We start from the raw sequence: 230,686 nt of genomic DNA, 5'->3' as shown, positions 1-230,686 counted from the left end.
GGCCTGGCCGTCACGATCGAGTAACGTGCCACGGTTGGTTGGCAGCGTGACGGTGCGCAGTGAACGCTGATCGGCCTCATGTTCCAGCATCGGATGCTTAATCAGTTGCAGGTCACCAACGAAGATCAGCAACAACACCATGCAGCTCAACACACCCAGACAAATCAGGCGAAAACGAAAAGGGTTAAACGGGGCTTTAATCTGGTCTTTTCCCAGAAATTTTTTAATCGGGGGCATAGCATTCCGCTGCGGTAGAGGAGTTATCCAGGCTTATTAACTGCAGTTATAAAGAAAGGTACGACGCGATGACAGGAAAACTGTGTATCAGTTCGTTAGCGAAACGTGCGGGCAAAAAAAACCTGCGCATCTGCGCAGGTCGGTGTAATCAAGAAAACTTTTTGATGTTCACCCATCAATACCTCTGGGACCCTGACTGTAGCAAGGTGGCACGATGGGAAACCATCTCTCAAACGCAACAGTTACCCGCAAAATGTAACCAGCAGTGAGATTGTTAGCGCCCCATTCACATCAGGTGTTTTTTGATTTCTACCAGGCAACTCATGGCGTTAGGGCCCTGGGTTAATGATGAGGTGCCGATGTCCAGCGTCAGCACATTGGGGTTGCCTGCGCGGTCCCACGGCTGCCAGGCGCGGCCGAATCCGGGATCGAACCACGCACCGGTGGCGATGATCACCACACCGGGTGTTAAGCCATCAGTGAGACGCACACCGGCCAGCATGCGGCCACGTGCGTTACTGACTTCAATCTCATCGCCATCGACGATTTGGCGAGCCTCAGCGTCCTGCGGATGCATATATAAGGTTTCGCGTCCGGCGGTTTTATTTGCCTGCACCGTGGCGGTGGCGTCCATCTGGCTGTGCAGTCGATCCGAGGGCTGAATCGAGATCATATGCAGCGGGAACGCCTCGCTCAGCGGCGCGCCCAGCCACTCCTGCGGCTCGCGCCACTCGGGGTGTCCGGCAAAATCCTCCAGCTGATAATCGGCGATGGTCTGACAGAACAGCTCGATTTTGCCGCTGGCAGTCTGGATCGGATGCGCGATCGGGTTAGCGCGGAAGTCATCCATAAACACATACGGCTTGCCGCCTTCCGGGATCTCAACAAAGCCACGCTCCCAGAATTCACCAAACTCCGGGAAGTGGATATCTTTGCGCGCATGCGCCACCGCACACTGCTGATACAGGTGCTCAATCCACTGCATCTCGTTGCGCCCTTCGGTGAACACCTCACGGTAGCCGAGGCGATCGGCGATATCCGCAAAGATATCGAAATCGTTACGCGCCTGATGCTGCGGTTTAACCGCCTGATGCATCGCAAACACAAAGCGATCGCGTGAAGATCCGCCGATGTCGTTGCGTTCCAGCGTGGTGGTGGCGGGCAATACGATATCCGCCATCTGCGCCGCGGGCGTCCAGACGATATCCTGCACGATCACGGTATCCGGGCGCTGCCAGCCTTCGACTAAGCGGTTGAGCTGCTGATGATGGTGGAACGGATTACCACCCGCCCAGTGCACCAGATGGATATCGGGATAATTCAGGGTTTCGCCCTGGAAGTTGTAGGGCTGACCGGGATTGAGCAGCATGTCGCTGATGCGCGCGACCGGAATCGAGAAGTTGCCGGGATTCGGTCCGGTGCTCATCATCGGCGCGGGCCCTTCCTGACGCGGGTTGCCAACGCTGTTCATCGACCCGTGACCAAACGAGAAGCCGCCGCCCGGTAAGCCCGGCTGACCGAGCATCGAAGAGAGCGCAATCATCATCCAGTACGGCTGCTCACCGCGATGGGCGCGCTGTACCGAGTAAGAACAGGTGATAAAGCTGCGTTTGCCAATCAGCTGCTGTGCCAGTAACGCGATACGCGCCGCCGGAATGCCGGTGATGGCACTCGCCCACTCCGGCGTTTTGGCGATGCCATCGCTTTCGCCCAGCAGATATTCACGTAGCTGCGGCCAGCCGGTGCAGTGGCTGGCGAGGAAGCTTTCATCCAGCGCGTGGCGACGGGTGATTTCGAAGCCAAGTGCCAGCATCAGCGCCACATCGGTATTCGGGCGAATCGGAATCCACTCGGCATTCACAAACGCCGGGCAGTCATCGCGCATCGGGCTGATGTTGATGATCGGCGTGCCCTTCGCCGTGAGCTGCTCCAGCGCCGGTTTCAGGCTGTGCTGTCCGGCACCGCCCGACGCCACCTGGCCATTTTTCAGCGCCAGTCCACCGAAGGCGATAAAGATGTCGGCATGCTCCACCACGCTCGGCCAGTCTGTGACGCGGCCAGTGAGCGGCATATAGGTGCCAATCACATACGGCAGGAAGAATTGTGCCGCACCCCAGCTGTAGTTGCCCTGCTGATCCACCCCGCCGCCGCCCTGAAAATAGAAACGACGGATCAGGGTACGCGCATGGTTAACGCGTCCCGCCGAAGACCAGCCATAAGAGCCGTTAAAAATGCCTGATGCGCCGTAGCGATCGCGCACGCGGCGATTCTCTTCCGCCACTAAATCCAGCGCAGTATCCCAATCCACCGCGACGAAATCTTCGCGTCCACGCAGGGTGCGATCGCTGTTTTCGCGCGACTTCAACCACGAACGGCGCACCATCGGCTGGCGAATACGCTTATCCGAATAAACCAGCTCAGGGATGGTATTGAGCATCGGCGACGGGTCGGCATCAGCGAAGAAGGGCTCGCAGCCAATCAGGCGGTCGTTTTCGGTGACGGCTGTAAATGCGCCCCAGTGCGCCAGGTGTGGCACGCGTGTTTTCATGATTATTGGGTCCGGCAGGCAGGTCTGAATCGTACTGGCAGCATAACATGCCGGCCTGGCGCGCTGAAGTCTGGCTGTGAGCGTCTGATTTTCCGCGCTTTTGCGACAGCGCTGGCATTCTCGCGGGTTGCTACAGGTACTGTTTTCCGTAACACTGGTGAGATGTGTAAACGTTTTCCCGGATGCAAGTAATCGCATGGCTACCATTAAGGATGTTGCCCGTATGGCAGGGGTATCGGTCGCGACCGTTTCCCGCGTCATCAATAATTCGCCCAAAGCCAGCGAGAGTTCACGCCTCGCCGTTACCCAGGCAATGGAGCAGTTACAGTATCACCCGAACGCCAATGCACGCGCGCTGGCGCAGCAATCCACCGAAACCCTCGGTCTGGTGGTGGGTGACGTTTCCGACCCGTTTTTTGGCGCGATGGTGAAAGCGGTTGATGAAGTCGCAGGCGCAACCGGTAACTTTCTCCTGATTGGTAACGGTTACCACATTGAGCAAAAAGAGCGTCAGGCGATTGAGCAGCTGATGCGTCATCGCTGTGATGCGCTGGTGGTGCACGCCAAGAAAATTCCTGACGCCGATCTGGAAGTGCTGATGAAGCAGGTGCCGGGCATGGTGTTGCTGAATCGCCTGCTGAAAGGCTTTGAATCGCGCTGCATCGCGCTGGATGACCGTTACGGTGCCTGGCTGGCGACACGCCATCTGATTCAGCAAGGCCATACCCAGATCGCGTTTATCTGCTCAACCCACCCAATTTCTGACTCCGAAGACCGCCTGCAGGGCTATTACGATGCGCTGAAAGAGCACGGTTTGCCGTCCAACGACCGTTTAGTGGCGTGGGGCGAGCCGGATGAAGTCGGTGGTGAGCAGGCGATGACCGAATTGATGGGGCGCGGTAAGCAGTTCACGGCGGTGGCCTGTTACAACGATTCAATGGCGGCTGGCGCGCTGGCGGTGTTGAGTGATAACGGTATTCGCGTGCCGGAAGAGATGTCGCTGATTGGTTTTGATGATGTGCTGGTGTCACGCTATGTGCGTCCACGTCTGACCACGGTGCGCTACCCGATTGTCACCATGGCGCAGCAGGCGGCACAGCTGGCGCTGGCGTTAGCCAACGGCACGGAAATGCCGGAGGTGACCAATATGTTTAGCCCGACGCTGGTGAGAAGGCATTCGGTGAGCGGGCCGGGTTGATGTCCAGGTGCGCACTAATGCGCACCGGGTCATAACGCCTGCGAATAGACCTTCACCCGTACATCCGGGAACTCCAGCGCGTCACACTGATACTGCCAGCCAAAGCGCTCGTAGTAGCCGCCAAACGTTGACCACAGCCACAGTTTTTCATGTCCGCGCTCGCGAGCATAATTCAACACATGCTGCTGTAACGCTTCGCTCAAGCCATTGCCGCGCGCATGTTCATCCACATACAGCGCGGCGATCCACGGATAGAGATCCTGACGGCTGATCAGATCACAGCGCCAGAACCCCACCGTGCCCAACGGCACATCGCCATCCAGCGCCACAAAGGTCACCGGATATTCGGCACCGTTCAGGCTGCTGCGCACAATGCTGTCGTAAAACTCTCGCGACGTCCCTTCACCAAACGCCTGCCACAACCAGTCGGTGATGTGGCTGGCGTGGTGCGGCACCTCGCTGAGCGTAACAATCTTGATCACATCAGCTCCAGCGCCAGCAGCTCCTGAATCGTCTGCGCGCGACGAATTTCACGCGGAGCGCCATTCTCAAACAGCACTTCCGGAATCAATGGACGGCTGTTGTAGTTGGAAGACATTGAAGCGCCATACGCGCCGGTATCGTGGAACACCAGATAATCACCGACCTGCGTCGCAGGCAGCGCACGGGTTTCGACTTTACCGCCTTCCAGTTGGGTGAATACATCACCCGACTCGCACAGCGGACCGGCCACCACGCTCTCAACGGTTGCATCACTCAGCGCGCGACCATCGGCTGGCAGCACGGAAATATGGTGATAGCTGCCGTACATCGATGGACGCATCAGATCGCTGAAGCCCGCATCCACCAGCACGAAGTGACGGCTGCCCATATCTTTAACCGCACGCACCTGCGACACCAGCACGCCAGACTCCGCCACCAGGAAACGACCCGGTTCAATCTCCAGTTTCACCGGATGGCCAAGATGCGCCGCAATGCGGTCACGTGCGCCACTCCACAAACCGAAATAGTGCTGGGTATCAATAGATTCTTCGCCGAAACGGTAAGGAATCGACAAGCCACCGCCGGCTGAAATCGCTTCCAGATCCTGACCAAATTCGATCACCTGATCGACCATCGCGTCACACACCTGCTGCAGATGGCCGTAATCAACACCCGAACCGATATGCATATGCAGGCCCACCAGTTTCAGGCCGTGCTGCTGAATCGCTGCCAATGCCAGTGGCAAATCGCTGTGCCAGATGCCGTGCTTGCTGTTCTCGCCGCCGGTGTTGGTTTTCTGGCTGTGACCGTGGCCAAAACCGGGGTTAATACGCAGCCACACTTTATGGCCCGCAGAAACCGCACCCAGCTGATGCAGCATATCCACTGAACCGGCGTTGACCGGCACTTTTAGCTCGGCGATACGTGCCAGCGTCGGCTGATCGAAAACGTCAGCGGTAAACACGATATCTTCGCCACCCGGCTGGAAACCGGCGGCCAGGGCGCGCTCAATTTCACCCAGTGACACCGAGTCGACCTTGACGCCCGCGGCACGCATCAGGCGCAGAATATGAATATTCGAGCAGGCTTTCTGGGCGAAACGCACCACGTCAAACGCGCTCAGCTGGGAAATACGCTGCTGGATAATGGCGGCATCGTAAGCCCAGAATGGACCAGCATAACGCTGTGCCAGTGGCAGTAAATTGGCGGCGGTCAGGGCCGTTTCGGTGTTGTTCAGTGGACGTGGCATCTCAATTCTCCTGTGTCTTTGCAACTATTTAGCCACAACCACTCAATTCATAAAAATATCTGTTTTAGCGTCAGCTATACAAATATGATATGGGCTAGCGGAGGAGTGATGGCAAAAATTAACTGGCGACATATCGAAATTTTCCATGCGGTGATGACCAGCGGCAACCTGACGCAGGCTGCCGCATTGCTGCACACTTCACAGCCGACTATCAGCCGTGAGCTGGCGCGGCTGGAGCAGCAGCTCGGTCTGGAACTGTTTGAGCGGGTGCGCGGACGATTGCAGCCTACGGTGCAGGGTCTGCGGTTGTATGAAGAGGTGCAGCGATCCTGGTACGGCTTAGACCGCATCATGGATGCAGCGGAAGGCTTGCGCCAGTTTCGTCAGGGCGAGCTGTCGATTGCCTGCTTACCGGTATTCTCACAGTCACTGCTGCCGCCGCTGCTGCAACCATTTTTGCATCGCTATCCTCAGGTCAGCCTGAACATCATTCCGCAGGAGTCGCCGCTGCTGGAAGAGTGGCTCTCTGCACAGCGCTACGATCTTGGTCTGACCGAAACCCAACATGCGCCAGCAGGCACCGATCGCGTGCCGCTGCTGACCTGCGATGAAGTGTGCGTGCTGCCGCCGAACCATCCGCTGTGCCAGCGTGAGGTGCTGACGCCGCAGGATTTTCAGGGGGAGAATTACGTCAGCTTGTCGCGCAGTGACAGCTATCGTCAGTTGCTGGACTCGCTGTTCCATGAGCAACAGGTGGAGCGCCGTTTAGTGCTGGAAACGCACAGTGCGGCATCGGTATGCGCGATGGTGCGCGCGGGGGTGGGGATTTCGATTGTGAATCCGCTGACGGCGCTGGATTACGCCGACAGCGGTGTGGTGATGCGCAAGTTCAGTATTGCGGTGCCCTTCACCGTGAGCCTGGTGCGGCCACAGCATCGCCCGGCATCAGCGCTGGTTGATCACTTCTGCGACCACCTGCAACAGCAGGTGGCCACCTTTACCCAACGCATTGCCGAGCGTCTGGTTTAAGCGCGTACCGTTTCACCCTGGCCGCCCGATTTACGGAAGGTGATCAGGCAGATGACCAGACCCATCACCGCCAGTGCGGAGGCGGCCACCGGCACTGATGTCAGGCCATAGCCTTTATCAATTACCGCGCCGCCCACCCAGGCACCGAGCGCGTTGCCGACGTTAAAGGCGGAGATGTTCAGCGTCGAGACCAGGTTGGGTGCATCTTTACCGTGACGTACCACGTTGATCTGCAAGCCAGGCACGGTAGCAAAGGTCGCCATCGCCCACAGGAACAGGGTGATTTCTGCCAGCCACAGCGCGTGGCTGGTCCAGCTGAACAGCAGCGAGAATACAGCGATCAGCACAAAGCTGAGGATCAGGCTGAAGGAAACTTTCCAGTCGGCCAGTTTGCCGCCGAGGATGTTACCGACGGTTAAGCCCGCGCCAATCAGGAACAGCGTCCAGCTCACGCCGCGATCGGTGATGCCGGTCACCTGCAACAGCAGCGGTGCAATGTAGCTGAACAGCGCAAACATCGCGGCGGCAAAGAACACCGTCATCAGCAGCGACAGCCACAGCTTGCCATTGGCCAGCGCGCTGACTTCACTCGCCAGATGCACCGGTTTCTCTTCTTTATTGGTTGGCAGACTGACAATTAATGCGATAAAGGCAAAGATGCCGATAATCGCCACGCCCCAGAAAGTCGCGCGCCAGCCGAACAGCTGACCAAACCAGGTGCCGAGCGGCACACCCAGCACATTGGCGAGGGTTAAGCCGGTGAACATCAGCGCTACCGCCGATGCCTGACGGCTCGGTGCCACCAGACTCGCCGCCACCACCGCACCTATCCCGAAGAAGGCGCCGTGACACAGTGCGGTGACCACTCGCGCCAGCATCAATAAGTTGTAGGTGTACGCCAGCGCACACAGCACATTGCCGATGATAAAGATAATCATCAGCAAAACCAGAGTACGTTTACGCGGCAGTTTAGCCGTCAGCAACGCCATGATCGGTGCACCGATGGCCACACCCAGCGCATATCCGCTGATCAGCCATCCTGCTGAAGGAATCGTCACCTGCAGATCGCCCGCCACTTCTGGCAGCAATCCCATAATCACGAACTCCGTGGTGCCGATGGCGAACGCACTCAGCGCCAGCGCCAGTAATGCAACAGGCATAACACACTCTCCTAAAATGTTTTGCAGGCAGGCCGCACAACGAACGCCGTGCGGTTACAACGGACGCTTATAGATATTTGAACTGCGTCACATTCTGATTAAAGCACAGGCTTGGCAGCTCAACCAGCCTCTGCGCTGCAAGGCTTTTTTGCTTGCAACGCAATAATCCCCGCGCGGGAAAGTGACTGTACCTGACCACTGAGACAGACCGACGTTTTCACGCTACGCTTGATACAGATGTGATCGCTGTCACAGCGGCTCAGCTTTTGGCGCTAAATCAATCAGTAAAGGATGGGCGCGCATTGCCGATACCTCAACCAATTACGCGGTAATGCGGTGTCAAAAAATGCAGGGGGAATGACCTATGCGATGGCTGATCGCACTGACAGTGGGTTGCCTGAGCGGCTGCTCCGTTGGGCATTACGAGTACAGCAAAGAAGCCGCGAAACGCGTCGATATGACGGTCACCGGGATTCCTACCGTGCTGGGTATTGGCGCGCTGGGCACCACCATTCCGCTGACACCCGAATACAGTTTAACGGCCGCGCACGTGGCGAAATATTCGATGTATCGGGTGAAAGCCTGGCATCCTGAATGCGATATCGCCGTGGTGTATCACAAGAACACCGAACCCAATCTTCCCCCACCGTTCCGCAACAGCCATATCGGCGACAGCGTTAATCTCTATGGCTACAGCTTTATTTCTGCCATGCCGGTGGCGTCGAGCGGTAAGAATTTGATTAATACCACGTTGGCCAATGACTGGAATAAGCCGAGTTGCGTAGTGGTGGCCGCGAATGCGGGCGTGGTGAAAGGCATGTCGGGCGGCGCGGTGTATAACGCCAGCGACGATACGCTGGCGGGGGTGATTGTTGGCTACAGTAGCGCGATTGATGACAACAAGAGCGGCAAGACTTTGTATAAGGATGTGGCGCTGTATGTACCTTATTCGCGTTTCCAGGCGTGGCTGGACAATGTCGTGAAGTCGTAATGAGCTGACTTCCCCCAGCCGTTCTGTCGACGGAAGAATCAGTTATAAGTCACCATCATTTCTGCCGTTGCAGTGACACGGCCGCTGGGCAAATCACTGCCGCCAGAACAGAGTCGCCAGACAAGGGGATTGGAATACGATTTATTTAATTGCGATCGGTAAATCTCGCCAATTTTAATTTCCGCATTGTCAAAGGTTATGCCCTGGTTGGCACCACAGCGGCCATCATAGGTGACGCTACCGATGCTGCCGGTAATATAGCCACCGCCTTGATCAAGTTTCAGACGATATTTATTACCTTCGTGCAAACCGCTTAATGCTTTAAAACGCACGTTAATATTCGTGTCAATGCCGCGACCTGAATCCTGGGTGCAGGTAACACCCATATGATAATTAACTTTTGCCAGCTCAGTGTCTTTTTTAAAATTCTGTTCCGCCGCACCGAAATTGATGGTGGTCGGCGTATTGATAGTGCACTCCAGCGTGGATACGCGAATCGGAATGGCGGCAGGGATCACGATGTGATAGAGCGTTCCGCCGCCTAACGAGATCGCGCGCATTATCGGGATACTCGGCGAACCTGTTTTTTGGGTGCCATCAGTCACCAGCATCCATTCACCGTGCATTTCAAAGCTCTTATTTCCGGTGTCGAGGAAAAAACCATAATCCGTTTTATCAACCGGTGTCAGGCACCAGTGATTAGGGGTGGTACCTGGGCTGGTCATACTGAATCCCGTATTGGTACTGGCGTAACTCCCTTCGGGGGTGATTTTTCCGGTAAGGGTTTCGAACTGATATTTACCGTTTCGGTATCCGGTGTAGCTGGCTGTCGCTATCACATTGGGGGCAAGGCCAATGCCCTGAGCAATCGGCAACGCCCAAATACCATTGATCAATTTTAAATCACTTTCAGATGCGCAGCGCACATACGGACCAATGGCAGCCACCCCAGTACTTAAAAAGGCATCCGTGTAGGTTTGAGGCGCCGTCTCTTTAACATTGATCATCAGTCCGGTGGGGAATATCCCTTTATCTTTCCCGATGGTTATCTGGGCGCTGGCGATATGTGGCTGAGCGGCTATCACGAGCGACGCAATAACTACGCTTTGTTTCACGCGGGTTAACGTTGTTATCTTCATAGTTCCCTCCACTATTCACAGGCTACTTTCAGACTGCGAATAGGGTTATTCGCGGAAGAAGCAGAAATATTTTTCAGATTAAAGTTCACGCGGCATTGCTGGTCTGAACGTTGACCCCATTTGACCAACAGGTTGCCCTGCTCTGGCAATCCGCTCATATACAGTTGGCCGGCATCTCCGACGATGCCGCTATTGGTATCGCTATCGTCCACTACGATTAAGCTGGCGGTGGCACCAAATGGGATGAGATTGTCGCGGCGCTGCAGCGTAATGAGCGCTTGATAACCCACTTTAGTGGTGAAGTTTGCCCTGACTACCGCACCTTTGGTCGGATAAACCGCCACGCTGGAATGAGTGAGATCGACGTTCTCAGGCAGAGTGGAAGGATCTAACGAAATAGTGTTGTGTTGATAGTTGGTGAGATAAGGCACCACGGCAAAACCGCGGCTGTCGGTATGGCTACCACCGTTGCCGATTCTCGCGCCTTGAGAGCCCGGCGCACTGACGATGGCAACAGAGTTGCCCACCATTTTACTGAGCGTTAACCCTTCCGGATGCAGCACAAATGCCCCGTTACCGCCAATGTTCATTGAGCGACTGCTGCCGGATTGGCTGTAGCCGCTGGCAATCGATCCCTGACTTCCCGCATAGGCCAGACTCAGCGATTGGTGACTGCTTTGCTGTTTATCATTGGACCATCCCTGCATAGCGCCATACGTCAGACGACTGTCGAGCGCATTTCCGCTAATACCTGCCAATTGCTGAACCTGCCCCCTGTTGGTATGGCTGGCTTGATAGCTGGCATAACTGCTGCTGACGGCCGCTCGGGATGAAAACAGACTGAAAGGGACGGTCATATTGAGCGTCAACGTGCGGTTCTCCGGCCAGTCACCGCTACTTTTGCCTTTGGCGCGCTCAATGTTGTAGGCCAAATTATAATTAATGCCGAGATAGCTGCCGTTGTAACCTGCAGAAAGGGAATTTAATACCTGATTTCTCCCCCAATAATCACTCCGTGAGGCGGAGAGATACGCCGAACCGACGAAGCCCAGCGACTGACTGAGTCTGACCTGAAAACTGGAACGCTGACGGTCCATTGTCCACGGAGCCCAATCATCGTTCAGACGAAAACCGCGGTTGTTATAGTCGGCAAAACTGAAGTAGTGGCTGGTGGAGTAGCGATAAGCCGCCAGATCGATGGCGGTGCCAGTTCTCAGTAAGCTTTTGGCATAGCGCAGGCGATAAGAGTGCCCCTTCTGCGCCTCCTCTACCCCTACAATCTTTGCATTGGAAGTGGTGACATCCGCTGAGAACGCCCCCAGGGCACCGAGTGAAACTCCCGTTCCGGCGACCAAAGAGTGATAGTCGTGCGAGAATAATGCACCGCCATACAGCGTGGTATCGAAAGGCAAACCATAGATCGCCGTGGCCTGAACAAAGCGCGCGGCCTGGCTGCCGTTGGTTATCCCACCGTCATAGCGGCCTGCTGTCACTTCATATTTCAGGCTGCCGGGGCGTCGCATCACTGGCACGGTGGAGACAGGAATGCTCTGGCTGTGCACGCGACCATCGGCCTCGGTGACATTAACAATCAGGTCGCCACCCGATCCCATCTGCCCCAGATCTTCCAGACGAAAGGGCCCTGGGGCCACATACGTTTGATAAATGATATTGTTGTTTTGCAGCACCGTAACGCGCGCGTTGCTCTGCGCGGTGCCCTCAATCACCGGTGCAAAGCCGCGCATCACATACGGTAGCATCTCATCCTGCGAATTGAGCCTCATGCCGCGAAAAGGCACGCTATTAAACACGTCATTAGCAGTACTGCTTTCACCCGCCAGCAGTTCGGCTCTCCACGCGGTGATATCACGCATTAAATAGGTGTTAGAGAACTGAATTTTTTGCTGTTTAGTCCTGTTACTGCCGCCGAACTGACTCTCTGTACGATACCCATATACATTGCTGCGCAAGCGCCAGGCACCGAAATTGGCCCCGCCATTCAGATTGCCGAACAGGTTGGAGCTGCTTCCACTGTTTTCCTGCAGGGTGCGGCTGCCGTTTAGGCTGTAGTTCATGATAATGGCAGGAATACCTTGATCCCACTTACCAGGATCGATCGCCCCCAGCGCACTCGGCTGCATGGCAATTTGCGGAATACTGAGGTCGAGTGCTAACGCAGAAAAATCAAACTTAACTCGCGCATGTTCAATCAGGTCGCCGAGATGGGTTACCGGTTTATCCGCCGGCAAGTGACGAAAAGCGGGCAAGCCTTGCACGTTGACACCCACTGACTGGAGAAAATCAGGCGTTAACTCCGCCACGGCGTTGCCGCTGTCGTCGGCAGCAAAAGAGATTGAGTGCTGCCCCACGTCATTCTGATTAACCCTTACCATCACCAGATAGCTGCCCGCAGGCACCTTACCCGATGTTGCAAAAGCACTCAGATCGAGTTCATCAACGTTTACGCCACTCATGGTAAGGAAGGCGGGATCAAAATAGTCTTCGGCATAAGCCTTTTCAGACTGCATAGCAAAAGCAAAGCTCATCATTAAAGCAAGCAATGGGGGTTCGGGATGTCGTGTTGTCATTTTTATTAGTCCACTACCGTAACGGAAGCGACGATCCTGTTAAAGGTTAGTCTTGATGTTTCGGCGGCGTAAGCCAGGTGTCTTCATCGATTAATTGCCACGTTATTGCGCCTTGTGTACCGCCGGGTAAGTGATATTCACGCTCCCCTTTGGGGGGCACCATCAAGCGTAACTGGGCTTTGTTCAGCTCAGTGTTGCCTACACGCAGCACCGCGAACGTCAGCCAGTAGGGCGTGGGGTTTACCGCCGTTAGCTGATTACCCTGTTTGCGGAAATAGAGTGCGCCTGAGGCCTCTTCCACTGCGTAGCGCTTGAGCCCTTGCGGGCGATAGAACACTTTCATGCTACTCACCACGGCCAGCGTCACTTTGTTGTTGTCTGCGTGCTTCGGTTGAGACGGAATCGCTTTCATTGACAGGTAAAAAACTGACTCACGATCGTCCGGTAACGGCACATCATTGCGGCGAATACGTAAGGTGACGTTGCTGTGGGCATCCACACGTTCTAGCGGCGGGGTGACGATAAAGGGCAATGCAACGTTGCCGTGATTGTCGATATCAACATCACCGGTTTGCGCATCAACCGGACGGATAAACGACTGCAACAAGCGCGCGGTGTCGGTTTTGTTGTAAAGGGTTTGCGTCACGCCCGACAACGAGGTTGCGGTGAAAATGACTCGTGTATTGTAAAAGCTGATGCCAGCCTGTTCGGTTGTAGGTTCAGCGGCTTCAAGCATCGGCAGAAAGCTGACACTCAGGCAAAGTAGTCCTGCCGTCATCCAAGGACGCAGCAGTACGAAAGCGGTTTTCATCATGACTCCGTGAATGGTCTGACGGCTGACTGGCAGGCTCGATGTAAGCCGCCAAAATCATTGACCGCCTGCCAGCGCACCTTGCTGGCACTATCTGGAATGAGCTGAACGCTTTGGGGGGCCAACATTAGCGGCTGCATGTTCAGATCGCGCGGTTTCCCATCCAAAGACAGAGTACGCAGCGTGATGTGCCAGGGCGTGGGATTTTCAACACGAATCTGGCGGTGGTGCTGGCTGAAGCGCAGCTCGCAACTGTAATTAGCCGGTGGTTCCCCCAGCTGTGCCGGGCGATAGAACATTTTTAAATTAAAACGAATGCTTACCGCGGCTTGCAGAGCAGCACTGCTTTGCTTCTGACTTGCGGGTATCGCCTGGATTGAGAGGTACAACAGCGACTCTTTATCTTCAGGCAGCACATGACTCTGCGGGATAATGCGTAGCGTCTGTTCCGTGCCGGCGCCTAAACGGTATAACGGCGGCGTGATCAGGAACGGGGCAGGTTGCAGGCTTTGCGTGGACATCACCACCCTACTTTGAATTAACCAGACGTTGTCGCTACGGTTCTTCACTGTCAGTGTTTGCATTTTATCGGTCGCGTTAAAAATGACGCGGGTGTGATCTAAACGAATACCCCCTCTTTCACCCGGTATTGCGCTGCAGGCCGTACCACTCAGCAGCAGTAAGCCGACCGCACTTTGAGTAAGACGGTGAAAGCTGTGTCTGTTCAATCTATTACCTCAAAGAAAATCGAGATTGAAAGTGATGCTGGCGACCACCTGCCCACCTCTGGCGTGGCTGCATTGAGTGGCATCACCACAGGTCAAACCGGCATAGAAAGGCAGCTTTTGGTTATCAATATTTCCGCTTGTTTCGGCTAATTCGACATAATCACCCGAGCTGAGCGCCTTGCTGGCATAAGAGGGTAGCGTCGCACTGTTGACCAGCATCACACCGATGTTTTTGGCCGTAGAGGACAGGTTACGAAATACCCATTTGTCCAGCATTTCACCCTGGCCACTGACTCTGACAATCGGGTTGCTGGCCCCTTTGATGGTGCAATCTTTTATCTCTAATTCAAAAGGTTGTGGATTCACCAATGTGTATGCGCCCATCTCCGTCGCCAGGATGGTGCCCAGATTCATGTGCGTTTTGTCCAGATTGAAATCGCAGGTACCGTTCACTAAGAAAGCGTTGAAATTGAGCTGCACTGTATCTGCGCCGGATGGGGTGATATTCAGTACCGAAGTGACCAGCATCACCACACTGGTGGCCGCCTTATTACAGCGTCTGACTAAAGGCATGATGGCCTCCGTGGTCGTCAATGGTAACCCACTCGACTTTGCCTTTTAGAATATTGGTGGACCAGGTATGACTGCCGAATGGCGGCAGCATTTTCTCTTCAGCGACCTCCAGAGGCAGACGTTTACCCGCCACTTTAATATCGATAAAGCTGACGTAATAAGGCGTTGGATTGCTTATTTTCAGCCCTTTCGCGTCAGCTTTAATTTGGAGATTGCGTTGCGCGGATAAGGAATCACCCGCGAGGTTTTTCGGGCGATAAAACAGTTTTATACTTTTTCCTACACCAAAGCGGGCATCCCCTTTAATACGTTGCTCGTTCTGATCGGTTTCTTTGCCTTGCGAAGCGGGTATCGCAGCGGTGCGAAAATAGAAAACAGATTCACGGTCGGTCGGTAATGACATTTCGCGAAAAATAATTCGCACCTGATGTTTACTCTCTGCTTCCATACGAAACAACGGCGGAATGACATCAAAAGGCGCCGTTTGTGTGGCGGCGCTGATGAGGCTTACTGAAGATTGCACCAGATAAACGGTGGCATCACCACGATTGCGCAGCGTAGCTGTAATACTGCTGGCACCCTCAGGATAGATCAGTCGAGTCGTATTGATACCAAAGCCTGCTGCCTGGGAGATGACGGGGGCCGTCAGCAATGCCAGCATGGCAGAGAGAGGGAACAGGGAACGAGACATGGTGAGTCCTCGATAGTAGCGGGCCTGACTGCACCCGCCACATATCAGCGATTAGTTATAGTCGTACATGAACATAATGGGCGTTGATACCAAGCCACCGGTGATGCTCGCGGGAGTTCCGGTATTTGCCACCAGCGCAGCGGTAAAGGTCTGCGTTTGGCCGTTGATATCAGCGACGTTGGCATCCGTACCACCGCCAGCAGCACCTTCGAACTCAACCATGTCAACTTTATCGTTAGCTGAAATAACGGTTGCACCCGCCTTCAACTGCACGCCCGTGGTGGCTGCATCGTTGGCGTTGAAAACATCAGCATCGAGCGGCAATGTTGGGCCAGTGACTATCAGGCCTGCCACACCAGCGACGGGTGCGGTGGCGCTCAAGGTGCAATTTTCCAGGCTAACGCTGAAGGATCGTTCACTACCCGCTACCGCCGTTTTAGCCGTTGAGGGGAAGTCACTTGCGGTATAGTTACCCAGGTTCAGGGCGGGGTGGCTCATTTTGACATCGCAGGTACCATGAGAAACGTTCCCGGTGATATCGATTTTCCCGCTGGCTGCAGCTTGAGCGGTGCCAGAAGCCGCCATCAGCAACAGAGTAATCGGCGCGATAGCATATAAAGACTTACGCATTTTCATTTCCTTTTTAATTTATAAAGTCATTTGTTTCGTGCCCAAATTAAGCAAGAAATCAGAGGAGAGTTTGTCCATAAAAAATTCCGGCATAGCACCACGATGAAAATAATGTTTTTATCATGACGCCACATACCATTAAAACCGATGGACTCGTGAGGGGAAATAATAAGCCGAACCACTAACAGAAGTATCGTCATCAAGCGATGCGTTTGGTGTAGTCGATACACGCTATAATTGTAAGGGGATGACTACAGGGAACGTTAAGGGGCGTGTAAGCAGATTAAATAACACTCAGGTGAAGAGTAACTGATCATAGACAAGATACAAATCACGTTGCTAATGATGAAATTTTCATTGATGCTTCTGTGGTAATCAATATCTCTAATTCATCAACCATTCTAACCAACCTCACTCTATTCGCCTCCCTCATTACTCGCATTATTTATTATTGATAACTGGGCAGGAGTTAACGATTAATACCACTACATTGCATCAGGGCGTAGATAATAAATGGGGGATAATTAAGATTAGAGGGTGAATTTCAAACGAATATTTTCGTCTGTTATATTAAATCTATTACTAAACGATAGAGAGGGTACGCTTTTTACTCAAAGGCCCCTCTCTAAGCCAATAATGAGGCTGAGTAAAAGCGCGCTTACGCTGGCACCCAGGCTCCTTTCAACTGCACCTGGGGGAAACCGGCAGTCAGAATACGCAGTTCGGCATCGCGCGGGGTGTTGTCGCCCTGCCCCTGAATGCTGACAATATCCTGCGGACAGGCAGAGAATACCACGAAGCAATCCATCTCGGCGCGCAGTACAATGTAGTCACCTGGTTTGGTCACCACCGGCAGTGTTTTCAGGGTGATGCCGTCCGGCTGCACCTGAATGTTCATGAAAATATTCAGTGACGCCAGGTTACCGTGCGGCAGCTCGACGCCTAATTCGCGCATGCCTTCAAACAGGTTGTCGTGACAGTTGCGGTGATATTCAGTGCAGCCCAGCAGCTCATAACGACGCGCATCGCAGGCCGCCATAAAGGAGTCATGCACGCCCGGTGAGGTATCCGCCACCAGCGTCAGAATCGGATGGCGCTGGCTGGTGATAAAGCTGTCACCGACCTTGGGATTAAGACGCTGGTTCCACACGCGCGTCGCTTCCATACACATATATTCACTGACGTCGTCGGCGTTATATGCCCAGCAATCCACTACTTGGGTGCCGTGCAGATTGATCACCTGCACCGCTTCCCCTTTCTTCAAACGTACCGCTTTGCCGAAGCGCGCGGGAATGGTAATTGCTTCACGATGCTGATATTCAGCTGACATAGTGTTCTCCTGATTAGTGCTGCATGCCGCGACGATAGCGCGTCATGCGAGATTCAAGGCCGCGTGCCAGCCAGTCGATCAGACTGTTGAGCAGCCAGTAACAGAGCGCCACGGTGAGATAGATCTCCAGCGGCGCGTAGGTATCCGAAATCGCCTGTTTGGCGGCGTACATAAACTCCTGCACCGAAACGATCGACAGCAGCGCAGAGTCTTTAATCAAACCAATCATCAGCCCGACCAGCGGGGACAGCATCTGCGGCAAGGTTTGCGGCAACACCACATCGCGCAGCTGTTCACTGCGACTCAAACCCAATACGCGACACGCTTCCCACTGCCCCTTGGGCAACGCCTCAATGGCCGAACGGATCACTTGCGCAATGTAGGGCGCGTAATAGAGCGTCAGGGCCAGCACGCCTACCACTGGCGATGACAGCGTGATGTCGTATTCCGGCAGCACGAAATAGAGCAGATAGATCACCACCAGCAGCGGCAGTGCGAGAGTTAACCCGCTGTAAAGATTGAGCAATCGTAACCAGAACGGCGAGGCACGCATCAGCAGCAGCGCCATCAGCCCGCCCCACACCAGCGAGCAGAGCGCCGCGACAATACACAGTTGCAGCGTGGCGATCATGCCGTCACCGAGTGAAGGCAAAGAGGTGAGAATGGCTTGCCAATCCATTAAGCGATCCTCCGTTTAGCTTCCAGACGTCGGGCGGCGGCAATCAGCGGCATGGCGATCAGCAGATATCCGGCCGCCACCAGCAGCAGAACCTGCGTAGCTTCATAGGTGCGCGCAATCACAATCTGCCCGGCATAGGTCAGTTCGGTCAGCGCCACTACCGAGGCCAGCGGCGTGGTTTTCAGCAGGATGGTGAACTCATTGACTAACATCGGCAGACTGGCGCGCATCACCTGCGGATTGATCACGTACCACCAGGTTAAGAAGCGGCTGAGCCCCAACGTGCGTGCCGCTTCAAGCTGGCCGCGTGTCACCAGCGAACGGTTCACGCGCAAAATCTCCGCCACGTAAGCGCCGCTGTTAAGGCCGATGGCAATCACGGCGGCCAGCATCGGCTGACCGCCCAGTCCCAGGCGCGGCAAGGTGAAAAACACCACGAACAGTTGCACGATGGCCGGTGTGCCGCGCATCAGGCTGACATACAGCCGACCGATGGCGCGCCAGATCCAGGCGCGGCGCAGTTGCAGGAAGCAGCCAAGCTGCCCCATCACCACGCTGACCAATGATGCCAGTACCGTAAGTACCAACGTCATCAGCAGGCCGTGTCCGAGTTCCGGCAGCGCGGCCACTACCTGTTGATCCAGCCCCATGCGTTACTCCGCGTTAAAGTCGTGCAGGTTTTCCGCCACCGACAGCAGTAGCGGTGCCGGTTGGTCGTTGCCCTCAATGCCGGTGTTGCAGGCTGAGACGATAAACTGCGTGTCCATCACCACGCGACAGGTAATGCTGTCGCCTGCTTTGGTCAGGTTTGGCTCCGGCAGGAGGTCACCGGCCCGCGTCAGTTTGACATGCATAAACAGGTTGATCGGGTCCGGCATCTTTGGCACCACCATCCCCAATCGCGCCAGCTCATCGCTCACCGCTTCCAGGCAACCTTCACCCTGATAGCCTTTTTCCGTCAGAAAGGCGCGGGTCGAGGCGGGCAGCAGCAGGTCGTGACGTTTCACGCTGTCTTTGCCCAGCACCATCATCGGACGGCGGCGGTTGTTCACCAGACGCATACCGGAACCGAGCAGATAGCTGTTACTGAAGACGCGGGTGTGGTGCACGGAAAGCCATACCGCCGGATCGGCAAGGCTAAAGCCAAACAGTGAAGCCACCGCGCCGTCGCCCTGGGCGGTGATGCGCAGCAACTGGCCGCGCAATACTTTAATCGACCCAACGCTGCCCGGTTCCACCGTGACCGACTGAGCCAGCGTGCGCTCAGCGGTCTCTTCATAACTTTCACGCATTAACAGCATGATTCATCTCCTCTGCGTGAAACGCGTCACTCACCACGATATCAATCGGCGTGACCTGCAAACCGTTGCCGGGAATGATGTCCTGCGGGCAGGACGATACTGAACAAATCAGATCGCACAGCGCTTCAAAGGTAATGCTGTCGCCCGCTTTACTGTTGGGATCAGTCACTTCCATACGGCCATCGGCGGTGACCGGGCCGTTCTGGAACAGGTTGAACGGCTCGGGCAGCGAGAAGTAAGTCACGCCAAAGGCTTTCATGCCTTCCAGCAGGTTATCGACGCAGTTGCGATGTCCTTCAACGCCGAAATCAACGCTGAAGCGAGTACGATCGCAAGCCGGAACGTTGGCATCGTGAATGCCGATGCTGTCCGCCAGAATGCGCAGCATCGGGCGGTTTTCACTCGACCACAGCGCATCGCCGGGCTTGAAGAACAGCGAGCGCAGATGCTGGCGGGTATGCACCGGCGACAGCTTTTCATTCAAATCATCGGCATTGACCGCGACGAAATCCGCCGCCTGCTGCCCTTCACTGTCAATCACGGTAATAAACTGGCCCTTACGCACGCGGAAGGTTTTGCCATGGCCCGCAGGCACCGTGAGGTTGCTCTGGCACATAATTACTCCTGAGGAATGAAATCGCTGGCGGGCACGGTAAAGGTGGTGCTGAGATACTGCTGTTGCAGCTTGGTCAGTTCGCCATCTTTCTGCATTGCCAGAATGTGGTCGCTGATGGCTTTGTTCAGGCTGCCGTCTTCTTTGCGTGTCGCCCAACCCATCCACTGCGAAGGCCCAACTTCACCGACCTGCGCCACTTTACCGGCGTATTTTTTCGCGACCGGCGCCAGCACGGAGATGTCGTCATAAACGAAGTCAGCGCGTTTGGTCATCAGAGTGCTGACGGTCTGATCCAGCGAATCCACGTTGATGATGGTGATCGGTTTTTTACCCTCTTTTTTCAGCTGCTCGTTAAAGCCTTTCAGCAACTGCTCGGGCACGCTGGCGGTTTTTACCGCACCGCGCAGGCCAGACAAGCTTTCCGGGCTGAGCGTTTTGCCGCTGAAGGTGCTGGCTTCACTTTCACGCACCAGCACGCCATTCACCGTTTTGCTGTAAGGCACGGTGAACAGCACTTTCTTTGCGCGCTCGGCAGTGACGTTGAGGGAGGAGCCTTCGGCATTGAACGAGCCAGAGATCAGGCCCGGCAAAATGCCGCTGAAGGCGGTTTTCTGAAACTCCAGTTTCACACCGAGATCTTTGGCGAAGGATTGCATGATCGCCACGCTGTAGCCGGTGATCTCACCTGCGTCATTGGTGTATTCGTATGGAGGAAAGGTTGGATCGATGCCAACGGTGATTTTGCCGCTGCTTTTGATGTCACTCAGGGTGTCGGCTTGCGCCTGCGCCATGGTGCCAACGGAGAGAAGTGCGGCGATCAGCAGTGCTGTTTTTTTCATTATGGTGTTTCCCTGGTGTTGGTGAAATGTCTTTTTCTAATGAGCATATTTTGTGCCAGTTTTTTCACCACCCAGCTAACACCTTTGAGGTATAGGGGGTATTACTGAATAAAATCAGTGAGAAACATTTGTTTCTTTATTTTAATTTAAAGTTTCTGTGGTTTCATTAACGGGAAATCAGGCGGGTATAGCGAAGGAGTGTGCGCACTGCTATGGGGCAATATCTGGCGCACTGTGCGCCAGAACGGGGCACTATTCGAGTTCGTCGAGGGACTGGTGCAGCGCTTCAACCTGCGCAAGATGGTCATTGCTGGTTTTGCCCATCTGTCGGGCCACCAGTGAGCAGAGCAGATTGCACACGCCGGAGAGCGCGGCGGTGCTATCGAATATCAAACTACTGTCGGTGTGGCACCGCACCACCCACTGCGCGTGACGCGCCGGTTTGCCGGAGAGCACATCCGCGATATACAGCATCGGTACGTTGCGCTCTGCCAGCGCATTCATTGCCGCTTCCAGCGCAGGCATGCGGCGGCGCAGGCCCACGCAAATCACCACATCCTGTTGATTCAGCGCGGCGAGATGCTCCGCCAGCGAATCGCCGGGACGCGGCAACAGGCGCACGTCAGGATGGATATGCACCAAATCGCGGTAAATCAGCTGTGCAATGGTCTGGCTGTGGCGCCAACCCATCACCACCACCCGGCGTGACTGCGCAATGGCGCTCACCGCCTGCTGCAGCTGTTCACTGTCCAGCGTGCGATAGCTGTTGACCAGATTGGCGATCTCTTTTTCAAGGTGCTGCTGCATGATGCTGGCAAGCGGTGATGCGGTTGGCACGGCCTGCAGATAAAGCGGTGAGCCGCTGCTCTGCATCTCACGCGCCTGACGGCGAGCGGCCTCATAGCTTTCGTAGCCAAGATGGCGAAAAAAACGCGTGGTAGTGGCTTTGGAAACGCCGGCGCTCTGCGCCAGTTCAGTGGCGGTATTCATCGCCAGCTGACCGGGTGCCGCCAGCAGCACGTCAGCCAGCCGCTGCTCATGGCTGGAGAGTTGATCCCAGTGCTGTTGAATCCGGCCCTCTAACGTTGCCGCTTTTGCACTCATGGTGATTCCCTGAAAATAAAAAAACTATCCTGCACAGAGCGTGCCGGGTTGTCATCAGGAATTTTGCCAGGCAAACAGAAATGAAAAACGCCGCCGGGTAAAAAGGAGCGCCATAAAAAAAGGCCGCCATAATGGCGACCTCTAAGGCTTACGGCAAAGTACGCGGATTTATGCGCACCGATTTGCCTTACTTGCTGGTTGGACGCAGTGCCGGGAACAGGATCACGTCGCGGATGGTGTGGCTGTTGGTGAACAGCATCACCATACGGTCGATACCGATGCCCAGGCCTGCAGTTGGCGGCAGGCCGTGCTCCAGCGCGGTAACGTAGTCTTCGTCGTAGAACATCGCTTCGTCATCGCCTGCATCTTTGGCGTTAACCTGCTGCAGGAAACGCTCAGCCTGATCTTCTGCATCGTTCAGCTCGGAGAAGCCGTTACCGATTTCACGGCCGCCGATGAAGAACTCGAAGCGGTCAGTGATTTCCGGGTTCTCGTCGTTACGACGTGCCAGCGGTGACACTTCAGCCGGGTATTCGGTGATGAAGGTTGGCTGAATCAGGTGCGCTTCGGCGGTCTCTTCGAAGATCTCAGTCACTACGCGGCCCAGACCCCAGCTCTTCTCAACTTTGATGTGCAGCGAGTGCGCAATCGCGACTGCTTTATCAAAGTCTTCCAGATCGCTCAGGTCAGTTTCCGGACGGTATTTCTTGATCGCTTCACGCATGGTGAGCTTCTCAAACGGCTTGCCGAAATCGAAGCTGTGGTCACCGTAAGGCACTTCTGTGGTGCCCAACACGTCCTGCGCCAGGGTGCGGAACAGACTTTCGGTGAGTTCGATCAGATCTTTGTAATCCGCATACGCCATATAGAGTTCCATCATGGTGAACTCTGGGTTATGACGTGGCGAAATACCTTCGTTACGGAAGTTACGGTTGATCTCGAACACGCGATCGAAACCGCCCACTACCAAGCGCTTCAGGTACAGCTCTGGTGCAATACGCAGGTACATGTCGATGTCGAGCGCATTGTGATGGGTGATGAACGGACGGGCTGACGCGCCGCCAGGGATCACCTGCATCATTGGGGTTTCAACTTCCATAAAGTCGCGGTTAACCATGAACTGACGGATGCCGGCCATGATTTTAGAACGCACTTTGAAGGTGTGACGGGAATCATCGTTAGAGATCAGATCCAGATAACGCTGACGGTAACGAGTTTCCTGATCGGCCAGGCCGTGGAATTTATCCGGCAGTGGACGCAGCGCTTTGGTCAACAAACGCAGTTCAGTGATGTGGATCGACAGCTCACCGGTTTTGGTCTTGAACAGCTTACCGCGTGCGCCGAGGATATCGCCCAGATCCCACTTTTTGAACTGCTCGTTGTAGACGCCTTCTGGCAGATCGTCACGTGAAACGTAGATCTGAATCTGGCCGCCAACGTCCTGCAGCGTAGCAAAAGAGGCTTTACCCATGATGCGACGGGTCATCATACGACCGGCCACGCTCACTTCAACGCCGAGCGCTTCCAGCTCTTCGTTCTCTTTGGCGTCATAGCTGGCGTGCAGCAGATCAGACGTGGTATCGCGACGGAAATCGTTAGGAAACGCGATGCCCTTTTCACGCAGCGCGCTGAGTTTTTCGCGACGCGCTTTCAGTTCGTTGTTTAACTCTAGGGCGGCATCAGCGCTCTGCGGTTGTTGTTCAGACATGTCGGTTCCTTATAACCCTGCTTTTAAACTTGCTTCAATGAAGCGGTCGATGTCGCCATCCAGTACCGCTTGCGTGTTGCGCGTCTCTACGCCAGTGCGCAGATCTTTGATACGTGAATCGTCGAGTACGTATGAGCGAATCTGACTGCCCCAGCCGATATCGGATTTGTTATCTTCCGCGGCCTGCTTGTCAGCGTTTTTCTTCTGCATCTCATATTCGTACAGCTTCGCACGCAACTGCTTGAAAGCCTGATCTTTGTTCTTGTGCTGTGAACGGTCGTTCTGGCACTGCACCACAATGTTGGTCGGCAAGTGGGTAATACGCACCGCAGACTCGGTTTTGTTTACGTGCTGACCACCCGCACCCGAGGCACGGTAAACGTCGATACGCAGATCGGCTGGATTGATGTCGATATCGATATTGTCATCCACTTCCGGGTAGATAAACACCGAACTGAATGAGGTATGACGACGGCCGCCGGAGTCAAATGGACTCTTACGCACCAGGCGATGGACGCCGGTTTCGGTACGCAGCCAGCCAAACGCGTAGTCACCGATGATTTTAATGGTGGCGGATTTAGTCCCGGCCACTTCACCGTCTGACTCTTCGATAATTTCGGTTTTATAACCTTTGGCTTCCGCCCAACGCAGGTACATGCGCAGCAGCATGCTGGCCCAGTCTTGCGCTTCAGTACCGCCAGAACCAGCCTGAATATCCATGTAGCAGTCGGCGCTGTCATACTCGCCTGAGAACATGCGACGGAATTCGAGTTCGCCCAGCTTCACTTCGAGCACATCCAGCTCAGCAACGGCTTCGTTGAAGGTCTCTTCGTCGTCGGCTTCAACGGCCAGATCCAGCAAGCCCTGTACATCTTCCAGGCCTTGAGTCATCAGGTCTAAGGTTTCCACCACGGCTTCGAGGGAAGCGCGTTCTTTACCCAGCGCCTGCGCGCGTTCAGGTTCGTTCCAGACGTCAGGCTGTTCCAGCTCGGCGTTTACTTCTTCGAGGCGTTCTTTCTTGGCATCATAGTCAAAGATACCCCCTAAGAACGTCGCTGCGCTCGGTGAGGTCTTGAATACGATTTTTGACCGGATTAATTTCAAACATGGCTTTTCAGTCTTTTTTGACGATTCGGTGAAAGGGGATAAAAAGTAACGCGCTAGTTTACCCGAAACTGCGCGTACTTTGTAGCATTGCAGGTGTGCGAGATAGCGCAACAGATTGCGCGGTTATACCGGCCAGATGTGGTCAATGATCAGCTGAACCGAGCGGTTGCCGCGGTATTCGTTGATATCCAGTTTATAGGCCAGCTTCACCTGACGCACGCTGGTGTCAGGCCACAAAGTGGTATCGACGTTAAACGCAATGCCGTCCAGCAGCGGACCGCCGCCCAGTGGCTCAATCATCACCTTGAGATGACGTTCACCCACCAACTTCTGTTGCAGCAGTTTGAAGTGGCCGTCGAACACCGGCTCGGGGAATGCCTGGCCCCAGGGACCGGCTTCACGCAGCATTTCAGCGGTATGCAGCGTGAACTCCTGTGCATGCAGTTCGCCATCGGACCAGATGACACCCTGCAAAGCTTCGCCATCCAGCCATTCGTCGATCAGCGCGGCAAAACGCTCGCGGAACAGATCGTATTTCTCCGTTTCCAGCGACAAGCCCGCCGCCATCGCGTGACCGCCGAACTTGATCATCATTCCGGGATAAAGCGTGTCGAGACGCTCCAGTGCATCGCGCAGGTGCAAGCCAGCGATCGAGCGACCTGAACCTTTCAGCGTGCCATCGCCAGCTGGCGCAAAGGCGATCACCGGACGATGGAAACGCTCTTTCAGGCGTGAGGCCAAAATACCGACCACACCCTGATGCCACTCGGGGTGATAGAAAGCCAGACCGAGCGGCAAATCGGTGTGCTGACGCTCCAGCTCATCGCACAGCGCCAGCGCTTCACTCTTCATGCCCTGCTCAATCTCTTTGCGCGTTTGATTCAGCGCATCAAGCTCGTTGGCGAGCATGCGCGCCTGCGCAATGTCTTCGGTGAGCAACAGTGCCACGCCGACCGACATATCATCCAGTCGACCCGCCGCGTTGAGGCGAGGCCCAACGGCAAAACCAAGATCGCTGGCCGCCAGTTGGCGTGCATCACGGTTGGCGATCTCCAGCAGCGCGCGAATCCCGGCTCGACATTTTCCGGCGCGAATGCGGCTTAAGCCCTGCCACACCAGAATGCGGTTATTGGCATCCAGCGGCACGACGTCAGCGACAGTGCCCAGCGCCACCAAATCCAGCCACTCCGCCAGGTTGGGTTCCGTTCTGCCCTCGATAAACCAGTTTTGCAGCCGCAGATGCGCACGCAGCGCCAGCATCAGATAAAACGCCACGCCCACGCCCGCTAACGAACGCGAAGGGAAGGCGCTGTCATTGAGATTAGGGTTAACGATCGCTTCCGCATCTGGCAACGTTTCGCCAGGCAGGTGGTGATCGGTGACCAACACCGGAATACCGTGCTGATGGGCAGTCTCCACGCCTGCATGGGAAGAGATGCCGTTATCCACGGTGAGAATCATCTCTGCACCGCGCGCGCGCGCCTGCTCAACCACTTCAGGGCTCAGGCCGTAGCCATCCTCAAAACGGTTGGGCACCAGATAATCGACGTTGCCGCCCATGCTGCGCAGCGCTAAGACCGTCAATGCGGTGCTGGTCGCGCCATCGGCATCGAAATCACCGACCACCACAATACGGCGGCCCGCTTCCAGCATCTGGTGCAACAAGGCTACCGCTTGATCGATGCCACCCAGCGTTTGCCACGGCAGCAGGTTTTTGGCACCACGCTCAAGTTCGGCGGCCTCTTTTACACCGCGTTGCAGGTAAAGGCGGCGCAGCAGCGGCGGTAAGGTATCAGGTAAGCTGGCGTCGGCCTGGATTTCGCGCCGACGCAGTTCGACAGAATGCATCACTGTGGATTAACCGCCCCGCTTCTGGCCATCAAGAACCTGTTTCAGCTCCTGCGGCCCCTGATAGCCAGGGATCATGGCGCCAGTATCGGTAAGAATGGCTGGCGTGCCCTGAATGCCGTACAGGATGCCCAGCTGATAGTGCTTATCCAGATTGATTTTGCAGGTTTCAGGTGCATCCATCTGCGGCGCATCGCCTTTCATCGCCGCATCAAAGGCTTTGTTGCGATCGGCGCTACACCAGATGGCGCGCATGGCTTTTTCCACCTGGCCGTGCAGACCTTCACGCGGGAAAGCGAGGTAACGCACGGTGATGCCCAGCGCGTTGTAGTCGGCCATCTGCTCATGCAGTTTACGGCAGTAGCCACAGGTGATGTCGGTAAACACGGTAATCACGTGCTGCTCTTTCGGCGCTTTATAGACGATCATTTCCGGCGCCAGCGCAGTGATTTTTTTGTCCAGCAGCTGATTGGTGACGTTCACCGGTTGTGCCCCGCTGACATCGTACAACGGGCCCTGAATCATGTGTTTGCCATCTTCAGAGACGTACAGCACGCCGCTTTCGGTCAACACGGTTTTCATGCCCGGCAGCGGTGAAGGCTGAATCTCTGTCTGCTGCAAACCGAGTTTTTTCAGTGCTTGCTGAATGTCGCTGTCATCGGCGTGAGCCAGACCGGCAAAGGCGCTGACCAGTAATGCCAGCATCGTTAACTGTTTTTTCATCTCAATTCCTTGTTGCCGCGGTTCACGCACGCGGATGATGCTGTTGATGTAACTGACGCAGGCGCTCAGTGGCCACGTGCGTATAAATTTGGGTGGTGGAGAGATCGCTGTGTCCCAGCAACATCTGTACGACGCGCAAATCCGCACCGTGGTTCAGTAAATGTGTGGCAAATGCGTGACGAAGCACGTGTGGTGATAGCTTTTCGCTGTCGATACCGGCAAGGGTGGCATAGTGTTTGATGCGATGCCAGAAAGTCTGACGCGTCATTTGTTGCGCGCGGTTACTGGGGAACATCACATCCAGCGTTTGCCCATTCAACAACCACGGCCGACCGTGCGCCATATAGTGCTCCAGCCAGTAAATCGCTTCTTCACCTAATGGCACAAGTCGCTCTTTGTTACCTTTACCAATCACGCGCACCACGCCCTGGCGCAAACTGATGTCGCTAAGGGTTAAGCCTACCAGCTCCGAAACACGTAAACCGGTGGCATACAGCAGTTCCAGCATCGCCTTGTCACGTAGCTCAAGCGGCACATCAATACTCGGTGCCTGCAGCAGACGCTCTACCTGGTTTTCACTGAGGTCTTTTGGCAATCGCTGCGGCAGTTTAGGTGCGGAGAGCAGTGCGCTGGGGTCGTCACTGCGCAGCTTTTCGCGATAGAGATATTGAAACAGGCGGCGCATCGCGCTGAGCGTGCGCGCAGAACTGGTGGCCTTGTAGCCGCCTTCGACGCGTTCGGCGAGAAATTGCTGAAGATCGAGTGCTTCCAGCGTCAGCAGCGTGCGTTCGTGGTGGTGTAACCAGCCGGTGAGCGTTTGCAAATCCTGGCGGTAGGACGCAAGGGTATTTTGCGCCAGGTTACGCTCAATCCAGAGCGCATCCAGAAATTGTTCAATCAGATCGCTATCCTGCACGGTTCCCCCCAAACACGTGTGAAATCGTGCTCATTATGCCTGAAAGTCACCTGCTTCTGGTACAATTGCGCCAAAGTGAGTTTCAGTCAGAGCATTAATTGCATGAATATCGGTCTGTTTTACGGTTCAAGTACCTGTTACACCGAGATGACGGCGGAGAAGATTCGCGATTTTATCGGTGAAGAATTAGTCACGCTGCACAACCTCAAAGATGAGGATCCCTCGCTGATGGAGCAGTACGATTTGCTGATCCTCGGCATTCCCACCTGGGATTTCGGTGAGTTGCAGGAAGACTGGGAAGCAGTGTGGCAGCAACTGCCCGCGCTGAATTTGCAGGGAAAAATTGTCGCGCTGTACGGCATGGGCGATCAGGCCGAATATTCAGAATGGTTCTTAGATGCACTCGGCATGCTGCATGAATTGCTGCAGCCGATGGGCGTGCAGTTTGTCGGTTACTGGCCGCTGGAAGGCTATGAGTTTGCCAGCAAAAAGCCACTTACTGCAGACGGCACCCAGTTTGTTGGCCTGGCTCTTGATGATGTGAATCAGTTTGAACTGAGTGAAGATCGTGTCGAACAGTGGTGCGAACAGATTTTGACGGAAACGGCTGCACTGCTCTAGCGCGGCACATCCCCATCACGCAGAAAACAGCAGGCGCGTAACGTACGCCACGCATAGGGCGGCAGGTTATCCATCATCAACCACAGCCGCCAGCGCTTGCCCTGCTGGTTTTGCAACGTCAACAGTACGCCGAAGGGCAACCAGTCTGCCTGCCGCGCCAATTTCCAGCGCGTTCCACCCCAGTGCCAGTCACCCTGTTCATCCAGCATTAAGCGGCCTGTGCGCTGCCTGAGAAGACGCTCATTGCGCCCGCACTCCAGCAGCATCAGAACCAACAGTGGGATTTTGCCCCACGTCCAGCCATCGGGCCACTCAAGGCTCAGCAGCCAAACCGAAACCAGCAAAAACAGCGTCACATTGAGCGCCCGGGCGCTGCGTGACGGCTGCACATCACATTGGAACCGGACCGCGTTCACGGTTGCGCTGCTGAATCAGTTGCACCATGCGTTTGAACTCTGGATCGGCGGGTTCACCGTGGTTCATCAACCAGTTGAACAGGTCAGGATCGTCACTCTTGAGCAGAGCAATAAACACCTGCTTATCGGTGTCAGTGAGCGAGTCATATTCGTATTTGAAGAACGGCATGATGGAGACATCCAGCTCCAGCATGCCGCGACGGCACGCCCACTGAACGCGAGCTTTATCATGAATTTCCATGTGTCTTTTTTCCATGGCTGAAAACAGTGGCGCTCAGTGTACCTGCTTTTTTCACTGCCTGCAGGCGCAGCGCTAAATGCTGAGTGATATGACGTACAGCAGCGCTACCTATTACAGGGTTATCACGCGATTTGTGCGCCAGAATCGGTAAAGAGGTTGCAATGCGGCACTGCTCTTTTAACATTGGAAGCAATATTAAAATTAATCAGGATGCACACATGCCGATTTTCACCCTTCCGCCACGCCAGCCTGCCGCATCGTCACGCCTGCCATTAACCCTGGTCTCTCTCGACGAGTGGGCGCTGGTGTCTGTGCAGGGCAAAGACAGCACGTCATATTTGCAGGGTCAGGTCACTTTGGATGTTGCGGCGATGGGTGAGACCCAACATCGTCCGGCCGCCCATTGCGACGCCAAAGGTAAGATGTGGAGCAACCTGCGTCTGTTCCACCGCGGCGAAGGTTACGCCTATATTGTGCGCCGCAACCTGCGTGAACAGCAGCTTAACGAACTGAAGAAATACGCGGTGTTCGCTAAAGTCACCATCGCACCCGATGATGATGCAGTGCTGCTTGGCGTGGCCGGTTTCCAGGCGCGCGCGGCACTGGCCGATGTGTTTGCCACCTTGCCGGATGCAGAAACGCCGGTGGTTCAGCAAGATGAAAGCACGTTGTTGTGGTTTGAACATCCTGCCGAACGCTTCCTGCTGGTCACCACGCTGGCGCAGGCTGAAGCTTTGAAAGAGAAGTTAGCCGGTGCAGCGCAGCTCAATGACAGCATCCAATGGCTGGCATTGGATATTGAAGCTGGCATTCCTGTTATTGAAACGACCACCAGCGCGCAGTTGATTCCGCAGGCAACCAACTTACAGGCGCTTGACGCCATCAGCTTCAAGAAAGGCTGTTATACCGGTCAGGAGATGGTGGCGCGTGCCAAATTCCGTGGTGCCAACAAGCGTGCGCTTTACTGGCTAGCGGGCAACGCCAGCAAAGTCCCGGAAGCGGGCGGCTCGATGGAGCTGCAGATGGGTGATAAGTGGCGTCGTACCGGCACCGTATTGAGCGGCGTGCAGCTGGATGACGGCAGCGTGTGGGTGCAGGTGGTGATGAATAACGATCTGGAGCCGGACAGCGTGCTGCGCGTAGAAGGCGATGAAGGTGGGAAGCTGACGATTCAGCCACTGCCGTATTCACTGGTCGATTGATTTGCATTCCAGGTGCGCATAAATGCGCACCCTACAAAACCCCATCCCCGTAGGGTCGCCATTCATGGCGACCTGGCCGAATATCTCACCCGGTTGATGACATCACTTATGGCGACTTCGCAGCAAGCTTAGGCAACATAAAAGTAGATCGCACAGAAGTGTAAAACGCTGCCGCCCAGCACAAAGCCATGCCAGATAGCGTGGTTATAAGGGATTCGGCGTGAGACATAGAAAATCACACCCAGCGAGTAGACAATCCCACCGGCAGCTAACAGCCAGACGCCGCCCGCAGAAAGCCTGGTCGCCAACTGATAAATCACCACCAGCGATAGCCAGCCCATACTGAGATAGGTCACTAATGACAGCACTTTAAAGCGGTGGGCAATGGTTAGTTTAAAAATGATCCCAAGCAGTGCCAGACTCCAGATCACCACCATCAACCCTTGTGCCAGCGGCGATTTCAAGCCAACCATGAGGAACGGCGTGTAGGTGCCCGCTATCAAAAGATAGATAGCGCAGTGGTCAAATTTCTTTAGCCAGGGCTTGGCCTTCTGATGCGGAATGGCGTGATACAGCGTTGAAGCGAGGAACAGCAGTATCATACTGCCGCCATACAGGCTGTAGCTGGTGATTGCGGTGACATCGGCACGCATTTCAACCGCTTGTGTTAATAGCAACACCAAACCAACAATGCCAAAAATGCAGCCGATTCCATGGCTAATGCTGTTGGCGATCTCTTCGGCTAGCGAGTAGCCCTGAGCGATAATTCGATTCTTTGCCATGCGCTTCATTCCTGGATAACGGTGTAAGAACTGTGTTTTTTATGAACATCAGAGTAACCGGGAAAAATTTCAGAGTACACATGTACGCTAAAATAATATTGTGACAGGAGTGTGACCAATGGCTGATAGCAGCGCTCTGGGTCACGCTGCCTCAGTTTCGATGATTAAATCAGAGGATTAGCGGCCACCTGCGGCATCGATAAAGGTGCCGGTGACGTAAGAAGCGGCATCGCTTGCCAGCCAGATAATCGCGGCGGCGATCTCTTCAGCCTGGCCGCCGCGCTGCATCGGCAGTGAGCTGGCCACGCGATCGACTCTGCCTGGTTCACCGCCATCGGCGTGCATTTCGGTATAGATTAAGCCCGGCCGCACGCTATTGACGCGAATGCCTTGCGCCGCCACTTCCAATGATAAGCCTTTGGTTAACGTATCCATCGCCCCTTTTGACGCCGCGTAATCGACATACTCGCCCGGCGCACCGAGACGTGCAGCCGCTGAAGAAACATTGATAATCGAACCGCCCTGCCCGCCGTGATCGGTGCTCATGCGCTTCACCGCTTCACGACAGCAGATAAACGTACCGGTAACATTGGTGGCGAACACCCGCTGAATACGTTCCGCATTGAGATCTTCCACCCGGCACTGCGTGAACAAAATCCCAGCATTATTGACCAGTACACGCAGGCTGCCTGCATGCTGATCAAGCTGTTGGAACATGCGCACGACCTGAGCTTCATCGGCGATATCCGCCTGCACGGCCAAGGCGCTGCCGCCCAGCGCTTCGATCTCGGTCACAACCTGCTGAGCTTCAGTGGCGCGCTTACGATAGTTAACCGCAACACAATAACCCGCCTGCGCCAGCATCAAGGCTGTTGCGCGTCCAATGCCACGGCTGGCGCCGGTGATTAATGCCAGATCCATGTTGCCTCCAAAATAGAAAAAGGGCCGATTTCTCGGCCCTCAGCATAGGTGCTCAAAAAGTGTTTAGCCAAAATAATTTGAGTCGCACAAGGCAGCTGGCCCCCACCCTTACCGCAAGCTCACAGAAGTCCGTGCCCGGGGTGAATGAGTGCCGCCAATACAGCGGCGGCCCTGAGCATAGCGGCTCAATTATTGGTATTCGCTCATTGGAACACAGGAGCAGAACACGTTGCGGTCACCAAACACATCATCCAGACGTTTCACCGTTGGCCAGTATTTGTTGGCGCTGCCTGCCGGGAACACCGCCAGTTCGCGGGTGTACGGATGCGCCCACTCGCCAACGATCTCCATCTGGGTATGAGGTGAATTCACCAGCGGGTTATCGTCGGCTGGCCATTCGCCGTCGGCCACGCGGTCGATCTCCATGCGGATAGACAACATCGCATCGATAAAGCGATCCAGCTCGATTTTGCTTTCTGATTCGGTGGGTTCAACCATCAGCGTTCCGGCCACCGGGAACGACATGGTCGGCGCATGGAATCCGTAATCGATCAGACGCTTGGCAATATCCAGCTCGCTGATGCCGGTCTGCTCTTTCAGCGGACGGATATCCAGAATGCATTCGTGCGCCACGCGGCCATCACGACCGGCATACAGGATTGGATAAGCGGATTGCAGACGGCTGGCAATGTAGTTGGCATTCAGAATCGCGACCGAACTCGCTTGTTTCAGACCTTCCGCGCCCATCATGCGGATGTACATCCAGCTGATGGGCAGAATCGAGGCACTACCGAATGGTGCGGCGGATACCGCGCCTTGCTGCGTCAGCACACCATCGATTTGCACCACGCTGTGACCCGGTACAAACGGAGCCAGATGCGCTTTCACACCGATTGGGCCCATGCCTGGACCGCCACCGCCGTGTGGAATGCAGAAGGTTTTATGCAGGTTAAGGTGCGAGACATCTGCGCCGATGTAACCAGGCGTGGTGATCCCCACCTGGGCGTTCATGTTGGCACCGTCCAGATAAACCTGGCCGCCGTACTGATGGACGATCTGGCACACTTCACGGATGGTTTCTTCGTACACGCCGTGGGTTGAAGGATAGGTCACCATGATGCAAGACAGCTCATCGCCAACCTGAGCGGCTTTCTCACGCAGATCGCCGAGGTCGATGTTGCCTTGTTTATCACAGGCCACCACCACCACTGCCATGCCCGCCATCTGTGCGGAAGCCGGGTTGGTACCGTGTGCAGAGCTTGGGATCAGGCAGACATTACGTCCACCTTCGTTGCGGCTCTCGTGATAACGACGAATCGCCAGCAGGCCAGCATATTCACCCTGTGCGCCAGAGTTTGGCTGCATGCAGAGCGCATCATAACCGGTGAGCTGTACCAGCCACTGTGACAGCTGGCCAATCATCTGCAGATAACCTGAAGCCTGTTCTGCCGGGCAGAATGGATGCAGTTCCGCAAACTCTGGCCAGGTGATCGGAATCATTTCGGCTGCGGCGTTGAGTTTCATGGTGCACGAACCGAGTGGGATCATCGCCTGGTTTAGCGCCAGATCCTTTTTCTCCAGGCTGTGCATGTAACGCATCATCTCAGTTTCGCTGTGATGGCGGTTAAACACCGGATGGGTCAGGAATTCGCTTTCACGCGACATGCCTGCCGGAATAGCGCTGTTTTCTGCAGAGACGCTGGCATCAAGGGCATCAATCTCCTGACCGTGCGCATCACCCAGCAGAATGGCAAACAGCGTCTGCACATCTTCGCGTGAAGTGGTTTCATCCAGCGTGATACCCACGCCGTTAAGCACGTCACTGCGCAGGTTAACGCCAAAGCTCAGCGCGCGATTCAGCACTTCGGCTTTATCAGCGACTTCAACCGTTAAGGTATCGAACCAGCTGTTGTGGCGCAGCTTCAGTCCACCGTTTTTCAGGCCAGCAGCCAGAATGCTGGTCAGACGATGAATGCGTGAGGCAATACGCTTCAGGCCCACAGGACCATGATAAACCGCATACAGACCGGCGATGTTCGCCAGCAGCACCTGTGACGTACAGATGTTGGAGTTGGCCTTCTCACGACGGATGTGCTGCTCACGGGTCTGCATCGCCATACGCAGTGCAGTGTTGCCTGCAGCATCGCGCGAAACGCCAATGATACGGCCCGGCATTGAACGTTTGTGCTCATCACGGCTGGCGAAGAACGCAGCGTGTGGACCACCGTAACCCATTGGCACACCGAAGCGCTGTGCAGAACCGAAGACAATGTCTGCGCCCTGCTTGCCTGGTGCTTCTAACTGCACCAGCGCCATGAAATCAGCGGCCACGCTCACCACCACTTTGCGGCTTTTCAGCTCGGCAATCAGTGAACGGTAATCGTGCACTTCACCGCTGGTACCCACTTGCTGGAGCAGCACGCCAAACAGATCGTCGTGATCCAGCGCTTTGCTGGCGCTGTCGATGATCAGCTCAAAACCAAAGGTTTCAGCACGGGTGCGCACCACATCCAGCGTTTGCGGATGGATATCATCGGCGATAAAGAATTTACCGGCAGTTTTCAGTTTGCTGACGCGCTTCGCCATCGCCATGGCTTCGGCTGCTGCGGTGGCTTCATCGAGCAGTGAAGCGGAGGCGATATCCAGACCGGTTAAGTCCAGCGTCAGGGTCTGGAAGTTCAACAGCGCTTCAAGGCGGCCCTGTGACACTTCTGGCTGATACGGGGTGTACGCCGTGTACCAGCCGGGGTTTTCCAGCATGTTACGCAGGATAACCGGTGGGGTGATCACGGCACTGTAGCCCATGCCGATCCAGGATTTGTAGATATGGTTCTGACTGGCAATGGCTTTCAGCTCTGCCAGCGCTTGCTGTTCGGTCGCGGCATCACCGACCGCAGGCGGGCCTGGCAATTGGATGTCAGCAGGCACGATGGCGCTGATCAGTGATTCCAGAGAGCTGGCACCAATCGCTTCCAGCATGGTGGCCTGCTGCGCGGGTGTAGGACCGATATGGCGCTCAATGAAAGCACCGTTATGTTCAAGCTGGCTGAGAGTCTGGGTCATTTGCAGTAAATCCTGAATCGGGCTGGGTTACAAAAATGGCATTAAATCAGGCAGATAAAAAAGAAGGCGCTGCAGTGCAGCACCTTCGATGACTACCGGTTACTCGTCGATAGCGCCTTTATAGGCATCGGCGTCGAGCATCGAATCAAGTTCTGAAACGTCGCTGGCTTTGATACGGAACAACCAGCCTGCCGCGTACGGTTCGCTGTTGACCAGCTCCGGTGCGTCGGCCAGCTCTTCGTTCACGGCAACGATTTCACCGCTCAGCGGCGCATAGATATCTGAGGCGGCTTTCACGGACTCCGCGACGGCACAGTCATCACCGGCAGCAAAAGTGGCGCCCACATCAGGCAGATCCACAAACACCATATCGCCCAGCAGTTCCTGCGCGTGTTCGGTGATTCCCACGGTGAAGGTGCCATCGGCTTCTTTACGCACCCACTCGTGACTATCGCGGTATTTCAATTCATTAGGCACATTGCTCATCGCCATTTCTCCTGAAAAATTACTGAGCGACCGGCTTGCCGGCGCGAACAAAAATCGGTTTAGTGACTTTCACCGGCATTTCACGATTGCGGATCTCTACAATCGCTTGCTCACCAATGCCCGCTGGCACACGTGCCAGCGCGATGCTGTAACCCAGCGTCGGGGAGAAAGAACCACTGGTAATAATACCCTGCTGTGGCTGACCTTGTTCATCGGTGAAACGTACCGATAACCCGTTACGTAACACCCCTTTTTCGGTCATGATCAAACCCACCAGCTTCTCGGTGCCTTTTTCACGTTGCGCTTCTAACGCCTCGCGGCCGATGAAATCGCGATCGGCAGGTTCCCAACTCACAGTCCAACCCATGTTGGCCGCCAGCGGTGAAACGCCTTCATCCATTTCCTGACCGTACAGATTCATCCCTGCTTCCAGACGCAACGTGTCACGTGCGCCGAGGCCAGCAGGTTTGACGCCTGCCGCTAACAATTTCTGCCAGAAATCGGCCGCTTCACTGTTCGGCATCGCAATTTCGTAGCCGGCTTCACCGGTGTAGCCGGTGGTGGCGATAAACAGGTTTTCGCTTTGCACACCAAAAAACGGTTTCATGCCCGCAACGGCTTCACGTTGTGCAGCAGTGAACAGCGTCTGCGCTTTTTGCTGCGCTTTCGGGCCTTGTACCGCAATCAATGCCAGATCGTCGCGTTCCGTAATTTCAACGCCAAACGGCTGTGCGTGCTGTTTGATCCACGCCAAATCCTTTTCACGCGTTGCGGAGTTCACCACTAAGCGGAAAAAGTCTTCGGTCATAAAGTAAACAATCAAATCATCAATGACGCCAGCCGAAGCATTCAGCATGCCGGTGTAGAGGGCTTTACCGGGCTGCGTCAGTTTGGCGACATCGTTGGCAAGCAGATAACGCAGGAATTCACGGGTGCGGGCACCGCGCAGATCGACGATGGTCATGTGGGAAACATCAAACATACCGGCATCGTTACGCACCACGTGGTGCTCATCCATTTGCGAGCCGTAATGCAGGGGCATCATCCAGCCATGGAAGTCCACCATGCGCGCACCGCATGCCTGATGCTGTTCGAATAGAGGCGTTTGCTGAGTCATAACCATCCTGTGAAAACAAGTGAGTGTGACGCGCCTGCGTCGCCTGTGCAGGCTGACGCAAACGTTCTCTTTGTTCTGAAGTTACCACCGAATGCGGCGATTAACCATAAGGAAAACGAGGGCGAAACAGTACCATCCCCCTAGCACACCTCAAACCCACGCCAGCACAAATCACTGCATTTTTGTGATTAAACACGCATAAAATACAATTAAGAACCATAAACACAGCCAGATAATGGAATGCGCACCTCAGTACGAATAAATGGTTCGGCGAGCCGTCAATATCATCATTAGTTAAAGTAATGCGAATCAATGGGTAAAATTAGAATAAATCAAACGAGGCGCAATTTGGGTGCAGAGGCGCACCAGAGCAGTGCATAGGGGTTAAAAGCAGTTTAAGTACGGTTTTTTTAACTGACCCGCTGTGTCCCAGCAATCACGACATGAGCAATACCAGGATGGATTTCAGGTATGACGGGGCATTGAATCAAGCAAAAAAAAACGGCGCCTGAATCGGCGCCTTATGAGCGGGGTTTAACGAATCCAGCTGGGCATATCATTGAGCCCCATGGCCTGCTTCAGCATCATCGGTTTTACACCCGGCAATGTGTCGGCCAGCTTCAATCCCACATCGCGCAGCAGCTTTTTCGCTGGGTGAGTACCGGCGAATAACTCGCGAAATCCCTGCATCCCCGCCAGCATCATCGCTGCGCTGTGTTTGCGGCTGCGCTCATAACGGCGCAGATACAGGTGCTGCCCGATATCTTTGCCTTCCTGATGCAGACGGCGGATCTCACCGATCAGTTCAGCGGCATCCATAAAGCCAAGGTTTACGCCCTGCCCGGCCAGCGGGTGAATGGTGTGCGCGGCGTCGCCCACTAGTGCCAGGCGGTGCGCGGCAAAGTTGCGGGCATAGCGCGCCATCAGCGGAAAGGTTTTGCGTTCGCTTTCCACATGGCACAAGCCAAGGCGCATATCGAAGGCAACCGACAGATGCTGGTTGAACAGCGCTTCTGGCATTGACTGCACGCGCGCCGCTTCCTGTGGTGACAGTGACCAGACGATAGAGCAAAGGTGCGGGTCCTGCATCGGCAGGAACGCCAGGATACCGTCGCCATGGAACACCTGACGCGCAATCGCATCGTGCGGCATATCGGTGCGAATATTCGCGACCAGCGCGTGATGATCGTAATCCCAGAAGGTAATCGGGATATCGGCTTTGTCGCGCAGCCACGAGTTTGCGCCATCAGCGGCAATCAGCAGGCGCGCACTCATCATGCTGCCGTCCTGTAACGTGACGAATGCTTCATTGTCGCCAAAGGCCACCTGCTGTAACTGCGCAGGCGCGAATAAGGTGATGTCGCTGCACTGGCTGGCGCGCTGCCATAGTGCGCTGTGAATCACCTCATTTTCAATAATATGGCCGAGATGGGATAAGCCTTGCTGCTCATCATCAAAGCTGATGGAACCAAAGCTGTCCTGATCCCACACTTCCATGCCGTGATAGGCGCTGGCACGCAACGCCAGGATGCTGGACCAGACGTCCAGTTTTTGCAGCAGGCGTTCGCTGGCAGCGTTGATCGCCGAGACGCGAATTGACGCGGCGCTCGCCGGATCAAATTGTGGCTCAGGTGCTTTTTCCAGCACGGCAACGCGCAGGCCGCTGCCCTGCAATCCGCAGGCGACGGCCAGACCTACCATGCCGCCACCGGCGATGGCCACATCAAATGTTTGCATTGCTGCCCCTTAATTCATGCTTAACGCTTTACCCAGCCGAGCGTACGCGCGGCAAGTGGGTTTCGCAGCCATGGCAGATGGTCCATTGCCACCAGCCCAAGATTTCTTCCCGCCACTAAGGGCGTATAACGGTTGGCAAACAGCCGCACCAATCCATCGGTCACGCCAATTGTCGCGGCGCGATCGGGTTGACGCCGTGCAGCGAAGTGCTGCAACACGCCATAGCTGCCTGTATCCTGCTGTTGACGATGCGCGCCTGCCAGCGTTTCCGCCAGCGACATCACATCGCGCAATCCCAGATTAAAGCCCTGTCCGGCAATCGGATGCAGGGTTTGCGCCGCATTGCCCACCAGCGCCAGACGATGCGCCACCTGGCGTTCGGCGGTTTGCAGCGCCAGCGGATAGACTTCGCGCTGGCCGGCATGGGTGAATCGCCCTAAGCGCCAGCCAAACGCCTGCTGAAGTTCGCGCAGGAAAGTTGCATCATCCCACTGTTTGACCGTCGCTTCTGCCTCAACAGGATGACACCACACCAGCGACATGCGATTACCAGACATCGGTAACAGCGCCAGCGGACCGTGCTCGGTAAAACGTTCAAATGCACGGCCCTGATGCGGCTGCTGCGTGGTGACGTTGGCAATGACGGCGAGCTGCTGATAATCGTCCCGCTGCCAGTTGATGCCACAGGATGCGGCGAGTGGCGAACGAGAGCCATCGGCAGCCACCAGCAATGCCCCCTGTAATGCCTCACCGCTGTTGAGGGTTACGGTAACAGACTCTGCTGTGCGCTCCACCGCCGTGACGTAATCCGGACAGCGCAGCGTCACACCTGGCGCACTTTTCAGACGCTGGAACAGGCGCTGCCCCACATCAAACAGCTCAACCACCTGGCCCAGCGCCGGAACCTGATAATCATCCGCTTTAAGCTGCACAAAGCCGGTGTGACCACGATCGGAGACGTGAATATCCGTGATCGGCGTGCCGCAATCTGCGAGCGAGCGCCACACATCGATATCCGCCAGCTGCTGACAGGTGCCCGCCGCTAACGCAATCGCACGGCCATCAAAGCCTGGATGTTTGCGGCTATCCGGCAGGCTGCGTTCGATCAGCGTAACGGGCAATTGGCCTTGCGTCAGGTGCGAAATCGCCAGCGCCAGGGTTGCCCCCGTCATGCCTCCGCCTGCAATCAAAATGCTCATGCGTGGCGTGCCGCTGCCATCAAGGCTTCAATCGCATCAGCATCTTTCACTACGCTGTCGGTCAGGTTTTCGTTGCCGTCAGCGGTGATCACGATGTCATCTTCGATACGGATACCAATGCCGCGATACTGCGGTGGGACTTTGGCATCCGGCGCAATGTACAGGCCCGGTTCAATCGTCAGCACCATGCCAGGCTCGAGAGTGCGGTCACGGCTTGGTGTGCCGTAATGGCCAACGTCATGCACATCCAGACCCAGCCAATGGCTTAAGCCGTGCATAAAGAACGGACGATGCGCTTGCTCTTCGAACAGCGTATCGATATTGCCTTCCAGAATACCGAGATCGACCAGACCGGTGATCATGATGTGCACCACTTCGTCATTAACGTCATGGATGCTGATGCCTGGACGGAACATCGACAGCGCCTTGTACAGCGAGGCCAGCACGATGTCGTAAATCTCACGCTGGGGTTGCGTGAATTTGCCATTTACCGGGAAGGTACGGGTGATATCACCGGCATAACCGTGGAACTCACAGCCCGCATCAATCAGCACTAAATCGCCATCGCGCATCTCACTTTCGTTTTCGGTGTAATGCAGGATGCAGCCGTTTTCGCCCGAACCAACAATGGTGTTGTACGAGGGAAAACGTGCACCGTGGCGATTGAATTCATGATGAATTTCGCCTTCGAGTTGATACTCAAACATGCCTGGACGGCAGGTTTGCATCGCGCGAGTATGTGCCAGCGCACTGATTTTTCCCGCCCGGCGCAGAATCTCAATCTCGGCTTCGCTTTTGAACAGGCGCATATCGTGCACCCACGGACGCCAGTCAGTGACGGTAGCAGGCGCGCTGAGATTCTGACGGAAGCCACGACGCAGCTTCTCTAAGGCGCTGAACACCAGTTGGTCAGCTTCCGCGTACTCACCCTGAGCGTGATAAACCACATCAAGCCCGTTGAGCAGTTGATGCAACTGGTCACCGATGTCATCCCACGGCAAAGCGCGGTCAACGCCGAGCTTCGCGGGTGCGGCATCTTGTCCGAGGCGACGGCCAAACCAGATCTCGGCGGTGAGGTCACGAACACGATTAAACAGCACGCTGTGGTTATGCTTGTCATCACTTTTGATCAGCACCAACAGCGCCTGCGGCTCATTGAACCCGGTGAAATACCAGAAATCGCTGTTTTGGCGGAAGTTGTATTCCGTGTCGTTGCTGCGGGTCACTTCAGGTGCAGCGAAAATCAAAGCGGCGCTGCCAGGTGCCATACGGGCAATCAGCGCCTGACGACGTTGCTGGAAGGTATCCAGTGTAATCATGTTTGCACTCCCTGTTGAAACGGGCACCACGCGCCCGCAATAACGCACTTAGTGTAACGTTGGCTTTTGCACTTCCGGCGCCGTTGGCGTGTGCTGGCGCGCGAACGTTTCGTGGCACAGCAACGCGGCAACACGCACGTATTCAATCACCTCTTCCAGCGACTGCTCCAGCTCTTCCTGATCTTCATCTTCGTCGTAACCGAGCTGCGCGATGGTGCGCAGATCGTCAATCGCTTCACCGGTTTCGCCAGTGACTTTATCCAGCTTCGGCTGCGTTACACCTAAACCGAGCAGGAAGTGGTTAACCCAGCCCGCCAGCGCATCAGCGCGATCGAAGACGGTGATGTCATCGTCTTCCGGCAGCATCAGCTGGAACATGAAACCTTCTTCTTCCAGCGTGTTGCTCAGATTTTCATGCAGGGCCTGCAACGGCTGCGACAGGCTTTGCGAAAACGCCATGCCGTCGTTGGCGAGGTCGTGGATTTTGGTTTTCCAGCTGGCATCTTTGTTGCCACCACACAGAATGCCGGACAGTAATCCGTGCATTTCGGCTGGCGTCATGCCCACACCTTGCTGAGAGAGGGCTGAGGCAAGCGCGTTGTAACCAGGAGTTTCGTTCTGTAAAGACATAGGCTTTGGTCGTCGTTGGCAGAATAAGTTCGTGTTATGCTACCACCAGGTGCCTCAGGGTTTCCAGAAAAGGGGTTGTAACTTATATCGCGGCTCTATATAGTTGCGCACCTCCCAACCCATTGACAGGTAAGGGAGATGCGAACAGAGTAATCAGTCAGGATGGTGGCATGTCTGCACAACCGGTAGATATTCAGATTTTTGGTCGTTCATTGAGAGTAAATTGTCCGCCCGAACAGCAAGATGCGCTTAATCTGGCTGCAGAGGATCTCAATCAACGGTTGCAAGATTTAAAAGTTCGCACTAGAGTCACCAATACAGAGCAACTGGTGTTCATCGCCGCCTTAAACATTTGCCACGAGCTGGCACAGGAAAAAGGCAAGACGCGCGATTATGCAGCAAATATGGAACAACGTATCCGCATGCTGCAGCAGACCATTGAACAAGCATTACTTGAGCAAGGTCGCATAACTGATCGCCAGGGCCCTAAATTCGAATAACACTTCATGGTACTCATGTTAGAGTCACGGTGAAGTCAATTTTCTCTGAGATGTTTGCAAGCGGGCCCGTCCCCTGAGCCGATATTTAATACCAACAGAATGTGACGATCCACAATTTGTGCGCATGCTCGGTCCGTCCGAGAAGCCTAATAGTTGTGACGGCATGTTCACCTTGAACCATGGGTTCAAGGGTTACAGCCTGCGGCGGCATCTCGGAGATCTCCACTCGTTTCACCCTGTTATCCCCCGGTTCGTTTGAACATGATATAGTTGGCTAAGCGCCGACTTTGCCGGGGGGCATCATGCAAACACCTTCCCTTCTCGACCGTCAAGATATCCGTCAGCATGTACGCCATCTGCGTCGCAACCTCACGCCAGAACAGCAAGAACAAGCTGCCGATCTGCTCGCCGAGCATGCCATCAATTTTGCCCCTATCGCTAATGCACAACGCATCGCCCTGTTTTTATCCGTCGATGGTGAAATCAACACTCGCCCGCTGATTGCCAAACTGTGGCAGCAGAAAAAGCAGGTTTACCTGCCGGTATTGCATCCCTTCGCACCCGGTCATCTGCTGTTTCTGCGCTACACGCCTGAAACTTCTCTGACGCCAAACAAATTGCGCATCCCTGAACCGCCGCTGGATATCACGCAGATGGCCACGCTCGATCAGTTGGATGTGATGCTGGTGCCGTTAGTGGCGTTTGACCACCAGGGGCAGCGATTGGGCATGGGTGGAGGTTTTTACGATCGCACGCTGCAGCACTGGCAGCAGCATGGCTTTTTACCGATGGGCATTGCGCACGATTGCCAGCGTGTCGAGACATTGCCGGTGGCGGCGTGGGATGTGCCGTTACCTGCCATTCTGACACCGTCAAAGCTGTGGCAGTGGGATAACGAAGAACAGTAAAAAAAAGGGTGCCAACTGAAGTGGCACCCTGAGCAATCAGTATGTTGAACGGGCACGCAGGGTGCCCAGATCCATCAGTACAGCAGACGGGCGCGCATGGTGCCCGGAATCGCTTTCATCAGCTGCAGCGCTTTTTCCGCCACATCTTCTTCTGCATCGATATCGATAACCACATAACCCATCACCGGCGAAGTTTGCAGATACTGAGCAGCGATGTTGATGCCCTGCTCGGCAAAGATCTGGTTAATCGCGGTCAGCACACCTGGCCGGTTTTCATGGATGTGCAGCAAACGGCTGACGCTGGCAGCGTGCATCGGCAGAGACACTTCCGGGAAGTTAACCGCAGACAGCGTAGAACCGTTGTCAGAGTACTTGGCCAGCTTGCCCGAGACTTCCAGACCGATGTTTTCCTGCGCTTCCTGAGTAGAACCCCCGATGTGAGGCGTCAGGATCACGTTATCAAACTCGCACAGCGGTGAGTTAAACGGATCGCTGTTGGTCGCCGGCTCAACCGGGAAGACATCTATGGCCGCACCGGACAAATGCTTGTTAGCCAGGGCGTTGCACAGGGCTGGGATATCAATCACGGTGCCACGTGCGGCGTTGATCAGCAGTGCACCCGGCTTCATCAGCGCCAGCTCTTCTGCGCCAATCATGTTCTGCGTTGAGGCATTTTCTGGTACGTGCAGGCTGACCACATCGCTCATGTTCAGCAGATCGGAAAGATGGCGAACCTGAGTCGCATTACCCAGCGGCAGTTTGGTTTCGATATCGTAGAAGAACACGTGCATGCCAAGGCCTTCCGCCAGCACGCCCAGCTGCATCCCAATATGACCGTAGCCAATAATGCCCAGCTTCTTACCGCGCGCTTCGAACGAGCCGTTTGCCACTTTGTTCCAGATACCACGGTGCGCTTTAGCGTTCGCTTCAGGAATGCCGCGCAGCATCAGCAGCATTTCACCAATCACCAGCTCAGCCACCGAACGGGTGTTAGAGAATGGCGCATTGAAGACCGGCACACCGCGTTTTGCGGCAGCATTCAGGTCAACCTGGTTAGTACCGATGCAGAAGCAGCCTACCGCCACCAGCTTCTCAGCCGCCGCAAAGATCTCTTCGGTCAGTTGGGTACGGGAACGGATACCAATGAAGTGCGCATCGCGGATGGAGGACTTCAGCGACTCCGCATCCAGTGCCCCTTTGTGGAATTCGATGTTGGTGTAACCCGCAGCACGCAGATTATCCAGTGCACTCTGGTGAACGCCTTCCACCAGCAGGAACTTAATCTTGTCTTTTTCCAGTGATACCTTTGCCATTTCCCGACCCTATTCAGAATTCAACGAGGACTACCATAAGGTAGCCTTCTGCCAAAATATCAAAAATTTCGAGCGCGGCAATACAAACGATTGCCTGCCCGCCAGCACGCGCCCACGTTGAGGCAGCACAAAGCCGTACAAAATCGTGGGATGCGAGTGCGCCGAAGTACGAACCTGCTGTTGATGAATCTTTTGTGACATAAGTCACTAAATTTCACCTCAGCAAGAAAAGATGTTTTGCAGATGGAAATAACCGGCGCAGCGCGCGCGCCGGTGAGCACGCTATCAGATCAATAAGTGATGGTTTTCACGCCATCTGCGGTGCCGATCAACGCCACATCAGCGCCACGCGCAGCAAACAAACCCACGGTAACCACGCCAGGCAGCGCATTGATGGCTTTTTCCAATGCAATCGGGTCGAGAATACGCAGATTATGCACGTCGAGAATAATGTTGCCGTTGTCGGTCACCACATTCTGACGATACTCAGGTTGGCCGCCCAGTTTCACCAGTTCACGCGCGACAAACGCACGCGCCATCGGAATCACCTCCACCGGCAGTGGGAAGTTGCCCAGAATGTCCACCTCTTTGGAGGCATCCGCAATGCAGATGAACTTTTTCGCCACCGCCGCGACGATTTTCTCACGCGTCAGCGCTGCGCCGCCGCCTTTGATCATCTGCATCTGTGGATTGATTTCGTCTGCGCCATCAACGTACACCGACAGCTCATCCACGTTATTCAGATCAAAAACCGGAATCCCTAAAGCTTTGAGTTTTTCCGTCGAGGCTTCCGAACTGGAAACCGCGCCTTCAATTTGATCTTTCATGGTGCCAAGCGCATCAATAAAATGCGCCGCTGTTGAACCGGTGCCAACGCCAACAATGGTGCCGGGTTGCACGTATTGCAGTGCTGCCCAACCAACCGCTTTTTTCAGTTCATCCTGGGTCATGGTATGTTTAAAACCTGTGCGACATCGAAGTGCGCGTAGTATAAAACAAGGCGTCGTAAAAATGCGCGGCTGTTAACGCATCGATTTAAGCCTTTGGAAGCCAGCCCGCAAAAAAGCGCCGCAGCACAATATGACAGTTTTGTGGCATAGTACTTTCCATCCTGAACGAGAGAGAACAACAATGAAACGCCCGGATTATCGAACGCTTCAGGCGCTGGATGCTGTGATTCGCGAGCGCGGTTTTGAGCGTGCGGCCCAAAAACTCTGCATCACGCAGTCTGCGGTGTCACAGCGTATCAAACAGCTGGAAAATTTATTTGGTCAGCCGCTGCTGGTGCGCACCGTACCGCCGCGTCCGACCGAGCAAGGACAAAAACTGCTGGCGCTGTTGCATCAGGTGGAGCTGCTGGAAGAAGAATGGCTGGGTGATGACAACGGCGGCACCACGCCACTGCTACTGTCGCTGGCGGTCAACGCCGACAGTCTGGCGACCTGGCTGCTGCCTGCGCTGAAAGATGTGCTGGCCGATTCGCCAGTGCGCCTGAATTTGCAGGTGGAAGACGAAACCCGTACCCAGGAGCGCCTGCGTCGCGGTGAAGTGGTCGGCGCCGTCAGTATCCAGCCGCAGCCGCTGCCGAGCTGCTTAGTGGATCAGTTGGGTGCACTGGATTATCTGTTCTGTGCGTCGCCGGACTTTGCTGCGCGCTACTTCCCGAATGGCGTCACGCGCTCTGCTTTGTTAAAAGCCCCAGCGGTGGCGTTTGACCATCTGGATGATATGCATCAGGCGTTTTTACAACAGAACTTTGATCTGTCACCGGGCAGCGTACCCTGCCACATCGTTAACTCTTCGGAAGCCTTCGTGCAGCTGGCGCGTCAGGGTTCGGTGTGCTGTATGATCCCGCACCTACAGATTGAGCGTGAACTGGCACAAGGGGATTTGGTGGATTTGACGCCAGGTCTTTACCAGCGTCGCATGCTTTACTGGCACCGATTCGCGCCAGAGAGCCGCTTAATGCGCAGCGTGACGGATGCATTGATTGCACACGGTCATCGCGTCTTGCGTCAGGATACGGCGACAGCCTAATCCCAATTGCAGATTGGCGTAGCAGCGTGATTTATCGCGTGAATGAACAGCAGTATCGCTGCCATTCAGCGTCATAAATCACGCCGCTACGATTCAACACATCAGATTACTGAGCCGTATTCGGCTTGATCTCGAACACTACATCGACCTGATCGTCAAAGTGAATGCTCTGCTGCTCATAAGTCTGCTGCGCGGTGGTATCCGCTGGGGCTGCGGCCGCTTTGTACATGCGCGCCATTGGCATTGGCTGATAGTTCGCCACGTGATAGCGGATGCTGTACACCGGGCCTAACTTGGCGTTGAAGCCTTCTGCCAGTGCACCTGCCTGCTGAGTGGCGTTAGCAATCGCCGCTTTGCGCGCCTGATCTTTATAGGCATCAGCATTCGCTACGCCCAGCTCCACCGAACGGATTTCGTTCAGACCAGATTTCAGTGCACCGTCCAGCAGCTCATTCAGTTTATCCAGCTGACGCAAGGTTACCTGCACCTGACGCACCGCACGATAACCTTTCAGTACTGACTTCCCTTCTTTGGTGTAGTCATACTCGGGTTGCGTACTCAGGTTTGCCGCATCAATATCTTTCTTTTCGATACCGTTCTTTTGCAGGAAATCGAAATATTGCGCCACGCGGTCATCAGCTTGTTTTTTCGCGTCTGCCGCATCTTTCGAAGAAACATTCACCACGATGGAGAGTGTCGCGATATCAGGACGGGCATCCACGCTTGCCTGACCCGAGGTCACGACATGCGGGCCATTCGGGACTTCACCCGCTTGTACCATCGCTGACATTACGCCAGTGCTCATTACGGCGGCCAGCGCCAGTGCTTTCAGTTTCACGAAAGTCCTCCTTGAAGGTTCAATTTACAGGTCGCCACTATGGCTAAACCTAAAACACATTACTATGCGTGATGGTCTGAGTTTGAAATCACCAAAAAGTTCGGATAACTGCGGTTTTAACGTATCCGCGATCGCAAAACTATGCTGACAGATTCGCTGAAAGTTCGCCTTGGTGTTTCTATTAAAGAAACAATTCTAGCTTCCGGGAGAGTTGTATTATGACAGAACAGCCCCTTAGCCATAGCGCCATTGCCGTTCGCGCCGGACGTACCCGATTCCTGATGTTGGGTCTGGTGTTCATCAACATCATCATCAACTATATGGATCGCACCAATCTCTCCGTGGCCGCCACGCAAATGGCCGGCGAACTGCGCTTCACGCCGATGGAGATGGGATTGATCTTCTCGGCATTTGGCTGGATCTACGCCGCGCTGCAGATCCCCGGTGGTTTTCTGATCGATCGTCTCGGTGCCCGTCTGGTGTATGGCATCGGGCTGTTTGCCTGGTCACTGGTCACCGCACTGCACGCATTAGCGAACAGCTTCGGCGCGCTATTTGGCCTGCGGCTGGGCGTCGGTGCTTTTGAAGCGCCGGTGATGCCTTCGAACAACCGCGTCATTTCCAGCTGGTTTCCCGAACAGGAGCGTGCCAGCGCCATCGGCATTTACTCTTCGGCCCAGTTCGTTGGTCTCGCCTGCATGACGCCGCTGCTATTCCACGTGCAGGATGCCTTTGGCTGGCGCGGCCTGTTTCTGATTACCGGCGTGGCCGGGATGATCTGGGCGCTGGTGTGGTATCTGCTTTACCGTGAACCGCATGAGCATAAAGGCGTATCAGAGGCCGAGTTAAACTATCTGCGCAGCAACGGTGCCTTACTCGAGAGCCGCCAGCAGACGCAGCAGCCGAAAGCCCGCTGGGCCGATCTGGCACAGATGTTCCGCAGCCGCAAACTGGTGGGCATCTACATCGGCCAGTTCACCATCTCCGCCACTTTTTGGTTCTTCCTCACCTGGTTCCCCACCTATCTGGTGGAGTATCGCCATATGGGATTCATCAAAAGCGGCTATGTGGCTTCGGTGCCCTACTTCGCCGCCTTCTGTGGCGTATTGCTGGCGGGATTCGCTTCGGACCGCATGATTCGGCGTGGCGTGTCACCCAGCGTGGCACGAAAGCTGCCAGTGATCCTCGGCCTGTTCCTGACGCTGTTTATTCTTGGCGCCAATTACACCGACGACTCCACGCTGATTATCCTGTTTATGTCGCTGGCGTTCTTTGGCAACGGGCTGGCGACCATTACATGGGTGTTCGTCACCGCGCTGGCACCGCGTCATTTGATTGGCCTGGCAGGCGGCGTGTTCAACTTTACCGGCGCTCTCTCGTCCATCGTGGTGCCGATTGCCATTGGTGCGTTGATCGATGGCGATAACTTCGCCCCGGCACTCGGCTTTATTGCTGTGCTGGCGGCGATAGGTATTTGCAGCTATCTGTTCGTAGTCGGAAAAATCGAGCATGTCAGCGCGCGCTGATCAGCTCCTGCGCCAGCGCCTGCAACTGCGTGATGCGCTGCTGCAGATGCGCCTCATCGGCCTGCCAGATTTTGGCGAACGCCAGCGCGGCGCGGTTGTTGTTGATCGGCTGCGCCATGCTGATTTCACCGTCATCACGGTGCCAGATCAAATGGTCTGCTGCACGCTTGCGCGCCAGCAGTGGCGCCATTTGCGCCCACTGTTCATCGGTGAAACGTGGACGCAACTGCTCATCACTTTCTGCCGCCAGCAGCGACACGCCAATCACCGACTGCCACGCTGGCAGCATACGAAATCCCGCCAGCGCCTGGCTGGCGTTGGTGCGCTCACCCGGCTCGGAGTGCCAGATGTAGATCACCTGATCCTCCCACAGCACACCGAGTGCCACCACGATATCGCGTGGCGCATAGGCTTCCAGCTGCGGCAGCGCCTGGGCAAACAGCGAGGAACCGCGAATTGCCTGCGCCGCCAGCGCATGAATGCCAGGGCCGGGCAAATAGCGGCGATGTTCATCCTGAATCGTCAAACCAATCGAGGCCATGGTCATCAGCAGGCGGTTCACGCGCGTGCTGTTCATGTCCATCTGTCGCGCCAGTTCACGGCAGCCCACGGCTTTATCGCTGGAAACCAAATACTGCAAGCAGCGAATCCCATCAATCAGGCTTTGGTTGGGTTGAGAAGACATAGTTCACCCTGTGGCGCTCAAAACACCAATCTTAGCTTCAGCATGACAGGAAGCAAATGATGCAGACTTACTCTTCGCAAAATGCGCGCCACTTCCCAGAACAGCGGATACAAGCCGATCTGCTGATAGCCGGCGGCGGTCTCTCGGGCGTCTGTGCCGCACTGGCTGCCGCGCGTGACGGATTAGAGGTAGTGTTAATTCAGGATCGCCCGGTGCTGGGCGGCAACGCATCGAGTGAAGTGCGCTTGTGGGCTAACGGGGCGACCTCGCACATGGGCAACAACAACCGCTGGGCGCGCGAAGGCGGCATCATGGGCGAGATCATGGAGGAGAACCTGTGGCGCAACAAAGAGGGCAATCCGGTGCTGTTCGATATGGTGTTACTGGATTTGGTGCAGTCTCAGCCGGGTCTTACACTGCTGCTGAACACCGTGGTCACCTATATCGAGAAATCTGACCGTCGTTTGAAATCGGTAGAGGCGTTTAACGCCATCAACCAGACGCGCTATCACGTCAAGGCCAGCCAGTTTATTGATGCCAGCGGCGATGGCGTGCTGGGTTATCTGGCGGGCGCAGCGCATCGGGTGGGCGCGGAAACGATTGAAGAGTTTGGCGAGAAGATGGCGCCAGGCGAGCACTTTGGTCACAAGCTCGGCCACTCAATTTACTTCTACACCAAACGCACCTCGCAGCCGGTGCGTTTTGTCCCGCCCTCCTTCGCATTGAAAGAGATCACCGCCATCCCGCGCTATAAACGCCTGACCTCCGATCTTAACGGCTGCGATCTGTGGTGGCTGGAATGGGGAGGAAGGCTGGATACGGTGCACGAAAGCGAAACCATCAAATGGGAGTTGTGGAAGATTGTCTGGGGCGTGTGGGATTACATCAAAAACTCCGGCGAGTTCCCGGATGCCGACACGCTAACGATTGAGTGGGTCGGATTGATCCCCGGTAAACGTGAAAGCCGTCGCTTTGTGGGCGACACCTTGTTGTGCCAGCAGGACATCATTGAACAGCGCGATCACTACGATGCGGTGGCCTACGGAGGCTGGTCAATTGACCTGCATCCGGCTGATGGCGTCTACAGCGAACACGACGGCTGCCGCCAGTTCCACAGTAAAGGCACTTATACCATTCCGTTCCGTGCGCTTTACAGCCAGTCGCTGGATAATCTGCTGCTCACCGGTCGTTTGATTTCAGCCACTCACGTTGCCTTTGGCAGCGCGCGCGTGATGTGCACCTGCGGCGTGTTGGGTGAAGTGGTGGGACGTGCGGCGGCGATCTGTCATCAGCAGCAACTCACACCAGCACAGTTAGCTCAGCCGGAGCGCGTCACTCAGTTGCAGCAGCATCTGCTGCGCGCCGGGGCATACATCCCACGCCAGCAATTGGCGAACCCGGTGAGCGATGCGGAGGTTGCGGTCAGCAGCACCCTGCAACTCAGCGCCCTGCCCGCCGATGGCGGTTGGCAGCCGTTGCAGTCACGCTGCGCGTTGCTGCTGCCACTGAAAGCCGGTGAACGCTTACCGGCGATTACCGTGCAACTGCGTGCCAAACAGACGCAGAAGCTGCAGGTTTCACTGCTCACCAGTGACAATCCGGCCAACACCTGCGGCGATCAGCACATCGCCAGTCAGACAATCACGGTTAACGACCAGGGCAGCTACCGCCTGAGTTTTGATTACCGTGCGGATGTCGATCGCTATTTGTTTATCGCCTTCGAAGAGAAGCCAGAGATTGAAGTGGCCCTCACCCGCCAGCGCTTGCCGGGCATCATGATGGTGTTCAACAGCCTCAATCCGCGCGTCGCCAAACGCACCCGACAGATTAACGATGGCGATTACGGCGTGGATGAGTTTGATTTCTGGCTGCCGCGCCGTGCGCCAAATCAAGTGCTGCTAGCCTTCACGCTGGAAACGCCGCTAAAACTCTGGCATCGCGACTACCTGCTAAACGGCAAGCTGCGCCCGGAACAGCACACCAACTGTTGGGTGCCAGCACAGGATGATGCGCAACCTACCGTCACATGGCGCTGGGAACAGGCGCACCAAGCCAGCCACATCACGCTGCTGTTTGATAATGACTTCGACCACGCGATGGAAACCGTGCAGATGGGCCATGCGCAGGCAGTGACACCGCACTGCACCACGCATTACCGGTTATGGCTGGATGAGATGTTACTGGTAGAAGTGAAGGACAATCATCACTCGCTGTGCCATCACGCCGTACCTCAGGGCGTGAGTTTCCGGCAGATACGCTTAGAGCTGATTGCCAGTGCGGGCGCGCTACCCGCACTTTACGGCTTACATCTGCATCAGAAGGCAGCAATGCCCTGACGCGCTAATTGGATAGCGATAAACCACATTACGCCGCCCACCAGCAGGTTAATGATGCGCTGCGCACGCACCGTGCGCAGTCGCGGTGACAACCAGGCTGCTAACAATGCCAATCCAAAGAACCAGATAATCGATGCGCTCACGGTGCCCAACGCGAACCACTGGCGCGCTGCTGTAGAAGGCAACTGGCTACCGAGGCTGCCGAGCACTACAAAGGTGTCGAGATAGACATGCGGATTGAGCCACGTCACCGCCACGATGGTGGCAATAATGCGCCCGCGGCCTTGCTTCATCACCGCATCATCGGCCAGCGTCACATCGCCCTGCCACGCGCTACGCAGTGCGCCCCAGCCATACCACAGCAGAAACGCCACGCCAGCCCATGTAATCAGCATTAGCAGGATAGGCGACTGGTTTAGCAGCGCACTGCCGCCGAAGATGCCGCCGCAAATCAGCAAAATGTCGCTGAGCGTGCAGAGTCCCGCCGTCATCAGATGGTAATGGCGTTTGATGCCCTGATTCATTACGAATGCGTTTTGCGGGCCAAGCGGCAGAATCAGTGCAGCACCAAGCGCAAGCCCTTGTAAGTAAACAGATAACACGATGATAGTCCTGAATAACGAGGTAATGCGATGCAGTATAGTGACGCGAGGATATTAGTGGAAATTGAAAAATTTAATCAGTCATTAGAGAAAATAATAAGGTCGTCATAAATGACGACCTTAAAATGATGTTGCGCAGTTTACAGTTCAAAACACAACGCCACCGGGTGATTACTCGGCTTGCGCAGCCTGTTGCTGTTGCTCGCTTTTCACCTGATGCAGATGCACATCCATCTGCGGATACGGAATACCGATACCGTTGGCATCCAGCGTACGCTTGAAGTTCTTCATCAGATCCCAGTAAACGTTCTGCAGGTCACCGCTTTTGCTCCAGCAGCGCACCACAAAGTTCAGCGAGGATGCGGCCAGTTCATTCAGACCGATCTGGATACCCATCTCTTTTAATACGCGCTCATCGGCTTCCACCACTTCACGGAACAGCTCAATCACCTGATCAACATCTGCATCGTAAGCCACGCCGATAATAAATTCGTTACGACGAATCGGCTCGCGTGAGAAGTTGACGATGTTGGCGGCGATAATCTTACCGTTCGGGATCACCACGATTTTGCCATCCACGGTTTTCAGCGTGGTGGAAAAAATCTGCACGTTTTGCACGGTACCCATTACGCCCAAATCAACGAACTCGCCTGTTTTAAACGGACGGAAGGTCACCAGCAGCACGCCCGCTGCGAGGTTGGACAGAGAGCCTTGCAGTGCCAGACCCACGGCCAAACCAGCGGCACCCAGTACGGCGATCACTGAGGCAGTTTGCACGCCCACGCGACCCAGCGCTGCAATCAAGGTAAAGGCGATGATGCCGTAACGCACCAGGGCAGAAAGGAAGTCTGCTACGGTGGCGTCGATATGACGCGCCTGCAGCACACGATTGATCGCATTTGAAACGATACGCGCGATGAACATACCAATAATGATGGTGAAAATCGCCGCAACGATATTCACCGCGTAGCTCAGGATCAGTGCCTGATTACGTACCAGCCAGCCGCCGGCACTGTTAATGCCATCGACGACATTTAAGTCTTCCATTTGTTAGCCCTGTTGTTGAGTTTCCCGCAGGAAAATGCAAAAACGGCCAGATTAGCTCCGGCACTCCCGTGTACAAGGGTAAACAAAAATGGCATGAAGCGCCAAAGATGGGCTGAATTTACTCACTATTCCGAATCGAATGCATAAAAAAAGGCCCTTTCGGGCCTTTTTTGTACTGTAAGGAAAAATTACAGCACGTCGACAGCGTTAAGCTCTTTGAAAGCCTGCTCCAGACGCACAACCATTGAAGCTTGTGCAGAACGCAGCCATACGCGTGGATCGTAGTATTTCTTGTTCGGGCTATCTACGCCATTTGGGTTACCCAACTGGCCTTGCAGATAGTCTTCGTTCTTTTTGTAGTACTGCAGGATGCCGTCCCAGGTCGCCCATTGGGTATCGGTATCGATGTTCATCTTGATGACGCCGTAACCAATTGACTCTTCGATTTCTGCAGCAGAAGAACCTGAACCACCGTGGAACACGAAATCCAGCGCGTTGTGCGGCAGATTGTGTTTCTTGGTCACGTATTCCTGAGAATCACGCAGGATGGTTGGGGTCAGTTTCACGTTGCCTGGCTTGTACACGCCGTGCACGTTACCGAATGATGCCGCGATGGTGAAACGCGGGCTGATTTTGCTCAGCTCGGTGTACGCGTAATCAACGTCTTCTGGCTGGGTGTACAGGGCAGAAGCGTCCATGTGGCTGTTGTCCACGCCGTCTTCTTCGCCACCGGTGCAACCCAGTTCGATTTCCAGAGTCATATCCAGTTTCGCCATGCGCGCCAGATATTTGCTAGAGATCTCGATGTTTTCTTCCAGTGATTCTTCTGACAGGTCAATCATGTGAGAAGAGAACAGTGGCTTACCGGTTTTCTTGAAGTGCTCTTCGCCCGCATCCAGCAGACCGTCGATCCACGGCAGCAGTTTCTTAGCGCAGTGGTCGGTGTGCAGGATAACTGGCACGCCGTACTGTTCAGCCATCAGATGCACATGGTATGCACCGGCGATTGCGCCGAAGATTGCTGCGCCCTGTGGCTTGTCGGTTTTGAAACCTTTACCGGCGATGAAGGCAGCACCACCATTGGAGAACTGAACGATGACCGGCGCTTTAACTTTGGCCGCAGCTTCCAGTACCGCGTTGATGGAGTCCGTGCCGACGCAGTTAACTGCAGGCAGAGCGAATTTGTTTTCTTTCGCTACTTGGAAAACTTTCTGAACGTCATCACCAGTGACAACGCCGGGTTTTACGAAATCAAAAATTTTAGACATGGTTGTGTCCTGTTTCGTTACCGTTCATCCCACAAAGGGACGTCGATTTTTGCCCAGGATGGGCAGCCTTCAGACGACGCCGAAGCGCCGCCCCCAAAAATTACTGCTTAGCGCGCTCTTCCAGCATCGCTACAGCGGGCAGTTTTTTGCCTTCCACGAATTCGAGGAATGCGCCACCGCCGGTAGAGATGTAGGAGATCTTGTCTTCGATACCAAACAGATCAATCGCTGCCAGGGTATCGCCGCCGCCCGCTACAGAGAACGCGTCGCTATCTGCAATCGCGTTAGCCACGATTTCGGTGCCTTTGCGGAAGTTCGGGAATTCGAACACGCCGACTGGACCGTTCCACAGGATGGTTTTTGCGCCTTTCAGAATCGCAGCCATCGCCTGTGCGGTTTCGTCACCGAAGTCCATAATCTCTTCGTTATCTGCGACTTCGGAAACCTTTTTCACGGTTGCCGGGGCAGTTTCAGAGAATTCCGTTCCTACGCGTGAGTCGGTTGGAACCGGGATGCCGTGCTCATCACGCAGCTTTTTCGCTGCTTCAACGAAGTCTGGCTCGTACAGTGATTTACCGACGTTGTTATCGATAGCCACGAAGGTGTTAGCGATACCGCCACCGACAATTACGGTGTCAGCGATTTTCACCAGAGATTGCAGCACATCGAACTTGGTCGAAACTTTAGAACCACCCACCACTGCTACCAGCGGACGTTCTGGGTTGCTCATCACTTTACCCAGCGCTTCCAGCTCAGCAGACAGCAGCGGGCCAGCACAAGCGATTGGTGCGAACTTGCCCACACCGTGGGTAGAAGCCTGCGCGCGGTGCGCAGTACCGAAAGCATCCATCACGAATACGTCGCACAGAGCGGCATATTTCTTCGACAGGGTCTCTTCGTCTTTCTTCTCGCCTTTGTTAAAGCGCACGTTTTCCAGAACCACCAGCTCGCCTGCGCCGACTTCAACGCCGTCGAGGTAGTCTTTCGCCAGGGTCACGGTGGTGCCGTTTAATTTGTCTTTCAGGTAGTTAACAACTGGCAGGAGCGAGAACTCTTCGTTGTATTCACCTTCGGTCGGACGACCCAGGTGAGAGGTAACCATCACTTTCGCGCCCTGTTTCAACGCCGCTTCGATGGTAGGCAGAGAAGCACGGATACGTGCATCTGACGTCACTTTCCCTTCTTTCACTGGCACGTTGAGATCGGCACGGATCAGAACGCGTTTACCAGCAAGATCCAGATCGGTCATCTTAATTACAGACATGGTGAACCCTCTCGTTGATTCTCATAAGTTTTGCCAGACGCAGTCCGCGTCTTACCTGAAACCGCTTGCGGCCATTGCTAACGTGGTGTCGATCATGCGGTTAGCAAAGCCCCATTCGTTGTCACACCAAACCAAGGTCTTGATCAGGTGATGACCACTGACCCGCGTTTGCGTGCCATCGACTATGGCACTGTGCGGATCATGGTTAAAATCTACTGAGACTAACGGTAATTCCGTATAGTCAACTATACCACGAAACGCCCCTTCTGACGCGTTTTGCAGCAACGCATTGACCTCACACGCCTTCACTGCGTCACGTACTGAGACGCTCAAATCAATGGCTGTCACGTTGATGGTGGGCACACGGACAGCGATGGCTTCAAAGCGATCGTTAAATTTAGGAAAAATACGAGTAATGCCAGCAGCAAGACGCGTATCCACCGGAATGATCGATTGGCTGGCGGCACGAGTACGACGCAGGTCGCTGTGATAGGCGTCAATCACCTGCTGGTCGTGCATCGCCGAGTGAATCGTGGTCACGGTGCCTGATTCAATGCCGAAGGCGTCATCCAGCAACTTGATCACCGGAATAATGCAGTTGGTGGTGCAAGATGCGTTGGAGACAATGCGGTCAGTTTGTTTAAGAGCCTGTTCGTTTACGCCGAACACCACGGTGGCATCTAAATCGTTACCGCCCGGATGCGAGAACAACACCTTCTTCGCGCCCGCTTGCAGATGTGCTTCGCCATCTGCGCGGCTACCGTAAACACCGGTGCAATCCAGCACGATATCGACGTTCAACTCCTGCCATGGCAGTGCATCAATGTCGGCCAGATGCAGAATGCGGATGGTGTCGTCGCCAACAAATAGCTGGTCGCGCTCCTGACGCACATCCCAGGCAAAGCGGCCATGGCTGGTATCGTACTTCAACAAATGCGCCATACCCGCGGCTTCAGCCAGTTCGTTAATCGCCACTACGGTGATTTCAGCGCGGCGGCCGGTTTCATACAAGGCACGCAAGACGTTGCGTCCAATACGACCAAAACCATTAATTGCTATACGAACGGTCATCTCACTTCCTGCCACAACACCCGAAAAAACGTGCCAAATACCTTGAGCGTTTCGCTGCGTTTTGTACAGGGAATTATTGCCCGCTTAACGTTGCAAAATGATGCCACTCAATTGCAACTGAAACGGTTCAGCTAGAATAAAGCATGCACGGAATAACAGGAATGATTGCGATCAATTGCGCTGCTGATTATTGGATCTACGTCACATATTTCGCACGTAAAAATTATTACTGCAGGAATAATTGAAGCGTTTCAGGCGGGAGGCGGAGCATAAAATGAAAAAGGTGCGCATAAATGCGCACCCTTCGTATAGCGATATCGGAATCTGTAGGGTCGCCATTCATGGCGACCGCTGATTACAGAATAGATTTCGCGGTGTTTACCACGTTCTCAACGGTGAAGCCGAACTCTTTGAACAGCAGTTCTGCCGGAGCTGATTCGCCGAAGGTGGTCATGCCCACGATAGCGCCGTTCAGACCGGTGTACTTGAACCAGTAGTCCGCGATACCCGCTTCGATAGCCACGCGTGCTGCAACCGCTTTCGGCAGCACAGATTCACGGTAAGCCGCGTCCTGCTTGTCGAAGGCATCGGTAGAAGGCATGGAGACAACGCGCACCTTACGGCCTTCGCTGGTCAGCTTGTCATAAGCCGCAACCGCCAGTTCAACTTCTGAACCGGTGGCAATCAGGATCAGCTCTGGGGTGCCTTCGCTGTCTTTCAGCACATAACCACCGCGTGCCACATTAGCCAGCTGCTCAGCGGTACGATCCTGCTGCGCCAGGTTCTGACGAGAGAACACCAGTACAGATGGGCCATCAACGCGCTCGATAGCGTATTTCCAGGCAACTGCGGATTCAACCTGGTCACATGGACGCCACAGGCTCATGTTTGGTGTCACGCGCAGGCTGGCCATCTGCTCAACCGGCTGGTGCGTTGGACCATCTTCACCCAGACCGATTGAGTCGTGGGTGTAGACCATAATCTGACGAATCTTCATCAGTGCAGCCATACGCGCCGCGTTACGTGCGTATTCTACGAACATCAGGAATGTCGCAGTGTACGGCAAGAAACCACCGTGCAGCGCCAGACCGTTAGCGATCGCGGTCATACCGAATTCGCGCACGCCGTAATGGATGTAGTTACCGGCTGCATCTTCGTTGATTGGCTTAGAACCAGACCACATTGTCAGGTTGCTTGGTGCCAGGTCAGCAGAACCGCCCAGGTATTCCGGCAGGATCTTACCGAACGCTTCAATCGCGTTCTGAGAAGCTTTACGGCTGGCGATCTTAGCTGGGTTAGCCTGCAGCTGTTCGATGAACTTCTGCGATTCAGTTTCCCAGTTAGCTGGCAGCTCGTTGTTGGTGCGACGCTTAAACTCAGCAGCCAGTTCAGGATGAGCAGCAGCATACGCAGCAAACTTCTTATCCCATGCGGATTCTTTTGCCTGACCGGCTTCTTTAGCATCCCACTGCGCGTAGATGTCTGAAGGAATTTCAAACGGCGCGTGGTTCCAGCCCAGTTGCTTACGGGTCAGTGCGATTTCGTCGTCGCCCAGCGGTGCGCCGTGTGAATCATGCGTACCGGCTTTGTTCGGTGAACCGAAACCGATGATGGTTTTGCACATCAGCAGTGAAGGCTTGTCTGAAACCGCTTTGGCTTCTTCGACTGCTTTCTTGATAGCGTCGGCATCGTGACCGTCTACGCCACGCACCACATGCCAGCCGTAAGCTTCGAAGCGTGCGGCGGTGTCGTCAGTGAACCAGCCATCAACGTGACCATCGATAGAGATGCCGTTGTCATCATAGAAGGCAACCAGTTTACCCAGTTTCAGGGTACCGGCGATGGAGCACACTTCGTGCGAGATACCTTCCATCATGCAGCCGTCGCCCATGAACACGTAGGTGTTATGGTCAACGATGTCATGGCCTGGACGGTTGAACTGTGCGGCTAACGTGCGCTCAGCAATCGCGAAGCCTACCGCGTTAGCGATACCCTGACCCAGTGGACCAGTGGTGGTTTCAACGCCAGCGGTGTAGCCGTATTCTGGGTGGCCTGGAGTTTTAGAGTGCAGCTGACGGAAATTCTGCAGCTCGCTCATCGGCAGGTCGTAACCGGTGAGGTGCAGCAGGCTGTAAATCAGCATTGAGCCGTGACCGTTAGACAGCACGAAGCGGTCGCGATCTGCCCACAGCGGGTTAGTCGGATTGTGGTTCAGGAACTCACGCCACAGCACTTCGGCGATGTCCGCCATGCCCATAGGGGCACCAGGATGTCCCGATTTGGCTTTTTGTACTGCATCCATACTTAACGCGCGAATGGCGTTGGCAAGCTCTTTACGAGAGGGCATCTTCTACTCCAGGTCGGATTAATGCTCCGCCGCGCTTAACGTATTGTAATTAATCAGTTATAAGGCGAAGCGTGAAAAAAGTCGCACATCAATGTACATGAAAATCGGGGCAAAAGTACATGTGTCGACGTGCTAAATAGCGGGTAAACGGTTGCAATTCGGGGCTTGTCTGCTAGCCAGTGAACAGGATGCGAGCTATAAACAAAGCGTTTGAACACCGATCTCAATTTCAGGTGTTTGTTTTCTCTACCTTGTTACGCAAAGGACCCTTAAATGAAAATCCGCGCCACGATACTTGCTGTGGGAATCGCTTCGCTGCTGAGCGGCTGTGAAGGGATGGACAATAACGCGCTGCTGCAATCCGGCGCACAGGCTTATCAGGCCTACACGTTAAATGATTCACAAGTGAAGCAGTTGAGCGATCAGTCCTGTGCCCAAATGGACAAAGACAACCAGCTCGCGCCTGCTAACAGCGAATACCAGCAGCGTCTGAACAAAATCGCCGCTGCACTGGGCGATAACATCAATGGCGTGCCGGCCAACTACAAAGTCTATCTGACCAAAGATGTGAACGCGTGGGCGATGGCCAACGGCTGTATCCGCGTCTATAGCGGCTTGATGGACATGATGACGGACAACGAAGTGGAAGGTGTGCTCGGCCATGAAATGGGCCACGTGGCGCTCGGCCATACGCGTAAAGCGATGCAGGTTGCCTACGCTACCACGGCGGCACGCACTGCAGCGGCCTCGGTGGGCGGCGTGATTGGCCAGCTGTCGCAGTCGCAGTTGGGCGATCTGAGTGAGAAGCTGGTCAATGCGCAGTTCTCTCAGACGCAGGAATCGCAGGCGGATGATTACTCTTATGATCTGTTGAAGAAACGCGGTGTTAATCCGCTCGGCTTAGCCACCAGTTTCGAGAAGCTGGCAAAAATGCAGGGAGGGCAATCAAGCTCGATGTTTGATTCGCATCCGGATTCAGCAGCGCGCGCACAGCATATCCGTGACCGCATTGCGGCGGATGGCAAATAACCGGCAATAAAAAGGAGCGCCATGTGCGCTCCTCTCTTCGCCTTCAGCAGTTACCGCTTAAACAGATTATCCACCATCGAACCCAAATCCATCTGGTTGTTGTGCAGACTCTGCTCATCCAGTTGACCTTGCGGTGACATCTTATCGATCAACTGCGGCAACAGCGCCGCTAGCGTGCCGGAAGCACCATTCACATCGGTGCCAAGCTTATCGGCCAGCGACTGCAACTCCTCCTGCCCAAAAGCATTCTGAATCTCGCCCCCACCGACCTGCTGATTGCCGCCGGTGCCGATCCACGATCCCAGCACCTCGCCAAGCCCGCCCTGTTGAAATTTCTGCAGCAGCACTTCGATACCGCCCTGCTCCTGCACCCAATTCCAGATCGCCTGCAACTGACCCAACTGATTGCCCTGCCCATTGCCGTTCCCCAGCGAACCCACTAATTCATCCAGAAAGCCCATGGTGACCTCCGAAGATTATCTAACCGTGATTAACGAAGCGATTAATGTCGTTCGCATCAAAGTATAGCTATGCGCGGCCGATAACGAATTGTCACCGTTAAGTTGTTGAGTCGTTGATGCGAGAAGCGTGACAATGGTCTGAACTCGCCAGACGGGGCCATGTCATAGTGAGCATGGTCTACACTGACCTTTTGTTTGCAGGCGATATCAGAGAGAGTCACTGGAGCACCACATACTATGTTGACCATTCTGATTATTCTCGCCGTCGTTATCGCGGTTGTGCTGATTGGCGCGTATCTGGTGATACGTTCCGCAGCCAAAGATGTGAATGACGATTACTAGGAACCGGGGAAGTCGAGGGCAATGGATCGCCCCATCAGCTATCACCCTATCTTAATTACCCCGCGCCGCTTAAAACAAATCCCAACCCACTTCACAGATTGACATCATTGCTATCAATACGCGTCGAGATAAGTCGATAAACATTAGTAGACGAATTCGTGCGAAGGTCGGGAAAGCAGACGTAATAGTGAGAAAGTTCAGAAACGAGGATTGTTACCGGACGGATGATTCTAATTAGCGGGCAAAGCAAGATTTCTGTCATAAATAAAATGTAGCGTGGTTCAAAGACTCTGACTGGAGCCACTTATGCTGACAATTATCATCATTAGCGCAGTGACGTTATTAGCGGTTGCCGGATTCGCCGTAGTGCGTTCAGCCAGCAACGATATCAGCAACGACTATTAAGTGAGGACAAGGCCATCGCCCTGCCCTCATCTGGATTAACCTTTGTTCGCAGCCTGAACGTGCAGCATATCCAGCGCCAACGTAGCCGCTGCCAGTGAAGTCAGATCGGCGTGGTCATAACCCGGCGCCACTTCCACCAGATCCATCCCCACGATGTTCATACCCTGCAGGCCACGAATCAGCTTGGTAGCTTTATCGCTGGTCAGTCCGCCGATCACTGGCGTTCCGGTGCCCGGTGCATGTGCCGGATCCAGACAGTCGATATCAAAAGTCAGATACACCGGCAGATCGCCCACGGTGCGTTTCACTTCCGCCAGAATGTCATCGACGCTGCGGTCATTAACCTGTGCTGCATCCAGCACGTTGAAGCCAAGGCTCTTATCAAACTCGGTACGGATACCAATCTGCACTGAATGATTCGGATCGATGAGACCTTCTTTCGGCGCGGTGAAGAACATAGTGCCGTGGTCGAAGGTTGGACCGTTAGAGTAGGTATCAGTGTGCGCATCAAAGTGCACCAGTGCCATCTTACCGAAGTGTTTGGCGTGGGCGCGCAACAGCGGCAGCGTAACGTAGTGGTCGCCCCCGAAGGTCAGCATACGCTTGCCGTTTGCCAGCAATTTCTCAGCGTGCGCCTGCAATTTGTCAGAAAGATCCTGTGAATCACCGAATGCGTAAACCAGATCACCGCAATCCACCACGTTCAGGCGCTGACGCAGGTCAAAATCCCACGGCCAGCGGCAACCTTCCCATGCGAGGTTAGTGGAGATCTGACGAATCGCGCCTGGCCCTAAACGGCTGCCAGGACGACCTGAAGTTGCGGCATCGAAAGGTACACCAGTGATCACCCACTCAGCATCGCTGTCGTAGGGTTGGAAGTTCACCGGGAAGCGCATGAAACCGAAGGCGTTAGAAACCAGGGAGTTATCGTACTGATTGCCCAGGGTGTTATACATAACTTGTCCTCTTTAGATCCGTGAGTCGGTTAGCCACTAAGGTATAGATGAAAAAAATCCCCTCCGCGTCGTTAGGCCCGACGAGGAAGGGATTTGATATGCGTGATTATCGCGAAGAATCAGACGACCTGCAATCATCACCTTTCAAATGTAACAACTACTACTTTTTGTAAAAATCAGTGGATTCTTTCGTGAATGAATTGATTAGCAGTGTTGATTCCACTCTAAAAGCCCAGGTCAAGAACTGATACATATTTATAAATTAAAACCATTACATTCAATTACTTGATAGAGTTAATAGCGCATAAATTAGTTCAATAGGCCTTACAAATAATTTGCAAAACATTAATAGACGAAAACGTTTAGGATTATTTAGACATGATCTGTAACTTACGTCGTCAAAATTAGGGAAAATTCTTACAGACAAGCAGGGATCGGCTGTTCAAGTGGATGGATCCATATCAAAGACAAACCATCTAATTGTTCAAAATGGCATCACGCCTTTCGCGTATTCATCAGCTCTAATCTTTTGAATTTGCTTAAAATATGCTGATTAATTCAGCTCCCCCGTCTGAAAAAATATAAATCTCCCCCTACACCGCCCGTATTGCGTCCAGTGCATTGGTAGCTGTTAAGCCAGGGGCGGTAGCGTGTAAAAATCCCACCCAATTCAAATGAGTTAAATCAATGGCCAGAAGTGGATTTGAAGTCCAGCAAGCTGCCGTTAAGGCCTTGTTTTTGCGTGAAATACGCACCCGTTTTGGAAAGTTTCGCTTAGGCTATTTTTGGGCGATTCTTGAGCCTTCTGCGCATTTACTGGTGCTGCTTGGCATTTTTGGTTTCATTATGCACCGCACTATGCCGGATATCTCGTTCCCGGTATTTCTGCTGAACGGCATTATCCCGTATTTTATTTTCAGTAATATTACAAACCGTTCAGTCGGAGCGATTGAAGCTAACCAAGGGCTGTTTAATTACCGTCCGGTAAAGCCGATCGACACCATTATTGCCCGCGCAATGTTAGAAACGCTGATCTATGCCGCCGTTTATATTCTGCTGATGGTGGTTGTGTGGATGGCGGGTGAATACTTTGAAATTACCAACCTTCTGCAATTAGTTGCGACATGGGGATTGCTGATTCTATTTTCTTGCGGGATTGGATTAATCTTTATGGTAGTAGGAAGAACCTTTGCCGAAACCCAAAAGTTTTTACCCATACTGCTTAAACCACTCTATTTTATTTCCTGCATTATGTTCCCTCTGCATTCTATCCCAAAAGATTACTGGCCTTATTTGTTGTGGAACCCTTTGATTCATGCAGTTGAACTCAGTCGAGAAGCGGTCATGCCAGGTTATGTGAGTGAAGGTGTAAGTCTAAGTTATCTCGCGATTTGTACCTTAGTCACGGTATTTGCTGGCCTTATGTTATATCGCAATCGTGAGGAGGCAATGCTGACATCATGATTAAAATAGAAAATTTAACAAAGTCATACCGTACTCCCCAAGGCCGTCATTATGTTTTCAAAGACCTGAATATTGAGATACCAAGCGGTAAAAGTGTGGCGCTTATAGGTCGTAATGGTGCGGGTAAATCAACTTTACTTCGGATGATTGGCGGCATCGACCGTCCTGATAGCGGCTCCATCACCACCGATAAAACTATCTCATGGCCAGTGGGCCTTTCTGGTGGCTTTCAAGGCAGTTTGACAGGACGAGAAAATGTAAAATTCGTCGCCCGATTGTATGCAAAGCAGGAAGAATTAAAAGAAAAGGTAGCATTTGTTGAAGAGTTTGCCGAACTTGGGAAATATTTTGACATGCCAATTAAGACTTATTCTTCAGGAATGAAATCTAGGTTAGGATTCGGCTTGAGCATGGCATTTAAATTTGACTATTATCTGGTAGATGAAGTTACTGCTGTAGGTGATGCACGTTTTAAACTAAAATGCGCCGATTTATTTAAAGGTCTAAGCGGCGAATCTGATTTTTTAATGGTTTCTCACAGTTTAAACTCGTTAAAGGATTTTTGTGATAGCGCCATTTATATAGGTAGAGAAAACCATGTTAATTACTTTAATAAAATAGAAGATGCACTGGAAGAATACAAATCAGAAAAAGAAAATTAAAGAATGGGGAAGCAATGTTAAAAAATAAAAAATTAAAAAAACTCATAACAAAACCATCTTTATTTTTTAAGGATTACCTTAATAAAAAATACCCAGTATATTTAAATGAAATGAAATGCCCTCAGGAAGAGGAGCAAATAATAATATCATACGATGAAAAAATTGAAAAACTATTCAAAAATAGTGATTCAATAGATGTAGTCTTTACTTGGGTAGATAATAAAGATTTAAATTGGAAAGAAAAATATAATTTCTTCAGTAAAATTGATAAAAAATCACTTGGTAAATACGCAAAGGACTCTGCTAGATTTGAAAATCATGACGAGCTATACTACTCATTACAAAGTGTTCTTAAATTTTTACCATGGGTAAAAAAAATATTTTTAGTTACGGATAACCAAACACCAAGTTGGTTAAAAAGTATAAAAACCGATAAAATACATGTAGTTGATCATTCGGAAATTATACCAAGTAAGTATTTACCAACATTCAACTCTCATGTTATAGAAGCTCACCTTCATAAAATAAAAGATATTTCTGAAAACTTTATTTATTTTAACGATGATGTTTTTGTTGCAAGAGCCTTAGAGGCCAGCCATTTTTTTAAATGCAATGGGCATGCATCGCTTTTTATTTCGTCAAAAAGCCTCAACTATATGCTTGAAAGGGGAACGTTGACTCCAACACTTTCAGCATCATTATCTTCATCTAAACTTTTACAAAGGAAGTTTGGAATAAGACCTGAGACCCCATTAGTTCATACTTATGTGCCATTACGTAAAAGTGATTATCTTCAAGTGTGGAAATGTTATGAAAAAGAAATTGAATCTTTCCTAAGTAACAAATTTAGAACTGATAATGATCTTAACCTCGCGACATTCTTAGTACCATGGTTTAGTTATTTAAAAGGAAAATCAATTATACAAAGGGATATTTGTTATTACTTTAATATAAGATCAAGATCAGCAAAAAGTTTTTATAAAGCAATTAGAAAAGCAAAAAATGACGGCTACTCCCCTCATTCATTTTGTGCTAATGACTTTAACTCCCAAAATACTCCGCTTGAATCATATCAAGAAATACTTGAAGCAGAGTTAAAATTTTATTATGAGAAAGATTAAAAAATGAATCAAAAAAAAATCCGCAAACTTATAAGAGATCCAAAGCTTTTCTTCTCAGATATGCTACTAAAAAGAAATAAAAGCATTGATAAACTTAAACCAAAAATAATGAATGGAACCTATAAATATACAATTGTATCTGCTGTTTACAATGTAAGTAATTATCTGGAAGCTTATTTTGAGAGTATTGTAACTCAGCGTTTGGATTTTGAAAAAAATATATTTTTAGTCATGGTCGATGATGGTTCTATTGACAACTCAGCTGATATAATTAAAAAATGGCAAAAAAAATTCCCCAATAACATAAAGTATATATATAAAGATAATGGTGGCCAAGCTTCAGCTAGAAATATTGGTCTTGACCATGTTAATACAGAATGGGTTACTTTCATCGACCCTGATGATTTCATTGACATTAATTATTTCCTATCAGTTGATAAATTTGCCAGCAAGAAAAAACATGAAACACTAGATTTAATTTCATGTAACTTTATTTTCTATTTCGAAGATAAAAACCAAATCAAAGACAGTCATCCCCTTAAGTATAGGTTTGCAAATGGTGACATTATTTGTCCTGTTGAAAACCTTGGCAAGAACATTCAGCTATCAGTAAATTCAGCAATATTTAAATATGATATAATTAGCAAAAACAACATAAAATTTAATGATAAAATAAAGCCTAACTTTGAGGATGCACACTTTGCGTCAAATTACTTTATGTATATCCAACAAAGTGATATAGCCTTTCTAAAATCAGCAAAATACCTTTATAGAAAGCGAAGTGATGGAAGTTCAACTTTAGATAAGTCATGGGAGAAACCAGGATTATATGATCAAGTATTAGAATTAGGATGTCTTGATCTTCTAAAAAAATATTCAGATAAGAAAGGAAATGTGCCTGAAAACATCCAAATAACAGTAATATACCATTTGATTTGGTATTTTAAAAAAATACTAAATAATAAATACAAGTTAGATTTCTTAAGCTCACAGCAGCAAGAAAGATTTATTTCGTTGTTAGATGAAATATTCTCATACATTGATGAAACTGTCATTATGAGTTTCAATTTAGCTGGTGCGTGGTTCTTCCATAAAGTAGGAATGTTAGGCGCATTCAAAAATATAAACCCTAGCACTCAAATAGTTTATATCGAGAGTTATGACCGTGTAAAAAAAATGGCTCAACTAAGATACTTTAGTCATGAAGACGTTTTTGAAAATATTGAAGTCAGCGGTAAAAATGTTTTTCCAAATCATGAAAAACACATTCAACACTCATTTCTAAATAGAAAATTCACCTTAGAAAAAAGAATATGGGTGAAAGTTGGTTGGCATGAAAAATTAAAAATCAACATTTCTGGCATTAAAACAAACATATCCCTAGCTGGTAAACAATACAGTAATGGAATTACAGGCGAAAGCATAATAAGACATTTTGATAGCTTGATACCTGAATATGTTACAAAATCCAAAAGAAGCAATGCTTGGATTTTAATGGACAGAGATTATCAGGCTGATGATAATGCTGAACACCTTTATCGTTACATTAGTAAATATCATCCTGAACAAGAAATATATTTTGCACTAAATCAAACTTCTCATGACTGGAATCGACTAAAGAATGAGGGGTTTAACCTTATAAACTTTGGAAGCGAAGAACATATCTTAAAATTACAAAGTTGCAGTAAAGTAATTAGTTCACACGTAGATTATTGCGTTGTTAATCTGCTAGGGCCTCGCATGTTGTCTGGTCGTCATTTTGTTTTTCTTCAACATGGAGTTACAAAAGATGATCTTTCAGCTTGGTTAAATCAAAAAGAGAACATTGACTGTTTCATTACTGCATCAAAAGATGAATATGAATCAATTATATCAAATAATAGCAAGTATAAATATTCAAGTAAGGAAGTAAAACTTACTGGCTTCCCTCGGCATGATTCTTTATTAAGTAATATTAAAAGTACTAATCAGATACTTGTAATGCCTACTTGGCGAGCAAATATCTCTGGTGAAGCTAATCGTAGTGGACATGAACGAACTAAAAACCCTGAATTCATGTCCTCAAATTTTGCCATTCACTGGAATAACTTTTTCAACTCTCAACAACTCAAAGATCTGTCTGAAAAATATAATTACAATGTTGTTGTTTATCCACATCCAAATTTATTGCCCTATATTGACCAATTTAGTTTACCTGAGTATATTACTTTACAGAAACCTTCTGAAATAAGAATTCAAGATTTATTTAATGAGTCATCACTTCTTATTACTGATTATTCCTCTGTAGCTTTTGAATTGGCAATCCAAAATAAACAAACAATATACTATCAATTTGATGAGGAAGACGTTTTCGCAGGAACTCATACTTATTCTAAAGGTTACTATGAATATAGAAAGCATGGTTTTGGCCCTGTGTGTAATGAATTAGCCGAGGTCTTCAGTTCTCTTGAAATTCTTCTCAGTCAAGATGCACAACCCACTACTGAAGTTTTAAAAATAATCGAAAAAACATTTCCTTTCAGAGATGGTAAATCTTGCGAACGCACTTATAATGCAATTATTGAATTAGATAAGACAGATAATATCCATTTAGATATACAAACATTGCATAGAGGTGCAATCAAAGCCTCTATAAAGGGCGACTGGATAAATGCTTGTGGACGTTGGAATAGCTTATTTACTGTTGACTCTTTCTTAGAAAAAGCCACTCATTCTGACATTATTAATTTTTCTGAATCTTTACTTCTCACTGGCAAACCTTTAGAGTCAATAAAAATATTAGACTTTCTTGATGAGAACATATCAGAAGTTGACAAAAAACGCGCTAATGTAATTAAAGAAACATTCAAGTTATCACTTTATTGCATTCAAGATTTAAATTTTAAAGATCAATTCTTCATTGCCAACAATATCAATAATGAAATTTACTCTATTTTTATTAATGCATTAAATGGGAATGATACTTTCTCAGTATCTCCTCCAGAACACATTAATATTGGTGAATTTGATTTTTATTTGAATGTGTGTAAATTATTGTCAATTAAGTCTTGGGATAAAATAGAGGAACTTCATAATCGACCCAATGGAGTTAATGTTGAAAATAAAGAGATAAGAAAGATTTTGAAATTAATAAGTCTACTTTCTCTAAAAAACACAAATAATCACAATAAATTGAAATCATGTCTAATAAATGATTTCAGCAAACATGAAAAAGATAGCATTTGGTGGATGCAGTATGTTTCTATTAGCCATATGATTGGCGAGCATACAAATGTTATCAATGCAATTAGTCCGCTCCAAGATTATTATTCATTATTGCCACCTGAAGTCGCTGCAATTTATTTAAGCTCTTTAAGAAAAAAAAATAAAAGTGAATTATTTATCGGTGCGATATCTAATATGAGTACAGATGTTAAATCTGCTAGTTCTGTTAGAAATGAAATTGCCGAATTTTTCTTTCAAAATGAGCAGTGGGTGGAATCCTCAGAAAACTGGTTACTACTTTCGCACACAGAATTCGATAATCCGTACAAGTTAGCATATTCTTATCGTATGCTAGGTATGATTGAAGAAGGATATAATATACTTGTAGAAAATAATCAAACAGGGAATTTTGATGTTAATTATTGGTTACTCCGCTCCGAGTTATCGCAAATTATGGAGAATTGGGATGACGTTGTATTTTGTTGGAACTCAATAATCCGCCTTCACACATTAACCGCGCCTAAAGACGCAATATTACGATTGCAAAACGCTCAACTGATGAGGTCTATAAATAAATTAGCTATAAAGGAAACATAACTTAGCTATATTGAAAATTAAACTCCTTTAAACGAGGAGTTTAATAAATTCAATTTCACTCAACTTCTTCTAGATACCATCCACCATTTTCAGAAAAAATATTTTTAAATCTTTTCCTTATGCTTTTTTAATTACAAATAAATCCTCCTCTCTTTTTCAACTTGCCTATGCTTATCTTTACTTACATCATTACTAATCTCACTCATTAATTTTATTCTTTCCTGCACCATCTCGATAAAATTAGAACCATATACCTTCATTATTATTCTTTCATGCTCATTTATTCTATATTCTTTGATATAAAGATTAATAAATTTGACATCTCGTAAATTTTTATAAATGCTTGGAAAGCTATCTAAGCTTCTCTGCAAAAAGATAGTTACTGTATATGTCTGCCCCGCCGCAGAGCCTTTTTTGTTTATGATGCGTGGGAGCGGCGGGAAAGGGAGTTTTTGGTTATTCAGCGGTGAGTGACCGAGATTTGGTCACCCAATTTGAAGCGTGTGGCTAAGTGTAAATTGGCTATACTGATTTTCCTCTCAAGAGGATTGATAAGGCGCATGATAGTCGACTGAATAAATTCATCTTTATTTCTTTTTCCAATAACTCACATTCTTGAGTTAAATTCCAGAAATCTGATTTACTTACCGTAGATGAATCAGGTTTATAGAAAGGTTTGACAAGATTCAAGTGAGGCCTCTCCCATGCTATATTTTTTTTAACTACCTTTGCGGGAACACCTACAGCTATGCAATTGTTAGGTATTCTTTTCTTTAATATACTTCCATAACCCAGAATACTACCATCACCAATACCAGAACCGTTCAGGAGGGATGACTTACCGGCAATCCAAACGTGATTACCTATTATAATGTCTCTTGTTGGGTTAATCCTTTTTCCACTTTGTACATCAAATATTGGATGCGCATCGTCTGACCTGATCTCAATGTTTGTGGCAAACATGCAGTCATTGCCAATCTTTACTTTTGATCCTTCCGCAGTGGAAACGTATACCCCTCCAGTTGCTGTAACCCCATCGCCAACCTCAACAGTGCAATCCTGACCGATTCTTATGAATCCAGAAAATGAGTTATTGCCCAAATTGCATATTCCATTATTGCAATCAAATAAAATTGTCATTCCCTTCAATCTTGTAGTTTTGCTCACATTTAAAATGTTATTAGAACCTGTAAAAGTAATCTTCATATTTCCGATAACATTACCTTCATAGTTTATAACATTGTTTCTTTCATCTTTAAACGACTTCAATTCGGTCAGCATAAAATTCACCAAAGCACCTGTAGGATTAATCTCAACGCTGCAAATATATCAGTAATATTGCTAATGATACCATTTTTAGTCCATCGCCAAGCAAAAATTACTCCACAAAACTACGACCTCCTATCGAACTCTACGTTATAATGTACAAGCTCATTATAACTATGGTTATTAGCTCTCTAGTTAAGGTTATAGATAGAATACTCAATCCTCATTGCGCCACGCTTTTCAAAAAGATAATATTAGATTAAATGGGATTTGTCTTAGTTGAATGGAAAGATAAAGATAATGATGAAACGCGCTGTATTTATAGCAGGTGATGAAAACATATACTTCCCTGCGCTTGTTGCTTTAGAAAGCATTAGAGAGCATAACCCAGAAATTTTTGACTTCTACATATGTTTTAACGGAGATAAAATATCCCCTTACATGAAGAAAACATTAAAAAAAAGGTGTATCAATTTTATTGACAGTAAAGATCTGAGTGCCTATGGAATAGAAAAAACATTTCTTTCTATGAATGAAGGCCACTGGCCTGTTGATGTTTTTTATAATTACGCCTTGCCTATTCACTTGGGAAATATGGGTTATGAATATTCATACAAAGTAGACTATGACATTTTATGCACTGGAAAGTACATACTATCAGAAATAGAACCTAATGGAGTTGGATTTTCCGGCTGGGCAAATAAAGTTAACTTATTAAAAGAAAACGTTCCTGAAGATTTCATTGATGATATCGCAAAAAAAGGATTGATATCAGGATGCAATGTTAATTACATGAATGTCGGTTTTATTGGTTTTAATAATAAGATTTATACCGAAAACAACATGCAAAAAAAATTCACTGATTCATATTTATTACTTCAAAAAAAATGTCCGCAAGCAAAACTATTAGAGCAAATTGCATTTTCTTTCCTGATAGAAAGCACCGCTGGCGGCTTTATGAAAATTCCAGAAGCTTACAACCACAGAGTTTTATCAACTAGGGATAGCGATGATGAATTCCATTTCAACACCAAAAACATTCACTTCATAACCAAGTTTAAACCTTGGAGGAAGCTCGAAAAGGATAAAATGAAATGGTTTATTTTTAATGGAGGGAGTCATATGTACCTTTATAGGAACATATGGCTTGACTATGCTTCTAAAGTTGATGGGTTTGAATATTTCTGTATGGAGCGACCATTAAATACAATGCAACTTGCTGGTATGCAAATGCATGTCGTAAGGTGTTTCAATGAAAAAATAAAGTCATTATAAAAATCATATAACACTTGTTAGCTATTTGAGGCATTCCTTTGCCTCATTTTATTTTGATTGTAAATAGCTACGCGGAATAGTAGATCACTTCTTAAGGGATCTCAGCCCGTATTGTACGATCTAATCGATCGCCAAAATAATACAAATAACTAACCGGACTGAGCGATACCGATCATAGCACCAATTCCGACCTAAAATAACATTCTATAAATAATTCAACATTGCCATCTAAATTATAAATTCATGAAAAGCAATGATTGTTTATATTTCTTAAACATCAGTAATTTAGATTTATAATATAAAGTATTTATTTTTTCTTCGCACATAAATTTTATAATTTCTAAATCTCTATTTATGCATCTATATAATAAAATATTCATATGAGCATAAAGCACATCTCTAGAGGCGTGGGTAACATATTATAAAATAAGAAACATAAAGGTAAGCTTTATTCAATAAATGCTCTACTAAATCAACATCTCTTTTACTAACCCCCTCCACTTAAATAGATCAATTAAATTAATCATGGCTGAGCTTACTCCTAATTCATTCCTTATGTTCTTAAAAATACCTTCATAGGGATAATTACCCTATGAAATTAACTCTGAAAACTCAAAATCACTAATCTTCAATGACTCCTTATTAATCCTCGTGAAATCTTTACACCGAACACTTACAATTAAATCCATCCAAAGATACAATATTGCCATTCTTTTTTTTAAAAATAAATAAAATCATCTTATGTAATGCTGTTGTTGATTTGAAAACCATGATGCTTTTTGATTAATGGAAAATACCGCATGGTAAATTCAATCTCTAATAAAAATTCTTTTGTTAAGAATCGTATCACTACTAAGAGAAGTTGTTTTTTTTCTAAGTGCCCCATAATAAACCGCATTTACCTGCGTATTAGCCAACAAATATCCACGAAACTTCTTAAACAGTTTCATATCCGGCTTAAAATCCGCCGTCCAGAACTGATTAAGATGCCCTTGATAGGTCAATCCCTTCATATCGTACAGCGCGTTCCCCATCACCTTTAATGGTTTGTTGTGGATCAGCGCTGAAATCCCCGCCGTGCTGTTAATCGTAATTGCAGCCTTGGCATGAGTTAATAACTCAGGCATCGGCACGTCATGCACATAAATCACCCGGTTCTTTACGCCGTACTCTTTGCTGAGTTTATTGATCAGCGGGCCATATAAACGGTGCCCGCGATCCATCGGATGATGCTTAATCACCAAAAACTCGTTACGCGGTGCCTTCTTCGAAAATGAGAAGATTACGTCGTTGATGTAGTCGCGCACATCCTCATACGGGCTATGGTTCCGGATCTGGCTATCGTTATAGACCTGCAGAATGGCGAGGAAATAACGTTGATCCAGACTGTTCTGCAAATGTGATAGCACATTGCGCTGACGCCAGCCGTACCACTGTTTGCGCCAATATGCTCTGATCCAACATTGCGCCTCATACCACGGTGAGAATGACTTGTGATGGCGATACTGATGAAACTCATGGCGATAGCGCCAGCCGACAAGGTAGTACCATGTCGCATGCCCAATACGCTTACCGGCTGAAGGCTTCAATTTCTCAACCTGCATGGCGGGCATTTCAGGTAAACGGCGATAAAAATCAGGATCTCGCGGCAAGGAAGAGAACGCATTCACCCCGCCCTCTTCTACCGTAATGAAGTGTGGGCGCAAATAACCCTCTTCAAATGCGATAAAGCGAATCCCTTTCGCCTGTGCCCAGCGCTTCGCCGCCTGATGCATAGGACGACAATCGCCAAAGCAAAGAATCGTATCGAAGTCATATTCTTTATGCGTATCGCGCAGCCATGATGGAAATTCTTTGGAGGTTTTGAGGTAAGGCAAATATTTACGCTGGCGACAGTAAAAACGATCCCCACCGTTAAATATTACATTAACAGCTTCACGCTCCAGTGATTCGAGCCATGTGGCCACATCATTGAAGAACGGCCCCATCGGGCCCTGTAATAGCAGATACTTTTTCCCAGACAGCAGCATCTTTAAAGCGTTACTGTGCATCATCAACCTTCTTTTTTGTTATTTTATGAATCGGTTTTCCTAACCGAATTTAACCTTAAAAAACATCAACATCTTGCGATAATGCCTAACGAGGTAACTCGCTTTCTTTTTATTAACAAACATCTGTCCACGCGGTGCGTGAATCAAAAACTCTGCTGCTTCTTCCGCGCTGATTGCTGCCAAACGCAGCGGATGGATATACGTCGGATAGGCAATCAACGCCTGGTAGATCACATCCGCAAGCCCCAACTTGCGTTTGCGCCTTGCACAGACATGCTCATCATTGGTTAACCCCCATCCGGCATAAAAAGGCATGCCATAGCAATGCACTTGCTTGCCATGCAGCAACGCTTCAAAGCCGGAGAGTGAAGTCATGGTATGCAGTTCATCTGCCATCTGGATGCACTGAATAACATCAGCATCCAGCGCCTGATAGTCAGCCAGTTGCGCCACCACTTCCGCCGGGATATCCCCTTTGCGATTGCCCACCAGCACATCAGGGTGTGGCTTATAAATAATGAAGGCATCGGGATTACGCTCACGAACCGTGCGCAGTAATGACAAATTGGTGTTGATGGAAAGCGTACCCGTTTGAATTGAGGCATCATCTTCAACCTGGCCGGGCACCAGCAGAATTCGCTTACCCTGCGAACCTTGTGGCAGGGAAAAATCCGCCCCTAAGTTGTATTTACTTAGTTTGCTTTCAACCAAACGCTGATGCAGTTTCTCTGCTCGCAACTGCTGCGCCAGCGTCAGTTCACTGTGATTTAGCATCACTTCGAGATCGCTGGTGCGCGTGGCGTCGTAATAGATGCCGCGCTTATCCAGTACCAGTGACAGTGGCGGTAACAAGTCAGAACCCAAACCTGAAGAACGCAGGAAACCATCTTCCATCCGCCACAGCGGCAGCTGACGTAATTTCGCCTTCTCCTGCCAGCGCTGCTCGCCTCGCACTCCCCACACCACACAGGCCGTGGCTGCACGGCAATGGCGGGAAAAACTCAGCTTATTGGCGGTAGTATGTAAAAACGGTTTGAGGATGGTGGATTTCCACAGCGTTAATCCCGGCGCCCATAGATGCCCACTGCGCTGCTGCTGATGACGTCGCTGTAGCTGCATCCAACCCAACACATCAAACAGAGTTGCGGCTCCACCTGTCAACGGATCGATATACCGGCTGTAGCGCAGATAAGCGGCAGCAAACAGCTCTTCCAACGTTGAGCTTCCACGGCGCTGGCGAAGTTGCTCCGCCTGTGGATGGCGATCGTCAGTTAACCCCCATCCTGCATACCAGGGCTGGCCAAAGCAGGTCACTGGCTTACCTGCCATCAAAGCTTCGAAACCATATTGTGAAGTCATCACATATACGCGTGAGACATGGCGCAGCAACGATTGCGGGCTGACGTTGTCCGCCATCAAATGTACGCGATGCGTCGATTGCAGCTGATGGTAGTATCCGGCCTTTTTACCCTCTAACACATCTGGATGGACTTTCACCCAAATGGTCGATGATGGATTTTCTTTTATCGCCGCATCCAGCATCGCCATAAAATCGTCTGGTCCGGCGTTACCGTATGTCACTGACATATCGCCAAACGTTTGATCCACCACCAGCACTAAGTTACTGGTCAGGCTCTCCCCGGCGATGAATGCCGGAGCCTGGTTATATTTGGAAAGATCTTCCGTAACGATGGTGTGGATCGCTTCTTTCGCTTCAGCGACTAATGCCCGATTTTCTTCGCGTTGATGGATCAAACGCTCCAGCGCACTTGGTCGGCGGGCATCGTAATAGATCCCTTCATCGTCCAGCACCATTGAGAGTGGCGGTGCCCCGCTCACCCCCAAATCTAGCGAGCGGATAAAACCGTCTTCGAGACGGAGAATTGGTTTACCCGCCGCCCGTGCTAATTCCACCGGCTTGCGCGCGCTTGGGCGATGGCCCCACACCGCGACAGTATCAATCTCAGCGGGTATTGGACGCATCGGAGAAAGCTTCTGACACGGCTGTGCCAGAAAATTTTCCAGATGCGGAATACGCCAAATACCCGATGAGAAAATACCAATCATGTCTCTTTATCCTTAGATCGACAGAATCACTTTCGCACCCACCGCCAGCTGGTAGAGGATGGTGGAAATACCGCGTGTCACTTCAATGTTCTTCGATTCGTACTTCGGCAGAACCATCAGCTCGTCGCCTGGGTTCAGAGTGTCAACATCTTCACCGTTCTCAGCAGCACCGTTCTGACGAATCACCACAATCTTGGCGTTACCCGATTTCTGCGTCAGACCACCGCACTTCTCGATGTAGTCTTTCGGACTCATGCCTTTTTCCCAGCTCACTGCATTCGGGAATAGCACTTCGCCATGCACCATAACCAGCGAGGTTTTCTGCGGGATGTTAATCACGTCACCATCTTCCAGCAGAATCGAATCGAGGTTCTTCTCGTTGAGGATCACTTCACCCTTCGGCACCACGTTGCGCGCTTTGTTGACGAAGCGACTGATCAGCTGAGCTTCCTGCATACGCAGGCTGGCTTCTTCTTTGGTGGAGGATTGGGCAGAGAGCGAGGCTTCTTCCAGTTTCTGCAGGGACAGATCCAGCATCTCTTTCTGACGCTGTGCCACAGACGGACGGTAAAGCTGAATAGCGTTCATCTCCGACATGCTGTTGGTGCGAACCTTCGCTAATACCGCACGCATGCTCGAACCGTATGGCAGCACCATCGCATGTTCGCCTGAGTGCGCACCTTCGATTCGAACCTGAATGGTGCCAGCGTAGCGATCGGTGCTGACAATCAGCGTATCGCCATCCTGCAACATGCGACCCGGCGCAGAACTGATTGGGTAATACTCGCTACGTTTCTGCAAGCCCTGCTGGCGGATGATGGTGATATTAGTGGCGCCTGGCTTAGCACGCGCCCAGCTCAGTGCTTCCGTCACCGGAATGCTGCTGTCACGGAATTCAAAGTCATAGCTGTTGAACACATCACCCTGCACACTAAAGGTGTGCTGACGCGGCCCCACCACAATGGTATCGCCATCGGCAAACTGTGACAGACCCAGCTTGCCGTTGAGCAGGAAGTCATACAGGTTGATGCTGGAACGCACGCGATTGCCACGCTTCACCACGATATCGACATAGCTACCGCGATCGGGATCGACGCCGCCCGCTTTGATCAGGTAGTTGAGCAGGGAATCAGAGGTGACACCGCCATACAGTCCCGGGCTGCGCACAAAACCGGTTACGTAAACCTTCACCGGCTGCGCCTGTAGCAGCGAGGCATACACGCTGACATTGGCCTGATAAACCTGTTTCACCTTGGTGGTGATCAGCGTATTCAGTTGGCTGTTGCTAACACCTGCGACCTGAACCGGTCCCACATTTGGCAGGAAAATGTTGCCTTTAGGATCGACCTGCAGTGCACCATCAAAAGTGAATGCACCCCACAAACGTACCTGAATGCTGTCACCAGGATTGAGCACATAGCCGGGGTTGAAGCCGACCGTGGCACCGCTATCAGCGCTGGTGCCGTTAAACAGCTGTGCGCCAAACATGCGGCTCATCATCGCCGGTGCCATCGGGCGCAGGGTGTTATCAAACCCATCGCTGCTTTGCACCTGACTCTGCTGGCCGGTGAGGAACGAAGGCAGCGGCGCGGCACCGGTCAGATTCGGATCGGCATTAATATCGACGGCCGCGCTGGCAGTGGTGGCTTGCCAGGCGGCAAGCAGTAACAGTGACTTCAATAATTTCATGACGAACTCAATTAATCCCGGTGATCTTCAACAACAGCCAACAGCAGTTTCAGGGTGCCGAACAGTAAGCAGCACACCAGCAACCAGCAGGCGATCAAATAAGGGGTATTGGGGAAAGTGGATTCCTGCGGCTGCTGCGGTGAGCTTATCACCGACAAGACTTTCAGCTTACGTGCCGCTTCCACGCGGGTTTTTTCAATCGAGGTCAGCGTCAGCTTGTACAGCTCAGTATCGAACGCCACCTTCGATTTAATCTCTTCAAAGTCCACCGCCATGCGGTTCAGCTTGTGCCCTTGCGGCGCGGTGATTTTGCCTTTTTCAGCGTCAATCTGTGCTTGTAAGGAGGAGATCGCGTTTTGCGCACTCACCACTTGCGGCGCGTCATCACGCAGATAGGTCAGCAGGTTACGCAGATCGGCTTCCATCTGGATTTTCTGGCCCATCAGGGTATTGACCAGTGTGCTGGCAGCCAACGCTTGCGCTTCCGGGTCCAGCACGTTGTTGCTGTTCTGATAAGCGAGCAATTCACCTTTGCTGGCATCCAGCCGGGCTCGTGATTTCTCCATCTCCGCTTCAGCAAATGAAAGCTGATCGCGTGCAATGCGGTGCGACAGTTCGTTGATAAAGCGCTCAGATTCTTTCAACACCGCCTGGTTAAACTTCAGCGCAAATTCCGGGCTGAAGCCTTGCGTCTGGATATCCAGCAGGCCGGTTTTGTCGTCGTAAGCGATGCTGATGCGGTCACGGTAATACTGCAGGAAGCGCTCGGCGGTCTCTTCCTTCGCCAGATGGTTGAGGAAGTCCAACCCGCTGTGGCTAAAGGCTTCATGGAAATCGAGTTGCTTATCCAGCACCCGGAGCATGTCCGGTGAATTGATGTACTCCTTGAGGTAGAGCGCATCTTCGGCGGAACTGGGATTAGAGGCACCCAGCAACAAGCCAAAATTAAGGCTACTGCTGGTGAGATCATCAGAACGTTTAATCGCGACTTTGGATTCGCTCATATAGCGCGGCTGGCTGAAGATCACGAGGTAGATCAGCAGCAGCGCCATCGGCAGCAGAATGATAATTTTCGCCAGGTGCTTCTGGATTTCCGCCAGTGAAATGGCAGGAAAACGCGAACGCATCGTGGATGCGGCGGACTTCACTTTCATCAACATGTAACAGTCATCAATTATTGTTGGGGTGCCCAAACTACAATTCGGGTTTGGCAATATCTCTCACACCCACTTCTCCATGGTCAGCCGAAAATTTGTACAAGGCTGGTTATTTTTATTCAGTCAACGGGTAATCAAAAGCGCAGGGACTCAAAGGTTCTGCACCCTATTTGCTGATTCTTAGATTCGATTGGGTCATGCTGAGAGTTGAGGCTAAGCGCTGGATGCCACTCAACCAACACGGTAGAAACTGAAGGGATCAATCCCGGCAAAATGCTGCCGCTTTGCTGCTCCTGAAAAAAAACCTGCTTCATGTCAGTTCCTTTGCATGATGTATCTGGCAAATGCTCTCGCTACGCTTCCAGACAACGGAAGCACATCCAAATTGCATTAACGATTTTGCTCTATCCCCTAAATAACCTCATCGCGCCATCTCTATGAGTGGCGAGCCAAAGCGTGCGCATAAGCGTCCGCTTAACGGGTAGTGAGGTAAGCTCTTTTTATTATTTTTCACTGCGACGCTCACAGCAAAATCTGAAGTGAGCAAGGGATAGAAATTCGACACTCTATGTAACATACAGCAACAGGCGGCACAAGAATTTTAAGCATATTCTTATTGAACCCTTACCATCACAATGGTCAATCCTTAACCACCTAAAAGTGATTGCTGGCATAAACCGCTTTAATTCATCTTGTTATCCAATATTTAAATCAAATTTCCAACACTCATCACTAAATCGCACTAAAATTTTCTAAAAATGTCAAAAAGCTTCCATTAATTACCATTGCAACCATTCGGGTCAAAGAAAAGCGAGAAATCTCCTGATAATTGCCTCTGTTGGCTGTATCCGTTCAGCAGTAAATTTGGCGGAAAGATAAACGCTGATACTGGATAAAAATGACCCCACTACGAAAAATCACCCTCCGCCCGCCCCCATCAAAACATCAATTTACTTTAAGTCACTCAACTCGCAGACACAAAAAATCCGCCGTTGACTCCTCAACGGCGGCTCTTAAACATCGAAGTATTACAATTAACGTTCGCGCATTGCCTCTTTCGCCTTGTTAAACGGTTTAATCAGGTAATCCATCACGGTCTTCTCTCCAGTCTTGATATCGACCGTAGAAACCATCCCCGGACTGATCGAATAGCGCTTACCGGCTTTGTTCTGCACATAGTCATTATCGGTGCGAATAAACACGCGGTAGTAGTAGATCTCCGGCTTCACCTCATCCTGAATGGTATCCGGTGAAATGCTTTCCACCACGCCGTTCATGCCACCATAAATCGCGTAGTCATAGGCCGAGATTTTCACCACCGCACGCTGGCCGGGATGGATAAAGGCGATATCACGCGGTGAAAGGCGCGCCTCAATCAGCAGACGGTCGTTGAGTGGCACGATGTTCATCAGTTCGCCGTTGGGAGGAATGACCCCACCGACGGTGGAGACTTTGATGTTTTTCACGATGCCGTTCATCGGTGAACGGATGGTCAGGCGCGTCACCGTATCTTCACGCCCTTTGATCACTTCAGCCAGGCTGTCCGCTTCGGCACTGGCTTTCGCCAGCTCCTCACGCGCCTGCACATAGTACTGTGAGCGCATATCTGTGAGTTTCAGCTCCAGATCCGATTTATCACGCTGCAAACGCAGCACTTCGACGCTACTGGCGGCGCCAGTTTTGGCCAGCCGTTGAGTGATAGCCAATTCCTGGTTGGCCAACGCCAGCGACTCTTTAAACTGTTTAGTCGAGTCATTGAGCTGAGCGCGTTTGGTTTTGTACAACCGCGTCTCGGAAGCAATCAGATCGGGATACGCTTTCAGCTCATCCGGGAACGTGAGTGGATCATCGTTAACCTCGGCTCTCAGGCGCGATGCCGCCGCCAGTGCCGCACGATAGCGCGCCGCACTTTCGCCAACGCTGGATTGCGAGCGCGTGGCATCCAGACGTGCCACCACCTGCCCCGCCTTCACCCGATCGCCTTCGTGCACATAGAGTTCGGTGAGGATCCCGCCCTCTAAGGATTGCAGCACCTGGTCACGAGAACTTGGGATTACTTTGCCCGTGCCGGTTGAGACTTCATCCAGTACGCCAAACCAGGCCCACACCAGCGCAACCAGCATCAGAGCGGTACTGATAGTGATCAACCGTACTGCGCCGGTGTAATGGGTTTCCGACTTTAATTCACCCAACAGATCATCGGATGAATCCACTTCTGCTGCCGTCACCAGCCGCAGTTTGCCAGGAAGTTGCTTCATCATGCTTGCACCTCCGGCTGACTACCGCCCGCACGCGGCGGCGGCAGTGCGTTTTCTTTCGGGCTATCCATCACCAGTTGCCCATCCTTGAGTACCAACACGCGATCCACCAATGCTAGGATCGCTGCACGGTGAGTCGCAACGATTAAAGTGCGGCCATTGAGCCATGCCCCTAAACGCTCGATAAACTCTTTCTCGGTATGATCATCGAGCGCAGCGGTCGGCTCATCGAGGAGAATAATATTCGGGTCACGCAGCAACATGCGCGCCAGCAGCAATGATTGCCGCTGGCCTCCCGATAACCCCACGCCACCTTCCATGATGGGATGATCCAGCCCCAGCGGCAGACGACGGATGAAGTCGGCACCACCGCTAACGGTCAATGCACCAAAAATGGCGTCATCGGTGGCATGCGCCGCGCCCATCGTCAGGTTTTCGCGCAGTGTGCCGTGGAACAAGCGCGCATTCTGCGTCAGTAAACCGACGTTGCGGCGTACATCGGCCAGATCGATATGCGGCAAGCTGAGATTATCCAGACGCAGTTCGCCACCCACCAAATCCATACCACCCACCATCGCCTGCAGTAAGGTCGATTTGCCTGAACCGTTGCGGCCTAATACTGCCACGCGCTCACCGGGTTTAATCGTCAGGCTTTTGATGCGCAACGCGACAGTGAGTGAATCACTGTAATAGCGGAACATCGCATCATTGAACTGGTAATGGCCAAACAGTACCGGGCAATGAATACGGGTTTCGTCTTTGCTGTTTTCCACCGGCAAATTCATCAACGCATCCAGACCGATTTTGGCGGCTTTCACCTGCTGCCAGCGGGCCAGCACACCACACAGTGTTGCCATGGGGGCAATCATTCGAGAGGAAAGCAGGGATGCCGCTACAATCGCACCGGTGGAGATATCGCCATTAATGACCATTGGCGCCCCCACTACGATGACACTGGCGTAAACCAGACCTTGTACCGTCACGCCCCAACTGATCAGCGAATGCATGACTTTGCGCATCTCAACGCCGGATTGCGCGGTAATGCGAATGTAGCTGTTCCACTGCTGCAGGAAGCGATCTTCTGCCTGCATCAGCTTGATATCCTCCAGCCCCTGCACGCTCTCCACCAGCACCGCATTACGTAGCGTGGACTCTTTCATCGCCTGCTGTGCCAGCTTCGCCAGTTTTTTCTGGCTGAACAGGCCTGGCAGCACCATCAAAATCACTGCGATGGGCGCGATCCATGCCAGCTGGGGAGCGATAATGGCCATCACCAGCAGGAACAGCAGGAAGAACGGCATATCGACGATGGCGGAGACGGTGGTTGAAGTCACCATCTCACGGATCGATTCCAGCTCGCGCAGCTGCGAAATAAAGGTACCGGTCGAACGCGGCACCGCACTGTTACGCAGCCGCAGCGCATGGCCAAATACGCGATCCGATACACGCATATCAGCGCGTTTACCCAGCAAATCGGTGACGTGATCGCGGCCGACTCGCAATATGTAGGTGAACACCACCGAGATAATGACCCCGATATAGAGCACATACAGCGTGGGATAAGATTGCGCGGGGATCACGCGGTCATACACCTGCATGGAGAAGATAATGCCGACCAGCGCCATCAGGTTTATCAGGAAGGAGGCCAGCATGACATGGGCGTAAGGACGCATATCGTGCAGCACCAACTTCATCAGCCAGTTGGGTTTTACGGTTGCCAGATAACGATCGACCCGGCTGTCTTTTGCGGCTGTTACCGGGCGTAATGCTGCGACAAAATGGATTTCAGGCAGCAACGTTGCCAGCGCAACCGGCGCCGGTTGCTCATCTCCGGAAAAGTGCACGCGTACTTCATCATCGCAGTCAAAGCTGGTGATGACACCGACTTGCCCATCGTTGAGCTCTACCGCCAGTGGCAAACGCCAGCTGGTGATTTCCCATTTATTCTCTTCATACAGCTGTAGCGATAAACCAGCCTGACGCGCCAGATGGCGCAGTGCTTTATCACGGGTTTGCTTACCCTGCCATTCGGCGGCGGCCATGATCATGCCCGGTGAACAGGGCAAGCGATAATGGGTGGCGATCTGGATGATGGCGGTTGCCCATCCATTCAATGGAACATCGCCGCCCGTAGCGCTATTGCTATCGCCATTGGGAGCATCAGGAATTTGTAATTGGGTCATGGCTGGATCTCCACATTCTGGATCCGCTGATTATTCAAAGCGAACGCCGATCGGATGTGCCCGGTGCTGTATAAGCAGTCGAGCTGAAGCGTTCGTAGCTGGCTGATCGTTTGTTGGAGCGTTAAACGCGTCTGGAAGACTTCCTGCTCAGCGTTGAGCACATCCAGTAATGGACGGGTACCCAGTTGCAGATACTGATCCTGGTAGAGCTGTTGGGTTTTCTCGCCCAGCGTTTGTTGCCGCGCCATGATCGCCAGGCTCTGCGACAGGCTTAGCGCCTGAGTCTGCGATTCACTCAGTTGCTGACGCGCTTTCAATCGCGCGGAGTTGACGGCCGCATTAGCCGCCTGCAACGCGTTGGCTGCGGCATCGCGCGCTGCGGTGATGCCACCGCCCTGGTAAATCGGCATCTCTACTTTGACGAAAGCCTGATATTGCGTGCGGTCCAGCGTTTCACTGCCGGAGTAATGATTGTTGAGATAGTGAGTCACCTGAGGTTCAAGCGAAATAGTCGGCATGTTCTGCGCGTTGGCGTTATCCAATTTGGCTTGCGCCTGGTTAGCCTGCGCCCATGCAGAGAGTACCGCTGGATTGAGCTTGTCATCGGCTCTGCCTATCGAGCAGGAGCGCGTCAGGTTAACCGGGAAATCATCGCTAACCTTCTTGACCAATGGCCAGCCAAGATAGGTCGCCAGCGTCGCACGCCAGCGTTCAAGGTTAGCTTGATACTGAATCAGTGTGGTGCGCGCCCCTTCAATACGCGCATCCGTTTGCGTGGCATCGGAGAGTGAAGCCGCGCCCTCGTCATTACGCTGACGCGCCAGATCGCCAATTTTCGTCAGCGAATCCAACTGCTGCCGCGCAATTTTGACCAACTGCTGATAACCCTGCACTTCCACCAGCGCGGAAGCCGTATCGTGGGCCACGGTATCAATGCTCACTAACACATTGGCTTGTTCCATCGCCACGCCCGCTTCTGCGGAACGTACCGAACTGCTGACCTTGCCGAAGTCATACAGCATCTGCGACACCGACAATACAAAGGATGGGCTGAATCCCTTCTCGGTATAAGCATTGCTGTAACCGTTGTTCATCCCGCCGCTTACCTGCGGGTAATATTTGGCTTTCGCCACATCCACCTGATTGGCCTGCTCCAGCATTTTCCCCACTGCCTGCGCAATGTCGGGATGCCACTGAATGGCGCGTTGTACTGCCTGATTGATGGTTAGGGAGTCCGGAACTCGAGCCAATGCGGGTTCGGCCACTTCACCGGTTAACGAGGGCAGATCCTGTTGCTGTGCCAGCCCTGTTGAAGTAATGGTGCCTGCCGAGGTGAGCGCATCGCTGGCAGCCATAAGTTGAGAACAATGAAATAAAGCGATGCCCGCACAGAAGACGCTGAGCTTAGAATAACGGCGAGTTGGAGCGCCTGATTGCATCAAATCCATCGATAATCCACCAGTCAGTAACAAAGAAAGGGGCACATCCCTGTGCCCATACTGCTTCCCTGCTTCATTTCACCGCCGTTAGGCCGTGGTGTTTTGGTGCGGTTGTTGCAGCAATTCCTCAAGTGAAACGTTCACGCCTTCCAGCGTGACCAGTTGAGTACTGCTGTACGCCGTACCTGTACCATCACGATCAATCGAGAGCACGGTGTTGCCATCAGAAGTATGGTCCACTTTCACGAAATCATTAATATTACTTGTGGAATCATTCCAGCCAATTAGCAAGTTACTGATGTCAACTTTGTCGCCTTGCGCAACATTAAAGTCGGTCCAGGTATCGTGCCCGTTACCGCCAGTGGAGTCCGCAGTCGCCAGCAGGTGGTACACCAGAGTGTCTGCGCCGGCACCGGTAGTGATGGTGTCGTCGTAGGCACTGCCCGTCAGCGTGTCTGCGCCAGCGGTTCCAGTGATGGTCGGGTGGAGGTCGATGGTAAAGCTGTTATGAGTAATGGTGCCGTCAGACGCAGCCAGACTGTAGCTGAACACCTCTTTGTGCGTAATGGTCTGCGCATCAAGGCCTGCTTTCAGCGTATAGGTATAGCTACCGTTGGCGGCAATACTCAACGTACCGTAGTCACCCGTTACCAGAGTTGAACCACTGCTGCTCACGGTGGTGGTATCGCCGTGTTCATTAGTGATACTCAAGGTTCCGGTGTGAGTGGTAGTGGAATCGCCGTAGATGCTGCCGCTGGCGTCAACATCGCTGGTATCAGCCACTGATGCAGCCAGCAGACTGTTAGCTGCGAGCAGCGCACCATGCGTCAGGTCAACGGTTAAGGTTGCAGTAGTCGCCACACCGTGGGAGTCCGTAACCGTATACGAGAAGGTTTCACTGGATGGCAGTGTGGCGATGTTAATGCCAGCCTTCAGCGTATAGGTATAGGCACCGTGTGAATCGACCGTCAGCGTACCGTAAGCGGTGTTGATCACCGTATTCGCTGACGCGTTAACTGACGTCCCCGAAATCAAGGTCAATGCCGTGCCAACAGGAACGGTACCCGCCACTGAACTAGTGTCGTTAGTCAGCAGATTACCCGTTACAGTGCTAGCCACGCTCAACTCGACTGTCGAGATATCGTTTGAAGTTACCAGTTTGTTGGTGGTTAGTACGCCAACGCCCGTTGCAGCCATAAATACGATGTAGGTGCCCGAGCCACTCAGGGTGACTGCTTTAGACCCTGAGTTGGTAGCTAACAACGCCACTAACGTGCTGAACAGAACGCTCTCAGAGACGCGGGTGTAAGTCGATGTCGTACCATCAACCAGCTTGTAGACCTCAAGGTAGACAGTTGAAAGCAATGAGACGCCCGACTGGGAACCCGTAATGGTTACCGTCCTGGATTCCCCCGTACCCAAATTAAATGACAAATACGGGTTGCTTCCCAACACACTTAAATCGAGAACTGTGCCCAATCCAACCGTCAGCAGAGAGGAAGCCTGCACCGTTGCTGAGTTATGTGGTGTTAGCACATCGGTATCGGCATAGTTGAGACGGATCTCATCGTTCGCCGCCCTGACAACTATCGCACCTACGGTGTTTGCGGTTGCCGAAACGTTGCCAGCCGCATCCGTCAACGACACTGACAGCGTGCCGCCCGTGGTTTGCGCCGTGGTGAGTGAAACCGAGAAGCTACCGTTGGCTGCTACGGTTGCGGTACCAATGCTTGCCCCACCCGAATCACGAACGGTCACCGTGGTGCCCGCTTCACCGGTACCGGTCAAAATAGTACCCGCATCGTTGATGGCCAGACCCGTTGCCGCGGTAGGAGCCACGGTATCGATGATGACCGTTGCGGTTGCCGGTGTACTGACGTTGCCAGCGGTATCCGTCACCGTGACGCTGATTGGATGTGAACCGTTAACCAGCGTGGCCGTAGTGAAGCTCCATGCGCCGGTGGTGGCGTTAGCCACTACCGAGCCCAGTAACGTTGCACCATCGTAGATGGTGACAATGCCGCCACGTTCAGCCACGCCGCTAAGGACTGGTGTGGTATCACGCGTTGAGCCACCGTTAGCCACGGTACCCGTTGGCGCCACCGAATCATTGGTGATCACCAATGTAGTTACCGTTGGTGCCACGGTATCGACTGTCAGCGTAACCGAAGCATTTGGACTCACGTTACCTGCAGCATCGGTTTGCGTCGCGTTCAACGTATGCGTCGCATTGGTCAGCGTTGGTGTCGTGAAGGTCCACTGACCGTTACTGCCCACCGTGGTGGTGCCCAACAGTGTGGTGCCGTCGTAAACAGTGACTTTCGCTCCCGCCTCACCGGTACCACTCAACAGCGGAGTACTGTCATTGGTGGTGCCGTTGTTCGGAATCGCCACCGCTGAACTGCCGTTGTTGTTGCTGGCGGCAATCGTCAATGCTGCTGGCGGTGTGGTATCGATGATCACAGTTGCCGATGTGGTACCGCTAATGTTGCCTGCGGGATCCGTTACCGTAACGCTAATTGGATGTGTGCCCTGTAACAATGCAACCGTGGTGAAACTCCAGCTGCCGTTGGCCTGCACAATCGCCGTACCCAGCAACACTTGAGTACCTGTGATGTTGTCATAGATGCTGACACGACTGCCTACTTCTGCTGCACTCACAGTACCACTCAAGGTTGGTGTGGTGTCATTCGTCGAGCCGCCGTTTGGCACCACAACACTGGTGACATCGTTGGTGATCACCAGCGTTGAAGCCACTGGCGCAACGGTATCTATAGTGATGCTGACGGTTGCCGAGTTCGGGCTGATGTTGCCTGCCGCATCTTTCACCGTGACGCTTAACGGATGGGTTCCATCAGTCAGCGCTGCGGTGGTGAAGGTCCAGGCGCCGGTGGTGGCATTGGCCGTGGTGGAACCCAGCACGGTGGTGCCATCATAGATGGTGATGATAGCGTTGACTTCCGCCGTACCCTGCAGGGTTGGCGTGTTGTCATCCGTTACCGCACCGTTCGCCAGCGTACCTTGGGTAGCGCCCACGTTATCACTAACGGTAAGGTTAGTGACGGTCGCTGGAACGCCAGTATCAATGTTGAAGGTGATGGTGTTGGTTGCCGTGCCCACGTTGCCTGCAGCATCAGTGGCCGTCACGCTAATAGTGTGCGATCCATCTGTCAGAGTGCCGCTGGTGAAGCTCCAGGTCCCATTTGCTGCCGTCACAACAGAACCCAGCGTTGTCTGACCATCGCGGATCGTCACCACGCTACCGGCCTCTGCCGTACCGCTCAGGGCTGGCGTGTTGTCGTTGGTGCTGCCGTTGTTGGCAATCGTTACTGGCGTGCTGCCGTTGTTGTTGGCAGCAGTCACCAACTGTACGGCTGGCGCGGTAGTGTCAATGGTGACACTTGCAGACGTTGTACCACTGACATTACCTGCCGCATCCGTGACCGTGACGCTCAGTGGATGAGTACCCACTGCCAGCGTTGAGCTATAACTCCAGCTGCCGTTCGCCTGCACAATTGCCGTGCCCAGCAACACCTGACTGCCACTGATATTGTCATAGATAGTGACGCGACTGCCTGCTTCCGCGGTGCTGACTACGCCGCTCAGCAATGGCGTGGTGTCATTGGTAGAACCACCGCTTGCCACCGTCACAGGGGTTGAGCCGTTATCGTTGGCAATCACCAGCGTTGAAGCGACCGGTGCCACGGTATCAATGATGACGGTTGAAGCGACCGGAGAGCTCACCGTACCCGCCGCATTGGTTGCCGTGACGCTTAATGCATGGCTACCGTTGCTCAGGGTTGGTGAAGTGAAGCTCCAGGTGCCACCCGCGATAGCCGTGGTGGAACCCAGCACCGTGGTGCCGTCATAAATAGTGATGACGTTACCCGCCACCGCTGTACCCGTCAGGGTTGGGGTGCTGTCGTTAGTGGCACCATTGTTAGCGACCGGCGTCAGGGTATTATTGGCGTCGTTGTTCACTATCAGCGTTGGTGCGGCGGTCGCCGCCGTTGATACCGTAAAGGTAATGGTATTGGTTGCCGTGCCCACGTTGCCTGCGGCATCCGTCGCCGTGACGGTCAGCGTATGTGCACCCTCACCCAGCGTGCTGGTGGTGATGCTCCAGGTGCCGTTAGCTGCCGCAACTACTGAGCCAACCACGGTTTGCCCGTCGCGGATCGTCACCACACTGCCCGCTTCTGCCGTACCGCTCAATGCTGGCGTGTTGTCGTTGGTGCTGCCGTTGTTGGCAATAGTGACCGGCGTGCTGCCGTTGTTGTTGATCGTGTTGGTCAACTGAACAGCTGGCGCAGTGGTGTCAATGGTGACACTGGCTGTCGTGGTGCCACTGATGTTACCCGCCGCATCCGTCACTGTGACGCTCAGTGGATGCGTGCCTGCTGCCAGCGTTGAGCTGAAGCTCCAGCTACCGTTTGCCTGCACAATCGCCGTGCCGACTAACGCCTGCGTACCGCTAATGCTGTCGTAAATTCTGACGACACCGCCCGCTTCTGCCACGCTGACCACACCGCTCAGCAATGGCGTGGTGTCATTAGTAGAACCACCGTTTGCCACCGTCACAGGGGTTGAGCCGTTATCGTTGGCAATCACCAGCGTTGAAGCGACCGGTGCCACGGTATCAATAATGACGGTTGAAGCGACTGGAGAGCTCACCGTACCCGCCGCATTGGTTGCCGTGACGCTTAATGCATGGCTACCGTTGCTCAGGGTTGGTGAAGTGAAGCTCCAGGTGCCACCCGCGATAGCCGTGGTGGAACCCAGAACCGTGGTGCCGTCATAAATAGTGATGACGTTACCCGCCGCCGCTGTACCCGTCAGAGTTGGGGTGCTGTCGTTAGTGGCGCCATTGTTAGCGACCGGCGTCAGCGTGCTGTTGGCATCGTTGTTCACAATCAGCGTTGGTGCAGCGGTCGCCGCCGTTGATACCGTAAAGGTAATGGTATTGGTTGCCGTGCCCACGTTGCCTGCGGCATCCGTCGCCGTGACGGTCAGCGTATGTGCACCCTCACCCAGCGTACTGGTGGTGATGCTCCAGGTGCCGTTAGCAGCCGCAACCACCGAGCCCACCACTGTCTGCCCGTCACGTACCACCACCACACTGCCCGCTTCTGCCGTACCGCTCAGCGCTGGCGTGCTGTCATTGGTTGTGCCGTTGTTGGCAATAGTGACCGGCGCACTGCCGTTATTGTTGGCTGTGTTGGTCAGTTGTACCGTTGGCGCAGTGGTATCAATGATGACGCTTGCCGAGGTAGAACCGCTAATGTTACCCGCGGCGTCAGTCACCGTGACGCTCAGTGGATGCGTGCCTGTCGCCAGCGTTGAGCTATTAAAGCTCCAGGTACCGTCTGGCTGCACAACACCCGAGCCCACAAGCACCAGGCTGCCGCTGATATTGTCATAAACCCTGACAATGCCACCCGCTTCTGCCACCCCGGCCACCCCGCTCAGCAGTGGTGTCGAGTCGTTGGTAGAGCCGCCGTTCACTACCGTTACAGGGGCTGTGCCGTTATCGTTGGCAATCACCAGCGTTGAGGCAACAGGTGCAACAGTATCGATGGTGACCGTAGTGGTGCCCACCTGTGCCGTGGCGTTACCCAGCGTATCGGTCGCCTTGACCGTAAACGTATGACTACCGTTACTCAGAGCCGTTGTTGGCGTAAAGCTCCAGGTGTTCCCGGCGACTGCAGTGGTGGAACCAATCACCGTGGTACCGTCATAAATGGTAATCACGTTACCTGCCGTCGCTGTACCTGTCAGCGTCGGAGTGCTGTCGTTTGTAGAACCATTATTGCCGACAGGCGTCAGCGTGTTGTTGGCATCATTATTCACAATCAACGTTGGCGCGGTCGGCGCTGCTGTTACCACGTTAATAATTACCGTTGATGCCGCTCCAATGTTGCCTGCTACATCCGTCGCGGTGACACTCAGGGTGTGTTGACCATCACCCAGTGTGCCCGTGACGAAGCTCCAACTGCCATTTGCCGCAGCAGTCACCGAGCCAATTACCAAGCCGTTATCACTGATTTTCACCACACTACCCGCTTCAGCCGTACCGCTTAGCGCTGGTGTACTGTCGTTGGTAGTGCCGTTGTTCGCAATCGCCACCGGCGACGAGCCGTTGTTATTGCTGGCATTGACCGTGAGGCCGGTTGGCGCAGTGGTATCAATAGTCACCGTTGCGGTGCTGGAAGCCACGCTGACGTTACCGGCCGCATCGGTTGCGCGAACAGTGAAGGCATAGGTTCCCTCAGCCAGCGTTGCAACGTTATAGCTCCAGGTCCCGCCCGTAGCGACAGTTGAACCCACTTCCGTACCGTTTTGATAAATCCTGATTACCGCACCCGTTTCCGCCGTACCGCTCAGTACTGGCGTGGTGTCGTTAGTGCGGCCGCCATTGGCCACCACCACATCAGGATCGGCAAGGTCATTGGTGACCACCAGCGTTGCGGCTGCTGGTGCAATAGTATCGACAGTGACTGCAACCGGTGTGGATGCCGCACTGACGTTACCGGCGAGGTCAGTACTTGTGGCAGTGAATGAGTGAGAGCCGCTGGTCAGCGTTGGAGTTATAAAGCTCCAGGTTCCTCCCGCCGTGGCTGTGGTCGATCCAATCAGAACATTGTTATCGTAAATGGTAACAATAGAGTTGGCTTCAGCATTACCAGTAAGCGCAGGTGTATTGTCGTTGGTCGAACCACTCGTCACTGGAACGTTGGTACCACTACTGTTGTTGTTGACAACTAGGCCGGTGACCAAAGCAGGTGCCACATTATCAACAGTTATGCCAACAGGTCCTGCAACCTCAAGCCCACCGACAGTAATTGTGATTTCATGTTCTCCCTGCCCTAAGGTCGGTGTGTAGTTCCACTGTCCTGTAGCATCGGCAAGTACACTAGCAATAGCAGTTCCGTTATCCAGAATGGTGACCAAGACTAATGGCACTGATAAACCGCTTAGAACAGGCGTAACGTCTTTTGTGAAATCACCATCAACCAACGTGACCGGCGTTGAACCTGAATCATCGGTTATCAGTAACGTACTGGTAGTGACTGGCACTGGAGCGTCAACAGTCTGAGTAAATGGATCTGTTGGAGCTGCTGCACTTACGTTACCCGCTGCATCGGTCGCAGTCGCCGTAAAGCTATGGTCACCGTTGCTTAATACTGGTGTAGTGAAGGTCCACGCACCATCCGTGAGGCTTGCAGTCGTAGTGCCCAGCAGCGTTGTGCCGTCGTAGACGGAAACGACGCTCCCTGCTTCAGCCGTGCCACCAAAGGTGATGGTATTGTCATCTGTGGTGCCGCCTGAGGTCAGATTACCTGGGTTGTCACCACTATTAGCCGTGGCTTCAACACCCAGTGGGGCCGCAGGCGCAACGCTGTCCACAGTGAAACCGAAGGTCGTCGGACTGGTGGTGGCGTTACCTGCCGCATCGGTCGCTGTCACCGTAAGTGAATGTGCCCCTTGACCTAGCGTATCGGTAACAAATCGCCACTGACCATTATCTGCCACGATAGCCGTGCCAAGAGTGACGGTCGTTCCACCAACTGTGTCCGTGATGGTGATGATCGCGCCCACTTCACCGGTACCGCGTAATACTGGCGTGTCATCGTTGGTTAGGCCACCTTGAGAGATGGTGACTGGTGTTGCCCCCTCGTTATTACTAACGGTGTAGGCGCCTAATGTTGGTGCCACGGTATCAATCGTGAAGCTCACGTTTGATCCCACACTGACGTTGCCCGCCGCATCTGTTGCGGTGATGCTCAGGGAATAGGTTGTGCCATTTGTCAGTGCAGTAGTCGGGGTGAATGTCCATGCACCCGTTGTTGGATCAGCATTGGCCGTACCAAACACCAAGCCTGTAAGCGTATTAGTGAGTATGACCGTAGAACCCGGTTCCGCACTACCCGAAATAGTTGGCGTAGTGTCATTGGTGGAACCACCATTCGCCACTGTAACTGGCTCAGCTGGAACAGTGTCGCTCTGAATCACTACTGCAGATACCGGCTCTGGTGCGGTGGTATCAACCGTTAACGCTACAGTGGTGCTGGTGCTGTTGCCAATCTCATCAGTCACTGTAATGGTGAGCGTATGCGCAGTGGCAGACAGTGTTGGCAACTGGAAGCTCCAGCTGAGATCGCCCTGAACCGTCGCCGTACCCAGCAATTGCTGATCTGTATCGTAGATACTAATGATGTTTCCAGCTTCGCTCCCGGTTCCTGACAACAACGGTGTGGTGTCATTTGTGAAACCGTTAGTCACCGTTACTGGCGTGCCATCGTTATCCGTAATGACCACGGTTGCCGCTGTTGGTGCTGCGGTATCCACAGTAAAGACAATCGGATCGGTTGGATCGCTCAGGTTGCCCGCCGCATCCTCTACTCTCACCGTGATGCTGTTCACGTTCTCTGGCAATGCCGTCGTTGGCGTGAAGCTCCACTGACCATTAGTGCCAACGGTGGTGGTGCCAATCAGTTCACCGTTGTTGTAAATGTTAACGATGGTGCCCGCCGTGGCAGTACCGGCAATCACTGGCGTGTTATCACTGGTATAAGTGATGCCATCAGTAGTGACCTGAGCCGTGCCGTTGTCGTTGGTAACAGTAACGCCGGTCGCTTCCACTGGCGGGGTCGCATCAATTTCAACCATGGTATTCACGGCTGGACTGACGTTTCCGGCTGCGTCCGTTACCACAACGCTGAAGGTGTAAGAACCATCAGGCAGTTCGGATGGCGTAAAGGTCCAGGTTCCATCACCATTCAATGTGGCAGGCTGCGGGGCACCACCATTGATTGAAACGCTAACGGTACTGTCCGCGCCCACGGAGCCAGTCAGCACTGGGGTGTTGTCGTTGGTCAAGCCACCGTTAGGAATGGTGACTGGATTGTCGACGTCCAGATCGTTAGTCAACGTGACACCCGTCGCCGCGTCTGGTGCCTGAGTATCAATCACCACCGCGATGCTTGGGTTATTAGTACTAACGTTTCCAGCAGGGTCAGTCACTGTAACCGTCAGTGTATGCGAACCACTCCCCAGCACTGGCGTGTTGAAGCTCCAGGCGCCATTGGTTACTGTCGCTGTGCCCAATACCACATTGCCTTCATAGATGGTAACGATAGAGCCATCTTCGGCATTGGCAGCGTTACCCTGGAGCAACGGCGTAGTGTCGTTGGTCGGCGTTCCTGTCGGAATTTCTACCGCAGGAGCACTGCTGTCATTGAGAACAACCACATCGGTCACTGCATCAGGCGCAGTGATGTCAACCAGGAAGGTCACTGCATCAGAGGCCGGACTGGTATTCCCCGCCGCATCAGTGACAGTCACAGAGAGACTGTGCTCACCTGGAGGTAAGGCATCCGTCGTGAAGCTCCATTTGCCGTCTGCACCGGCGGTGGTTGAACCTATTGGGTTATTCAGCCCATCGTAGATGGTGATGATGCTGTTAGGGATTGACGAAGTACCGGTTAGTTCAGGTGTCACATCGTTGGTTGACCCTCCATCCTGAATGGTGACCAGCGTGTTGCCTTCATTATTACTAACCGTGAGATCGGTCACTGCTGCCGGAATATCGGTAGAAATGGTGATGTTCACCACCGCCGAAGCCGGGCCGACGTTACCTGCTGCATCGGTCACGACCACGCTCAGTGCATGAGTAGTGCCTGAATCGAAATCAGCGGTATAACTCCAGGCACCGGAGTCGGGATCGGCCTGAACGGTTGTCAGTAAGGTTTGACCATCATAGATAGCCACGGAACTGCCTGGCTCTGCCGTACCACTGAGCACTGGCGTAGTGTCATTGGTGAAGCCGTTATTCCCAACCACAACTGGCGTGCCATTATCGTTGGTGACAATCAAGTTGGAGGCCGCAGCCGGTGTCAGATCGATACTCACCACTACACTGCTTCCAGCATCACTGACGTTACCTGCCGCATCTGTTGCCGTGGCACTGAGCGTATGATCGCCCGCGCTGAGCGGCATATCAGTAAAGTTATAGCTCCAGTCACCGCTGGTAGTATCAGCCACCACAGATGCAATTGGCGTGGTGCCGTCGTAAATGGTCACCAGACTGCCAGGTTCGGCATTGCCGGATAGCAGTGGCGTGGTGTCATTCGTTGGGCCAGTCAACTCAACGCCTGCATCATTGGCGATCGAGATATCTGTGATTGGATCCGGCTGTGTCAGATCGATTGTGACGGTGAGCGCATCAGTTTCACCGCTGACATTCCCTGCGGCATCGGTGACCACCGTGGTCAGCGTATGCGTGGTTTCAGTCAATTCAGGAACGGTAAAGCTCCAGTTGCCATTTGAACCGACAACTGCCGTACCCAGTGGTGCGCCATCAACAAAGATAGTGACGTAACTGCCACCCGTAGCCGTCCCCGACAAGACTGGCGTGGTATCGTTAGTGCTGCCGTTATCAACGATGACAACCGGTGAACTGCCCTCATTGTTGGTCAGCTGCAAGTTGGTGGCATCAGCTGGCGGCGTGGCCAGCACGGTAATATTGACCGGAGTCGATGCAGGTCCCGTGTTACCAGCCGCATCTGTCACAGTCGTGGTCAGAGTGTAAGCACCATCCGCCAGCGCCGGTGAAGGAGTGAAACTCCAGGCGCCGTTTTCCCCGACAACCGCGGTACCCAACTCTCCACTAGCAGTCGAGATGGTTACCGTACTTCCTGGCTCAGCCGAACCACTCAATACCGGCGTATTATCGCTGGTAATGCCGTTGGTGATGGTGACCAGCGAACCGCTACTGTCGTTACTGATAATCACCCCGGTTGCCGCCGCAGGAGGTGTGGTATCGACAATGAAAACAATCGGTGTAGACGCGCCGCTGCTATTACCTGCGGCATCGGTGGCCGTTGCGGTCAGACTGTGGCTGCTTTCACTCAGTACAGGCGTGGTAAAGGTCCACTCTCCCTCGTCGTTGACCGCAACGCTGCCCAGCACCGTTGTGCCATCTCTCACCGTGATAACGCTTCCCACGTCACCCGTGCCGCTGAGGGTTGGCGTACTGTCATTGGTGAATCCACCGGTAATCGCGGTACCCGCATCGTTAGCGAGCTCAACCTCTCCCACTGCTGCTGGCGGTGTGGTGTCAATGGTGACCACGAACGGATCGCTGGCATCACTGATGTTACCCGCAGGATCGGTTACCGTGGTGGTCAAGCTGTGCTCGCCTGTGCCCAGAGCTGGTGAGGTAAAGCTCCAGTTACCGTTGGCACCCACCGTAACGGAGCCCAGAACCGTTGCCACCGCACCCACGGTATCAGTTACTGTCACGACGCTGCCCGCTTCCGCACTGCCGCTCAGCACTGGTGTGGTATCGTTGGTCGCGCCGCCATTCACGATAGCGACTGGGATGCTTCCTTCGTTGTTACTCAGTTGTACACCCGATGCCGCATCTGGTGTGGAGACATCAATGGTGAAGGTAATTGGGCTAGACGCCGAACTGACGTTACCCGCCGGATCGGTGACCGTCGCGGTTAGGGTATGAGGACCCGCCGCAAGCGCGGCATCTGGCGTAAATGACCAACTTCCATCTATACCCACCGTCGCGGTGCCCAACACGCCACTGACGCTATCTGTGACGGTAACCGTGCTGCCTGGCTCGGCTGTGCCACTCAATACCGGCGTGGTGTCATTGGTAAATCCACCGGTCGCAATGGTGGTGTCCTGACCGTTAACAAGTTGCAGCTCGGTAGCCGCTGCAGGGGGAACAGTGTCAACGACAAAGCCAATGGGTGTAGACCGATCGCTGACGTTACCTGCTGGATCGGTGACGGTGGCGCTCAGGCTGTGGTTACCCTGGCTCAGCGCCGTGGTGGTATAGCTCCACGAGCCGCTCGCCCCTACCTGCACCGTACCCAGTAGGGTATTGCCGTCATACACCGTAATGATGCTGCCTTCTGCTGCCGAACCACTCAACACTGGCGTAGTATCGTTAGTGGCACCGCCATTGTTGATTTCTGTGGCGGGTGTTGTGCTGTCGTTGTTCAGTACTACAGTGCCCACAACCGGCGGTGTGAGATTAACGGTGAAGACAATTGGGTCCGATTGCGGTCCAACGTTACCTGCTGCATCGGTGACGGTCGTCGTCAGGCTGTGACTGCCCGGGTCCAGCGGGTTAGCTGGGGTAAATGTCCAGTTACCTAGTGCGTCAACGGTTGCCGTACCCAGAACCGTATCGGTGTTATCCGTGACGGTTACAGTGCTTCCCGGTTCAGCGGTGCCGCTCAATACCGGTGTGGCATCATTGGTGGTGCCATTAGTAATTTCGACCGGGGTTCCCGAATTATTGTTACTCAACACCAGGCTTCCTGCCTCGTTTGGTGCTTCAGTGTCAATGGTAACAATGATAGGGGTTGAAGCCGTGCTGCTGTTGCCTGCCGGATCCACCACGGTTGTAGAGAGACTGTGCTGACCCTCACCTAGTGCGGGGTCAGGCGTGAATGACCAGCTACCATCATCGTTAACGGTGGCGGTTCCCAGCACATCGGTGCCATCCGAAACCACCACTGTACTGCCTGGCGTAGCACTGCCGCTGATCACTGGTGTGGTGTCATTGGTCGCGCCACCGGTGTTTATCTGCGTACCCGCCTCATTCGAAACAATCACGCCCGTGGCCACTGGCGGTGGCGTGACATCAATGCTGATGACAACCGGGTCAGAGACTGGGCTGATATTGCCCGCAGGATCGGTCACGGTAGCCGTCAGGCTATGATCGCCCTCACTGAGTGCAGGTGTGGTGTAGCTCCAATTGCCATCTGTGCCCACGCTGACGGAACCTAATACCGTGTCACCATCAGAGACGGTGACAGTGCTACCAGGTTCTGCAGTACCACTTAACACAGGCGTGGTGTCATTAGTGGTGCCAGTTGTAACCGGCACTGGCGTGCCACTCTGGTCATTGCTGAGTTGCAAACCACCAGGCGCAGTCGGTGCTGTCGTATCTACCGTCACCGGGATCGCTGTTGAAGGCGAGCTGCTGTTCCCTGCTGGATCGGTCACCGTTGCCGTTAGGCTATGGTCTCCTTCACCCAAGGATGGCGTATAACTCCAGCTCCCATCAGCCCCCACGGTGGCAGTACCCAGCGGCGTACCATTATCTGAAACGGTTACGGTGCTGCCAGGCTCGGCCGTGCCACTTAACACCGGCGTGGTGTCGTTGGTTGCACCATTGGTGATAGGTACAGGTGTACCTGTTTCGTTGTTACTCAGCTGCACGTTACCCGGTGCGGCTGGTGGTTGTGTATCCACCACTACCGCAATCGGATCGGATGCCGGGCTGGTATTACCTGCCGGATCGGTGACGGTGGTGGTGATGTTATGAGTACCATCGGTTAACGGCGGCGTTGTGTAACTCCAGTCACCATTCTGACCTGCCGTCGTGGTGCCCAGCACAGTGGTCCCATCAGAAATCGTGACCGTGCTGCCCGGCTCCGCACTGCCGTTAAGCACTGGGCTACTATCATTAGTTGCGCCGCCCGGAGGAATGGTCTCTCCTGCGCCATTACTAATTTCCACGCCCGTTGCTGGAGCAGGTGCCAGGGTATCGATAGTGATAGTGATAACGGCTGAATCAATGGGATTGCCTGTCGCATCGGTATAGCTGGACTGGAACGCATGTGCCCCATCCGGCAAGACTGCTGGGGTATAGGTCCACTGTCCATTCGCGCCCGCAACTACGGTACCCAGCACGGTGCCATTATCGGTCAACGTCACAACGGCTCCGGCTATCGCCAGGCCGCTTAATACCGGCGTGGTGTCTTGCGTGTTGGCCCCTGTGGCCAACTGAACGAGGGTGCTACCACTGTCATCAGTCACCTCCAGCGTCAGCGTGGCAGGTGGCAGATCAGCCTGAACATTCACAATAAATGGCGTGGTTGCCGGACTGAGGTTACCCGCCGTATCGGTGACGGTGACTGTCAGACTGTGGCTGCCATTGGTCAGCGCCGTCGTGGTAAAGCTCCACGCACCATCAGTATCTGCTGTCACAGTGCCTAACAGCACAGTGCCATCATAAACACGGACAACCGAGTTCGCTTCCGCCTGCCCACTCAATTCAAGGGTATTGTCATCGGTTGTCGCGCCGGATGTCAGATCGCCGGTACTGGCACCGACATTATCGGCGACAGTCAGGTCAGTAGCGGCAGCAGGGGCTACCGTATCGACGGTAAAGGTGATAGCGTCAGAAGCTGGACTCACGTTGCCAGCTGCATCCGTCACAGTGGTGGTCAGGCTGTGGTTGCCTTCACCCAATGCTGGTGTGCTAAAACTCCAGCTACCATTGTTGCCCACCGTGGCGGTACCCAGCAGAGTGGTGCCGTCATAAACGCTGACGGTAGCACCAGGTTCGCCTGCACCGGTCAGCAGCGGACTGCTGTCGTTCGTCAGGCCACCAGAAGCAATCGGAACCGGGCTGCTGCCTGCATCATTGCTGAGTTGCACGCCGGTTGCCGCGTCTGGAGTAGTGATATCGACGGTGATTGTGATACTTGGGGAGTTAGAGCTGTTGCCGGTGACATCAGTGATGGAGGCATAGAAGGTATGCGCGCCCTCAGTAAGTCCCGTAGTAGGGAATGACCACTGGCCGCTAGCCCCAACTGTAAGCGTGCCTAACAGGTTGCCACCGTCATACAAGGCGATGACATCCCCCGCCTGCGCCTGTCCACTAAGGATTGGCGATGTGTCGTGTGTACTGGCGCCGTTGGCCAACTGAACCAGTGTGTTGCCGCTGTCATCCGTGATCTGCAACGTCGCCGAAGTTGGCGGCAGATCTGCCGCCACAGTCAGCACAAAACCTTCGGTAGCGGTGCTGACGTTTCCGGCAGCATCCGTCACGGTAACACTCAGAGTGTGTTCGCCGTTATTGAGTGCCGATGTGGTGAAGCTCCAGCTACCATCCTGGCCAGCACTCGTACTCCCTAACAATACGGTGCCATCATAAACTTTGATCACAGCACCGACTTCCGCAGTGCCACTCAATGTTGGCGTGTTGTCATCCGTGAAGTCGTTGGAAGCCAGTTGCCCTTGAAGATCGCCGACATTATCTGTCACCACCAAATCGCCCACTGCCGCTGGGGCGGCGGTATCGACTTCAAAGATGATAGGTGTCGATGCAGGTCCGGTATTGCCGGCAGGATCGGTAACAACAGTGGTCAGACTGTGTTGACCGTCATCCAATGCTGGGGAGGTGAAGCTCCAGGAGCCATTGGCACCGACTGTCACGCTGCCAAGCACATTTGTACCATCGGAAATCGTGACCGTGCTGCCTGGCTCCGCTGTACCACTCAGTACCGGGGTCGTACCGTTAGTGATGCCACCTGAGACGATTGGAACCGCGGTAGAACCAGTGTTATTACTCAACTGGACATCCCCAGCCGCTGCCGGAGGCTGAGTATCTACAGTAAAGGTAAATGGATTTGATGCAGGACCGATGTTGCCTGCAGGATCGGTCACGGTGGTGGTCAGGCTGTGGCTACCATCGGTCAGTGTTGGTGTTGTGAAGCTCCAGCTACCGTCCTGTCCAACTGTGGCGGTACCCAGTACGGTACTGCCATCAGAGATGGTCACGGTACTGCCCGGTTCTGCAGTGCCACTCAATACAGGTGTAGTGTCATTAGTGGCGCTGCCAGCAGAAACAGCTACAGGTGTATTGCCTTCATCATTGGTGAGTTGTAGATCATCCACCGCGACTGGAACAGCGGTATCGATGATGATGGAGATAGTGTCCGACTCGCTGGTTTCGCCTGCAGCATTGGTGGCAACAGCGCGGAAATCGTAAGTACCGTCGGCAAGTGTTGTGGTATCGAACTCCCATTGCCCACTGGCATCAGCAATCGCTGTGCCGATGACCTCACCATTGCTATATAAGGTAATCGTGTCATTCGGACCCGCAAGACCGCTCAGTGTAGGCGTGTTGTCATGGGTATAAGCCCCATTCGCCAACAGCACCAAGGTGCTACCGGTATCGTCGGTCACCTCCAGTAAACTGGTTGCCGGTGGCAAGTCTGCATCCACAGTCAAATTGAAAGCAGCAGTAGGCTGGCTAACGTTACCCGCCGCGTCGGTCACAGTGACGGTCAGGCTATGAGCTCCATTGCTCAATGCCGAAGTGGTAAAGCTCCAGCTTCCGTTGGCGCCCACTGTGGCAGTACCCAGTAACGTAGTGCCATCGTAGACACTAACAGTCGTTCCCGGCTCTGCCTGGCCAGCCAGCGTTGGCGTGCTGTCATCAGTGGTCGCTCCAGACGTCAGTGCGCCAGTGCTTTCCCCTACATTATCGGTCACCGTCAGACCACTCGCCGCCGCAGGTATGCTGGTATCGACAGTAAAGGCAATCGGATCCGATGATGCACTGACATTGCCCGCAGGATCGGTCACGGTGGTAGTGAGGCTATGGTCACCGTCCGTCAGGGTTGGGCTGGTGAAGGTCCAGCTGCCATTGCTACCTACGGTGACAGTGCCCAGCACGGTATCACCATCGCGCACGGTGACGACGCTACCTGGCTCTGCGGTACCGCTGAGGGTCGGGGTATTGTCATTGGTGCTCCCGCCAGCCGAGATAGGCACAATGGTGCTGTCGTCATTGTTGCTCAGTTGCAGATCGCCTGCGGCATCCGGCACCACGGTATCGATAGTGACGGTGATGGTGGCGGATTCAGAGGTATTGCCAGTGGTATCGACGATAGTGGCATGGAAGGCGTGCGAGCCATCAGCCAGTGCTGCTGGGGTAAACACCCATTGTCCGTTTTCTCCCGCAACAACGCTGCCTAGCAAGGTATCCCCGTCATACAGGGTGATCACTGAGCCGGCACTCGCGAGGCCGCTCAAAACTGGCGTGTTGTCGTGGGTGTACGACCCATTACTTAGCTGCACCAGCGTACTGCCGGTATCATCGGTAATTTCCAACGTAGTGGTCGCCGGAGGCAGATCCGCCGTCACGCTGAAGTTAAACGGATCTGTGGCCGCACTCACATTACCCGCCGCATCGGTAACCGTCACAGTCAGGCTGTGCGCGCCATTACTCAAGGCTGGCGTTGTGAAACTCCAGGTGCCGTCCGCCCCAACAGTTGCGGTGCCGAGCAGCGTAGTGCCGTCATACACGCTAACGTAGGTGCCCGGTTCAGCAGTACCGCTGATAGTCGGGGTATTGTCATCGGTAGTCGAGCCAGCGGTTAATGCGCCTTGCGTACCGCCAACATCATCACTGACCACCAGACCAGCAGCCGCAACCGGTGCAACGGTATCCACGATAAACGTGATCGGATCGCTGGAGCCGCTGGTATTGCCGGCCGCATCCGTCACCGTGGTGGTAAAGCTATGCTGGCCTTCAGCCAGCGCAGGCGAGGTAAAGCTCCAGTTGCCATCAGCTCCCACTACGACGGTTCCAAGCAATGTGTTGCCATCGTAAATACTGACCGTAGCACCCGCTTCTGCGGTGCCGGTCAGCGTCGGGGTGTTGTCGTCAGTGGTGACGCCGTTGACAATCGCGCCTTGAATCGCGCCAACATTGTCGGTAAGCGTTAAGTTAGTTGCGGTACCAGGTGCAGTGGTATCCCCACCGCCATTGTTACCACCGCCGTTATTGCCCCCACCGTTGTTGCCGCCGCCGTTATTCCCGCCGCCATTGTCGCCGCCGCCGGTATTTCCATCGCCGACCGCTGCATTACCGCCGCCACCGCCCGACGAACCAGCGAACATCGCACCCAGGCCCGCCAGCGCCGCACCACCGATACCGAAGGCGGCAATCGTGCCGTCATTGGTGGTGTTCTCGGCTAACAGCCCTTCGGTACTGTCGATATTGACGTACTGGAATGCATCAGTGCCGGGATCTTCAACCCACCACAACGCACCTTTGTCGTCCTGCAGCACCAGATCACTGTCGCCTGCTGCTGAATAAAAATTATGAATAACAACAACTTCACCAGACTTTGTGGTGACAACTAAATCATTACCATTGCGTGTGAAAGACTTAATATCTGATTGATTAAGGTGAAGTTTAACCACACTTGGCGCGGTTAAATTGACTTGTGAGCCGCTAACTTCAGAGGCGACGGTCCCACCTTTAGGAGTGATAGAGATATTATTCATGTTATCGAAATCCCGCGCAGTTATTAAATTCCATAAAAACGCCCAGCATCCGCAGATACCGGCTTCAATGGCGAATAATCCAGATGACTATTCACTTTTTCTCTTGGTCGATCTCATACAAACTCATGATGAAATCGCGCTGAGTCGTGTTAAGCCTCCATCCTGAAAATGGCCCGGGTTTATTTTTCAGCGCAACAAAGGGGGAAATGCCGTTATTTTCCATGGGGCGAGCACAAATCAAATTGAATGCAATGAACCCATTTTTAGACATTTCATCTACCCCGACTGTGGTGGCCGAACCCGTGCTATTTCAGGATTGCTTAATAAAATCATTTAGATAGACACTCTGCCAGTGATAGCCCTGCATACCATAGATCGCTTTATGCGCCAGCAAATCGAGGTGAGATTGGCTTTCAACACCTTCAACAATCACGCCGTTGCATAATTGGTTGAGGTGGCTAAGCAGCGTGTCAAAAATGTGACCGTCGCCAAATTGCCAAAAAAACTTCTTGTCAATCTTGACGATTTCAAATATTCCGCTATCGAGCATGGTCAGGTTGGAATAACCCGGACCAAAGTCATCAAGCCATAAAGGGGCGGGCGTCACTTTCGCGACGCCTTTTAATATCATCAGATCTGCGCTGTTAAATCGCGCGGTAAAGAAGGCGGATATCTCTAAACGCAGTAACGTCAATTTCGCCAGTTTTTGTTGTATTTCATCATCATCAAAAATACCGGAGACGATATCTCTATCCACATTTACACTGACTATCTGATCAAACCCTTGTTGGTATAGCTGAATAAGTTTTCCGATCTGGTGGAGGAATAACTGCCATTTTTCGTCAGCAGGAAGCCGACTGAAGAACCCTTCTTTCCTGCAAGGGTTACGTTTATTATTAATATCTGCATCATCTGAGAATCGCGTTAACAATTCCCATGCAATCAACTCGCCGGCTTTACCGTGAACGGGTTCCAGCAAGAAAATGTATTCAGGTTGATTGCTCATTTCACGGTCCCTTCCGCAACTTACTGATACTCCTGAACTGTCAGGATTGCTCATGTGAGATGTAAGGGAAACATCGATAAAACTTAACACGTTAACTGAAGCCTAACGTACAGCTTACAGTTTGCAAAATAGATTTCAGTAAAGACCCAACCCCACTTTAATCGTTTAAATCTATCAATTTCCGTAGTAAATTTATTTTACTTTCACAAAATAATCAGATAATTCCTAGAAAAATTTAAGTTAGTGCCAATCTTGACAGATTTAAAAACAACGAATCATCTGAATTTATTAGATAATTTTTTCTACATTTGTCTGATAAAGATAATTGCATCGCAAAATTCATTTTTTTTAATCTGGAATGCATGATTCCAAAAGGCGCCAGAAAACATAGTTACTTAATGATACTATTCAACCCTTAATGTTTAAATTTTCATTATGCATCGATAAGATTACATAACAGATTACCTGTCTAATCCTTACGAAATCAGTAACTAATGCAGGGATATTACGGCCTTAAGCGCAGCGTATATTTTGTTTTATGAATAAAAATGAAGGAGATAGAAGAGACGCAATTTAGGCACGCGTTATAAATGGCTGGTTAACATTTATTGAGAGTGATCTTCATCACAATTCAAATAAAAAGCGGGGAAATAAGAAAATAGAATGGCTGGTAAATAAAATGGGCCCTGATCAGGGCCCATTGGAAGCTTTAACGATTACTCATCTTCAAGATAGGTATAACCGTACAAGCCGCTTTCAAACTCGGCAAGGAACTGCGCACGCAGCTCTTCATCGATGTCCTTTTGCTGAGTAACCTGATCGCGGAAGAGTGTCATTAAATCGTTTGGATTCAACTGCACGTACTCCAGCATATCCGCCACCGTATCGCCTTCATCTGACAACTGCACTTCTACGCTGCCGTCTGGGAAGGCGAATACATCAACCGCTTCGGTATCACCGAACAGGTTGTGCATATTGCCGAGGATCTCCTGGTAGGCACCGACCATAAAGAAGCCCAGCATCGGCGGATTATCAATATCGTATTCAGGCATCGGCATGGTGGTGGCAATACCGTCACCATCCACGTAGTGATCGATGGTGCCATCAGAGTCACAGGTGATATCCAGCAGCACGGCGCGACGTTGTGGGATCTTGTTCAGGCCTTCCAGTGGTAATACCGGGAACAGCTGATCGATACCCCACGCATCCGGCATTGACTGGAACAGCGAGAAGTTGACGTAAATCTTATCCGCCATACGTTCCTGCAGTTCATCAATGATCGGGCGGTGCGCACGGTTGCTTGGGTCCAGATGCTGCTGAATGTAGTGACAGATGCTTAAATAGAGCTGCTCTGCCCAGGCACGCTGGCCAAGATCGTAAGTGCCCGATGAGTAGCCGGTATGGATATCGAACAAATCCATCTGGCTGTCGTGCAGCCATTCACGCAACGAACGACGAACGTTCGGCTCGTGCATCTCCTGCCAGGTATCCCACAGGCTCTGAATTGGGCGCGGTGAATCGGCATCCGGCGCCACTGGCGTACTGAATTCATTACGTTCAACACCAATGATGTTGGAGACCAGCACAGTATGGTGCGCCGTAACCGCACGACCGGATTCGGTGATGACGGTGGGATGCTCAAGACCGTTCTCTTCACAGGCATCGCCAATCGCCCAAATCACGTTGTTGGCGTATTCGTTCAGGCCGTAGTTTACCGAGCAGTCAGACTGCGAACGGGTGCCTTCATAGTCAACGCCCAAACCGCCACCAACATCGAAACATTTGATGTTCACGCCCAGTTTGGCCAGCTCAACGTAGAAGCGCGCCGACTCACGTACACCGGTGGCGATATCGCGAATGTTGGACATCTGCGAGCCGAGGTGGAAGTGCAGCAGTTGCAGGCTATCGAGACGACCGGCCTTGCGCATAATGTCCACCAGCTGCAGCACCTGCGATGCCGCCAGACCGAATTTGGACTTCTCGCCACCGCTCGACTGCCATTTGCCGGAGCCCTGCGACGCCAGACGCGCGCGGATACCCAAACGTGGGATCACATTCAGGCGCTCCGCCTCTTCCAGTACCAGGCGCACTTCGGTCATCTTCTCGATCACCAGGTAAACCTTGTGACCCAGCTTCTCGCCAATTAGCGCCAGACGAATGTATTCACGGTCTTTATAGCCGTTACAGACGATCACCGAACGGGTTTTACCGGCGTGGGCGATCACCGCCATCAGCTCGGCTTTCGAACCGGCTTCCAGGCCCAGCGGCTCACCAGAATTTACCAGGGATTCGATGACACGCTTATGCTGGTTAACCTTGATCGGGTAGACCAGGAAGTAGTCACCTTTATAGCCATAAGATTCACGCGCGCGTTTGAAGGCGGCGTTAATCGAACGCAGGCGATGCTGTAAGATTTGCGGGAAACAGAACAGCGCAGGCAGACGTTGGCCATCCGCTTCACGCTCTTTCACCAGCTTCGCCAGATCAACGCGCACTTCCGGCTGATCCGGATCCGGACACACACTGATGTGTCCCAGCTCGTTGACGTCGTAATAGTTATTACCCCACCAGGCAATGTTGTAGGTACGCAGCATTCTGCTTGCTTCCTGATCGTTCATCGCCACCTCCTGCATGGAGCGGAGTACACCCTGTTCGCCAGCTGACGAACCCTTGATATTCTTCATGTCGTCAGACATCGCGAACCTCAATTTTCCGTTGAAATATGAAACCGTTGCCGGGTTTTGCTGTTGTGAGTCCGGGTAAAGATTTCCCCATCCTGCTGAGCTCCGTTTATCGGGTTACCATGCACGTTGCTGACTCTAAGTGTAAAACACCACGCCGCAGTGAGTAAAAAACGGGCCAAAAGCCAACGTTTTTCACCGCCAAAGACGAGTGAAACACAGCAACTGAAATGTGGGAATAGCTTAGCCTGCGCTCGTGTCGGGATAATTACCGCAACGCACAAAACTTCGGCGAGAGAAAAGAACAAATCTGGATTGGGAAAGGATTGCCAGCGCGCCCATTGAGCGCAGTGAACCGGGAAGAAGAGAAATGTGGTTCATTACTTTTATCACCTCCAACGTCTGCCAGCAGCAAACGAGAAACGGCTTGGGTGAAAGTCAGAGAACAGCTCTGACGGCGCGACGCATAACGGCGTCATCCTTTTTGTGCAGCGGCGTTTTATACAGCCAGACCGCGAAAAATGCAAAATCTTTAGCTACGATCTGTGGAAGGTGTCAGGAATTTCTTCCAGTGGGCAGCTTGCGTAAACGTGCGGAATCGGAAAAAGCACTGGAAAAGTGCTCACTGAGTGACCTAGAATAGCCGTCCAGATGGTTGTCCATCTAAACTGATTAACATCCAGGCGGTGTTGGCGCACGCTGTTAACACTCCCTACTGCTCGCGGCTTTGCCTGAAGGGGCGTCGAGTCGGCCTGGTCCACTTACGCTATGCAGTCGAATTCAAACCATTTGTAAGGTAAAGAACAGAATGGCTAAACACCTATTTACATCTGAGTCCGTATCAGAAGGACATCCTGATAAAATCGCTGACCAAATTTCCGATGCCGTGTTAGATGCGATCCTGGAACAGGATCCTAAAGCACGCGTGGCCTGCGAAACTTACGTTAAGACCGGTATGGTGCTGGTTGGCGGTGAAATCACCACCAGCGCTTGGGTTGATATCGAAGAGATCACCCGTAATACCGTCCGTGAAATCGGCTATGTCCATTCCGATATGGGCTTTGATGCGAACTCTTGCGCCGTACTGAGCGCGATTGGCAAGCAGTCTCCTGACATCAACCAGGGTGTTGACCGTACCGATCCGCTGGAACAGGGCGCGGGCGACCAGGGCCTGATGTTCGGCTACGCCACCAACGAAACCGACGTGCTGATGCCCGCTCCGGTAACCTACGCGCACCGTCTGGTTCAGCGTCAGGCCGAAGTGCGTAAAAGCGGTTCACTGCCGTGGTTGCGTCCGGATGCGAAAAGCCAGATCACCTTCCAGTACGATGGCGGCAAAATTGTCGGCATCGATGCGGTTGTGCTGTCGACTCAGCACGCTGAAGAAGTTTCAACAGCCGACCTGCGTGAAGCAGTGATGGAAGAGATCATCAAGCCGGTTCTGCCTGCTGAGTGGGTCAATGCCAGCACCAAATACCACATCAACCCAACTGGTCGCTTCGTGATCGGCGGCCCAATGGGCGACTGCGGTCTGACTGGTCGTAAAATTATCGTTGATACCTACGGCGGTATGGCGCGTCACGGTGGCGGTGCATTCTCCGGTAAAGATCCTTCTAAAGTTGACCGCTCTGCTGCCTACGCAGCACGCTATGTGGCGAAAAACATCGTAGCGGCTGGCCTGGCTGACCGTTGTGAAATCCAGGTTTCTTACGCGATTGGTGTGGCTGAGCCAACTTCCATCATGGTGGAAACCTTCGGTACTGAGAAAGTCTCTACCGAACAGCTGACCCTGCTGGTGCGCGAGTTCTTCGACCTGCGTCCATACGGTCTGATTCAGATGATGGATCTGCTGAAGCCGATCTACAAAGAGACCGCCGCTTACGGTCACTTTGGTCGCGAACACTTCCCGTGGGAGCAGACTGATAAAGCTGCTCAACTGCGCGAGGCAGCGGGCCTGTAATCTTAGAGCCCTACAAAAACGAGCCCGCATATTGCGGGCTTTTTTGTGCCTGCTAACCAGCGAGCGCGTTTTTTCCCGCCGTCTACACTTCATTTTCTATGTTTACAACAAAGTGTTAACGATTACATTTTGAAATCCTTTTGTAATCTGTAATTTAGAGAATTTTCAGCGTAGTTATTCGTATGAAAATGCGTTATTTTCAGCGTCGTCTGATAGCCGGTATTTAGAGAGATGTCAGAAACTTAAAGGGTGCTATACCTTACTGGTTACGTAACTATTTCAGGCGGAAAATGCTGGATTGCAGGGTTTCAGCGTGTGTAACCGATTACACTGATGTGATCGCCCTCACTTTTTTCTGCCGGCAGGTTTCATAACATTGATAAAAACAACGATAGATAAACTTCGGAGGCATTATGCCTGGTAATACTCATAAGAGCAGAACATCGAACAAGATGATGACCTTGTTTGTCTGCTTCTTAGCGGCTCTGGCCGGCCTGCTGTTTGGTCTGGATATCGGCGTTATCGCTGGTGCCCTGCCCTTCATCGCAAAAGATTTTAACGTGACTGCCCATCAGCAAGAGTGGATTGTCAGCTCCATGATGTTCGGTGCGGCTGTTGGTGCTATCGGTAGCGGCTGGATGTCTTCAAAACTCGGCCGTAAAAAGAGCCTGATGGCGGGTGCGATTCTGTTCGTTATCGGTTCACTCTGGTCAGCCATGGCGGTTAGCCCTGACATGCTGATTGCTGCACGTGTGGTGCTCGGTCTGGCCGTGGGTGTCGCGTCTTACACTGCTCCTCTGTATCTTTCTGAAATCGCACCAGAAAAGATTCGTGGCAGCATGATTTCTTTGTATCAGCTGATGATCACCATCGGCATCCTGGGTGCGTATCTGTCGGATACCGCGTTCAGTGATGCAGGCGCATGGCGCTGGATGCTGGGCATCATCACCATCCCGGCAGTGCTGCTGCTGGTGGGCGTATTCTTCCTGCCAAACAGCCCGCGCTGGCTGGCGGCGAAAGGCGATTTCCGCAGTGCAGAACGCGTGCTGGCTCGCCTGCGTGATACCAGCGAGCAGGCGAAGCGTGAACTGGATGAGATTCGTGAAAGCCTGAAGATCAAGCAGTCTGGCTGGCAGCTGTTCCAGAGCAACAGTAACTTCCGTCGTGCGGTTTACCTCGGCGTGCTGTTGCAGGTGATGCAGCAGTTCACCGGTATGAACGTCATCATGTATTACGCGCCAAAAATCTTCGAGATTGCCGGTTTCGCCAACACCACTCAGCAGATGTGGGGCACGGTGATTGTAGGTCTGGTGAACGTACTGGCGACCTTTATTGCTATCGGTTTGGTGGATCGCTGGGGCCGTAAACCGACGCTGGTGCTGGGCTTCATCGTGATGGCAGCCGGTATGGGCATTCTTGGTACCATGCTTCACATCGGCATCAACTCTGCTTCGGCGCAGTACTTCGCCGTCGGCATGCTGCTGATGTTTATTGTTGGTTTCGCGATGTCTGCCGGTCCGCTGATCTGGGTACTGTGTTCAGAAATCCAGCCGCTGAAAGGCCGCGATTTTGGTATCACCGTGTCTACCGCAACCAACTGGATTGCAAACATGATTGTCGGTGCCACCTTCCTGACCATGCTGAATACGCTGGGCAATGCGCCAACCTTCTGGGTGTATGCAGGTCTGAACGTGTTCTTTATCCTGTTGACTGTTGTGCTGATTCCGGAGACCAAAAGCGTCTCGCTGGAGCACATCGAGCGCAACCTGATGAAAGGCAAAAAATTGCGCGATATCGGCCAGCAGTAAGGTTGATAAGCGATACAGGGGCTGCCGATTGGCGGCCCTTTTTTTGTGCGCAATAAATTGATTCGCTGTTCCCAAGATCTTATGCTGCCGTCCATGAAAACTCCTCGTCTTCCCATCGCCCTGCAACAAGCCGTGATGCGCTCGTTGCGTCAGCATTTGCAGCTCGCCAATGAAAAGCTGGAGCGTCAGTATGACGAGCCAAAGCTGGTGTATCAGCAGCGTGGCACGGCTGCCGGTACCGCTTGGCTGGAAAAATGGGAGATTCGTATTAACCCGGTGCTGCTGCTGGAAAATCAGCAGGCATTTGTGGATGAAGTCGTGCCGCATGAGCTGGCGCATCTGCTGGTTTGGAAAACCTTTGGCCGCGTGCCGCCGCACGGCAAAGAGTGGAAGTGGATGATGGAGAGCGTGCTCGGTGTTCCGGCACGTCGCACCCATCAGTTCGAAATCGCTTCGGTGCGCAGCAACACCTTCCCATATCGCTGCCGCTGCCAGCAGCATCAGCTCACCGTGCGCCGTCACAATCGTGTGCTGCGCGGCGAGAGTGAATATCGCTGTGTGCAATGTGGCACGTTGCTGCAACCCGGTGAATTTTCAGCAGCTTAATCCATTTATCTCATATCCCACCCTGCTCCATTCTGTTACCCTGCCGCCTTTTTACGCACCAGGTTAATTTTGGAATATGTCTCGCAAAACGCTGTTGTTACTCTCCTTATTAGTTGCACCCATTAGCGCGTTCAGCCTCAGTATCACTCACTATAATCAGAACAGCTTCCAGCAGGCCAAAGTGGTCGCCGCACAGATCAATGCCGATGCGCCCGCCGAATTTTACTGCGGCTGCAAAATCAGCTGGCACGGCAAAAAAGGCGTGCCTGACCTCAGCAGCTGTGGCTACAACGTGCGTAAAAATGCCAATCGCGCAGAGCGTATTGAGTGGGAACATGTGATGCCCGCATGGGAGTTCGGCCACCAGCGCCAGTGCTGGCAAAACGGCGGACGCAAAAATTGCAGTAAAGATGCCGACTACCGCCGCATTGAGAGCGACCTGCACAACCTGCAACCGGCGATTGGTGAAGTGAATGGCGACCGCAACAACTTCCAGTACAGCCAGTGGAACGGCGGCGACGCACAATATGGTCAGTGCTCAATGAAAGTCGATTTCAAGCAGAAGCTGGCCCAGCCACCCGAGCGTGCACGCGGCGCCATTGCCCGCACCTACTTCTATATGCGAGACCAGTATCAGCTGCGTCTTTCGCGTCAGCAAACCCAGCTGTTTACCGCCTGGAACAAGCAATATCCGGTGAGCCAGTGGGAGTGTGAACGCGATAACCGCATCGCTCAGGTACAGGGAAATCACAATCCCTATGTACAACAGGCTTGCCAGCGCTAAAAGCGCTACCCTACACTAGCTTTTTTCCGATTGGGCCGTGTCCGATGACACGGCATAACGCTGGCAGGAACCGCATGCGCATACCTCGCATTTATCATCCCGAATCTCTTGAAGTTAACAGTGAAGTCTTCCTCGAAGAAGATGCCGCTAACCACGTCGGGCGCGTGCTGCGCATGACCGCCGGTCAACAAATTGAGCTGTTTGATGGCAGTAATCTGACTTTTAACGCCGAAATCACCCAGGCTGATAAAAAGCGTGTAAAAGTAAGGGTCCTTGCCAGTCAGTCTGATGACCGTGAATCACCGCTCCATCTCCATCTTGGGCAGGTGATGTCGCGCGGCGAAAAGATGGAATTCACCATCCAGAAATCGATCGAACTCGGCGTGAACGTGATTACACCCTTGTTTTCGGAGCGCTGCGGCGTAAAGCTGGATGCTGAACGACTGGCGAAGAAGATTCAGCAATGGCAAAAAATTGCGATTGCCGCCTGTGAACAGTGCGGCCGTAATCGTGTGCCGGAAATCCGTGAAGCGATGACGCTGGAAGCCTGGTGTGCCGAGCAGGAAAGCGGTTTAAAGCTCAATCTGCATCCGCGTGCCAGCCACAGTATTAATACCCTGCCGCAGCCGGTTGAACGTGTTCGCCTGCTGATTGGTCCGGAAGGCGGCTTGACCGCAGATGAAATTGCCATGACCGCGCAGCAGGGTTTCACCGATATTTTGTTGGGCCCACGCGTACTACGCACAGAAACTACCGCGCTGACGGCCATTACGGCACTTCAGGTGAGGTTTGGTGACCTGGGTTAAGGGATACTTTTAGGGTTTTAAAAACTACGCACGTGAAAAGCCGCAGCGCTGTCACGGAACGGGGCAATAAATTCCCCCTTTGAGGAGAGAATAATGATTAAGCTTGGCATCGTTATGGACCCAATTTCGTCCATTAACATTAAAAAAGACACCAGCTTCGCCATGTTGCTGGAAGCACAGCGCCGTGGTTACGAAATTCATTACATGGAGATGGGCGATCTCTCCCTGCGCGGTGGCGTCACCTACGCCCGCACGCGCCTGCTGAGCGTGGAGCAGAACTACGATAAATGGTACGACTTTGGCAGTGAGCAGGTGATTCCGCTGGCCGATCTCAACGTGGTGCTGATGCGTAAAGATCCGCCGTTTGATACCGAATTCATTTACGCCACCTATCTGCTGGAACGTGCGGAAGAGCAAGGTACGCTGATCGTCAACAAACCGCAGAGCCTGCGCGACTGCAACGAGAAGCTGTACACCGCCTGGTTCGCCGATCTGACGCCAGATACGCTGGTCACACGTAATAAAGAGCAACTGCGTGCCTTCTGGCAGGAGCACGGTGATGTGATCCTGAAACCGCTGGACGGCATGGGCGGCGCATCCATCTTCCGCGTGAAGCAAGACGATCCGAACTTTGGCGTCATCACCGAAACGCTAACCAATCACGGTCAGAACTTCTGCATGGCGCAAAACTATCTACCGGCGATCAAAGACGGCGATAAGCGCGTGCTGGTGGTGGATGGCGAGCCGGTGCCTTACTGCCTGGCGCGTATCCCACAGGGCGGCGAAACCCGTGGTAACCTGGCTGCAGGTGGCCGCGGTGAAGCACGTCCGTTGAGCGACAGCGACTGGGAAATTGCCCGCCGCGTTGGCCCAACGCTTAAAGCCAAAGGGCTGATTTTTGTCGGTCTGGACATCATTGGTGATAAACTCACCGAAGTTAACGTAACCAGCCCAACCTGCGTGCGTGAAATCGAGGCTGCATTCCCGATCTCGATCACCGGCATGCTGATGGATGCCATCGAGAAACGCCTGGGCTGATGTCAACGGCGTGTAAGCGCCGTGAGAACCCAAAACCGACGTGGCTGCGGTCACGCCGGTTATTTTTGGTATACGAGTGAGAATGAATTTACAGCATCATTTTTTGATTGCGATGCCGTCGCTGCAGGACCCGCTTTTCAAACGCTCGGTGGTGTATATCTGCGAGCATAATGAAGATGGCGCCATGGGTTTGATCGTAAACAAACCAATGGAAAACCTGACGGTCGAAGGCATCCTGAAGAAACTTAAAATCAGCCCATCAGAACGTGACCCTGCCATTAAGCTGGACAAACCGGTGTTCGCCGGTGGCCCGCTGGCGGAAGATCGCGGCTTTATCCTGCACTCTGCCCAGAAAATTTACTCTTCCAGCATCCGTATATCTGACAATACCGTGATCACCACTTCGCGGGATGTACTGGAAGCGATCGGCACCTCGGAGCAGCCTGATAACGTGCTGGTGGCGTTAGGGTATTGCGCCTGGGAGAAAGATCAGCTGGAGAACGAGCTGCTGGAAAATGCCTGGCTGACCACACCCGCCAACAGCAACATTCTGTTCCAGACGCCAATAGCCGAGCGCTGGCGCGAAGCTGCACGCAGCATGGGCATCGATATTCATAATATGACCAGCGATGCAGGGCACGCATAATGACCAGTGAAACTTTGCTGGGCTTCGATTTCGGCACCAAAAGCATCGGCGTTGCTGTCGGCCAGCAGCTGACTGGTACCGCACGGGCTTTGACTGCGCTCAAAGCACAAGACGGCATCCCCGACTGGAACCTGATTGGGAAGCTGCTGAAAGAGTGGCAGCCTGATTATGTGGTGGTGGGTTTGCCGTTGAATATGGATGGCACCGAGCAGCCATTAACTGAACGTGCCCGCAAATTCGCTAACCGCCTGCATGGCCGTTTTGGCGTGCGCGTTGAGATGCAGGATGAGCGTCTGAGCACCGTAGAAGCGCGTGCCGATCTGTTCGAACGCGGTGGCTTTCGTGCACTGCAGAAGGGTCAGGTCGATTCGCAGTCGGCGGTGATCATTCTGGAAGACTGGTTCGATACGCACTGAATGAATTCAGGTGCGCTTCAGTGCGCACCTGACAGATTGATGCAACAGCTTGCTCGTTATTTGCTCGGCTGTTGTGCTCTCTTACAGCAACCTGCTAACACACTAATCAATTCTGCCATTTGTATCGACTCGCAGGCATTCGAATCATGCCCGCCATTTGTCATGACTCGCAAGCACTCAAATCATTCCCGCCATTCGTCATGACTCGCAAGCACTCAAATCATTCCCGCCCTTTTGTATCGACTCACAGGAATTCAAATCATGCCCGCCCTTTTGAATCGGCTCGCAGGCACTCAAATTAATCCCGCCTGTTGTCGCGCCTGCTCACTCTGCGCGAACGTCTGCATCCCTGCCTGAGCACCGGTTTGGAGCACGCCGGGCAATTGATGCATCTTGCCCTCGCGAATCAGATTCACCACCGCAGGCGTCGCCACCAGTACTTCGAACAATCCAATCCGCCCGCCGTTTTTTGCCGGCACTAAACGCTGAGCCAGCACCGCTTTCAAACTGCCCGCTAGCTGGGTGCGCACCAGGTTTTTCTCCTCGGCGGGAAATACATCCACCAGGCGATCCACCGCTTGCGTGGCACCTCGCGTGTGCAGCGTTGCCAACACCAGATGCCCGGTCTCTGCCGCCGTCAGCGCCAGCCGGATGGTCTCGCTGTCACGTAGCTCACCCAAAAGAATCACATCCGGGTCTTCGCGCAGCGCCGCTTTCAATCCGTGCTGGAATGACGCCGTGTGCGCTCCCACTTCCCGCTGCTGTATCAACGAGCGCTGGCTGTGATGCACAAACTCAATCGGATCTTCCAGCGTGATAATGTGGCGCGCCTGCTCGCGATTAAGGCAGTCGACCAGCGACGCCAGCGTGGTGGATTTACCGCTGCCGGTGGCACCAGTGATTAAAATCAGCCCCTCTTCCAGCTGCAATAACTGCTGTACCACATCGGGCAGCTGCAATTGGTCAATATCGGGTGCCTGGCTGGCAATCAAACGCAGCGCCAGCGATAAACCGTGGCGCTGCATAAACAGGTTGGCGCGCAGTCGCACGCCACTTTGTAGCGTGATGGCAAAGTCTAAGTGCCCGCTCGCTTCCAGCTCATCCTGTTGCACGCCGCTGAGCCACTGTTGCATAAAGGTTTCCAGCCAGTCGCCATCCAGTGCCGTTTGCTGTGGGATCGGCTCCAGCACGCCCTGCCGTCGCCAGTGCGGTAAATGTCCGCTGCAAAGGTGCAGATCGGCGGCGTTATGCTTTACACTAAGCGCCACAACTTCATCCAAATCCATTTAACTTCTCCTGACTATGACTTCCATTGAGCACAACTTACAGCAAGTGCGCGAGCGTATCGCCGCTGCCGCCGCACGTTGCGGCCGCGCGCCAGAAGAAATTACGCTGCTTGCAGTGAGCAAAACCAAACCTGCGAGCGCAGTCGCAGAAGCGATTGCTGCGGGTCAGCAGGCATTCGGTGAAAATTACGTGCAGGAAGGGGTTGAAAAAGTGGCTGAGCTGGCCGCACATCCTGAACTGCAATGGCACTTTATTGGGCCACTACAATCCAACAAAAGTCGTCTGGTGGCGGAGAATTTTGCCTGGTGCCACACCGTGGATCGTGAGCGCATTGCACAACGCCTGAACGATCAACGCCCGGATGTGTTACCGCCGCTTAACGTGTTAATTCAGGTAAATATCAGTGACGAGAACAGCAAATCTGGCATCATGCTGGAGGCTATTCCGGCGCTGGCGGCGCAGATAGCCGCACTGCCGCGTCTGCGCTTGCGCGGATTGATGGCGATCCCAGCACCTGAAGCAGAATATGAGCGTCAGTTAGCGGTCTGTAAGCAGATGGCTAATGCGTTTAACGCTCTAAAACAGGATTATCCTGACGTCGATACGCTTTCTCTGGGAATGAGCGACGATATAGATGCGGCAATCGCCGCAGGCAGCACCATGGTGCGCATTGGCACCGCCGTTTTTGGCGCGCGGGATTATGCGCGACCTTCACAACAATAATTGAGGAACCTCATGTTAACAATGACGTTTTTAGTCAAAACGCTGATCGACCTGTACGTGATGGTACTGCTGTTGCGCATCTGGATGCAGTGGGCACGCTGTGACTTTTATAACCCACTGGCGCAATTCGTGGTGAAGATTACGCAGCCTATTATTAAACCGTTGCGTCGCATATTGCCCGCGCTGGGGCCGATTGATACCGCCTCGCTGGTGCTGGCGTTTGTGCTGACCACATTGAAATATCCGGTGTTGTTGCTCATTCAGGTCGGGGTGTTCTCGGTTGACCCAACCAACCTGCTGGTGGGCCTGCTGTCGCTGGTGAAATCCGCCGGTTATCTGGTGTTCTGGGTAATTATCATTCGTTCGCTGATGAGCTGGATCAGTCAGGGTCGCGGCCCGATTGACCACGTTTTGATTCAGCTGACTGAACCGCTGATGTCACCGATTCGTCGTATTTTGCCTGCCATGGGCGGCATCGATTTCTCTGCCATGATTGTAATTCTGGTGCTGTACGCGCTGAATTTCCTCGGCATGGACCTGTTCCCAGGTCTCTGGTATTTGCTGTAATTCGTTAATCTGGAACTGTTATGCAAAAAGTCGTACTCGCCACCGGTAATCCGGGCAAAGTTCGTGAACTGGCCGATCTGTTAGCGGCCTTCGGCCTCGATATCGTGGCGCAAACCGAGCTGGGCGTTGAGTCAGCGGAAGAAACCGGCCTGACCTTTATTGAAAATGCCATTCTCAAGGCGCGTCATGCCGCGCAGATCACTGGCTTGCCAGCGATTGCCGATGACTCAGGTTTGGCAGTGGATGCGCTCGGCGGCGCGCCAGGCATCTACTCGGCGCGCTATGCCGGAGAGGACGCCAGCGATCAGCAAAATCTCGATAAGCTGCTGCTGGCGCTGGAAAATGTGGCAGAGGGACAACGTCAGGCCCAGTTCCACTGCGTGCTGGTTTACCTGCGCCATGCTGAAGATCCGACGCCGCTGGTGTTTCACGGCAGCTGGGCGGGCGAAATCACCCGTGCGGCCGCAGGTGAAGGCGGTTTTGGTTACGACCCGATTTTCTATGTTCCTGAACTGGGCAAAACCGCAGCAGAGCTGAGTAAAGATGAAAAGCGCGCTGTTTCTCACCGTGGCAAAGCATTGACGCTGTTACTGGATGCGATGCGCAATGCCTGAGTTACCTCCATTAAGCCTGTACATCCACATTCCGTGGTGTGTGCAGAAGTGTCCGTACTGTGATTTCAACTCTCACGCGTTAAAAGGCGAGGTGCCGCACATCGAGTATGTGCGGCACCTGCTCAGCGATCTCGAACAGGATCTGCCGCTGACCGCTGGTCGTGAAGTGCGCACCATCTTCATCGGTGGCGGTACGCCGAGCCTGCTGAGCAGCAATGCGATGCAGATGCTGATGGACGGCGTGCGTGCGCGCCTGCCGCTGGCGGCCGATGCGGAAATCACCATGGAAGCCAATCCGGGCACTGTGGAAGCGGATCGCTTCAGCGGCTACCAGAAAGCCGGTATTAACCGTATTTCGATTGGCGTGCAGAGTTTCAGCCCGCAGAAACTGGAGCGCTTAGGGCGCATTCACGGCCCTGAAGAAGCGATACGTGCGGCCCATCTCGCGGCGGGTCTTGGCCTGCGCAGCTTTAACCTCGATCTGATGCATGGTTTGCCCGATCAGTCGCTGGAAGAGGCGCTGGAGGATTTGCGCCAGGCGATTGCACTCAATCCACCGCACCTGTCGTGGTATCAGCTGACCATTGAGCCCAATACGATGTTCAGCTCGCGTCCGCCGGTGTTGCCGGATGACGATGCATTGTGGGACATCTATGAGCAAGGCCATGAGCTTCTGAGTGCTGCCGGTTATCAGCAGTATGAAACCTCGGCCTATGCCAAACCGGGCTATCGCTGTGAGCACAACCTCAACTACTGGCGTTTCGGTGATTACCTCGGCATTGGCTGTGGTGCCCACGGCAAGCTGACCCAGCCGGATGGCAGAATTGTGCGTACGGTGAAAACCCGCCATCCGCGCGGCTTTATGCAAGGTAAGTACCTCGACAAGCAGCACGACGTGGAGAAGGATGACAAGCCGTTTGAGTTCTTTATGAACCGCTTTCGTCTGCTGGAAGCCGCACCACGTGCAGATTTCAGCCGCTATACCGGGTTGGATGAGCAAGTGATTCGTGGGCAGATGGATGCAGCGATCAAAGCGGGTTACGTGGTCGAAACCGCAGAGCAGTGGCAGATTACGGATAAAGGGAAGTTGTTCCTGAATTCGCTGCTTGAACTGTTTATGTAGGCCAAAGCCAACACGCTCAAACTTCAGTATGAAGCGGCACTCAGCAGTCCCCTGGTTGAGCCGCCCGTAGCATTTAAAACGGCTTAGCCGTCGTCCCTGACATTCAAGGCGCGGCTAATTCAAAACGGCTTGGCCGTCTCCCCCTGACATTCAAGGCGGCGGCTAATTCGAAATGGCTTCGCAACCTGGCAATTTAAGCGGCTAAGCCGCCTGTGCATAGCGGCGCACTTTTGTGCACCGCAACACAACTTACTTAACGTTCTGCATCAAACCTTTACGCTGCCCTTCCAGATCTGTCACGCGATTACACACCTCATGACCGAAGTTCTGGAAGTCTTGTTCCTGGTTTTTCCATTCCGCCTGAACCGCCTGCTGTAAGCCGCCAAGGTTGCCCATAATCGCCTGCAATGGATTACTACCGCTAGCGGCCTGGCTGCTGCCCATCTCGTTCAGGCTATCCTGCATGATGCCGCCCAGCGTGCTTTGCACCAACTTCTCGCCGTCAGCACGCACCTGGTCAATCGCCTGATGGTGGAAGGTTAAACCATCCGGGCGATGCTCAATAATACGGTTCATCTGTTGCTTGAGCTGTCCGTCCAGTTTGGTCAGGCGATTGCGCACGTTGCTGTTGGCACCGAGCTTTTCCACAATCACTTTGTCCAGCGCAACACGGCTGCGTTCTAAACGAGTGTTAGCACCGTTATCTACCCACGGCAAATCCCGACGTAATGCATTCTGATAGTCGATGGCTTTCTGACGCGTGGCGTTATCCACGTTGGCTTTCTGCCCGTTGAAGGTCACGTCGCCCTGCGGTGAGATTTCAAGATTACCGTTGGTGCCGACCACCTGCACGCTCTGCGGTTTGATGATCACATCATCCTGAGGATTAACGCTGCACTGATAGTCAGCCTGCGCCTGTGTCGCTGCAGCCAGCAGCAGTGCGGTTAGAAGCGCCTTACGAATCATGAAATCTCCCTTAAATAAAAAGCCGCCCACGCCTTACTGTTAGAACAGGTCAGGCGTAGGCGGCGCAGCGAATTTGGTGACGGCCAGCGCACAGCAACCGGAGCGCGCCTGAGCACATAAGAATGACTCACGTTGCTCGCCCCTTTCGGGGCCGCCCTTTGGGCGTTCAAGTCGCAATCGCAACTTGTGCGAACACTGCCCGGTGCCAAAAGCGCAAGTGAGCTAGCCTGAAGCGATATCTCAGGCCAGTTAAGTACTTAGTCCCACCAGACGTCAAAGAGTTCAGTCACCTGAACATCTGACAGCTCGCGTTTCTCCAGCCATTTGCGCACCAGCTCACGGTGCTCATCGGTGCACTTTCCGGTTTCCTGCAGGCAAACCAGACCTTCCCACACCAGATAACCGCTGCCGTCATACGCCAGGCCATTCGGATCAATCACTTCAGTAATAAACTGATCCAGCGTGGCATCAATCTGCTCCTCGGTGGTGCCTTCGGCAAAACGCCAGGCAACAGAGAAACCTAACTCCTGAAACTCATCGATATGCAGTTTCTTACGTAAACGACGGCTACGCTGTACGGCCATTATTTAATCCTCTCAAACATCAGATCCCAAACGCCATGGCCCAGTCGCTGCCCGCGCTGCTCAAATTTCGTTAACGGACGCGTTTCCGGACGCGGCACGTAATCATTACCTTCTGACAGGTTTTTATACCCATCCACGCTGTTCATGATTTCCAGCATGTGTGTCGCATAGTCTTCCCAATCTGTGGCCATGTGGAACACGCCGCCCAGCTTCAGCTTGCGCATCACCAGCTCGGCAAACGGTACTTGGACAATACGACGTTTGTTATGGCGCGCTTTATGCCATGGATCCGGGAAGAACAGCTGAACCATGCGCAGTGAGTTATCCGGAATCATCTGCTGCAACACTTCTACTGCGTCGTGGCACATCACACGCAGGTTTTCCACGCCCGCTTCTTTGGCAGAAGCCAGACAAGCTCCTACGCCCGGCGCATGCACTTCAAGGCCGAGGAAGTTCTGGTGGGGATTATTTTGCGCCATGGTCACCAGTGAGGCGCCCATGCCAAAACCGATTTCCAGCACCACTGGCGCTTCGCGGCCAAACAGTGCTGCTAAATCCAGCGGCTCCTGCTGGAACTCGACACCCATCTCCGGCCAGTAATTATCGAGCGCGAGCTGCTGTCCTTTCGTTAAGCGCCCCTGGCGGCGCACAAAACTGCGGATACGGCGTAATGGCCGCCCGTTCTCATCAAATTCCGGGGTGATGACGTCATTAATCATGTTGAAGCCTGCTGGTTAGCCTTTTCTGGGAAACGGGCATTATGCAAAGTTAGATAGCAGAAGCAAGCCTTTGCAATCTTCCGGTTTACACCCCGATGTCTCTGTGCTGGAATTCCTGCCTGATTGTAGAGCAAACACGGAATATTTCCTTCAAATGATGCAAGCGCCGCAGTTCGGCCAACAGGTGCTGAAGTGGTATCACCGCTTTGGCCGTAAAACTCTGCCATGGCAGCAGGAGAAGACACCTTATAAGGTGTGGCTCTCTGAAGTGATGCTGCAGCAGACGCAAGTTGCCACCGTTATTCCTTACTTTGAACGCTTCATGGCGCGCTTCCCGACGATTGCCGATCTGGCCGCTGCGCCGCTGGACGAAGTACTGCATCTGTGGACCGGCCTCGGCTATTACGCCCGTGCGCGCAATTTGCATAAAGCGGCGAAACAGGTGGTCGATAAGCACGGCGGCGAATTCCCGCGCAATTTTGATGATGTTGCCGCGCTGCCCGGCGTCGGACGCTCTACCGCGGGTGCGGTGCTGTCACTGTCGCTCGGCCTGCACTTCCCGATTCTCGATGGCAACGTCAAGCGCGTGCTGGCACGTTGTTATGCGGTCGGCGGATGGCCGGGTAAAAAAGACGTTGAGAAACGTTTATGGCAAATCAGCGAAGAGGTCACACCTGCTGAAGGCGTTAGCCAGTTTAACCAGGCGATGATGGATCTCGGTGCGTTAGTGTGCACTCGCTCACGTCCTAAGTGTGAGATTTGCCCGGTCAGCAGCGGCTGCGTAGCTTACGCCAACAGCAGCTGGGCTGAATATCCGGGTAAGAAACCCAAAGTAACCATTCCCGAGCGCACCGGCTGGTTCCTGATGATTCAGCACGGCGACGACGTGTTCCTGGAGCAACGTCCGCCGGTGGGCTTATGGGGCGGCTTGTTCTGCTTCCCACAGTTCACCAGTGAGCAAGCGCTTACTGACTGGTTAGCCGAGCGCGGTATTCACGCCAAACCACAGCAGCTGACGGCGTTTCGTCATACCTTCAGCCATTTCCACTTAGACATTGTGCCTATGTGGCTGGCGTGGCCTTCTGCCGGGTCGCTGATGGATGAAGCGAGCGGTCTCTGGTATAACTTAGCGCAACCACCGTCAGTGGGTTTGGCTGCGCCAGTAGAGCGTTTACTGCATGAATTGCGCCATCCCCAGCAACTGGCACTGCACACGCGCGTGATCCAAGAGGAAGAGTAATGAGCCGCACCATTTTTTGTACGTTTCTGCAACGCGACGCTGAAGGGCAGGATTTCCAGCTCTATCCAGGCGAGATCGGTAAGCGCATCTACAATGATATTTCCAAAGAAGCCTGGCAGCAGTGGATGTCCAAGCAGACCATGTTGATCAACGAGAAAAAGCTCAACATGATGAACCCGGAAGATCGCAAAGTGCTGGAGAAGGAGATGATCAATTTCCTGTTCGAAGGCAAAGATGTGCATATCGAAGGTTTCACCCCGCCAGAAAAATAATCGTTCAGGGCCTTCCTTTGAGGCCCTCTTTTTCGAATCAGGCACGCATTTACAATGAATAAAAAACTGATAGCGCTGTTAGTGATTGCTCCACTTTTGGTTTCCTGCTCCGGACAAAAAAAATCGCAGTATCATGAAGAGTGGGTCAAGGACACCAACGGTTTCGACATCCTGATGGGGCAGTTCGCCGCCAACATTGAAAATATTTGGGGTATCAATGAGGTTCTGATCGCCGGACCGAAAGATTACGTCAAATACAGCGACAGCTATTACACCCGCAGTCACATCAACTTCGACAGCGGTAGCATCACCATTGAGACCATTGCCGGCACCGATCCGATGGCCAGCCTGCGTCAGGCGATCATCACCACGCTGCTGATTGGTGAAGATCCGGGCAATGTCGATCTCTACTCCGATGCCAACGATATTCAGATCAGTAAAGAGCCGCTGCTTTACGGCCAGGTACTGGATAACACCGGTCAGCCGATCCGCTGGCAGGGCCGCGCCGCCAGCTTTGCCGATTATCTGATTCAGAACAAACTGCAAAAACGCACTTCCGGTCTGCACGTTATCTGGTCGGTGACCATTCCAATGGTGCCAAACCACCTCGACAAACGTGCGCACAAATATCTGCCGCTGGTGCGTAAATCGGCGGAACAGTACGGCGTAGATGCGTCGCTGATTCTGGCAATTATGCAGACCGAATCGAGCTTCAACCCCTATGCGGTCAGTAACTCCGATGCGCTGGGCTTGATGCAGGTGGTTCAGCATACCGCTGGCGTGGATGTGTTCCGCATGAAAGGCAAATGGGGCAAACCAAGCCGCAGCTATCTGCTCGACCCCGAGAATAATATTGATGCGGGTACGGCCTATCTGTCGCTGCTGCAAAAGAGTTATTTAGGCGGGATTCAGGATCCGGTGTCACGCCGTTACGCAGTGATCACCGCCTACAACGGTGGCGCGGGTAGCGTACTGCGCGTGTTCTCCAGCGATAAAGATCGCGCCTTCGCGAAGATTAACGACATGACGCCGAATGAAGTGTATCAGACGCTGACCACCAGCCATCCATCTGGCGAGTCACGCCGTTATCTGTATAAGGTGAATCAGGCCCAGCGTAGTTATCATCGGTATTAATCATCCCCCGATGTGATGACGCATTAGTTATTTTAGGGGCAGACAGAGAGAAATTGATTGACTCTGACTGCCTCTTTTTTCATTACCCTTGCAGATATAAACCTCGTCGATAAATTTCGCCTGACCTCACAAAAATAAGAAATCAATATGGTGAAAGTTCGCCCATTGCAACGCCTTGTTTTTTCAACAACACAGATAACCTGCCGATCATTTATATTCTATATTCTTTACTTTTTATCCCACACTGCATTTCCGTCCTGATTGACCCTTTTTTAAATAAGGTGCAATGATTATTTCACGTCTCCACACACAAATTAATAACAACCAGCATCGCCTTATTAATAATTCCTGACCTTGATTTGCATAATTAAAATATCGATGGAGATCACACTTCATCGCGGAAAATAACATCGCATCGGGCATATCAACATTATCTCATCAACACGGAGGCTTGCGTCCCGTGGGATATCCAATGTCATGCCTGAATTGCTAAGAGGAAATGTATGAGCCATTCACCCGCAAAACAGGATTCGTTAGGCGACGGCCTGTCGGATCGACAGGTTGGTATGATCTCCATCGCTGGCATCATTGGTGCTGGATTATTTGTTGGTTCCGCGAATGCCATCGCCACGGCAGGCCCGGCTGTGTTGCTCTCCTATGCCATGACCGGCGTGCTGGTGCTGCTGGTGATGCGCATGCTGGGTGAAATGGCCGTGCTGCAACCCGATTCGGGATCCTTTTCAACCTACGCCGCGAAAGCCATTGGCCCGTGGGCCGGTTTCACCATCGGCTGGTTATATTGGTGGTTTTGGGTGTTACTGATCCCGGTAGAAGCGATTGCCGGTGCCGATATCCTGCACGCTTATTTCCCTTCCATTGCATCGTGGCAATTTACCACCGCGATTATCCTGTTGCTCACCGTCACCAATCTTTTTAGCGTTAAAAATTTTGGTGCCTTTGAGTTCTGGTTCGCAATCATCAAAGTGGTGGCGATTATTGGATTTATTGGCATCGGCATTTTGGCGATTTCCGGATATTGGCCAATGGCGAATGTGAGTGGTGTGGCACATTTATATAACAGCATCGGCTTTATGCCCCACGGTTTTGGCGCGGTATTAACCGGTATCTTACTGACCATTTTTTCATTCTTTGGCGCGGAGGTTGTCACTATTGCTGCGGTGGAATCTAAAGATCCCGGTAAAAAAATCAGCCGTGCGATTAATCTGGTGGTTTACCGCATCGCGTTATTTTATTTGCTGTCTATTTTCCTCGTGGTGTCGCTGGTGGCCTGGAATGATCCGCAGCTGTTAGCCCAGGGCACTTTCCAGTATGTGTTATCCACGCTGAATTTCCCTGGTGCCAAACTGGTGGTGGATTTAGTGGTGCTGATTGCCGTGTGCAGCTGCATGAATTCCGGGTTATATACCGCTTCACGCATGCTCTATTCCCTGGGTAAACGCGGCAATGCCCCGGCCTCTTGCGCCACGGTGTCGAACGGCGGCGTACCCCGCGTGGCGGTATTGGCTTCCACGTTGGCGGGATTCGTAGCCTGTATTGCCAACTACGCTTTTCCAGGAGAGGTGTTTGCCTTCCTGATCTCCACCACCGGAGCGATTGCGTTGATTGTCTATCTGGTGATTGCCGTTTCACAGTTGAGAATGCGCACGGCGATGGAAAAACAGGGCATCACGCCTGATTTTAAAATGTGGTTCTTCCCATGGCTGACCTGGCTGAGCATTTTGATGATTGTCAGTGTGCTGGGCTATATGTTCTATCTGCCACAGTATCGCTACGAGAGTCTGATGACGCTAATGGTGACGTTTATGGTGCTGTGCGTCGGTGTTTACATCACTGGTAAACGCCGCAAGCAGACAGCATATCCGGCAGGAAGGCTGGCTAAAGAAAAAATTCAGGTGGTTCGCCACTGATAAGATGCTGACGGCGTGCGGTGATTGCACCACACGCCGTCGGGCAGGTTAGCGCACCATCATGTTCGCCACTAAGTGTTTACGACCGCTGTCATCTTCCTCGGTGTAAACCCCTTGAAGCTCCGGTGAGAAGCCCGGCAGCAAGTTGATGCCCTCTTCCAGCGCGAGGAAGTAACGCTGCACCGCGCCGCCCCACACCTCGCCAGGCACCACGCACAGTACGCCCGGTGGATATGGCAGCGCACCTTCAGCAGCAATGCGCCCTTCTGCCTGGGCAATCGCCACCAGCTCAACCTCACCACGAATGTACGCCTGATGTGCGTCCTGCGGATTCACTTCCACTTTCGGGAAGCAGGCCTCGCGGAACATCGCCTTCTGCAGATCTTTCACATCGTAGCTGACGTAGAGATCGTGCATTTCCTGGCACAGGCGGCGCAGGGTGTAGCCTTTGTAGCGTTCTATGTTTTTGCGATAGACGCTCGGCAGCACTTCAGCCAGCAGCGCATCCTCTTTCACATGGTGTTCAAATTGCTCCAGCATCGCCACCAGATGCGCCATCTTCTCCGGGTTCTCCGCTGGCGTCAGCAGGAACAGGATGGAGTTGAGATCGCACTTCTCTGGCACGATACCGTTTTCACGTAGGTAGTTCGCCAGAATGGTCGCCGGAATGCCGAAGCTGGTGTACTCACCGCTGGCGGCATCAATGCCTGGCGTGGTCAGCAACAGCTTGCAGGGATCGACCAGATACTGCTCGCTGGCGTAACCTTCAAAGCCGTGCCATTTCTCGCCTGGCGCAAGGCTGAAGTAAGCCGGATCGGCGGCGATAACTTCGGTTTCCGCCGACTGCCACAGCTTGCCGTAGACCTTCTCCGGCAGGAAAGGCTGAATCATCTCGCAGCGTTCCAGAATCGCTTTGCGCGCATCAATGCCGATGGTGACGCATTCGTGCCACATGCTGCGCCCGGCTTCGCCTTTGTGCATGCGCGCATTGATATCCAGTGCGGCAAACAGCGGATAGAACGGGCTGGTTGAAGCGTGCAGCATAAAGGCGTTGTTGAGACGCTTGTGCGGACAGAAGCGCTTCTGGCCACGGATGTGGTTGTCTTTCTTGTGAATCTGCGAGGTCTGCGAGAAGCCCGCCAACTGTTTGTGCACCGACTGAGTAACGAAAATGCCGGGATCGTTCTCGTTCAGCTCCAGCGTCAGTGGCGAGCAGCCTTCCATCAGCGGGATAAATTGCTCATAGCCCAGCCATGCAGAGTCAAACAGGATGTAATCACACAGATGGCCGATGCGATCCACCACCTGACGCGCGTTATATACGGTGCCGTCATAGGTGCCGAGCTGGATGATCGCCAGGCGGAATGGGCGCTGATCTTTGGCGCGGTGCGGCGCGACTTTCTGCACTTGCTCGCGCAGATAGGTCTCATCAAAGCAGTGCGCATCAATGCCGCCGATAAAGCCGAACGGATTACGTGCCGCTTCCAGATACACCGGCGTAGCACCCGCCTGAATCAGCGCACCATGATGGTTAGATTTGTGGTTGTTGCGGTCAAACAGCACCAGATCGCCGCGCGTCAGCATGGCGTTGGTCACCACTTTGTTGGCGCTGGAGGTGCCGTTTAGGACGAAATAGGTTTTATCGGCGTTAAACACTTTCGCTGCGTACTTCTGTGCATCTTTCGCCGAACCTTCGTGGATCAGCAAATCGCCTAACTTGACGTCGGCGTTGCACATGTCGGAACGAAACACGTTCTCGCCATAGAATTCATAGAACTGACGCCCGGCCGGATGCTTACGGAAGAACGCCCCGCCCTGATGGCCAGGACAGGCGAAGGTGCTGTTCTGCATATCAACGTAGCGCGTCAGCGTATCGAAAAACGGCGGCAGCAGGTCAGATTCATATTCCTGCGCGGCGGCTTCCAGCGCGTCCCACTCTTCCGGTGCACCGTTGATTTCGCCGGTCACGCCCGGCAATTTCAGTACTTCTTCATCGAACGCGTTGGCGACAAACACCGGCAGATTAAAGCCGGTCTGGCGCAACAGCGTTAGCACGCCACTGCGTGTATCCGCCAGTGAGACGACCACAGCCGCCACATCGGTAAAATCAGTATTGTCGAGCGTCACCACATCACGCGCGGTGTTCAGGCTCAGGCTTGGCGCTACCGCAACGCTGGCAGCGATTTTCAATGGATTCATAACACAAATCCCCGTAATGAAGGATGAGTGGGTGCCAGTGGCACAGCAATGAGGAAAATTCCCCGGCGAATAACGTCTTCGGGCGGATCAACCGCCGCAACCGATAGACATCAGTAAAGTCAGATCGCGTCTGTCTTTAGTCATGTCCAACAGCATAGCGCGTTAAGCTGGACTCACCGCATGGTGAGCGAGAAATGCGAACAACAGATGACGGAGGGCCGCTTATCGTAAAGCGAACGGAGACAAGTGCAAAAGCGCATTGTACCGAGCATGGCGGCGTCCTCAGAGTGGCGGAAATGGGTCATTAACTGGGGCGCAATAATGGCATCTTTTTTTTGCTGGAACAACCCGTTGCACCGCGATTGACACGCATAAGCAACAATTTATAACCAATTGATTAATAAGTTTTTATTAATTTATCGCATGATAAAATCGCTTAAATATCTTTATGTTATGCGAATTTATGCAAGGTGTGTCCGCACCCATGTTGCTCCCTGTTTCCAGAGGAGTAATATGACCCGCACTTTCCTCAATCAGCCGGAGGCTGCATGTTTAAGGCATTAGTCATTGAAAATGATGAGCAGGGATACCGCACTTCCCTGCAGGATCTGTCAGAAAAACAGTTGCCCGATCAGGATGTCACCCTCGAAGTCAGTTACTCCACCCTTAACTACAAAGACGCGCTCGCCATCTGCAACAAAGGCCCGATTGTGCGTCAGTTCCCGATGGTGCCGGGCATCGATTTTGTTGGTCGGGTGATCGGCAGCCGCCATCCGGAATGGCAGCAGGACGATGTGGCGCTGCTTACCGGCTGGGGTGTGGGTGAGAAGTATTGGGGCGGACTGGCACAGAAGGCCAGTGTTTCCGGTGACTGGCTGGTGAAAGTGCCTGCGGCTTTAAGCCCGTTGCAAACCATGGCGATTGGCACTGCTGGTTTTACCGCGATGCTGTGCGTGCTGGCACTGGAAAGACAGGGCATCACGCCGCAGCATGGCCCGGTGCTGGTGACGGGTGCCAGCGGTGGCGTGGGAAGCTTTAGCGTCAGTTTGCTGGCTCGTTTAGGTTATGAAGTGGTGGCCTCCAGCGGCCGCGCCAGCGACAGCGATTACCTGATTAACACCCTTGGCGCTTCCTCGATTATCGATCGTGCTGAACTGAGTGCGCCCGGCAAACCCCTGGCGAAAGAGCGTTGGGCTGCGGCGATTGATAGCGTCGGCAGCCATACGCTGGCCAACGTGCTGGCAGGCATCAAGCGTGATGGTGTGGTCGCTGCCTGCGGCATGGCGCAAGGTCTGGATCTCCCCACCAGCGTGGCGCCGTTTATTCTGCGCGGCGTGGTGTTGGCCGGTGTGGATAGCGTGATGTGCGCTAAGTCGTTGCGTGAGCAAGCGTGGCAGCGTCTGGCGGAGTTAGTGGATGGCGCACTGCTGGAGCAGTTAACCAAAGTGATTCCACTGAGTGAAGCACGTGAAGGTGCTGAAGCCTTGCTGGCGGGCGAAGTCCGTGGCCGTCTGATTGTAGATTGCCGGTAACTTTTTGGGCGCCATAAATGACGCCACTACAAGGCCCGTAGACTCTGATTGTGGATTGTAGCTAACGTTTAAGGCGCCATAAATGGCGCCACTACGAGAGCCGATGCGGCTTTGGATGAGCGCTGCGCATTCAGGTGCCTCTGTTTTCGTAGGGTGCGCATTTATGCGCACCAGGCAATACGTCTACGCTCGCAGCTGGATCTGCGGCCTGCCCTGCTCTTGTGGCATCACCACGTGCAGCTCAGCCTGATACCAGCGCGTCAGCGTCGTTTCCGTCATCACTTCTTGCGGTGAACCCTGCGCCACCAGCTTGCCCTGATGCAGTAGCAGAATACGATCGGACCACAGGGATGCCAGATTGAGATCGTGCAGCACGGTGCAGACGCTAAAGCGACCGTTGCGCGTCAGCTTATGCAGCAATCGCAAACTGTACTGCTGCCAATAGAGATCCAGCGCGGAGGTCGGTTCATCGAGAAACAGCCAGCCACGCGGGCCATCGTCGTGCCATAACTGCGCCAGCACCCGCGCCAGCTGCACACGCTGCTGTTCCCCACCGGAGAGCGAACGATAATCGCGCTTCGCCAGTTCCAGACTGCCGGTGATGTGCATCACCTCTTCAATCACCGCTTTGGATTTGCTGGCAGGCCAGGGCGCACGCCCCATCGCCACCACTTCTTCAGCTGGCAGCGGGAAGGTCACACTGTTTTGCTGGCGCATCACCGCACGACGTTGCGCCAGGGGTTCACGTGGCCAGTCGTTCAAAAGGCGATCGCCGAGCCAGCACTCACCGGCCTCTGGTGTCAGAAATCCGGTCAACAGACGCAACAGCGTGGATTTGCCCGCGCCATTTGGGCCGATTAAAGAAATCATCTCGCCTGGCTGTAAGGTGATAGAGACATCATCAATCAGCGCACGCGTGCCATGACTAAAGCGCAGGCCGCGAGCCTGCATTGAATCACTCATTCATCCCCCTTTTCTGGCGCAGAATCAGCCAGAGAAACCATGGACCACCGATCAGGCTGGTGATCAATCCCACCGGCATCTCAGCGGGAATCACCACCGTGCGTGCCAGCGTATCCGCCAGCAATAACAAGATGGCTCCTGCCAGTGCTGAACCCGGCAGCATCCAGCGATGATCGCTACCGACGCAGAAACGCATCACGTGCGGCACCACCAATCCGACAAAACCGATAATTCCGCTCACCGACACCGCCGTGCCCACCAGCAGCGCACTCAGCACCAGTAACTCACGCTGGGTGCGCTTCACATCAATGCCCATGTAATGCGCATCTTCTTCACCGAGTTGCAGCAGGTTAAGACGACGCGCACGAGTCTGGATGGCAATCAGCGCAGGAAGGATCAGTACAGCACACACCGCCAGACTCGGCCATTGTGCGGCGCTTAAACTGCCCATACCCCACAGCGCCAGCTGACGTAACTGCTGGTCATTGCTGAGCCAGGAGAGCACGCCCACCGCCGCGCCGCACAAGGCGTTGATGGCGATACCGATTAGCAGCAGGCGCGACAAATTCCCCAGCGCCAGACGGCTGAAACTAAAGATCAGCAGCGTGACGATCAGGCTACCGATAAAAGCGGCTATCGATGGCAGCCATAGCGCCAGTAGCGGCGGCAAGCTAAGCGGCACCACAATCGAAACGGCTACCGCCAGTCCGGCTCCGCTGCTGATACCGAGCAAACCCGGATCGGCCAATGGATTGCGAAACAGGCCCTGCATCACCGCACCCGACACCGCCAATGCCATACCGAGCAGCACCGCCAGCAACACGCGCGGCAGGCGGATGTTCAGCCAGATTTGCCACGCCATATCGCTGAGCGGTGCGTGAAACAGCGTGCGCATTGACAGCGGCATGGCACCAAAATTGGCGGCCATCAGCATGCAAACCACCATGCTGATGCCCATCAATAACAGCCAGCGCATCACCGCGGTGTTAGTCATGTTTTACCGCTTCGGCGGCTTTACGCAGCTTAACGATGGTCTCCGGTGTATCGAGACCAAAGCTCAGCAGCGCCATCTCATCGACCACCAGCAAGGCGTGATGCTGGCCCGCTGGCGTCAGTGCCAGACCCGGCAACGACCAGATTTTCTCTTCACCGCCCAGCGTGCGCAGACCATCTTCACCCACCACCACCAGATCCGGTGCCGCAGCGACCACACCTTCCTGTGACAGTTGCTGATAATGCGGGATCGCCGCCATGGCATTGACTAAGCCAGCACTGCGGATCGCAGCGTCAGCGCCAGTTTGGTTGCCTGCTGCCTGAGTGCGCATGCCACCGTGCGCCATCACAAACAGCACTTTTACTGGCAGCGGCTGCTGGGGAATCTGCGCGCGATGCTTGTTCACTTTCTCAATCAGCGCCTTCGCTTCGGCATCACGATGCAATGCTTTACCGATGGTGGCGATCTTTTCCGGGATGGCATCGAGACTGGTTTTGCCGGTGACATCCACCACTTTCACGCCAGCGCTCTCAACCTGCTGCAATACCAGCGACGGTTTCGCCAGCTCGCTGGTGAGCACCAGCGTCGGCTTCATCGCCAGGATGCCCTCGGCATTCAACTGGCGCATATAACCGATATCCGGCAATTTGTTGGCCTGCGCCGGATGCTGGCTGGTGCTGTCGCGCGCCACCAGATTGGCCTGTGCATCCAGCGCATAGATAATTTGTGTGACATCACCGCCGATCGAGATCACCCGTTCAGCGGCAAACGTTGGCAGCGCCAAAGCACCCAGTAGTAATAGCGTCAGACGTTTCATGCTGTCGCTCCCAGCGCGGTGACCTGCTCACGCCAGCGCGCCTGTTCTGGTGTACCTTCGCTACGCTGACCATACAGCTGTGCGATCTGCGTGCCGTCGGCGGCAAACAGTTCGAGGCTGGTGACAAAGCCATCACCACTCGGTTTACGCGTCACCCAACTTTCGGCGATGTGGTCCGCCATCAGGTGCAGCGTGAAGGTTGGGTTGAAGATGTTGACCCAGTTGTCCATCGGCATCAGCTTCTCCACCGCACCGGTGAAGATCTGCGTGCAACCACGGTTGCCGATAAAGATCATAATTTCGTTGCCATCCTGCTGCGTCTGCTCCAGCAGTTGAGCCAGCGAATCGTTACTGACCTGGCGTGCCAGATCGTCTGGTACGGCATGGAAAGCCTGCTGACGAGAGATATTATGGCGCTTCAGTAAGCCAAAGAACTGATGCACATCGGTGATGGCGCGCCATTCGGCTTCCACTTTGCTGGCATCAATGGTGCGGCTGTGTTCTGGCGCGGCGGCAGGCTGTGGATCGAGTGCCGCAGCGGCTTCAATAGTGAACTCAGCGATCAGCGCATCCCATGCCGCCATATCGGTGTTGTCAGTGGTGTAGATTTTCAGTACCGCATCCGCGTGGCGATCAAAAATCTGAATGCTTTGACGCTCGCCGCGTGCCGTCTGCTCACGCAGGAAGAAAGCGCTGTGCCATTGTGCCGGGAACAGACGCTGATCGAGCGCGCGTGGATTGAGGATTAGACCGGCATGTTCGCCGAGGTGCAGGTTTTCATATTTGCCCACCTGCTCATGCACCGCATATTCGTTGCGAGTGATGCTTTTGGTTTCGCCAACGGCTTCCAGCGCCTTCAGCAGCGCCGGGAAATCCGCTTTTAACGCTTGCGCATCCTGGCCGACGCGCGCTTCACACAGCTGCGCTTCGCCAATGCCCATCAGGGCGGCCAGATCGCGTGCGTACTTTTTCGGATGTTCGCCTTTCAGCGCCAGATAGTGATCGTAACGTGGGTTCATTGCTCTTGCTCCATGAAAAGGCCCTGCGCGAACGCAGGGCGAAAAAGTGATTAGAAGTCGACGTTCACACCGAGCTGGAAGGTGCGGCCTGGCATCACAGCCAGGTTAATGTCATTACGCGTCTGAGCATTGGTACCGGTCAGCGTACGGCTGCTGGAGTAATCCCAGTACTTACGGTCAGTAATGTTGTAGATGCCGCCGCTCAGTTTGACGTTCTTAGTCGCCTGCCAGTAAGCCGTTGCGTCCACCATGCCGTAACCCGGTACACGCATGTAATCCGTAGAAGAATCCGTGAGCGGACTGCCGGTGTTGGTGAAGCTTTCACGGTTGGTGGCCGTGGCTTTCTTGCCTTTGACAAAGGTGGCCGTCAGCGCCGCGCCGTAGCCGCGTTTGACGTCATCCCATGCCAGACCCACAATCGCTTTCATTGGCGAGACGCTATCAAGATCAATATACTTGTCGCCGGAGTAACTGGACTTAGATTTACCCTGGTTATAGCCCAGCGCGAAGGTGCTGCTCAGACCATCCACTTCAGGGAACCAGGTGCCGTAGTTCACTTTGGTGGAAATCTCAGCACCATAAATGTAGGCCTTGTCACGATTTTCAGCCTGGTAGCTGGTGTAGATATTGCTCGGCACATTGACGAACATCGCCGGGCTGGTGGCACGGCTGTAGCGCGTGTAGGCGATGAAGTTTTTGTACTGGTTGTAGAACACAGAAGTGTTAACCGTTACACCTTCGACGGCTTCCCCTTTCAGGCCCCACTCGAAGTTGTTGCTGGTTTCGGTCTTAAGATCGGTGTTACCAATCAGCGCATATTGCGCACTACCCGCATAGCTCGAACCCAGGTTCCATGAACCGTAAAGCTGGCTGGTAGTTGGGAATTCTACGCCGCGCTTGTACTGCAGATAGGTGGTCAGCGCCGGAGTCAGATCGTACTGGAAGGTCAGTGACGGCAAGACCTGCGTGTCAGAGTTCGTTTTGCCATACAACGCTTCAACCTGATCTGCGGTTAACACCGCACTGCCATTGGTCAGATCGCTCAGGTTTTTCGGTTTGGTGTTTTGATACATCACACGTACGCCTGGAATAATTGCGAAGTTGTGGCTGTCCAAATCGAAATTAATTTTATCCTGAATGTAACCCGCCACCGCATAGGAACGGCTGTCAGACTGCGGCTGAGTGATGACACTGAAGGTGCTTGGCGCGGGTTCCTGACGGAATGGACGCTCAGAGTCATCCAGACGCGCGTTGAAACCGGCGCTCAGCTCATGGCGACCCAGCGTTTTCGTCCCGCGAGTGTCGAAGCCGTAAGAATCAACGTTGAAATCAGAGTAGACGTAACCGTACTGGCTGGCGCTGGTCGGCAGATAAGTATTGTCATGCGCCTGAGTCTGCTGCCAGTAAACACGAGTGGTCAGCGTATCAATGAAGTCATTGTATGGCGTCCACTCATCGGCCAGGTTGATGCCCCAACGGCGAGTATCGCTCTGCTGCTGCGCAGTACCCCAAACGGTGTTACCGCTGGAGTCCCAGGTATCGTAATGGCTGTGATTAGTTTTGTGGTAGTAGTCAAAGGTCGCAGTGAATTTATGCTGATCGTTTGGCTGCCAGATGCCTGAAGTCATGAAAGCATCTGAGTGCCAGTTAGACGGATAGGCATCAATCACGCCGCTATTGTTTTCGGTTTCCTGACCATCGCGGCGGCTGTAGACAAACAGACCACGCAGTTCGTCATCACCGGCTGCAGCAGTGATACCGTTGTGCCAGCTGCGGTTCGCAGAGTCGTATCCGCTCTCATAACCAAAGTAGGTATTTTTCACGTTGCTGAGATAATCATCAGCCGTTTTATTGTGGAACGAGACATTACCCCCGATAGAGGTGTTTGGCTGATCCACCGCGGTGGCGCCCTTTTCGATATCAACGCTACCGAACATGTAAGGGTCAATGTAGTCACGGCCAATACCAAAAGTATTGTTACCGGTACGGCTGACGTATGGACGACCTGTAGCATCGGGAATCGGAATACCATCGATATCCATACCCACGCGGTTACTTTCCAGACCACGGATGTTATAGCCGGTGTAACCCGCACGGTCGAAACCGCTTTTGCCGGAAGATGAGCCACCGCTGGAACCTGTCGCGCTGATTAACGGCTCATAACGCATGATTGATCCGAAATCGTTCGCGCCGCGTTTTTGCAGTTCACTGGCGGTGATGGTGGTTTTGTTGCCCGCCTGCTGTTTAGGCGCAGTAACGGTCAGCGTGGGTTCGCTGCGAGTAGATTTATCCGAAGAAACAGCAAGTGTCGTGTTGTCGCTGGCCGCGTAGCTGCAAGCTGCGTGAATAGCGGAAGACAAAATGGCAACTTTAAACAGACGTTGCTGGGTCATTCCCTGAAAGAGTGAAGACATGCGCGAAATACCTGGTTAATTGTTAGTATTCGCTCACTGGATTGCCGCCAAAAAAACGCGAAAAGCGTTAATAAACCGTAAAATGTGTGGACTTATTTTATGTAATAAATAATTTCGTCAGGAATGTAATGCAATTGGTAATCATTATCAATAAACTTTACACTAAGATGTATCTTAGACCGCACAATTTGTTAACTTGTTTATTATCAATAATTAAGAAGAGGCACCCGATGTCGCAAAAACCGGCTGTGACCATTTACTACTGCACTCAGTGCAACTGGCTGCTGCGTTCCGCATGGATGGCGCAGGAACTGCTGCACACTTTTGCCGAAGATTTGAGCGCGGTGACGCTGAAACCTGGCACGGGTGGCGTGTTTGAAATCTCGATTGATGGCACGGTGATTTGGGAGCGTAAACAGGAAGGCGGATTCCCGGATGCGGCAGCGCTGAAACAGCGCGTGCGTGATTTCTGCTGGCCGGATCGCGAGTTGGGGCATGTGGATAAGAAAAAGCCCTAAAGAGTGTTTCAATAAGGGCGCCAGATTGCGCCCTTGACAGAAAATCACAACGTTAATGCCCGCGAGGGTTAACTGCTGGCGATTTTTTCCGTTGCTTCATTCAAGGCGTTAATCACAATTTCCAGCGCCTCAGGAGAAATATCTTCCTGCGACAAACGATGGTTTAGCGTATGCCGAATGTGATGAATCGCCTGTTCAACTTCTGGAATACTGCGGTTATTCACCAGAACAGCTAATGACGTCAGGCGCTCAATAATGGTGGCAATATTGTCGCCGTTCTCTGCCAGTAATGCTTTGCCGCCCTCGTTCAGCGCATACGCCTTACGCGACGCGTGTGCATCCACCACGCGGATTGCATCCATCTCTTCAAGCAGAGTGAGGTTGGGATAGATGATGCCGGGGCTGGGGGAGTACTCCCCTTTCGAGAGTTCTTCAACCGACTTGATCAGCTCATAGCCATGTGCCGATCCATTTGCCAGGAAGTGCAGCATCAACAGGCGGATATCACTGGCATCCAGCATCCTTTCACGGCGCTTTTTACGCGCACCTGCACAGATTGCACGCTGTGCATTATCGGACTGCCATGGAAAATCCCGCTGATGTTTCATTGCCTTCCCTGAGGTCAATTAAGGGAGGTTGATAGTAGTCTGCCGCCTGGCAAAATTCAACACAGGCGGCGGTTGGCGCGGTGAAGTCGGTTATTTCTGATGCCAGTAGGCCACAGCGCGTACGAAATCAGTGTGTGCACCACGGCGTTGCGTAAAGTAGTCGCTCAGCAATTTCACCGCCTCGCCTTCTCCGGTCAGCCAGATGAAGTACTCTTCAGTTGGCAGTGAGATTTGATCCAGCTGCGCGATCAGCGGCCCGAGGTTATCCACCTGCATAGTGCCACTGCCCAGCCACGTCACCTGCACATTCGGCAGGTCGCCGAGGTAATCACGCCCGGTAGTTTCATCGGCGTAGGCCAGCAGATGGATCTGCTGCGCCTGCATCTCAGCGTAACGGCGCTTAAAGGCTGGCAAACCCGTCTCATCGCACACGTAAATCTGGCAGGCATAATCCACCGGCACCACACAGGAGCCACGCGGGCCGCCCATGGCGATTTGATCGCCCGGCTTCGCATTATTGGCCCAACTGCTGGCCACGCCACCCTCATGGATATAGAAATCCAGGGTCAGTGAATCTGCGCCATTAAACGCCAGAGGGGTGTAATCACGTGCGGCCGGGCGCACGCCGCCTGGCCAGACGATCCCTTCCTCGGTCATCTGCGGCAAGGCCAAAGCACTGCCTGCGCTGTCCGGAAAGAATACTTTGATGTGATCGTCAAACGATGGCGAATGAAAGCCTGCCAGATCGCTGCCGGTAAACTCAATGCGCCAGAACTCCCCGGCGATTAAGGTCTTGCTCGCCACGGTGATGTGGCGAAAGCGTAATTCGTTACGGACGCGCTTCGGGGCGCGATCGTTGGTGTCTTTTTGCAAGAGATCTCTCCAGACAAAGGCGTTACTGAATGCGAACCTGCTGTACCCATCCAGGGTGGCAGGATTGCTGACCCTTCAGCTGACAATACCGCAACTTGAGAGCCGTTTACGTCAAACGTTATCGAAAATCATTCTCATCTGACGCCGGGAAGAATATCTATGATATATCTTCGATGCAATGCCGAAAAATGCTATTGGGAAAAATCGCAGAATTTTCGGTGTGGCCTGGGCAGGTATTAACGCCGACGGGGTTTCAGTAGAGAACCGCTGCGAATGCCTCTGCAGAAGCGTTGAGTTCGATTAGTGGGCAACGGCAAGCAACGATCGCGCCGCATCAAACGTGCGGCGTGTCATCGATAAAGTGGTTAGAACGCGGTAAAACGAGAGGGAAATCAGGCCTGATGGTTGCCGCAGTTGACGAAGCTATTGTCATCCTGGCTGTGCTGCGGCAGCGGGTTATCACCCACAATTTCATGCTGCTGGCAGTGAGTCTGATGGGGATGCAGGCCGCCCGGCGGAGAGAAAGGCTCAGCCATCTGAGCACTTGCCAGCGAGGAAAACGCCACAAGCGCTGTCATGAGGAACAACGGTAAAAGTCGCATAATTTTTTCTTTTTCACTTTGACGGTCCAGAGCGGACCAGGAATGCAGGTGATTATCCAGCCTGATGTGTGGCGGCTGGTGTTTTACGCGGCCAATCAGGTTTCAAGGGAGGATTTTACGCCAGTTATGGCAATAATTTTATAAAATCGTGCGGTTAGTCACAGTTAACCGCACGATTTATGCATCAGCAGGTCGAGACTGGAATGTAGAAAGTGCCCTGCAACAGATCTGGCGTGCTGTATTTCAGATCCAGCTTCAGCAAATCTTTACCTGCCCGGCGTGCCACGCCCAGTGCTGGCAGATGGTTGTAATAAATCTCGGCGGTGAACGCGTTGATCTCCTCCGGCGCACCGTGCCAGTCAATTTCGGCATACAAACCACTTTCGCCGGTCCAGTTCTGCACGTTACGCGGCAGGACATCGGCGTACTGGCTCTCCAGCGCCTGGAACATGCTGATGTGCTGCTGATCGGCCGAATTAACGCCAGGGCTAAACTGGAACCCCAACCAGCCACGGCTGACATGCTTACCCGCAAAGTTCACAAAATCGCGGGTATGCTGCGCCACCACTTGATTGTGATGGTCGATGTACTCGCCAAAGCGGCACTCCCACTCAATCACTTCACCACACAACTGCAGCTCCGGTTTCTCCGCCAGACGCGCATTGACCCAGGAGCGCTGCGTGGAGATACGGCTGTGGAAATCTTTCATGAGCATTTCCGGAATGCGGCGATAGGCGCCCGGCGTCATGGAAAAGTGACTTTTGAACACCCGCGTGAAATTCTGCTGGTTATCAAAACCAAAGCGCACGGCGATATCGATGAGCGGCATGCTGGTCAGTTTCAGCGCCATCGCTGACATGGTCAGTCGACGTTTGCGCGTATACGAGGCCAGCGTTTGGCCGGTCATCTCTTTGAACATGCGCTGCATGTGCCACTTGGAGTAACCAGATTTCAGGGTAATCAGATCGATATTAAGCTCGTCGGTCAGATTCGCCTCTATCCAGTCCACCAGATCGTTGATGTACTGTTTTTTAAGATTCAGGCTGAGCATGATTTTTTTGATCGAGTGATAAGTGTGAAGGTAATGAATTTGCGCGATTAGTCACATAAATATAACAAAAACGTATTACTAACGTAAGGAAGAGTAAAGCTAACGAGGCGGGAAAAGCATTAATTGCTTAGGTGACTAACGTTTTAAGGTCAATTTTCACGCTGCGATAATGTGAATAAGGTCGCCATTACCAGCGACCTTCACGCGATTTTTGTAACGGGGTGCACACTGTTGCGAAACTTGTTAATCCGCAAACTCAGTGTGTATGCATGCCCGCCGCGTTCATCATCATACGAAACAGTGATGCCACTATAGCGAGTGCCAGTACGCTGGCGCCATAGATAATGACCAGCCACATCACCCGCTTCCACCATGGCGACGGTGTTACCCTGTCTTTCATTTTGCTGACTTCGATTGGCATATCAATGATACCCCTCATCGGCTTTGATTTTTCCGCGGAACACGTAGTAACTCCAGAAGGTGTAACCCAGAATAACCGGAATAATCAGTAAAGCGCCCACCAACATAAACGCCTGGCTGCTGGCCGGAGACGCGGCCTGCCAGATGGTGATCGAAGGTGGCACGATGTTCGGCCAGATACTGATGCCCAAGCCGGAGAAACCAAGAAAAATCAGCGCCAGCGTCAATAGAAACGGTGAGTAATGCGCCTCACGTTTGATGGCTCGCACAATCCCCCACGAGCACAGCACCACCAACAGCGGAACCGGCAGGAACCAGAACAGGTTAGGACGTGAGAACCAGCGCTGCGCGATATCCGCGTGGGTTAGCGGCGTCCAGACACTGATAATGCCGACCACCAACAGCAGCGTCACGGTGAGCGGCGTGGCCAGCGCTGACATTTTGCGATGCAGGTCGTGCTCAGTTTTCATAATCAGCCAGGTACAGCCCAGCAATGCATAAGCGATCACCAGACCGACGCCACAGAACAGCGGAAACGGCGCAAGCCAGCTCATCGCTGAGCCGGCGTATTCACGGCCAGATACCGGGAAGCCGTTCAGAATGGCGCCCACGGCCACGCCCTGACTAAAGGTCGCCAGCAGCGAACCGGCGATGAACGATTTATCCCAGAACGGACGATGTTCTTCCGTGGCTTTAAAGCGGAACTCAAACGCCACGCCGCGAAAAATCAAACCGATTAACATGGCAGTTAAAGGGATCGATAGCGCATCCAGCAGCACCGAATAGGCCAGCGGGAAAGCGCCGAATAGCGCTGCGCCACCCAGAACCAGCCAGGTTTCGTTACCATCCCACACTGGCGCCACGGTGTTGACCATCATGTCGCGCTCGATCGGATCTTTATTGAACGGCAGCAGCAGGCCAATGCCGAGATCGAAGCCATCCATCACGATGTACATCAGGGTGCCAAACACGATGATGGCAAACCAGATTATTGAAAAGTCGATCATGATTAGCGTTCCCCGTTCTTATGGGTATTGGCCGCTGAGAGCGGACGAGCCGGAGTGTGTTGCTCGCCCGGGCCACCGTGCGCCACTTCTCTACCTTCACCGGTCACTGGGCCTTGTTTAATCAGGCGCATCATGTAGTGATAACCGACACCAAATACCGAGCAGTAGACCAAAATGAATGCCATCAGGCTGATGCTCATGTGAAGATTGCCATGTGCAGAGACCGCATCAATGGTGCGCTGCACGCCATACACCACCCACGGCTGGCGACCCATTTCGGTGGTGATCCATCCCGCCAGAATGGCGATCAGTCCCGATGGCCCCATCAGCAAGCAGAACCACAGGAACGGCCGCGACTGATACAGGCGCTTCTTCACCCGCAGCCACAGGCTGATCACCCCCATGCCGATCATTAACAGGCCGAGCGCCACCATCACGCGGAACGACCAGAAAATCACAGTGGAGTTTGGCCGATCCTCTTTCGGGAAGGTTTTCAGTGCCGGGATCTGCTTCTCGAGGCTGTGCGTCAGGATCAGGCTACCGAGATAGGGAATCTCCAGCGCATATTTGGTGCGCTCCTGCTCCATATCCGGCACACCGAACAGAATCAGTGGCGTAGGCTCACCCGGCTTGTTTTCCCAGTGCCCTTCAATCGCCGCGATTTTTGCTGGCTGATACTCCAGCGTGTTAAGGCCGTGCGCATCCCCCAGAAATGCCTGAATCGGTGAGACAATCAGCGCCATCCACAGCGCCATCGAGAACATCTTGCGCACGGCTGGATTGTCATTGCCGCGCAGCAGATGCCAGGCCGCAGAAGCGCAGACAAAGAAGGCGCTCGCCAGGAAGGCAGCGGTGGACATGTGCAGCAAACGGAACGGGAATGACGGGTTAAAGATGATTTTCAACCAATCCTGCGGCACCACGACGCCACCCTCAATGATGTAGCCCTGAGGGGTGTGCATCCAGCTGTTAGAGGCCAGAATCCAGAAGGTCGAGAAAATGGTGCCCAACGCCACCATGCAGGTGGCGAAGAAGTGCAGACCCGGACCGACGCGGTTCCAACCGAACAGCATCACCCCAAGGAAACCCGCTTCCAGGAAGAAGGCGGTTAACACTTCATAGGTGAGCAGCGGACCGGTGATACTGCCAGCAAACTGCGAGAAACCACTCCAGTTCGTCCCGAACTGGTAGGCCATTACCAGCCCGGAGACCACGCCCATACCGAAATTCACGGCAAAGGCCTTGGACCAAAAATGGTAGAGATCGCGATAGGTCTCGTTACGGGTTTTCAGCCACATCCCTTCAAGTACCGCCAGGAAACTGGCGAGACCGATGGTGATGGCCGGAAAGATAATATGGAAGGAGACAGTAAAGGCGAACTGTATCCTTGCCAGGTGAAAGGCATCTAATCCAAACATTGCTTACCTCATTGCCACAAAGTGCACTGGAATTTTTACTTATAATTAACAACAGCGTGCGGGAAACTATTTCGTCATATCGGAAGAAAGGTCGCACTAATGTAAAGGGAAGCAGTCAGAACGAAAATAAACAGAGGAAGTCTATAAAACTATAACAGTATTTTTTGATGGCGATCATTGTCTCGGTCAGAGACTAATTGATTGATATGACTGACCTAAGGTTAACAGCCCTCGCTTATTGTAACGACGTTGTTATTAATCTTCCCGCTAAGATTTCAGCGTTATCAGTTAACTCGCTCATTTAATTATTTTTTAGTGCGGACGACAGGAAGGTTAATTAAATTTCTCGCTAGATAGCGTGTCAATAATTCCAGACAACATGACCTTATCTCAATTGTTAATTAAAATAGCCCTTTTTTAAAACCAAAGGATATATTTTCCAGGTCTGGGCCCGACACATTACGCTCCTCTCTCTCTCTTAACGCTTTGCGGCATAGCGTTTGCAAGCGTTAACCCGCTGTGCTTTTTTTATAGCAGCAAAGCCATCGGTTAATCAGCGAAGGAGAGGTTATGACCCGTCTTACCGCACAGGATTTTCCCCAGGAACTGCTTGAGTTATACGACTATTACGCACACGGCAGGATCAGCAAACGTGAGTTCATCACCCTTGCTGCCAAATTCACCATCGCCGGCATGACCGGAGCCACCTTGCTCACCGCCATGAGCCCCAACTATGCGCTGGCGCAGCAGGTAGAATTCACCGATCCCGAGATCAAACCCGAATACATCCACTACCCTTCCCCGCAGGGTCATGGCGAGGTGCGCGGCTATCTGGTGCGTCCTGCCAAAGCAACCGGCAAAGTGGGCGCGGTAGTGGTGGTACACGAAAATCGCGGACTGAATCCGTACATTGAAGATGTCGCACGCCGCGTGGCGAAAGCCGGATATATCGCGCTGGCACCGGATGGTCTGAGCTCGATGGGCGGTTATCCCGGCAATGATGAGGAAGGCCGCGCGATGCAGGCCAAAGTCGATCCCACCAAGTTGATGAACGACTTTTTTGCCGCTGTGGATTTTTTGATGCATCACGAAGAAGGCACCGGCAAAGTCGGCATCACCGGCTTCTGTTATGGCGGCGGCGTGGCCAATGCAGCTGCAGTGGCCTTCCCGGAACTGGCTTGTGCTGTGCCGTTTTATGGTCGCCAGCCCAAAGCGGAAGACGTGCCGCGCATCAACGCCCCGCTGCTGCTGCACTATGCCGCATTAGACAAAGGCATCAACGAAGGCTGGCCAGCGTATGAAGAGGCGCTGAAAGCCAACCATAAAACCTATGAAGCCTATATCTATCCCGGCGTGAATCATGGTTTCCACAATGATTCGACCCCGCGTTATGACAAAGCGGCAGCAGAGTTGGCGTGGAGCCGGACGTTGGGGTGGTTTGAGAAGTATCTGCACGCTTAAGTGTGCTGTTGATGGGGGTAGTGGCGTGATAAATAGCGCCGCTACGCCTCCGCGTTATCCTTCACAATGCGATGCACATTGCTTTCCAGCCAGTCGGCCAGGCCAATCACATGGCCTTCGACTTCACGCCCGAGCGGCGTCAGGCGGTACTCCACATGCGGCGGCACCACTTCATAGGCGATGCGCTCGATAAATCCATCTTCTTCCATGTAGCGCAGCGTTTGCGCCAGCATGCGTTCGCTGACGCCACCAATCTTGCGGCGCAGCTCACTAAAACGCAGCGTTTCTTCGCGCAGCGCTAATAATACCAATACGCTCCAGCGGCTGGTGATGCGTTTGAGCACGTCGCGTGAAGGGCAATTCACATTGAGCAGCTCGCCACGAATAAATTTATTACTCAATTTTTCAGACATTTATGCTGCCTCTTCCAAACTAACAAATCTGTAAGTACTTACTAAAAGTTAGTTTATCCCTTAGGCTGATTTCATTCCAGCTCAAACTGAAGGAGAACATCATGATTGCGATTACCGGTGCTACAGGCCAACTGGGCCGTTTAGTGATTAACGAGTTATTGAAAAAAGTGCCTGCCAGCGAAGTGATTGCGGCAGTGCGTTCACCTGAGAAAGCAGACGATTTGAAAGCGCTGGGCGTGACGTTACGCGCGGCGGATTACAGCAAGCCGGAAACGTTGAAAAGCGCGTTTAGCGGCGTCGACAAACTGCTGCTGATCTCTTCCAGCGAAGTCGGCCAGCGTGAAGCGCAGCACCAGGCGGTGATTGATGCGGCAAAAGCAGCGGGCGTGAAATTTATCGCTTACACCAGCCTGCTGCATGCGGATACCTCGTCGTTAGGTTTGGGCGTAGAGCACCGCGCCACGGAAGCGATGCTGCAAGCCTCCGGCGTGCCGTATGCCCTGCTGCGTAATGGCTGGTACACCGAAAACTACGCCGCCAGCATTGCCCCGGCGCTGGCGCATCACGCCTTTATTGGCGCGGTCGGTGAAGGTCGCATCGCTTCAGCCTCACGTGAGGATTATGCCGCCGCAGCGGCTGAAGTCATCAGCCGTGACGATCAGGCGGGTAAAGTGTATGAACTGGCTGGCGATGAGAGCTACACGCTGGCCGAATTCAGCGCTGAGATTGCTAAACAGTCTGGTGAGCAAGTGGATTACATCAACCTGCCGCCTGCGGAGTTCGAAGCCGCGCTGAAAGGTGCCGGTTTGCCAGATGCGCTGGCAGAGTTGCTGGCAGATTCCGATGCCGGCGCCGCGCAAGGTGGCTTGTTCGATGACAGCCGTGCGCTGAGCAAACTGATTGGTCGCCCCACCACGCCGTATGCTGAGGTGATTAAAGCCACGCTGGCGAAGTAATGCTTGTTCAGGCCAGCGTAAGCTGGCCTGATTCCCGTCTCGTATGCCACCAAATGATCAAAGCAAAGCGCGATATTTAAGCCAAATAATGGCGATTTTCTTATTTACAGATAATTCTGTGCGCTGATTTGAACCACCATTTAAAACACTGCTTTCATTTCCTGAAATATAGCTTGTTGTAATCGCTGTAAATTCACTAAAAAGCCGGATCAATCGACAAGATTTATTACGTTCATAGATATTTCGCATTGTTGTCTCGGCTATTCAAAGCTCTATAATTTGTCCTTTGAGCAACCAGGCAATTTCAGGAGGCCGCTATTAATACTAACCAGCAACGTCAAGCTTTCGGGGAACACGAAGCCCATGCTGATCTGGGGTATCAATACGATCCTCACGAATTTATCCGCGAAGGCATGGAGGATTCCGAGCCGGAACCGGAGCTGATCCAGGGTCTGCCCGCGCCAGATGCGCTCACCCCTGCCGATCGCTATCTTGAGCTGTTCGAGCACGTGCAGATGTCGCGCATATTCGCGGATGGAAAAACCTTCCCGGACTGCGCGCCAAAATTTGATCCGCTGGATATATTAATCCGCTATCGCCGCACGCGTCGCTCGGCCGAATTCGATCTCGAAAAATTCGTGCACGACCATTTTTATTTGCCGCAGGTGAATGAAAGTTTTTATGTTTCCAATCCGGATAAATCCCTGACGGAACATATCGACGAGCTGTGGCCCGTGTTAACCAAGATGCCGCAACAGCATTTATCACACTCGTCGCTGCTGCCGCTGCCAAAACCTTATGTGGTGCCTGGCGGGCGTTTTGGTGAGACCTATTATTGGGACTCCTATTTCAGCATGCTCGGCCTCGCGGATGCCGGGCGTGACGATCTGCTGCGCGACATGGCAGATAACTTCGCGTGGCTGATCGATAACTACGGTCACGTGCCTAACGGCAATCGGACTTATTATCTCAGCCGCTCACAGCCGCCTGTTTTCGCTTTGATGGTGGAGCTGTTTGAAGAGGACGGGATTCGCGGTGCCAAACGCTATCTCGATCAACTGATGAAAGAGTATCAGTTCTGGATGGATGGGGCCGGCGAGCTGATGCCGCATCAGGCCTACCGCCATGTGGTGCGTATGCCGGATGGTTCACTGCTTAACCGTTACTGGGATGACCGCGACACGCCGCGTGATGAGTCGTGGATGGAAGATGTGGAAACCGCCAGTAAATCGAGCCGCCCGGCGAATGAGGTGTATCGTGATTTACGTGCGGGTGCGGCATCGGGCTGGGATTACTCATCCCGCTGGTTGCGCGATCCGCAACGTCTGGCCAGCATTCGCACTACCCAGTTCATTCCGGTGGACTTGAATGCGTTTCTCTACAAGCTTGAGCTGATGATCTCCACGCTGTCACACGCCAAAGGTGAAGAGCTGACGGCGCTGGCGTGGCAGAAAAAAGCCGATACGCGTAAGCAGGCGATCCATCGTTACCTGTGGGATGACACCGCAGGCGTTTACCGCGATTACAACTGGCGCGATGAGCGTTTTGGTGCCTTTACGGCTGCGGCGGTGGTGCCGCTGTTCCTCGGCCTGGCTTCGCCAGAGCAGGCGCATCTGCAAGCTATTGCGCTGCGTCAATTGCTGCTGACTCAGGGCGGCCTGCTGACATCGATGGTAGAAAGCGGTGAACAGTGGGACAAACCGAACGCCTGGGCGCCGCTGCAGTGGATGGCGATAGTTGGCCTGAATCATTACGGTGAAGAGACGCTGGCGACAGAGATTGCCGTTAACTGGCTGACCACGGTGAAGAACTTCTATTCGCTGCATCACAAGCTGGTAGAGAAGTATGACATCAGCGGCGATCGTGCCCGTCCGGGTGGCGGTGGTGAATATCCGCTGCAGGATGGCTTTGGCTGGACCAACGGCGTAACGCGTCGATTGATGACCATGTACGGGCATCTGCTGGCGGATTAAAAAACAGAAAGGGCGCCTCGGCGCCCTTTTTTATCACCGAACGTTATCGAAGCCGCGCATCTGATGGCAGCAATATTGCTGCCAGTTAACACAATCAATCGCGCCGCTACACAACATCCGCTTATTTATTTCCCTGCAGGAATGCCAGCAGATCGTCGTTCAGCTGATCCTGGTGAGTCACCGCAAAACCGTGCGGCCCGTTCTCGTACACTTTCAGCTCTGACCCTTCAATCATCTCGTGCACCAGCTTACCGGTGGCTTCAAAGGGTACAATCTGATCGTTGCTACCGTGGATCACCAGCGTCGGCACATCGACTTTGGCGATATCGGCGCGGAAATCCGTCTCGGCGAAGGCTGTCACACAATCAATCGTGCCTTTCAGTGAGGCCAGCAGCGCAATGTTCAGCGTCTGCGTCATCACGCCATCTGAAATAGTCTGACCCGCGTTGGCCCCATAAAACGGCGTGGCAAAGTCTTTGATAAACTGCGCACGATCTTTTAGCAGACCCGCTTTAATACCATCAAACACCGCCGCCTCAACCCCTTCCGGATGATCATCCGTTTTACCGAAGATGGGCGTCACCGCGCCCAGCAGCACCAGCCCTTTCACTTTCGCCGTGCCGTAGCGACCGATATAGCGAGAAACGTCACCGCCGCCCATCGAGAAGCCCACCAGCGTGATGTCGTCCAGTTGCAGATGCTCAATCAGCGCATGGATATCATCGGCGAAGGTATCGTAATCGTAACCTTCCCACGGCTGCTCGGAGCGACCAAAGCCGCGACGGTCAAACGCGATGGCACGATAGCCGCGCTCGGCGAGGAAATTCAGCTGGCTATCCCACATATCCGCATCCAGCGGCCAGCCGTGGCTGAACAGCACTGGCTGACCTTTGCCCCAATCTTTGTAGTAGAGGTTAACGCCGTCTTTCGCTTTGAATGTGCTCATGTTTTTTGCTCCGTTAAGTGAGTGATGTTGTGTCTGCTAATCAAACTACATTCGGTTGCTGCAAAAACCTAAAGCAGAGATTTTGACAACTTGTTCAAAGATTTTTGCCCTTAAAGGCTGTCAAAAAAGCCTGAACAAGTTGGCCGATTTTTTCCGCTATCAAGCGCCTCGCGGGATTCGTAAGGTGCATACATCGCACATTTACAGGAACACGATGATGAGCCAGCAAAACCCAACGACACCGCGCGGCGGCGCTTTTTCTCCCTTCGCTTACGGGCTGTTCGCCCTGATCTGGACCGCCTCGGTACTCGGCAACACCGGCAGCTTTATCCGCGACGTTGCCAGCGCCTGGTTGGTGACCGGATTATCCGATAACCCGACCGCCGTGGCTTTGATGCAAACCGCGGCCACCTTGCCAGTGTTCCTGTTGGCGCTGCCCGCTGGCGTGCTCTCCGATATCGTCGATCGCCGCCGTCTGCTGATCGTGGTGCAGATTCTGATGGCCAGCGTCAGCGGCACCCTGCTGGTGCTGTCGCACAATCACTGGCTCACCGTGGAATGGCTGATCGGCCTGACCTTTGTCGGTGGCATTGGTGCCGCGCTGTTTGGCCCGGCCTGGCAGGCGATTGTCCCCGAACTGGTGCCGCGCCATGAGCTGAAAAACGCCGTGGCGCTCAACTCGCTGGGCATCAATATTGCCCGCGCCATCGGCCCCGCTACCGGCGGTTTACTGCTGGCAAGTTTAGGCGCCATGGCGGCATACGGTGCCGATGTGGCGAGTTATTTTTTCGTTATTGCTGCCCTGCTGTATTGGAAACGTCCGGCGAAAGCCAAAACCGAACTCAACGAACACTTTTTTGGTGCCTTCCGCGCGGGCCTGCGCTATGTCAAAGCCAGCCGTGAACTGCACCGTGTGTTGTTCCGCGCTGCGATGTACTTCGCCTTTGCCAGTGCCATCTGGGCGCTGCTGCCGCTGGTAGCGCGCACCATGCTGCACGGTACAGCCGGTTTTTATGGTTTGCTGCTGGGTGCGGTAGGCGGCGGCGCGATTGCCGGTGCGCTGCTGTTGCCGCGTCTGCGTAGCAAGCTGAGTAACGATGGTTTGATGCTGCTCTCTGCGGTGCTCAGTGCGCTGGTGATGCTGGCCCTGGCGATGAGCCCGCCGCAGTGGCTGGCGCTAGTGTTGATGCTGGTGCTGGGGGTCGGCTGGATTATTGCGCTGACCACTTTGAATGGCGTGGCACAGGCGGTGCTGCCGGATTGGGTGCGCGGTCGCGGTCTGGCGGTGTATCTGATGGTGTTCAACGGCACATTGGCCGCTGGCAGTCTGGCGTGGGGTTTGATCGCGCAGCAGCTCGGTCTGGCCAGCACACTATTGATTGCCGGGGCTGGTCTGGTGATTACTGCCCTGCTGCTGAAACGTCTGTCGCTGCCTGCGGGTGAAGCGGATCTGCAACCCGCTGAGCATTGGGCCATGCCGGTTGTGCACGACGATGTCGATGTGCGTCATGGGCCGGTGTTGATTCAGATTCGCTACCGCGTGCCGCAGGAAGATCGCGCCGCGTTCAAAAAAGCGATTCATAAGCTGGCGCAGTCACGCCGTCGCGATGGCGCCTATTCATGGGGATTAATGGAGCAAACCGACGACCCCACTGCGCTGCTGGAGTGGTTTATGGTGGAATCCTGGCAGGAACATATGCGTCAGCACCAGCGTGTGTCGCACGCCGATGCCGAACTTCAGCAGGCCGTTCTGCAATATCATCAGGGTGAAGAAGCCCCTCAGGTCAGTCACCACATTGCGATATAACGACGCTTTACGCGGGCGTATAAATTTCCTGCAACCCTGGCAGCGTGAGCAGGTGCTCACGCCACCAGGTGGCCGCATTGCCGGTCGCGGTTTCATTCCACGCCAGATACGCCATATCGCGGCGGCATTCGCTATCCAGCTGACGCACCACCAGCGCCCCGCTCTCCAGATGCGGTCTTGCCAGATACAGCGGCAGATAACCACAGCCCAAACCATCCAGCTGCGCCTGCAGTTTCGCCGGGAAGTCGTGCACGCTCAGGGTTTTCTGCTCATCCAGCACGCGTAAATCGATACCTGCGCCATGACGAGACGAGTCGTGCACTGTCACCGCACGGTACTGGCGAATCTGTTCGCGCAGCAGCGGCTCGGGTGCTGAAGCGAGAGGATGCTCCGGCGCGACTGCAAATACATAATCCAGCCAACCCAGCGGCTGGCAGACAATCTCTTTGCGCGTGGCGGGTTCCTGCACCGCGCCAAAGACAATGTCCGCTTCGCCATAGTTGAGTGCTTCCCAGCAGCCAGAAAGCACGTCCTGGCGGAATTGCAGCTGAGTATGCGGATGCTCCTGATAAAACTGATCGATCAACGGAGTGAGAATGCGAAACGGCAGCGAGGCATCGACGCTGATCACCAACTGGCTTTCCCAGCCGCTTTCGACATAGCGCGCCTGTTGCTCTAACTCGTTGACCGCGCGCAGCAGAGTGCGGCCTTTTTCCAGCATCAAGCGACCGGTCGGAGTGAAGGTGGCGCGATGGCCGGAGCGGTCGAGTAGCGTGATCTTGAGATCGCTCTCCATTTTTTGCACGGTATAGCTCAACGCCGACGCAGTTTTAAACAAGCGCGCAGCCGCAGCGGCAAAGGTGCCGTGGCGATCCAACGCATCCAAAATCAGCAGCGCCTCAAGGTTTAAACGCATTCCCCATGCCTCCCCAAAAATTGTTGAACAACAACCCAAAATCTATCCGTTATCAATAAACGCTCTCATTTCGTATTTTTTTACTCAACGACGCAAGCACTTTCACCAGCGGAAACTCGGGAACTTACGATGAATTACTCACAACAAGCCAACCACGTCACGCTGGTGATTACCCACAGCATCCTGCCGGAACAGCAGGCCAGTTATGAGCAGTGGCTCGACACCATCATGCCGCAGGCCGCGAGCTTTCCTGGACACCTCGGCGTCAACGTACTGCGCCCGGTGCATGGTGACAATGCGTACACCGTGCTGATTCGTTTTACCGGACTGGATGAGCTGTACGCCTGGCTAAAATCAGATCAGCGCAAAGCGTTGATCAAAGACCTGCCCGCGATGCTGGCGCAGCCGGAACATATCGAAGTACGCCCCGGTGCCGCGTTCTGGTTCACCCCGACGCAAAAAGGCCAGGTCAAACCGGCGAAATGGAAACAATACTTACTGACGCTGGGCGTGATTTTTCCCTCTACCAACCTGGTGCCGTGGTTCTGGAATCAGGTGTTGCCCGCCGCGCACGGCACGCTGTGGGGCCACTTGCTGAATGATGCCAGCGTAGTGGCACTGGTGGTGTTCTTGTGGATGCCGATGGTAACTCGTGTGTTAAAACAGTGGCTTATTGGCCGCAACGCGTAATCTAACTGGAGAAGAGATGATGACAACGGCCTCACTGATTTTTACCAACGGCAAATTCCACACGGTGGATCGCGCCAACCCTTTAGCCACTGCGGTGGCGATCAAAGACGGCAAGTTTCTCGCGGTGGGCAGCGAAGCGGAAGTGATGCGCTTTGCCGGCAGCGATACGCAGATTATTGATGCCAAAGGTCACACCGGTATTCCCGGCCTTAACGACTCACACCTGCACCTGATTCGCGGCGGCCTCAACTACAATCTGGAATTGCGCTGGGAAGGCGTACCCTCGCTGGCCGATGCGCTACGCATGCTGCGCGAACAGGCGCTGCGTACGCCTTCACCGCAGTGGGTGCGCGTGGTGGGCGGCTGGAGCGAATTCCAGTTTGCCGAACGCCGCATGCCGACGCTGGACGAGATCAACGCCGCCGCGCCGGATACCCCGGTATTCATTCTGCACCTGTATGACCGCGCCCTGCTAAACCGCGCTGCGCTGCGCGTGGTCGGTTACACCAAAGACACGCCGAACCCGCCGGGCGGCGAAATCCAGCGTGACAGCAACGGCAACCCGACCGGCATGCTGATTGCGCGCCCTAACGCCATGCTGCTGTACGCCACGCTGGCGAAAGGCCCTAAGCTGCCGCTGGAACAGCAGGTCAACTCCACGCGTCAGTTTATGCGCGAGCTGAATCGCCTTGGCCTGACCAGCGCCATCGACGCAGGCGGCGGCTTCCAGAACTATCCCGATGATTACGATGTGATTTCCGAACTGCACGCCAAAAAGCAGCTGACGGTGCGCATCGCCTACAACCTGTTTACTCAGAATCCCGGTAACGAGCTGGGCGATTTCGAGAAATGGACCGATATGCTGAAGCCGGGCCAGGGCACCGATTTCCTGCGTCACAACGGTGCGGGCGAGATGCTGGTGTTCTCGGCGGCGGATTTCGAAGATTTCCTTGAGCCACGCCCCGATCTGGCACCCGGCATGGAAGATGAACTGGAGCGTGTGGTGCGCCATCTGGTGGAGCATCGCTGGCCGTTCCGCCTGCATGCCACCTATAACGAATCGATCAGCCGCATGCTGGATGTGTTCGAGAAAGTGAACCGCGATATTCCGTTCAACGGCCTGCACTGGTTCTTTGACCACGCCGAGACCATCACCGAAGCTAACATTGAGCGCGTCAAAGCACTGGGCGGCGGACTGGCGGTACAGCATCGTATGGCATTCCAGGGTGAGTACTTTGTTGATCGCTACGGCAAAGAAGCCGCCAAACAGACTCCGCCGGTAGCACGCATGTTAGATGCGGGCGTACCAGTCGGTTTGGGCACCGATGCCACGCGCGTCGCCAGCTATAACCCGTGGACTGCGCTGTACTGGCTGGTCTCTGGCCGCACCGTCGGCGGCATGCAGTTGTATGATGACAATGCGCGTATTGACCGTGAAACTGCGCTGATGCTGTGGACCAAAGGCAGCGCGTGGTTCTCCAGCGAGCAGAATGCTAAAGGTGAGATCAAAGTTGGTCAGTTGGCGGATCTGGTGCTGCTATCGAAAGATTTCTTCAGCGTGCCGGAAGAGGAGATTAAAGGGATTGAATCGGTGTTGACGCTGGTCGATGGCGAAGTGGTGTATGCCGCGGGCGGATTCACGCCGCTGTCACCGCCGCCGGTGCCGGTGCTGCCTGAGTGGTCGCCGGTGGTCACCGTGCCAGGCCACTACCGCAGCGCCCCGCCGCAAGCCAATGGACGTGCGGCGATGATGCCGAAAGTGCACCAGTGCAGCGGGCCTTGTGGCGTACACAGCCACTCACACGATGTCGCGCGCCAGTCTTCGGTGCCAGTGTCGGATAACAATGCATTCTGGGGCGCGCTGGGCTGTTCTTGCTTTGCGTTTTGACTGAACTGTGATTTGAAGCCCTCTCCTGCTGAGAGGGCTTTGCTGCAAATAGACTCTCTCCCTATGGCGCGGATCGGTATCCCCCAGCCACAAACGTCTATCCTGCTAAACCAAATCCGTGTTTGCCGTTCTTCTTGATGTGGTACATCGCTTCATCCGCACGTGTTAACGCTTCGTCGAAGTTAAAGTGCGATTGCACCGTCGCCACGCCAATCGAGGCACCAATCTGCGCATGGCCGTTATCCACATCGAACGGCGTCAGCGCAGCATCCAGCACCGCCTGCATCATGATACGCACTTTGGGGAAGTCGATCAGGAACGGCATCAGCAGCACAAACTCATCACCGCCTAAACGGCCCACCACCACGTTCGGTGGCACCTGATCAAGGATGCGCTGACTGAGTTGAATCAACACTTCATCGCCACTGCGATGGCCGAGCGTGTCGTTCACATGCTTAAAGTTATCGAGATCGATAAAGGCCACGCACAGCGGTCCCTGCGCTTTCATTTTACTGAATTGGGTATGCAGCGCGTGGCGGTTGGTCAGGCCGGTCAGCGGATCGTGATGAGCCAGAGAAGAGAGCTGCGCTTCATACTGCTTCTCCTTGGTCATATCGATATGCGTGCCGGTGACTTTAAGCGGATTGCCCTCTTCATCCCATTCGGTGACGCGCCCGCGATCCAGCACCCAGGTAATTTTGTCGTTCTTACCCAGCATGCGGTGCAGCGCTTCATAGTAAGGTGCGCGCCCTTCGATATGATCGTAAAACGCCTTGAGCACTTCATCGGCGTCATCGGGGTGCAGGCGTTCGCGCCAGACTTCAAACTGCGCTTTGGTCTCTTTCGGCTGGAAACCCAGCATCGAACCCCAGCGTCGATTGAAAATCACCAGCTTGCCGCTGGGAATATCCAGCTGCCACAAACATAAACCGGTTCCGTCCAGCGCCGCACTCAGCTTGTTACGCGCGTCATGCGCTATGCGCTTTAAGCGCGCATTATGCTTTTTCAGGTTCTGGACCTGCTGACGTAGCGCTTCTTCGGACATGATGGCTGACGGAGAGGAAATAATGACTATTTTGCCTGCCAGGAAGTTTCTGATAAATAAAACAATTGAAAAGCCGATTAGCAGCGGGAAATTGCATCAAGCTCAGAGTGAACGGCGAAGCATTGAGGTTATTTCAGCTAACAAAACTTTCTTTAATCCCGTCAGGCAGTGGAAAGCGCGCCAGCCGACTGGGCTAGCGCCCTGTGGATCTACTCTGATTCGCCAAAGCGCTGATCAAACATGGTCACGACCTGATGCAGTACACCCGCTTCATCACCACCCTCGCACAACACTTCCACACTGCCACCCGCTTTGATACCGGCACGCATGATGTTCATCATACTGCTGGCGTTGACGTCCTTACCCTCATAGCGCAGCGTAACCCGGCAGTCATGGCCTTTTAACGCTTTGACCAGCTGTGCCGCCGGGCGTGCATGGATGCCAGTACTATTTTTCACGGTAACGGTTTGACTCAACATGACAGTTCTCCTGGTTAATGGGGGAAATAACGCCTTCCTGCTGCAATTTAAATTGATAGAACGCCTGCCAGCGCTGCTGATAACGCTGCAAGGCGCGGCTGCGTTGTGGGTCGGGTTGATAGCGCTGCGCCACACGCACTTCCGGCGGAGGCACATCCGCGCAGGCAATCAGCAGCGCACCCACGGACACCGCTTCATCAAAGGCAATGGCTTCTACCGTTCGCGCCAGACTGTCGGCCTTGAGCTGGAGCCACAGCGGATTGCGCGTGGCCGGGCCAATCACTTTCAGTGCGGGGCCAGCTGGCACCGCAAAACAGGTAAAGCAGTTGGCAAACTCCATGGTCAGCCCGAGTAGCACGGTGAGCAGCAGTTCATCGTGCGGCAACGTATCGCTCAGACCGTACATCAACCCGCGCGTATGGCGGTTTTTGTAAGGCGAGCCGGAGCCGCGCAGATGCGGGATAAACAGCGGTAACCCTTCTGGCTGCCACTCATCACTCAGATAGCGCAGCGTGGCTTGCACCAACGCGGCATCGATCTCCTCGCGTGACAGTCGGAAAGTAGTGCTGACCCACTCCAGCGCAAAGCCGCCCACCGGCAGTGAGGCGAACAGCGTGAAATGGTTGTCCAGCGAATAACGTCCATTCGCTAATTTGTCACGCCGGGCCTGCTCATTGAGTAACGGCTGCGGTTGCAGCAGTAAAATGCCTTCGGTGGTGCCGGTAGAGTTCAGTACCTCGCCCGTTTGCAGCTGCAACGCCCGCCCGCCCACCATATGATCGTGTCCTGCCAACGTAACGCTCACCGGCTGGGTTAAACCCAGTGCCTCACGACACGCTGGCGTCACCCATCCCGCCACTTCCCCCGGCGCCAGCAGGGGTGCAAAAGCATCCAGCGGCAGTTGCAAAATATCGGCGGCCTGCGCCGACCAGCTTCCCTGCTGGAGATCGAGACACAGCGTGCGGCTGGCTAGCGTGGTGTCAGTGCGCTGTGCACCGGTTAAGCGCCACAACAGCACTTCCGGCGCATGCAGCCAGCGCAAATCGTTGCGCCCACGCAGCGCATAGTTATCCAGCAGCCAGCGCATTTTGAAGGCAGAATAATTACTGTGCAGCGGTAAGCCAGTGATTTGGTAAAGCCGCTGACTGTCCGCTTCGGTTAAAGTGGCGAGATACTCTTCGCCCCGGCGATCATACCAGGCCAGCATCGGCGTCAGGATATTGCCAGCCTCGTCGAGAAACACGCCGGACTCACCGAAGCTGGCAATACTGATATGCGTCACCGGGCAATCCGTTGCCGCGATCAGGCTGCGCATCGTCGCCACCACTTGCTGCCACAGCGCTTCGATATCGAAATCGACGTTGCCAGTGGGTGAAGTGATTTTGGGTGTGACGAACTTACGCTCATCCAGTCGTGACGCGTCCCGACGAGAAAAACAGGCGACTTTACAGTTAGTCGTACCGATATCAATGACGATGGCCGCAGCATTATCAGGCATACACGGCACCTCGTGTCAGACGGAAGATGCCCCACAGCACCAGACCCACCACCGGCACAAGGCCAATCGCTATCACGTTGCCGTTGAAGATTTCCAGCAGCCAGAAGCGGAACGGGTTACCGCCGTCGAGGAAGCTGGAGACCTGACCGCTGGAGCCTTCGGCAAACTTGAAGTTCACGTCTTTCGCCATGCCGGTAATAAACGGCGCAATTTTGGTCGCAATCCACAGATCCGCCACGATTACCGGTATCGCCGCCAGCACGGTACGGAAGATGTTGCCACGGCTGGCCAGCGCTATCATCGAAGCCATCACCGCGAGGTTCGCCAAATCGCCCAGCGGCAGCACCTGATTGCCTGGCAGGATAAAGGCGATGAACACGGAAATCGGCGTCAGCAGCAGCGCGGAAGAGATGATCGCCGGGTTGCCCACTGCCACCGCGATATCCAGCCCGATATAAAGATCGTCACGGCCAGGGTATTTGGTGTTGAGGTACTTCTTGATCGCTTCCGACAGCGGCAACAGGCCTTCCATCAGGATGCGTACCATGCGTGGCAGAATAAACATCACGCCGCCAATGCTGATGCCGAGCAGCAGGATATGCTTGAAGTCATAACCGGCAATCACCCCCAGCAGCAGGCCCAGAATGGTGCCGACCATCATCGGCTCACCAAAGATACCCAGCTTCTTCTGCACGGTTTGTGGATCGATGTGGATACGATTAAGACCGGGGATCTTGTCGATGATTTTGTCCACCAGCAAGCCCACCGGGAAGAACACCACGGCTGACAGCGTCGGCAGTGAAATTCCTTCCAGACCAAAGTATTTCTGCACCATCGGCGCGGACCAGTCAGCCAGTTTCAGCACCACAATCGCGGCAATGGCGGCGGCCAGCAATCCGAGGAAGAAACTGCCTGTGCTGTAGTAAACCAGCGTACCAGCCAGCGCAAAGTGCCAGTAGTTCCACATGTCCACATCGACAGTGCGGGTGCGGTTCATTGCCAGCATCGCCACGTTGATTAATATAGTGAGCGGAATAACAAACGGTGCAATCGGCGATCCCCAGGTAATGGCGGAAAGCGGCGGCCAGCCGAGATCCACCACTGGCAGGTTAATATTGGTGCGCTCTACCATTGCTTGCGCAGCCGGGCCAACATTACTGGTGAGAATATCGAAGATGGCGTAGATCCCGACGAAGCCAATCCCTACGGTTAACGAAGAGCGCAAGGCTTTGGCCGGTTTGACCTTAAAGCACAGTGCAAGAATAAACAGCACCAGCGGCAATAATACGGTTGGGCCAAAACCCAATATATATTGCACCACGGTGTAGAGGCTATGAGCGATTTCATTCATGGCAGACCCCTTATGACGGGCGTAAACGGACCTGGCGTTAGCGCCCCATTATTGCAATCGGATTAAATAAATAAGTGGTTATTTGTTTTTCAAAATTTCGACAATTTTTTCCAGCACTTTCTCTTCGCCTATACCTGTAATAATCGGTAAGCCGTTAACCACCGGAATATCTAATTCATAAGGCACTTTAGTGGTGGAAACCACCAGTGCTACTCCGTCCGTATTATTTGGCAGAGAAGCGACATTGGTTTGAGAGTAATTCACATTAAGACCGTGCTCCTGGCAATATTCCATGACCTTCTCTGTCACGGCAGTCGATGTGGCAATTCCGGTAGCGCATACAAATAAAATCGTCTGGCTCATACTTCACCTCGTTCGGTCATGGTTTCTGTGATGCGTTGATAAATCTGCTGATCGTTGAGCAGCAATAACTGCTGCATAAAATCGCTATCCTGAATCAGTTCCATAATCCAGCCCAACACATTTAATTGCTTATTGCTTTCACTCAGTGCCAGCAGAAACACTACGCGTACCGGCACCGGTTCTGGCTCGCCGCCCATATCGGCAAACGTCACCGGCTGCGGCAGAATGCCGATACTGATGGCGTTGTGGCGCACATGGCGATGGTCGGTATGCGGAATCGCTACGCCAACCGGTTCCGTCGGTAAACCGGTGGGGAAATCCTGCTCACGCGCCAGCACATGATCGGCAAAATCCGCGACAACCAGCGCTTCATCCACCAGCGGCTGTGCCAGTTGGCAAATCACTTGATCGACACTCAGCCCCTCATTGAGGTGCTGCACGTAGTGCGGCTTAAACTGGATCCCCTGCATACGCGGCCTCACTGATATCATTCAAACGCAGAATCTTCGCGTAGACCTCATGTTCCACCGCCTGTCGTGCATCAGCCATCACCGCCGCCAGATTGGCTTCGTTGTGGTTTTTCTGCCATGCGTGACCGACGCTGGTGATAAAGGAACGGCGCAGGTCGCTGGCGATGTTCACTTTCACCACCCGATGATTAACAAACTGCTGCAAGATGCTGTCCGCGATACCGGAACCGCCGTGGATCACCAGCGGGATGGGCGTGATCTGCGCAATCTCAGCAAGGAGCGGCAAATCGATGCGCGGAATATCATCCAGTCCGTGCACATTACCGACCGAAATCGCCAGCAGGTCACAGCCAGTTTCGCGCACAAACTCCACCACCTGCTGCGGATCGGTTTTGCAATCCGCTTCGCTGACGTGATCGTCTTCTTTACCCAGAATCGCACCCAGCTCAGCTTCCACCGGCACGTTGTAGTTCTGGCAGAATTCCACGGCCCGACGCGTCAGCTTGATGTTCTCTTCAAACGGCAGCGCAGCCCCATCGATCATTACGGAAGTAAATCCGGCACGCACCGCCTGGCGTATATCATCCATATTGCGGCCGTGATCGAGATGCAGGCTGATCGCCACATCCATCTGTGCGGCACGGCGCTGCACCATTTCATAGATGTAGTCATAGCCGGACAAACGCGCATTGGTGGGCGCGATTTGAATAAAATTCGGCACGTTACTGCGTTCAATCGCATTTAATATGCCGAGCGTAGTTTCCAGATTGGTGGTATTAAAGGCGCCGGCCAGCACGCGCTTATTTTCCAGTTGACGAATAAATTGATGACCGTTGACTAATGGCATGTCAGCTTACCTCTCTTCGTTGCAGAACGGTGCCCAAATAATATTTATTCCCTTTTAACCAGACATTGCCGAATTCCACCGGCAATTCGCGTGAGAAAAACACCAACTGCTCTAAATGCAGTACCGGTGCATCCTCACTGATATCCAAAAAATGTCCGCGTTCATTACCTATTAAGCGCGCCGCATAGCGGCTTTCGGAATAACGTATTTTCTGTTGCGATAATCGTTCGATGGTGGGAAACAGGTTATTGTGATTAAAATCCACCTCGGCGATGCCGGGCACCAGTTCCATATTGATGCGATTCTCAATCAGCATCACTCTTTCATCATCGATATAACGCAATCGCTCCAGATAAAGAATTTCCTGCCCCAGTTTAATGCGTAACTTCTCGGCAATATAACGGTTGGCCGGTTCAACCCGCGTGGCGATCACCTGCGTGCTGAAATTAATTTGCTGGCTTTCCAGTGATTCGGCGAAAGAGAGCAACCCTTCCCCCAATGGATAGCGGATATTCTCTTTCTTAACGAAGGTGCCTTTGCCCTGCACTTGCACCAGCACACCTTCTTTCACTAACTGCGCCACGGCTTTTTTCACCGTGCCGCGACTGACGTCGAGCATATCCATGATCTGAAACTCCGAAGGAATGCGGTCATCCTCCACCAGATCGCCGGTATAAATACTCTCGCGAATCCACTCCACCACCTGTTGATAGAGCGGAACCTGCGAACTCTTACTCAATGTTTTCATGGCGCGCACCTGAACATTCAGAGTTGTCTATGGACAATCATGTACAACTTCGAGGCTTATAGTAGGGAATTGCGTCTGACGAGGGATCGAGGGCAGTCACGTTTTCGCGTACCGAATCTGTGACATTAAAGTGTGATCAGCATCTCATTGGAAAACGGGGCTTTGCGCTTTAGCCGAAGAAATTGTGTTCTGTGACGCGGATCAAGAGATATTCGCGGGTCGATGCTGGGATCATGTTTACTAGAATGGTAGTTTAACAGTTATCGCAGTAACACGATGACGGTGGATGAGATTATGCAACTGACAATGCGTTGGTTTGGTCCCAAAGAAGATAAAGTTTCGCTGGAATATATTCGCCAGGTGCCGGGTGTACGTGGCGTAGTGGGCGCGCTGTATGACGTCCCCGTTGGGGAAACCTGGCCGAAAAATAAGATCAAAGCACTGGTTGATCAGGTACATGCCGCCGGTCTGACGGTGGAAGTGATCGAGAGCGTCAACATTCATGATGACATCAAGATCGGCCTGCCGAGCCGCGATCAATTCATTGAGAACTACAAGCAGAGCATCCGCAACCTCGCTGAAGTCGGCGTGAAAGTGATCTGCTACAACTTCATGCCAGTGTTTGACTGGATGAAGACCGACATGAATTACGTGTTGCCAGACGGCTCACTCACCATGGCGTTCGAGAAGAAAGGCATCGATAAGAGCCTCGACGAAGTGGTGCAGGAAGTGTTGGGCAACTCAAACGGTTTCGCGCTGCCAGGCTGGGAGCCAGAGCGTCTGGCGAAGGTGCAGGATCTGTTTGCCCAGTACAAAGACGTAGATGACAACAAGCTGCGTGAAAACCTCGCTTACTTCCTGAAAGCGGTGATCCCGGTGTGTGAAGAAGTCGGCGTGAAGATGGCGATCCACCCGGATGATCCACCGTATTCGATCTTTGGCCTGCCGCGCATCGTCAAGAATCGCGAGGATCTCGATTGGATCTGCAACGTGGTGGATTCGGAAGCCAACGGCATCACGCTGTGTACCGGATCGATTGCGGAAGATCCGCAGAATGATGTGTACGGCATTCTGGCTGAGTTCTCACGTCGCAAACGTATTCCCTTTGCGCACGTGCGTAACATCAAGATTATTCAGGACAAAGATTTCTACGAGTGCGCGCATCCCACGGAGTACGGCTCGCTGGATATGTACAAGGTACTGCAATCGATGCATGACAACGGCTTCGATGGCTACATCCGTTCCGATCACGGCCGCTTTATCTGGGGCGAAACCGGACGTCCGGGCTACGGTTTGTATGATCGTGCGCTGGGCACCACCTACCTGATGGGCCTGTGGGAAGCGTTGGATAAGCGCTAATTCACCCCACCCTTTAGGCCGCTGATAACAGCGGCCTTTTTTATTGCCCTAAGTCTTTAATCGACATCCCAAAATGTTAAATGAAAACTTATGCCCAGCCCTTAAACAGCAAGCTGGCATTCACGCCGCCGAAACCAAAGCCGTTGGAGAGCACATACTGCATCGCCATTGGCAAAGGTTTCAGCGCCACTAGATTGAGCCCCGCAGCGGCTTCATCGGGGTGCAGCAGATTGAGCGTTGGCGGTGCGATCTGATCGCGCAGCGCAAGGATCGAGAAGATCGCCTCCACGCCGCCCGCTGCGCCTAACAGATGTCCGGTGGCGGATTTGGTCGAGGTGATCGCCACATTGCTGCCGGCAAACAGCGTGCGGATTGCTGCCAGTTCGCCCTTATCACCCACTGGCGTGGAAGTGGCATGAGCGTTGATATGCTGCACCTCTGCAGGGCCGATGCCCGCCTGCGCCAGCGCGGTTTCCATCGCGCGGCGCGCCCCTTCGCCGGTTTCCGGACCGGCTGTGAGATGGTACGCATCGGCGCTGGTGCCGTAGCCGACTAACTCCGCCAGCGGTGTCGCCCCGCGTGCCTGCGCATGCTCCAGCGATTCAATCACCAGCAGGCCCGCGCCCTCGCCCATCACAAAGCCATCACGATCGCGATCAAACGGACGAGACGCCTGCTCAGGATGATCGTTAAATCCACCTGACATCGCTTTCGCGGCAGCAAAGCCCGCCAGACTCACGCGATGGATCGCCGCCTCGGTACCGCCGCACAGCGCGATGTCTGCTTCGCCGCTGCGGATCAAGCGGGCCGCATCACCAATCGCCTGCGCACCCGCCGCGCACGCCGTGACCGGTGCGCCAATCGGGCCACGAAAACCATGGGCAATCGATACATGTCCCGCCGCCAGATTGGCGAGGAAGGAGGGAATAGTAAACGGCGATAAGCGACGCGAGCCGCGATTGGCGGTGGTTTCCACCGCATTGGCGATCTCGTTGAAACCACCGATTCCAGTGGCGATCACCGTCGCGGTGCGCTGGCGATCGGTCTCATCCTGCGAGAACCAGTTGGCTTGCGTCAGCGCTTCGTGCGCCGCCACCAGCGCGAACTCAATAAAGCGATCCATTTTCTTGCGATCTTTCGGCGCAATCACGCGTTCGGGATCGAAGCCATGCTGTGGATCTTGATCCAGTGTGGGCACTTGACCCGCCACTTTGCAGCTGATGTCCTGCACCATCTCTTCCGGTAGAGCGCTGATGCCGGATTTCCCCGCCAGCAGTGACTGCCACACCGCTTCCGTACCGCAGCCGAGCGGGGAAACCATCCCCATACCTGTAATCACAATACGTTTCATCGATAACTCCTTAAGCCGCAGGCTTTTTCATCAAAGGAACCAGCAGCGCAGCGATACAAAATCCGACCATGATTAGCCAGAATGCGTCCGAAAAAGCCTGCGTGCGCGCCTCGCGCAGGGTGAGTGAGGCCAGCGATTGCAGCGCCGCTGTGTGCGCCGCATCCGGGCTTAATCCGTTGAAAATCAGGGCTGCGGTGCGCGATTGCAGATAGTCACCGAGCGATAAACTGGCGCTGTTGAGGTGATCAGCCAGGCGGCTAAAGTGCAGATTGGTGCGGTCATTGAGCACGGTGCCGCACAGCGCAATACCGATCGCGCCACCGAGGTTCCGCATCAAATTAAACAGTCCTGAGGCTAATTTTAGTCGTGCGGGCGGCAAGCTGCCGAGCGTTAACGTCACAGTGGGCGCTACCGCAAACTGCTGCGCCATACCGCGAAACGCCTGCGGGAACAGCAGCTCTTTTGCGCCCCAGTCATGGGTGATCGGCACGAAGAAGAACATCGACGCACCAAAACTTATCAGGCCAAACGCCAGCAAAATGCGCAGATCGACGCGATTCGCCAGCCAGGCATAAAACGGGATCGACAGGATTTGAAAAATGCCGGTGGAGAAGATCGCCAACCCAATCTCCAGCGCACTAAAGCCGCGCACCTGGCTGAGAAACAGCGGTGTGAGATAGATGGTCGCAAAGATGCCCACGCCAGCCATAAACGAGAAATAACAGCCGAGGCCAAAGCTTGGATCCTTCAACGCGCGCAGATCCATGATCGGTTTAGCGTGATTCAGCGTGCGGAAGATAAACAGCACGCCACACAGCAGGGCGATCCAGCCCGTGGTGGTGATGGTGCTGTCGTCAAACCAGCCCCAGCGTGGCCCCTCTTCCAGCGTGTACTCCAGACAGCCCAATGATAGCGCCAGCAAAACAATGCTGAAGTAATCCGCACCGCGCAGTAACTCGGGATTCGGCGAGTCGATCTTCACCAGTAGCGGCACCGCAATCGCGATGTAGATGCCGGGGATAATGTTGATGTAAAACAGCCAGTGCCAGCTAAAGTTTTCAGTGATCCACCCGCCCACCGTTGGACCCAATGTCGGGGCTAACGACGCCAGCGCGCCCACTGTGGCGGCGGCAATCACCCGCTGCTTACCCTGAAAAAAAGCAAACGCGGTGGTGAACACCAGGGGGATCATCGAACCGCCCGCCAGCCCCTGCAAAGCGCGGAAGGCGATCATACTCTGGATATTCCACGCCCAGGCGCACAGCAAGCTCATCAGCGTGAAGCCGCACGCCGACGCGGCAAACAGCCAGCGCGTTGACATCACGCTCGCCAGCCAACCGGAGAGCGGAATAATGATGATTTCAGCGATTAGATAGCTGGTTTGCACCCATACCGTTTCGTCGTCACCCGCCGATAAACCACCGCCGATATCCCGCAACGAGGCGGAGACAATCTGGATATCCAGCAAGGCGATAAACATGCCGATGCACATCGTGGCAAAGGCGAACACCTTCTTGTTCACCGGCATCTCCGCCGGAGACAACCAGGGGGCGGCAACGCTGCTCATCGCGCGCTTCTCTCATCCACCGTCACCGTGACGGAAAGACCTGGGCGTAATAGACCCAGAACCGCTGCATCGCCGTCCAGCACAATACGCACCGGCACACGCTGGACGATTTTGGTGAAGTTGCCCGTGGCGTTTTCCGCCGGAAGAATGCTGAAGCGCGAACCGGTGGCTGGCGACAGGCTACCAACGTGGCCGTTAAAGGTGCGGCCGGGTAATACATCAGCGACGATGCGCGCAGGCTGTCCCGGCTTCATCTTAGCCAGCTGACTCTCTTTGAAGTTGGCATCGATCCATAGCCCTTGCGCAGGCACCAGCGACAGTAGTTGCGTGCCGCTGCTGACAAACGAACCTGACCACGCGCGGCGATTGCCCACCACGCCATCAAAGGGCGCACGGATTTCGGTGTACTCAAGATTGAGTTTCGCCATCGCCAGCCCGGCTTGCGCCTGAGTTAACGCCGCTTTAGCCTGCTGCTCACGGGCATCCAGCACCTGCAACTGACGCTCGGCAACGGTTTTATCGGCGCGGGTTTTGCTCTCTTCCGCTACCGCCTGATGATAGTCGGCTTGGGCATGATCGCGGATTTGCTGTGAGACCGCTGAGCTGCTAGCCAGCGCACTGTAACGGCGCTGGTCGGAGGTGGTTTTCAGCGTCACCGCCTGTGCCGCCAGCAGAGAGGCGTGCGTGCCCGCAATAGTGGCAAGTTGCAGCTGACGCGTGGCGGCGATATCACTTAACGCAGCCTGCTGTGCGGCCACTTCCCCCGCCGCCTGATCCACTGCCGCCAGGTAATCACGGTTATCCAACTGCACCAGCAGATCGCCCTTTTTCACCTGCGCGTTGTCCTGCACCGCCAGCGTGTGGATGTAGCCGGACACTTTGGCGGAGATGGCGCTGATATCTGCGCCGACATAGGCATCATCGGTGGAAGGCATAAAGCGCGCGGTGTGCCACCAGTAGTAGCCGTAACCTGCCGCCGCTATACCGCCGATCGCCACTGCCAGCAGCAGGGCCGATTTTTTGCGCGTGCGGGTCATGGCTGCTTCTCTGTGGCAGGCGGGGCAAATTTCAGCGTGCTGTCACCCGCACGTTTTTTCTGCAGATAATCATGGCGATAGTGCATGATCGGCGCCGCTGCCGGGCCGGGCACCATTTGGTATTTATCGCTGGTGAGCGGTTGGCCGTTTTCGCTATCGACCAGTTGCGGTTTCACCGGACGCTGCGTCGCGGTTTCCACCAGTTGCATTTGCCGCCCTTCCGGCGAGAAGTGAGTACTGCCCCACTCGGCCAGCGCCACGATCACACCGCGCAAATCGCGCCCGGCGGGTGTGAGCTGATATTCGTAGCGCACTGGCGTAGTGCTGTAACACACCTTTTCCAGCAGACCATCTTCCACCAGCTCTTTTAAGCGGCGCGACAAGATGTTCGGTGCCACACCACTGTTTTTCTGGAACTCATCAAATCGGGTAAAACCGGCCAGCGCATCGCGCATGATCAGCATGCTCCAGCCATCGCCGACGCGGCCAAGGCTGCGCGCAACCGGGCAGGCCATTTGATAGAGCGGTTCGTTTTTCATGGTGAGTATTCCGGGCAATGTCTAATGGGGGATACTGTTGCAGAGTGACTATCATTTTGCAAGTGACTTGCGAAATGATAGTCATGGTATTTATTATCCAGGAGCGCATAAATGTGCCCCCTACAAATACTTATGCTCACGTAGGGGTGCAGGTAAAAGACCGCATTGCATCCCGTAGGGGGCGCATTCATGCGCTCCTGGCAATAGGCCGCACTGGATTCCTGACGTATTTATGCAAAAAAAAACGGCAGCCACATGGGCTGCCGTTTCATCACAACTTATCAATCATCAGGTGCGCACGCGCAGCGCCGCCTCGATCTTGTCGGCGATCTTAGTGACCACATACGCAATCACCATGTAGAACACCACTGCAATCAGGAAGGCTTCGAGATAGTAGAAGTTCAGTGCCGCCGTCAGCTGCGCCTGAGCAAAGATATCCACCACTTCAATCGCAAACGCCAGCGACAGGGCTTTCATTATCACCATAAACGCATTCGCCAGATCGGGGATCGCCGCCACGATAATCTGCGGGAACATCACCCGACGGAACAGCTGTCCACCGCTGTAGCCGAGTGACAAAGCGGCATCGGATTGTCCGGTGTCGAACGAGTTCAGCGCGCCTTTCCACACTTCAGCCTGGAACGCCGCTACGCAGGCACTCAGCGCCACAATGATGATCACCCAGTTCGGCAGTGAGTGGGCATTGACCTCTACGCCAAACAGCGTGGCAACAAAGTGCAGCGCCGGTGGCAAACCGTAATAGGCGAGGAATATCACCACCACCATCGGCACGCCTTTGAAGGCAATTTTGTAGGTAATCACCAGCTGGCGCAGCACCGGAATGCGGCGATGTTCAATAAAGGCAAACAACCCGCCTAACAGCGTTGAACAGATAAATACCGTAACGGCCATCAGCAACGTCACTGGCACCGCATCAAGAATGCTCCAGAAGTCCGGCAGCAAAACCTCAGCATCAAACATGGTTTTTCTCCCTCACTCAGACGCTGGTGGTGAACTTCACGCGCGGCGCAGACTTCGAGCTGTACTTCGCATGACGTTGTTCAAAGAAGCGGATAACCAGCCACGCCACACCGCACAGCAGTGAATAGAGCACGGCCAACACCAGATAGGTGCCGAACTGATACTGGTTGTAATCGCGTTCCATAATCAGGTGCGCGGTCGCCATCACATCTGCCGCACCGATGTACATCACCAGCGCCACGTTGTGAATCAGATAGATAATCGCATTACCGTAACCCGGCAGCGCAAAGTGCACCGCCTGCGGGCCAATCACTCGCAGCATTTTCTGACGGAAGCTGTAGCCAAGACTGTCGGTGGCATCGTGCTGACCACGCTCAACCGCAAGGTACGCCGGGCGCATCACTTCCGATAAGTAACCGCCGTGATACAGGCTCAGGCCGATCATCGCCGCCACGTTGGCGGTGAAGAAATCGCCAAAACCAAAGTTATCGGTGATCAGTGGCATGCCGTAGAAAGCCACAAACAGTTGCAGCACCACCGGCACGCTGCGCGCATAAGAAACATAGAGATCGGCCAGCTGGCTGATCACGGGAATACGGCGCACGCGGAAAAACGTCGCGATCAGCGCCAGAAAGAACCCGACAATCATCGCCACAAACATGATGCCGAGCGTCAAAGGCAGCGCCGACAGCAGTTCTGGAATCATGGAGGATAGATTCACGGTGAAACACTCCTGCTAAAAAGGACAGCATGCGCCCGGCTCAACACCGGGCGCAGTGAATCTGTTACTTCATGTACTTAGTGACTTCTTCGCCAAACCATTTCTGCGCCAGCTTATCCAGCGTGCCGTCCGCCTTCAGCTCCTGCAGGGTTTTGGTGATGTCATCGTTCAGCGCCTGGTTTTCAGCAGAGCGGTGGATCAGTACATAGGTATTGTTGATCACTACCGGCTCACTGGCTTTGATCGCCAGCTTCTGGTTGTCGATCACCGTCTGCTCACCGAGGTTTGAAGGCAGGATCAGCGCGTCATATTTACCGTTCTGCACTTCTTTCAGACGATCCGGGTAAGGCACACCGGCGCTGGACGCTTTGATGGTGATTTTGTCGTTCGGGTTATCCTGCTGCCACTGGGTGACGAACTTATACACGCCACCGCCTGCGGTGACAGGCACGATGTTCTTGCCGACCAGATCTTTCATACCGTTGATATTGCTATCGCTGCGGCTGTAGATCTTCATCAGGCTGGCACCGATCGGTGCATCCGGGATCAGGAACTGTTTGCTGCGCGCTGGCGCTTTGTAGTAACCGCCGGTCGCCATGTCGTATTTGCCGGTCACCAGGCCAGTTTCCTGCGCGATGTCCGCGGCGCCTTCCATAACGAATTTGTACTGTGGCAGTTTCGCGTTGATGGCTTTCAGCACGTCCGGCTCGTAGCCCTCTGGTTCGTGACCGATCGCGCCCCACGACAGCGGTTTGGATTCTGCAGCAGTAGCAATTTTGATGGTGCGTACCGCGTCAGCAAAGCTGTTACCGCTGATCAGGGCCAGGGCGATGATGCCAGGCGCGGCAAGGCGACGTAATGTAGTTTTGATTGCAGGCATGTCTCTGATTCCTTTAATTATTAGAATACTTTTTCTGAGTTGAGGAACTGGGCAAGGCGCGGCAGGGATGGGTTATCAAACATCTCTGCTGGAGTCCCCTGCGCAGCTACCACACCCTGATCCATAAACACGATGCGATTCGAGATGCTTTTCGCAAACTGCATCTCGTGCGTCACCAGCAGCGAGGTAATGCCGGATGACGCCACATCTTTAATCACTTTCAACACTTCACCCACCAGCTCGGGATCGAGCGATGAGGTCGGTTCATCAAACAGCATCACATCCGGACGCACCGCCAAAGCACGGGCGATACCGGTACGCTGTAACTGGCCACCAGACAGCTGCGACGGATAGTGATCAAGCTTGGCGCCCAGACCCACGCGTTCCAGCTCCTGCACGGCGATGTCGCGCGCTTGCTGTTTGGTTTTACGCTGGATCACGATCAGCGGATCCATCACGTTTTCCAGCACCGTCATGTTTTTGAACACGTTAAACTGCTGGAACACCATGGCGGTGCGCAGACGGATCGCCTGGATCGCTGCTTTATCCGGTGACTGGTAATCCATGCGGATCTGATCAAGCTGAATGGTCCCGGCTGACGGCTTCGCCAGATAGTTGATGCAGCGCAGCAGTGTGGTTTTCCCGGTGCCGCTTGGCCCGATGATCGACACCACATCGCCGCGTTTTACCGACAAATCGACGCCTTTCAGGATCGGATTACTGCCGTAAGCGAGCGTAATATTGTTGAGTTCTAACATCCGGTGCAGCCCTTATTTGTTCAGGTCAGCATGGCCGAGCACATGCATCAGACGGTTGGCCCAGCCAAAGATGGCGATGGCGTGGATCAGATCGATAATCTCCTGATCGTTCATGCCGACGGCGCGCAGTGCCGCGACATCTTCCGGCGTAGCTTCAGACGGCGTGACCGATAAACGACGAGCAAAGCGGTAGATCGCCGCATCGCGTTCACCTAACACATCCGCTCTATCAAAATAGATGGCACTGACCACGGCGTCACTTTCTGCCAGCTGCGCATGACGGCGCGCGTGCACCACCGCACAGTAGCGGCAACCGTTGACGATCGAAGCACCTAATGCGCCCAGCTCACGATCCGCACGATCGAGGCCACCTTCGACATACATGATGGCGTTGAACAGCCCGGTACGTGCGGTGTAGCTCTCAGGATCGTGTACCAATGTGCGCACGTATTCGGAGATCTTCTTGTTGGACGGCGTCACTTTCATCGCATCGAGCTGCGCCGGTGTCGCCTGTTCAACATCCACTGGCGTGATATACGGATGCCAGTGCAGCGGCTTGAGATTAACCGACGGAATCATGCGGACCTCATCAGACGTAAACCAGCCGCCACGCGCGTCTGGAAGTTAACAAAGGCGATCAGTTCAGAGAGCGCGACGATTTGCGGATTGCTCAAACCAGCCTGCTCCAGCAAGCGAATGTGCTGCTCGGTGGCCTGAATCGGCTGTTGCGTGACCATGTCAGCATGACGCGCGATCGTCGCCAGCGGCTCTTCCGAAACAGTACAACCTGATGCCAGCGCCAGCAGCGCTTCAGACGGGTTTAACGCCGCCAGTTGCGCCTGGTAATCACGTTGCAGCGGCGCATCGTAATTCAGCACCGCCATACGCTGCGCCAGTGCCAGACGCAGATCTGCAGGTAAACCCTGATCGTCTTCCGGCGTGAGTACTGACACACGGCACGCTTCCGCGCCCTCAACAAATTCGGGACGCAGACGGCGCGTCTGATACAGCGCATCTTCTGGTGTTAATCCGGCTGCTTGATCAATAGCGTCGCTCACAACGCGTTCTCCTGTTTTAGTAACGGGGTTGAATCCACCCATTCATCGCCCTGTAGTTCAGGGGTGTCAAAAGCTTGTAAGTTGGCGTAGTGCTGCTCGACGTCCTCGGCAAACAGCGAGGCGGTAATGCCGCGCACCAGACGATCGGCTCCGGCGCTCACCGCAGGAATATCGCCGGAGACTTTGCCGTGCGTCAGCATGGCAGCATCGTTAAAGCAATGGATGTGCGCCAGCATCGGGCAGGCATCGGGCGTCAATTCGCGGAACTCGAATGAAGGGCCAAGATCCGGCGCTTCCAGCAAGCTGTGACGCGGTGTGCCCATATCAGGTTGATAGCGACCATCGGACCAGCTGCGAATATGCGGCGCGATGGCGGCAAACTCCGGGCGGCCGTGGAAATCGTTGGTAAAGCCGGTGGCGGCGATCAGGAAGTCGTAGCGCAGTGCGCCCTGGGTGGTTTCAATCAGCAAGCCGTCTTCTTCTTGTTTGACGGCGTTGATGCCGCAATCGAGGAAGAAGCGCGCATTCTCATGGCGTGATACGCGCAGAGTGGAAGAGCGCGGCGGCGGGGTTTGGGTCGCGGCGGTGTAATCGACGAACTTCCACTTCCACGCGTCCGGTAGCTGATGCATGCCGTGCACCACGCCCTGGCTGCCAATGCCGGTCATCTTGTTGATGCGTGGCATTTCTTTGCGGCGAATCAGCAGATCCACCGCTGCAGCGCCCTGCTCCAGCGCGGTGGCGGCGTTATCCATCGACGAGGCGCCTGCACCAATCACCGCGATGCGCTTGCCTTTTAAGGCTGTGAAATCAATATCATCAGCGGAGTGTGCCCAGAACTGGCGGTCAATGCCTTGCAGGAAGTCCGGCACGGCAAAACCGCCAAGACCAGAACGTCCGGTGGCGAGCACCAATCGGCGCGTATAAACACGATCGGTTTCGGCACCGTCCAGATCCAGCGCAATCAAATCCCCGGCCTGTGCAATGCTGGTGACGCGCACGTTGTTGTGCACCGGCAGATTCAGCACCTTGCGATACCAAATCAGGTAATCCATCCACTGCGCTTTAGGGATTTTGTCCAGCTCCTGCCACGCCTCTTTGCCCCACTGCGCCGTGAACCAGGCGCGGAAAGTCAGCTGCGCGAGGCCCAGTGCCGGGCCATGCAGCGTTTTCGGTGAGCGCAGAGTTTCCATGCGCGCAAAGGTGATCCACGGACCTTCCAGTCCAGCGTGGGCGGCGTCATAAGCCACCACATTGCTGATGCCGGTGAACTGTAATTTGGCGAGAGCCGCCAGACCGCACATGCCCGCACCAATCACCACCACATCGCGTACCGGTGCACTCTGAAAGGTGCGCTCCGGTACCCAGGATTTGGCTGGCAGTTCCAGAAATTCCAGATCCTGCTGAAGCTGAGCTTCTAATGCGGCAAGACCTTTGGCGGCATACGTCATAGAGAGATTTCCCTGGTGTCAGCGATCGCGTTGAGAGCGAGCGAAAACGATTAAAACGCGCCGATGACCCTGCCTTTTTAATTATCTATAAAATGCATAATAGGCAGCCAACAATCATCAATACGCATAATAAAACTAAGTTTTCGCATAATCCTCTTGCCCTAAATGTGAGTCAAGATTCTCGCTCAGGATTTGACCAATGGATTTCTTATATCTTATGCCGAAAAAGTTATAAGCGTTGAAAATGAAGGGATTCATCGCGCAGATTGCGTCAGGAAGCTGCTGTGATATGCACGATAAATTTTGTCGCTGGAGCGAGATAGGATTTTTGCGATTCGGTTCTGAGTGTAGCGGTGAGCGGTGCGCTGACTGGCGTGGTCATGCTGCTGTTAGAGGCACGACCAATCGCCTCGCTACGATTCCTGGTTAATCACTCGCATAATGCGCGGATGTTCGCTGGCGGGCAGGCGTTCAAATCCCGGTAGCAGCTGAGCAGCGGCGTCTGCCAGCGCTTCCACCAGTGCCTGCGCCGCGCTGGAAATCTGGCGGCCTTGCGGCGTGATCACGCCAAAGAAGTAAGGAATGTCTTCCTGAATCGGGCGAATCGCCACTCCGGCCAGCGGCATGCCCCAGCCGGTGACCGGTTCGAGGATCGCCACGCCCAATCCGGCGCGCACACAGCCCAGAATATTCGCCGACGAGTTGGTTTCGATGGTTTCCAGCAGCGGCGCTTTAACCTTCCTCAATGCTTTTTCATAGCGGCCGCGCAGACGTTGCGGACTCCATGGCGCGATTAAACGGCGGCCCGCCAGCTGGCTGAGGGATAGCTCACTGTGTACTGCCAGCTCATCCTCTTCCGGCAGGGCAATCACGCATTGAGACTGCCCGATCCAGTGCAACTCCACCGCATGATGCTCCAGCGGCAAACTACATAAGCCGATGTCCGCTTCTGCGGTGATCACAGCATGTGCCGTCTGTACGGCGGACTCACTGATGATTTGCACTTTATTTTGCAGGTTTAGCGCGGCCAATGCTTGCGGCAGCAACCCGGCGGCCAGTGCTGGCGTCGCGGCAATGCTGAGTGGGCGATGCTGCTGATGCGCGATCTCTTGGGCGCGAAGTCGAATCTGTTGCAGTGACAGCAGCGCTTTCTGCACGTACTGATGCAGCTGCAGCGCTTCTTCAGATGGATGAATGCGCGGGCCATTGCGGATAAACAGCGGATAACCCAGCGACTGCTCCAGCTCCTGAATCAGGCGGGAGACGGCGGGCTGCGAGCGGTTCAGTGCCTTGGCGGCCGCCGTCACGCTGCCCGCTGAAATTACCGCCGAGAAGGCTTCCAGCTGACGCAGATCGAGATCATTTAACAGAGTCATCGCGTGGTTACTTCCCTAAGTCATTGATCGTTCCCGACAATCGCGCGGGAAAAAATCCATCATAGAGAGAGTCTGTTTAATTCGCTACTGCTGAGGCAGTAATATCAAATAGTGCTGAATTGGGTGTAGTGCCCCTAAAAGGCCACTCCGCGATTGGGGAACACAGTTTTTTCCGTCAGCTCGCGATTGTTGACACTCAATAGGTGCAGCATCTCGCGCAGGTCATCATTTCATTGCCCTTTTTACAGGCAATACTCAGCGGCAAGTCCTTTATTGGCTCGGAAATTTCCAACGCACATATTGTCTTCTTACTAATTGAATTAGCCTAAGCCCTGATCAGTTGTAGGGTAACGATTACATAACTCAAAGAAAGTTATTACCTCATCAAAATCTTAGGCTGATAGATTCATTGATTTAAAAAAGTTCAAAATGAACAACGTTTAAAATCTATAATTTAAAACCATTCTTTCCTTGCTCATTCTCAGAAAAAACGTTCAGGAAGAAAATGAAAAAGCCATTACATTTACTCGCCTTAATCTATTTAACTTTCTCATTTAAAACGTATGCAATAATAACGATCACTCACGCTGAGTATAAGGATGAGCGCACTGTAACCTATAGTTACAGCAGTACATCTGGAGGCAACTCTTCGGCTTCTCCGATATGTACCAACGGGAGTTCTGGCCGTGGATGTTATTTTGGCATTTGGATTATTGATAATGCTGGTGGTGGCAGCAAAACAGGTACAGCCATTCAATACGTATTCGTTCCTTTAAGGTCAACGTGGGCAGATGCCAACAATGCATTTCTAAGGGCTTATCCTGCCAGTGGCACTTCAACGACTATTTCTCATCGTGTTCCGCCCTATACTGTATGCATTGCGGCTGCAGCGACCCCTGTAGTGAACATCCCCGGCTCTGATTACGTAAATCAGCCCGGTACAATATGCAGAAATGCTTCAGCCCCACCCGTCCCAACTAATTGTTCTTTCTCAGGCTCACCCAACATCGATCACGGCACTCTCCAGGCTGACAAGGTCAATGGTAAACAAGACAGTGTCTCAATCAACGTGAACTGCAACCGCGCAACCTCGGCCAATATCGCCAGCCTGGGTGGCGCCATCAATATGGGCGGCGGAGTAAGTTCCACATTGACCTTTGATGGCCGTGGCTTAGGCTCCATTTATCTACCCAACGGCATATCAACCCATACGGTAACCTCTACTCTGAGTGCAGCCAACCCTACGCCCGGAGATAAGAGCGGCAGCGGCGCCATCGTGATCAATCTCCCATAAATCACTTCCTGTAATAGCGACGTATTTCCAACAGCAAGTTTCACCGCCCGGCAATAGCCGGGTTTTTTATCGATATACTTGCGTAGAAAACGATTGCGCCCGAAACTATTCTCTCCCTAATCCTGATACGTGCGGAAGAGAAAGGAATGGCGTTATGACGCAGAATGGCATCCCAGCTAACAGAACCTTGCTGCTCGCGCTGCTGGTTGCAGTCACCTTCTTTATGGAAAACCTCGACGCCACCGTCATCACCACCGCGATTCCCCAAATGGCACGCGATTTCGCCGCCAGCCCGGTAGCGCTTAACGTGGGTGTCAGCGCTTATTTATTAGCAGTAGCGGTGGGTATTCCCATGAGCGGCTGGCTGGCGGAGCGCTACGGTGCGCGCAACGTGTTTGCCTGTGCCATTCTGATTTTTACTCTGGCGTCGATACTGTGCGGACTCAGCGACACCCTTCTGATGTTCGCATTGAGTCGCGTTTTGCAGGGGATTGGCGGTGCCATGATGGTGCCGGTGGGACGCATGGTGGTGCTGCGTGTGACCGAAAAAAAGGACATGGTGAAAACCATCGCCTTTATCACCTGGCCGGGTTTGATTGCACCCGTCCTCGGCCCGCCACTGGGTGGCTTGATTGTCACTTATGGCCACTGGCCGTGGATTTTCTGGCTTAATATACCGCTTGGGATTATCGCTCTCATCGCCACCACCTACCTGGTGCCTCAGTTCAAAGCAGAGCAACCAAGAGTATTTGATGTGCGAGGTTTTTTGCTGACCGCTACAGCATGCACTGCGCTAATTATCTCTTTGGAAGCGCTCGGTCAGATGCACCTTTACCTCGGTATTCCTTTGTTATTGATTGGGGTGCTGTGCAGCGTACTGGCCTATCGCCATAGCTTCAGCCACCCACAACCTCTGTTGCCGTTCAGTGCCATGACCATTAATACCTTCCGAAATGCGGTTGTCGGGGGATCACTGTTCCGCGCATCCATTAACGCCGTGCCGTTCCTTTTGCCGTTGCTATTTCAGCTTGGTTTTGGCTGGAGCGCAGCGCAAGCAGGCGCCATGGTGCTGTGGGTATTTGCCGGTAATCTGGCAATGAAACCGGCCACCACATGGTTGATGAAACGCTTTGGCTTCCGGCGGGTATTGATGGTTAACGGCGTCATCAGCCTGGCAGCGATGCTGTGCTGCTTGCTGCTCAGCCCTGCACTCGGCTATTTCGCGATTGCTGCCATTCTGTTTATTGGCGGATTGTCGCGCTCGCTCCAGTTCAGCTGCTACAACAGTTTAGGTTTTGCTGATGTGCCCCAGGCCAAAATGAGTGATGCCTCCGTGGTGTTCAGTATCTTCTTCCAGTTCAGCATGAGCGCCGGTATTGCACTGGCCGCCCTGTTCCTGCGCGGAGCGATGCTGTGGCATGAACATGCAACCATTGAGCAGAATGACATTCACATCGCATTCGCGGGTGTGGCTTTGCTGGTGCTGATGTCACTGTTTGATGTCTGGCGACTGGAGAAAAATGCCGGAGCACAGGTGCTGAGTCGATAAAAACAATACTGCCCGCGCGGATAGTGGCGTGGGCGTTTTTATTCATGGCTAGCTCATCAGGAGCATCATGGTTTATTAATAATAATCATTAACTGTTCTCGTAATATTTACGATGCGGCTCACATTAACCGCCATATTGCGGTGTTATAGTTTTTGGCAATTGGACCGATAGGTCATTCAGATTAAAATATCGACATCTTGATCCCTCTATCTTCCTATCACTTCCTTTGTAATATATCCCTTACAAATACCCCATTCACCCACTACATCGACAGAAAATAAATCTTATTTTCATAAAACCACTTGCTGCTCATAATGTTTCCCAACGACGCCGAAAAAATCTAAAGGCGAAGGGAAAAATGAATCATGCAGTTTTAATCTGCATATTCAAGGAGCACCTGATAGCAGTGTGTAAATACTGACATTTCTTCATATTAGAGGCGTAACTCATCGCTAAAACGTCTGATGAAATCTCAGTGAAAACATATTTCTTAAAAATAAGAAAATATGGGTACTAAACCAAATGGAAGATATTAAATGAAAAAGTGTATTATCGCCCTGTCTGTATTAAGCCTGTTTACCGCTTCCTCTGTCTACGCTGCAGGTGGCACAGGTAAAGTCACTTTTACCGGTTCGATCATTGATGCGCCTTGCTCTATTGCACCGGGTTCATTGGATCAAACAGTTCCACTGGGCGCCATCTCTAATGTGGCACTGGCAGCCAACGGCAATACCGGCTCTTCCAGCCCTAAACCTTTCCACATTGAACTGGAAGATTGCGTCATCACTACACCAGGAACGAAAGATAAAGTCAGCGTCACCTTTACCGGAGCAGCCTCTCCACATGACTCAGATAGCCTGGCACTGGTCGGTGGTGATGCCAGTGGTGCATCCATCGTCCTGACTGATGGTGATGGCACTAAAGTTAAACTGAACACCGCGTCCACTGGCCAGACAGTTATCAATGGCAATAACACCCTGACCTTCGCTGCGCGCGTTCAAGGTGGTGGTGCAGCAGCCACTATCGTACCGGGTACTTTCCAGGTGCCGGCGAACTTCGTACTTAGCTACAACTAATCAATAACGCTTCTACTAACCTGCGGCGTGCCTGCCGCAGGTTTTTTCTCTCCTCTATTCTGGAGTGCGAAAATGTTATTTAAGTCATTATTTTCACGATATTCGGCCGTCTGTTTTTTACTTTTAGGTGTTTCGCTAATAACAAAAACATCATTTGCAAACACTGAAGGATTTGGTCGCGTGAATATGACTGGTTCAATAGTTGAGACACCTTGCGCAATTGAAGTCGGCGATCGAGAGCAAACCCTTTTTATGGGAAACCATCCTGTCAGCAAAATTATCCGAGAGGGTCAGGGACCAAAGAAAGAATTCTCTATTCGCTTATTTGGGTGCACCGTCACCCGATTAGATCCCACCAAACCCGACTGGAAAAATTTCAAAGTCATGTTTGATGGTGAGGATGATAAAGGACATTTTAAAACCTCGGGTATGGCCAGCGGTATATCTGTAAAAATCAGTGACCATGTGGGCAATGTGGCTTCACCCGGAAAACATCTGCCAGAAAGGGATCTCATGGCAGATAACATGCACCTTAAATACACACTGAACTTAGTTGGCAACCAGGAAATATTACAAGCTGGCGACCATCAATTAACTATCCGATTCAGAATAGATTATAACTAAAGAGGCACGCAATCATGCTGTTATGCCTTCCGCGTCAAGCGGCTTCACTCTTTTGTATGACCGCCATTGGGACATTCTTATTCATCGGCAATCTGACATCATCAATTGCTGCCAGCGAAGTGCAGTTCAATACGGATGTTCTCGATCTTAAAGATCGTAGCAATATCGATCTCAGTCAGTTTTCGCGTAAAGGTTTTATTCTGCCGGGGATTTATTCTCTGTCTGTCAACCTGAATGCCATCCCTCTGTCTGAGAGACAAATTCATTTCTATCCCGCAGAGCAGGATGCCAATGAAACCGTGGCTTGTGTAACACCAGAGATGTTGTCGCAATTCGGACTCAAAGAATCTTCTTTAGCCAAACTGACATGGTGGCGGGATGAGCAGTGTCTTGCGCTGGAGAGTATCCCGGGTATGGAGGCTCGTGGTGATTTAGGCAAGTCAACGCTCTTCGTAAGTATTCCACAGGCCTACTTAGAGTACAGCAGTCCTTATTGGGATCCTCCCGCTCGCTGGGAAGAGGGCATTACTGGAGCGCTGTTTGACTACAACCTCAACCTGCAAACCCTGCAACAAAACGGCGCGGGCGGAGGAAGTGGCACTAATTTGTCGGGTAACGGCACCAGTGGCGCGAATTTCGACGCATGGCGTTTGCGCGCAGATTGGCAAGCGCGTTACGACCGTCGCAGCGGCAATAATCACGAATCCAACACTCATAGCTGGGACTGGAGCCGTTTTTATGCCTATCGCGCCCTGAGTAAAATCGGCGCGAAGCTGAGTTTGGGTGAGGATTATCTCAGCTCTTCAATTTTCGATAGCTTCCGTTACACAGGTCTAAGTCTGGTCACCGATGACAATATGTTGCCTCCTAATCTGCGCGGCTATGCTCCGGAAGTCAGCGGTGTGGCGAAGAGCAATGCGAAGATCATCATCAGCCAATTAGGCCGCATCATTAAAGAAGTGCAAGTCGCGGCCGGTCCCTATCGTATTCAGGATCTTGATAGCGCCGTTTCTGGCAATCTTGATGTTCGTGTGGAAGAGCAGGATGGCAGCGTCACGCAATATCAGGTGAGTACCGCAACCATCCCTTATCTGACCCGCCCGGGCCAGATACGCTACAAAACAACTATCGGAAAACCCAGCGACTGGAAGCACCGCGTAGAGGGCCCTCTGTTCGCTGCCGGAGAGTTCTCCTGGGGTATCAGTAACGGTTGGTCGCTTTATGGCGGAGGCATTGGGGGGGAGAAATATAACGCGCTATCAATGGGATTAGGTCGTGACCTTTTGTCACTGGGCGCGCTATCAACGGATGTCACGATGTCGCAGGCCAAAGTGCCTAATCAGGATGCCCAGCGTGGCGGTTCTTATCGCCTGAGTTATGCCAAGCGCTTCGAGGAGACGGGCAGCCAGGTCACCTTTGCTGGCTACCGTTTCTCTGATAGCGGCTATCGCTCAATGGCCGAATATCTGGATTCTCTGGACGGGGACATCAGTGCAGGACGCAGCAAAGAGATGTACACCATCTCGCTCAACCAGCAATTTGAATCGCTGAATCTGACAGCGTATTTGAATTACAACCATCAGACCTACTGGAATCAGGCCGCTAACGATCGTTATGACTTATCACTCTCACGCTATTTCGATCTGGGCCGATTTCGAAATCTCAGCCTTTCACTGACGGCGTACCGTAACAAATTTAATAACACCAATGACGACGGTATGTATATGTCGCTGTCACTGCCGTGGGGTGAGTCTGGCACGGTGAGTTACAACGGATCTTATTCCAAAGGCGATAACCGCCAGAGTGCCAGCTATTACAGCCGTGTGGGTGATGCAGACTCTTACCAGGTCAGCACCGGTGTTGCACGCCAGGGTGCCGATCTCAGCGGCTACTACACCCATAACGGCACTCTCGCCCAGATCAACAGCTCAGCGAGCTATCGCGAAGGTCAGTACAGCGCACTGGGGGCTTCAATACAAGGCGGTGCAACACTGACTGCGCAAGGCGGCGCATTGCATCGCACCAATATTTTAGGCGGTACCCGCATGCTGGTTGATACCGATGGCGTGGCCGGCGTGCCGGTGGGTGCTTATGGCAATCCCGTTTACACCAACCACTTTGGTAAAGCCGTGGTGAGTGATATCAGCAGTTACTACCGTAACAGTGTGCGCATCAACGTTGATAAGTTGGCAGATAACGTAGAAGCCCCGCAATCCGTTGCGCAGGGAACGTTGACGGAAGGGGCAATCGGCTATCGCGCATTCAACGTAATTTCGGGTGAGAAAGCGATGGCGGTCATACGGTTGGCCGATGGTTCAGCTCCTCCATTTGGTGCCACCGTTTTAAATATGAAGAATCAAGAAGCCGGTATCGTTAATGATGATGGCAATGTTTATCTCAGTGGTATTAATTCCGGTGAGACAATGGTAGTGCGCTGGAATAATGAAGAACAGTGCAAGATTTCATTACCCAAGATGCTGCCATCAAACATGATGAACAATATTTTACTTCCTTGCGAAGAGATAACGCGATCTTAAAAAACACTTTTCAATCAACTAACACTGTAGGAAGAAAATGAACAGAAAACATTTATTTAGCATAATTACAGTAACCACCTTTAGCCTTATTTCACATTCAGTTACTGCTGCAATATCACTCGATCGAACGCGTATCATATTTCCTGGTTCAGAGAAGTCCGTCAGTTTAACAGTAAGCAACCAAAACACGGAACTGCCTTATTTAGCGCAGGGTTGGCTGGAAGACGAACAAGGTGAAAAACTCACTGCGGGTAGCCCACTTACAGTTGTGCCGCCAGTACAGCGAATTGAACCCAAAGCTGAAAGCCAGATAAAAGTGCAGGCCCTGACCACAGCTGAATCCTTTAGTACACTGCCTCAGGATCGTGAATCGCTTTTTTATTTCAACCTGAGAGAGATTCCGCCTAAAAGCGATAAACCTAATGTGTTGCAGATTGCCCTGCAAACGCGCATCAAACTGTTTTTCCGTCCGGCCTCTTTAGCAGAAGCGGCGGCGGCACAACATGCGTTGCCTTTCCAGGAAAAAATAACCTTAAGCAAAAGTGGCGATAAGTACACCGTTATTAATCCAACGCCCTATTACATCACGCTAATTGGCGCCAGCGCTAAAAAAGACGGAGAAGTGATTAAAGGGTTTGATGCCCTAATGATCTCACCCAATAACCAGACAGTTTTGGGCGGCAGCGCAGCGGCATTAGGTGCTTCGCCAGTATTGGTATACGTCAATGATTACGGCGGCCAAACAGCCTTAACCTTTAAATGCAGCGGCAATGTTTGCAGTGTTGATACCAGTAAGCGCGCAACACCAAAATAATCAGGAAATGAACTCATGCAAAAAACGGTTATCACGACGCACATGAAAAGAGTACTTAAGTGCGTGCAATTCTCAGCGCTTCCAGCGAGCGTATTGTTATTTTCTTCAATGGCGCAGGCGGGATTTAATGATGGGCTGGTCGATGGTAATTACGGCGTCATTCGGGCCCATGGTACTTTGACCGAGAGCGCTTGCCGACTGGAGATGCGTTCAGCCGACCAATCAGTTGATCTGGGGAACATTGCTACCGGCGTGCTGAAACAGCCTGGTGATATCGGTAATTTAGTACCCATTGCGCTTTATTTGCATGACTGCCTACGCACGTCATCTGCGAACCGGGATGTAAAAGGCAATCTCGTCTGGAGTGCCAGCCAGCCAGCGGTCTCATTCACCTTCACTGGGATAGAAGACCCGGTTAATCCTCAACTGGTTAAAGCACAGGGTGTTGAAGGCATGGGGCTGCGATTAAAAGATGCCTTCCGTAAAAATGTCACGCTGGGGCAACGCGGCAAGCCATTGTTAGTCACTCCTGCCAGTAATGTAGCCATCTATTACATTGCACCTGAACGTACCAGGGACAATCTTCGCGCCGGAAGCTATTCAGCCAATGTGAACTTTAGGTTGAACTATGATTAATTTAAATCCGAGAAAAAAGACAGGACTCCTCTTATTCGGCTTTGCGATGACTGCAATATTCGCAGTTATTTCTATAAGTCGATCTGTGCAGGCATTTTCAACGACCGCGACAGTAAAAGTCAAAGTACTGGCACCGCCCTGCATCGTTAATGGAAATCGAGATATTCCGATTGATTTTGGTAACGATATTATTGTCTCGCGCATTGACAGTCGTATTTATGAGCGTTCGATACCCTATGTGCTCGACTGTTCAGCGGGCACGTCGAAGGCACTGAAAATGCAAATTCGTGGAGGTGGCGCTTCTTTTGACACGACAGTACTGGGTACAAGCAAAGCCAATCTTGCTATTGAATTAAAAAGTAACGGTTCAAAGATGGCAATAAACAGCTGGCATAACTTTACCGATCCTGCACGACCCTCATTAAGTGCGGTTGTGATTAAAAATAGAAGTGGTTCCGTCACAGGTGGATACTTCACAGCAACATCAACGTTGCTGGTTGATTATCAATAGGAAGAAGAGATGAATAATATTAAACGGCCTAACAAAAAACAGATGATGTTATTTTTCTGTTTATTCATGACTTTTCCAATGGCGCAAGCAACAAATGTCAACTTTAGGGGGACCCTAGTGGAATCTATTCCCTGTGAGATTAACAGAGGCGGACTCATTGAGGTTGACTTCGACACCGTCATCATTCGTGGTATAGATGGTAACAAGTATCGTCAGCCCGTGCCCTACACAGTGACTTGTTCGGGAACCGGAAGTGTTCGTTTAAGCGTCCAGGGAACATCAGCAAGCTTTGACAATACTGCGGTGGTCACGAACAAGAGCGGTTTAGGCATTAGAGTTGAACAAAATGGTTCGCCATTACGTATTAATCAATTTATTTCAATCAATCTCTTAAGACCACCTACGCTGACTGTCGTCCCCGTTGCCAACCCTGCATCCTTACCTACAGCAGGTCCTTTTACGTCCCGAGCGACCATCATCGCAGATTATCAATAGGGTCAGCTATGAAGCGAATCATCACATTTTTAATTATCCTATGTGCACCAGGCTACGGGATGATACTTCCTTCGTCGGCCTACGCAGCGGAAAACCTTATTATGCGCGGGACGCTTGTCGATAACCCCTGTTTTATACGGCCGGGTGATGAATTAATTAAGCTTGATTTCGAAGAAGTCATCGATAAATACCTTTATCGCTATAAGCGCACGCCCAGCAGGTCCTTAAAGATTCATTTAGAAGATTGCGACATAAGTGTCTTCAAAGAAGTTAAGGTTAGCTTTCAAGGTACGGAAAACACCTCCTTGCCGGGATTATTGCGTCTTGATCCAGGCAGTGCAGCCAGCGGAATCGCAATCGGCATTGAAAATACAGACGGATCTGCTTTAAGCATTAATAAACCAGCACCGGCCATAAAATTGCAGGCTGGCAATATGGTGCTGGCATTCCAGGCCTATGTGCAAGGGGAACCTAATGCCATTATTAACAAACGAATTGGGCATGGACAATTCACGGCTACGGCAACATTCGTATTAAACTACTTATAAAATATGGAGTGTAACGTCTGCTTTACTTAGCATAAAATTCACAGACGCCGCACTCCATTGGCTTACCTCACTTCCCGCGCTAGATTCAAAGCCTTTCCCTTATTGCTGAGGTAGTTAATGCACAGTCTCTTCGTTTACGGCACGCTCGGTCCAGGCCGTCCTAATGCGTATATCATGGAAAATATTGGCGGAAGCTGGCAGCAAGGTTATGTGCTGGGCAACTTGCGTGAAGCGGGCTGGGGCGCTGCGATGGGTTTTCCCGGCATTGAACTCACTGCAGATGGCGCGCAGGTTAACGGCTTTGTCTTCAGTTCGGATAACCTTTCCGCGCACTGGTCGATGCTTGATGAGTTTGAAGGCGAAGGCTATCAGCGCATACCGGTTGAAGTGGTGCTGCAAGATGGCAGCACCCTAATGTCAGAAATCTACGCGCTAAAATGACCTAAGCGCCGTTTCCAGCCGATCCAGCGCGCTGAGAATGCCATAGCTGCGCGCCTGCTGTTCATCCGGCAACGGTAACCAAATATCCGCCTGACTGGCTAAATCCAGTGCAGTTGGGCAGATCGCGATCACCGCGGTTTTCTGGATATGAGCATGATGCACCGCGCTCAACACGCTGCTGTTCACCGCATCCGGCGCAAGAATCAGCAGCAAATCATCCGGTTGTAATCGGCTCAGCGTCATACGCAGCAGGTTATCGTCCTGAATCCACGCCAGTGCCAGACCTGTTGCGTTTAAGCGTTGATGCACTTCAGCCACCAGCGGTGTTGTTTGCCCTGCCGCACCAATCAACAGCACGCTTCGGGCTTTACGTAACATTCGCGCCGCCCGCTCCCAGGTCGCGGTTTCCGCCAGTGTCCACTGCTGGGCTAACGCCTGATGAATCGCCTCCAGCTGCGGAATACCCTGTTTGGCGCGAGGCGATGGCACAGAACTGGCACGCGCCAGCCGCATACGCAATTCGCGAATATCTTCACAACCCACAGAACGGGCAAAACGGGTAATGGTGGCAGCACTGACTTCGGCGCGCCCGGCTAATTGCTCGATCGTAGCTGATGCGGCAAACGCGATATCGTTGAGAATCGCCACTGCAACACGATTTTCCTGCTGGCTCAGCGAAGGTTGACGTTGACGTATCACATCGATAAACGCCCCTTCCTGCTGGCCTGCTTTGCGCACCTGATGCAGGAAATCATCCAGATCGCGACAGCCCGCTGAAGCGGCAAAACGGTGCAGCACATCCATGTTGACACCCGCTTGCTTAGCCAGACCCTCCATGGTGGCCTGCGTGCTGACATGCAGGTTTTCCAGTATAAAACGCGCCAGTTTTGACTCCGGCGCATCCGCGCGTGCCGATTGCTGCCGCAGCTGCCAGACAATATCCATCCGCTCACCACATCCTCTCGTTGCGAACATCCATCATGCATGAAAATATTTTTCAGTGTGAGTTTTTTTTCAGCGATTCCAGCCTGATAGTGGCTTAAACCCCGTCATGTTAACGAAAAATTACAGCACCGATCACACCTGTGAAAAATATTTTCACAAACAATCACGTTATAACCCATTAATTTTAAATCATTATTTATTCATTCATCAGAAAATCATCTGTCCGGAGGGTATTTACACCGCCTCAAACACAGGTCTTAAATGGCCCCGACAAATCACAGGAGGAAATCATATGCGTATCGTACTTTGCTGTGCTGCAGGGATGTCCACCAGCATGCTGGTCAACAAAATGCAGAGCGCCGCTCAGGGGCGCGGGCTGACCATTGATATCAAAGCGGTGCCGGTGGCGGAATTCGAACGCATCCTGCCGGATGCCGACGTGGTGCTGCTCGGCCCGCAAGTGAAGTTTGAAGCCGCCCGCCTGACGGCCATCGCCGAGCCACAGGGCAAAGCGGTCGCCGTCATCGACATGATGGATTACGGCATGATGCGTGGCGAACAGGTGCTGGATACCGCCCTGGCGTTGCACACCTCGTAATACCTCCGTTTTACCCAAACTGACCGAAATAAACACGGCCTTGTGCTGTGGGGGATTCTGCATGTCCGAAGAAGTGGTTATCGAGTTTGAAGAACAGATCATGTTGCTGCTGGTGCAGGCCGGTGCCGCTCGCAGTGCAGCACTCAGCGCCCTGCGATTGGCGCGTGAAGGTCAGTTTGCTGCTGCCGAGCAACAGCTCATGGCTGCCAAAGAGAGCGTCAAGGGTGCACACCAACAGCAAACGGCGTTGATCAGTCTCGATGAAGGCAGCGGCAAACTGCCCGTCACCCTGATTTTGGTACATGCCCAGGATCACCTGATGAACGCCATGCTGGTGCAGGATCTGGCGGGCGAAATCATTGAACTCTACCGCCGCACTGCGGCAGGAGGAACCGATGCTTAAGATGGCAATTATTGGTGGTGGCAGCAGCTACTCACCGGAACTGGTCGAAGGGATTATTAACCGCTATGCGCAGTTGCCGGTGACTGAACTGGCCCTGGTGGATGTGGAATCGGGTCGTGAGAAAGTGAATGTCATTTCCGACCTCACGCGCCGTATGCTGCAGCAGAATGGCTTAGAACAGGTCAAAGTCAGCGTGCACTTTGAGTTGGACGATGCGATTCGCGGTGCCAGCTTCGTGCTAACCCAGCTGCGAGTCGGCCAGCTGGCGGCGCGTGCGGCTGATGAACGTCTTGGCTTGAAATACGGCCGCCTAGGCCAGGAGACCACCGGCGTCGGCGGTTTTGCCAAAGCCCTGCGCACCATTCCGGTGATGCTGAACGTGGCGCGTAAAGTGGAAGAACTGGCGCCTGATGCCTTCATCATCAACTTCACCAATCCCGCGGGCATCGTGACCGAAGCCGTTTCACGCTACACCAATGCCAAAATCATCGGGCTGTGTAACGTGCCGGTGAATATGCATCATATGATTGCTGGCATGCTCAACGCGCCATGGGATGATGTGCAACTGCGCTTTGCCGGGCTCAATCATCTGGTGTGGGTGCATCAGGTGACCTGCCGTGGCGAAGATGTGACTAAGCAGGTGATTGAACAATTGTGCGACGGCCAGTCGCTGACCATGAACAACATCAAAGATATGCCGTGGTCACCGCAGTTCCTGCGTGCGCTCAACGCCATTCCCTGCCCGTATCATCGCTACTACTGGCAGACGCCGCAGATGCTGGCCGAAGAGCAGGAGAAAGCGAAAAACGGGCATGAAGGCACCCGCGCTGAGCAAGTGATGAAGGTTGAAGCCGAGCTGTTCGCGCTGTATGCCGATCCGCATCTGGCGCACAAACCGGAGCAACTGAGTTTCCGCGGCGGCGCTTATTACTCTGAAGTGGCGGTTGAGCTGATCAGCGCGATTCACAACAACAGCGGCAAGAATCTGGTGGTGAACTGCCGCAATAACGGCGCAATTCACGGCCTGCCCAATGACGCGGTGGTTGAAGTGAACTGCCTGGTGGATGCCCAGGGCGCGCACCCGTTGGTGTTCGGTGAGTTGCCGCCGTTGATGAACGGTCTGACACAGCAGATTAAAGCTTTTGAGCGCTTAACCATCGAAGCGGCGGTTCATGGCGATCGCAATCAGGCGTTGCTGGCGCTGTTGGGCAACCCGCTGGTCGGCGATGTCGCGACAGCGGAAGCCCTGCTGGAAGAAGTGTTAACGCTGAACAAGCCGTGGTTGCCGCAGTTCAATTAATGCTGGTTTAACATCCTGCGCAGCCACGTTGCGGTGCAGTTTATTGCGCGATAGATCGCACCGCTGCCCAGTGTGCAAACATCCGCTGATAATCATTTTGTTGCGCCATTGAGCCTGAGGAGGCCCTGTGTCCAACCGTACTCTTATTGAACGTTATGTGTTGCCCGCAGCGCTTAAAGTCGCCGGACAAAAGCATGTGCTCTCGGTGCGTGACGGCATCATTCTCAACATGCCGTTTATGCTGATTGGCAGTTTCTTCCTGATCTTTGCCTACCTGCCAATTCCGGCGTGGGGCCATTTGATGGCGGATCTGTTTGGCGATACCTGGCGCAACAAACTGCTCTATCCGGTGCGCGCCACCTACGACATCATGGCGCTGATCTCCAGCTTCGGTATCGCCTATCGTCTGGCGGAGAAGTACCGCACGCTGGATCCACTCACCAGCGGCGCTATGGCGTTAGTGGCCTTTGTGATGACCATTCCGCAACAGACACTGTTTGCCCCGGTTGAAAATGCGCCCGCACAACTGGTGACTGGCGTACTGCCGATCTCGATGATTGGCAGCCAGGGCTTGTTCGTGGCCATTGTGATTGCGCTGATGTCGACGGAGATTTATCGCCTCGTCCATAGCCGCAATCTGGTGATCAAGATGCCGGAAGGCGTGCCGCCTGCGGTAGCAAAATCCTTCCTCGCGCTGGTGCCGGGATTCTGCGTGCTGGCGGTGGTGCTGATCATCCGTCTGGCGGTCGAAGCCTCACCGTTTGGTGACATCAATAATCTGATCGCCACCGTGATTGGACTGCCGATGCATCATGTTGGCGGCACGCTGCCGGGTATGATTTTCTCGGTGCTGCTGATCGGCATTCTCTGGACGCTGGGATTGCACGGCGATGCGATTGTGCTGGTGTTCATCCAGCCGGTCTGGCTCTCCAACATGAGTGAAAATCTCGAAGCTTTCCAGCATAACCAGCCGATCCCGCACATCTTCACGCAGCAGTTTTATGATTTGTGGATTGCGCCCGGCGGCACCGGCGCGTTGCTGGGTCTGGTGATCTTTATGCTGATCCGTTCTCGCAGCCGCCAGATGAAACAGCTGGGTAGGATTGCCGGACCCGCTGCCCTGTTTAACATCAGTGAGCCGTTGGTGTTTGGCATTCCGCTGGTGATGAACCCGTACCTGTTCCTGCCATTTATTCTCACCCCGGTGGTGCTGGTGATTGTCTCATGGGCCGCCATGACCACCGGACTGGTTGCCCCGCCAGCTGGCATCGCCCTGCCGTTTACCACGCCGATATTTGTCAGTGGTTATCTGGCAACGGGCGGGCACATTTCAGGCACCGTGTTACAGGTGATCAATCTGGCGATCTCGATGGTGATCTACTATCCGTTCTTCCGCATCTGGGATCGTTTGAAACATCGTGAAGAGCAGCAAAGCGAACAGCAGGCTCAGGCTGTGACAGGAAGTGCCGTGGTTTCATAGTTACCGGCAAGCCCCTGCGCGGCAATCGTTATGCACAACGGCCCTGCAAAAGAGTTTCAACGCTTTTGCAGGGCCGTTGTGCATCAACACCGCCCACCATTCTTCCATTTTCCGCAATAATGACTTCGCAAACCCGGCTATTCTGCCGCGCCACAGGCTGTGCCAACCTTTAGACAGGGTTCGGGATCATCCCGGCCACCACTAAAGGACACTGATGATGAAACTCTACCACTTCCCGCTTTCTGGCCATGCGCACCGTGCACGTCTGTTCCTGTCTCTGCTCGATCTGCCGCACGAGGTGATTGATGTTGACCTCGCCAACGGTGAGCACAAATCCCCGGCATTTCTCGCCATCAACCCGTTCGGTCAGGTACCGGTGCTGGAAGATGACGGCGTGTATATCTCCGACTCCAACGCCATTCTGGTTTATCTGGCGAAAAAATCAGGCCGCAGTGAGTGGCTGCCAGAAGATGCGCTGGGTGCGGCGCAGGTGCAGCGCTGGTTATCAGTAGCGGCGGGCGAACTGGCTTACGGCCCCTGCGCGGCACGCTTGATTACCGTATTTGGCCGCCCGTTCAATCCAGATGAAGTGATCGCCCGTGCGCATACGATTTTGGCGCTGATGGATCAACATCTGACCGGGCGTGACTGGCTGGTCGGCGATCGCCCCACCATTGCGGATGTCGCTCAGTACAGCTACCTGATCGGCGCGCCGGAAGGCAACGTGGATCTCTCTGGCTATCCGGCGGTTAATGCGCTGTTGCGCCGTATCGAAGCACTACCGGGTTTTGTTCCCTTCCCTGAAACCGCTGCCGGTCTGCGCAGCATCGCGTGAGATAACCATCATGGGCGAGAAACTTCCGGTATGGCATGCAGGTGAAATAGCCCTGCAGCAGCAAGCGGGCGTGGCCGAACGCATGGCGGAAGTCGGTCAGCGCGTGATTCGCGACTACATGCCCGATCAGCATCGTGACTTTTACGCAAAGCTACCGTTTATCGTAGTGGGCAGCGTGGATGCGCAAGGCGATGCCTGGGCCACGCTGCTGGAAGGCCAGCCCGGTTTTATCTTCTCGCCCAACGCCACCACGCTGGATATTGCCGCACGCCCGGATGCCAGCGATCCCGCCGCGTCTGGCTTCATTGACGGCGCACCGGTTGGCCTGCTCGGCATTGAGTTGCACACCCGTCGCCGCAACCGCATGAACGGCGTGCTGAGTGCGATTGGTGGCGGCTTTCGGGTGCAGGTCGAGCAGAGTTTCGGCAACTGCCCACGCTATATCCAGCTGCGCGACTTCCGCTTTGCTCGCATGCCCGATGAACCTTTTACAGGTGAGGTTGAGGCGTTGAGCAGGCTCGATGAGGCAGCCCGCACCACGATCGCCACCGCCGATACGTTTTACGTCGCGACCTATGCCGGGCATCAGGTTGATGCCTCGCATCGCGGCGGCAAGCCGGGCTTTGTCAGAGTCGATGACGATGGCCTGCTGACCATTCCCGATTTCAACGGCAACCTGTTTTTCTCCACCCTCGGCAACATCCAGCAAAACGGCAAAGCAGGACTGCTGTTTATGGATTACCGCAGCGGCGATACGCTGCAGATGACCGGCGATGCCAGCGTGATCCTCGACTCACCGGAGATCGCTGCATTCCAGGGCGCCGAACGGCTGTGGACCTTCCGCCCGCGCCGCATCGTGCGTCGTCATGCCGCCCTCGCCTTGCGCTGGGAAACGGAACCGGAAGGTATCTCTCCGGCATCAGAAATGACCGGAGACTGGCAATCGGCTGCCGAACGTCTGCGTGCTAATGAACTGGCGCGACGCTGGCGGCCATTTAAGGTGACGAAGATTGTCGATGAGAGCGCGTCGATTCGCTCGTTTCATCTGATGCCGGATGATGGCGCCGGTTTGCTGCCACATCAGGCAGGACAGCACTTACCGATTCGCGTGCAGTTGCCCGGTACAGACAAACCGCTGATTCGTCACTACACCCTGTCGGTTGCGCCGTCGGACGGCTTTTACCGCATCAGCGTCAAGCGCGATGGTGTGGTCTCGTGCTATCTGCACGATCATCTACAGGTTGGCGACAGTCTTGAAACGCGAGCGCCAGCCGGTGATTTCACTATCGATGTGCAAGAGTCACGCCCAGCGGTTTTAATTGCGGCGGGCGTCGGCATCACCCCGATGCTGGCGATGCTGCGCCATCTGGTTTATGAAGGACGCCGCAAACAGCGCATGCGCCCCACTTACTTTATTCAGTCCGCGCGCAACAAAGCGGAACGCCCGTTTGTACGTGAACTGGATGCATTGCTGGCGGCCTCACAGGGCGCATCCAAAATGGTGCGCGTGTTGAGCCAACCGGACGGTGCCGAACAGGGATTCGATTACGATGTCGCCGGACGCATCGATATGGCGCTGCTTTCACAGGTGCTGCCCTTTAACGACTACGACTTTTACCTGTGTGGCCCGCCGCTATTTACTCAGGCGTTATATGACGGGCTGCGCAGCTACAACATCGCGGATAGCCGTATTCACGCCGAGGCCTTTGGCCCATCCTCGTTGCAGCGCCGCATGGATCTGCAGCAAACAGAAAAAACCTTACTTCCGATTTCGACTCAATCCATACCGGTGATGTTCATGAATTCAGCCAAAGAGGCGCGCTGGACACCGCATAGCGGATCGCTGCTGGAACTGGCCGAAGCACGCGGTCTTAGCCCGGAGTACAGCTGTCGTGAAGGACATTGCGGATCGTGCAAAACGCGGATTCTAAAGGGAGCGGTAACCTACCCGACTGCGCCGAGTGCCAGTGTGGCAGAGGGGGAAATATTAATCTGCTGCGCGCAGCCGGCACAGCAGAATGGCGATATCGAGCCGATTCAGCTCGAGTTATAACGCGGGAATGTCGTTCAGATACAGCGTGAGGACGTTACACGAAAAGTAGTGCAAACCTGCGTTTATGCAGCGATATTTTTATTCTCAATCATCATGGACTTGCAGAAAATGCAGGTCGCACCATGCGGATTTTTTTGGCTGACATCAAATACCGACTTGCGATATTGAGAACCCTGACACTGAGGGCATTTCATAAAAGTAGTGAACAAATTAATATTAGAGACCTGTAACATTGGTTGCTGAAGGGCCTTTCGGTCCATCTTGTACTGAGAATTCAACATGCTGACCCTCTTCAAGGGAGCAGTAATCACTACCAGTGATAGCAGAGAAATGTACGAAGACATCTTTGCTACCATTTTCAGGGGTAATAAAACCGAAACCTTTTTCAGAATTAAACCACTTTACTGTACCGAGAATTTTATTAGACATAATTAATACCTTTTCTTTTTTTGCCGTGAGGCTGAGTAAACTGAATCGCAGAGAAAAATCAGGACTGAGATAAAACTCAAAGAGAAAGGCTTATTTTCGGCACTGACTTAGATGAGAGATAAACTGTGAACTAACTTTGAAACTGTCTGCAAATCAGACTGGAGGTCATTTACGCATGTCTAATGCAACATTGCAAGACAAAAGAAAAATAAATAATCACCTCTGGTTAGAGACCAATAAAAATAACTAATTAATACATAAATAACAATGTGTTAGGTAAAACAAAAATAATTCAAATCTGTACAAAACTTTCGTTTTGAGCCAGCAATGCTTATGTTTCCCCTGCTCACTAAGGGGATAATTTAATTTCAGGTTAACGATATGTACTTGTGTTAGGCTCGCTTTTTAATGGCTTTCAGGAGGACACATGAAACGCGTCATTATTTTCTTTAATCTAGGTCCAGCAGAAGTCGTAAACATGATGGATGGCGTGACCACCGTCGGTCGTAAATATCCCAATGGAAAAGAGATTAAGTTGCAGATTATGTCTGCAGGTTTTCCGTCTCTTACCGGCGATGCAAAAGTGGTGCATGTCGCATCTGACCGTACTCTTTCCAGCAATGAAATCTGGGATGCTTCTAATCGCCTGCTATAGCGATGTCATTTTGTCTAACATTTAAGCCCATAAGTTTTCAACAAATATACTGGTTCTTAATATCAATGAGTGTTTTTCAGATTTATTTTTGTAGCGCTAACGATTTGGCACAGTTAAAGAAATAATACAGTTAGCGATCATCAGGGATGAATATGCAGACGCCTGATTCAGAGCATTCGTCAGCAATATCACTCTATTTATTTGCTGATTGACAGGGATGTTGGGTGAGATAGCGGCCAGTCACCCAGGTTTCTGGCCGCCATGAATGAATGCAGATTATTTATCTACCGGCCCGCAACCACCAATGATTTTTGATATAGACACAGCAGGATGAAGTAAGTAATCGTAATCACAGTTCTTTTCTTTGTTGTACACGCTGCCCGTACATCCAGACAGTAGAGCCACTGCCGCCGCGGCAATCGATAATTTAATAAGCTTATTCATAATAACGCGTCCATTTGTTAAGAGGTTTTTTAACTGACAAAATCACATCTCACGAACATTAACAGGATTTAATTTAATCCTTAATAATCATTAGAGTACGAAGATAAGAACGCAAGGTTCTTAAGCCAGAAATTATCGATTAAACCCACTATCAAAAACAATAACCTGAATTACTTATCAATGAACAGGTTGGCTGAAAAGTTTGTAGTAAAAACCTGACAATATGAAAACGTCATACCCGTTTTCAAATTACACCTTGTGATACACCAGCTATCTGATTAACCCAAAATAACAACGACTCGGTTATAGCGTTATAACGTCCATAAGGCTTTAATCAATTTTATATGGAAAGAGAAAAAGAACGGTGATGAAGGGAAGTCTTTCCGTGAACAATGCAGATGATGTGATTATCAATTTTTGTAGCGTGGGCATGCTGTAAGAAGGCGCTAACGATTTCACTACCCCAGAAAAGCAAAAACCCAGCCATAAAGGCTGGGTTTTCAGAATGTTGGTGCCCGGACGCGGAATCGAACCACGGACACGGGGATTTTCAATCCCCTTGCACAGACTTTAGGTTTGATTTTTTCACCGGATTTCATGCAGTAAACGGGCATTGACGGAATAAGCAGGTGTACACCCGAACTAACTTCGGATGTGCATGATGAAAATACTTCCCGTAATTTCCACCAAAGGTGGAGAAGGCAAATCTACGCAAGCCGCAAACCTCTGTGGCTTCCTCGCTGATGCAGGACTGAAGACGCTGTTAATCGATGGCGACTTCGGCCAGCCCACTGCCAGCAGCATCTATCAACTCACCTATGAAGCGCCGTGCGGCATCTACGAACTGCTGATGCAGTCGGTGGATCTCGGCAATGCCAGCAACATAATCTCCAACAGCTTTATCCCTAATCTCGACGTCATCATTTCCAACGACCCGCAAGCACACTTGCTGACTGCCATGCTGCACGCGCCGGACGGGCGGTTGCGCATGCGCAATGTGCTGCAGCACCCGCTGTTCAATGAGTACGACGTGATCATTATTGATTCACAGGGCGCGCGTTCGGTGATGTTGGAACTCATTGCACTAGCTGCCACTGACACAACCATCGGTATAGTGAAGCCGGTGCTGCCCGACATCCGCGAATTTCTGCGCGGTGCTATAGCGATGTTCGAACAGTTGCGCTCACTCTCCTCCTACGGCATAGCGCTTCCTGCAGTACGCATTCTGGTGAATTGCATGGATTACACGTCGTTGGCCAAAACCACGTTGGGCCAACTGGAGACGATTGTCAGCGAGGGGAAATATAGTCCCTACGCCGACGAGATCTCCGTGTCGATGCTGAACACCCAAATCTACGATCTCGACATTTATAAAGCTGGGCATTTTGCTGGCGAACCTGCGCATCGGCTTGAAACGCAGACGCGTCGAAAGAGTGATTCGGCGCTGCAAACAATGCATAACCTGGCATGTGAATTGTTCCCGGAATGGCAAAGCCATTTTGATGCGCTTCTTTCACGCTCGGTGAAGGAGGTGAATCATGTCTAAATCCAGTAATTACCCAATCGATATGCCGCACTCCATCGATGCTGAGCAGGCAGTGCTGGGCGCGCTGATGCTGGATAACGATTGCTGGGATGATGTCGTTACGCTGATTCAACGAGAAGACTTTTTCTCCAGCCCCCACCGCTCGATTTTCAAAGGCATCGACGAGCTGGCCAAAGGCAATAGCCCTTTCGATCTGATCACACTTAGCGAACTACTGGAACGCCACAACATCATCGACCAGTGCGGCGGGTTTGCTTACCTTGCCGAGTTAAGCAAGAACACGCCGAGTGCTGCCAACATCCTCGCCTATGCGAGGATAATTGCCGAGAAAAGCCAGCTGCGTCAGCTGTACATGCTCGGCAACCAAATCACGCGGGATGTGCAACTTCCCAGCGCTGCCGCCAGCAACATCACCGAGCTCGCCGAAAGCCAGCTGTTCAACCTTGCCGAAAAAGGCCATGCGCGCCAGCACCAGGAAATCACGGTTCTCGATGGCATGTCACAGCTGCTTACCCGACTAGAAGAGACGACCGGTGGCAATGGCATCACCGGTACGCCATCGGGTTTTCGAGAGCTCGACCAAATGACCTGCGGTTTACAGGCGGGTGATTTAATTCTGCTGGCCGCGCGTCCTTCTATGGGCAAAACGGCATTGGCATTAGCGATGTGTGAATCGGCGCTGGATGCGCTGGAGAGCAATTTAGTCTTCTGCTTCAGTCTGGAGATGCCAGCTGAGCAGCTGATGATGCGACTGGTTGCAATGCTGGGTCAGGTTGAATTGAATTTGCTGCGCAGCGGCCAGCTCGATGATGAATGCTGGGCCAGAATCAGCATGGCGATGGAGCGCGTCACCGCCTGGAAAGATCGGCTAATCATCGATGAAAACAGCGACCAGACTCCAGCATTGTTGCGTGCCCGCGCGCGGCGTTACATCCGAAAATACGGGCAACCGAGCCTGATTCTGGTCGATTACCTGCAGTTGATGCGCGCACCTGAGCAAGAGAATCGCACGCAGGAGATATCAGAGATCTCGCGTTGCCTGAAGGCACTGGCTAAAGAGCTGAAATGTCCGCTGGTCGCGTTATCCCAGCTTAATCGCCAGGTTGAATCGCGCCCCAATAAGCGGCCAAACAACGGCGACCTGCGCGATTCCGGCGCGCTGGAGCAGGACGCCGACCTGATTCTCTTCATCTATCGCGATGAAGTTTATAACGAGAACTCCACCGAAAAAGGCATCGCCGAAATCATCATCGGCAAGCAACGGCAGGGCCCTATCGGCACCGTCAAAACCGCCTATGATGGCCGTTATACGCGGTTTTCTAATGCCGAAAACAACTCCTATCACTTCGGTTATGGGAGGGCTCAGGCATGACAGCGATGGCAAAACAGCGCACTACCGATCTGACTGATGCGCTTTTGAAACGCGGACGTCAGGCCGAAGCAACACTAACCGTGGCAACGCCAGATGCGCCTGGTAGCGAAATGCCGATGGTGCTGACACTGGATCAGCTGCGCCCCAATCCAGATAACCCACGAACCAGCCGCAATCCCCGCTTTGATGACATCAAGGCATCGATTCGCGCGCGCGGCCTCGATACCGTGCCGAAAGTCACGCTCGATCCCGACAATCCCGGCTCTTACATCTTCAGTGACGGCGGCAACACGCGTTACCAGGCACTGAGTGAGCTGTGGGCAGAGACGCATAGCGAACATTTCTACCGCGTGCATTGCCTGTTCAAACCGTGGCCTGGTCGCATTAAATGCGTGATTGGTCATCTGGCAGAAAACGAGCTGCGCGGCGAGCTGAGTTTTATCGAGAAAGCGATCGGCATCCGCAACGCGCGTCAGATCATCGAAGATGAATCAGGCAAAGCGGTTTCTCTGCGCGAGCTGGCAACGGCGCTAACTGAGCAAGGCTATCCGGTTAGCTACTCCAGCCTGAGCCGCATGGACAGCTGCGTCCGTCATCTTTATCCACATTTACCGGCTCTGCTGGAATCGGGTTTAGGCCGCCCGCAAATCAACGCGCTTCTGGTACTGCGCAGCGATGCGGAGAAATTGTGGAATCACTATGCAGCTGAAGCGAAACCAAATGCGACGTTTGAAAACGTGATGACCAAAGTGTGCCCGCATTTTAATTCGCCGGAGAGCTGGTCGCTGGAAATGTTCCGCGACGAGTTTATCGGCGAACTGGTTAGCGCGTTGCCCCATCCATCACTGAACTACGACCGCTGGCTGATAGAGCTTGATCCCAGTGAACAAAACCGCCGTCAGCTGTTTGGCGAACCTGAACCGGTTGCACCGCAGCTGCAGCAGCAAAACCAGCAGCCTGAACCGGAAGCAGCACCGCGCGCGCCTTCGCCGGTTCGCAGGCCAACGCCACCACCCACTACACCAAGTGTTGCCAGTGGCAACACTTCCGAACCGAATTCCACTGTTGCCACTGGCAACACCTCCGAGCCGAGTTCTACTGTTGCCACTGGCAACACTTCCGGGACGGTTTCTGCTGTTGCCAGTGGCAACACTCAATCAGCCGCACCGGATTTCTGGTCCATCCCCACTCTGCAGGATGACGCCGATCACCTGCGCAATATCGCCTTTCGCCTTGCCTTTGAGCTGGCCGATTCGGATAGCGATGGCGAAGCCGTCATTCCGGATAACGGCGCTAATTCGGCGGGCTATCGCATTGACGAAGAGCTCAGCGCCTCGCCGATTTCATGCCTGCTTACCTCGCTGGCTGGCGGCGCATGCGATGAAGACTTACCTGACCTGATGCGCGAGCTGCTGATCGGCAGCAGCGATGCCGAACCGCGTTTTGATGATGCCCTTACCCAAACTTTCATGAAGTTAATCCGCACGTTGCGGCGGCTGCGCGAGCTGCAGCGCCAGAGCTGAGCGGCATGTTTAGTCGATTGAGATTACTGAAAACCGGAGATCACGATGATGAGTAACAGCTTGTCTCAGGCCACAAATGGCCTGCTTACCCAGTTAGTGATGGAACTCAAATCAGGCTACATCCGCCGCTGCGAAGCGCTGGGTTTGATGCCAGAAGAAATGCAGATGCTTCACGGGCTAACCATTGAGGACCTGCACTACCTGATGAACAGCCCGGTATCGGTGCTGACCTTCCGCATCCACCACGAAAACCTGTCGCTGATGTTGCAGCAGGCACGGCGTGAGCAAAGACGCCTGCAGCGCATCGATCGCGCGCTGGCGCTAAACGGCTCAATCGAGTTGATGCAGCACTATTTCGGCCTTTCAACGGTAGAAGTCGCCGCGCGCCGCCGCATGGCCGGTATTGAAGTGCGCAAAGGACGTGGCGTGGTGCTCAACGATGAAGACAACGCCGAGATCTGGCGCAAGTGGCAGAAAGCCAGCATTGACGATCTCGACAGCGCAGATGGCCTCGACGTCATGATGTTGTGCGCTGAACAGATGGATCTGTCGTTAACCGCTATCTGGCACGCCGTGCATGGCTGGCACAGCAATAAAAAGCCAGAACCCGCAGCAATGCGGAAGATGGCATGAGCCAACGCAACCAGACGCTGACAGAAGGACTTGTCGCGCCGGTCAACGTGCCAGAGCCCTGCCGCCGCAAAGCGGTGAGGCAACTGACGCTGTTCCGGTGCGGCAAGAACAACTTCACGCGCATCAAAGCGAACGGAGCGGACTATCTCAAAATCGACATTGGCCTGTTCTGGCGGCTGCTGAGCAAAAACAGCGGCAAAGACTGGGAACTGATGACGCATGAGAGATACAGCAAGGCGATCTGGAAATAGCGAGTGTTGTCACTCTGTACCCCGCGCGGGGTGCAGCAATAACAGCATTCACCCGATGGCACGTAGCGATCGGCGGCAAAAGGAAATGACATGAATCTCCCCTCTGACAGCTTAATCGCTTTCACGATGGAAAAAATGCAGGCACGCCTGGCGGAAAAATCCAGTGACGATGGCGTCTCGCAGCTGCGCAGCGGTTTGCTGTATCTCGGCAATGTGCAGGATGCTTACCCGCGCCAGCTGCTGCTTGATACGCGGCTCTCACCGCTCGATAAAATGGCGTGGATGATGATCCGGCTTTACGCGCAGCAGAACCACGGCGCTGTATTCCCCAGCTATGACGAGCTGCAACTGCAGCTCGCTTCCCCGCATAAAGGCAAGGCATCGCGCGAAACGGTCAGTCGCGTATTGCTGATGCTGCGACTTACCGGCTGGCTCAGCCTGTGTAAGCGGGTTCGTGACGATCAAGGCCGCGTGCGCGGCAATATCTATGCGCAACACGACGAGCCGCTAACCTGCTGTGACGCTGAAATCATGGACCCGGCGTGGCTCGATACCGTCGCTGAAGCGTGCCGCAGCGGCAATAAAACCATCCAACAAACCGCGTTGCAAGTGCTGGATGAAATCAAAAATGACCCGCAGATGCGCCACTGCAAAAGCCATATTAGCCAGATCGAGAATCGCCTGTGCAAACCTCAAACGCCGCAGGAAATGGCTGCAGTCAGGAAGCTCACTCACCCGAATTCGGTTTCCGAACCGGGTATAAAAACGCCGAGTTCGGAAGCCGAACCCAGCATACCGACGCATTCAAATTCACTGAGTTCGGTTTCCGAACCCTCGCTGATACCAAGGCTTCGGCCCGGAGTTCGGAATCCGAACGGTAACGTACGTTGTTTTACACAAGGTGTGAAAAAAAACACGTATATACCGGCTACGCCGCCATCGGAAATCATCCCCGAACGCTACCGGCAGCGTTTCAGCCAGGAAGATCTCGCCATGCTTGAACACCGGCTGGCAGCGTTGCCCGCAGAGCAGTCGCAGCAGCTGCTTCACCAACTTGGCCAGAATCTGGATGCCGGTTCAATCCAGAATCCAACCGGCTGGCTGCTGGCGATCATCAAAAAAGCGAGAACCGGCCAGTTCACTCACGTTGCTGATTCGCCGCCTATTACCGCACCGACCAAACAGTCACAACCTGAACCAGCGACGAGAGCATCCCGCTCCGCCGCTGACATCGCCGGGATCGTGCAATCGATACGACAAAGGCTGAACAGCTAGCGAGCCAGATAACTGGCAGTTGTGTGAATGGTTTTACGATAGATGTTGCCTTAACGCTCCTGAAAACTGGCGCAGCATCATCAACTATATGGAGTGGGAAATGGCTGAAGAAAAGAACGAAACCGATACGGCCAAAGCGGGCGCGTTACGCTCCTCTTTGACCATTGAACTGCACTCGCATTATGCGATTCGATTATGGGAAGGTCGCAAACGCCAACCTGATGACCTGCGCGAACGTGGCAGGCCGCAAATCCTGAGCATGCCGCGTGTGATTCAGCGCGCCGGTTTGATGAGCCGTGACGCTGAGGGCGACAATCCTTATGCAGATATGGCGCTGTTGAAGCTGGAGAACGCGCTGGATTTGGCGACTACAGAGATCCAGACGTTAGTGGATGAGCTGGAGGCGACGCTCAAAGCTATCCCCGCGCGGATCTCACTGACGGATGTATCGTCGGTGTCGCCGCTCAATATTGGCGTCTTCAGTCGCACGCCGCTGGGTTATCGCTGCGTCTGGCTGCTGGTTGGTTACGATCAGCTGGCGATGAAGGTGTTTCAAGCATCTCATTACGGCCTGATCAGCGGCAAAGAGCGCGATGAAATACTCAGCAATGGCGGCCATCTGGTGCGTAAAGTGTATGGCGTGGCGCAGCACTATCGTTCGTTCGCCGTAACGCGCGCCGATCTGGAACAGAAGACGGTGATTGCCAGCGAAGCCGTTAAGCTACTGGGCGATGTAGATTTGGAGGTGATGACGGGAAAAATGCTCTCCACCTTTTCACCCAACCTGAAAAAGCTTGCAGAAAATAGTGAAGCTTCTGAATAACTTTCTGGCGCTTCAGCAAAGCCTTTTATGTCCTCAGCGATGCTGATAAGGTTAACAGGCTTCGATGTAGCACCCCGTGACTGCGGGATGGTTGGATGTCTTTTACGGGGACAGAAAATCATCAGTCCGGCAGGCAAATCACCGCACATCCGATTTGGTCTGTAAGGCGCACGCCCTCCGTGAAAACCGCGCCGGAGCTTCAACTCCCGGAGTAACGAATACACCACTGGTCTGCGTGCAGGCCCTGAGCGCTGGCAATTGCTGGCGCTTTTTTATTTTCATCCCCGCAAAACTACTTTATCGCTGACATCCGCTTTTAGCGGCAGGACACTGGAACGGCATTATTGTTGTTGTCTCAACAACCAGCCAATGTTTCAGCAGCCTGAGAGAGACGCTTACGCGGTTGCCATCTAAAACTTCATGACCTGAGAGAAGTGCTGCTTTTGCAGTGGTCGATCCGCTCAACCTCTTAATGCGGATATCACCTGTGTGATGAGGTTCTTTGTACTGACCAGCCAGCGCGGCATAGCTATCCGCGCTTCCTGACGGAAAGCATTTATCCGTCAGGGATGAATGTTTCTCCGTCACTATTTCCCACTCCTGGAGTAAACATCATGACTGCTACCACTACCAACAACACTGCAAACAACACCAACACCACTTCAACCAAAGCTGAATACTTCAATCTCAACATCAAGGGCCTGGGTTATCTGAGCAACATTCGCAGAATTGAAACTCTCACTGGCGGCTTTCTTAGCGTGGTGATTAACGCGCTGAGCGGTCCTACTGACAGCCCAACCTATGTGCGCTTTGATGCCACTGTCGCCGGTAAGGAAGCAACGGATCTTATAAGCCGCTGCCAGAAAGCCGTAGACGAGGACCAGAAAGTGCTGCTTGGATTTACTCTCAGCAATCTGACGTCTGACATTTTCACCCTGAACAAAGGTGATCATGCAGGCGAACAGCGCGTTAGCCTGAAAGCCAGACTGATTAAGGTTGATTGGATCAAGATTGGTCAGGCGATGGTTTATAAAACAGAAAAGTCAGAACCTTCCTTACCTAATGAGAGAAAAACGGAGAAAACATACTCTGCCGACTCATTCTAATAGTTACGCCCCAATATTCTGGGGCGTAACTATCACCATATTTTATTTTATGTATTGAAGTCCACATTGTTTTTAGAGAACAATACTATGCTAGCATTTTTAATAGCGCGCGAAACTGACACATATAAAATACGCCTTGCCCTTTCTAACTTTTCATTCAACGTCACATTAAGATCAGATGTTAAAAGCTCAGAGAAAATGTTTTTATCATGTAACATTGAGTCCTCCAAGAAAATCAGAACGTTATCGAACTCAAGACCTTTCGATGAGTGGCATGTCATATAATCAATGCCGGATAGTTTTGACTCACCATGCAGATAATCCATCCAGTTGAAAAACTCATCAACATTAATATCAAGAAGTTCAGATAAAAAAACTGAGCAATCAGCCACTCGTTTAAAACCAGATAATTCCAAAATGGTCGAATTAATGTTAGAGTTAAGATTAATCATTTTTTTCGGAAATATTGATTCTATTATTTCTTTAGTTTTAGGTGAAACACACCCATTTAAATCCCTCCTGACACCCTCAACGTATTCAAGTAAGGAGCAATTTGAAAAACCTTGGAGAAATGATATGGCTTCACGAACCTCTATCAGACTGAATTGACTTTTACTTACAATCGGAAATAGCTCACTCAGAGATAAACTTTTATTCCTAACAATAAGAAATAGAGGGAGCACAATATTATGAAGGGTCATTGCCAGTCTACCCGCCTTCTTAAGCTCCCTAACTACAAACTCCTCATTAACCTTATTATGATAAGAGGGATTCTCGGCTGTATAAATTTTAGAAACCAATCTATATATATTGTCAAAATCACATAAAGTGGCAAGCATTTTGTTTTTTAGAACTAGGCACGCGAAAGAACTCTCAGGAGATAAATGCCATTCACGCTTATGTCCATTAATTATATCTCTTATTATTGATTGTTCATTACAGTCTTCACCCAGCTGCTGGAATTTTACCTTGCCACCTTGTTTATTTTTATAAATAGAAGTTTGGATAATAGGTTGATGACTACCTCTTATTATATTGATGCAATTTATAACCTCATCAAATGACCGTCTATTAAAATCTTTATTTATTAAATTTAAACTTTCATAAAATGGGTTTTTGACTATATCTTTCGAGAAAATGGTTTGCATCGGATCGCCAAAGAAACCTAAAACAAAGCAGTCACTTGAACCTTTTGAATACGTATAAATCTCAGAGAAAAAATCAATGATATCTGGGTTTGTATCTTGGCACTCATCGATGAAAACATAAGGATAAGCGTCAATTACTACTCTAGATAAGCCTATGTTTTTCAATAATAATATTTTTGCATATTTAAGTAATGTATCATGCCCAATGATATTTAGATGTAGTATTTCAATATTTTGATTGGCCTTGTAAATTATATCCTTATAGTTAGGATCACCAGTCTTTATTGAATCCAGACATTTTTTATAATTCCTAATGGTCAGTAATGTTTTTATTGCATCGTAAACATCTTGTTTGTTGGACTTGATTGATCTCAACAAGTCCGTACCAATCACAGATTCTAAATAACTCCAATACGGCACGGCGGGACCAAAAGCGACTTCATAGTAATTTATTTTATCTTCGCGTATTTTTTCAATTAAGAAATCCAATTCTCTAACTGAAAGGCTTCTGAATTTTTTATATGATTTATGTGAATCAGGATCGTGAAAAACCATATACTCTAATCTTTTTATTTCATCCCCAAGGAATGAAATATGGGTTTCAATCAACTCTTTGTTATAGTTCTTCAATAAATCCCAAATAAAATAATGAATAGTTGAAACATAATAATGATCTGAGGAAGGCAACCGCTCGGCAATTTCATTTGTGGCGTTGTTAGTATATGTTATACATAGGATTTTCCTAGATGAATTATTGTTCTTAATAGCGCTTAATTGCCCTGCGTATTTAATGGCTTTAACTAACGCATATGTTTTCCCAGCACCTGCACCAGACTGGAAATAAAATGACTTTTCCTCATCAATTGAATGGTAAATACTTTCAATTATTTCATGCTCTGTCTTTTCTTTTTCTGCGTCTAATTCATACATAGTCACCTCCTCTAACTTTACGCTTTTGACTTCCAAGCCACGATAATCCATTTATTATGTATGAAGGCAATTCTGGTTTAACATCTTCGCTAGTTATTAATTCATAAATGATAGCGTTAGCAAATGCACTTTTGCTGTCTGCTAGCTTTTTCTGTATCTTGAATGAATTCATCGCAAGAATGTGATGATTTTCCTTTTCATCTGAAATGATATCTAAATAGTCCTTCCCAACAACTTTTAATAAAATACCTCTTAATAAATCATTTCTATAATTCTTAAGAATCAACGCTTCTTCGAATGAAGTAGCATAATAACTCGCCTTATTTCCGCCAGGTATATCAAGAGATATTTCTTCCAACTGGTAAGCAAGGTATATATTATCAGATATGTGATACTCGGGAAAATTTATAACTTTTTTGCTTCCTAAGAAATGAGTTAAGGTAGAGTTTGTTGTTTCGATTGAATCATCCAGTAATTCCATCTGCGGGAAATATTCAGTGGTAATCTCCGAACCATCATCTTGTATTTTAACTTGTTTGAAAAGGGATTTATCCCGTTTAAAATCTATGTCAGTGATTATCAATGTTGGGATGTTTATTCTTTTAAGAAGGTTTGAATACACTTTTCCGTGCGCACCATCAATTCTGAAAACTGAAATATTTCCTTTACTTAGGGTCGTATCTCTATCAATATAGTAATTTATGACACGTTCTTCAGTTATGCCTTCAACTAAAATTATTGCATCAGAAAAGAAAAGTTCAGGGACTTGGTGTTTTACATGTTTTTTAATAAATTTAAAGTAATCAAATTCCTTACCCCCCTCACAAAGATCATTATCGTTCAAAATTACACTCTCACTATTTCCTTTTGAGCTATTAATGTAATTAATTTCATTAAATGTCCCGCTCCCATGAATAATACTATTTAATATATGTGAGGAGTGAGTAGTAACTACAATTTGACTTTTAATTGAACTAATGTCTTTAGAGTTTAGTCCTAATATCTTTATCAAAGCCTCTTCAATATGACGAATGAAATTAACTTGCATTTGAGGATGCATAAAAACCTCAGGTTCCTCAATGCATAAAAGCTGGATTTTAAGCTGTTTTTCTTCATGCAAGCTTCTATTGGAATAATCAATTATTTCACTAATTATATTTATAAGATTCGCATATCCTAATCCGAATTGTCCTTCAGGAATTAGATTTTCGCCATCACGATGCTCATATGTTATGAGATCTCCCATTAATCTATCGAAAGTTAAGTTAGCTCTTAATTCAATACCTAGGCTTTCATCAAGAATAATTGTGTTTAAAACTGACTCGACATTATCCTGATGACTTACTTTTATTTTTTCTGTAAGGCTGTGGTTGTTCCCATCTACCAGATGCAAAATACTCTTCAGTTCATCTTTGTTTTTTTCATACATGAATTTTATAATTCTATTGAAGGATTTTGCTAGTAACCTTTGGTCATGTATATTATTGGCAACTTTAATGATCCGAAGGTCTATCAGGTTTTTCACCTTGACCTTATCAATTACTTTATTATCTATATTCTTAATGACTCTTTTAAATTCCGTCTCTGATATCAAATCTAAAAAACGTCTAAAAAGCTCATTATCATTGTAACCACTGTCTTTTTTTTCTTTAATTAAATCATCCACTGCATCCCGAAAGATTTCTTCATCATAAATTTTAAAGATTATCATTATATATGCTGTTGTATCTTTGGTATCATCTCTTGGGATACTACTCAAAGATGATACATCTATGAATGGTGAGAAATTACTAGTGCTATCATTATTTATATCATCGAGTATGAACTCCATTTCGAATTTTATTTCAGGGTATGTTGTAAAATCTGATGCAAGAAATGCAGAAAGAATCCGCCTCAAATAATTATGGTTAAAGTCATTTCCGTTTAATTTTTCTGTATCTGAACATAATAATGCTAAGGAATTTGTTATCGTTGTTTTACCAGAGTTGTTTTTTCCAATGACTACTGTTGTTGACGCAGCAACTGGTGATTGTTCAGGTGAAGTCTTCCCAGCTTTAACGAAACAGACTTTATTATTAGAATTGCTAAATTTCCTAAAGTTATGAATAACTAAACTTTTTAGATACATACAGTAATTTCCTTATAGCACGCAAAAAATTGAATAATTTTTTTTACCTTTTTTTTATGATAAGAACAAGGAATATCAAGCAATGAGCCTCCAAGTAATTGATAAGAATGATCTTTTTTTAAGCCGTCGGAACTGTGATTTGATTTAAGTCTGCACGCATGGTTAATTTCATTAAGGGATTACCAGTAAAATGTTTATACAAACAACAATGTTTTTTACTTTTGATTTTCAGTGCTCCTTCTAAATAATAAGGAATTACATGTTTCCTTCAAAATTAAAAATCATGTCATTTATTCTAATGTCATTCAGCTGCTCAGTTTTTTCTAATGAAGTGGACTCAATTACCTTTACGGATTCTAAGGCATCTAATTATGAAGGCTCAGAGAAAGATCAAATTTCTGAAGAAGAAAAATTAAGATATGTAGAGTTAATGAATAATTTTAGAGGTTACATTTCACCTAAGCTCGACCCGATTACCACTCTAGGCATTGAAGCCCGCAATGAAGCCGAACGTCGCCACTACGCCGAACTCTGGGTAAAACAGGAATATGAGCGCACCGAAAAAGAGCTCAAATTCCAGCGCGAAGTTGATGCTGCCTGGAAGCGCCTGATGCCCAACATGCTACCGGTTAATATGGGCAACGCCGCAGGTATAGCACATGACTCCGGTGGCCGTTTGGCGCTGTTTGTACGCGAAGCAGATTGCCACCTCTGCGATGCCCGACTTTCCGCCGTTCTTGCCGATAAACGTCCCGTTGATATCTATCTTGTCGATAGTGAAGGCAGCGATCAGAAACTCCGTAACTGGGCGCAACAACACCGTATTCCCGCCGAACAAGTTCGCGAGCGACGCATCACCCTCAATCACGATGCAGGCCGCTGGTTGCGCTACGGCAACGGCATCATGCCGGTCCTTCTCCAGCAGGGGGAAAGCGGATGGCATATCGCAGCGTTCTAACCATCGCTTTATTGTTGAGTGCCGCCAGCTCTGTGGCATCAACAAACATGCAAAGCGTGCCATCGGGCTATCAGAAAGTCGCGCTGCAGCATGGCGTTCCAGCTGAATCACTTTATTCGCTGGCGCTGGCTGAATCATCGCGCAAACTGCCACACGGCACGCGCCCGTGGCCGTGGACAATCAATGTCGCGGGTAAAGGCTACCGCTATGAAAGCAGGCAAGCTGCCTGGCAAGCGCTGCAGCAGTTTATGAAAAGCTATCCACTGAAGCGGATCGATGTCGGCATCGCGCAGGTCAATCTCGGCTGGAATGGGCATCGCTTCAGCTCAACATGGGATGCGTTCGATCCATATATCAATCTGAATGCAGCCGCGCGCATTCTTCGCGAGTGCTGGGAACTCAGCCCCGGCAGTTGGTTGAAAGCGGCTGGCTGCTATCACCACCCGGCTGGCGGCAAACCTGCAGCGCGCTATCGGCAGATTGTCAGCCAAAAGCTGGCTTCACTTACACCTAGCCAATCTCGCCCAATCACAACACAGGCACCCGCCAACCTCGCGAGTAACCAAACACCCTCAACCGAAATCATCTGGACAGAACCCCGGAGGCAGCAATGAACAAATTGATGCTGGCTGGCGCGATCGCCGCGTGGCCATTTCTCTCACATGCAGAACTCAACGTTATCGCTGACCTCGGCGGCAAATCGGCTGCGCCGTTCTATGAGGGAATCAACGCTGAGCCTCAGTCGCAACAGCAATCAATCCAACCTGATTACAGTGAAGGTTCAGTGTTGCCAGTGGCAACACCTGAACTTACTCCAGGCATGGTTGAACCACGCGCGCTGAAGCTACCGGGTATTGGGGCGCTGTTTGTGATTGGGGAAGATGGCCAATCGCAAGAATGGCTATCACGTAACGCTGAACTGCTCAGCCGTCGTGGTGCGGTTGGGATGGTGGTAAACGTAAGCAGCTCGGCATCCTTGCAGCAGCTGCGCCAGATTGCGACCAATCTGCAGCTCGCACCGGTATCTGGTAGCGATCTGGCACGCCGCCTCAAATTGGAACATTACCCGGTGCTGATCACTGAACATTCACTGAGCCAGCAGGTATCAGCCCAGTGATGGGATTTGCCGGATTGCATGGAATGCCCCATGCAGCGCTGATGCTCCTTCCTCTTTTCTTCATCCTTTTTCTGGCTCTGCTGCGCGCTTACTGGTGTTGGCACAATCTGCATCACTCGGCACGCAGCACGTCTGAATCCTGCCAAAAGTGAGTCACTGCTATGAGCGATCGCTATGTTATTGAAGCACTGCTGCGTCCCGCAGTTGAGTTCAACACCACGCTGGTAGCCGCTACCGCCAGCTATGTTTGCGTTGCAGCGCCCTGGGCTGTCGCACTGTCGCCATCGGTCAGCTATGTCACCGCAACCGGCTTTGCGGTGCTGGCCGCCGTGCGCGCCCGTCAGGGATGCCAGGTGATCAGGTATCGCAGAAACTTGCGCCGCTTGCCGCGCTATGTGATGACCAGCCGCCAGGTGCCAGTGAGCAATCATCGGCTGTTCCTGGGGAAAGGTTTTCTGTGGCAGCAAAAACACACTCAGCGCCTGCTCGATACGCGTCGGCCAGAAGTCGAAAAGTATGTGCAGCCAGCGAAGCTCTATCAGTACGCGCGCAGGCTTGAACGCGCGACCGAGCATTCTCTGCCCTGGCTGTCATCGATGATTTCAGCCGATACACCGCTGAATCCGGTTCGCCCGCTGCCGCCGGTTGGCGGTAATCCGGCGCTGCACGGCATTGAACCGAATGAGCGCGATGTATCGATGGATCTCCGCGAACGCGTCGGGCATACGCTAGTCGTTGGCACCACGCGCGTGGGCAAAACACGGCTGGAAGAATTGCTGGTTACGCAGGATATTCGACGCGGCAATATCACCATTGTCTTCGACCCCAAAGGCGATGCCGATTTGCTAAAACGCATGTGGGCTGAAGCGCACCGCGCCGGTCGTCAGGATGACTTCCACGTTTTCCATCTTGGCTGGCCAGAGATCTCGGCTCGTTACAACGCCGTTGGCCGCTTCGGGCGTGTGTCTGAAGTGGCTTCGCGCATTGCAGGTCAATTGGGCGCTGAGGGTAACAGCGCCGCGTTTCGCGAGTTCGCCTGGCGATTCGTCAACATCGTGACGCGCGCGCTGGTTGCGCTTGGCCAGCGCCCCGACTACTCGCTAATCCTTCGCTACGTCACCAACATCGGCGAACTCTATCAGCGCTACGTGGAACATCTGGTTGATAAGCATCTGCCGGAGCTGCGCAGTAAAATTGAGAATGGCAGCAATGTGCTGAAGGAGAAGGATCTGCCGCGCAATATGCAGGGGCAATCGAACGCCACGCGCATCTGGGCAATGGAGCTGGCGCTGAGTTCTGAAGCCGGTAAAAAGCTCTACGATCCTATTCTGGAAGGGCTGCGTTCTGCAGTGCGTTATGACCGAACCTATTTCGATAAAATCGTCGCCTCACTGCTACCGCTACTGGAAAAACTCACCACCGGAAAAACGGCTGCGCTGCTCTCGCCTGACTATGAAGACCTCTACGATCCGCGCCCGATATTTGACTGGCAACAGGTGATTCGCCAGCGCGGCATCGTTTATGTCGGGCTGGATGCGCTATCAGACAGTGAAGTCGGTGCCGCCGTTGGCAACAGTATGTTCGCCGATTTGGTGAGTATCGCGGGCCATATCTATAAGCACGGCATCAATGACGGCCTGCCGGAGAATGGCGACGGCAAACTTCCGATCAGCCTGCACTGCGACGAGTTCAATGAGCTGATGGGCGATGAGTTCATTCCGCTGATTAACAAAGGCGGAGGCGCGGGCATTGAGGTGACGGCTTACACCCAAACGATTTCTGATATTGAGGCGCGCATTGGCAGCAGCGCTAAAGCCGCGCAGGTCACGGGTAACTTCAACACGCTGATCATGCTGCGGGTACGTGAGAACCGCACCGCCGAGCTGCTAACCAGTCAGCTGCCTGAAGTGGATGTGTATTCCAAAACGCTGGTTTCGGGTTACACCGATATCACCAACCAGGAGCAAGGCACCGATTTCACCTCCAACACTCAGGACCGTGTGAGTATGGTGAAAACGCCGATGCTAACTCCGGCTGACATCATCAACCTGCCCAAAGGCCAGGCGTTCGCGCTGCTGGAAGGCGGCCAGCTGTGGAAGATTCGCATGCCGCTGCCTGCTGCTGATAAAACCGATTTGATGCCAGAAAGCCTGCAGAAGATCGCTGCTGAGATGCGCCGCAATTACCGCACCAGTGAAGCATGGTGGTCTGGTGCTGCTGGCGCAGAACCGCCGGGAGGTGAATGATGCCACCACCAAATACTTCAGCGCCGCCAGCTCGCGTTCAGCAACCTAAAGAGCATGGCTTTCTGTTTAATCTGTTATGGGGATGGCCGTGGAAGCTGATTGGCATGCTGCTGGCTTCGCTGTTTTTTAGCCTAGTAATGGAGTACATCGGTATTGCATTCTTCTGGCCAGATCAAGGTGCGGCGCATAGCCAGCAGGTGATGCAGATTGAGAGCGGCTATCTCTCCACGGAGTTCACGCGCAGCTTGCTGTTGTCACAGCCAACGGTGACGGTCACTGCCTGGGTAACTCAGGTTTATCAGTGGCTGGTTGTCGATAGCGGCCTGCAGGGTTGGATCGCGCAGCAAAATCAGGCAATGGAAAGCGGTGGTAATGCAGTTGCTGCCGGATTAAGTGCCGGTAGCCGCTGGCTGGCATCGGCGCTACAGGAATATCTGCTGGCGACGGTGTATGTCGCTGTGGTGACGCTGATTCGCGTAACTATTTTGGTGCTTTCAATACCGCTGTTTCTGATGGTGGTGCTGGTTGCAGTGGTTGATGGTTTAGGGCGGCGAGATCTACGGCGCTATGGTGCGGCGTATGAATCCAGCTTTGTCTATCACCATGCCAAACGCTTCGTTAAACCCGCGTTTTATGTTCCCTGCATGGTGTATCTGTCGTGGCCATCGGCTGTGTACCCTAATCTGCTGTTGCTGCCTGCGGCGCTGATGCTGGGAATGGCGCTGGCGGTGCTGACGGCTTCGTTCAAGAAATATATATGAGCTGGACTACAGCGTGCAAAGCTCGACTTTGTGCGCTGTAGTCAGCAGGCAAGCCGCTGTCGCGGCGCGGCAGATTCATATCCAATTATGAAAATGTTGTCGATTTAAATGACTGTTATGAGCGAGAAGCGGAAATGCGCGTTTAGGTAGTTTTAACCATTGATTTCACCACATTCACTCAATTATGCTTGCTCAATAATTGAATCAGTCATAGATTTTGGGAAAGTCATAAACTTCCAGGGGCGAGTGTGGAATATTTTAGCGATAAAGAGAAAGGTTCTGTATCGAGAACTAACAATGATGTCTCTATGACCGTATGGAATGGGCTTGTCTCGTACATAAATGTTCTAGTAAATAAAGGTTACTTTGGGAAAAACTTTCCAGAAGAATGCCCTGACGGACGAGGGTGTATTGGTACAAATGAAGACACTTTCAAAGCTGCGCTACAGTCGGAAATACCAAATTTAGGATGGCCATTGGGTGTTGATCCTGAAGATATAGGCCGATATGGCTACAGATCAAGAACACAAATTACGTTTATTCCAGACTATCTGGACGTTATGGATTTACTTCAATTTTGCTATAAGCATGTTGCTCTTCCTATTGAAGGAAATGATTACCACCCTTATTACGGTCACACTCATATTGACGACTTCGATGTTGATGCTGGCAGAAATGAATTTAATGAAAGAGTTAATGTCATTTTTGCACGTAATGGTATGGCCTACGAGCTTCAGAAAACAGGAGAAATTATTCGACTTCTTAGCCCTGAATTAGTTAAAATAATGTCCACAGTGAATGTACCTGCGGAAGTTGAGTTAAAGATAATACTTGCTCGCGCGAATTCTAAAATCGTTAATTTTGATGTTCAGGTTCGCTATGACGCTTTGAAAGATCTCTGGGACTTTTGGGAGCGACTGAAGAGTATTCACAACCCGTCAAATAAAAAAAGATCAGTTACACAGTTACTTGATGAAGCAACCGATAGACCTGAATTTCGGAATCTTTTGGAAGATGAAGCTAAGTACTTGACCGACGTTGGTAATCAATATTTCATACGTCACGCTGAAATGAATCAGGTAAAAATTCAAGAGAGCGATCATATTGAGTACCTATATCATCGCATGTTTAGTTTAATTCATCTGCTCATGAAAACTTTCACCCATTAATTAGCCTGATTCCTAACCTGCTGCCAGCATTAAGCTCTTCCCTAAAGGACATAATAAACGCCCAACAGGACGCCGTGAGATATTTTTATAGCATATAAGGATATGATTATAAAGAACGAAATTAGGATTTCCCTGCGTGCTGATTTTAGTATTTCTTTCGACACCAAATACCTTTGCGATGTCTTCTCTATCCACCATTAATAATGCTAAGAAGGCCTTTGATTTGGCTCAAGTTCTTATCAAAGCCCCCTCTCGCATTGTTGCAATGAAAACAGATATAGACGCTTTGTATAAACCAGTTGGGCCTCTTTTTACCGGACTAAATAATAAAGTTGTAGAAAATTTGCAAAACGGACCACTGGAACTACAAAATACCATCGTAAAACCAGTACCTATAAATGGTGTAGTCGATGGCGGCTATAGTATTACTACTGAAAAAGCAGGAAATACAGCATATTTAGCCTCCAAAGAACAATACGGCAATTGAAAGTTAGCAGAATTAAAATAATCATTAATGGAGTAGAGAATGGCCATTGTGAAATTTTTCATAAAAATAAAATACCTATCATTTTTGATTGATTAATGTTTATTGGTGTTTTGCATGATGATTTTTCTTAAATGAAAAGTGTATATTTATAATTTTACTGGAGGCATTGCTTAAATTTTCATATCTGACATTTTATATAACTTGTCTCTCATGGATAAGTATATGCCGAAATTAGTAACTTCCGCTCTTGACACTCAACTGCCGTAGTGAAGTTATGAGCGTACAACGGACATTCCAATTCAATTTTTGTGTGAGTTAATGGGGAGCAGGTCATTTAATCTCGCGCTAAAGCGGCTGAATATTCCCTTAATTATCCAATACTGACATTTTCTCTATTTAAACATCCAGCCTATGATAGGCGATATTCTGTATTTTTAGCATGCACTACACATTTGTAATGAATGTCCTTCTATATATGCAGTGGGCTTGGTCATCGGTCGCAATCTGCTAAGCGTTACCTCCGGTATCTTAAGAGGCGGGACTGACGATTTGTCATGGGCACATGATCCCATACTCAGTCCACTACACAATGCCCAGCATTTGCATGTTGTAAGTCATTTTGGGGCACATTCTAAGGAATATAAGTTTGCATCCCTGACTCAGCAGGCCGTTTCAGTATCATGAGATCAACGACATCAATAAGGAGATATAGTATGACTGATCACGTTTCTAAAAGCGTTATATATGACCACCTGGCCCTTTTCGGGCAGGAGCCTGAGCTTGCCACAGAAGATGCTCTTCGTGATGAGATAAATTGTGCTATGGCAATCCTGGCGCCACATTTTAAAACCGGACAATCTTATAAGGAGGTGGATGACCTTAAAAATCATCGTAACTCTGTACGTTCTCTGCTCGGCCCAGAGATCGCAAGGGTACAATATTCAAACCATAAAAATACGCAGAGCGACAGGCGTCTTGTTCTCCTGATGGCACCTCTCAACGTGTTGGCCAAAAAATGGCGTAAGTCATACGTTTTGAAAGATGATCCTGCTTACTACTCATTGAGCTATTACGATTTCCATGACGACAGGCAGCATTACAGCGCGATCGCCTCTGAGATGTTTGAGACCTATATTGCGAATCACGGCAATTTTATGCGTCTTGCACAAGAAACGGCGGGTGCTATGGAAAGCATGGTCGTCGAAATACTGCGTATGAAGCCTCGTGTTGATAATGATTATGATGCTCCGGATGCAACTTATCTGACCGGTCAGTCGGACACCTTCCAGTTTCTTGATAGGATTATTGATACAGTACTGGAAAAATACACGGTGAATACTCACTCCGCTGCGGATGAAGAAAACACGCTGGCTTTCTATAAGCACGTGTGCAAGAACGCAGGGCTACACGTCCTAATCAATGAAGGTATGTATTTCATCAAAGAGAGTGAAGAGTTCGAAAGTAGCGTCTCAGCATATTTGCATTGGCGTAAAGACCAGGAATCTTTCTCATCGCCAAAGGCAGGTAGTGAAGAAATGATGATCGCGACATGTATTGCTGTCATTCACGCGCTTGAAAGAAGCGCGGGGGGCAACTGGCGTGCTCAATTAGAAAAGAACATGGATCCCAAATACCTTGGGCGTGTCGCCGATTTTGTACGTTATGTACGCTATGCGAAAAATGAAGATAACTCACCTCTAAGCCTTCAGCTACTTCGCCGGGGAGGGACGACTAAGGGGCTGGCCATTTACAGCGCGTTGATGGATATGGGCAACCTTATCTATCGGAAGGATTTTAATGAACTGGCTTCAAGAGCGATTGCAGTGCTTGATGAGAGAAAACTGCATGGGGAGCTGCGCAAATATGTCGGCAATATTTTTAGCGTGATGAGTTGCTGGGAGGGATTTGAGTCTGATATTAGTGCTCAAATGTCGGGGTATTGTCTCAGCAGAAAGCTCTCATGGACTTATCGCACCTTCTTTATTCGGAAGCTGTTGAGACTTGATTACGTCCAGCTGCAGCAATTTCATCAAGACATTGTTCCTGTAATGTATGACGAATGTGCCCGCCTAGAGTCCGCGCTAGACCTTAAATTGATGCGTTGAGGAAAAAAATAATGAAATTAACTGGTAGCATGACAGTCCATGTCAGTCACTCCAGCACTGATGAACTGATTGAATCGTACGATGTTGAGGCTCGTGAGTTTGGACTTGAAGAAACCGGCGTGAGAAATTACGACGGAGAAAAGGGGTATCGTGGGTTATACATCTACTTTAACCAGGAGTATGGCTTCGATGTGCTAGTTGAACTTGAGGAAATGAATCATCGGATTACAGAATTTGATCTCAGCATCCGCAATGATAATGGTGCATACCGCATCGCGGTCGATACTGATTGTCTTACTGCTCATCCTTCTTCATCCGACTATGAAGACGATGAATGGTTTTAATCTGTGTTAATCCCTTACGGCCTTCACTACATGTAGTGAAGGCCGGATAATCGCGTTCTTACCCTCAAAAATCTAAATACCAGCTCTGCTCATACTACTATCTTTAAGCTGGACGACAGCGTGCAAAGCTTGACCATGTGCGCTGTCGTCAGCAGACAAGCCGGTATGGCAGAGAGGCAGAAAAAAAGATACGTTAATGTTTTTACTATTATGGATATCTTGTATGAATACTATCAGTGCTATCATCATACCTTTCGCCGCAGCAGCGGTTAGCTATTTAGTATACAGAAACAGCATAAGAAAAGATGAAAGCGGTTTAATGCTGGAAATGATGAAAGAGTTAGAGAAAGATTCGCCAAATAAATATTCCGTCGAATACTTATTTTCTAAGATTTATAAAACCGATAATATCCTATTCACTGAAATAGTTATTCTGATGAGCCATCCAACCCCTCTAAAAGCTGTCAATAACCTGCTGATGGTTAGGCGAAACGTTGATGCTTTCACTCTTATTTCAGGAAGTGATGGGATTGAAGTCATTGCTAACTCTGGTTGGGAGAATGGCAAGGACATAAGCTTGAAGAGGAATTTTTACTTGTTTTTGATGATCTTCCTATATTTTCTCGCTGTTATCTTCTTTGGATTATCATCTACTTTCTTTTTAAATAATGACGCTGAGAGCCTAATAAGAACTGCTACAATAGATAGTGGTATATCTGTTCTAATTTCTTTAATTGTGAACATTACTGCACCAATAATTTGTGCCGCAGGAATGTTTCATTATGGTAAGAAAGCTAACTCGATAACCCTCATTGCTCCTGCAAAAAGGTTCTTAGAAAACAGATAAGTTTTTATTTTATTTTTTTCATGTATATCTTGTAGTCATCTCCAACAGAGCTATGTGCTAGCAAGATTACTTCATCCTTACTTGCTGAAATTTTTCTGTAAGATTGACTTTGACCTACAGCCACAAGGGTGCTTTTACCTGTAGTGGCTTTATTACCACCATTGCAAATATCATAACCACCGACTTCTGAACCGTTCAGCTTTAAAGAATTAGTTGATAAGACCAGATCCTGAGTAGTTGTAGTGATGTCTTCATCAAATTCGTCCCAAAATCCAGCCACATTTAAGTGGCAAGTAATATCGAAAGATTTTTCACTCTGAAGAGTCATGTTGGCAATTGAATTATATTTTCCGTTTTTGAAATACGTTGTATTCCCAGTTACCTTCACCGTCATTCCTTCATTGATGTAGTTATAATCATATTGCCACTGCCCAATTAGAAAACCTGTTTTTTCATTGCTAGGTGAAAAAGGATGAAATCCAAAATACAATGCTAAAATAGTGGGAATGAACAAAGATATTGTTTTGTATGAAACTAGAGCCTTTAATAGTTTTTTTGTATTCATAATCACCTATCAAATTTTATATTTTAACATTTAATTATTCACGGACTTTTTATTGGAAATATCACAATCTCATGTTGACCACATCATATCATGAGATCTTCTAATGAATGCAATGAGAAAACCAAGTCTGGCTGCGAACATCGGGGCAATCTCTCTTCTAATTTTCACTGGAAATGCATATTGCTCAGAACTCGACGAACTAGCCACCACTCAACGCCTGCTCGATCAAGTCCAGCTCTCCCTCGACCGTGCCCGCACTGTCGCCGCGCAATCCGATCCCAATAACCGCCGCCGTTACCTGTTCGACTACAAAAAAGCCAACGAAGACCTCAACACCATGCGTGCTGGCATTGACCGCTATACGCAGCCTTCGCGTGCGCAGCCGCTGGATTACGGCAAGGTCAGCGGCGACTACACGCGAGGCCGTCCGCTATGGCGATGACCGCCGCGCAGGTCAACGCGTTTAAAACGGCATCCGGCAACATCGATATTAGCGTTCTGTATCTGGTATCCGTTGGGCTACTACTGTGCGTGCTGTTTCTCTGGGCAGCATGGGCGGCGGTAGATGTCTGGCATGGCTGGGCAAATACCAAAGTCAGGGATGCCGCGCTTGCCCGATTTGTTATCCGTTCTGTGGCTTTACTGATCGTCTGCATCTGGATGTTCGCCAGTTAATGCAGACATTTTCGAAGTGCCTTTACCCGTCAAAGAGGAATGTTCCATGAAATCAAAGTTAGTTCGCTTGTCTCGCTTTAAAGACCGTCAGGTCATGCGTCTGGGTTCCGGGCTGATTCTGGCTTGGTTGTCGTGCAAACCGGCGCTAGCCGATCTCCCTACCGTTGAAGCACCTGAATCCAGCGGCGGCACCGGGTTGATGGGCCAGATCAAAGGTTACGCGCAGGACTTCATTGTGTTCGCGGGTCTGCTGGTTTGCGCCGTGGCATTTATCAACGTCGCAACCAGCGCGGTGCATACATTTGTAGAAGTGCGTAACGAGCGCGCCACCTGGACCAAGTTTGGCTCCATCGTAGCGACCGGCGTCGTGTTACTGGTCGCGACAATCTGGCTGCTCGGTCAGTCTGCCGAAATCATTCTGTAAGGGGATTAGCATGCAGACCATCCGTTTCTTACCCGATCGACTGAATGCTGAGCCTGTCGTATTTCGCGGTTTCACCACGCCGGAATTGGGGTTGGCGGCATTGATTGGATTAGCGGTTGGAGGTGTGGTGTGTCTGCCGTTTTTTCCACTGGTTGGCTGGGTCATCATCCCGACCGGGATGCTGCTCATGCCGCTGCTACTCATTGCGTTTGGCGGGCGCTGGATGGCCCGCCTTAAACGCGGCAAGCCAGAAAACTATATCTGGCAGCGGCTGGAGGAGAAGAAACGCCGGATGGGCTATGGCGATCGCTCTCTCATCATCAGCTCACACAGCTGGTCTCTGCGCCGTACACCTAAGGGAGCTGGAAAATGAGCCAGTTTCGCAATGCTATTCAACGCAGCGATCAGCACATCAAATCGCTGCGTATCTCGTGTGCTTTCCTTGTTCTGTTAGTGCTGATCACCTCAACTGGCTGGATGCTCGCCCCTCGCAGCATGACCATTCATAACCCGCCGGATCTACGCACCGGCAGCACGCGCCCGTGGTGGGAAGTGCCGCCGTCATCGGTATACGCCTTTGCCTTCTATATCTTCCAGCAGCTCAATGCTTGGCCGAAAAATGGTGAAACTGACTATCCCGCCAAGATTCGCGCGTTATCTGCTTACCTGACTCCGGCCTGCAAAGACTTCCTGGAAAGAGATGCCACCGAGCGCACTAACCGCAACGAGCTGATTGACCGCGTGCGTGTGGTGTATGAAATCCCCGAGCGCGGTTACAGCAGCAAAAGCGTCTCGGTGCGTGATCGTGATAACTGGGTGGCACGGCTGGATCTGGTAGCCGATGAGTATTTTCATACCGAGCCGGTTAAGCGCGCAATGGTGCGTTATCCAATGAAAGTCACGCGCTGGAATGGCGATCCCGAAACCAATCAGTTTGGTCTGGCGCTGGATTGCTACGACGGCGTGCCACAACGACTCGAAGCCGCACCACCGCAGCCGAAGCCTGAGCATAAGGGGATGTTTGAATGATGACGCTCACCAGATTGCATGTTGCCTGCAGGCTGATGTTGGCGGTGTTGCCAGTGGCAACACTTGTGCCGAATCCGGTTCAGGCGGTTGAATTAATGAAGTGGGAGCGCATCCCGCTGCAGGTCACGTTAAAGGTTGGTCAGGAGCGCGTGGTGTTCGTCGATAAAAACGTGCGCGTCGGCATCGCACCTGCACTTAAGAGCAAGCTGCGTGTGCAAAGCACCGGCGGCGCGGTTTACCTGAAAGCGAACGAAGCGTTTTCCCAGACCCGCATCCAGCTGCAGGATGTCGAGAACGGCGAGATCATCATGCTCGATGTCACCGCAGGTGCGAAGGGTTCAGCCGAGCCGGTGAAGCTGGTTTATGAAGATGGCGACAGCGAAGGCGATACAAACCCTGGGCAAGCTGAAGCTGCCAAAGAAGAGAAGAAAGTCAGCTACTCCGCGCCATTACCGGTGTTGCTCACGCGTTACGCATCGCAGCGATTGTATGCGCCGCTGCGCACGGTTGAGCCGGTTCCCGGCGTGCGTTCACTACCGCTGCATCTGCCAAGCCGCATTACCACGCTCTATCCCGCCGAACCGTTAGAGATCCAGCCCATCGCGGCGTGGGCAGTACAAAGTCAAAACGTCGTGGCGTTTCGCGTGCGCAATATGACCAGCCGCAAAATCGTTCTCGATCCCCGCTCGCTGCAGGGCAAGTTTGTCTCCGCTACTTTCCAGCACCGTTTTCTCGGTTTAGTCGGCACGCCCGAAGACACCACCATGCTGTATCTGGTAATGGATTCGCGCCCCGAAAACGCATTGATTCCTGAAGCGAAGGTAAGCCGCAAAGCGCGAGGTAAACAGCATGCAGATTAAATCGAACACGCTGGTCAAAGTGCTGGTGCCGGTCTTTCTACTCGCGGGCGTTGCGGTGGGCATGAAAAGTTGCAGCATCAAAAGTGAGACGGAGAAAACCAGTGCCACGCCAGAAAAGCCTAAAGCGCTGGCCGATCTGACGCCTGCCGAACTCAAGGCGCTGGGCGTTGAAGGTGATACGCCAGAAGATACGCTGCGTACGCTGGTCGGCACGCTGAAAACCATTCGCGGCAAACAGGAAACGCTCGACCGCCAGAATCTCGACCTGGTGAAAGAGAACGAGCGACTGCGTACGCGTAATCAGAACGTTGCCGGACAGGTAAACGAAGCGGTATCGAACTATCAAAAAATTGCCGAAGACCGCCGCCAGCAGTTACAGCAGGAGCAGCAATCGCTGTCCAGCAAAGTGCAGGAGCTGAGCAACCAACTGGCCAAACGCATGGCTTCCGATAAGCAGGATCAGAATAACAGCGATATTCCGCTGGGACTTGGTCTGGATGATGTTGCCAGTGGCAACAGCAACGATGGCGTGATGTGGGTTTCACCCAGCGATCAGCGCAGCAGCAGCACGGACGCGGGCACAACATCCAGCAATGGCAAATCAGCAATCGGCGGATTCCCGACTTCGTTCCTCGGCGATAACGCGCTGAGTAAGAGTAAAAGCAATTACGAGCAGAAGGTGAAAGGCTACTCAAACAGCCAGAAAGAGGAGGAAAGCACCGAACCGGTGTATACGCTGCCGGAAAACTCCACGCTAATTGGCAGCAAAGGCATGACCGCGCTGCTGGGACGCGTTCCAATTAATGGCACCGTCACCGATCCTTATCCATTCAAAGTACTGATTGGCCGCGACAACCTGACAGCCAACGGCATCGATTTACCCGATGTTGAAGGCGCGATTGTTTCCGGCACCGCATCCGGCGACTGGACGCTCTCCTGCGTGCGCGGCCAGGTGAACTCCATCACCTTCGTCTTTAGCGATGGCCGGGTGCGCACGCTGCCGCGCCCTGATAACAACGGCAAGAGCAACGGCCAGGATGGCGGCAAAAAGCAGGACGGCGGCATTGGCTGGATCTCGGATGAAGCCGGTATTCCCTGCATCAGCGGCACGCGCAAATCCAACGCATCAACTTACCTGCCGACCCTCTTCGCGCTTTCCGGCGCAGCCGCTGCCGGTGAAGCGCTCAACGAAAATCAGCGTACCGGGCAAACCAATGCTTATGGCGGCGTGACTTCCACGCTTACCGGCGATGCCGGTCAAGCGGCGATGGGCAAAGCGATTGCCGGTGGCGTCGGTGATGTCTCCGAATGGGTGAAGCAGCGTTACGGGCAAACCTTCGATGCGGTGTATGTGCCACCCGGCGCGAATCTGGCCGTTCACATCACTCAGCAGCTGGCGATCGATTACGAAGATAAAGGCCGCAAGGTGCGTTACGACTTCAGCGTACCGGGTAATGCCGCGCGCATCGGGCTGGACTAAGGAGATTGCGAATGAACAAAGCATTTATGCCGGTCGCGCTCGCCGCGCTGGTTTCGGTCATTTCAGGCTGCAGCACCTCGAAAGAAGAGATGCTACCAGCAGGCGACAGCAACATGCTCGAGCTGTGGCAAGGTAAAGGTGCGAACGGTTCAGCTCAGCGCGGTACGCAGGGACGTGAAGCGCTGCGGCGTCCGCTGAGTGAAATAGAAGATCAGCGCGCCGACAAACTCGACCATTCATACAGCCGTACGCAGGAAAGTGAGATCACACAGCAGTTCCCGCGCCTGCCTAATCCCGACATGGTGATGTACGTCTTTCCGCACCTTGCCGGTGGCAACTCTCCGGTTCCCGGTTACAGCACGGTATTTCCGTTTTACAGCCAGGTGCAGTACGCCTTGCCAGGTGAGCGCACGGAGGGTCTGTAATGATGTTTTCCCTGTTTAAAAAGCCTGCCTTAGCAGCCGACCCGATTCCTGCAAGTAGCCAGCCGCAGCCACTGCAGCGCCCCGGCAAAATGACGGTGCAGGATGAAGCGGCGCTCTATCACGCCAAGCCTTCCATCATTGATTACCTGCCGTGGGCCGAATATCTGCCGGAAGACAAATGCCTGCTGCTTGATGACGGCGTTTCTGTTGGTGCGGTTTATACCATCACGCCGATTTCGTCCGAAGGCCGCACCGCCGCGCGCCTGGAGGAAATTCGCGACCAGGTTGAAGATGCGCTGCAGGACAGCCTGGAAGAAGACGATATCTCGCCGTGGGTGGTGCAGTTCTTCTGCCAGGATGAAGACGATCCTGCCGCCTATCTGCGCACGGTCAAAGAATATGTAAAACCCTGGGCGCGCGGCACGGAATTTACAGATGCCTGGCTGGGTGAAACCGAGCGCCATTTACGGGACATCGCCATTCCAACGGGCTTGTTCCGCGACACGCTGGTTACTGGTCAGCCGTGGCGCGGTCAGCAGCGCCGCACACGCATGGTGATTTATCGCTGGGTACCAAGTGCCGCCAAGGGTGTGAAAGACGTTCATGCGCTGCCGCCCGTCACAATGCTGAATCAGGTTTGCGACCGATTGGCGGCCTCACTCGGCGCATCGGGCGTTGCCTGTCAGCGCCAGACCGGCGCACAGATTCATGAGTGGCTGCTGCGCCTGTTCAATCCCGATCCGCAGCACGGCCTGAGCAAAGAAGCGTTTTATGCCGCCGCGAAGCATCATGATGCGCAAGCTGGCGAGCTGCCGATGACCAACGATTTTGCCGAAACGCTGTGGTACACGCCACCGCGTTCGGATGTGGAGAACGGCGTGTGGTGGTTCGACGATAAGCCCCATCGCGCCATCGCCATCGAGCGTCTGCGCCGCCCGCCTGAACCTGGCATGTTGACCGGCGAAATGGCGCGCGGCGAGCATATCAATGCGCTAATGGATCTGCTGCCCGAAGGCACTGTGGTTTCACTGACCATCGTTTCCCAGCCGCAGGACGTGCTGGAAAACGACTTCATTAAGTTGGCCAAAAACGCCGTAGGTGAAAACACCGAATCCGGGCGCGTGCGCGAGGATGTGCGTGAAGTGAAAGAGTATCTTGGCCGCCGCCACAAGCTGTATCGCGGCGCGCTGACTTTCATGCTGCGCGGCAACGATCTGGCCGACCTCAACCGACGCCAGCAAAACATGTCAGCGGTGCTGCTGACCTCTGGCCTGCAGCCGGTGCGACCTGAATACAACGTTTCCCCACTGAATACCTGGCTGCGCGCGCTACCTATGTGTTTTAACCCGCAGAAAGACCGTCGCCACTGGTATACGCGCTTGACATGGGTGCAGCATCTGGCCGGTTTATTGCCCGTAACGGGGCGAGCGACCGGCAGCGGCCATCCTGGCTTCAGCTTCTTTAATCGCGGCGGCGAACCGCTGACCTTCGACCCGATGAATAAGCAGGACCGCACGCAGAACGCGCATATGCTGCTGTTCGGGCCAACCGGCGCAGGTAAATCGGCAACGTTGTGTGCGACGCTTTCCCAGTTAATGGCCATTCATCGTCCGCGACTGTTTATTGCCGAAGCCGGTAACTCATTTGGCCTGTACGCTGACTATTGCGAAAGTCTTGGGCTGACGGTGAATAAAATCAGCATCCGCCCCGGCTGCGGTGTCAGTCTGGCGCTTTTCGCGGATGCGCATCAGCTGCTCGACCTCAAGCCTGAACAACTGCAGCTTAACGAAGCCGATATCCCGGACGCCGATGAAGATGAAGGTGATGAACAGCGCGACATCCTCGGTGAGATGGAGATCGCCGCGCGCATGATGATTACCGGCGGCGAAAAGCGCGAAGAGGAACGGTTAACACGCTCTGACCGTGGTCTGATCCGTGAGGCCATTATGATGGCGGCGCAAACCAGCTACGACGCGTCGCGCCAGATGATTGCTGAGGATCTGCAGACTGCCCTGTTTGCTATTGCGCGCGATAACAGTGTTGATAGCAGCGGCCAGCCTTTGCTGACCGAGCGCCGTCGCGCACGTGCCGATGAAATGGCCGGAGCAATGTCGATGTTTACCAGCGGTTTTGAAGGTGAGCTGTTCAACCGCCCCGGCACGCCGTGGCCAGAAGCCGATGTCACGCTTATCGATTTAGGTACGCTGGCGCGTGAGAACTATGGTGCGCAGATGGCGCTGGCGATGGTTTCCCTAGTGAATAGCATCAACAACATCGCCGAGCGCGATCAGTATCTCGACCGTGAAATCGTCTTTGCCATCGATGAAGCGCACATCACCACCACCAATCCGCTGCTGTCTCCATACATGACCAAAGTGGTCAAGATGTGGCGTAAGCTCGGTGCCTGGCTGTGGATGGCGACGCAAAACTTAGCGGATTACCCGGACATCGCCGAGAAGATGCTGAACATGGCCGAATGGTGGCTGTGCCTTACCATGCCGCCAGATGAAGTGGAGCAGATCGCACGCTTTAAGAAGCTGAGCGATGAACAGAAATCGGTGTTGCTCTCAGCCAGCAAACTGCCGCGCTGCTACACCGAAGGCGTGGTGCTGTCGAAGAAAACCGAAGCGCTATTCAGGGCCGTGCCGCCCAGCCTTTACCTTGCTCTCGGTATGACCGAAAAAGAGGAAAAAGCTGAGCGCCGCAAGCTGATGAAGTTGCATAACTGTAGTGAGCTGGAAGCTGCAGTGATCGTTGCGCGCCAGCTTGATGCGGCGCGTGGCCTCAAGTCTGCCACTGCATAACCAGGGAACCGTATGTTAAAACTAAAATATCCCGTACCCCGTATTACCACAGCAATTTCCCGGCATGCAGCACGCACGCTGTTTACCCTGATGCCTCAGGGTGAGCCAGAAATATTAATCAGCGATCTGGCTTTACTGGACCGGCTTTGCGATGAAATCCGTACGCGCGTTAATCCGCCCGTGCAGATCACCAGCCATCCACAACGTGTAGGCACTCATTCATGCCTTGCGCTGAACTTCAAAGGCAAGCTGTGTAGCTCTATTGATTTACTGATTACAGTGAATGGCCACCTGAGCTGGCCAACGCAAGATGACTACCACCATCCGCGCTGGTATATGACGGTGGTGGATGCGGCGGACCTGCTTTATTTGCAGTTATATCTAGCCCACCAACTTACAAAAAAGTAGTTTCATGGCTTCTTTCTCCATCGGATTCATTGAGTTAATGTAACTCTCTCATTACTTAAGGAGGAAGAACATGATTGTTAGAACATGGCATGGTTGTGTACCGCTTGAGCATGCGGAAGGTTTTGCAACTCACCTTCAACTGACTGGCGTAAAACATTCTCAGGGAATTGAAGGCAATCTTGGTGCTGAGGTAAAACGTCTCACACAACAAAATTGGGAACATTTTTTCCTGGCTACCTATTGGACTGATATCGAATCAATCAAAGCTTTTGCCGGTGAAGATTATCATGTCGCTGTGACTTACCCCGAAGATGAGAAGTTCAGCTTGTTATCTGATCCCTACGTTTTCCAGCATGAAGTTAAGACAATTACCTCTCTTTAAATCCTTATGGCCAGGTAATCAATCAACACGAAATGACGCACAAATCAGACCTCACTTAATTGTGTACTGGTCCTGAAATCAGCATAGTGTGCCTGTCTCCAGTCCAAAGGTTACATCTTCCTTCAGGTAAGTTGTTCTGCACCCCTTTGGGCTGGGGATTTATTTAATTCCGCAATCCGGCACAGAGTTGTTTACTGTGTTGCTCAGTTTTACAGCGCAACGTAATGGCTTCACTCACTTTGTGGAGTAAGTCTGATGAAAGCGCTGCTTCCGCTTGTACTGATGCTTCTGGCATCGCCTACCTTTGCTGCGATTACCGTATTTACCACTGCGAATCATCCGGCCATTAATGCTGGTGCCAATACTCGTGTCATTTTTCTTGATGCGCCTGATCGACTGCAGGAAGCAATCCTTGGCCAGTTCAACAGTGATCCCGCCCGCGCTGCTCAGGAGGCGAAAAGCGGCCTACAGCAAATGAGTGTTGAGCAGCAGCAGCAGATAGTTGAAGCCTGGCGAGGCGTAATCGCTGCATGGAAGCTGGGCATCGAGAAATATCCCGCAGTGGTGTTTGATGACGTTGATGTGGTGTATGGCACCACTGATGTTGGCCTTGCCAGCAACATTCGCACGCAAGGTGGCCACCAATGACGCGCGCGAAACTAGCTGGCGCTGCATTGCTTTTCGCTGCGATGCAGCCAGCAACTGAAGCGGCGATCACCAGCGCCCAGATAATCGCGAGTGCGGTTTCTCCTTCCTGCATCAGCTGGCGCGTAAGTGGGATTTGCTACTGGCTGTTTTGCACGCCGTTTGGGTGCAAAGTGCGTACGTCGGTGAAAGTGACACACTTCATACCTGAAGCCGTAGTGTCGGCGTATGCGCAACTTGGCGCGAATCCGTGGAGCGAAATGGCATTCGTCAGCCAGACCGCAGGCGGGCTGGAAAATGGCATGTACGGCGTGCCAGCCGGTGGCGGCAATGAGGAGCTAAAAGCACCGGGTAAACGCATAACCAATCTGCACTTCAAATATGCCGATGCGATTGGCCATCCAGCGACTTCGCTGATTGGCGGCAGCATCTCTGGCTATTCCTGCAAAAGCGCGGCAAAGCCATTCAATCCCTATTTTCTGAGCACGTTTGATACGCTGGCATGGCGTAGCGGCATACCTGAATCGCTCTACCCGGAAGCACTGGTGCCAGGCATGCGCGAGATCGGCAGTCAGGCAGCGGCCAATATGTGGAGCAACGTCTATCCGCGATCTGGCTTCGTCACACAGACAGATGATGACAAAGTCGCTGCCGTGGTCGCGCAGCGTGTTGCCGACATCATCACCCGCACTGGCCAGCCGCACGTTTATCAAACCCTCAAAGGCAATCCATCACCAGGTTACTGGCCGCCCGGTCCGGTCGAGGAAAATACCGGATTCAAAAATCACAAATGGCAGCGTCTGTCACCTCAGCTCAGTGAAACCTGCGCGGTGTTCCCGGATGGCAATTTCACGCCAGCGGTTGATGGCAATGAAGCCTTTGCACTCTGGCAACCTTACAGCTGTTGCCAGCGGCGCGGCCAGACCTTCCTCTACAGCACCGACTTTGGAGGTGAATCGTGATCTCTCGTTTTTCATTTGCCGCGTCTGCATTGCTGATTGCTACCAGCGTTCAGGCTTTTGACGTTTCATTGCCGCAGGTGCAGGACAGCAGCATGGGCTATGGCAAAAGCGCTAGCGGCGCGGTGTCCGACAAGCTGTTTTATACCCTAGGCGGCGGTTCGGTGATTTCGCAACCAGCCACGCGCAGTAGCATGCAGAAACTGGGGCTCGATGTGGGCTGGAGCTCAGACCTGCAATGCGGCAACTTCGACCTCAAGACTACCGTTGGTAACCAGCTCAACGGTATGACCAACGGTTTCAAAAATCTGATGGGCGATGTGGTTCAGGGCGCAACCGGCGCGGTGGCCAGCTTACCAGCAATGGTGATTCAGCGTGCCAATCCCGGCCTGTATGAAATGCTGACGAACGGCGTGCTGCAGGCCAACGTGGCCTTCGACAAGGCACAGCTGAACTGCCAGAACATGGCCAAACGCATGGTGGATTTCTCGGACTCCAGTAAATGGACACAGCAGGCAGCGATGGATGAGTACAAGAAGCTGGTGAACAGCGGCGACGCAGACGCCATACGCGTAAACGATGCCGGTGAGAAAGTGACTGGCGAGTCAGGCAGCAATTGGGTCGGTGGTGAAAAGCGCGGCGGACGTGGCCAGCGTGCGATCCGACCCACACATGATCTCACCGCTGCAGGCTACAACATGATGAACAACCTGGCTGTTACCAGCACCGGCAGCGTGACGGGTGACAGTTGCACGGGGGGCAGCTGTGGCAAATTTGCCAATTCTGAAGAAGCCGCCGCAGCCGTGGTGAAAGTACTGGGTGACCGCTCGATTCGCACCTGCAAAGATGCCGCGCAATGCACTGATGGTGATGTTGATCAGCAACCGGGCGCCAGCGTCGCGGGAACCGGATTTTCGCCCATGCTGGAAGAAGCTACGCGCATCAATGGCGAGCAATTGGTGAAACTGGTTAATGGTGCGGAAAAACCCAATGCCGAGAACCTGGCAAAGCTGCGCACAGGCAGCCTGGCGATCACCAGCGGCGTAATCAAAGCGCTACAGCGCGACCCGGACAACGCTGCACTTGTTGGCCGTCTGGCGGGCGAACTGGCAATGGCCGATACAGTTGAAACCGCGCTGCTGATGCGTCGAATGATTGTCACCGGCCAGTCAGAGCCAAACGCGGCTGCAATGCCTGAAGCACTGCAGGAAGGCGATCGTCGCGTTGAATCGCTCGATCGGGAAATCACCGCGCTCAAGAATGAAATGGAACTCAAGCGCGAGCTGGCGCGTAACTCTGTGCTGACCATCATCGATCGTGAAAACAATCGCGCCACCTCTAACCCGCAGCGCCAGCCGCATGAAAATACTGATTCGCGTTTCAATCAGCTTTCCGCCCCATCCGGGGAGGAGTGAGATGCGTAAATTTCTGAAGGTTTTCGCATGGCTGTTAACGTTCACCGCAATAGTCTGCATCGCCCTCGCTTTGTTCTGGTCTGCGAATAAATCACCTGAAGCACTGACGCATCTCATGCGCTGGTTCGATAGAACATGGGTTGTATGGCTGATATGGCGGCTGGTGATTTATGCGGTAACTGCTTATTTCGCCTATCAATGCTGGCAATTGAAGAAATCAGATCCCGCCTGGCGTCGCATGATTCTGCGCATCTGCAGCATTGGCACGCTCTATATCGTCGTCATGGAATGGGCGCTGTACTCCACAACAGGAGGCCACTGATGAGCACAAACAGCTATCTGGAGTTCTTTCTTACCCTACTGGGTTGGATCATCAATAATGGCATCTGGAGTCTGCTGATATCCACGGGCCTGTTTGCCGTGCCGCTGATTTTCAAAGTGGTTGGGATCTGGCTCAAGGTGCGCGAGGAAGGCGACGACGAGGGGAACAAAGGTAAGCTGTCACTGCCGCGCATCGAGAACGCGCTCTATAGCGCGTTTTTCGTCATGCTGGTTTGCTGCCTGCCGATCATTAACGTCAGCCTCGACAGCATTCAATACGATGAATCCCGCTCCAAAAGCTGCGGCACCTGGACGCCAAAAGCGCCGGATGAAAGCGGCTATTCGACGATTATTAGCAGCATGGATGGGCAAACTGCAGCAGCGCCAATTTGGTGGGTGCTGATGCACAAACTATCCAAAGGCATCACTCAGGCAGCTGTGGCCACTATTCCCTGCCGCCCTGATTTACGTCAGCTGCGCTTTGAAGTGCAGCACACCCGCATTAGCAATCCGGCACTCGCTGCCGAGCTCCAGGATTTCACCAACGACTGCTATGCGTTGGCACTTTACTTGTGGAAGCAGCAGGATCAGGGACAAACCAAAGAGGAAGATGCGCTGCGCGATGTTGAATGGCTTGGCAGCAGCACCTTTTTGAACGGCAGCGGTTATTACGATCAGCTCCAATCCAAGACGCCACGCGCATCATTCCCATGGAATGAAAGCCGCGACAGCGGCAGACCTGACACCGGTCGTGGTGGTTATCCAACCTGCCGAGAATGGTGGTCCAGTGCCGATACCGGGCTGGAGGCGCGAGTAGTTGATCAGGCATCACCCGGTATGTGGCTGCGCATGTCTGCTGCGTTGAAAATGATGGGCAAGGACAACACCGAATATAAAGAGAGCATTGTTCGCCGCCTGGTGAGCCCCGAAAGTTTGACTGTTTCACAAAATGGCCGCACTTATGCCGGTTATGGCGGCAATGCCGATTTCACGCTGGATAATTCTGCAAGCCGCATTGGCGGTATCGCGGGAATGTCTTTGGGTAGTTTGGCTGCGTTTCCAGCATTTGATGCGATGCGTCAGGCATTACCGATGGTGCAGGCATTATTGTTGATGGCGATATACGTGATGCTGCCGTTGATATTGGCATTTGGTAGTTATGAGTTTAAAACCGTTATCACCGTGAGTTTTGTAGTGTTCGCACTTAATTTCCTGACGTTCTGGTGGGAACTGGCGCGCTGGCTGGATAGTTGGCTAATGGAAGCGCTTTATAGTTCTGATACGCATAGCCGATGGAATGCGGCTGGGTTCCAGAATAGCTCTGACGATTTGATTATGAACTTTGTTATGGGGGCAATGTTTATTTTCTTACCAATGCTATGGGTGACTGCCTTTTCATGGGCTGGTATTAGAGTTGGTGGTTTGGCTGATGCAATGAGCTCTGGTGTGAAATCAACTCAATCTGCTGCAGGTAAAGTTGGAGAGAAAATTGGCGGAAGAATAGGATGAAATCAAAGGCGCATTGGACGCGCATAATTAACGCTCAAGCTAAGTAATATTACATCAGGATGCTGAGTATCAGCATAATTTTAATTAGTAGTCTAAGGGGGAAGATCAATCATCATCTCTCACTCCACCTGAATAATATCCATACCCCTCTGGTCCATCACGATAACCATCTCCTCGCGGCTCATCTTCATCGTCAAAAACGGTACTACTGTAATCAGTATCGTGATCGTGACTTTCAGTATTGCTATAAATAAAAGCGCCGAGAACAATAGTTGCAACAAGGAATATAATCCCTGAAAGATAGTTGAAAAGAAAAATGGCAACTAGTGCAGTAATACAGGCAATCAGAACTCTACCGCTTGTTGAAGCGGGAAGCTTATTCTTAATATTTTTAAGTTTACCTCTGAAGTGCCTACTTTGAATGCGCACGATTGCCTCAATTCCAGAATGCATATCCTAAAGTCTAATCCCTAAACTTGATGACGCAACCTATATCGACTTGTTTGATCCTACCCACGTAATGTGGACACGGCCCTAAGCGAGATTCAGATTTTCAAATTGTTCCGGGCTGAGTCCCCCACAGGCACTGTGGCGGCGCCACCGATTGTAATCACACTCGATATAATTAAAC

At 52.6% G+C, this 230,686-nt stretch carries 203 protein-coding genes, 1 tRNA gene, 1 other RNA gene and 1 pseudogene (1 of these 206 cut by a window edge); 94 read left to right on the top strand and 112 right to left on the bottom strand.

Features of this window, described 5'->3' with window-relative positions; genetic code table 11:
• On the bottom strand, positions 1-237 hold the 5' end (the start) of the coding sequence (locus LBW88_RS17545) for a penicillin-binding transpeptidase domain-containing protein (RefSeq protein WP_224933443.1). Its footprint begins 1,494 nt before the window's first position; only the first 237 of its 1,731 coding nucleotides appear in the window; the start codon lies at positions 235-237; its stop codon lies beyond the left edge, outside the window.
• Between the two features lie 286 nt (positions 238-523).
• Positions 524-2,785: a molybdopterin-dependent oxidoreductase gene (locus LBW88_RS17540; RefSeq protein WP_224933444.1), complete on the bottom strand. Its 2,262-nt coding sequence runs from the start codon at positions 2,783-2,785 to the stop codon at positions 524-526.
• Positions 2,786-2,981: 196 nt separating this feature from the next.
• On the opposite strand from LBW88_RS17540, the gene galR reads away from it, so the two are divergent.
• The gene (gene galR / locus LBW88_RS17535; RefSeq protein ID WP_200578263.1) at positions 2,982-3,983 is read left to right on the top strand and encodes an HTH-type transcriptional regulator GalR; all 1,002 of its coding nucleotides are present in this window, start codon (positions 2,982-2,984) and stop codon (positions 3,981-3,983) included.
• A 29-nt stretch (positions 3,984-4,012) separates the two neighbouring features.
• On the opposite strand, the gene LBW88_RS17530 is transcribed toward galR, so the two are convergent.
• Together LBW88_RS17530 and lysA are read right to left on the bottom strand one after the other, a co-directional pair.
• On the bottom strand, positions 4,013-4,462 hold the full coding sequence (locus tag LBW88_RS17530; RefSeq protein ID WP_224933611.1) for a GNAT family N-acetyltransferase: 450 nt from the start codon (positions 4,460-4,462) through the stop codon (positions 4,013-4,015).
• On the bottom strand, positions 4,462-5,715 hold the full coding sequence (lysA, locus tag LBW88_RS17525; RefSeq protein ID WP_224933445.1) for a diaminopimelate decarboxylase: 1,254 nt from the start codon (positions 5,713-5,715) through the stop codon (positions 4,462-4,464). Before lysA ends, LBW88_RS17530 begins: the two co-directional genes overlap by 1 nt.
• Positions 5,716-5,823: 108 nt before the next feature.
• Here lysA and LBW88_RS17520 point away from each other — a divergent pair, with 108 nt between their 5' ends.
• Complete coding sequence (locus LBW88_RS17520) at positions 5,824-6,744, top strand: LysR family transcriptional regulator (protein WP_224933446.1); 921 nt, start codon at positions 5,824-5,826, stop codon at positions 6,742-6,744.
• On the opposite strand, the gene LBW88_RS17515 is transcribed toward LBW88_RS17520, so the two are convergent.
• A complete protein-coding gene (locus LBW88_RS17515) occupies positions 6,741-7,904 on the bottom strand; it encodes an MFS transporter (RefSeq protein WP_224933447.1) in 1,164 nt (387 codons plus the stop codon). The genes LBW88_RS17520 and LBW88_RS17515 overlap by 4 nt on opposite strands.
• 364 nt (positions 7,905-8,268) lie before the next feature.
• Here LBW88_RS17515 and LBW88_RS17510 point away from each other — a divergent pair, with 364 nt between their 5' ends.
• A complete protein-coding gene (locus LBW88_RS17510) occupies positions 8,269-8,895 on the top strand; it encodes a serine protease (protein ID WP_224933448.1) in 627 nt (208 codons plus the stop codon).
• A gap of 38 nt (positions 8,896-8,933) precedes the next feature.
• Here LBW88_RS17510 and LBW88_RS17505 read toward each other — a convergent pair whose 3' ends face one another.
• The 19 genes from LBW88_RS17505 to xerD all read right to left on the bottom strand — a co-directional run bounded on the left by LBW88_RS17505 (position 8,934) and on the right by xerD (position 28,226).
• On the bottom strand, positions 8,934-10,034 hold the full coding sequence (locus tag LBW88_RS17505) for an adhesin (protein ID WP_224933449.1): 1,101 nt from the start codon (positions 10,032-10,034) through the stop codon (positions 8,934-8,936).
• 11 nt (positions 10,035-10,045) lie between these two features.
• Positions 10,046-12,622, bottom strand: a complete 2,577-nt coding sequence (locus tag LBW88_RS17500) for a fimbria/pilus outer membrane usher protein (protein ID WP_224933450.1) — start codon at positions 12,620-12,622, stop codon at positions 10,046-10,048.
• Between the two features lie 46 nt (positions 12,623-12,668).
• Complete coding sequence (locus LBW88_RS17495; RefSeq protein ID WP_224933451.1) at positions 12,669-13,433, bottom strand: molecular chaperone; 765 nt, start codon at positions 13,431-13,433, stop codon at positions 12,669-12,671.
• Positions 13,433-14,161, bottom strand: coding sequence for a molecular chaperone (locus tag LBW88_RS17490; protein ID WP_224933452.1), 729 nt, complete (start codon positions 14,159-14,161; stop codon positions 13,433-13,435). Before LBW88_RS17490 ends, LBW88_RS17495 begins: the two co-directional genes overlap by 1 nt.
• A gap of 9 nt (positions 14,162-14,170) precedes the next feature.
• Positions 14,171-14,734, bottom strand: coding sequence for a fimbrial protein (locus LBW88_RS17485; protein ID WP_224933453.1), 564 nt, complete (start codon positions 14,732-14,734; stop codon positions 14,171-14,173).
• Entirely contained in the window at positions 14,712-15,425 is a 714-nt protein-coding gene (locus LBW88_RS17480; RefSeq protein WP_224933454.1) for a molecular chaperone, read from the bottom strand. Before LBW88_RS17480 ends, LBW88_RS17485 begins: the two co-directional genes overlap by 23 nt.
• A 51-nt stretch (positions 15,426-15,476) precedes the next feature.
• On the bottom strand, positions 15,477-16,055 hold the full coding sequence (locus LBW88_RS17475; protein ID WP_224933455.1) for a fimbrial protein: 579 nt from the start codon (positions 16,053-16,055) through the stop codon (positions 15,477-15,479).
• A gap of 658 nt (positions 16,056-16,713) precedes the next feature.
• On the bottom strand, positions 16,714-17,385 hold the full coding sequence (locus LBW88_RS17470; protein ID WP_224933456.1) for a DUF1989 domain-containing protein: 672 nt from the start codon (positions 17,383-17,385) through the stop codon (positions 16,714-16,716).
• 13 nt (positions 17,386-17,398) lie between these two features.
• The gene (locus LBW88_RS17465) at positions 17,399-18,064 is read right to left on the bottom strand and encodes an amino acid ABC transporter permease (protein WP_224933457.1); all 666 of its coding nucleotides are present in this window, start codon (positions 18,062-18,064) and stop codon (positions 17,399-17,401) included.
• Positions 18,064-18,714 (bottom strand): amino acid ABC transporter permease, encoded by a 651-nt coding sequence (locus LBW88_RS17460; RefSeq protein ID WP_034823169.1) that lies wholly within the window; start codon positions 18,712-18,714, stop codon positions 18,064-18,066. The genes LBW88_RS17465 and LBW88_RS17460 overlap by 1 nt, the downstream gene beginning before the upstream one ends.
• 3 nt (positions 18,715-18,717) lie before the next feature.
• Positions 18,718-19,365, bottom strand: coding sequence for an urea carboxylase-associated family protein (locus tag LBW88_RS17455; protein ID WP_224933458.1), 648 nt, complete (start codon positions 19,363-19,365; stop codon positions 18,718-18,720).
• Complete coding sequence (locus LBW88_RS17450; protein WP_224933459.1) at positions 19,349-19,981, bottom strand: DUF1989 domain-containing protein; 633 nt, start codon at positions 19,979-19,981, stop codon at positions 19,349-19,351. Before LBW88_RS17450 ends, LBW88_RS17455 begins: the two co-directional genes overlap by 17 nt.
• Positions 19,982-19,983: 2 nt before the next feature.
• Positions 19,984-20,820 (bottom strand): transporter substrate-binding domain-containing protein, encoded by an 837-nt coding sequence (locus LBW88_RS17445; RefSeq protein ID WP_224933460.1) that lies wholly within the window; start codon positions 20,818-20,820, stop codon positions 19,984-19,986.
• Between the two features lie 252 nt (positions 20,821-21,072).
• Positions 21,073-21,924: a MurR/RpiR family transcriptional regulator gene (locus LBW88_RS17440; RefSeq protein WP_224933461.1), complete on the bottom strand. Its 852-nt coding sequence runs from the start codon at positions 21,922-21,924 to the stop codon at positions 21,073-21,075.
• Between the two features lie 187 nt (positions 21,925-22,111).
• Positions 22,112-23,632 (bottom strand): lysine--tRNA ligase, encoded by a 1,521-nt coding sequence (gene lysS, locus LBW88_RS17435; protein ID WP_224933462.1) that lies wholly within the window; start codon positions 23,630-23,632, stop codon positions 22,112-22,114.
• Between the two features lie 9 nt (positions 23,633-23,641).
• A protein-coding gene (gene prfB, locus LBW88_RS17430; protein WP_224933463.1) for a peptide chain release factor 2 occupies positions 23,642-24,740 on the bottom strand; the annotation gives its coding sequence in 2 pieces (ribosomal slippage) (positions 23,642-24,664 and positions 24,666-24,740; 1,098 coding nt in all).
• Positions 24,741-24,862: 122 nt separating this feature from the next.
• Complete coding sequence (gene recJ / locus LBW88_RS17425; protein WP_224933464.1) at positions 24,863-26,587, bottom strand: single-stranded-DNA-specific exonuclease RecJ; 1,725 nt, start codon at positions 26,585-26,587, stop codon at positions 24,863-24,865.
• Positions 26,588-26,596: 9 nt separating this feature from the next.
• Positions 26,597-27,310 carry a bifunctional protein-disulfide isomerase/oxidoreductase DsbC gene (gene dsbC, locus LBW88_RS17420; RefSeq protein WP_224933465.1) on the bottom strand — a complete coding sequence of 238 codons (714 nt, stop codon included), beginning with the start codon at positions 27,308-27,310 and terminating at the stop codon, positions 26,597-26,599.
• A 22-nt stretch (positions 27,311-27,332) separates the two neighbouring features.
• Positions 27,333-28,226, bottom strand: coding sequence for a site-specific tyrosine recombinase XerD (gene xerD / locus LBW88_RS17415; protein ID WP_034823182.1), 894 nt, complete (start codon positions 28,224-28,226; stop codon positions 27,333-27,335).
• A 102-nt stretch (positions 28,227-28,328) separates the two neighbouring features.
• Between xerD and fldB the strand changes: the two genes are divergently transcribed.
• On the top strand, positions 28,329-28,847 hold the full coding sequence (gene fldB / locus LBW88_RS17410) for a flavodoxin FldB (RefSeq protein ID WP_058961908.1): 519 nt from the start codon (positions 28,329-28,331) through the stop codon (positions 28,845-28,847).
• Here fldB and LBW88_RS17405 read toward each other — a convergent pair.
• Together LBW88_RS17405 and sdhE are read right to left on the bottom strand one after the other, a co-directional pair.
• Positions 28,844-29,203 carry a protein YgfX gene (locus LBW88_RS17405; protein ID WP_320442539.1) on the bottom strand — a complete coding sequence of 120 codons (360 nt, stop codon included), beginning with the start codon at positions 29,201-29,203 and terminating at the stop codon, positions 28,844-28,846. The two genes, fldB and LBW88_RS17405, sit on opposite strands and share 4 nt — an antisense overlap.
• A 34-nt stretch (positions 29,204-29,237) precedes the next feature.
• Positions 29,238-29,504 carry an FAD assembly factor SdhE gene (sdhE, locus tag LBW88_RS17400; RefSeq protein ID WP_038645011.1) on the bottom strand — a complete coding sequence of 89 codons (267 nt, stop codon included), beginning with the start codon at positions 29,502-29,504 and terminating at the stop codon, positions 29,238-29,240.
• Between the two features lie 218 nt (positions 29,505-29,722).
• On the opposite strand from sdhE, the gene ygfZ reads away from it, so the two are divergent.
• Positions 29,723-30,706: a tRNA-modifying protein YgfZ gene (gene ygfZ / locus LBW88_RS17395; protein WP_224933467.1), complete on the top strand. Its 984-nt coding sequence runs from the start codon at positions 29,723-29,725 to the stop codon at positions 30,704-30,706.
• Between the two features lie 128 nt (positions 30,707-30,834).
• Here the strand turns inward: ygfZ and trhA are convergent, their stop codons facing one another.
• The 9 genes from trhA to LBW88_RS17350 all read right to left on the bottom strand — a co-directional run bounded on the left by trhA (position 30,835) and on the right by LBW88_RS17350 (position 41,960).
• Positions 30,835-31,488: a PAQR family membrane homeostasis protein TrhA gene (gene trhA / locus LBW88_RS17390; RefSeq protein WP_224933468.1), complete on the bottom strand. Its 654-nt coding sequence runs from the start codon at positions 31,486-31,488 to the stop codon at positions 30,835-30,837.
• 177 nt (positions 31,489-31,665) lie between these two features.
• Positions 31,666-32,409 (bottom strand): SDR family oxidoreductase, encoded by a 744-nt coding sequence (locus LBW88_RS17385; RefSeq protein ID WP_224933469.1) that lies wholly within the window; start codon positions 32,407-32,409, stop codon positions 31,666-31,668.
• Positions 32,410-32,598: 189 nt separating this feature from the next.
• A complete protein-coding gene (gene gcvP, locus LBW88_RS17380; protein ID WP_224933470.1) occupies positions 32,599-35,472 on the bottom strand; it encodes an aminomethyl-transferring glycine dehydrogenase in 2,874 nt (957 codons plus the stop codon).
• A gap of 99 nt (positions 35,473-35,571) precedes the next feature.
• Entirely contained in the window at positions 35,572-35,958 is a 387-nt protein-coding gene (gene gcvH / locus LBW88_RS17375; protein WP_034823193.1) for a glycine cleavage system protein GcvH, read from the bottom strand.
• A 19-nt stretch (positions 35,959-35,977) separates the two neighbouring features.
• Positions 35,978-37,075: a glycine cleavage system aminomethyltransferase GcvT gene (gene gcvT, locus LBW88_RS17370; protein WP_224933471.1), complete on the bottom strand. Its 1,098-nt coding sequence runs from the start codon at positions 37,073-37,075 to the stop codon at positions 35,978-35,980.
• 534 nt (positions 37,076-37,609) lie between these two features.
• Entirely contained in the window at positions 37,610-38,812 is a 1,203-nt protein-coding gene (gene ubiI, locus LBW88_RS17365) for an FAD-dependent 2-octaprenylphenol hydroxylase (RefSeq protein WP_160833073.1), read from the bottom strand.
• A gap of 20 nt (positions 38,813-38,832) precedes the next feature.
• A complete protein-coding gene (gene ubiH, locus LBW88_RS17360; RefSeq protein WP_224933472.1) occupies positions 38,833-40,011 on the bottom strand; it encodes a 2-octaprenyl-6-methoxyphenyl hydroxylase in 1,179 nt (392 codons plus the stop codon).
• A complete protein-coding gene (pepP, locus tag LBW88_RS17355) occupies positions 40,008-41,330 on the bottom strand; it encodes a Xaa-Pro aminopeptidase (protein WP_224933473.1) in 1,323 nt (440 codons plus the stop codon). The genes ubiH and pepP overlap by 4 nt, the downstream gene beginning before the upstream one ends.
• Positions 41,331-41,378: 48 nt before the next feature.
• Positions 41,379-41,960 carry a YecA family protein gene (locus tag LBW88_RS17350; protein ID WP_224933474.1) on the bottom strand — a complete coding sequence of 194 codons (582 nt, stop codon included), beginning with the start codon at positions 41,958-41,960 and terminating at the stop codon, positions 41,379-41,381.
• 170 nt (positions 41,961-42,130) lie between these two features.
• Here LBW88_RS17350 and zapA point away from each other — a divergent pair, with 170 nt between their 5' ends.
• From zapA to LBW88_RS17335, 3 genes are all read left to right on the top strand, one after another.
• The gene (gene zapA / locus LBW88_RS17345; RefSeq protein WP_224933475.1) at positions 42,131-42,460 is read left to right on the top strand and encodes a cell division protein ZapA; all 330 of its coding nucleotides are present in this window, start codon (positions 42,131-42,133) and stop codon (positions 42,458-42,460) included.
• Positions 42,461-42,499: 39 nt separating this feature from the next.
• Positions 42,500-42,683, top strand: a non-coding RNA gene (gene ssrS, locus LBW88_RS17340) — 6S RNA.
• Positions 42,684-42,762: 79 nt separating this feature from the next.
• Positions 42,763-43,368 (top strand): 5-formyltetrahydrofolate cyclo-ligase, encoded by a 606-nt coding sequence (locus LBW88_RS17335; RefSeq protein ID WP_224933476.1) that lies wholly within the window; start codon positions 42,763-42,765, stop codon positions 43,366-43,368.
• 74 nt (positions 43,369-43,442) lie between these two features.
• On the opposite strand, the gene serA is transcribed toward LBW88_RS17335, so the two are convergent.
• The 3 genes from serA to rpiA all read right to left on the bottom strand — a co-directional run bounded on the left by serA (position 43,443) and on the right by rpiA (position 45,631).
• On the bottom strand, positions 43,443-44,681 hold the full coding sequence (serA, locus tag LBW88_RS17330; protein WP_224933477.1) for a phosphoglycerate dehydrogenase: 1,239 nt from the start codon (positions 44,679-44,681) through the stop codon (positions 43,443-43,445).
• Positions 44,682-44,694: 13 nt separating this feature from the next.
• Positions 44,695-44,889, bottom strand: a complete 195-nt coding sequence (locus tag LBW88_RS17325) for a hypothetical protein (protein WP_155287966.1) — start codon at positions 44,887-44,889, stop codon at positions 44,695-44,697.
• Positions 44,890-44,971: 82 nt separating this feature from the next.
• On the bottom strand, positions 44,972-45,631 hold the full coding sequence (gene rpiA, locus LBW88_RS17320) for a ribose-5-phosphate isomerase RpiA (protein ID WP_100703537.1): 660 nt from the start codon (positions 45,629-45,631) through the stop codon (positions 44,972-44,974).
• Positions 45,632-45,812: 181 nt separating this feature from the next.
• On the opposite strand from rpiA, the gene LBW88_RS17315 reads away from it, so the two are divergent.
• On the top strand, positions 45,813-46,718 hold the full coding sequence (locus LBW88_RS17315; protein WP_034823211.1) for a LysR family transcriptional regulator ArgP: 906 nt from the start codon (positions 45,813-45,815) through the stop codon (positions 46,716-46,718).
• A gap of 106 nt (positions 46,719-46,824) precedes the next feature.
• Here LBW88_RS17315 and LBW88_RS17310 read toward each other — a convergent pair whose 3' ends face one another.
• The gene (locus tag LBW88_RS17310) at positions 46,825-47,556 is read right to left on the bottom strand and encodes an oxidative stress defense protein (protein ID WP_045814671.1); all 732 of its coding nucleotides are present in this window, start codon (positions 47,554-47,556) and stop codon (positions 46,825-46,827) included.
• Positions 47,557-47,774: 218 nt separating this feature from the next.
• Between LBW88_RS17310 and LBW88_RS17305 the strand changes: the two genes are divergently transcribed.
• Entirely contained in the window at positions 47,775-49,082 is a 1,308-nt protein-coding gene (locus LBW88_RS17305) for an MFS transporter (protein ID WP_224933478.1), read from the top strand.
• Here the strand turns inward: LBW88_RS17305 and LBW88_RS17300 are convergent.
• Positions 49,069-49,767: an IclR family transcriptional regulator gene (locus LBW88_RS17300; protein ID WP_224933479.1), complete on the bottom strand. Its 699-nt coding sequence runs from the start codon at positions 49,765-49,767 to the stop codon at positions 49,069-49,071. The genes LBW88_RS17305 and LBW88_RS17300 overlap by 14 nt on opposite strands.
• A 59-nt stretch (positions 49,768-49,826) precedes the next feature.
• Here LBW88_RS17300 and LBW88_RS17295 point away from each other — a divergent pair, with 59 nt between their 5' ends.
• A complete protein-coding gene (locus LBW88_RS17295; RefSeq protein ID WP_414004096.1) occupies positions 49,827-52,103 on the top strand; it encodes an FAD-dependent oxidoreductase in 2,277 nt (758 codons plus the stop codon).
• Here the strand turns inward: LBW88_RS17295 and argO are convergent.
• The 6 genes from argO to tkt all read right to left on the bottom strand — a co-directional run bounded on the left by argO (position 52,082) and on the right by tkt (position 59,702).
• Positions 52,082-52,705 carry an arginine exporter ArgO gene (gene argO, locus LBW88_RS17290; protein ID WP_224933481.1) on the bottom strand — a complete coding sequence of 208 codons (624 nt, stop codon included), beginning with the start codon at positions 52,703-52,705 and terminating at the stop codon, positions 52,082-52,084. The two genes, LBW88_RS17295 and argO, sit on opposite strands and share 22 nt — an antisense overlap.
• Positions 52,706-52,876: 171 nt before the next feature.
• Complete coding sequence (mscS, locus tag LBW88_RS17285; RefSeq protein ID WP_224933482.1) at positions 52,877-53,752, bottom strand: small-conductance mechanosensitive channel MscS; 876 nt, start codon at positions 53,750-53,752, stop codon at positions 52,877-52,879.
• Between the two features lie 188 nt (positions 53,753-53,940).
• Positions 53,941-55,020: a class II fructose-bisphosphate aldolase gene (gene fbaA / locus LBW88_RS17280; RefSeq protein ID WP_084936597.1), complete on the bottom strand. Its 1,080-nt coding sequence runs from the start codon at positions 55,018-55,020 to the stop codon at positions 53,941-53,943.
• Positions 55,021-55,120: 100 nt separating this feature from the next.
• On the bottom strand, positions 55,121-56,284 hold the full coding sequence (pgk, locus tag LBW88_RS17275; RefSeq protein ID WP_224933483.1) for a phosphoglycerate kinase: 1,164 nt from the start codon (positions 56,282-56,284) through the stop codon (positions 55,121-55,123).
• A gap of 51 nt (positions 56,285-56,335) precedes the next feature.
• Positions 56,336-57,355: an erythrose-4-phosphate dehydrogenase gene (gene epd, locus LBW88_RS17270; protein ID WP_224933484.1), complete on the bottom strand. Its 1,020-nt coding sequence runs from the start codon at positions 57,353-57,355 to the stop codon at positions 56,336-56,338.
• Between the two features lie 355 nt (positions 57,356-57,710).
• On the bottom strand, positions 57,711-59,702 hold the full coding sequence (gene tkt, locus LBW88_RS17265) for a transketolase (protein WP_224933485.1): 1,992 nt from the start codon (positions 59,700-59,702) through the stop codon (positions 57,711-57,713).
• Between the two features lie 273 nt (positions 59,703-59,975).
• Between tkt and LBW88_RS17260 the strand changes: the two genes are divergently transcribed.
• Complete coding sequence (locus tag LBW88_RS17260; protein WP_224933486.1) at positions 59,976-60,731, top strand: M48 family metallopeptidase; 756 nt, start codon at positions 59,976-59,978, stop codon at positions 60,729-60,731.
• A gap of 50 nt (positions 60,732-60,781) precedes the next feature.
• On the opposite strand, the gene LBW88_RS17255 is transcribed toward LBW88_RS17260, so the two are convergent.
• Together LBW88_RS17255 and speB are read right to left on the bottom strand one after the other, a co-directional pair.
• Positions 60,782-61,192 carry a YidB family protein gene (locus LBW88_RS17255; protein ID WP_224933487.1) on the bottom strand — a complete coding sequence of 137 codons (411 nt, stop codon included), beginning with the start codon at positions 61,190-61,192 and terminating at the stop codon, positions 60,782-60,784.
• A gap of 782 nt (positions 61,193-61,974) precedes the next feature.
• Entirely contained in the window at positions 61,975-62,895 is a 921-nt protein-coding gene (speB, locus tag LBW88_RS17250; protein WP_034823229.1) for an agmatinase, read from the bottom strand.
• Between the two features lie 687 nt (positions 62,896-63,582).
• Here speB and LBW88_RS17245 point away from each other — a divergent pair.
• Genes LBW88_RS17245 through LBW88_RS17230 form a run of 4 tightly spaced genes read left to right on the top strand, consistent with a single transcriptional unit; the run spans position 63,583 to position 69,943 of the window.
• Positions 63,583-64,359 (top strand): ABC transporter permease, encoded by a 777-nt coding sequence (locus LBW88_RS17245; RefSeq protein WP_224933488.1) that lies wholly within the window; start codon positions 63,583-63,585, stop codon positions 64,357-64,359.
• Complete coding sequence (locus LBW88_RS17240) at positions 64,356-65,021, top strand: ABC transporter ATP-binding protein (protein ID WP_224933489.1); 666 nt, start codon at positions 64,356-64,358, stop codon at positions 65,019-65,021. The genes LBW88_RS17245 and LBW88_RS17240 overlap by 4 nt, the downstream gene beginning before the upstream one ends.
• Before the next feature lie 14 nt (positions 65,022-65,035).
• Positions 65,036-66,142, top strand: a complete 1,107-nt coding sequence (locus LBW88_RS17235) for a capsule biosynthesis protein CapC (RefSeq protein WP_224933490.1) — start codon at positions 65,036-65,038, stop codon at positions 66,140-66,142.
• A gap of 3 nt (positions 66,143-66,145) precedes the next feature.
• The gene (locus LBW88_RS17230) at positions 66,146-69,943 is read left to right on the top strand and encodes a CDP-glycerol glycerophosphotransferase family protein (RefSeq protein WP_224933491.1); all 3,798 of its coding nucleotides are present in this window, start codon (positions 66,146-66,148) and stop codon (positions 69,941-69,943) included.
• 522 nt (positions 69,944-70,465) lie between these two features.
• Here the strand turns inward: LBW88_RS17230 and LBW88_RS17225 are convergent.
• Entirely contained in the window at positions 70,466-71,224 is a 759-nt protein-coding gene (locus LBW88_RS17225; RefSeq protein WP_224933492.1) for an acyltransferase, read from the bottom strand.
• 285 nt (positions 71,225-71,509) lie between these two features.
• Between LBW88_RS17225 and LBW88_RS17220 the strand changes: the two genes are divergently transcribed.
• On the top strand, positions 71,510-72,484 hold the full coding sequence (locus LBW88_RS17220; protein ID WP_224933493.1) for a glycosyltransferase: 975 nt from the start codon (positions 71,510-71,512) through the stop codon (positions 72,482-72,484).
• 809 nt (positions 72,485-73,293) lie between these two features.
• Here the strand turns inward: LBW88_RS17220 and LBW88_RS17215 are convergent.
• From LBW88_RS17215 to speA, 12 genes are all read right to left on the bottom strand, one after another.
• Positions 73,294-74,535 carry a capsule biosynthesis protein gene (locus LBW88_RS17215; RefSeq protein ID WP_224933494.1) on the bottom strand — a complete coding sequence of 414 codons (1,242 nt, stop codon included), beginning with the start codon at positions 74,533-74,535 and terminating at the stop codon, positions 73,294-73,296.
• A 39-nt stretch (positions 74,536-74,574) separates the two neighbouring features.
• Complete coding sequence (locus LBW88_RS17210) at positions 74,575-76,602, bottom strand: capsular polysaccharide biosynthesis protein (protein WP_224933495.1); 2,028 nt, start codon at positions 76,600-76,602, stop codon at positions 74,575-74,577.
• A gap of 12 nt (positions 76,603-76,614) precedes the next feature.
• Entirely contained in the window at positions 76,615-78,291 is a 1,677-nt protein-coding gene (locus tag LBW88_RS17205; RefSeq protein ID WP_224933496.1) for a polysaccharide biosynthesis/export family protein, read from the bottom strand.
• A gap of 11 nt (positions 78,292-78,302) precedes the next feature.
• Positions 78,303-79,451: a capsule biosynthesis protein gene (locus LBW88_RS17200; protein ID WP_224933497.1), complete on the bottom strand. Its 1,149-nt coding sequence runs from the start codon at positions 79,449-79,451 to the stop codon at positions 78,303-78,305.
• 131 nt (positions 79,452-79,582) lie between these two features.
• Entirely contained in the window at positions 79,583-79,762 is a 180-nt protein-coding gene (locus LBW88_RS17195; protein WP_224933498.1) for a hypothetical protein, read from the bottom strand.
• Between the two features lie 720 nt (positions 79,763-80,482).
• A complete protein-coding gene (locus tag LBW88_RS17190; protein WP_414004097.1) occupies positions 80,483-81,706 on the bottom strand; it encodes an HlyD family type I secretion periplasmic adaptor subunit in 1,224 nt (407 codons plus the stop codon).
• The gene (locus LBW88_RS17185; protein ID WP_224933500.1) at positions 81,706-83,889 is read right to left on the bottom strand and encodes a type I secretion system permease/ATPase; all 2,184 of its coding nucleotides are present in this window, start codon (positions 83,887-83,889) and stop codon (positions 81,706-81,708) included. The genes LBW88_RS17190 and LBW88_RS17185 overlap by 1 nt, the downstream gene beginning before the upstream one ends.
• Positions 83,886-85,337 (bottom strand): TolC family outer membrane protein, encoded by a 1,452-nt coding sequence (locus LBW88_RS17180; RefSeq protein WP_224933501.1) that lies wholly within the window; start codon positions 85,335-85,337, stop codon positions 83,886-83,888. Before LBW88_RS17180 ends, LBW88_RS17185 begins: the two co-directional genes overlap by 4 nt.
• Before the next feature lie 78 nt (positions 85,338-85,415).
• A complete protein-coding gene (locus LBW88_RS17175) occupies positions 85,416-103,445 on the bottom strand; it encodes an Ig-like domain-containing protein (RefSeq protein WP_414004093.1) in 18,030 nt (6,009 codons plus the stop codon).
• 91 nt (positions 103,446-103,536) lie between these two features.
• On the bottom strand, positions 103,537-103,716 hold the full coding sequence (locus tag LBW88_RS17165) for a hypothetical protein (protein WP_224933502.1): 180 nt from the start codon (positions 103,714-103,716) through the stop codon (positions 103,537-103,539).
• Between the two features lie 39 nt (positions 103,717-103,755).
• Positions 103,756-104,451: an EAL domain-containing protein gene (locus LBW88_RS17160; RefSeq protein ID WP_224933503.1), complete on the bottom strand. Its 696-nt coding sequence runs from the start codon at positions 104,449-104,451 to the stop codon at positions 103,756-103,758.
• Positions 104,452-105,167: 716 nt separating this feature from the next.
• Positions 105,168-107,147 carry a biosynthetic arginine decarboxylase gene (gene speA / locus LBW88_RS17155; protein ID WP_224933504.1) on the bottom strand — a complete coding sequence of 660 codons (1,980 nt, stop codon included), beginning with the start codon at positions 107,145-107,147 and terminating at the stop codon, positions 105,168-105,170.
• Positions 107,148-107,940: 793 nt separating this feature from the next.
• Here speA and metK point away from each other — a divergent pair.
• The 8 genes from metK (at position 107,941) to ruvX (ending at position 115,196) form a co-directional block, all read left to right on the top strand.
• Positions 107,941-109,092, top strand: a complete 1,152-nt coding sequence (gene metK / locus LBW88_RS17150; protein ID WP_084936574.1) for a methionine adenosyltransferase — start codon at positions 107,941-107,943, stop codon at positions 109,090-109,092.
• 413 nt (positions 109,093-109,505) lie between these two features.
• A complete protein-coding gene (locus tag LBW88_RS17145; protein ID WP_224933505.1) occupies positions 109,506-110,900 on the top strand; it encodes a sugar porter family MFS transporter in 1,395 nt (464 codons plus the stop codon).
• Between the two features lie 93 nt (positions 110,901-110,993).
• Positions 110,994-111,506, top strand: a complete 513-nt coding sequence (locus LBW88_RS17140) for a SprT family zinc-dependent metalloprotease (protein ID WP_224933506.1) — start codon at positions 110,994-110,996, stop codon at positions 111,504-111,506.
• A gap of 76 nt (positions 111,507-111,582) precedes the next feature.
• Complete coding sequence (endA, locus tag LBW88_RS17135; protein WP_224933507.1) at positions 111,583-112,290, top strand: deoxyribonuclease I; 708 nt, start codon at positions 111,583-111,585, stop codon at positions 112,288-112,290.
• A 74-nt stretch (positions 112,291-112,364) separates the two neighbouring features.
• Positions 112,365-113,096 (top strand): 16S rRNA (uracil(1498)-N(3))-methyltransferase, encoded by a 732-nt coding sequence (gene rsmE, locus LBW88_RS17130; protein WP_224933508.1) that lies wholly within the window; start codon positions 112,365-112,367, stop codon positions 113,094-113,096.
• 93 nt (positions 113,097-113,189) lie between these two features.
• On the top strand, positions 113,190-114,134 hold the full coding sequence (gene gshB, locus LBW88_RS17125; RefSeq protein ID WP_100703503.1) for a glutathione synthase: 945 nt from the start codon (positions 113,190-113,192) through the stop codon (positions 114,132-114,134).
• 82 nt (positions 114,135-114,216) lie between these two features.
• Complete coding sequence (locus tag LBW88_RS17120) at positions 114,217-114,780, top strand: YqgE/AlgH family protein (RefSeq protein WP_034823267.1); 564 nt, start codon at positions 114,217-114,219, stop codon at positions 114,778-114,780.
• On the top strand, positions 114,780-115,196 hold the full coding sequence (gene ruvX, locus LBW88_RS17115; protein ID WP_224933509.1) for a Holliday junction resolvase RuvX: 417 nt from the start codon (positions 114,780-114,782) through the stop codon (positions 115,194-115,196). The genes LBW88_RS17120 and ruvX overlap by 1 nt, the downstream gene beginning before the upstream one ends.
• A gap of 293 nt (positions 115,197-115,489) precedes the next feature.
• Here the strand turns inward: ruvX and LBW88_RS17110 are convergent, their stop codons facing one another.
• On the bottom strand, positions 115,490-116,482 hold the full coding sequence (locus tag LBW88_RS17110; RefSeq protein WP_224933510.1) for a type IV pilus twitching motility protein PilT: 993 nt from the start codon (positions 116,480-116,482) through the stop codon (positions 115,490-115,492).
• A 16-nt stretch (positions 116,483-116,498) separates the two neighbouring features.
• Between LBW88_RS17110 and LBW88_RS17105 the strand changes: the two genes are divergently transcribed.
• From LBW88_RS17105 to hemW, 4 genes are read left to right on the top strand one after another with little or no spacing between them, the layout of a single operon-like run.
• On the top strand, positions 116,499-117,206 hold the full coding sequence (locus LBW88_RS17105; protein ID WP_224933511.1) for a YggS family pyridoxal phosphate-dependent enzyme: 708 nt from the start codon (positions 116,499-116,501) through the stop codon (positions 117,204-117,206).
• 12 nt (positions 117,207-117,218) lie between these two features.
• Positions 117,219-117,773 carry a YggT family protein gene (locus LBW88_RS17100; RefSeq protein ID WP_100703498.1) on the top strand — a complete coding sequence of 185 codons (555 nt, stop codon included), beginning with the start codon at positions 117,219-117,221 and terminating at the stop codon, positions 117,771-117,773.
• A 20-nt stretch (positions 117,774-117,793) separates the two neighbouring features.
• On the top strand, positions 117,794-118,387 hold the full coding sequence (locus LBW88_RS17095) for an XTP/dITP diphosphatase (protein ID WP_224933512.1): 594 nt from the start codon (positions 117,794-117,796) through the stop codon (positions 118,385-118,387).
• Positions 118,380-119,510, top strand: coding sequence for a radical SAM family heme chaperone HemW (gene hemW / locus LBW88_RS17090; protein ID WP_224933513.1), 1,131 nt, complete (start codon positions 118,380-118,382; stop codon positions 119,508-119,510). The genes LBW88_RS17095 and hemW overlap by 8 nt, the downstream gene beginning before the upstream one ends.
• 249 nt (positions 119,511-119,759) lie before the next feature.
• Here hemW and LBW88_RS17085 read toward each other — a convergent pair whose 3' ends face one another.
• The 3 genes from LBW88_RS17085 to trmB form a co-directional block, all read right to left on the bottom strand.
• Positions 119,760-120,476 (bottom strand): DUF2884 domain-containing protein, encoded by a 717-nt coding sequence (locus LBW88_RS17085; protein ID WP_224933514.1) that lies wholly within the window; start codon positions 120,474-120,476, stop codon positions 119,760-119,762.
• A gap of 257 nt (positions 120,477-120,733) precedes the next feature.
• Positions 120,734-121,060, bottom strand: a complete 327-nt coding sequence (locus LBW88_RS17080) for a YggL family protein (RefSeq protein ID WP_034823275.1) — start codon at positions 121,058-121,060, stop codon at positions 120,734-120,736.
• Positions 121,060-121,779 (bottom strand): tRNA (guanosine(46)-N7)-methyltransferase TrmB, encoded by a 720-nt coding sequence (gene trmB, locus LBW88_RS17075; protein WP_034823276.1) that lies wholly within the window; start codon positions 121,777-121,779, stop codon positions 121,060-121,062. Before trmB ends, LBW88_RS17080 begins: the two co-directional genes overlap by 1 nt.
• Before the next feature lie 154 nt (positions 121,780-121,933).
• Between trmB and mutY the strand changes: the two genes are divergently transcribed.
• The 4 genes from mutY (at position 121,934) to LBW88_RS17055 (ending at position 126,353) form a co-directional block, all read left to right on the top strand.
• Entirely contained in the window at positions 121,934-123,019 is a 1,086-nt protein-coding gene (mutY, locus tag LBW88_RS17070) for an A/G-specific adenine glycosylase (RefSeq protein WP_224933515.1), read from the top strand.
• Positions 123,019-123,291, top strand: coding sequence for an oxidative damage protection protein (locus LBW88_RS17065; RefSeq protein WP_038644892.1), 273 nt, complete (start codon positions 123,019-123,021; stop codon positions 123,289-123,291). The genes mutY and LBW88_RS17065 overlap by 1 nt, the downstream gene beginning before the upstream one ends.
• A 54-nt stretch (positions 123,292-123,345) precedes the next feature.
• Positions 123,346-124,425, top strand: a complete 1,080-nt coding sequence (mltC, locus tag LBW88_RS17060) for a membrane-bound lytic murein transglycosylase MltC (RefSeq protein ID WP_224933516.1) — start codon at positions 123,346-123,348, stop codon at positions 124,423-124,425.
• Between the two features lie 503 nt (positions 124,426-124,928).
• Entirely contained in the window at positions 124,929-126,353 is a 1,425-nt protein-coding gene (locus LBW88_RS17055) for an amino acid permease (protein WP_224933517.1), read from the top strand.
• A 48-nt stretch (positions 126,354-126,401) separates the two neighbouring features.
• Here the strand turns inward: LBW88_RS17055 and LBW88_RS17050 are convergent, their stop codons facing one another.
• Complete coding sequence (locus tag LBW88_RS17050) at positions 126,402-128,552, bottom strand: ornithine decarboxylase (RefSeq protein WP_224933518.1); 2,151 nt, start codon at positions 128,550-128,552, stop codon at positions 126,402-126,404.
• 548 nt (positions 128,553-129,100) lie between these two features.
• On the opposite strand from LBW88_RS17050, the gene LBW88_RS17045 reads away from it, so the two are divergent.
• Positions 129,101-130,084 (top strand): MDR family oxidoreductase, encoded by a 984-nt coding sequence (locus LBW88_RS17045; protein ID WP_224933519.1) that lies wholly within the window; start codon positions 129,101-129,103, stop codon positions 130,082-130,084.
• A gap of 183 nt (positions 130,085-130,267) precedes the next feature.
• Here the strand turns inward: LBW88_RS17045 and LBW88_RS17040 are convergent, their stop codons facing one another.
• The 5 genes and pseudogenes from LBW88_RS17040 to LBW88_RS17020 form a co-directional block, all read right to left on the bottom strand.
• Positions 130,268-131,047: a heme ABC transporter ATP-binding protein gene (locus LBW88_RS17040; RefSeq protein WP_224933520.1), complete on the bottom strand. Its 780-nt coding sequence runs from the start codon at positions 131,045-131,047 to the stop codon at positions 130,268-130,270.
• Positions 131,040-132,041 (bottom strand): FecCD family ABC transporter permease, encoded by a 1,002-nt coding sequence (locus LBW88_RS17035; protein WP_224933521.1) that lies wholly within the window; start codon positions 132,039-132,041, stop codon positions 131,040-131,042. The genes LBW88_RS17040 and LBW88_RS17035 overlap by 8 nt, the downstream gene beginning before the upstream one ends.
• On the bottom strand, positions 132,034-132,858 hold the full coding sequence (locus tag LBW88_RS17030) for a heme/hemin ABC transporter substrate-binding protein (RefSeq protein WP_224933522.1): 825 nt from the start codon (positions 132,856-132,858) through the stop codon (positions 132,034-132,036). Before LBW88_RS17030 ends, LBW88_RS17035 begins: the two co-directional genes overlap by 8 nt.
• Positions 132,855-133,877: a hemin-degrading factor gene (locus tag LBW88_RS17025; protein WP_224933523.1), complete on the bottom strand. Its 1,023-nt coding sequence runs from the start codon at positions 133,875-133,877 to the stop codon at positions 132,855-132,857. The genes LBW88_RS17030 and LBW88_RS17025 overlap by 4 nt, the downstream gene beginning before the upstream one ends.
• Before the next feature lie 50 nt (positions 133,878-133,927).
• A pseudogene (locus LBW88_RS17020) lies at positions 133,928-136,138 on the bottom strand (TonB-dependent receptor domain-containing protein); the annotation flags it as partial.
• Positions 136,139-136,521: 383 nt separating this feature from the next.
• Between LBW88_RS17020 and LBW88_RS17015 the strand changes: the two are divergent.
• On the top strand, positions 136,522-136,809 hold the full coding sequence (locus tag LBW88_RS17015) for a SelT/SelW/SelH family protein (RefSeq protein WP_097118073.1): 288 nt from the start codon (positions 136,522-136,524) through the stop codon (positions 136,807-136,809).
• 68 nt (positions 136,810-136,877) lie between these two features.
• Here LBW88_RS17015 and LBW88_RS17010 read toward each other — a convergent pair whose 3' ends face one another.
• The 7 genes from LBW88_RS17010 to LBW88_RS16980 form a co-directional block, all read right to left on the bottom strand.
• Complete coding sequence (locus tag LBW88_RS17010; protein WP_224933525.1) at positions 136,878-137,417, bottom strand: PadR family transcriptional regulator; 540 nt, start codon at positions 137,415-137,417, stop codon at positions 136,878-136,880.
• A gap of 90 nt (positions 137,418-137,507) precedes the next feature.
• A complete protein-coding gene (locus LBW88_RS17005; RefSeq protein WP_224933526.1) occupies positions 137,508-138,290 on the bottom strand; it encodes a siderophore-interacting protein in 783 nt (260 codons plus the stop codon).
• Between the two features lie 392 nt (positions 138,291-138,682).
• Positions 138,683-138,892 (bottom strand): hypothetical protein, encoded by a 210-nt coding sequence (locus LBW88_RS17000; RefSeq protein WP_224933527.1) that lies wholly within the window; start codon positions 138,890-138,892, stop codon positions 138,683-138,685.
• Positions 138,893-139,076: 184 nt separating this feature from the next.
• Entirely contained in the window at positions 139,077-139,943 is an 867-nt protein-coding gene (locus tag LBW88_RS16995) for a helix-turn-helix domain-containing protein (protein ID WP_224933528.1), read from the bottom strand.
• Between the two features lie 256 nt (positions 139,944-140,199).
• A complete protein-coding gene (locus LBW88_RS16990; protein WP_224933529.1) occupies positions 140,200-140,364 on the bottom strand; it encodes a DUF2474 domain-containing protein in 165 nt (54 codons plus the stop codon).
• A gap of 1 nt (position 140,365) precedes the next feature.
• Positions 140,366-141,370, bottom strand: coding sequence for a cytochrome d ubiquinol oxidase subunit II (gene cydB, locus LBW88_RS16985; RefSeq protein ID WP_265112710.1), 1,005 nt, complete (start codon positions 141,368-141,370; stop codon positions 140,366-140,368).
• A 2-nt stretch (positions 141,371-141,372) separates the two neighbouring features.
• Complete coding sequence (locus LBW88_RS16980; RefSeq protein WP_224933530.1) at positions 141,373-142,788, bottom strand: cytochrome ubiquinol oxidase subunit I; 1,416 nt, start codon at positions 142,786-142,788, stop codon at positions 141,373-141,375.
• Between the two features lie 570 nt (positions 142,789-143,358).
• Here LBW88_RS16980 and yghX point away from each other — a divergent pair.
• Positions 143,359-144,249, top strand: a complete 891-nt coding sequence (gene yghX / locus LBW88_RS16975; RefSeq protein WP_224933531.1) for a YghX family hydrolase — start codon at positions 143,359-143,361, stop codon at positions 144,247-144,249.
• Positions 144,250-144,290: 41 nt separating this feature from the next.
• Here the strand turns inward: yghX and LBW88_RS16970 are convergent, their stop codons facing one another.
• Complete coding sequence (locus LBW88_RS16970) at positions 144,291-144,662, bottom strand: winged helix-turn-helix transcriptional regulator (RefSeq protein ID WP_182057477.1); 372 nt, start codon at positions 144,660-144,662, stop codon at positions 144,291-144,293.
• A 101-nt stretch (positions 144,663-144,763) separates the two neighbouring features.
• Here LBW88_RS16970 and LBW88_RS16965 point away from each other — a divergent pair, with 101 nt between their 5' ends.
• Positions 144,764-145,618: an SDR family oxidoreductase gene (locus LBW88_RS16965; RefSeq protein ID WP_224933532.1), complete on the top strand. Its 855-nt coding sequence runs from the start codon at positions 144,764-144,766 to the stop codon at positions 145,616-145,618.
• 57 nt (positions 145,619-145,675) lie between these two features.
• Here LBW88_RS16965 and LBW88_RS16960 read toward each other — a convergent pair whose 3' ends face one another.
• The gene (locus tag LBW88_RS16960; RefSeq protein ID WP_224933533.1) at positions 145,676-145,867 is read right to left on the bottom strand and encodes a hypothetical protein; all 192 of its coding nucleotides are present in this window, start codon (positions 145,865-145,867) and stop codon (positions 145,676-145,678) included.
• Between the two features lie 68 nt (positions 145,868-145,935).
• Between LBW88_RS16960 and treF the strand changes: the two genes are divergently transcribed.
• A complete protein-coding gene (gene treF, locus LBW88_RS16955; protein ID WP_224933614.1) occupies positions 145,936-147,591 on the top strand; it encodes an alpha,alpha-trehalase TreF in 1,656 nt (551 codons plus the stop codon).
• Positions 147,592-147,712: 121 nt separating this feature from the next.
• Here the strand turns inward: treF and LBW88_RS16950 are convergent, their stop codons facing one another.
• Entirely contained in the window at positions 147,713-148,537 is an 825-nt protein-coding gene (locus LBW88_RS16950; RefSeq protein WP_224933534.1) for an alpha/beta fold hydrolase, read from the bottom strand.
• Between the two features lie 217 nt (positions 148,538-148,754).
• Between LBW88_RS16950 and LBW88_RS16945 the strand changes: the two genes are divergently transcribed.
• Positions 148,755-150,344 (top strand): MFS transporter, encoded by a 1,590-nt coding sequence (locus LBW88_RS16945; protein ID WP_224933535.1) that lies wholly within the window; start codon positions 148,755-148,757, stop codon positions 150,342-150,344.
• A gap of 7 nt (positions 150,345-150,351) precedes the next feature.
• On the opposite strand, the gene LBW88_RS16940 is transcribed toward LBW88_RS16945, so the two are convergent.
• Positions 150,352-151,260, bottom strand: coding sequence for a LysR substrate-binding domain-containing protein (locus tag LBW88_RS16940; protein ID WP_224933536.1), 909 nt, complete (start codon positions 151,258-151,260; stop codon positions 150,352-150,354).
• 129 nt (positions 151,261-151,389) lie between these two features.
• Between LBW88_RS16940 and LBW88_RS16935 the strand changes: the two genes are divergently transcribed.
• Positions 151,390-151,950 carry an antibiotic biosynthesis monooxygenase gene (locus LBW88_RS16935; protein ID WP_224933537.1) on the top strand — a complete coding sequence of 187 codons (561 nt, stop codon included), beginning with the start codon at positions 151,390-151,392 and terminating at the stop codon, positions 151,948-151,950.
• Positions 151,951-151,969: 19 nt separating this feature from the next.
• A complete protein-coding gene (locus LBW88_RS16930) occupies positions 151,970-153,838 on the top strand; it encodes an amidohydrolase (protein WP_414004098.1) in 1,869 nt (622 codons plus the stop codon).
• A gap of 97 nt (positions 153,839-153,935) precedes the next feature.
• Here LBW88_RS16930 and LBW88_RS16925 read toward each other — a convergent pair whose 3' ends face one another.
• From LBW88_RS16925 to LBW88_RS16890, 8 genes are all read right to left on the bottom strand, one after another.
• A complete protein-coding gene (locus LBW88_RS16925) occupies positions 153,936-154,883 on the bottom strand; it encodes a sensor domain-containing diguanylate cyclase (protein WP_224933539.1) in 948 nt (315 codons plus the stop codon).
• 209 nt (positions 154,884-155,092) lie between these two features.
• A complete protein-coding gene (locus LBW88_RS16920; protein WP_224933540.1) occupies positions 155,093-155,362 on the bottom strand; it encodes an HPr family phosphocarrier protein in 270 nt (89 codons plus the stop codon).
• Positions 155,331-156,860 carry an FGGY-family carbohydrate kinase gene (locus LBW88_RS16915; protein ID WP_224933541.1) on the bottom strand — a complete coding sequence of 510 codons (1,530 nt, stop codon included), beginning with the start codon at positions 156,858-156,860 and terminating at the stop codon, positions 155,331-155,333. The genes LBW88_RS16920 and LBW88_RS16915 overlap by 32 nt, the downstream gene beginning before the upstream one ends.
• Entirely contained in the window at positions 156,853-158,211 is a 1,359-nt protein-coding gene (locus tag LBW88_RS16910; RefSeq protein WP_224933542.1) for a PTS galactitol transporter subunit IIC, read from the bottom strand. Before LBW88_RS16910 ends, LBW88_RS16915 begins: the two co-directional genes overlap by 8 nt.
• Before the next feature lie 78 nt (positions 158,212-158,289).
• Positions 158,290-158,574, bottom strand: coding sequence for a PTS sugar transporter subunit IIB (locus tag LBW88_RS16905; RefSeq protein ID WP_224933543.1), 285 nt, complete (start codon positions 158,572-158,574; stop codon positions 158,290-158,292).
• Entirely contained in the window at positions 158,571-159,044 is a 474-nt protein-coding gene (locus LBW88_RS16900; RefSeq protein WP_224933544.1) for a PTS sugar transporter subunit IIA, read from the bottom strand. Before LBW88_RS16900 ends, LBW88_RS16905 begins: the two co-directional genes overlap by 4 nt.
• Positions 159,025-159,891, bottom strand: coding sequence for a class II aldolase (locus LBW88_RS16895; protein WP_224933545.1), 867 nt, complete (start codon positions 159,889-159,891; stop codon positions 159,025-159,027). Before LBW88_RS16895 ends, LBW88_RS16900 begins: the two co-directional genes overlap by 20 nt.
• A gap of 1 nt (position 159,892) precedes the next feature.
• A complete protein-coding gene (locus LBW88_RS16890) occupies positions 159,893-160,639 on the bottom strand; it encodes a GntR family transcriptional regulator (protein ID WP_224933546.1) in 747 nt (248 codons plus the stop codon).
• Positions 160,640-160,933: 294 nt separating this feature from the next.
• Between LBW88_RS16890 and uxuA the strand changes: the two genes are divergently transcribed.
• Positions 160,934-161,998, top strand: coding sequence for a mannonate dehydratase (uxuA, locus tag LBW88_RS16885; RefSeq protein WP_224933547.1), 1,065 nt, complete (start codon positions 160,934-160,936; stop codon positions 161,996-161,998).
• Positions 161,999-162,086: 88 nt separating this feature from the next.
• Here the strand turns inward: uxuA and fabF are convergent, their stop codons facing one another.
• The 12 genes from fabF to LBW88_RS16825 form a co-directional block, all read right to left on the bottom strand.
• On the bottom strand, positions 162,087-163,349 hold the full coding sequence (gene fabF, locus LBW88_RS16880) for a beta-ketoacyl-ACP synthase II (protein ID WP_224933548.1): 1,263 nt from the start codon (positions 163,347-163,349) through the stop codon (positions 162,087-162,089).
• 10 nt (positions 163,350-163,359) lie between these two features.
• Positions 163,360-164,916 (bottom strand): DHA2 family efflux MFS transporter permease subunit, encoded by a 1,557-nt coding sequence (locus LBW88_RS16875; RefSeq protein ID WP_224933549.1) that lies wholly within the window; start codon positions 164,914-164,916, stop codon positions 163,360-163,362.
• Complete coding sequence (locus tag LBW88_RS16870) at positions 164,913-165,953, bottom strand: HlyD family secretion protein (RefSeq protein ID WP_224933550.1); 1,041 nt, start codon at positions 165,951-165,953, stop codon at positions 164,913-164,915. The genes LBW88_RS16875 and LBW88_RS16870 overlap by 4 nt, the downstream gene beginning before the upstream one ends.
• On the bottom strand, positions 165,950-166,492 hold the full coding sequence (locus LBW88_RS16865; protein WP_224933551.1) for a winged helix-turn-helix transcriptional regulator: 543 nt from the start codon (positions 166,490-166,492) through the stop codon (positions 165,950-165,952). Before LBW88_RS16865 ends, LBW88_RS16870 begins: the two co-directional genes overlap by 4 nt.
• 288 nt (positions 166,493-166,780) lie before the next feature.
• On the bottom strand, positions 166,781-167,473 hold the full coding sequence (locus LBW88_RS16860; RefSeq protein ID WP_224933552.1) for an amino acid ABC transporter permease: 693 nt from the start codon (positions 167,471-167,473) through the stop codon (positions 166,781-166,783).
• 16 nt (positions 167,474-167,489) lie between these two features.
• Positions 167,490-168,179, bottom strand: a complete 690-nt coding sequence (locus LBW88_RS16855) for an amino acid ABC transporter permease (protein WP_200577555.1) — start codon at positions 168,177-168,179, stop codon at positions 167,490-167,492.
• A gap of 79 nt (positions 168,180-168,258) precedes the next feature.
• Positions 168,259-169,074 carry a transporter substrate-binding domain-containing protein gene (locus tag LBW88_RS16850; protein WP_224933553.1) on the bottom strand — a complete coding sequence of 272 codons (816 nt, stop codon included), beginning with the start codon at positions 169,072-169,074 and terminating at the stop codon, positions 168,259-168,261.
• A gap of 20 nt (positions 169,075-169,094) precedes the next feature.
• Entirely contained in the window at positions 169,095-169,832 is a 738-nt protein-coding gene (locus LBW88_RS16845) for an amino acid ABC transporter ATP-binding protein (RefSeq protein WP_224933554.1), read from the bottom strand.
• 12 nt (positions 169,833-169,844) lie between these two features.
• A complete protein-coding gene (locus LBW88_RS16840; protein ID WP_224933555.1) occupies positions 169,845-170,411 on the bottom strand; it encodes a peroxidase-related enzyme in 567 nt (188 codons plus the stop codon).
• Entirely contained in the window at positions 170,408-170,890 is a 483-nt protein-coding gene (locus LBW88_RS16835; RefSeq protein WP_224933556.1) for a CMD domain-containing protein, read from the bottom strand. Before LBW88_RS16835 ends, LBW88_RS16840 begins: the two co-directional genes overlap by 4 nt.
• Positions 170,887-172,341, bottom strand: a complete 1,455-nt coding sequence (locus LBW88_RS16830) for an NAD(P)-binding domain-containing protein (RefSeq protein ID WP_224933557.1) — start codon at positions 172,339-172,341, stop codon at positions 170,887-170,889. Before LBW88_RS16830 ends, LBW88_RS16835 begins: the two co-directional genes overlap by 4 nt.
• Before the next feature lie 413 nt (positions 172,342-172,754).
• A complete protein-coding gene (locus LBW88_RS16825) occupies positions 172,755-173,717 on the bottom strand; it encodes a LysR family transcriptional regulator (RefSeq protein ID WP_224933558.1) in 963 nt (320 codons plus the stop codon).
• A 505-nt stretch (positions 173,718-174,222) separates the two neighbouring features.
• On the opposite strand from LBW88_RS16825, the gene LBW88_RS16820 reads away from it, so the two are divergent.
• The 11 genes from LBW88_RS16820 to LBW88_RS16770 all read left to right on the top strand — a co-directional run bounded on the left by LBW88_RS16820 (position 174,223) and on the right by LBW88_RS16770 (position 184,243).
• Complete coding sequence (locus LBW88_RS16820; RefSeq protein ID WP_224933559.1) at positions 174,223-175,011, top strand: hypothetical protein; 789 nt, start codon at positions 174,223-174,225, stop codon at positions 175,009-175,011.
• Positions 175,012-175,165: 154 nt separating this feature from the next.
• The gene (locus LBW88_RS16815) at positions 175,166-176,560 is read left to right on the top strand and encodes an MFS transporter (RefSeq protein ID WP_224933560.1); all 1,395 of its coding nucleotides are present in this window, start codon (positions 175,166-175,168) and stop codon (positions 176,558-176,560) included.
• Between the two features lie 537 nt (positions 176,561-177,097).
• Positions 177,098-177,637, top strand: coding sequence for a fimbrial protein (locus LBW88_RS16810; RefSeq protein ID WP_224933561.1), 540 nt, complete (start codon positions 177,098-177,100; stop codon positions 177,635-177,637).
• 72 nt (positions 177,638-177,709) lie between these two features.
• A complete protein-coding gene (locus LBW88_RS16805; protein WP_224933562.1) occupies positions 177,710-178,261 on the top strand; it encodes a fimbrial protein in 552 nt (183 codons plus the stop codon).
• 56 nt (positions 178,262-178,317) lie between these two features.
• The gene (locus tag LBW88_RS16800) at positions 178,318-180,798 is read left to right on the top strand and encodes an outer membrane usher protein (protein ID WP_224933615.1); all 2,481 of its coding nucleotides are present in this window, start codon (positions 178,318-178,320) and stop codon (positions 180,796-180,798) included.
• 37 nt (positions 180,799-180,835) lie between these two features.
• A complete protein-coding gene (locus LBW88_RS16795; protein ID WP_224933563.1) occupies positions 180,836-181,612 on the top strand; it encodes a fimbria/pilus periplasmic chaperone in 777 nt (258 codons plus the stop codon).
• Between the two features lie 15 nt (positions 181,613-181,627).
• Complete coding sequence (locus tag LBW88_RS16790) at positions 181,628-182,248, top strand: fimbrial protein (RefSeq protein ID WP_224933564.1); 621 nt, start codon at positions 181,628-181,630, stop codon at positions 182,246-182,248.
• Positions 182,241-182,759 carry a fimbrial protein gene (locus LBW88_RS16785; RefSeq protein ID WP_224933565.1) on the top strand — a complete coding sequence of 173 codons (519 nt, stop codon included), beginning with the start codon at positions 182,241-182,243 and terminating at the stop codon, positions 182,757-182,759. Before LBW88_RS16790 ends, LBW88_RS16785 begins: the two co-directional genes overlap by 8 nt.
• Before the next feature lie 9 nt (positions 182,760-182,768).
• Positions 182,769-183,254 (top strand): fimbrial protein, encoded by a 486-nt coding sequence (locus LBW88_RS16780; RefSeq protein ID WP_224933566.1) that lies wholly within the window; start codon positions 182,769-182,771, stop codon positions 183,252-183,254.
• Positions 183,255-183,262: 8 nt separating this feature from the next.
• Positions 183,263-183,802 (top strand): fimbrial protein, encoded by a 540-nt coding sequence (locus LBW88_RS16775; RefSeq protein ID WP_224933567.1) that lies wholly within the window; start codon positions 183,263-183,265, stop codon positions 183,800-183,802.
• 117 nt (positions 183,803-183,919) lie between these two features.
• The gene (locus tag LBW88_RS16770; RefSeq protein WP_224933568.1) at positions 183,920-184,243 is read left to right on the top strand and encodes a gamma-glutamylcyclotransferase family protein; all 324 of its coding nucleotides are present in this window, start codon (positions 183,920-183,922) and stop codon (positions 184,241-184,243) included.
• Here LBW88_RS16770 and LBW88_RS16765 read toward each other — a convergent pair.
• The gene (locus tag LBW88_RS16765) at positions 184,235-185,188 is read right to left on the bottom strand and encodes a MurR/RpiR family transcriptional regulator (protein ID WP_224933569.1); all 954 of its coding nucleotides are present in this window, start codon (positions 185,186-185,188) and stop codon (positions 184,235-184,237) included. The genes LBW88_RS16770 and LBW88_RS16765 overlap by 9 nt on opposite strands.
• A gap of 292 nt (positions 185,189-185,480) precedes the next feature.
• Between LBW88_RS16765 and LBW88_RS16760 the strand changes: the two genes are divergently transcribed.
• The 6 genes from LBW88_RS16760 to LBW88_RS16735 all read left to right on the top strand — a co-directional run bounded on the left by LBW88_RS16760 (position 185,481) and on the right by LBW88_RS16735 (position 191,857).
• Positions 185,481-185,786, top strand: a complete 306-nt coding sequence (locus LBW88_RS16760) for a PTS sugar transporter subunit IIB (protein ID WP_160832993.1) — start codon at positions 185,481-185,483, stop codon at positions 185,784-185,786.
• 61 nt (positions 185,787-185,847) lie between these two features.
• Positions 185,848-186,189, top strand: a complete 342-nt coding sequence (locus LBW88_RS16755; RefSeq protein WP_224933570.1) for a PTS lactose/cellobiose transporter subunit IIA — start codon at positions 185,848-185,850, stop codon at positions 186,187-186,189.
• Positions 186,182-187,489: a 6-phospho-beta-glucosidase gene (locus LBW88_RS16750; RefSeq protein ID WP_224933571.1), complete on the top strand. Its 1,308-nt coding sequence runs from the start codon at positions 186,182-186,184 to the stop codon at positions 187,487-187,489. The genes LBW88_RS16755 and LBW88_RS16750 overlap by 8 nt, the downstream gene beginning before the upstream one ends.
• A gap of 127 nt (positions 187,490-187,616) precedes the next feature.
• Positions 187,617-188,969 carry a PTS cellobiose transporter subunit IIC gene (gene celB / locus LBW88_RS16745; RefSeq protein ID WP_224933572.1) on the top strand — a complete coding sequence of 451 codons (1,353 nt, stop codon included), beginning with the start codon at positions 187,617-187,619 and terminating at the stop codon, positions 188,967-188,969.
• A gap of 217 nt (positions 188,970-189,186) precedes the next feature.
• Positions 189,187-189,804: a glutathione S-transferase family protein gene (locus tag LBW88_RS16740; RefSeq protein ID WP_224933616.1), complete on the top strand. Its 618-nt coding sequence runs from the start codon at positions 189,187-189,189 to the stop codon at positions 189,802-189,804.
• A 10-nt stretch (positions 189,805-189,814) separates the two neighbouring features.
• A complete protein-coding gene (locus tag LBW88_RS16735; RefSeq protein ID WP_224933573.1) occupies positions 189,815-191,857 on the top strand; it encodes a pyridoxamine 5'-phosphate oxidase family protein in 2,043 nt (680 codons plus the stop codon).
• Between the two features lie 216 nt (positions 191,858-192,073).
• On the opposite strand, the gene LBW88_RS16725 is transcribed toward LBW88_RS16735, so the two are convergent.
• A complete protein-coding gene (locus tag LBW88_RS16725) occupies positions 192,074-192,286 on the bottom strand; it encodes a cold-shock protein (RefSeq protein ID WP_224933575.1) in 213 nt (70 codons plus the stop codon).
• Positions 192,287-192,713: 427 nt separating this feature from the next.
• Between LBW88_RS16725 and LBW88_RS16720 the strand changes: the two genes are divergently transcribed.
• Positions 192,714-192,941, top strand: coding sequence for a hypothetical protein (locus LBW88_RS16720; RefSeq protein WP_224933576.1), 228 nt, complete (start codon positions 192,714-192,716; stop codon positions 192,939-192,941).
• Positions 192,942-193,217: 276 nt separating this feature from the next.
• Here LBW88_RS16720 and LBW88_RS16715 read toward each other — a convergent pair whose 3' ends face one another.
• Positions 193,218-193,385 (bottom strand): YhfL family protein, encoded by a 168-nt coding sequence (locus LBW88_RS16715; RefSeq protein ID WP_224933577.1) that lies wholly within the window; start codon positions 193,383-193,385, stop codon positions 193,218-193,220.
• A 509-nt stretch (positions 193,386-193,894) separates the two neighbouring features.
• Positions 193,895-193,997, bottom strand: a tRNA-Ser gene (locus tag LBW88_RS16710).
• Positions 193,998-194,046: 49 nt separating this feature from the next.
• Between LBW88_RS16710 and LBW88_RS16705 the strand changes: the two genes are divergently transcribed.
• From LBW88_RS16705 to LBW88_RS16675, 7 genes are all read left to right on the top strand, one after another.
• Entirely contained in the window at positions 194,047-194,931 is an 885-nt protein-coding gene (locus LBW88_RS16705; protein WP_224933578.1) for a ParA family protein, read from the top strand.
• Positions 194,924-196,303 (top strand): SPI-7-type island replicative DNA helicase, encoded by a 1,380-nt coding sequence (gene dnaB-PI / locus LBW88_RS16700; RefSeq protein ID WP_224933579.1) that lies wholly within the window; start codon positions 194,924-194,926, stop codon positions 196,301-196,303. Before LBW88_RS16705 ends, dnaB-PI begins: the two co-directional genes overlap by 8 nt.
• Entirely contained in the window at positions 196,300-197,826 is a 1,527-nt protein-coding gene (locus LBW88_RS16695) for a ParB family protein (protein WP_224933580.1), read from the top strand. The genes dnaB-PI and LBW88_RS16695 overlap by 4 nt, the downstream gene beginning before the upstream one ends.
• A 48-nt stretch (positions 197,827-197,874) precedes the next feature.
• Positions 197,875-198,459, top strand: coding sequence for a DUF2857 domain-containing protein (locus tag LBW88_RS16690; protein WP_224933617.1), 585 nt, complete (start codon positions 197,875-197,877; stop codon positions 198,457-198,459).
• Positions 198,456-198,710, top strand: a complete 255-nt coding sequence (locus tag LBW88_RS16685) for a hypothetical protein (RefSeq protein WP_064737819.1) — start codon at positions 198,456-198,458, stop codon at positions 198,708-198,710. Before LBW88_RS16690 ends, LBW88_RS16685 begins: the two co-directional genes overlap by 4 nt.
• Positions 198,711-198,800: 90 nt before the next feature.
• Positions 198,801-199,985 carry an STY4528 family pathogenicity island replication protein gene (locus tag LBW88_RS16680; RefSeq protein WP_224933581.1) on the top strand — a complete coding sequence of 395 codons (1,185 nt, stop codon included), beginning with the start codon at positions 198,801-198,803 and terminating at the stop codon, positions 199,983-199,985.
• A gap of 100 nt (positions 199,986-200,085) precedes the next feature.
• A complete protein-coding gene (locus LBW88_RS16675; protein WP_224933582.1) occupies positions 200,086-200,808 on the top strand; it encodes a PFL_4669 family integrating conjugative element protein in 723 nt (240 codons plus the stop codon).
• Between the two features lie 297 nt (positions 200,809-201,105).
• Here the strand turns inward: LBW88_RS16675 and LBW88_RS16670 are convergent, their stop codons facing one another.
• Positions 201,106-201,396, bottom strand: coding sequence for a hypothetical protein (locus LBW88_RS16670; protein ID WP_157179244.1), 291 nt, complete (start codon positions 201,394-201,396; stop codon positions 201,106-201,108).
• Between the two features lie 26 nt (positions 201,397-201,422).
• Between LBW88_RS16670 and LBW88_RS16665 the strand changes: the two genes are divergently transcribed.
• Positions 201,423-201,914 carry an STY4534 family ICE replication protein gene (locus tag LBW88_RS16665; protein WP_224933583.1) on the top strand — a complete coding sequence of 164 codons (492 nt, stop codon included), beginning with the start codon at positions 201,423-201,425 and terminating at the stop codon, positions 201,912-201,914.
• Between the two features lie 47 nt (positions 201,915-201,961).
• On the opposite strand, the gene LBW88_RS16660 is transcribed toward LBW88_RS16665, so the two are convergent.
• On the bottom strand, positions 201,962-203,992 hold the full coding sequence (locus tag LBW88_RS16660) for a UvrD-helicase domain-containing protein (RefSeq protein WP_224933584.1): 2,031 nt from the start codon (positions 203,990-203,992) through the stop codon (positions 201,962-201,964).
• The gene (locus LBW88_RS16655; protein WP_224933585.1) at positions 203,985-206,120 is read right to left on the bottom strand and encodes an ATP-dependent nuclease; all 2,136 of its coding nucleotides are present in this window, start codon (positions 206,118-206,120) and stop codon (positions 203,985-203,987) included. Before LBW88_RS16655 ends, LBW88_RS16660 begins: the two co-directional genes overlap by 8 nt.
• Before the next feature lie 430 nt (positions 206,121-206,550).
• Between LBW88_RS16655 and LBW88_RS16650 the strand changes: the two genes are divergently transcribed.
• From LBW88_RS16650 to LBW88_RS16605, 10 genes are all read left to right on the top strand, one after another.
• Positions 206,551-207,078: a TIGR03759 family integrating conjugative element protein gene (locus LBW88_RS16650; RefSeq protein WP_265112760.1), complete on the top strand. Its 528-nt coding sequence runs from the start codon at positions 206,551-206,553 to the stop codon at positions 207,076-207,078.
• Entirely contained in the window at positions 207,057-207,692 is a 636-nt protein-coding gene (locus LBW88_RS16645) for a lytic transglycosylase domain-containing protein (RefSeq protein ID WP_224933587.1), read from the top strand. The genes LBW88_RS16650 and LBW88_RS16645 overlap by 22 nt, the downstream gene beginning before the upstream one ends.
• On the top strand, positions 207,689-208,195 hold the full coding sequence (locus tag LBW88_RS16640; protein WP_224933588.1) for an integrating conjugative element protein: 507 nt from the start codon (positions 207,689-207,691) through the stop codon (positions 208,193-208,195). Before LBW88_RS16645 ends, LBW88_RS16640 begins: the two co-directional genes overlap by 4 nt.
• Before the next feature lie 161 nt (positions 208,196-208,356).
• Positions 208,357-210,441, top strand: coding sequence for a type IV conjugative transfer system coupling protein TraD (gene traD, locus LBW88_RS16635; protein ID WP_224933589.1), 2,085 nt, complete (start codon positions 208,357-208,359; stop codon positions 210,439-210,441).
• On the top strand, positions 210,441-211,202 hold the full coding sequence (locus LBW88_RS16630) for a TIGR03747 family integrating conjugative element membrane protein (protein ID WP_224933590.1): 762 nt from the start codon (positions 210,441-210,443) through the stop codon (positions 211,200-211,202). Before traD ends, LBW88_RS16630 begins: the two co-directional genes overlap by 1 nt.
• Before the next feature lie 248 nt (positions 211,203-211,450).
• On the top strand, positions 211,451-212,371 hold the full coding sequence (locus LBW88_RS16625; RefSeq protein ID WP_224933591.1) for an AbiJ-NTD4 domain-containing protein: 921 nt from the start codon (positions 211,451-211,453) through the stop codon (positions 212,369-212,371).
• A 136-nt stretch (positions 212,372-212,507) separates the two neighbouring features.
• On the top strand, positions 212,508-212,858 hold the full coding sequence (locus LBW88_RS16620) for a hypothetical protein (protein ID WP_224933592.1): 351 nt from the start codon (positions 212,508-212,510) through the stop codon (positions 212,856-212,858).
• A 713-nt stretch (positions 212,859-213,571) separates the two neighbouring features.
• Complete coding sequence (locus LBW88_RS16615) at positions 213,572-214,963, top strand: hypothetical protein (protein WP_224933593.1); 1,392 nt, start codon at positions 213,572-213,574, stop codon at positions 214,961-214,963.
• A gap of 11 nt (positions 214,964-214,974) precedes the next feature.
• Positions 214,975-215,307, top strand: a complete 333-nt coding sequence (locus tag LBW88_RS16610; protein ID WP_129938365.1) for a hypothetical protein — start codon at positions 214,975-214,977, stop codon at positions 215,305-215,307.
• Positions 215,308-215,530: 223 nt separating this feature from the next.
• Positions 215,531-216,154: a hypothetical protein gene (locus LBW88_RS16605; protein ID WP_224933594.1), complete on the top strand. Its 624-nt coding sequence runs from the start codon at positions 215,531-215,533 to the stop codon at positions 216,152-216,154.
• A 4-nt stretch (positions 216,155-216,158) separates the two neighbouring features.
• Here the strand turns inward: LBW88_RS16605 and LBW88_RS16600 are convergent, their stop codons facing one another.
• Entirely contained in the window at positions 216,159-216,719 is a 561-nt protein-coding gene (locus tag LBW88_RS16600; RefSeq protein ID WP_224933595.1) for a hypothetical protein, read from the bottom strand.
• A gap of 112 nt (positions 216,720-216,831) precedes the next feature.
• Here LBW88_RS16600 and LBW88_RS16595 point away from each other — a divergent pair, with 112 nt between their 5' ends.
• From LBW88_RS16595 to LBW88_RS16520, 16 genes are all read left to right on the top strand, one after another.
• On the top strand, positions 216,832-217,161 hold the full coding sequence (locus LBW88_RS16595) for an RAQPRD family integrative conjugative element protein (RefSeq protein ID WP_224933596.1): 330 nt from the start codon (positions 216,832-216,834) through the stop codon (positions 217,159-217,161).
• On the top strand, positions 217,152-217,394 hold the full coding sequence (locus tag LBW88_RS16590; RefSeq protein ID WP_224933597.1) for a TIGR03758 family integrating conjugative element protein: 243 nt from the start codon (positions 217,152-217,154) through the stop codon (positions 217,392-217,394). Before LBW88_RS16595 ends, LBW88_RS16590 begins: the two co-directional genes overlap by 10 nt.
• Before the next feature lie 46 nt (positions 217,395-217,440).
• Positions 217,441-217,818, top strand: coding sequence for a TIGR03745 family integrating conjugative element membrane protein (locus LBW88_RS16585; RefSeq protein WP_224933598.1), 378 nt, complete (start codon positions 217,441-217,443; stop codon positions 217,816-217,818).
• A gap of 10 nt (positions 217,819-217,828) precedes the next feature.
• A complete protein-coding gene (locus LBW88_RS16580) occupies positions 217,829-218,191 on the top strand; it encodes a TIGR03750 family conjugal transfer protein (protein ID WP_034892368.1) in 363 nt (120 codons plus the stop codon).
• Positions 218,188-218,847, top strand: coding sequence for a PFL_4703 family integrating conjugative element protein (locus LBW88_RS16575; protein ID WP_224933599.1), 660 nt, complete (start codon positions 218,188-218,190; stop codon positions 218,845-218,847). The genes LBW88_RS16580 and LBW88_RS16575 overlap by 4 nt, the downstream gene beginning before the upstream one ends.
• On the top strand, positions 218,847-219,707 hold the full coding sequence (locus LBW88_RS16570; RefSeq protein ID WP_224933600.1) for a TIGR03749 family integrating conjugative element protein: 861 nt from the start codon (positions 218,847-218,849) through the stop codon (positions 219,705-219,707). The genes LBW88_RS16575 and LBW88_RS16570 overlap by 1 nt, the downstream gene beginning before the upstream one ends.
• Positions 219,697-221,187 carry a TIGR03752 family integrating conjugative element protein gene (locus tag LBW88_RS16565; protein ID WP_224933601.1) on the top strand — a complete coding sequence of 497 codons (1,491 nt, stop codon included), beginning with the start codon at positions 219,697-219,699 and terminating at the stop codon, positions 221,185-221,187. The genes LBW88_RS16570 and LBW88_RS16565 overlap by 11 nt, the downstream gene beginning before the upstream one ends.
• Positions 221,188-221,198: 11 nt before the next feature.
• Positions 221,199-221,612, top strand: a complete 414-nt coding sequence (locus LBW88_RS16560; RefSeq protein ID WP_224933602.1) for a TIGR03751 family conjugal transfer lipoprotein — start codon at positions 221,199-221,201, stop codon at positions 221,610-221,612.
• Complete coding sequence (locus LBW88_RS16555; protein WP_414004094.1) at positions 221,612-224,416, top strand: conjugative transfer ATPase; 2,805 nt, start codon at positions 221,612-221,614, stop codon at positions 224,414-224,416. The genes LBW88_RS16560 and LBW88_RS16555 overlap by 1 nt, the downstream gene beginning before the upstream one ends.
• Before the next feature lie 12 nt (positions 224,417-224,428).
• On the top strand, positions 224,429-224,824 hold the full coding sequence (locus LBW88_RS16550; protein ID WP_224933603.1) for a hypothetical protein: 396 nt from the start codon (positions 224,429-224,431) through the stop codon (positions 224,822-224,824).
• Between the two features lie 70 nt (positions 224,825-224,894).
• Positions 224,895-225,206, top strand: coding sequence for a hypothetical protein (locus LBW88_RS16545; protein ID WP_224933604.1), 312 nt, complete (start codon positions 224,895-224,897; stop codon positions 225,204-225,206).
• A gap of 255 nt (positions 225,207-225,461) precedes the next feature.
• Positions 225,462-225,854: a TIGR03757 family integrating conjugative element protein gene (locus LBW88_RS16540; RefSeq protein WP_224933605.1), complete on the top strand. Its 393-nt coding sequence runs from the start codon at positions 225,462-225,464 to the stop codon at positions 225,852-225,854.
• Positions 225,851-226,813, top strand: a complete 963-nt coding sequence (locus tag LBW88_RS16535; RefSeq protein WP_224933606.1) for a TIGR03756 family integrating conjugative element protein — start codon at positions 225,851-225,853, stop codon at positions 226,811-226,813. The genes LBW88_RS16540 and LBW88_RS16535 overlap by 4 nt, the downstream gene beginning before the upstream one ends.
• Positions 226,810-228,225: an integrating conjugative element protein gene (locus tag LBW88_RS16530; RefSeq protein WP_414004095.1), complete on the top strand. Its 1,416-nt coding sequence runs from the start codon at positions 226,810-226,812 to the stop codon at positions 228,223-228,225. The genes LBW88_RS16535 and LBW88_RS16530 overlap by 4 nt, the downstream gene beginning before the upstream one ends.
• Position 228,226: 1 nt before the next feature.
• Entirely contained in the window at positions 228,227-228,547 is a 321-nt protein-coding gene (locus tag LBW88_RS16525; protein ID WP_224933607.1) for a hypothetical protein, read from the top strand.
• Positions 228,547-230,055: a conjugal transfer protein TraG N-terminal domain-containing protein gene (locus LBW88_RS16520; protein ID WP_224933608.1), complete on the top strand. Its 1,509-nt coding sequence runs from the start codon at positions 228,547-228,549 to the stop codon at positions 230,053-230,055. Before LBW88_RS16525 ends, LBW88_RS16520 begins: the two co-directional genes overlap by 1 nt.
• 105 nt (positions 230,056-230,160) lie before the next feature.
• Here the strand turns inward: LBW88_RS16520 and LBW88_RS16515 are convergent, their stop codons facing one another.
• Positions 230,161-230,484, bottom strand: a complete 324-nt coding sequence (locus tag LBW88_RS16515) for a DUF3742 family protein (protein ID WP_224933609.1) — start codon at positions 230,482-230,484, stop codon at positions 230,161-230,163.
• Between the two features lie 105 nt (positions 230,485-230,589).
• Positions 230,590-230,686: IS3 family transposase (locus LBW88_RS16510; protein WP_224933018.1), on the bottom strand; the 97-nt coding region annotated here is incomplete at its 5' end.

Origin of the sequence: Pantoea sp. alder81 (assembly GCF_020179835.1) — a bacterium.
Taxonomy (GTDB): Bacteria; Pseudomonadota; Gammaproteobacteria; order Enterobacterales; family Enterobacteriaceae; genus Pantoea.
This window is presented reverse-complemented; position numbering and strand designations above follow the sequence as displayed.

What these genes read in the sequence shown, in the direction of transcription:
- LBW88_RS16790 (WP_224933564.1), top strand. Translation starts at nt 181,628, where the DNA reads ATGCAAAAAACGGTTATCACGACGCACATGAAAAGAGTACTTAAGTGC.
- LBW88_RS16855 (WP_200577555.1), bottom strand. Translation starts at nt 168,179, where the DNA reads ATGATTCCAGAACTGCTGTCGGCGCTGCCTTTGACGCTCGGCATCATG.
- gcvT (WP_224933471.1), bottom strand. Translation starts at nt 37,075, where the DNA reads ATGACTCAGCAAACGCCTCTATTCGAACAGCATCAGGCATGCGGTGCG.
- LBW88_RS17100 (WP_100703498.1), top strand. Translation starts at nt 117,219, where the DNA reads ATGTTAACAATGACGTTTTTAGTCAAAACGCTGATCGACCTGTACGTG.
- LBW88_RS16775 (WP_224933567.1), top strand. Translation starts at nt 183,263, where the DNA reads ATGAAGCGAATCATCACATTTTTAATTATCCTATGTGCACCAGGCTAC.
- LBW88_RS17350 (WP_224933474.1), bottom strand. Translation starts at nt 41,960, where the DNA reads ATGTCTTTACAGAACGAAACTCCTGGTTACAACGCGCTTGCCTCAGCC.
- LBW88_RS16865 (WP_224933551.1), bottom strand. Translation starts at nt 166,492, where the DNA reads ATGAAAAACGAACCGCTCTATCAAATGGCCTGCCCGGTTGCGCGCAGC.
- LBW88_RS16825 (WP_224933558.1), bottom strand. Translation starts at nt 173,717, where the DNA reads ATGACTCTGTTAAATGATCTCGATCTGCGTCAGCTGGAAGCCTTCTCG.
- LBW88_RS17460 (WP_034823169.1), bottom strand. Translation starts at nt 18,714, where the DNA reads ATGGGGCTGGATCAACAGGTAGTGGCCGCGCTGCCGGAACTCGGACAC.
- LBW88_RS17225 (WP_224933492.1), bottom strand. Translation starts at nt 71,224, where the DNA reads ATGCTGACCGAATTGAAGTCGTTTAAAGATGAAAGAAACAATGTTATA.
- LBW88_RS16595 (WP_224933596.1), top strand. Translation starts at nt 216,832, where the DNA reads ATGAGAAAACCAAGTCTGGCTGCGAACATCGGGGCAATCTCTCTTCTA.
- LBW88_RS17230 (WP_224933491.1), top strand. Translation starts at nt 66,146, where the DNA reads ATGAATCAAAAAAAAATCCGCAAACTTATAAGAGATCCAAAGCTTTTC.
- LBW88_RS16760 (WP_160832993.1), top strand. Translation starts at nt 185,481, where the DNA reads ATGCGTATCGTACTTTGCTGTGCTGCAGGGATGTCCACCAGCATGCTG.
- LBW88_RS17110 (WP_224933510.1), bottom strand. Translation starts at nt 116,482, where the DNA reads ATGGATTTGGATGAAGTTGTGGCGCTTAGTGTAAAGCATAACGCCGCC.
- LBW88_RS17030 (WP_224933522.1), bottom strand. Translation starts at nt 132,858, where the DNA reads ATGAAACGTCTGACGCTATTACTACTGGGTGCTTTGGCGCTGCCAACG.
- LBW88_RS16695 (WP_224933580.1), top strand. Translation starts at nt 196,300, where the DNA reads ATGACAGCGATGGCAAAACAGCGCACTACCGATCTGACTGATGCGCTT.
- LBW88_RS16640 (WP_224933588.1), top strand. Translation starts at nt 207,689, where the DNA reads ATGAACAAATTGATGCTGGCTGGCGCGATCGCCGCGTGGCCATTTCTC.
- LBW88_RS16920 (WP_224933540.1), bottom strand. Translation starts at nt 155,362, where the DNA reads ATGTTGAGTCAAACCGTTACCGTGAAAAATAGTACTGGCATCCATGCA.
- LBW88_RS17540 (WP_224933444.1), bottom strand. Translation starts at nt 2,785, where the DNA reads ATGAAAACACGCGTGCCACACCTGGCGCACTGGGGCGCATTTACAGCC.
- LBW88_RS16850 (WP_224933553.1), bottom strand. Translation starts at nt 169,074, where the DNA reads ATGCCTGCAATCAAAACTACATTACGTCGCCTTGCCGCGCCTGGCATC.
- speA (WP_224933504.1), bottom strand. Translation starts at nt 107,147, where the DNA reads ATGTCTGACGACATGAAGAATATCAAGGGTTCGTCAGCTGGCGAACAG.
- LBW88_RS17455 (WP_224933458.1), bottom strand. Translation starts at nt 19,365, where the DNA reads ATGCTGTTAATGCGTGAAAGTTATGAAGAGACCGCTGAGCGCACGCTG.
- LBW88_RS16550 (WP_224933603.1), top strand. Translation starts at nt 224,429, where the DNA reads ATGTTAAAACTAAAATATCCCGTACCCCGTATTACCACAGCAATTTCC.
- LBW88_RS16925 (WP_224933539.1), bottom strand. Translation starts at nt 154,883, where the DNA reads ATGTCCGAAGAAGCGCTACGTCAGCAGGTCCAGAACCTGAAAAAGCAT.
- LBW88_RS17450 (WP_224933459.1), bottom strand. Translation starts at nt 19,981, where the DNA reads ATGTGCCAGAGCAACCTCACGGTGCCTGCGGGCCATGGCAAAACCTTC.
- LBW88_RS16585 (WP_224933598.1), top strand. Translation starts at nt 217,441, where the DNA reads ATGAAATCAAAGTTAGTTCGCTTGTCTCGCTTTAAAGACCGTCAGGTC.
- lysS (WP_224933462.1), bottom strand. Translation starts at nt 23,632, where the DNA reads ATGTCTGAACAACAACCGCAGAGCGCTGATGCCGCCCTAGAGTTAAAC.
- LBW88_RS16645 (WP_224933587.1), top strand. Translation starts at nt 207,057, where the DNA reads ATGGCATATCGCAGCGTTCTAACCATCGCTTTATTGTTGAGTGCCGCC.
- LBW88_RS17295 (WP_414004096.1), top strand. Translation starts at nt 49,827, where the DNA reads ATGCAGACTTACTCTTCGCAAAATGCGCGCCACTTCCCAGAACAGCGG.
- tkt (WP_224933485.1), bottom strand. Translation starts at nt 59,702, where the DNA reads ATGCCCTCTCGTAAAGAGCTTGCCAACGCCATTCGCGCGTTAAGTATG.
- metK (WP_084936574.1), top strand. Translation starts at nt 107,941, where the DNA reads ATGGCTAAACACCTATTTACATCTGAGTCCGTATCAGAAGGACATCCT.
- LBW88_RS16810 (WP_224933561.1), top strand. Translation starts at nt 177,098, where the DNA reads ATGAAAAAGTGTATTATCGCCCTGTCTGTATTAAGCCTGTTTACCGCT.
- mltC (WP_224933516.1), top strand. Translation starts at nt 123,346, where the DNA reads ATGAATAAAAAACTGATAGCGCTGTTAGTGATTGCTCCACTTTTGGTT.
- LBW88_RS17485 (WP_224933453.1), bottom strand. Translation starts at nt 14,734, where the DNA reads ATGCCTTTAGTCAGACGCTGTAATAAGGCGGCCACCAGTGTGGTGATG.
- LBW88_RS17195 (WP_224933498.1), bottom strand. Translation starts at nt 79,762, where the DNA reads ATGAAGCAGGTTTTTTTTCAGGAGCAGCAAAGCGGCAGCATTTTGCCG.
- LBW88_RS16945 (WP_224933535.1), top strand. Translation starts at nt 148,755, where the DNA reads ATGAGCCAGCAAAACCCAACGACACCGCGCGGCGGCGCTTTTTCTCCC.
- LBW88_RS17165 (WP_224933502.1), bottom strand. Translation starts at nt 103,716, where the DNA reads ATGTCTAAAAATGGGTTCATTGCATTCAATTTGATTTGTGCTCGCCCC.
- LBW88_RS16845 (WP_224933554.1), bottom strand. Translation starts at nt 169,832, where the DNA reads ATGTTAGAACTCAACAATATTACGCTCGCTTACGGCAGTAATCCGATC.
- LBW88_RS16875 (WP_224933549.1), bottom strand. Translation starts at nt 164,916, where the DNA reads ATGAGCAGCGTTGCCGCCCCCTGGTTGTCTCCGGCGGAGATGCCGGTG.
- LBW88_RS17095 (WP_224933512.1), top strand. Translation starts at nt 117,794, where the DNA reads ATGCAAAAAGTCGTACTCGCCACCGGTAATCCGGGCAAAGTTCGTGAA.
- LBW88_RS17025 (WP_224933523.1), bottom strand. Translation starts at nt 133,877, where the DNA reads ATGAACCCACGTTACGATCACTATCTGGCGCTGAAAGGCGAACATCCG.
- fbaA (WP_084936597.1), bottom strand. Translation starts at nt 55,020, where the DNA reads ATGTCTAAAATTTTTGATTTCGTAAAACCCGGCGTTGTCACTGGTGAT.
- LBW88_RS17145 (WP_224933505.1), top strand. Translation starts at nt 109,506, where the DNA reads ATGCCTGGTAATACTCATAAGAGCAGAACATCGAACAAGATGATGACC.
- LBW88_RS16990 (WP_224933529.1), bottom strand. Translation starts at nt 140,364, where the DNA reads ATGCCAATCGAAGTCAGCAAAATGAAAGACAGGGTAACACCGTCGCCA.
- LBW88_RS17480 (WP_224933454.1), bottom strand. Translation starts at nt 15,425, where the DNA reads ATGTCTCGTTCCCTGTTCCCTCTCTCTGCCATGCTGGCATTGCTGACG.
- LBW88_RS16590 (WP_224933597.1), top strand. Translation starts at nt 217,152, where the DNA reads ATGGCGATGACCGCCGCGCAGGTCAACGCGTTTAAAACGGCATCCGGC.
- LBW88_RS17140 (WP_224933506.1), top strand. Translation starts at nt 110,994, where the DNA reads ATGAAAACTCCTCGTCTTCCCATCGCCCTGCAACAAGCCGTGATGCGC.
- fldB (WP_058961908.1), top strand. Translation starts at nt 28,329, where the DNA reads ATGAATATCGGTCTGTTTTACGGTTCAAGTACCTGTTACACCGAGATG.
- LBW88_RS16940 (WP_224933536.1), bottom strand. Translation starts at nt 151,260, where the DNA reads ATGCGTTTAAACCTTGAGGCGCTGCTGATTTTGGATGCGTTGGATCGC.
- LBW88_RS16680 (WP_224933581.1), top strand. Translation starts at nt 198,801, where the DNA reads ATGAATCTCCCCTCTGACAGCTTAATCGCTTTCACGATGGAAAAAATG.
- LBW88_RS16580 (WP_034892368.1), top strand. Translation starts at nt 217,829, where the DNA reads ATGCAGACCATCCGTTTCTTACCCGATCGACTGAATGCTGAGCCTGTC.
- LBW88_RS17210 (WP_224933495.1), bottom strand. Translation starts at nt 76,602, where the DNA reads ATGATTGGTATTTTCTCATCGGGTATTTGGCGTATTCCGCATCTGGAA.
- LBW88_RS16820 (WP_224933559.1), top strand. Translation starts at nt 174,223, where the DNA reads ATGAAAAAGCCATTACATTTACTCGCCTTAATCTATTTAACTTTCTCA.
- LBW88_RS16560 (WP_224933602.1), top strand. Translation starts at nt 221,199, where the DNA reads ATGAACAAAGCATTTATGCCGGTCGCGCTCGCCGCGCTGGTTTCGGTC.
- LBW88_RS17385 (WP_224933469.1), bottom strand. Translation starts at nt 32,409, where the DNA reads ATGGATCTGGCATTAATCACCGGCGCCAGCCGTGGCATTGGACGCGCA.
- LBW88_RS16705 (WP_224933578.1), top strand. Translation starts at nt 194,047, where the DNA reads ATGAAAATACTTCCCGTAATTTCCACCAAAGGTGGAGAAGGCAAATCT.
- LBW88_RS16570 (WP_224933600.1), top strand. Translation starts at nt 218,847, where the DNA reads ATGACGCTCACCAGATTGCATGTTGCCTGCAGGCTGATGTTGGCGGTG.
- serA (WP_224933477.1), bottom strand. Translation starts at nt 44,681, where the DNA reads ATGGCAAAGGTATCACTGGAAAAAGACAAGATTAAGTTCCTGCTGGTG.
- recJ (WP_224933464.1), bottom strand. Translation starts at nt 26,587, where the DNA reads ATGCATTCTGTCGAACTGCGTCGGCGCGAAATCCAGGCCGACGCCAGC.
- LBW88_RS16615 (WP_224933593.1), top strand. Translation starts at nt 213,572, where the DNA reads ATGACTGATCACGTTTCTAAAAGCGTTATATATGACCACCTGGCCCTT.
- lysA (WP_224933445.1), bottom strand. Translation starts at nt 5,715, where the DNA reads ATGCCACGTCCACTGAACAACACCGAAACGGCCCTGACCGCCGCCAAT.
- traD (WP_224933589.1), top strand. Translation starts at nt 208,357, where the DNA reads ATGAGCGATCGCTATGTTATTGAAGCACTGCTGCGTCCCGCAGTTGAG.
- uxuA (WP_224933547.1), top strand. Translation starts at nt 160,934, where the DNA reads ATGCAACTGACAATGCGTTGGTTTGGTCCCAAAGAAGATAAAGTTTCG.
- LBW88_RS16965 (WP_224933532.1), top strand. Translation starts at nt 144,764, where the DNA reads ATGATTGCGATTACCGGTGCTACAGGCCAACTGGGCCGTTTAGTGATT.
- cydB (WP_265112710.1), bottom strand. Translation starts at nt 141,370, where the DNA reads ATGATCGACTTTTCAATAATCTGGTTTGCCATCATCGTGTTTGGCACC.
- gcvH (WP_034823193.1), bottom strand. Translation starts at nt 35,958, where the DNA reads ATGAGCAATGTGCCTAATGAATTGAAATACCGCGATAGTCACGAGTGG.
- LBW88_RS17000 (WP_224933527.1), bottom strand. Translation starts at nt 138,892, where the DNA reads ATGCGACTTTTACCGTTGTTCCTCATGACAGCGCTTGTGGCGTTTTCC.
- LBW88_RS17475 (WP_224933455.1), bottom strand. Translation starts at nt 16,055, where the DNA reads ATGCGTAAGTCTTTATATGCTATCGCGCCGATTACTCTGTTGCTGATG.
- LBW88_RS16890 (WP_224933546.1), bottom strand. Translation starts at nt 160,639, where the DNA reads ATGAAAACATTGAGTAAGAGTTCGCAGGTTCCGCTCTATCAACAGGTG.
- LBW88_RS16610 (WP_129938365.1), top strand. Translation starts at nt 214,975, where the DNA reads ATGAAATTAACTGGTAGCATGACAGTCCATGTCAGTCACTCCAGCACT.
- LBW88_RS16900 (WP_224933544.1), bottom strand. Translation starts at nt 159,044, where the DNA reads ATGCAGGGGATCCAGTTTAAGCCGCACTACGTGCAGCACCTCAATGAG.
- LBW88_RS16800 (WP_224933615.1), top strand. Translation starts at nt 178,318, where the DNA reads ATGACCGCCATTGGGACATTCTTATTCATCGGCAATCTGACATCATCA.
- LBW88_RS16665 (WP_224933583.1), top strand. Translation starts at nt 201,423, where the DNA reads ATGACTGCTACCACTACCAACAACACTGCAAACAACACCAACACCACT.
- LBW88_RS16540 (WP_224933605.1), top strand. Translation starts at nt 225,462, where the DNA reads ATGAAAGCGCTGCTTCCGCTTGTACTGATGCTTCTGGCATCGCCTACC.
- rsmE (WP_224933508.1), top strand. Translation starts at nt 112,365, where the DNA reads ATGCGCATACCTCGCATTTATCATCCCGAATCTCTTGAAGTTAACAGT.
- LBW88_RS17335 (WP_224933476.1), top strand. Translation starts at nt 42,763, where the DNA reads ATGCAAACACCTTCCCTTCTCGACCGTCAAGATATCCGTCAGCATGTA.
- LBW88_RS16860 (WP_224933552.1), bottom strand. Translation starts at nt 167,473, where the DNA reads ATGTTTGATGCTGAGGTTTTGCTGCCGGACTTCTGGAGCATTCTTGAT.
- LBW88_RS16545 (WP_224933604.1), top strand. Translation starts at nt 224,895, where the DNA reads ATGATTGTTAGAACATGGCATGGTTGTGTACCGCTTGAGCATGCGGAA.
- rpiA (WP_100703537.1), bottom strand. Translation starts at nt 45,631, where the DNA reads ATGACCCAGGATGAACTGAAAAAAGCGGTTGGTTGGGCAGCACTGCAA.
- LBW88_RS17470 (WP_224933456.1), bottom strand. Translation starts at nt 17,385, where the DNA reads ATGTCAGCTGAATATCAGCATCGTGAAGCAATTACCATTCCCGCGCGC.
- LBW88_RS17220 (WP_224933493.1), top strand. Translation starts at nt 71,510, where the DNA reads ATGATGAAACGCGCTGTATTTATAGCAGGTGATGAAAACATATACTTC.
- LBW88_RS16735 (WP_224933573.1), top strand. Translation starts at nt 189,815, where the DNA reads ATGGGCGAGAAACTTCCGGTATGGCATGCAGGTGAAATAGCCCTGCAG.
- LBW88_RS17065 (WP_038644892.1), top strand. Translation starts at nt 123,019, where the DNA reads ATGAGCCGCACCATTTTTTGTACGTTTCTGCAACGCGACGCTGAAGGG.
- LBW88_RS16770 (WP_224933568.1), top strand. Translation starts at nt 183,920, where the DNA reads ATGCACAGTCTCTTCGTTTACGGCACGCTCGGTCCAGGCCGTCCTAAT.
- pepP (WP_224933473.1), bottom strand. Translation starts at nt 41,330, where the DNA reads ATGATTACACTGGATACCTTCCAGCAACGTCGTCAGGCGCTGATTGCC.
- LBW88_RS17440 (WP_224933461.1), bottom strand. Translation starts at nt 21,924, where the DNA reads ATGAGTGCAAAAGCGGCAACGTTAGAGGGCCGGATTCAACAGCACTGG.
- LBW88_RS17045 (WP_224933519.1), top strand. Translation starts at nt 129,101, where the DNA reads ATGTTTAAGGCATTAGTCATTGAAAATGATGAGCAGGGATACCGCACT.
- LBW88_RS16830 (WP_224933557.1), bottom strand. Translation starts at nt 172,341, where the DNA reads ATGACGTATGCCGCCAAAGGTCTTGCCGCATTAGAAGCTCAGCTTCAG.
- LBW88_RS16650 (WP_265112760.1), top strand. Translation starts at nt 206,551, where the DNA reads ATGAATAATTTTAGAGGTTACATTTCACCTAAGCTCGACCCGATTACC.
- LBW88_RS16555 (WP_414004094.1), top strand. Translation starts at nt 221,612, where the DNA reads ATGATGTTTTCCCTGTTTAAAAAGCCTGCCTTAGCAGCCGACCCGATT.
- LBW88_RS17055 (WP_224933517.1), top strand. Translation starts at nt 124,929, where the DNA reads ATGAGCCATTCACCCGCAAAACAGGATTCGTTAGGCGACGGCCTGTCG.
- LBW88_RS17205 (WP_224933496.1), bottom strand. Translation starts at nt 78,291, where the DNA reads ATGAAATTATTGAAGTCACTGTTACTGCTTGCCGCCTGGCAAGCCACC.
- LBW88_RS16755 (WP_224933570.1), top strand. Translation starts at nt 185,848, where the DNA reads ATGTCCGAAGAAGTGGTTATCGAGTTTGAAGAACAGATCATGTTGCTG.
- LBW88_RS17515 (WP_224933447.1), bottom strand. Translation starts at nt 7,904, where the DNA reads ATGCCTGTTGCATTACTGGCGCTGGCGCTGAGTGCGTTCGCCATCGGC.
- LBW88_RS16605 (WP_224933594.1), top strand. Translation starts at nt 215,531, where the DNA reads ATGAATACTATCAGTGCTATCATCATACCTTTCGCCGCAGCAGCGGTT.
- endA (WP_224933507.1), top strand. Translation starts at nt 111,583, where the DNA reads ATGTCTCGCAAAACGCTGTTGTTACTCTCCTTATTAGTTGCACCCATT.
- LBW88_RS16675 (WP_224933582.1), top strand. Translation starts at nt 200,086, where the DNA reads ATGGCTGAAGAAAAGAACGAAACCGATACGGCCAAAGCGGGCGCGTTA.
- epd (WP_224933484.1), bottom strand. Translation starts at nt 57,355, where the DNA reads ATGACCGTTCGTATAGCAATTAATGGTTTTGGTCGTATTGGACGCAAC.
- mscS (WP_224933482.1), bottom strand. Translation starts at nt 53,752, where the DNA reads ATGGAAGACTTAAATGTCGTCGATGGCATTAACAGTGCCGGCGGCTGG.
- LBW88_RS16715 (WP_224933577.1), bottom strand. Translation starts at nt 193,385, where the DNA reads ATGAATAAGCTTATTAAATTATCGATTGCCGCGGCGGCAGTGGCTCTA.
- zapA (WP_224933475.1), top strand. Translation starts at nt 42,131, where the DNA reads ATGTCTGCACAACCGGTAGATATTCAGATTTTTGGTCGTTCATTGAGA.
- LBW88_RS16870 (WP_224933550.1), bottom strand. Translation starts at nt 165,953, where the DNA reads ATGACCCGCACGCGCAAAAAATCGGCCCTGCTGCTGGCAGTGGCGATC.
- LBW88_RS17520 (WP_224933446.1), top strand. Translation starts at nt 5,824, where the DNA reads ATGGCAAAAATTAACTGGCGACATATCGAAATTTTCCATGCGGTGATG.
- LBW88_RS16970 (WP_182057477.1), bottom strand. Translation starts at nt 144,662, where the DNA reads ATGTCTGAAAAATTGAGTAATAAATTTATTCGTGGCGAGCTGCTCAAT.
- LBW88_RS16740 (WP_224933616.1), top strand. Translation starts at nt 189,187, where the DNA reads ATGAAACTCTACCACTTCCCGCTTTCTGGCCATGCGCACCGTGCACGT.
- LBW88_RS16690 (WP_224933617.1), top strand. Translation starts at nt 197,875, where the DNA reads ATGAGTAACAGCTTGTCTCAGGCCACAAATGGCCTGCTTACCCAGTTA.
- LBW88_RS16520 (WP_224933608.1), top strand. Translation starts at nt 228,547, where the DNA reads ATGAGCACAAACAGCTATCTGGAGTTCTTTCTTACCCTACTGGGTTGG.
- LBW88_RS16995 (WP_224933528.1), bottom strand. Translation starts at nt 139,943, where the DNA reads ATGCTCAGCCTGAATCTTAAAAAACAGTACATCAACGATCTGGTGGAC.
- LBW88_RS17500 (WP_224933450.1), bottom strand. Translation starts at nt 12,622, where the DNA reads ATGACAACACGACATCCCGAACCCCCATTGCTTGCTTTAATGATGAGC.
- LBW88_RS17495 (WP_224933451.1), bottom strand. Translation starts at nt 13,433, where the DNA reads ATGAAAACCGCTTTCGTACTGCTGCGTCCTTGGATGACGGCAGGACTA.
- LBW88_RS16780 (WP_224933566.1), top strand. Translation starts at nt 182,769, where the DNA reads ATGAATAATATTAAACGGCCTAACAAAAAACAGATGATGTTATTTTTC.
- LBW88_RS16535 (WP_224933606.1), top strand. Translation starts at nt 225,851, where the DNA reads ATGACGCGCGCGAAACTAGCTGGCGCTGCATTGCTTTTCGCTGCGATG.
- LBW88_RS17080 (WP_034823275.1), bottom strand. Translation starts at nt 121,060, where the DNA reads ATGGCCGTACAGCGTAGCCGTCGTTTACGTAAGAAACTGCATATCGAT.
- pgk (WP_224933483.1), bottom strand. Translation starts at nt 56,284, where the DNA reads ATGTCTGTAATTAAGATGACCGATCTGGATCTTGCTGGTAAACGCGTT.
- dnaB-PI (WP_224933579.1), top strand. Translation starts at nt 194,924, where the DNA reads ATGTCTAAATCCAGTAATTACCCAATCGATATGCCGCACTCCATCGAT.
- speB (WP_034823229.1), bottom strand. Translation starts at nt 62,895, where the DNA reads ATGTATAACACCCTGGGCAATCAGTACGATAACTCCCTGGTTTCTAAC.
- ubiI (WP_160833073.1), bottom strand. Translation starts at nt 38,812, where the DNA reads ATGCAAACATTTGATGTGGCCATCGCCGGTGGCGGCATGGTAGGTCTG.
- LBW88_RS16910 (WP_224933542.1), bottom strand. Translation starts at nt 158,211, where the DNA reads ATGAATGAAATCGCTCATAGCCTCTACACCGTGGTGCAATATATATTG.
- LBW88_RS16765 (WP_224933569.1), bottom strand. Translation starts at nt 185,188, where the DNA reads ATGGATATTGTCTGGCAGCTGCGGCAGCAATCGGCACGCGCGGATGCG.
- trmB (WP_034823276.1), bottom strand. Translation starts at nt 121,779, where the DNA reads ATGATTAATGACGTCATCACCCCGGAATTTGATGAGAACGGGCGGCCA.
- LBW88_RS17015 (WP_097118073.1), top strand. Translation starts at nt 136,522, where the DNA reads ATGTCGCAAAAACCGGCTGTGACCATTTACTACTGCACTCAGTGCAAC.
- fabF (WP_224933548.1), bottom strand. Translation starts at nt 163,349, where the DNA reads ATGAAACGTATTGTGATTACAGGTATGGGGATGGTTTCCCCGCTCGGC.
- LBW88_RS16895 (WP_224933545.1), bottom strand. Translation starts at nt 159,891, where the DNA reads ATGCCATTAGTCAACGGTCATCAATTTATTCGTCAACTGGAAAATAAG.
- LBW88_RS17255 (WP_224933487.1), bottom strand. Translation starts at nt 61,192, where the DNA reads ATGGGCTTTCTGGATGAATTAGTGGGTTCGCTGGGGAACGGCAATGGG.
- LBW88_RS16840 (WP_224933555.1), bottom strand. Translation starts at nt 170,411, where the DNA reads ATGATTCCGTCGGTTAATCTCAAGCCGCTGCACTGGCATCCGTATATC.
- LBW88_RS17010 (WP_224933525.1), bottom strand. Translation starts at nt 137,417, where the DNA reads ATGAAACATCAGCGGGATTTTCCATGGCAGTCCGATAATGCACAGCGT.
- ygfZ (WP_224933467.1), top strand. Translation starts at nt 29,723, where the DNA reads ATGCCGATTTTCACCCTTCCGCCACGCCAGCCTGCCGCATCGTCACGC.
- LBW88_RS16960 (WP_224933533.1), bottom strand. Translation starts at nt 145,867, where the DNA reads ATGCGAAATATCTATGAACGTAATAAATCTTGTCGATTGATCCGGCTT.
- ruvX (WP_224933509.1), top strand. Translation starts at nt 114,780, where the DNA reads ATGACCAGTGAAACTTTGCTGGGCTTCGATTTCGGCACCAAAAGCATC.
- yghX (WP_224933531.1), top strand. Translation starts at nt 143,359, where the DNA reads ATGACCCGTCTTACCGCACAGGATTTTCCCCAGGAACTGCTTGAGTTA.
- LBW88_RS16725 (WP_224933575.1), bottom strand. Translation starts at nt 192,286, where the DNA reads ATGTCTAATAAAATTCTCGGTACAGTAAAGTGGTTTAATTCTGAAAAA.
- LBW88_RS17105 (WP_224933511.1), top strand. Translation starts at nt 116,499, where the DNA reads ATGACTTCCATTGAGCACAACTTACAGCAAGTGCGCGAGCGTATCGCC.
- LBW88_RS17315 (WP_034823211.1), top strand. Translation starts at nt 45,813, where the DNA reads ATGAAACGCCCGGATTATCGAACGCTTCAGGCGCTGGATGCTGTGATT.
- LBW88_RS16795 (WP_224933563.1), top strand. Translation starts at nt 180,836, where the DNA reads ATGAACAGAAAACATTTATTTAGCATAATTACAGTAACCACCTTTAGC.
- LBW88_RS16720 (WP_224933576.1), top strand. Translation starts at nt 192,714, where the DNA reads ATGAAACGCGTCATTATTTTCTTTAATCTAGGTCCAGCAGAAGTCGTA.
- LBW88_RS16750 (WP_224933571.1), top strand. Translation starts at nt 186,182, where the DNA reads ATGCTTAAGATGGCAATTATTGGTGGTGGCAGCAGCTACTCACCGGAA.
- LBW88_RS17190 (WP_414004097.1), bottom strand. Translation starts at nt 81,706, where the DNA reads ATGAAGCAACTTCCTGGCAAACTGCGGCTGGTGACGGCAGCAGAAGTG.
- LBW88_RS16575 (WP_224933599.1), top strand. Translation starts at nt 218,188, where the DNA reads ATGAGCCAGTTTCGCAATGCTATTCAACGCAGCGATCAGCACATCAAA.
- LBW88_RS17185 (WP_224933500.1), bottom strand. Translation starts at nt 83,889, where the DNA reads ATGACCCAATTACAAATTCCTGATGCTCCCAATGGCGATAGCAATAGC.
- dsbC (WP_224933465.1), bottom strand. Translation starts at nt 27,310, where the DNA reads ATGAAAAAACAGTTAACGATGCTGGCATTACTGGTCAGCGCCTTTGCC.
- LBW88_RS16785 (WP_224933565.1), top strand. Translation starts at nt 182,241, where the DNA reads ATGATTAATTTAAATCCGAGAAAAAAGACAGGACTCCTCTTATTCGGC.
- LBW88_RS17040 (WP_224933520.1), bottom strand. Translation starts at nt 131,047, where the DNA reads ATGAGTGATTCAATGCAGGCTCGCGGCCTGCGCTTTAGTCATGGCACG.
- LBW88_RS17510 (WP_224933448.1), top strand. Translation starts at nt 8,269, where the DNA reads ATGCGATGGCTGATCGCACTGACAGTGGGTTGCCTGAGCGGCTGCTCC.
- LBW88_RS16685 (WP_064737819.1), top strand. Translation starts at nt 198,456, where the DNA reads ATGAGCCAACGCAACCAGACGCTGACAGAAGGACTTGTCGCGCCGGTC.
- LBW88_RS17200 (WP_224933497.1), bottom strand. Translation starts at nt 79,451, where the DNA reads ATGTTGATGAAAGTGAAGTCCGCCGCATCCACGATGCGTTCGCGTTTT.
- LBW88_RS17445 (WP_224933460.1), bottom strand. Translation starts at nt 20,820, where the DNA reads ATGAAAAAAACAGCACTGCTGATCGCCGCACTTCTCTCCGTTGGCACC.
- LBW88_RS16815 (WP_224933560.1), top strand. Translation starts at nt 175,166, where the DNA reads ATGACGCAGAATGGCATCCCAGCTAACAGAACCTTGCTGCTCGCGCTG.
- mutY (WP_224933515.1), top strand. Translation starts at nt 121,934, where the DNA reads ATGATGCAAGCGCCGCAGTTCGGCCAACAGGTGCTGAAGTGGTATCAC.
- LBW88_RS17305 (WP_224933478.1), top strand. Translation starts at nt 47,775, where the DNA reads ATGACAGAACAGCCCCTTAGCCATAGCGCCATTGCCGTTCGCGCCGGA.
- LBW88_RS17245 (WP_224933488.1), top strand. Translation starts at nt 63,583, where the DNA reads ATGGCCAGAAGTGGATTTGAAGTCCAGCAAGCTGCCGTTAAGGCCTTG.
- LBW88_RS17260 (WP_224933486.1), top strand. Translation starts at nt 59,976, where the DNA reads ATGAAAATCCGCGCCACGATACTTGCTGTGGGAATCGCTTCGCTGCTG.
- ubiH (WP_224933472.1), bottom strand. Translation starts at nt 40,011, where the DNA reads ATGAGCATTTTGATTGCAGGCGGAGGCATGACGGGGGCAACCCTGGCG.
- LBW88_RS16980 (WP_224933530.1), bottom strand. Translation starts at nt 142,788, where the DNA reads ATGTTTGGATTAGATGCCTTTCACCTGGCAAGGATACAGTTCGCCTTT.
- gshB (WP_100703503.1), top strand. Translation starts at nt 113,190, where the DNA reads ATGATTAAGCTTGGCATCGTTATGGACCCAATTTCGTCCATTAACATT.
- LBW88_RS17180 (WP_224933501.1), bottom strand. Translation starts at nt 85,337, where the DNA reads ATGGATTTGATGCAATCAGGCGCTCCAACTCGCCGTTATTCTAAGCTC.
- sdhE (WP_038645011.1), bottom strand. Translation starts at nt 29,504, where the DNA reads ATGGAAATTCATGATAAAGCTCGCGTTCAGTGGGCGTGCCGTCGCGGC.
- LBW88_RS17035 (WP_224933521.1), bottom strand. Translation starts at nt 132,041, where the DNA reads ATGACTAACACCGCGGTGATGCGCTGGCTGTTATTGATGGGCATCAGC.
- LBW88_RS16935 (WP_224933537.1), top strand. Translation starts at nt 151,390, where the DNA reads ATGAATTACTCACAACAAGCCAACCACGTCACGCTGGTGATTACCCAC.
- LBW88_RS16805 (WP_224933562.1), top strand. Translation starts at nt 177,710, where the DNA reads ATGTTATTTAAGTCATTATTTTCACGATATTCGGCCGTCTGTTTTTTA.
- trhA (WP_224933468.1), bottom strand. Translation starts at nt 31,488, where the DNA reads ATGGCAAAGAATCGAATTATCGCTCAGGGCTACTCGCTAGCCGAAGAG.
- LBW88_RS17465 (WP_224933457.1), bottom strand. Translation starts at nt 18,064, where the DNA reads ATGGATTGGCAAGCCATTCTCACCTCTTTGCCTTCACTCGGTGACGGC.
- LBW88_RS16950 (WP_224933534.1), bottom strand. Translation starts at nt 148,537, where the DNA reads ATGAGCACATTCAAAGCGAAAGACGGCGTTAACCTCTACTACAAAGAT.
- LBW88_RS16565 (WP_224933601.1), top strand. Translation starts at nt 219,697, where the DNA reads ATGCAGATTAAATCGAACACGCTGGTCAAAGTGCTGGTGCCGGTCTTT.
- gcvP (WP_224933470.1), bottom strand. Translation starts at nt 35,472, where the DNA reads ATGACCCAGACTCTCAGCCAGCTTGAACATAACGGTGCTTTCATTGAG.
- LBW88_RS17240 (WP_224933489.1), top strand. Translation starts at nt 64,356, where the DNA reads ATGATTAAAATAGAAAATTTAACAAAGTCATACCGTACTCCCCAAGGC.
- LBW88_RS17175 (WP_414004093.1), bottom strand. Translation starts at nt 103,445, where the DNA reads ATGAATAATATCTCTATCACTCCTAAAGGTGGGACCGTCGCCTCTGAA.
- galR (WP_200578263.1), top strand. Translation starts at nt 2,982, where the DNA reads ATGGCTACCATTAAGGATGTTGCCCGTATGGCAGGGGTATCGGTCGCG.
- LBW88_RS16655 (WP_224933585.1), bottom strand. Translation starts at nt 206,120, where the DNA reads ATGTATCTAAAAAGTTTAGTTATTCATAACTTTAGGAAATTTAGCAAT.
- LBW88_RS17160 (WP_224933503.1), bottom strand. Translation starts at nt 104,451, where the DNA reads ATGAGCAATCAACCTGAATACATTTTCTTGCTGGAACCCGTTCACGGT.
- LBW88_RS16905 (WP_224933543.1), bottom strand. Translation starts at nt 158,574, where the DNA reads ATGAGCCAGACGATTTTATTTGTATGCGCTACCGGAATTGCCACATCG.
- LBW88_RS16600 (WP_224933595.1), bottom strand. Translation starts at nt 216,719, where the DNA reads ATGAATACAAAAAAACTATTAAAGGCTCTAGTTTCATACAAAACAATA.
- LBW88_RS16525 (WP_224933607.1), top strand. Translation starts at nt 228,227, where the DNA reads ATGCGTAAATTTCTGAAGGTTTTCGCATGGCTGTTAACGTTCACCGCA.
- LBW88_RS17215 (WP_224933494.1), bottom strand. Translation starts at nt 74,535, where the DNA reads ATGCACAGTAACGCTTTAAAGATGCTGCTGTCTGGGAAAAAGTATCTG.
- LBW88_RS17505 (WP_224933449.1), bottom strand. Translation starts at nt 10,034, where the DNA reads ATGAAGATAACAACGTTAACCCGCGTGAAACAAAGCGTAGTTATTGCG.
- LBW88_RS17235 (WP_224933490.1), top strand. Translation starts at nt 65,036, where the DNA reads ATGTTAAAAAATAAAAAATTAAAAAAACTCATAACAAAACCATCTTTA.
- hemW (WP_224933513.1), top strand. Translation starts at nt 118,380, where the DNA reads ATGCCTGAGTTACCTCCATTAAGCCTGTACATCCACATTCCGTGGTGT.
- LBW88_RS17300 (WP_224933479.1), bottom strand. Translation starts at nt 49,767, where the DNA reads ATGTCTTCTCAACCCAACCAAAGCCTGATTGATGGGATTCGCTGCTTG.
- LBW88_RS16630 (WP_224933590.1), top strand. Translation starts at nt 210,441, where the DNA reads ATGCCACCACCAAATACTTCAGCGCCGCCAGCTCGCGTTCAGCAACCT.
- LBW88_RS16660 (WP_224933584.1), bottom strand. Translation starts at nt 203,992, where the DNA reads ATGTATGAATTAGACGCAGAAAAAGAAAAGACAGAGCATGAAATAATT.
- LBW88_RS16930 (WP_414004098.1), top strand. Translation starts at nt 151,970, where the DNA reads ATGACAACGGCCTCACTGATTTTTACCAACGGCAAATTCCACACGGTG.
- LBW88_RS16915 (WP_224933541.1), bottom strand. Translation starts at nt 156,860, where the DNA reads ATGCCTGATAATGCTGCGGCCATCGTCATTGATATCGGTACGACTAAC.
- LBW88_RS17120 (WP_034823267.1), top strand. Translation starts at nt 114,217, where the DNA reads ATGAATTTACAGCATCATTTTTTGATTGCGATGCCGTCGCTGCAGGAC.
- LBW88_RS17050 (WP_224933518.1), bottom strand. Translation starts at nt 128,552, where the DNA reads ATGAATCCATTGAAAATCGCTGCCAGCGTTGCGGTAGCGCCAAGCCTG.
- LBW88_RS17085 (WP_224933514.1), bottom strand. Translation starts at nt 120,476, where the DNA reads ATGATTCGTAAGGCGCTTCTAACCGCACTGCTGCTGGCTGCAGCGACA.